General features: G+C 73.8%; 142 protein-coding genes (1 of these 142 running past the window's edge). 45 read left to right on the top strand and 97 right to left on the bottom strand.

The window, feature by feature from the left end; all coding sequences use genetic code 11:
- Window positions 1-142 precede the first annotated feature (142 nt).
- On the bottom strand, window positions 143-355 hold the full coding sequence (locus AC07A4_RS22020) for an MbtH family protein (RefSeq protein WP_478601236.1): 213 nt from the start codon (window positions 353-355) through the stop codon (window positions 143-145).
- A 136-nt stretch (window positions 356-491) separates the two neighbouring features.
- Here AC07A4_RS22020 and AC07A4_RS22025 point away from each other — a divergent pair, with 136 nt between their 5' ends.
- The gene (locus AC07A4_RS22025) at window positions 492-1,610 is read left to right on the top strand and encodes an alpha/beta hydrolase-fold protein (RefSeq protein WP_478601238.1); all 1,119 of its coding nucleotides are present in this window, start codon (window positions 492-494) and stop codon (window positions 1,608-1,610) included.
- Window positions 1,611-1,660: 50 nt separating this feature from the next.
- Here the strand turns inward: AC07A4_RS22025 and AC07A4_RS22030 are convergent, their stop codons facing one another.
- The 7 genes from AC07A4_RS22030 to AC07A4_RS22060 form a co-directional block, all read right to left on the bottom strand.
- Window positions 1,661-3,364, bottom strand: coding sequence for an ABC transporter ATP-binding protein (locus AC07A4_RS22030; RefSeq protein WP_478601240.1), 1,704 nt, complete (start codon window positions 3,362-3,364; stop codon window positions 1,661-1,663).
- On the bottom strand, window positions 3,351-14,348 hold the full coding sequence (locus AC07A4_RS22035) for a non-ribosomal peptide synthetase (protein ID WP_478601242.1): 10,998 nt from the start codon (window positions 14,346-14,348) through the stop codon (window positions 3,351-3,353). Before AC07A4_RS22035 ends, AC07A4_RS22030 begins: the two co-directional genes overlap by 14 nt.
- A 115-nt stretch (window positions 14,349-14,463) precedes the next feature.
- Window positions 14,464-16,254, bottom strand: coding sequence for an ABC transporter ATP-binding protein (locus AC07A4_RS22040; RefSeq protein ID WP_478601244.1), 1,791 nt, complete (start codon window positions 16,252-16,254; stop codon window positions 14,464-14,466).
- A gap of 2 nt (window positions 16,255-16,256) precedes the next feature.
- Entirely contained in the window at window positions 16,257-17,318 is a 1,062-nt protein-coding gene (locus AC07A4_RS22045) for an iron-siderophore ABC transporter substrate-binding protein (protein ID WP_478601246.1), read from the bottom strand.
- 114 nt (window positions 17,319-17,432) lie between these two features.
- The gene (locus AC07A4_RS22050; RefSeq protein ID WP_478601248.1) at window positions 17,433-18,272 is read right to left on the bottom strand and encodes an ABC transporter ATP-binding protein; all 840 of its coding nucleotides are present in this window, start codon (window positions 18,270-18,272) and stop codon (window positions 17,433-17,435) included.
- Window positions 18,273-18,345: 73 nt separating this feature from the next.
- Window positions 18,346-19,407, bottom strand: coding sequence for a FecCD family ABC transporter permease (locus tag AC07A4_RS22055; RefSeq protein ID WP_478601251.1), 1,062 nt, complete (start codon window positions 19,405-19,407; stop codon window positions 18,346-18,348).
- Window positions 19,408-19,423: 16 nt separating this feature from the next.
- Entirely contained in the window at window positions 19,424-20,479 is a 1,056-nt protein-coding gene (locus AC07A4_RS22060; RefSeq protein WP_478601253.1) for a FecCD family ABC transporter permease, read from the bottom strand.
- 268 nt (window positions 20,480-20,747) lie between these two features.
- On the opposite strand from AC07A4_RS22060, the gene AC07A4_RS22065 reads away from it, so the two are divergent.
- Window positions 20,748-21,695 carry a methionyl-tRNA formyltransferase gene (locus AC07A4_RS22065; protein ID WP_478601255.1) on the top strand — a complete coding sequence of 316 codons (948 nt, stop codon included), beginning with the start codon at window positions 20,748-20,750 and terminating at the stop codon, window positions 21,693-21,695.
- A gap of 151 nt (window positions 21,696-21,846) precedes the next feature.
- Here AC07A4_RS22065 and AC07A4_RS22070 read toward each other — a convergent pair whose 3' ends face one another.
- The 5 genes from AC07A4_RS22070 to AC07A4_RS22090 all read right to left on the bottom strand — a co-directional run bounded on the left by AC07A4_RS22070 (window position 21,847) and on the right by AC07A4_RS22090 (window position 26,681).
- The gene (locus AC07A4_RS22070; protein ID WP_478601257.1) at window positions 21,847-23,568 is read right to left on the bottom strand and encodes an acyl-CoA dehydrogenase family protein; all 1,722 of its coding nucleotides are present in this window, start codon (window positions 23,566-23,568) and stop codon (window positions 21,847-21,849) included.
- 79 nt (window positions 23,569-23,647) lie between these two features.
- On the bottom strand, window positions 23,648-24,205 hold the full coding sequence (locus AC07A4_RS22075; protein WP_478601259.1) for a PadR family transcriptional regulator: 558 nt from the start codon (window positions 24,203-24,205) through the stop codon (window positions 23,648-23,650).
- A gap of 88 nt (window positions 24,206-24,293) precedes the next feature.
- Window positions 24,294-25,262, bottom strand: coding sequence for an SMP-30/gluconolactonase/LRE family protein (locus AC07A4_RS22080; RefSeq protein ID WP_478601261.1), 969 nt, complete (start codon window positions 25,260-25,262; stop codon window positions 24,294-24,296).
- An 89-nt stretch (window positions 25,263-25,351) separates the two neighbouring features.
- Window positions 25,352-25,867, bottom strand: coding sequence for a hypothetical protein (locus AC07A4_RS22085; RefSeq protein WP_478601263.1), 516 nt, complete (start codon window positions 25,865-25,867; stop codon window positions 25,352-25,354).
- 52 nt (window positions 25,868-25,919) lie between these two features.
- A complete protein-coding gene (locus AC07A4_RS22090; RefSeq protein ID WP_478601265.1) occupies window positions 25,920-26,681 on the bottom strand; it encodes a sulfite exporter TauE/SafE family protein in 762 nt (253 codons plus the stop codon).
- 84 nt (window positions 26,682-26,765) lie between these two features.
- Between AC07A4_RS22090 and AC07A4_RS22095 the strand changes: the two genes are divergently transcribed.
- A complete protein-coding gene (locus tag AC07A4_RS22095) occupies window positions 26,766-27,665 on the top strand; it encodes a LysR family transcriptional regulator (RefSeq protein WP_478601267.1) in 900 nt (299 codons plus the stop codon).
- A 40-nt stretch (window positions 27,666-27,705) separates the two neighbouring features.
- On the opposite strand, the gene AC07A4_RS22100 is transcribed toward AC07A4_RS22095, so the two are convergent.
- From AC07A4_RS22100 to AC07A4_RS22130, 7 genes are all read right to left on the bottom strand, one after another.
- The gene (locus AC07A4_RS22100; RefSeq protein ID WP_478601269.1) at window positions 27,706-28,716 is read right to left on the bottom strand and encodes a phosphotransferase; all 1,011 of its coding nucleotides are present in this window, start codon (window positions 28,714-28,716) and stop codon (window positions 27,706-27,708) included.
- 117 nt (window positions 28,717-28,833) lie between these two features.
- The gene (locus tag AC07A4_RS22105) at window positions 28,834-29,346 is read right to left on the bottom strand and encodes a DUF4430 domain-containing protein (protein WP_478601271.1); all 513 of its coding nucleotides are present in this window, start codon (window positions 29,344-29,346) and stop codon (window positions 28,834-28,836) included.
- Window positions 29,347-29,492: 146 nt separating this feature from the next.
- Entirely contained in the window at window positions 29,493-30,995 is a 1,503-nt protein-coding gene (locus tag AC07A4_RS22110; protein ID WP_478601273.1) for a prenyltransferase/squalene oxidase repeat-containing protein, read from the bottom strand.
- A complete protein-coding gene (locus tag AC07A4_RS22115; RefSeq protein WP_478601275.1) occupies window positions 30,904-31,917 on the bottom strand; it encodes an ECF transporter S component in 1,014 nt (337 codons plus the stop codon). Before AC07A4_RS22115 ends, AC07A4_RS22110 begins: the two co-directional genes overlap by 92 nt.
- Complete coding sequence (locus AC07A4_RS22120) at window positions 31,914-33,518, bottom strand: ABC transporter ATP-binding protein (RefSeq protein ID WP_478601277.1); 1,605 nt, start codon at window positions 33,516-33,518, stop codon at window positions 31,914-31,916. The genes AC07A4_RS22115 and AC07A4_RS22120 overlap by 4 nt, the downstream gene beginning before the upstream one ends.
- Complete coding sequence (locus tag AC07A4_RS22125; RefSeq protein ID WP_478601279.1) at window positions 33,515-34,627, bottom strand: CbiQ family ECF transporter T component; 1,113 nt, start codon at window positions 34,625-34,627, stop codon at window positions 33,515-33,517. The genes AC07A4_RS22120 and AC07A4_RS22125 overlap by 4 nt, the downstream gene beginning before the upstream one ends.
- The gene (locus AC07A4_RS22130) at window positions 34,624-35,685 is read right to left on the bottom strand and encodes a hypothetical protein (RefSeq protein WP_478601281.1); all 1,062 of its coding nucleotides are present in this window, start codon (window positions 35,683-35,685) and stop codon (window positions 34,624-34,626) included. Before AC07A4_RS22130 ends, AC07A4_RS22125 begins: the two co-directional genes overlap by 4 nt.
- Window positions 35,686-36,217: 532 nt before the next feature.
- Here AC07A4_RS22130 and AC07A4_RS22135 point away from each other — a divergent pair.
- Window positions 36,218-36,574 (top strand): DUF779 domain-containing protein, encoded by a 357-nt coding sequence (locus AC07A4_RS22135; RefSeq protein WP_478601283.1) that lies wholly within the window; start codon window positions 36,218-36,220, stop codon window positions 36,572-36,574.
- Window positions 36,575-36,659: 85 nt separating this feature from the next.
- Window positions 36,660-37,919: a phosphodiester glycosidase family protein gene (locus AC07A4_RS22140; protein ID WP_478601285.1), complete on the top strand. Its 1,260-nt coding sequence runs from the start codon at window positions 36,660-36,662 to the stop codon at window positions 37,917-37,919.
- Window positions 37,920-37,929: 10 nt separating this feature from the next.
- Here AC07A4_RS22140 and AC07A4_RS22145 read toward each other — a convergent pair whose 3' ends face one another.
- From AC07A4_RS22145 to AC07A4_RS22210, 14 genes are all read right to left on the bottom strand, one after another.
- A complete protein-coding gene (locus AC07A4_RS22145; protein WP_478601287.1) occupies window positions 37,930-39,510 on the bottom strand; it encodes a hypothetical protein in 1,581 nt (526 codons plus the stop codon).
- Between the two features lie 113 nt (window positions 39,511-39,623).
- Window positions 39,624-39,818: a hypothetical protein gene (locus AC07A4_RS22150; RefSeq protein WP_478601289.1), complete on the bottom strand. Its 195-nt coding sequence runs from the start codon at window positions 39,816-39,818 to the stop codon at window positions 39,624-39,626.
- Between the two features lie 128 nt (window positions 39,819-39,946).
- Window positions 39,947-40,834, bottom strand: a complete 888-nt coding sequence (locus AC07A4_RS22155) for a phosphatidylinositol-specific phospholipase C/glycerophosphodiester phosphodiesterase family protein (RefSeq protein ID WP_478601291.1) — start codon at window positions 40,832-40,834, stop codon at window positions 39,947-39,949.
- Window positions 40,835-41,498: 664 nt separating this feature from the next.
- A complete protein-coding gene (locus AC07A4_RS22160) occupies window positions 41,499-42,161 on the bottom strand; it encodes an ABC transporter ATP-binding protein (protein WP_478601293.1) in 663 nt (220 codons plus the stop codon).
- Complete coding sequence (locus AC07A4_RS22165) at window positions 42,154-43,080, bottom strand: ABC transporter ATP-binding protein (protein WP_478601685.1); 927 nt, start codon at window positions 43,078-43,080, stop codon at window positions 42,154-42,156. Before AC07A4_RS22165 ends, AC07A4_RS22160 begins: the two co-directional genes overlap by 8 nt.
- A gap of 110 nt (window positions 43,081-43,190) precedes the next feature.
- Window positions 43,191-44,108, bottom strand: a complete 918-nt coding sequence (locus AC07A4_RS22170) for an ABC transporter permease (RefSeq protein ID WP_478601687.1) — start codon at window positions 44,106-44,108, stop codon at window positions 43,191-43,193.
- A gap of 19 nt (window positions 44,109-44,127) precedes the next feature.
- Window positions 44,128-45,093, bottom strand: a complete 966-nt coding sequence (locus AC07A4_RS22175; RefSeq protein WP_478601295.1) for an ABC transporter permease — start codon at window positions 45,091-45,093, stop codon at window positions 44,128-44,130.
- A gap of 65 nt (window positions 45,094-45,158) precedes the next feature.
- Window positions 45,159-46,754 (bottom strand): ABC transporter substrate-binding protein, encoded by a 1,596-nt coding sequence (locus AC07A4_RS22180; RefSeq protein ID WP_478601297.1) that lies wholly within the window; start codon window positions 46,752-46,754, stop codon window positions 45,159-45,161.
- A 111-nt stretch (window positions 46,755-46,865) separates the two neighbouring features.
- Window positions 46,866-47,972, bottom strand: a complete 1,107-nt coding sequence (locus AC07A4_RS22185; RefSeq protein ID WP_478601299.1) for an acyl-CoA dehydrogenase family protein — start codon at window positions 47,970-47,972, stop codon at window positions 46,866-46,868.
- Entirely contained in the window at window positions 47,969-49,150 is a 1,182-nt protein-coding gene (locus AC07A4_RS22190) for an acyl-CoA dehydrogenase family protein (RefSeq protein ID WP_478601301.1), read from the bottom strand. Before AC07A4_RS22190 ends, AC07A4_RS22185 begins: the two co-directional genes overlap by 4 nt.
- The gene (locus tag AC07A4_RS22195) at window positions 49,147-50,139 is read right to left on the bottom strand and encodes an NADPH:quinone oxidoreductase family protein (protein ID WP_478601303.1); all 993 of its coding nucleotides are present in this window, start codon (window positions 50,137-50,139) and stop codon (window positions 49,147-49,149) included. The genes AC07A4_RS22190 and AC07A4_RS22195 overlap by 4 nt, the downstream gene beginning before the upstream one ends.
- Window positions 50,140-50,214: 75 nt before the next feature.
- Window positions 50,215-50,889 carry a helix-turn-helix domain-containing protein gene (locus AC07A4_RS22200; RefSeq protein WP_478601305.1) on the bottom strand — a complete coding sequence of 225 codons (675 nt, stop codon included), beginning with the start codon at window positions 50,887-50,889 and terminating at the stop codon, window positions 50,215-50,217.
- A 66-nt stretch (window positions 50,890-50,955) separates the two neighbouring features.
- Window positions 50,956-51,714: a PIG-L deacetylase family protein gene (locus AC07A4_RS22205; protein ID WP_478601307.1), complete on the bottom strand. Its 759-nt coding sequence runs from the start codon at window positions 51,712-51,714 to the stop codon at window positions 50,956-50,958.
- A 42-nt stretch (window positions 51,715-51,756) separates the two neighbouring features.
- A complete protein-coding gene (locus AC07A4_RS22210) occupies window positions 51,757-53,058 on the bottom strand; it encodes an alpha/beta fold hydrolase (protein ID WP_478601309.1) in 1,302 nt (433 codons plus the stop codon).
- Window positions 53,059-53,235: 177 nt separating this feature from the next.
- Here AC07A4_RS22210 and AC07A4_RS22215 point away from each other — a divergent pair, with 177 nt between their 5' ends.
- From AC07A4_RS22215 to AC07A4_RS22230, 4 genes are read left to right on the top strand one after another with little or no spacing between them, the layout of a single operon-like run.
- Window positions 53,236-53,991, top strand: a complete 756-nt coding sequence (locus AC07A4_RS22215) for a (Fe-S)-binding protein (RefSeq protein ID WP_478601689.1) — start codon at window positions 53,236-53,238, stop codon at window positions 53,989-53,991.
- Window positions 53,988-55,469 (top strand): lactate utilization protein B, encoded by a 1,482-nt coding sequence (locus tag AC07A4_RS22220; protein WP_478601311.1) that lies wholly within the window; start codon window positions 53,988-53,990, stop codon window positions 55,467-55,469. Before AC07A4_RS22215 ends, AC07A4_RS22220 begins: the two co-directional genes overlap by 4 nt.
- Window positions 55,466-56,107 (top strand): LutC/YkgG family protein, encoded by a 642-nt coding sequence (locus AC07A4_RS22225; RefSeq protein WP_478601313.1) that lies wholly within the window; start codon window positions 55,466-55,468, stop codon window positions 56,105-56,107. Before AC07A4_RS22220 ends, AC07A4_RS22225 begins: the two co-directional genes overlap by 4 nt.
- 22 nt (window positions 56,108-56,129) lie before the next feature.
- Complete coding sequence (locus AC07A4_RS22230) at window positions 56,130-57,293, top strand: ABC transporter ATP-binding protein (RefSeq protein WP_478601315.1); 1,164 nt, start codon at window positions 56,130-56,132, stop codon at window positions 57,291-57,293.
- A gap of 57 nt (window positions 57,294-57,350) precedes the next feature.
- Here the strand turns inward: AC07A4_RS22230 and AC07A4_RS22235 are convergent, their stop codons facing one another.
- From AC07A4_RS22235 to AC07A4_RS22245, 3 genes are read right to left on the bottom strand one after another with little or no spacing between them, the layout of a single operon-like run.
- Window positions 57,351-58,304, bottom strand: coding sequence for an ABC transporter substrate-binding protein (locus tag AC07A4_RS22235; RefSeq protein WP_478601317.1), 954 nt, complete (start codon window positions 58,302-58,304; stop codon window positions 57,351-57,353).
- Complete coding sequence (locus tag AC07A4_RS22240) at window positions 58,301-58,987, bottom strand: ABC transporter permease (protein WP_478601691.1); 687 nt, start codon at window positions 58,985-58,987, stop codon at window positions 58,301-58,303. Before AC07A4_RS22240 ends, AC07A4_RS22235 begins: the two co-directional genes overlap by 4 nt.
- Window positions 58,984-59,664 carry an ABC transporter permease gene (locus AC07A4_RS22245; protein WP_478601319.1) on the bottom strand — a complete coding sequence of 227 codons (681 nt, stop codon included), beginning with the start codon at window positions 59,662-59,664 and terminating at the stop codon, window positions 58,984-58,986. Before AC07A4_RS22245 ends, AC07A4_RS22240 begins: the two co-directional genes overlap by 4 nt.
- 145 nt (window positions 59,665-59,809) lie before the next feature.
- Between AC07A4_RS22245 and AC07A4_RS22250 the strand changes: the two genes are divergently transcribed.
- The 8 genes from AC07A4_RS22250 to AC07A4_RS22285 all read left to right on the top strand — a co-directional run bounded on the left by AC07A4_RS22250 (window position 59,810) and on the right by AC07A4_RS22285 (window position 71,415).
- A complete protein-coding gene (locus AC07A4_RS22250) occupies window positions 59,810-60,826 on the top strand; it encodes a peptidyl-alpha-hydroxyglycine alpha-amidating lyase family protein (RefSeq protein WP_478601320.1) in 1,017 nt (338 codons plus the stop codon).
- A 258-nt stretch (window positions 60,827-61,084) separates the two neighbouring features.
- On the top strand, window positions 61,085-62,593 hold the full coding sequence (locus tag AC07A4_RS22255; protein ID WP_478601322.1) for a glycoside hydrolase family 3 protein: 1,509 nt from the start codon (window positions 61,085-61,087) through the stop codon (window positions 62,591-62,593).
- A gap of 415 nt (window positions 62,594-63,008) precedes the next feature.
- Entirely contained in the window at window positions 63,009-64,076 is a 1,068-nt protein-coding gene (locus tag AC07A4_RS22260) for a phytanoyl-CoA dioxygenase family protein (protein ID WP_478601324.1), read from the top strand.
- Window positions 64,077-64,090: 14 nt separating this feature from the next.
- Window positions 64,091-65,422 (top strand): DUF6271 family protein, encoded by a 1,332-nt coding sequence (locus tag AC07A4_RS22265; protein WP_478601326.1) that lies wholly within the window; start codon window positions 64,091-64,093, stop codon window positions 65,420-65,422.
- A 32-nt stretch (window positions 65,423-65,454) separates the two neighbouring features.
- Window positions 65,455-66,669, top strand: coding sequence for a type III PLP-dependent enzyme (locus AC07A4_RS22270; protein WP_478601693.1), 1,215 nt, complete (start codon window positions 65,455-65,457; stop codon window positions 66,667-66,669).
- Window positions 66,670-67,248 carry a GNAT family N-acetyltransferase gene (locus AC07A4_RS22275; RefSeq protein ID WP_478601328.1) on the top strand — a complete coding sequence of 193 codons (579 nt, stop codon included), beginning with the start codon at window positions 66,670-66,672 and terminating at the stop codon, window positions 67,246-67,248.
- A gap of 10 nt (window positions 67,249-67,258) precedes the next feature.
- On the top strand, window positions 67,259-68,434 hold the full coding sequence (locus tag AC07A4_RS22280) for an MFS transporter (RefSeq protein ID WP_478601695.1): 1,176 nt from the start codon (window positions 67,259-67,261) through the stop codon (window positions 68,432-68,434).
- 173 nt (window positions 68,435-68,607) lie between these two features.
- Window positions 68,608-71,415, top strand: a complete 2,808-nt coding sequence (locus AC07A4_RS22285; RefSeq protein ID WP_478601330.1) for an alpha/beta hydrolase — start codon at window positions 68,608-68,610, stop codon at window positions 71,413-71,415.
- Between the two features lie 78 nt (window positions 71,416-71,493).
- Here the strand turns inward: AC07A4_RS22285 and AC07A4_RS22290 are convergent, their stop codons facing one another.
- From AC07A4_RS22290 to AC07A4_RS22300, 3 genes are all read right to left on the bottom strand, one after another.
- A complete protein-coding gene (locus AC07A4_RS22290; protein WP_478601332.1) occupies window positions 71,494-72,036 on the bottom strand; it encodes a hypothetical protein in 543 nt (180 codons plus the stop codon).
- Between the two features lie 276 nt (window positions 72,037-72,312).
- Entirely contained in the window at window positions 72,313-73,767 is a 1,455-nt protein-coding gene (locus AC07A4_RS22295) for a glyceraldehyde-3-phosphate dehydrogenase (protein ID WP_478601334.1), read from the bottom strand.
- A 152-nt stretch (window positions 73,768-73,919) separates the two neighbouring features.
- Window positions 73,920-74,981 (bottom strand): glycoside hydrolase family 5 protein, encoded by a 1,062-nt coding sequence (locus AC07A4_RS22300; protein WP_478601336.1) that lies wholly within the window; start codon window positions 74,979-74,981, stop codon window positions 73,920-73,922.
- A gap of 176 nt (window positions 74,982-75,157) precedes the next feature.
- Between AC07A4_RS22300 and AC07A4_RS22305 the strand changes: the two genes are divergently transcribed.
- Window positions 75,158-76,123, top strand: a complete 966-nt coding sequence (locus tag AC07A4_RS22305; protein WP_478601338.1) for a pirin family protein — start codon at window positions 75,158-75,160, stop codon at window positions 76,121-76,123.
- 73 nt (window positions 76,124-76,196) lie between these two features.
- Here AC07A4_RS22305 and AC07A4_RS22310 read toward each other — a convergent pair whose 3' ends face one another.
- The 3 genes from AC07A4_RS22310 to AC07A4_RS22320 all read right to left on the bottom strand — a co-directional run bounded on the left by AC07A4_RS22310 (window position 76,197) and on the right by AC07A4_RS22320 (window position 80,323).
- Window positions 76,197-77,261, bottom strand: a complete 1,065-nt coding sequence (locus AC07A4_RS22310; RefSeq protein WP_478601697.1) for a hypothetical protein — start codon at window positions 77,259-77,261, stop codon at window positions 76,197-76,199.
- Window positions 77,262-77,362: 101 nt separating this feature from the next.
- Window positions 77,363-78,691, bottom strand: a complete 1,329-nt coding sequence (locus AC07A4_RS22315; RefSeq protein WP_478601340.1) for a cation:proton antiporter — start codon at window positions 78,689-78,691, stop codon at window positions 77,363-77,365.
- A gap of 36 nt (window positions 78,692-78,727) precedes the next feature.
- On the bottom strand, window positions 78,728-80,323 hold the full coding sequence (locus AC07A4_RS22320) for a tryptophan halogenase family protein (protein ID WP_478601342.1): 1,596 nt from the start codon (window positions 80,321-80,323) through the stop codon (window positions 78,728-78,730).
- A 258-nt stretch (window positions 80,324-80,581) separates the two neighbouring features.
- Between AC07A4_RS22320 and AC07A4_RS22325 the strand changes: the two genes are divergently transcribed.
- A complete protein-coding gene (locus tag AC07A4_RS22325; protein WP_478601344.1) occupies window positions 80,582-81,100 on the top strand; it encodes a flavin reductase family protein in 519 nt (172 codons plus the stop codon).
- Window positions 81,101-81,123: 23 nt separating this feature from the next.
- Here AC07A4_RS22325 and AC07A4_RS22330 read toward each other — a convergent pair whose 3' ends face one another.
- From AC07A4_RS22330 to AC07A4_RS22375, 10 genes are all read right to left on the bottom strand, one after another.
- Window positions 81,124-82,179, bottom strand: a complete 1,056-nt coding sequence (locus AC07A4_RS22330) for a methyltransferase (protein WP_478601346.1) — start codon at window positions 82,177-82,179, stop codon at window positions 81,124-81,126.
- 16 nt (window positions 82,180-82,195) lie between these two features.
- Complete coding sequence (locus AC07A4_RS22335; RefSeq protein ID WP_478601348.1) at window positions 82,196-83,386, bottom strand: cytochrome P450; 1,191 nt, start codon at window positions 83,384-83,386, stop codon at window positions 82,196-82,198.
- A 26-nt stretch (window positions 83,387-83,412) separates the two neighbouring features.
- Window positions 83,413-84,600 (bottom strand): cytochrome P450, encoded by a 1,188-nt coding sequence (locus tag AC07A4_RS22340; RefSeq protein ID WP_478601350.1) that lies wholly within the window; start codon window positions 84,598-84,600, stop codon window positions 83,413-83,415.
- Between the two features lie 266 nt (window positions 84,601-84,866).
- A complete protein-coding gene (locus AC07A4_RS22345) occupies window positions 84,867-85,565 on the bottom strand; it encodes a thioesterase II family protein (RefSeq protein ID WP_478601352.1) in 699 nt (232 codons plus the stop codon).
- A 9-nt stretch (window positions 85,566-85,574) separates the two neighbouring features.
- The gene (locus AC07A4_RS22350; RefSeq protein WP_478601354.1) at window positions 85,575-86,282 is read right to left on the bottom strand and encodes an FMN-binding negative transcriptional regulator; all 708 of its coding nucleotides are present in this window, start codon (window positions 86,280-86,282) and stop codon (window positions 85,575-85,577) included.
- Between the two features lie 275 nt (window positions 86,283-86,557).
- Complete coding sequence (locus tag AC07A4_RS22355) at window positions 86,558-87,172, bottom strand: response regulator transcription factor (RefSeq protein ID WP_478601356.1); 615 nt, start codon at window positions 87,170-87,172, stop codon at window positions 86,558-86,560.
- A gap of 988 nt (window positions 87,173-88,160) precedes the next feature.
- Window positions 88,161-89,006, bottom strand: coding sequence for an ABC transporter permease (locus AC07A4_RS22360; protein WP_478601358.1), 846 nt, complete (start codon window positions 89,004-89,006; stop codon window positions 88,161-88,163).
- A complete protein-coding gene (locus AC07A4_RS22365; RefSeq protein ID WP_478601360.1) occupies window positions 89,003-89,968 on the bottom strand; it encodes an ABC transporter ATP-binding protein in 966 nt (321 codons plus the stop codon). Before AC07A4_RS22365 ends, AC07A4_RS22360 begins: the two co-directional genes overlap by 4 nt.
- Before the next feature lie 392 nt (window positions 89,969-90,360).
- Window positions 90,361-90,849 carry a Clp protease N-terminal domain-containing protein gene (locus tag AC07A4_RS22370; RefSeq protein WP_478601362.1) on the bottom strand — a complete coding sequence of 163 codons (489 nt, stop codon included), beginning with the start codon at window positions 90,847-90,849 and terminating at the stop codon, window positions 90,361-90,363.
- Window positions 90,846-91,085, bottom strand: coding sequence for a hypothetical protein (locus AC07A4_RS22375; RefSeq protein WP_478601364.1), 240 nt, complete (start codon window positions 91,083-91,085; stop codon window positions 90,846-90,848). The genes AC07A4_RS22370 and AC07A4_RS22375 overlap by 4 nt, the downstream gene beginning before the upstream one ends.
- 348 nt (window positions 91,086-91,433) lie before the next feature.
- Between AC07A4_RS22375 and AC07A4_RS22380 the strand changes: the two genes are divergently transcribed.
- A complete protein-coding gene (locus tag AC07A4_RS22380) occupies window positions 91,434-92,108 on the top strand; it encodes an LmbU family transcriptional regulator (RefSeq protein ID WP_478601366.1) in 675 nt (224 codons plus the stop codon).
- A 141-nt stretch (window positions 92,109-92,249) separates the two neighbouring features.
- Here the strand turns inward: AC07A4_RS22380 and AC07A4_RS22385 are convergent, their stop codons facing one another.
- The 6 genes from AC07A4_RS22385 to AC07A4_RS22410 form a co-directional block, all read right to left on the bottom strand.
- Window positions 92,250-93,455, bottom strand: a complete 1,206-nt coding sequence (locus AC07A4_RS22385; RefSeq protein WP_478601368.1) for a cytochrome P450 — start codon at window positions 93,453-93,455, stop codon at window positions 92,250-92,252.
- Entirely contained in the window at window positions 93,445-94,758 is a 1,314-nt protein-coding gene (locus AC07A4_RS22390; RefSeq protein WP_478601369.1) for a lysine N(6)-hydroxylase/L-ornithine N(5)-oxygenase family protein, read from the bottom strand. Before AC07A4_RS22390 ends, AC07A4_RS22385 begins: the two co-directional genes overlap by 11 nt.
- A 73-nt stretch (window positions 94,759-94,831) precedes the next feature.
- Entirely contained in the window at window positions 94,832-110,377 is a 15,546-nt protein-coding gene (locus tag AC07A4_RS22395; RefSeq protein WP_478601371.1) for an amino acid adenylation domain-containing protein, read from the bottom strand.
- A gap of 90 nt (window positions 110,378-110,467) precedes the next feature.
- Complete coding sequence (locus AC07A4_RS22400; RefSeq protein WP_478601372.1) at window positions 110,468-114,403, bottom strand: SDR family NAD(P)-dependent oxidoreductase; 3,936 nt, start codon at window positions 114,401-114,403, stop codon at window positions 110,468-110,470.
- Window positions 114,400-115,182: a thioesterase II family protein gene (locus AC07A4_RS22405; RefSeq protein ID WP_478601374.1), complete on the bottom strand. Its 783-nt coding sequence runs from the start codon at window positions 115,180-115,182 to the stop codon at window positions 114,400-114,402. Before AC07A4_RS22405 ends, AC07A4_RS22400 begins: the two co-directional genes overlap by 4 nt.
- A gap of 6 nt (window positions 115,183-115,188) precedes the next feature.
- Entirely contained in the window at window positions 115,189-121,569 is a 6,381-nt protein-coding gene (locus AC07A4_RS22410; protein WP_478601376.1) for an amino acid adenylation domain-containing protein, read from the bottom strand.
- A gap of 440 nt (window positions 121,570-122,009) precedes the next feature.
- On the opposite strand from AC07A4_RS22410, the gene AC07A4_RS22415 reads away from it, so the two are divergent.
- The 3 genes from AC07A4_RS22415 (at window position 122,010) to AC07A4_RS22425 (ending at window position 124,954) form a co-directional block, all read left to right on the top strand.
- Window positions 122,010-122,252: a ferredoxin gene (locus tag AC07A4_RS22415; protein ID WP_478601378.1), complete on the top strand. Its 243-nt coding sequence runs from the start codon at window positions 122,010-122,012 to the stop codon at window positions 122,250-122,252.
- Between the two features lie 322 nt (window positions 122,253-122,574).
- Window positions 122,575-124,512 carry a RiPP maturation radical SAM C-methyltransferase gene (locus tag AC07A4_RS22420; protein WP_478601380.1) on the top strand — a complete coding sequence of 646 codons (1,938 nt, stop codon included), beginning with the start codon at window positions 122,575-122,577 and terminating at the stop codon, window positions 124,510-124,512.
- Between the two features lie 97 nt (window positions 124,513-124,609).
- Window positions 124,610-124,954: a tetratricopeptide repeat protein gene (locus AC07A4_RS22425; RefSeq protein WP_478601382.1), complete on the top strand. Its 345-nt coding sequence runs from the start codon at window positions 124,610-124,612 to the stop codon at window positions 124,952-124,954.
- Window positions 124,955-125,000: 46 nt separating this feature from the next.
- Here AC07A4_RS22425 and AC07A4_RS22430 read toward each other — a convergent pair whose 3' ends face one another.
- Both AC07A4_RS22430 and AC07A4_RS22435 read right to left on the bottom strand, forming a co-directional pair.
- A complete protein-coding gene (locus AC07A4_RS22430) occupies window positions 125,001-126,410 on the bottom strand; it encodes a sensor histidine kinase (protein ID WP_478601384.1) in 1,410 nt (469 codons plus the stop codon).
- Window positions 126,407-127,153 carry a response regulator transcription factor gene (locus tag AC07A4_RS22435; protein WP_478601386.1) on the bottom strand — a complete coding sequence of 249 codons (747 nt, stop codon included), beginning with the start codon at window positions 127,151-127,153 and terminating at the stop codon, window positions 126,407-126,409. The genes AC07A4_RS22430 and AC07A4_RS22435 overlap by 4 nt, the downstream gene beginning before the upstream one ends.
- Before the next feature lie 196 nt (window positions 127,154-127,349).
- Between AC07A4_RS22435 and AC07A4_RS22440 the strand changes: the two genes are divergently transcribed.
- Entirely contained in the window at window positions 127,350-128,687 is a 1,338-nt protein-coding gene (locus AC07A4_RS22440; protein WP_478601699.1) for a glycosyltransferase family 4 protein, read from the top strand.
- Between the two features lie 190 nt (window positions 128,688-128,877).
- A complete protein-coding gene (locus AC07A4_RS22445; protein ID WP_478601388.1) occupies window positions 128,878-129,150 on the top strand; it encodes a WhiB family transcriptional regulator in 273 nt (90 codons plus the stop codon).
- 184 nt (window positions 129,151-129,334) lie between these two features.
- Here the strand turns inward: AC07A4_RS22445 and AC07A4_RS22450 are convergent, their stop codons facing one another.
- Together AC07A4_RS22450 and AC07A4_RS22455 are read right to left on the bottom strand one after the other, a co-directional pair.
- Entirely contained in the window at window positions 129,335-130,201 is an 867-nt protein-coding gene (locus AC07A4_RS22450) for an alpha/beta fold hydrolase (protein WP_478601390.1), read from the bottom strand.
- A gap of 59 nt (window positions 130,202-130,260) precedes the next feature.
- The gene (locus AC07A4_RS22455) at window positions 130,261-131,712 is read right to left on the bottom strand and encodes a dihydrolipoyl dehydrogenase family protein (protein ID WP_478601392.1); all 1,452 of its coding nucleotides are present in this window, start codon (window positions 131,710-131,712) and stop codon (window positions 130,261-130,263) included.
- Between the two features lie 117 nt (window positions 131,713-131,829).
- On the opposite strand from AC07A4_RS22455, the gene trxA reads away from it, so the two are divergent.
- Window positions 131,830-132,210 (top strand): thioredoxin, encoded by a 381-nt coding sequence (gene trxA, locus AC07A4_RS22460; protein ID WP_478601394.1) that lies wholly within the window; start codon window positions 131,830-131,832, stop codon window positions 132,208-132,210.
- Between the two features lie 61 nt (window positions 132,211-132,271).
- Here the strand turns inward: trxA and AC07A4_RS22465 are convergent, their stop codons facing one another.
- The gene (locus AC07A4_RS22465; protein ID WP_478601396.1) at window positions 132,272-133,369 is read right to left on the bottom strand and encodes a LacI family DNA-binding transcriptional regulator; all 1,098 of its coding nucleotides are present in this window, start codon (window positions 133,367-133,369) and stop codon (window positions 132,272-132,274) included.
- A gap of 397 nt (window positions 133,370-133,766) precedes the next feature.
- On the opposite strand from AC07A4_RS22465, the gene AC07A4_RS22470 reads away from it, so the two are divergent.
- From AC07A4_RS22470 to egtD, 6 genes are all read left to right on the top strand, one after another.
- Entirely contained in the window at window positions 133,767-135,188 is a 1,422-nt protein-coding gene (locus tag AC07A4_RS22470; RefSeq protein WP_478601398.1) for an amidase, read from the top strand.
- Between the two features lie 94 nt (window positions 135,189-135,282).
- Window positions 135,283-135,603, top strand: coding sequence for a hypothetical protein (locus tag AC07A4_RS22475; RefSeq protein ID WP_478601400.1), 321 nt, complete (start codon window positions 135,283-135,285; stop codon window positions 135,601-135,603).
- A gap of 270 nt (window positions 135,604-135,873) precedes the next feature.
- A complete protein-coding gene (egtA, locus tag AC07A4_RS22480; RefSeq protein WP_478601402.1) occupies window positions 135,874-137,211 on the top strand; it encodes an ergothioneine biosynthesis glutamate--cysteine ligase EgtA in 1,338 nt (445 codons plus the stop codon).
- Window positions 137,208-138,650 carry an ergothioneine biosynthesis protein EgtB gene (gene egtB / locus AC07A4_RS22485; protein ID WP_478601404.1) on the top strand — a complete coding sequence of 481 codons (1,443 nt, stop codon included), beginning with the start codon at window positions 137,208-137,210 and terminating at the stop codon, window positions 138,648-138,650. The genes egtA and egtB overlap by 4 nt, the downstream gene beginning before the upstream one ends.
- Window positions 138,650-139,405, top strand: coding sequence for an ergothioneine biosynthesis protein EgtC (gene egtC / locus AC07A4_RS22490; RefSeq protein WP_478601406.1), 756 nt, complete (start codon window positions 138,650-138,652; stop codon window positions 139,403-139,405). The genes egtB and egtC overlap by 1 nt, the downstream gene beginning before the upstream one ends.
- Window positions 139,402-140,364, top strand: coding sequence for an L-histidine N(alpha)-methyltransferase (gene egtD, locus AC07A4_RS22495; RefSeq protein WP_478601408.1), 963 nt, complete (start codon window positions 139,402-139,404; stop codon window positions 140,362-140,364). Before egtC ends, egtD begins: the two co-directional genes overlap by 4 nt.
- Window positions 140,365-140,436: 72 nt before the next feature.
- On the opposite strand, the gene AC07A4_RS22500 is transcribed toward egtD, so the two are convergent.
- Complete coding sequence (locus AC07A4_RS22500; RefSeq protein ID WP_478601410.1) at window positions 140,437-141,714, bottom strand: extracellular solute-binding protein; 1,278 nt, start codon at window positions 141,712-141,714, stop codon at window positions 140,437-140,439.
- 195 nt (window positions 141,715-141,909) lie between these two features.
- Between AC07A4_RS22500 and AC07A4_RS22505 the strand changes: the two genes are divergently transcribed.
- Window positions 141,910-142,125, top strand: coding sequence for a dodecin (locus AC07A4_RS22505; protein WP_478601412.1), 216 nt, complete (start codon window positions 141,910-141,912; stop codon window positions 142,123-142,125).
- Between the two features lie 25 nt (window positions 142,126-142,150).
- Here the strand turns inward: AC07A4_RS22505 and AC07A4_RS22510 are convergent, their stop codons facing one another.
- The 18 genes from AC07A4_RS22510 to AC07A4_RS22595 form a co-directional block, all read right to left on the bottom strand.
- Entirely contained in the window at window positions 142,151-142,639 is a 489-nt protein-coding gene (locus AC07A4_RS22510; protein ID WP_478601414.1) for a phosphatase domain-containing protein, read from the bottom strand.
- 64 nt (window positions 142,640-142,703) lie between these two features.
- Complete coding sequence (locus AC07A4_RS22515) at window positions 142,704-143,969, bottom strand: hypothetical protein (RefSeq protein WP_478601416.1); 1,266 nt, start codon at window positions 143,967-143,969, stop codon at window positions 142,704-142,706.
- On the bottom strand, window positions 143,962-145,341 hold the full coding sequence (locus tag AC07A4_RS22520; RefSeq protein ID WP_478601418.1) for an MFS transporter: 1,380 nt from the start codon (window positions 145,339-145,341) through the stop codon (window positions 143,962-143,964). Before AC07A4_RS22520 ends, AC07A4_RS22515 begins: the two co-directional genes overlap by 8 nt.
- Window positions 145,342-145,519: 178 nt before the next feature.
- Complete coding sequence (locus AC07A4_RS22525; protein ID WP_478601420.1) at window positions 145,520-146,305, bottom strand: thioesterase II family protein; 786 nt, start codon at window positions 146,303-146,305, stop codon at window positions 145,520-145,522.
- The gene (locus AC07A4_RS22530; protein WP_478601422.1) at window positions 146,302-147,375 is read right to left on the bottom strand and encodes an HAD-IIIC family phosphatase; all 1,074 of its coding nucleotides are present in this window, start codon (window positions 147,373-147,375) and stop codon (window positions 146,302-146,304) included. Before AC07A4_RS22530 ends, AC07A4_RS22525 begins: the two co-directional genes overlap by 4 nt.
- Window positions 147,372-148,520: an acyl-CoA dehydrogenase family protein gene (locus AC07A4_RS22535; RefSeq protein ID WP_478601424.1), complete on the bottom strand. Its 1,149-nt coding sequence runs from the start codon at window positions 148,518-148,520 to the stop codon at window positions 147,372-147,374. The genes AC07A4_RS22530 and AC07A4_RS22535 overlap by 4 nt, the downstream gene beginning before the upstream one ends.
- A 13-nt stretch (window positions 148,521-148,533) precedes the next feature.
- Window positions 148,534-148,794: an acyl carrier protein gene (locus tag AC07A4_RS22540; protein WP_478601426.1), complete on the bottom strand. Its 261-nt coding sequence runs from the start codon at window positions 148,792-148,794 to the stop codon at window positions 148,534-148,536.
- Window positions 148,795-148,865: 71 nt separating this feature from the next.
- The gene (locus AC07A4_RS22545) at window positions 148,866-149,786 is read right to left on the bottom strand and encodes a 3-hydroxyacyl-CoA dehydrogenase family protein (protein WP_478601428.1); all 921 of its coding nucleotides are present in this window, start codon (window positions 149,784-149,786) and stop codon (window positions 148,866-148,868) included.
- A 104-nt stretch (window positions 149,787-149,890) separates the two neighbouring features.
- Entirely contained in the window at window positions 149,891-153,589 is a 3,699-nt protein-coding gene (locus AC07A4_RS22550) for an SDR family NAD(P)-dependent oxidoreductase (protein WP_478601430.1), read from the bottom strand.
- A complete protein-coding gene (locus AC07A4_RS22555; protein WP_478601432.1) occupies window positions 153,586-163,071 on the bottom strand; it encodes a type I polyketide synthase in 9,486 nt (3,161 codons plus the stop codon). Before AC07A4_RS22555 ends, AC07A4_RS22550 begins: the two co-directional genes overlap by 4 nt.
- Window positions 163,068-173,990 (bottom strand): SDR family NAD(P)-dependent oxidoreductase, encoded by a 10,923-nt coding sequence (locus AC07A4_RS22560; protein ID WP_478601434.1) that lies wholly within the window; start codon window positions 173,988-173,990, stop codon window positions 163,068-163,070. The genes AC07A4_RS22555 and AC07A4_RS22560 overlap by 4 nt, the downstream gene beginning before the upstream one ends.
- Before the next feature lie 49 nt (window positions 173,991-174,039).
- A complete protein-coding gene (locus AC07A4_RS22565; protein WP_478601701.1) occupies window positions 174,040-179,619 on the bottom strand; it encodes a type I polyketide synthase in 5,580 nt (1,859 codons plus the stop codon).
- Between the two features lie 26 nt (window positions 179,620-179,645).
- The gene (locus tag AC07A4_RS22570; RefSeq protein ID WP_478601436.1) at window positions 179,646-189,428 is read right to left on the bottom strand and encodes a type I polyketide synthase; all 9,783 of its coding nucleotides are present in this window, start codon (window positions 189,426-189,428) and stop codon (window positions 179,646-179,648) included.
- Window positions 189,429-189,877: 449 nt separating this feature from the next.
- Window positions 189,878-190,600 carry a helix-turn-helix transcriptional regulator gene (locus tag AC07A4_RS22575; protein ID WP_478601438.1) on the bottom strand — a complete coding sequence of 241 codons (723 nt, stop codon included), beginning with the start codon at window positions 190,598-190,600 and terminating at the stop codon, window positions 189,878-189,880.
- Between the two features lie 358 nt (window positions 190,601-190,958).
- Window positions 190,959-191,834 (bottom strand): 3-hydroxybutyryl-CoA dehydrogenase, encoded by an 876-nt coding sequence (locus tag AC07A4_RS22580; protein WP_478601440.1) that lies wholly within the window; start codon window positions 191,832-191,834, stop codon window positions 190,959-190,961.
- Window positions 191,831-192,817: a 3-oxoacyl-ACP synthase III family protein gene (locus AC07A4_RS22585; RefSeq protein WP_478601442.1), complete on the bottom strand. Its 987-nt coding sequence runs from the start codon at window positions 192,815-192,817 to the stop codon at window positions 191,831-191,833. Before AC07A4_RS22585 ends, AC07A4_RS22580 begins: the two co-directional genes overlap by 4 nt.
- Before the next feature lie 4 nt (window positions 192,818-192,821).
- Window positions 192,822-194,174 (bottom strand): crotonyl-CoA carboxylase/reductase, encoded by a 1,353-nt coding sequence (gene ccrA / locus AC07A4_RS22590; protein ID WP_478601444.1) that lies wholly within the window; start codon window positions 194,172-194,174, stop codon window positions 192,822-192,824.
- A 245-nt stretch (window positions 194,175-194,419) separates the two neighbouring features.
- Window positions 194,420-197,308: an AAA family ATPase gene (locus AC07A4_RS22595; RefSeq protein ID WP_478601446.1), complete on the bottom strand. Its 2,889-nt coding sequence runs from the start codon at window positions 197,306-197,308 to the stop codon at window positions 194,420-194,422.
- 165 nt (window positions 197,309-197,473) lie between these two features.
- Between AC07A4_RS22595 and AC07A4_RS22600 the strand changes: the two genes are divergently transcribed.
- Window positions 197,474-200,404: a helix-turn-helix transcriptional regulator gene (locus AC07A4_RS22600; protein WP_478601448.1), complete on the top strand. Its 2,931-nt coding sequence runs from the start codon at window positions 197,474-197,476 to the stop codon at window positions 200,402-200,404.
- A gap of 28 nt (window positions 200,405-200,432) precedes the next feature.
- On the opposite strand, the gene AC07A4_RS22605 is transcribed toward AC07A4_RS22600, so the two are convergent.
- The 4 genes from AC07A4_RS22605 to AC07A4_RS22620 all read right to left on the bottom strand — a co-directional run bounded on the left by AC07A4_RS22605 (window position 200,433) and on the right by AC07A4_RS22620 (window position 205,471).
- Window positions 200,433-201,452, bottom strand: coding sequence for an SMP-30/gluconolactonase/LRE family protein (locus tag AC07A4_RS22605; protein ID WP_478601450.1), 1,020 nt, complete (start codon window positions 201,450-201,452; stop codon window positions 200,433-200,435).
- A gap of 182 nt (window positions 201,453-201,634) precedes the next feature.
- Window positions 201,635-203,839 (bottom strand): MMPL family transporter, encoded by a 2,205-nt coding sequence (locus tag AC07A4_RS22610; protein ID WP_478601452.1) that lies wholly within the window; start codon window positions 203,837-203,839, stop codon window positions 201,635-201,637.
- Entirely contained in the window at window positions 203,839-204,651 is an 813-nt protein-coding gene (locus AC07A4_RS22615) for a TetR/AcrR family transcriptional regulator (RefSeq protein ID WP_478601454.1), read from the bottom strand. Before AC07A4_RS22615 ends, AC07A4_RS22610 begins: the two co-directional genes overlap by 1 nt.
- A 76-nt stretch (window positions 204,652-204,727) precedes the next feature.
- A complete protein-coding gene (locus AC07A4_RS22620) occupies window positions 204,728-205,471 on the bottom strand; it encodes a DUF4097 family beta strand repeat-containing protein (RefSeq protein WP_478601456.1) in 744 nt (247 codons plus the stop codon).
- Window positions 205,472-205,813: 342 nt separating this feature from the next.
- Here AC07A4_RS22620 and AC07A4_RS22625 point away from each other — a divergent pair, with 342 nt between their 5' ends.
- Together AC07A4_RS22625 and AC07A4_RS22630 are read left to right on the top strand one after the other, a co-directional pair.
- Window positions 205,814-206,887: an MsnO8 family LLM class oxidoreductase gene (locus AC07A4_RS22625; protein ID WP_478601458.1), complete on the top strand. Its 1,074-nt coding sequence runs from the start codon at window positions 205,814-205,816 to the stop codon at window positions 206,885-206,887.
- Between the two features lie 74 nt (window positions 206,888-206,961).
- On the top strand, window positions 206,962-209,349 hold the full coding sequence (locus AC07A4_RS22630; protein ID WP_478601460.1) for an ATP-binding cassette domain-containing protein: 2,388 nt from the start codon (window positions 206,962-206,964) through the stop codon (window positions 209,347-209,349).
- 351 nt (window positions 209,350-209,700) lie between these two features.
- Here AC07A4_RS22630 and AC07A4_RS22635 read toward each other — a convergent pair whose 3' ends face one another.
- Window positions 209,701-210,663 (bottom strand): LysR family transcriptional regulator, encoded by a 963-nt coding sequence (locus tag AC07A4_RS22635; RefSeq protein ID WP_478601461.1) that lies wholly within the window; start codon window positions 210,661-210,663, stop codon window positions 209,701-209,703.
- Between the two features lie 35 nt (window positions 210,664-210,698).
- On the opposite strand from AC07A4_RS22635, the gene AC07A4_RS22640 reads away from it, so the two are divergent.
- Together AC07A4_RS22640 and AC07A4_RS22645 are read left to right on the top strand one after the other, a co-directional pair.
- Window positions 210,699-211,694, top strand: coding sequence for a serine hydrolase (locus AC07A4_RS22640; protein WP_478601463.1), 996 nt, complete (start codon window positions 210,699-210,701; stop codon window positions 211,692-211,694).
- Window positions 211,695-211,777: 83 nt separating this feature from the next.
- Window positions 211,778-212,776, top strand: a complete 999-nt coding sequence (locus AC07A4_RS22645; protein ID WP_478601464.1) for an MBL fold metallo-hydrolase — start codon at window positions 211,778-211,780, stop codon at window positions 212,774-212,776.
- A gap of 7 nt (window positions 212,777-212,783) precedes the next feature.
- On the opposite strand, the gene AC07A4_RS22650 is transcribed toward AC07A4_RS22645, so the two are convergent.
- From AC07A4_RS22650 to AC07A4_RS22660, 3 genes are read right to left on the bottom strand one after another with little or no spacing between them, the layout of a single operon-like run.
- Window positions 212,784-213,530, bottom strand: a complete 747-nt coding sequence (locus AC07A4_RS22650) for a succinate dehydrogenase/fumarate reductase iron-sulfur subunit (RefSeq protein WP_478601466.1) — start codon at window positions 213,528-213,530, stop codon at window positions 212,784-212,786.
- On the bottom strand, window positions 213,527-215,476 hold the full coding sequence (locus AC07A4_RS22655) for a fumarate reductase/succinate dehydrogenase flavoprotein subunit (RefSeq protein WP_478601703.1): 1,950 nt from the start codon (window positions 215,474-215,476) through the stop codon (window positions 213,527-213,529). Before AC07A4_RS22655 ends, AC07A4_RS22650 begins: the two co-directional genes overlap by 4 nt.
- A gap of 4 nt (window positions 215,477-215,480) precedes the next feature.
- Window positions 215,481-216,188, bottom strand: a complete 708-nt coding sequence (locus AC07A4_RS22660) for a succinate dehydrogenase (RefSeq protein WP_478601468.1) — start codon at window positions 216,186-216,188, stop codon at window positions 215,481-215,483.
- 94 nt (window positions 216,189-216,282) lie between these two features.
- Here AC07A4_RS22660 and AC07A4_RS22665 point away from each other — a divergent pair, with 94 nt between their 5' ends.
- Together AC07A4_RS22665 and AC07A4_RS22670 are read left to right on the top strand one after the other, a co-directional pair.
- A complete protein-coding gene (locus AC07A4_RS22665) occupies window positions 216,283-217,158 on the top strand; it encodes a LysR family transcriptional regulator (protein WP_478601470.1) in 876 nt (291 codons plus the stop codon).
- Between the two features lie 255 nt (window positions 217,159-217,413).
- Entirely contained in the window at window positions 217,414-220,236 is a 2,823-nt protein-coding gene (locus tag AC07A4_RS22670) for a hypothetical protein (protein WP_478601472.1), read from the top strand.
- Between the two features lie 208 nt (window positions 220,237-220,444).
- Here AC07A4_RS22670 and AC07A4_RS22675 read toward each other — a convergent pair whose 3' ends face one another.
- From AC07A4_RS22675 to AC07A4_RS22690, 4 genes are all read right to left on the bottom strand, one after another.
- Window positions 220,445-222,580, bottom strand: coding sequence for a putative bifunctional diguanylate cyclase/phosphodiesterase (locus AC07A4_RS22675; RefSeq protein ID WP_478601474.1), 2,136 nt, complete (start codon window positions 222,578-222,580; stop codon window positions 220,445-220,447).
- On the bottom strand, window positions 222,577-223,389 hold the full coding sequence (locus tag AC07A4_RS22680; RefSeq protein ID WP_478601476.1) for an SAM-dependent methyltransferase: 813 nt from the start codon (window positions 223,387-223,389) through the stop codon (window positions 222,577-222,579). Before AC07A4_RS22680 ends, AC07A4_RS22675 begins: the two co-directional genes overlap by 4 nt.
- 240 nt (window positions 223,390-223,629) lie before the next feature.
- A complete protein-coding gene (locus AC07A4_RS22685; protein ID WP_478601478.1) occupies window positions 223,630-224,616 on the bottom strand; it encodes an SCO0930 family lipoprotein in 987 nt (328 codons plus the stop codon).
- Window positions 224,617-225,055: 439 nt separating this feature from the next.
- Window positions 225,056-225,235 carry a hypothetical protein gene (locus tag AC07A4_RS22690; protein ID WP_478601480.1) on the bottom strand — a complete coding sequence of 60 codons (180 nt, stop codon included), beginning with the start codon at window positions 225,233-225,235 and terminating at the stop codon, window positions 225,056-225,058.
- 211 nt (window positions 225,236-225,446) lie between these two features.
- Between AC07A4_RS22690 and AC07A4_RS22695 the strand changes: the two genes are divergently transcribed.
- The 3 genes from AC07A4_RS22695 (at window position 225,447) to AC07A4_RS22705 (ending at window position 227,102) form a co-directional block, all read left to right on the top strand.
- Entirely contained in the window at window positions 225,447-225,575 is a 129-nt protein-coding gene (locus AC07A4_RS22695; protein WP_478601482.1) for a hypothetical protein, read from the top strand.
- Window positions 225,576-225,590: 15 nt separating this feature from the next.
- The gene (locus AC07A4_RS22700) at window positions 225,591-226,355 is read left to right on the top strand and encodes a bestrophin-like domain (protein WP_478601484.1); all 765 of its coding nucleotides are present in this window, start codon (window positions 225,591-225,593) and stop codon (window positions 226,353-226,355) included.
- A 150-nt stretch (window positions 226,356-226,505) separates the two neighbouring features.
- The gene (locus AC07A4_RS22705; protein WP_478601486.1) at window positions 226,506-227,102 is read left to right on the top strand and encodes a TetR/AcrR family transcriptional regulator; all 597 of its coding nucleotides are present in this window, start codon (window positions 226,506-226,508) and stop codon (window positions 227,100-227,102) included.
- Here the strand turns inward: AC07A4_RS22705 and AC07A4_RS22710 are convergent.
- Complete coding sequence (locus AC07A4_RS22710; RefSeq protein ID WP_478601488.1) at window positions 227,099-227,944, bottom strand: SAM-dependent methyltransferase; 846 nt, start codon at window positions 227,942-227,944, stop codon at window positions 227,099-227,101. The two genes, AC07A4_RS22705 and AC07A4_RS22710, sit on opposite strands and share 4 nt — an antisense overlap.
- A gap of 509 nt (window positions 227,945-228,453) precedes the next feature.
- Between AC07A4_RS22710 and AC07A4_RS22715 the strand changes: the two genes are divergently transcribed.
- Together AC07A4_RS22715 and AC07A4_RS22720 are read left to right on the top strand one after the other, a co-directional pair.
- Window positions 228,454-229,788 (top strand): alpha/beta hydrolase, encoded by a 1,335-nt coding sequence (locus AC07A4_RS22715; protein WP_478601490.1) that lies wholly within the window; start codon window positions 228,454-228,456, stop codon window positions 229,786-229,788.
- A gap of 190 nt (window positions 229,789-229,978) precedes the next feature.
- Window positions 229,979-230,491: a hypothetical protein gene (locus AC07A4_RS22720; RefSeq protein ID WP_478601492.1), complete on the top strand. Its 513-nt coding sequence runs from the start codon at window positions 229,979-229,981 to the stop codon at window positions 230,489-230,491.
- An 86-nt stretch (window positions 230,492-230,577) separates the two neighbouring features.
- Here the strand turns inward: AC07A4_RS22720 and AC07A4_RS22725 are convergent, their stop codons facing one another.
- Window positions 230,578-230,686 carry the final stretch of a hypothetical protein gene (locus AC07A4_RS22725; RefSeq protein WP_478601494.1) on the bottom strand. Its footprint extends 377 nt past the window's final position, so 109 of the gene's 486 nt are visible here — the last part of the coding sequence; the start codon falls outside the window, past its right edge; it ends in the stop codon at window positions 230,578-230,580.

Here is a 230,686-nt window from a genome sequence, read left to right on the forward strand (position 1 = left end):
CCACAGGGGGGGGGGGGGGAGGGGAAAGAAGGGGGAGGGGAGGAGGGGGGAAGGGGGGGGGGGGGGGGTGAGGTTCCCCCCGCCCTTTTGGGTATGGCCCCGGGGCGACAGCGGCGCGCCTCAAGGGCGCGCCGCCGGACGGTCAGGCGTCCAGGGACGCCACGAGGGAGCGGGGACGCAGATCGGTCCAGTGGGTCTCGACGAACTCCAGGCACGCGTCGCGGGTGTTCTCCTCGAAGGCGACGGTCCAGCCGCCGGGCACCTCGGCGAAGGACGGCCAGAGCGAGTGCTGGCCCTCGTCGTTCACCAGGACCAGGAAGCGTCCTTCCGCGTCGTCGAAGGGGTTGGAGCTCATGATGGGGTCCTCCTGAGGGGCGCTGTCAGCCAGTGGATCAGGGATGGCAGGGAGCGCCTCGATGAGGTTAGGCTCACCTAATTAAGATGAGCTTAGCTTTCTCCCCTTCCCTCTCACAAGGAGACGTCAGCCGGTCATGACCGATCCCGCCCCCGGCCGCACGGCCGACGCCGACACGCAGCACGCCTTCGCCGAGTTCGGGCTGCCGGGAGTGCCCGGCACCGACGCGTTCTGGGCGGCGGCCGGAGCACCGGTGTCGGTCCCCGCCGACGGCGGCGGCTGGCAGACGCTGTTCCTGTGGCGCGGGTCCGAGGCGCGCCTCGGCTTCGAGAGCTGGTCCAAGCCCGTGCCGCTGCGGCGCTGGCGCGACTCCGACTGCTGGTACGCCACGGTGCGCACGCCCGCGCGGCTGCGCGTGACGTATCAGTTCCTCGCGGCCGACGGCGCGTACGCCGACCCGTTCAACCCCGCGGGCGCGGGCCCCGACCGGTCCATCGCCGCGACCCCGGACGCCCCGGCGCAGCCGTACTGGCCCGTGGTCGGCCCCGATGACGTGCTGCCCCTGCCGCGCACCCGCCTGCGCTGGGCCAGCGAACGGCTCGGCGGGCGGCGCACCGTGCGCGTCCACCCGGCGGGCGGCGGCGGCCCCGTGGTCCTGCTGCTCGACGGGGACGACTGGCTGCATCTGCACCCGGCGACGACGGCGTTCGACGCGGCCGTGGCCGACGGGGCGATGCCCCCGGTCACCCTCGTCTTCCTGCCCGCCAAGGACCGCGAGGCGGAGTTCGGCTGCCGGCCCGAGCTGTGGGAGGCGGTCAGGGACGAACTCCTGCCGCTGGTGGCCGAGTCCGGCACGCACGCCGACCTCGACCGGCTCGTGGTCGCCGGGCAGAGCCTCGGCGGTCTGAGCGCCGTGTACGCGGCCCTGGAGTTCCCCGGCCTGGTGTCCCGCGTCGCCGCGCAGTCGGCGTCGTTCTGGTGGACGCCCGAGGCCCTGGGCCAGGCGGACCCGCTGGGCGGCCCGGTCGGCGGCGCCATCGCCGCGCGCCTGCGCCAGGGCGCGGACCTGTCGGGGCTGCGGATCGCCTACGACGTGGGCGAGCACGAGACGCGCATGCTGCCCCACTGCGAACTCACCGAGGAACTGACCGAGCGGGCCGGAGCGACCGTGCGCGTCGCGCGCTCGGCGTCCGGCCACGACCGCGCGGGCTGGCGGCACGCGCTCATCAGGGACGTCGCCTGGGCCCTGGCCTGAGCCTCGCCCCGAACCCCCGCCCCGCCCCACGGCGGGGCAGGGCGGCGGCGTTACCGGGCCACGGCCCGGCAGTAGGCCTCGTCGGAGGCCAGCAGGTTGCGGTGCGTGTCCTCGGCGACGACGACGCCCTCATCAAGGACGAGGACCCGGTCGGCGGCGTCGAGCAGGGCCGGGCTGCTGGTGATCACGACGGTGGTGCGGCCCCGGCGCAGCTTCGCGACGTTGCGCGCGATGAGCTGTTCGGTGACCGCGTCGACGGCGGTCGTCGGGTCGTGCAGCACGAGGACCTCGGTGTCGGCGGCGAGCGCGCGGGCGAGGGACAGGCGCTGGCGCTGGCCGCCGGAGAGGTTCGCTCCCCGGTCGCGGACGCCGTAGTCGAGTCCCTCGCGGTGCAGGGCGACGACATCGGTCAGCAGGGACGCCTCGACGGCCTCGGGGACCGAGCCGCTGGTGCCCGAGGGGTCGATGTTGGAGCGCAGCGTGCCCGCGAAGATCTCCCCGTCGTAGGGGTTCACCAGCATGTGCTCGCGCACCGACTCCACGGAGAGCTCCGCGAGCTCCCGCCCGCTGACCCGCACCACGCCCTCGTACGCCTGCGGCGGGACGTTCACGGCGAGGAGCGAGGCGAGGTCGGCCGCCATGCGCGGCTGGTAGACGGCGATCGCCACGAACTCGCCCGCGCCGACGCGGAAGTTCAGCTTGTGCAGGCTGGCATGCCGGACGCCGTCGACCTCCAGGTCGCCGCCCGCCGCCGGGCGCTCGGGGCCCGGCGTCGTCACCGGCGGCGCCGAGAGCACCAGCGCCATCCGCTCGGCCGAGGCGCGCGCGACCATCACGTACTTGGGCATCTCCGAGAACAGCTTGAGCGGCTCCATGATGAACTGCGCGAGGCCCACGGCCATGACGAGCTCACCGATGTTGATCTGGCCGTCGAAGGCCAGCCAGCCCGCCGTCAGGCTCACCGCGGCGGCGAGGACCGCGTTGAGCGCGAGGGCCGTGCCCGCGTAGACGCCGTTCACCCTGGCGACGGTGATCGCCTGGTGCTTGGCCTCCGTGCTGACCTTGCGGTAGGACCCGAACGCGGCGTGGTTGCCGCCGAAGCCGTGCAGCGGGCGCAGGCCGGTGATCAGGTCGGCGACCTTCGCGCCCGCCCGCGCCACCCGGGCCTGCTGCTCACGGGTGCTGGAGCCGATCCGCCGTGACATCACGCTCAGGACCGACAGGATCGCGACGGTGCCCACCATCACGAGCAGGCCGAGCCGGAAGTCGGCGAGGCCGAGCGCGACCGCGGCGACGACCACCGCGACCAGCGAGCTGATGAGCATCGGCACGACCTCGACGATGTCGGCGGTCTGGTCGGCGTCCTCGGTGGCGATGGTCAGGACCTCGCCGGACTTGAGGTCGACGTCCCTGGCCACCGGCTGCAGCCCGCAGGCCGCGACCTTCACCCGCCAGTGGTGTGCCTCGGTCGTGTTGGCCTTCTGCAGGATGCGCATCCCGAACCGCCACGACAGGGACACCGTCGTGATGATCACGGCGAGCGCGCCGATCGACACGGCGAGCGAGCCGAGGCTGCGCTCGTCCCGCAGCGTGTGCTCGACGATCAGGCCGAGCGCGATGGGGAAGGCCGTCTCCCCCGCCTGGTACAGGCCCATGAGGAGGGTGCCCCAGGCCATCGCGCCGACGTTGCGCCGCAGTGCGGCCTTCAGGATGTCGGACCCCGGTCGGGGCCGCTGCGTGTCAGGAGTTGTCATCGAGGTGGCGGGCAATCGCTTCCGGGGTTCGCAGGGTGAACAGGTCACGGATGGTGACCACGGGGCCGTACTCGCGGCGGAGCAGGCCGATCAGGCGTACGGCCAGCATGGAGTGTCCTCCGAGGGACACGAAGTCACTCACGGCGCTCACCTCGTCGTCGTCCAGGTCCAGGGCCTCGGCGAAGTACTCGCACACCACGGTCTCGGTCTCGGTCTCGGGTCCCCGCTCCCCCGCCGTGGTCAGCGCGCCGAGCGGCTTGGCCTCCGGCAGCGCCTTCGTATCAGCCTTCCCGTTCACGGTGAGCGGGATGCTGTCGACCCGCGCGTAGTGCGTGGGGCGCAGGAAGTCCGGGAGCGCGGCGCCGACGTCGGCGGCGACGGCCGCGAGGTCCGCGCCGTCGGGGCCACCAGGGCCATCGAGGACCAGATAGGCGGCGAGCCGGTACGCCCCGTCGACCTGCGGGTCGGGCTGGGCGACCGCCGCGACGAAGCGCACCGCGGGGTGCGCCGCGAACGCGGCCTCGACCTCGCCGAGTTCGACCCGGTGGCCGCGGATCTTGACCTGTTGGTCGGTGCGGCCCAGGTACATCAGGTTGCCGTCGGGCCGCCGGACCACCAGGTCCCCGGTGCGGTACATGCGCTCGCCGCTCGCCGAGAACGGGCAGGCCACGAACCGGTGGGCGCTCTGCGCGGGCTGTCCGAGGTAGCCGCGGGCGATGCCGACGCCCGCCACGTACAGCTCGCCGGGCACGCCGTCGGGCAGCGGCCGCAGCCACGGGTCGAGGACGTACACGTCGGTGTTGTCGATCGCGACGCCCACCACCGGGTCCTGGCACTCGAAGGTGCCGACGCCGAGCGTGTTGATGGTGTACTCGGTGGGTCCGTACAGGTTGTAGCCGACCGTCCCCTCGGTCTCGGCGAGCCGCCGCCACAGCGTCGGCGTGACGGCCTCGCCGCCGAGCAGCACGAGCGCCGGGCGCCGTCCGGGGTGGTCGAGCAGGCCCTCGGCCGCGAGCTGCTGGGCGTAGGTCGGCGTGACGTTGATGACGTCGATGCCGTGCTCCAGGCAGTACGCGACCAGGCCGGGCGCGTCGCGGCGCAGCTCCTCGTCGCAGATGTGCACCTCGTGGCCGTCCGCGAGCCACAACAGCTCCTCCCACGACATGTCGAAGGCGAACGACACGGTGTGGGCGATGCGGAAGACCCGGTGGCCGTGGTCGGCGAGGACCGGCTCGAAGATCCGGCGCTGGTGGTTGACCAGCATGTTGGTGAGTCCGGCGTACTCGGTGACGACGCCCTTGGGCTTTCCGGTCGATCCGGAGGTGTAGATCGTGTACGCGGGGTGGCGCAGGCGGTCCGGGTCGTGCGGGTCGAACGTCACGTACGGCTCGGCGTCGGGCAGCGGCCGGTCGAGCTCGATGAGGTCGCCGGTCAGCCGGGACGCCACGGACCCCACGGTGAGGATCACCTCAGGGCGGGCGTCCGCGGCGATCGCCGCGATCCGCTCGTCGGGGTGGTCGAGCTCCAGCGGGACGTACGCGGCGCCGACGCGCAGCACCGCGAACAGCGCCACGATCGAGTCGAGGGACCGCGGGATCGCGAGGCCCACGGTCCGCTCGGGGCCGATGCCGCGCCCGGCGAGGACGCCCGCCACCGCGCGGCTGCGGTCCCTGAGTTCGGCGAACGTCATGGTCGCGCCGTGGGCGACGAGCGCCACCCGGTCGGGGTCGCGGTCCGCCGCCAGGTCGAACCGGTCGACGACGGTGTCCGTGCCGACGTCCGTGCGCGGGGCGGGGACGGGCCGCTGGCCAAGGCCCGGGAGCGCGCCGAGGGGCCCGGTCGAGGAGGCGACGTCCTCGAGGACGCGCACATAGTCGTCGAGGAGGCGCCGGGCGCCCTCGCTGTCGCCGTCGCGGTGCTCCAGCTTGACGGTGAGCCGCTCGCCGGGCGTGACGACCCAGGTGAACGGGTAGTGGGTGGAGTCGTCGGCGGTCACCGACGTGATGCCGTGCCGGGCGTTCATCTCGGCGAACGCGTCCATGTCCAGGAAGTTCTGGAGCACGAACAGGTTGTCGAACAGGGTGTCGTGGCCGCTGGCGCGCTGGATCTCGCCGAGCCCGAGGTGCTCGTGCTCCATCGCGTCGACCCTGGCCGTCTGCACAGCCTCCAGGTAGTCCCGCACGGTGTCGTCGGGGCGGGCCCGCGTCCACATCGGCACCGTGTTGAGCAGCACGCCGACGACGTCGGACAGGCCCTCGCCGTCGCGGCCGGAGACGGTCACACCGAACACGGCGTCGCCGCGGCCCGTGCGGGCGCCGAGCAGCAGGCCGAACGCGCCGGTGAGGAGGGAGTTCAGAGTGACGCCGTGGGCCTTGGCCGCGTCCCGCAGCAGGTCCGACTGCGCGGCGGTCAGGGTGTGCACGAGGGCGCGCGGCAGGTCGTCCGTGAGGGTCGGCGCGGATCCCGCGAGGAGCGTGGGGCCCGGCAGGCCCGCCAGGTGCTCCGCCCAGAAGCGCTCGGAGACGGCGGGGTCCTTGGCGTCGAGCGCCCTGGCGTAGTCCTCGAAGCTCGGCAGGGCGGGGGCCGGGTCGAGGGACTCGCCCGCGCGGAGGGCCGCGTAGGCGTCGAACAGGTCCCGCAGCACGATCTCGCGGGACCAGCCGTCCCACAGGAGCAGGTGGTAGCTCAGGAGCAGTCCGTCGCCGCCGTCGGGCCTTCGCACCACCGTCAGGCGGATCAGCGGCGCCGCGGCCGGGTCGAAGCCCGTGTCGCGGTCCCGGGCGCGCAGGTCCTCGACCTCCGCGTCCGTCGCCAGGTCGACCGTGTGGACGTCGACGCGGCGGCTGGCCGCCTTGAGGACCTGGACGGGGTTGCCGTCGTCGTCGGTGGCGAAGCCCGCGCCGACGACCGGGTGCCGCCACATCACATAGGACATCGCCCCGGCGAGCGCGTCGGTGTCCAGGCGCCGGTCGAAGGTGAAGTAGCTCTGCGCGACGTAGTGCCCGGCCGTGCCCGCGAGCTGGGCCTGGAAGTACAGGCCGCGCTGGAGCGGGGTGACCGGCGCCGTGCGCTCGGCGCTCGCGGAGGCGTCGGCGAGCTGCCGCAGCGCGTCGAGCCAGTGCCCGGTGAGCGCGTCGGGGACGCCGTCGGCGAGGGTGAAGGCGGTGTGCAGGCTGCCGGTGGCCGCGTCGATCCAGGCGTTGGCCTCGACGGCGTAGGGGCTGCCCTGGTCGCCGCCGGTGAGGTGCACGGCCTGGGACTCGCTGCCCCGGCCCAGGTAGTTGAACAGGACCTGGGGGCGCGCGGTGAGCAGCGGGGCCGTCTGCGGGTTGAGGTACCGGAGCTGGCCGTAGCCGACGTGGGCGCGCTCGTCGGGCTGGCGGGCGGCGACCTCGCGCGCCGCCGCGACAGGGTCGGTGTGCGCGGTCAGGCGCACGGGGGCGATCGCGGTGAACCAGCCGACCGTACGGGTGTAGTCGTGGTGGTCGCGTGCGGGGACGCGGCCGTGCCGCTCGAGGTCGACCGCGAGGTCGCTGGGCGCGTCCTGGATCCGGGTGAGGGCGGCGCGCAGCGCGCCGCACAGCAGCTCCGTGAGTCCCACGCCGAGCGCGGCGGGGGCGGTGCGCGTCACGCGGTCGCTCACGTCGGGCGGCAGCACGACGGTCCTCTCGCGCAGCGCGGCGGCGGCGGGCAGCAGCGCGGGCGCCTGGAGCGTGTCGACCCAGGTCCCGAGGTCGTCGATCGCCTCGGCGGACCGCAGCGTCAGCGCCTCGGCGTACTCCGCGTAGGAGGTGGTCGGCGGCGCGAGGGGCTGCCCGCGCAGGGCGGCGGCCAGGTCGTCGAGCAGGATCAGCCAGGACACGGCGTCGACGGCGAGGTGGTGCACGGTGACGACGAGGGTCCGGCTCGCCTCCAGCCAGGAGAACGCGATGACGTCCCCCGCCTCGGGGTCGAGCCGTCCCGCCGCCTCGTTGGCCGCCGCCGTCGCGTCGGCGGTGTCCGCCTTGACGACGGTGACCTCGCGGTCGGGTTCGGTGCGCGGCGCCCAGGCGCCGTGCTCGACGCGCAGCCGCAGGCGCAGGGCCGGGTGCGCGGCCACGACGGCACGCGCGGCGCGCTCGGCGTCGGCGAAGCCGGTGCCCTCGGGTGCCACCAGGGTGCGCGCCTGGGCGAACCGGTCGAGGGAGCCGCCGAGTTGACGCTGGCGCAGCATGATCGGCGTCGGCGGCAGCGGGCCGTCCTCGCGGTCGGCGGGCCCGGCGGGCACCGGCGTCGGGGTCTGCTCGCCGAGGTGTGCGGCGAGCGCGCGCGGCGTCCGGTGCAGGAACACGTCGCGGGGTGCGATCCGCAGGCCGAGCGCCCTGGCCCGGTTGATGAGGGTGATGGCGACGATGCTGTCGCCCCCGGCCCGGAAGAAGTCGGTGTCGCCGTCGACGTCGGTGTCCGGCAGGGTGTCGGCGAACACCCCCACGAGGGCGGCGAGGGCGGCGGGGGCGGGCGCGTCCCCGGCGGCCGCCGGGGAGTCGTCGCGCGCGGCCCGTGCCGTCAGCGCGGCGCGGTCCAGCTTCCCGTTGACCGTCAGCGGCAGGGCGTCGACGGGCAGCACCCGGCCGGGCACCATGTGCACCGGCAGCTTCGCGGCGAGCTGGGCGGCGAGGTCGCCGGGGGCCCGGCCCACGACGTGCGCGACGAGGTGGTCGCCGCTGTCGGCGACGGTGACGGCCGCGTCGACGACGCCGTCGAGGGCCCTGACGGCCGACTCCACTTCGCCGAGTTCGATGCGGAAGCCCTTGAGCTGCACCTGGTCGTCGGCGCGGCCCGCGAACTCCAGCTCCCCGTCGAGGGTGCGCCGGGCGAGGTCGCCCGTGTGGTACATGCGGGAGCCGTCGCCCTTGAAGGGGTCCGCCACGAACCGGCCCGCCGTGAGGCCCGGCCGCCCGAGGTAGCCGAGCGACACCTGGTCTCCGGCGACGTAGATGGCGCCGACGCGGCCCGGCGGCACCGGCCGCAGCCGGTCGTCGAGCACATGGGTCACGAGGCCGGGGATGGGGCCGCCGATCGGGCTGACGTCGTCGCCGGGGCCGAAGTCGTCGTCGGTGAGCACCCGGTGGGTGACGTGGACGGTCGTCTCGGTGATGCCGTACATGTTGACCAGCTCGGGCGCGGTGGTGCCGTGCCGCTCGACCCAGCCGCGCAGCCGCCCGAGGTCGAGCGCCTCGCCGCCGAAGATGATCCGGCGCAGGGCCGTGGCGGGCCGCTCGGCGTGCCGGTCGGCGTGCCGGTCGGCCTCGATGAACTGGTAGAACGCCGACGGCGTCTGGTTGAGGACGGTCACCCCGCGCTCGCGCACCAGACGGTGGAAGTCGACCGGGGACCGGGTGAGCGCGTAGTCCGGAAGGAGCAGCTCGGCGCCGTGCGCCAGGGCGCCCCACAGCTCCCAGACCGCGAAGTCGAAGGAGTACGAGTGGAACTGCACCCACACGTCGTCGGGCCCGAAGCCCATGTCGGCCTTGGTGTTGGCCAGCAGCGTCACCACGCTGGAGTGCGGGACGACGACGCCCTTGGGGCGGCCGGTGGAGCCGGAGGTGTAGATCACGTACGCGGGGTCGTGCCAACCGGCCCGCGGCGCGGCCGCGTCGTCCCGCGCCGCCAGCACATCGGCGTCCTCGGGGGTCTGCTCGCCCCGCACCAGCACGCGGGCCGAGACGCCCGCCCGCTCCAGGATGCGGGTGAAGCGATCGCGCTGCTCGGGGTCCACGAGCACGACCTGGGGGGCGGCGTCGGCGAGGACGTACTCCAGGCGCTCGTCCGGGTAGGCGAGGTCGAGCGGTACGTAGGCGCCGCCCGCGGTGACGACGGCGACCAGGGCGACGACCTGTTCGGCGGAGCGCGGCACGGCGACGGCGACGCGCCCGCCCGGGCCGACACCGGCGGCGCGCAGCGCGCGGGCCAGCGCGTCCTTGGCCGTGGCGAGTTCGCCGTACGTCAGCGACCTGGTGGCGCCGTCGAGGCCGCACTGGGTGACGGCGGTGGCGGCCGGGTCGCGGTCGGCGGCGGCGTCGAACAGCGCGGCCAGGGTGGTGGGCGCGAGCGGCTCGGGGCGGCGGGAGTCCGCGGGGGCGAGGTCGGCGACGGGGGCGTCCGGGCGGGTCAGCAGGCCGGTGAGGACGCCGGTGAACGTGCGCAGGATGGCCTCGGCGCCGGACTCGCGCAGGAGCGCGCCGTCGTAGATCAGGTTGAAGCGGGGGCGGCCGTCGAGGGCGCGCTCCACGACCAGGGTCAGGGGGTAGTGCGGGGCGCCCTCGTTGACGATGTCGGCGATGACGAGGGAGTCGTCGGTCCTGCGCAGCGCGGCCACGTCGGTGGCGACGTCGAAGACGACGAGGGTGTCGAAGAGGGAGCCGGAGCCCGCCTGGCGGCCGATGCGCGCCAGCGAGACGTGCTGGTGCGGAAGGACCGCGCTCTGGTGCTCGCGCACCGAGGCGAGCAGCTCGCGGGAGGTGGTGGCGCCGGTCCAGCGGGCCCGTACGGGAATGGTGTTGATGAACAGGCCCACCATGTCGCCGATGCCGGGCACGTCCGCGTCGCGGCCGGACACGGTGGAGCCGAACACCACGTCCTCGCCGCGCAGGACGCCGCCAAGGGTGAGCGCCCAGGCGCTGTGCACGGCGACGCTCAGGGGCACACCGGCGGCGCGGACGGCCGCGTCGAGGTCGACGCCCTCCGCGCCGTCCGCGCCGTCCTCACAGAGGGTGAGGGCGACGTCGGCGAACTGGTCGGACGGGGTGTGCCCCTCGGCGACCAGTGAGGGGCCCGGCAGCGCGGCGAGTTCCTCGCCCCACACGCGGTCGCTCTCGTCGTCGTCCTGTCCGGCGAGCCAGCGCACGTAGTCGGGGAAGCCGCCGAGCGGGTACACCGTGCCCGGCGCGTGGTACTCGGCGAGCAGCGCGCGCAGCATCGGCGGCACCGACCAGCCGTCGGCGATGATGTGGTGCACGGTCTGCACGAGAACGGCGCGACCGGCGCCCGTGCGGATCAGCGTGTACCGCATCAGCGGTCCGGTGGCCAGGTCGAATCCGGCGCGGCGGTCCCGCTCGGCGAGGTCGCGGAGCTCCTCGTCGGTGATGCCGGGCCGCTCCAGGGTGGTGAAGGGCGCCTGGGCGCCGCTCTCCAGGACGGAGACGACGCGGCCGTCGGCGAGGGCCACGAACCGCGCGGCCAGGTTCGGGTACAGCGCGAGCAGCCGGGTGGCCGCCGCCGCGAGCCGGCCGGCGTCGACCTCGCCGTCTGTCGTCTCCAGGGTGAGGAGCTGCTGCTCGACGTAGGCGCCCGCCGAGTCGTCGTCGAAGACCGAGTGGAAGTACAGGCCCTCTTGGAGCGGGGTGAGCGGCAGGACGTCGCGCAGCTCAGGACCGTCGAGCGCGTCGACGTCGGCCTGGGTGAGCACCGCCAGCGGGAAGTCGCTGGGGGTGTGCCCGCCCTCGTCGAGCGCGGCGAGCCCGGCGAGGGCGGCCTGGAAGTAGCCGCCGAGGGTGGTGATGTCCTCGTCGGTGAACATCCCCTCGGGCCAGGAGACGGTGGTGACCAGTTCGTACGCGCCGCTCGCCGCGGGTTCGGCGATCGCGTTGAACTCCAGGGCGCGGGGCAGGACCATGGCGGGGTCGCGCTTCTCGCCCAGCTGGCCGGTGGCACCGGCCAGCTGCCAGTCACCGGAGGCGCCCGCGTCGAAGCGGCCCAGGTAGTTGAAGAGCACCTGCGGGGCGGGCGCGTCGAAGTCGGCGTCAGCGAGGTAGCGCAGGGCGCCGTAGGAGACGCCGTTGCTCGGGACCCGGGCCAGGTCCTCCTTGACGGCCTTGAGCGCGGCGGCGAGGTAGGCGGGGGCGGTGAGGTCGGCCGCGCCGCCGGGGTCGACGGTCACCGGGAACAGGGTGGTGAACCAGCCGACGGTCCGCGACAGGTCCGGCTCGAATCCGGCGGCGCCCGCCACGAACTGGCCCTCGCGGCCGTGTCCTTCGAGTTCGACGTGCGCGAACGTCTGGTCCTGGCCGAGGTCGCGGCGCCACCGGGCGAGGGCGACGGAAAGGGCGGTGAGCAGGACGTCGTTGACGCCCGCGTGGAACTTCGCGGGCACGTCGCCGAGCAGGGCGGCCGTGACCTCGGGGCCGACGCTGACGGTGCGCGTGCGCTCCCGGGCGACGGTGTCGGTGGCGGCGAGGGCGCGCCTGCCCACCAACTGGTCCGGGCCCGGCAGGGGCCGCTCGTAGTGGGCGCGGTCGGCGTCGAAGTCGGCCCGCTCCAGGAGCTGCGTCCAGCGCCGGAACGAGGTGCCCGCGGGGGGCGGCTCGACCGGCTCGCCCGCGGTGAACTGCCGCCAGGCCGTGGCCAGGTCCTCCATCAGGACCCGCCAGGAGACGCCGTCGATCACCACGTGGTGGACGACCACGACGAGCTGGCGCGCGGCGCGCCGCCACACGGCACGGAGCATCGCGCCGCCCGCCGGGTCAAGGGCCCCGGTGGCGAGCGCGACGCACTCCTCCAGCGGCCCCGCGCTCTCCTGCCAGAGCCCGGCGGTCTCCCCGGCCTCCGGGATGTCGAAGCTCCAGCGGTCGCCGCGCACCAGGCGTGCGCGCAGCATCGCGTGCCGTTCGACCACGGCGGCCAGGACCTCGTCGAGGGCGTCGGGGGTCAGGTCCGCCGGGGTGTTGAGGACGACCGACTGCACGAAGCCGTCGATCGCGTCGGTGGTCTCGCCGAGCCAGCGCACGATGGGCGAGCCCGCGACGGGACCGGTCGCGGTGTCGGCGTGGTCGACGGCGGCGACGTCCTCGCGGCTCGCGACCGCCGCGAGCGCCCCGAGGACGCTGTGGGTGAAGATCTGCCGGGCCGTCACATAGAGGCCCGCGTCGCGCAGCGCGCTCAGCAGGGAGATGGCGAGGATGCTGTCGCCGCCGAGCTGGAAGAAGTCCTGGTCGACGCCGACCTCGTCCAGCTGGAGGAGGGTCGCGACGGCCGCGCACACCGCGCGCTCGTTCTCGGTGGCGGGCGGGGCGGAGGAGCCCGTCGCGACCACGGGCTCCGGCAGCGCGGCGCGGTCGAGCTTGCCGTTCGCGGTGAGCGGGAACTCCGCGAGGACGACGACGTGGGCGGGCACCATGTACTCGACCATGTGCTCCGTCGCCCACGCCCTGACGTCGTCGGCCTCCAGGTCCTCGCTTCCGGCGGCCGGGATCACATAGCCGACGAGGTAGGTGCCGCCCGCGGCGTTCTTCTTGGCGACGACACAGGTGTGCCGCACGCGCGGGTGCTCCGCGAGGGAGGCCTCGACGTCCTCGATCTCCAGGCGCATGCCGCGGATCTTGATCTGGTTGTCGGCGCGGCCGAGGAAGTCAAGGGATCCGTCAGGGGCGAAGCGCGCGAGGTCGCCGGTGCGGTAGAGCCGGGAGCCGTCGGCGGCGAAAGGATTCGCCACGAAGCGCGACGCGGTCAGGCCCGGGGCGCCCACATAGCCGCGCCCGAGGAGGAACCCGCCGACGTACAGCTCGCCGCCGACGCCGACCGGCACCGGGCGCAGCTCGTCGTCGAGGACGTACAGCTGCGTGTTGGGGTTGGCCTTGCCGATCGACGTCGACAGGCGTTCGGCCTCCCCGCGGTAGATGACGTGCGAGACGCCGATGGTCGTCTCGGCGGGGCCGTAGCCGTGGTACATGGGGATGTCGAGCCGGGTGCGGAACCGTTCGTACAGCTCGGGTGTGAGCACCTCGCCGCCGCACCACACGTGCCGCAGGCTGTCCAGGCGTCCGGAGTCGCCCGCGATCTCCAGGAGCACGTCCAGCATGGACGACACCAGATAGGTGAAGGTGACGCGCTGCTCGGCGATCACGCTGAGCAGGTGGTGCGGGTCGCGTTCGCCGCCGGGCCGAAGGACCACGAGCCTGCCGCCGCTCACCAGCGGCAGGAAGATCTCGTTGATGGAGATGTCGAAGGACAGCGGCGCCTTGAACAGGGAGGCGTCGTCGTGGCCGAAGCCCAGGATCTCGCCCACCTGCCACAGCAGGCGCTCGCTGATCGCCTCGTGCCGGATCATGGCGCCCTTGGGCCGCCCGGTCGAGCCGGATGTGAAGATCACGTACGCCAGGGCGGTGCCGGGCGTGGTGAGGTCGGGTCCTTCGACGGGGTGGTCGCCGTAAGCCCAGTCGTCCAGGTCGACGGCGACGGCCTCCGGTTCGCCCGTGGCGTGCTCGCCGGAGTCGTTGAGCTGCGCCACGACGTGGGCGTCGGCGATGACGACGGCCCTGCGCGCGGCGGGCCACCGCGGGTCGAGCGGCACGAAGGCGCCGCCCGCCCGCAACACGCCGAGCAGGCCGATGACCATCTCCGCGGAGCGGCCGAGCGAGACGCCGACGACCTGCTCGGGGGCGAGGCCACCCGCGCTGAGGTGGTGGGCCAGCTGGCCGGAGAGCTCGGCTGCCTGACGGTACGTCAGCGAGCGGCGCTCGTCGACGATGGCGATGGCGTCGGGCCTGCTGCGGGCCTGCTCCAGGAACATCTCGACCAGGGTCGGGCGGACCCGGTCGGCGTCCGTGTCGTTCCACTCGGCCAGGGTCGCGAGCCGGTCGGCCACGCCGGCGGGGCCGATGGTGCCGAGCGGGCGGTCGGGGAAGTCGGCCAGGTCGTCGAGGGCGGTCCTGGCGTCGTCGAGCGGGACGCCGTCGGGCACCGCGATGCTCCGCCCGTCGGCGCCGACCTCCCAGCCTGCGGGCCCGGCGCCACCGCTGTCCACCCAGCCGAGGACGTCGGCGAACAGGGTGGCGGGGGTCAGGTCGATGCCCTCGGGGCCCTGGCCATCGGCCCAGAACGACAGGCCGATGGCGCACGCTTCGGTGAGGGTCCTGTCGGAGTACTCACCCGCGCGCCGCCGCACCTCGGCCAGGCGAGCGGGAGAGAGCTGGACGAGACGAGCGCCCGGCTCCCGCGCCGAAGCCATCGAATCCTTCGGATCCTTCGAAGACACGGCAGACATCCCAGATATCCCAGACATCGCAGACTCAGCGTTTCCTTCCACAGGGCTGAGAGCCAGCCCCGACCTGACTTAGCTTTACCTAACTGCCTTCACGCCACGCCCGCCACAGCCGCGCGTACCGGCCGCCAAGGGCCACAAGTTCGTCGTGGGTGCCCTGCTCCACGACGCGCCCCGCGTCCAGGACGGCGATGCGGTCCGCCGCCATCGCCTGGGTGAGGCGGTGCGCCACGAACAGCGTCGTGCGGCCCGCGCAGGCGGCGAGCACGGCCCGCTCCAGCTCCGCGGCGCCCTCGCTGCCCGCCTCGGCGGTGGACTCGTCGAGCACCACCACGGGCGCCCGGCGCAGGACCAGGCGGGCCAGGGCGACATGGGCGACCTTGGTGACGTCCAGGCGTTCGCCGCCCTCGCCGACCAGGGTGTCCAGGCCCTCGGGCAGCGCCTCGACCCAGCGGTCGGCGCCGACCGTGCGCAGCGCGGCCATCAGCTCGGCGTCGCTCGCGTCAGGGGCGGCCAGGCGCAGGTCGTCGGCGAGCGAGCCGGAGAACACATGGCTCTCCTGCGTCAGGATGCTCACCAGGGCCCGGGCCCCGGCCTCGTCGAGACCGGCGAGGTCGGTCGGGCCGACGCGGACCGATCCGGACTGCGGGGTCCCGATGCCCGCGATCAGCGCGGCCAGGGTGGTCTTGCCCGCGCCCGTCGCCCCGACCAGGGCGAGCGAACCGCCCGCCGGGATCGTCAGGTCGACGTCCCTGAGGACCGGCTCGTCGGTGTCGGGGTAACGGAAGGTCAGGCCCTCCACCGTCACCGGGTACGGCACCACCTCGGGCGGTGCGACGGCACCGTCGCCGACCAGGCGCTCCTCGGCGGGCTCGCTGATGACCCCGACCAGGCGGGTCAGGCTCGCGCCGGACTTCTGCGCCTCGTCGAAGGTGAACATGATGGCGCCGAGCGGCGTGAACAGGCGGTGGAACATCAGCGGGGCCGCCGACACCTGGCCGAGCGTCGCGGCGTCGGCCTCCAGGAGGGCGTACCCCACCACGATGATCAGGACGAGCCCGATGAACTCGGCGCGGTTCTCCCTGCCGACGAACCGGCCGAAGAAGCGGAACACCTCGATGCCGTAGGTGCGTACGCGCCACGACTCCTCGGTGACCCGCTCGCGGACGGAGTCCTCCAGGCGGTACGCCCGGACGGTGTCGATGCCGTTGAGGCCGCTGATCAGCGCCTGCGCGCGGTCGGCCTGGGCCATCCGCTGCTTGCGGTAGAGCGGCGCGGAGCGGGGCAGGTACCAGCGCAGGGCGAGCGCGTACGCGGGCAGGGCGCCCGCGCCCGCGAGGCCGAGCCGCCAGTCGAGGCCGAACATGCCCGCGGTGGCGATGAAGACCAGGACGCCCGCGGAGAACACCGTGGGGATGGCCATGCGGATGCCCTTGGACAGGACGGCCACATCGTCGCCGACGCGGGAGAGCACGTCCCCGCGGCCGACCTCCTCGACCCGGGCGCTCGGCATCCCGAGGACCGCCCGGACGGCGCTCTCGCGCAGCCTGGCCAGCAGGTCCGCGCCGAGGCGTCCGATGAGATAGGTCGAGACCGCGGTGGCCACCGCGCCGAGCAGCGCGGCACTCACCATCAGGACGCCGACCTTGAGGAGCATCGAGCGCGGTTCGCCCTCGACCACGCCGTCGACGACGCGGCCGAGCAGCAGGACGGGCAGCACCTGGAGCGCCGCCCCCGCCACCGTGCTGAGCACGGTGGCGACCGTCAGCCAGGGCACCTCACGACAGTGGGCCGTGACCCATCGGGTGGCCTCGCGTCCGGTCGCCGTGCGCAGGGTCGCCGCCTGGGCGACCCGGGTTTCGGTCGTGCTCACACCTAGTCGACCGACTTGACGAGCTCGTCGATGGCGTACGGCAGGGAGAGCAGGGTGCCCTGGGAGATGGCCGCGCCGACCGCCGGGCCCTCACTGTCGAGCAGGTAGGAGACCTTGTTCTTCTTCACCGCGTCCAGGTTGCTGAACAGCTTGGACTTCTTCAGCGCCTTGGTGTCCGCCGCGTCGTTGATGACGAAGATGCGGTCGGTGTTGACCAGGTCGATGCGCTCGGGCGAGAGCACGGTGAAGAACTTGCCGTCGGCGACCTTGTCGACCTTGGTCGTGTACTGGAAGCCCATGCCCGAAAGCAGGCGTCCGCGCACATCGGTGGAGGTGAACGGCGCGACGGAGTTCTTGTACCAGGACAGTGCGACGGCGCTGTCCTTGCCGAACTCGGGGTGGTCCTTCTTGGCCGCGTCCAGCTTGGTCTGGATGCCCTTGACCAGCTCCTCGCCCTTCTTGGCCTGGCCGAGCGCCTTGGCGATGTGGAGCGCGTTGTCCTGCCAGGGAGCGCTGAAGAGCTCCTTCTCGCCCTTGGTGCGGCCCACCGTCGGGGCGATCTTGGAGAGCTTGTCGTACCCGGCCTTGTCGATCTCGGAGTACACCGCGATGATCAGATCAGGCCGCAGGGCGGCGATCTTCTCGTAGTTGGGGCCGGAGTCACCGTTCTTCATGATGACCTCGGGCTTGGCGTCGCCCCACCTGTCCTTCACCCACGGCCACTGCGTGTTGATGTCGGGGCTCTTGCCGGACGGGTTCGGGTACTGGTCGGTCATGCCGACCGGCTTGGTGCCGAAGGCGAGGACGGCCTGGTCGTCGGTGTAGCCCACGGTGACGACCCGCTTGGGGGCCTTGGTTATCTTCGTGGATCCGAACGCGTGCTCCACGGTGACCGGGAAGGTTCCGGCGGCGGCCGCGGGCGCGTTGTCGTCGCTCGCCTTGTCCGACTCGTCCTTGTCCGAGCCGCAGGCCGCGAGGAGGCCGACGCCGAGTGCCGCGGCGGAGATCGTGGCCGCGAGGCGCCGCCAGGGCCGCCGGTGGAGCGTCGTTCGATGGAGGTGCATCCCGAGATCCCTTGCTTTCACGCCGTCCGGTGCGCCCCGGTCTTAGGGCAGCCAAACCTTATCCTGCGAGTTGAGGTAAGCCTAGCCTTACCCCTAACTTGTGTCTGTGACGAATCAGTCCAGGTGGACATGTGTGCGACCGATCGGCACGATCAGCGGCCGGTCGCCCACCGGGTCGTCAACCACCATGGCGCGCAGGCCGAACGCCTCGTGCAGCAGCTCGGCGGTGATGACGTCGCGCGGATGCCCCTGCGCGAGGATCGACCCGTCCTTCATCACGATGAGGTTGTCGCTGTAGCGCGTGGCCAGGTTGAGGTCGTGCAGCACCATGACCACGGCGCAGCCCGACTCGTGCAGGTCGTCCACCAGGTCGAGCACGTCGATCGCGTGCGCCAGGTCCAGGTACGTGGTGGGCTCGTCCAGGAGCAGCAGGTCGGTGCCCTGGGCCAGGGTCATCGAGATCCACACGCGCTGGCGCTGCCCGCCGGAGAGCGCGTCCACGGGCCGGTCGGCCAGGTCGGCGACGCCGGTCATGGCGAGCGCGCGCCGCACGACGTCGGCGTCGTCGGAGGACCACTGGCGCAGCCAGCTCTGGTGCGGATGGCGGCCCCTGGCGACCAGGTCGGCCACGGTGAGCCCCTCCGGCGCGACGGGCGCCTGCGGCAGCAGGCCGAGCTTCTTGGCCACGTCCCTGGTCTTGAGCCGGGCGATGTCGTCGCCGTCCAGGACCACCGATCCCTTGGTGGGCTTAAGCAGCCGGGAGAGGGTCCGCAGCAGGGTCGACTTTCCGCAGCCGTTGGGGCCGATGATGGTGGTGATCACCCCGGGCGGTATCGCCACGTCGAGATCGTCGATGACGGTCCGGGCGCCGTACCCGACGGTGACGCCCTTGGCCGTCAGGCGCGAGGTGTCATCGGCCCCGGATGCGATCTCGGTGATGTACTGCGCGACCACAAGCCCCCCTCATGCAGTTAGGTGTGCCGTATTTAGGTTTGCCTCAGCTTCGTTCCCGCTCTTTTTGTACCAGCTATCTGAGGTTCGCCCGCACCAGCAGGTACACGAGGAAGGGGCCGCCGATCGCGGCGGTGACCACGCCGACGGGCAGCGTGATCGGCAGCGCGGTCCGCGCCACCAGGTCCGACCCGATGAGCAGCAGCGCGCCCGTGAGGCCCGAGGCCACCAGGGGCGGGGTGGGGCAGCGCGCCAGGCGCATCGCCACCTGCGGGGCCACCAGGGCCACGAAGGGCACCGGGCCCGCCGCACTGACCGCGACGGCGGCAAGCAGGACCGCGCACAGCAGCAGGACCGCGCGCACCAGGCCGTGGCGGACGCCGAGCCCGGCCGCGACCTCGTCGCCGAAGTGCAGGGGCTTGAACTGGAAGGCGGCGCACCACACGACGGCCAGGAGCGCGAGCGAGCACCACAGCGCCACCCACACCTCGTCCCAGGTGCGGTTCTCCAGCGAGCCGACCAGCCAGGCCTGGGCCCGGGCCACGTCCCTGATGTCGGCGGTGACGAGCAGCCAGGAGGTGATCGCCTCCATCACGGCGCTGACCGAGATGCCGATGAGGATGAGCCGGAAGCCGTCGACGCCGCGCCGCCAGGCCAGGAAGTACACGAGCAGTCCGGTGGCGAGGCCGCCCGCGAGGGCCGCCGCGGACAGGCCCACGGAGCTGACGACGGCCGCGGTGGCCCCGCCGGACACGGTCACCAGGGTCACCGCGACGACGCTGGCGCCTCCGGTGATCCCGAGGATGTCCGGGCTGGCCAGCGGGTTGCGGGCGAGGGACTGGGTGAGCGCGCCCGACACCCCGAGGGCGACGCCCACGATGAGCCCGGCGAGGGCCCGGGGCAGGCGCAGGTCCATGATGATGAACTCGTCGACCGCCTCGCCGTGGCCGAAGAGGGTGGCGACCACCTGGGGCAGGCCGATGGGGAAGTCGCCGACGCTGATGGTCAGGCAGAACACCAGGAAGGTGGCCGCCGCGAGGACCAGCGTGACGAACGCGACCCAGGGCCGCCACACGAACGACATCCCGCCGAGCCGTACGCCCGGCGCCACCGCTGCCTTCACTTCGGTCCCGCTCATGTCGCTTCCGCCCCGTTCATGCGTTCTTGAACTTTCCGCGCCACACCAGGACCGCGAAGAACGGGGCGCCGAGGAGTGCGACGACGACGCCCGCGTCCAGCTCGCCGGGCCGCACCACGAGCCGGCCCACGATGTCGCAGACCAGCAGGACGACGGCGCCGAGCAGGCCCGCGTACGGCACCAGCCAGCGGTAGTCGGGGCCGGTCAGATAGCGGGCCACGTGCGCGACCATGAGTCCGAGGAAGGCGATGGGGCCGCAGGCCGCCGTGGCCGCGCCCGCGAGCAGGGTGATGGCGGTGATGCCGAGGGTGCGGCTCAGGGCGATGTTCACGCCGAGCCCGCGGGCCACGTCGTCGCCCAGGTTGAGCAGGTTCAGGGCGGGCAGCGTGATCAGGGCGAGCAGCAGGCCGACCGCCACGAACGCGGTGACCGGCCAGATGACCTCGAAGTCGACGCTGGCGACCGAGCCCGCGTTCCAGAACCGCTGCGCGTTCAGCGACTGCTGGTCGGAGAGCGCGACCGCCGTGGTCATCGCGGCGAGGAACACCGTGATGCCCTGTCCGGCGAGGACGAGCGTGAGCGGGTTGCCCGCCCCGCGGCCAAGGCTCGCGAGCCCGAACACGACGACGCCGGCGAGGGCCGCCCCCGCGAAGGCGAACCACACGTACTGGAAGGGGTTGGAGAGTCCGAACACGGCGATCACCGAGACCACCGCGAACGACGCGCCCGCGTTCACGCCCAGCAGGCCGGTGTCGGCGATGGGGTTGCGGGTGTAGCCCTGGATGAGGGCGCCGCCGACACCGAGGGCGATGCCCGCCACGACCGCGAGCACCGTCCGGGGCACCCGCACCGTCTGCACGATGAGTCTGATCTCGTTGAGCCGCTGGTCGGAGTCCGCGCCCGCGAAAAGGCCGTGCCACACCTCGGCAGGCGTCAGGGACCGCGCCCCGACCGCGAGCGACACCGTCGCCGTGATCACGAGGAGCGCCGCGAGCGCCACCAGACCCACGAGCCGCCGCTGACGGACGGTCACCACCCCGGGCGCGGGGCGCTCCACTGCAGTCGTGCTCATGTCGAAGTACGTTATCCCTTGATCCACAGGGGTGATCCACAGGGCACTCACGGGGCCCGCGGGCACACCCGCGCGAGCACGCCCGCGGACAGGGCACGCCATGGAGTTTAGGTGAGCCTAAGCTAAACCTGCTGGGGTGTCGACAGGACAAAACGGATTACTTTCCGCCGACCGCCCATCAAGTACGGCATCCCACCCCACACATTGAAAACTAAGGTAAGCCTTGCTTTACTGGCGCCGGACAATCCCTGCCCTGAGGAGGAACCCCATGCGGGTCGTCATGTTCGGCTATCAGACCTGGGGGCATCGCACCCTTCAGGCCCTTCTGGATTCCGAGCACGACGTGGTCCTCGTCGTGACACACCCCAAGAGCGAGCACGCCTACGAAAAGATCTGGAGCGATTCGGTCGCCGATCTCGCCGAGGCGCACGGCATCCCCGTACTCCTGCGCAACCGCCCGGACGACGAGGAGCTGTTCGAGCGCCTGAAGGAAGCCGACCCGGACATCATCGTCGCCAACAACTGGCGGACCTGGATCCCGCCGCGCCTGTTCGGCCTGCCCCGCCACGGCACGCTGAACATCCACGACTCGCTGCTGCCCAAGTACGCCGGCTTCTCGCCGATCATCTGGGCGCTCATCAACGGCGAGTCCGAAGTGGGCGTCACCGCGCACATGATGAACGACGAGCTGGACGCGGGCGACATCGTCGGGCAGGAGGCGGTGTCGATCGGTCCGAAGGACACCGCGACCGACCTCTTCCACAAGACCGTCGACCTCATCGCCCCGGTCACCGTCGCCGCCCTCGGCCGCATCGCGGCCGGGGAGACGGAGTTCACACCGCAGGACCGGACGCAGGCGAGCTTCTTCCACAAGCGGTCCGACGTCGACACCCGCATCGACTGGGGCTGGCCCGCGGAGGACCTGGAGCGCCTGGTCCGCGCCCAGTCCGAGCCGTACCCGAGCGCCTACACCTTCCACAAGGGCAAGCGCCTCGAAGTCCTCGCGGCCGTCGTGTCCGAGGCCCGCTACGGCGGCACGCCCGGCCGGATCTTCTACCGCGAGGGCGAGGGCGTGGTGATCGTCGCCGGCGCGGACGCCCGCACCGGCCGCAACCACGGCCTGGCCATCACGCGCGTGCGCACCGAGGACGGCCGCGAGATGGCTGCCGCCGAGTACTTCACGTCCATGGGCGGCTACCTCACCAACCGCCCCTGACGGTGGTCGCGCCCCGTAGGGGCGCGGGGAACTGCGCGCTCAGCCACGGGCGAAGCCGCAGACGCGTCTGCGTGGTCACGCGGCAGACGCGGCTGCGGCTGTTCTCAGGCTGGTCGCGCAGTTCCCCGCGCCCCTACGGGGCGCAGGTGTCTTACGGCGCCATCTCGTACGCCCCAGCCAGCGCGGCGACCCGGTCCCACACCCGGGCCGAGCGGGCCTCGTCCACGACCGGGCGCCGGACGGCGCCGAGCGCCCAGCTCTGCTGGGCCTCGGTGGCGGAGTCCTTGCCGTGCAGTTCCACGGCGTACGCGGAGAAGTCCCGTACGAGCACGGCGAAGAGCTCGTCCAGCACGTCCTCGTCCAGGCCGGTCAGACGGGCCTGCTCCAGGATCAGCTGGCCGTGCACCACGAGCGCGAACAGCTGGCCGATCGCGAGCAGCAGATCGAGGTCGCGGCTCTGCGCCTCGTCCGGGGCGGCCGTCGTGACGAACTCGCACAGGGCGTCGGCCTGTTCGCGCAGGCGGGCGACGTTCCCCACGGAGGCGTACGCGTCGTAGGCGGTGCGCCAGTCGTGGAAGCGGATGGCGCCGAGGCCCCGCGCCGGTCCCTGGCGGAAGAGGAAGTCGTCGTCGGTCGCGTCCAGGCGGGTCGGCACGGGCGCGTACTCCACCGGGTTCAGCAGGTGGTTGCCCATGAACTTCAGGATCAGGGCCAGGTTGACGTGGACCGTGCCCTCCAGCTTCGGCAGGCCCCGGATCTCGGTGGCGGCCTGGGCGAAGTAGGTGTCCTTCTCGAAGCCCTTGGCCGCGATGACGTCCCACATCAGGTCGATGACCTTCTCGCCCTCCGTGGTCACCTTCATCTTCGTCATGGGGTTGAAGAGGAGGTAGCGGCGGTCGTCGGGCCCCGCGGAGCGGAAGTAGTCCACGGCCCGGTCGCTGAACAGCTTCATCCCGACGAGCCGGACGTATGCGTCGGTCAGCTCCCGGCGCACGTGCGGGAAGGCGGTGACGGGGCGGCCGTAGAGGATCCGGTTGTGGGCGTGCGTGACGGCCTCGTACATCGCGTGCTCGCAGATGCCGATCGCGCCGGTGCACAGGTTGAACTTGCCGACGTTGACGGTGTTCAGGGCGGCGTCGAAGGCGGCGCGCCCGGTGTGCAGGACGTCGGCGGCGGTGACCGGGTAGCTCTCCAGGCGGAACTCGCTGACGTACTTCGAGGAGTCGACGACGTTCTTGACCAGGTGGTACGCCTCGTGGCGGCTGTCGGCGGCGAAGAAGACATAGCCGTCGGGGCCCTCGACGTCGGTACGGCGGCCGAAGACGGAGACCAGTCCGGCGGCGTTGCCGTTGCCGATGTAGTACTTGGAGCCGGTGGCCCGGAAGCCGCCCTCGCCGTCGGGCTCGAGCAGCATGTCGGTGGAGTAGATGTCGGCGCCGTGCGCCTTCTCGGAGAGGCCGAAGGCGAACACCTCGCCCTGGGAGAGGAGTTCGGCGGCGCGGGCGCGGGCGGCGGCGTTGTCGCTCTGCCAGACCGGGCCGAGGCCGAGGATGGTGACCTGCCACGCGTACCAGTAGTCGAGCCCGTAGAAGCCGAAGATCTCGTTGAGGGCGGCGATGCGGGCGGTGTCCCAGCGCTTGTCCGACTGCCCGTCAGAGTCGGCGGCCGGGGTGAGGAAGGTCGCGAAGAGGCCTTCCTTGGCGGAGAACTCGAGGAAGTCGGCGAGCCAGGCGCGGGAGCGGTAGTCCTCGATCAGCCTGCGCTTGCCGCGCTCCTCGAACCAGGCGACGGTCGCGCGCAGCAGCCTGCGCGTCTCGGGGTCGAAGTGCGTGGGGTCGTAGGTGGTCGGGTGGAACAGCAGCGGGTCGGCCATGGCTCTTCGCCTTTCCGGCTCGGGAGAGATCGGGAGAGATCGGGAGAGAGGGTGTGGATGGTGGGTGCTCGGCGGCGGCTCAGCGCTCGGGGGCGAGGCCGCGCAGGGTGGCGATCACGTCGTCCAGCCAGGCGAGCGTCATGCGTTCGTACGCGATGCCGCCGCGCAGCACGACGTGCTGGAGCTCCTGCCCGGCGTCGAGCGGCGCGGGGGCCTCGGGCCCGGTGAAGTCGCGCCGCTCCCCCGCGAGATAGCGCGCGAGCCGGTCGGCGTGCGCCATGCGGTGCCGGTCGACCTCGTGGATCAGCGCGGCCGGGTCGTCGAAGGCCGCGCCGCGGATCTTCACGGCGAGCTCGTGCCGGACGCTCTCGGGCTCGATCGGCTCGTGCAGCCACGCGGAGAGCGCGGTGCGCCCCGCCGGGGCCACGGAGTACTCCTTCTTGTCCGGCCGGTCCCGCTGCGCCACCTCGCGGACGTCGATCCAGGCGTCGCTCTCCATGCGCTTGAGGACGCGGTAGATCTGCTGGTGCGTGGCGGCCCAGAAGTAGCCGATGGACCGGTCGAAGCGCCGGGCCAGCTCATAGCCGGAGCCCGGCTGCTCCAGGAGGGAGACGAGAATCGCGTGCTCGAGCGCCATGCCCGAAGTTTTCTATGCAACTCGTTGCATAGACAAGCGGCACCGGCCAGGTGAGACGCGGCTCACCCGGGCGCGGTCCCGGCGGCCGTCAGCGCCGTGCCGCCGGGCCGGCCCCGGCGGGGACCTCCAGGATCCGGCCGTCGACACCGGCCCGGTAGAGCTTGCCCGCCGAGAAGCCGGCCTCGCCGCGCCCGTGGACGACCTGGGTCGACAGGCGAAGGCCCGAGGCGACGGCGCAGAAGGCGTCCCCCTCGGCCCGCCAGAGCTGGCCCGACGCGTGCGTGGTGACCAGCGGCCGCCCCGCGCCGTCGAGGGTGAGCCCGTCGGGCAGGGCGAGGACGTCGGAGGGGGCGGCGGAGATCCAGCGGCGGGGGTGCGCGGGGTCGTCGACAGCGATCCGGTACAGGCCCGGGGCGACGGTGGTCTGGACGACGTACACCTGGCGTCCGTCCGGGGAGACGGCGATGCCGTTGGGCTGGGGCACCCGGGCCCAGGCGGGGTCGACCCGCCCGTCGGGCGTGACGCGGCCGATGCTCCGGCCGCCCAGGGTCGTGGTGTACACGGTGCCGTCGGGGGCGAGGGCGACGCCGTCGATGCCGCCGAGCCCCGAGGCGTACGTGCTGACCTCGCCGGACTCCGGGTCCACGAGCAGGAGTTTCGACACCGGGAGGAAGTCGCCGGTGAGGGAGTGCACGAGGTCGTTGCCGGTGCCGACCAGGAGCCGTCCGTCGCCGCGCACCACGATCCCGCCGTTGGCGCCGACGTTCCCGGTGAGGGCCACGGGGGTGCGCCCCGGCGCGTCAATGCGGTAGACGCGGCCGGAGAAGTACGCGGTGGCGAACATCCGGCCCTTGTCGTCGACGGCGATCGACTCGACCCAGTCGGGTACGCGGGCCACCTGCACCGGTGCCCCCGATCCCGTGCTCGCGCAGGCCGGTGCCGCGTGCGCGGGTCCTGGCGCGAGCACGCCCGCGGCCACGGTCAGCGCGACCACGGCCAGGGCGCGGCCCGGGCCGCGCACCACCGCGCGGAGCCCTCGGTTCGCCTTCGCCTTCATGGGGTCCTCTCCGTCGCCGGGCGGGTTACCGGCGAGTATCGGGGCGGTGGTGCGGCGGCACCAGCCCCGCCCCGGCTATTGACCGGAAATCAGGGCCCGGGCAGGGCTCCGGACACCGGCGCCGCGCCGGGGTCGTCTTCGCCGTCCGCGTGCCGCAGGACCCAGTCGTCGAGGTCGAGCGCGGCTTCCCGGGGGTGGTCCAGGGCGAGCGGCCGCCACCAGCTCGCGTCGTCGCGCGCCTGGCCGGGGTCGCTCAACTCCGCTCGTACGCGGGCCTCGGCCCGCCCGTAGCGCTCGCTCGCCGTGCGCGGGGGTACGTCCAGGACGTCGCCGATGAGCTGCCAGTCGGCGCCGCCAAGGCGCTCGTACGCGACGGCGGCGCGCAGCAGCCGCGCGGCGGCCGCGCACACCTGGGCGGCCTCGGCAAGGGCGGCGCCCGGGTGGCGCGGGCTCCCGTCGGGGCGCAGCGCGTGGGCGTCCACCGGGACGGCGGCGCGGGCGAACTCGCTGAACGCGTACGCCTCGTAGGCCACCAGGAGCCTGGCCCGCCGCGCGTCCGGACGGCGGGCGGCGCCTTCGCCGCCCGGGGTCTCGCCTTCGGTCATGTCGGTGGGCTCCGGCTTCGGTTCGTGCCGCGGGGTCCGGCCGCGCGCGGCGTCAGGCGCGCACGAAGTACAGGACGGTCATGGTCACGGCCGTGGTCAGGATGACGCCCCGCAGCAGCCGTGCGGGCAGACGGCGGCCGAGGTGGGCTCCGGCGTAGCCGCCCGTGACGGCGCCGGTCAGCATGGCGGACAGGAGCCACGGGGTGCGCAGGGCGTCCGAGGCCACGAGGAACAGCGCGGTCGCGGTGAGGTAGACGGCCGCGAGCTGCACGGTGCGCATCGGGTTGCTGACCGCGGTGTCGAGGCCGAGGCCGATGCTCCACAGCGCCATCATCATGATGCCTACGGCGCCGCCGAAGTATCCGCCGTACAGGGCGAGGAGGAACTGCCCGGCGAGCACGGACCGGGGTCCGAGAGCGAACGGGCGGCCCGTCGAGGCGCTCAGGAGCCCGGAGAGGCGGCGCCCGCACGCGAGGACCGCCGTGGCGAAGGCGAGCAGCCAGGGCACGGCCGCGTCGAAGGAGGCCGCGGGGAGCACCAGGAGCGCGGCGGCTCCGATCCCGCCGCCGATCGCGCTGACCGTCGTGAGGGCCTTCGTGGACACCGTCCCGACCGGCGCCAGGTCGCGTCGGTACACCCACGCGCTGGCCAGCGTCCCGGGGACGAGGGCGACGGTGGCGGAGGCGTTGGCCGTCACCGGGGGCACGCCGACGGCCACCAGGGCGGGCAGCGCCACGAACGTGCCACCGCCGCCGAGGGCGTTCAGCGTCCCGGCGGCCGTACCGGCCAGGAGGACCCACAGCAACTCGGTCACCCACCGAGCATCGCCCCGTGACCACCCGCCCCACAATGCGCGATCGGCGCACCCAGCCTAAGGCTGTGCCATAGGCTCGGGCGGGTGCGCTACGACCTGGACGACCTCCGGCTCTTCCTCGGCATCGTGGCCGAGGGGTCGATCACGGCGGGCGCGCGCCGACTGCACCTGAGCCTGCCGTCGGCCAGCGCCCGGGTCCGCGCCCTCGAACGGCACGCCGGTGTGGACCTGTTGGTCCGCGGCCGCCGGGGCGTGCGGCCCACGCCCGCGGGCACGGCCCTGGCCCGCCACGCCCGCGACGTGCTCACGCACACGGCCCGCCTGGAGAGTGCCGTCGCCAGCTACGCCCGCTCCCCAGCGGCTCCGCTGACCCTGCTGAGCGGTGGTTCCGCGATGCACCGCCTGGTGCCGCGGGCGCTGGTGTCGTTCCTGCGGGAGCATCCCGACGCCGACGTCGCGGTGTCGGAGAGCCGTACGCCCCACACCGTGCGGACGCTCGCGGACGGCGAGGCGGACCTGGGGGTGGTCGTCGACGACGAGGCCCGCGACTGCGGTCTCGCCCTGGAGCCCCTCGGCGACGACTCCCTGGTGGTGATCGGCCAGGCGGGCGGGGTCCTCGCCGGGCGCACCGCCCTGACGTACAGCGAGGTCGCCGAGCATCCGCTGGTGGGCCTCGACGCGCAGTCGTCGCTGCGCCGCTGGATCGAGAGCCACTTGGGGCCGCACGCCCCGGCGGCACGCCACCGCACCAGTGTCGCCAGCCTCAGCACGCTGGTCGCGCTTGTGGTCGCCGGGGTGGGGCTCGCCGTCGTGCCGCGCCGGGCGCTCGACCCGCACCAGGCGCTCGACGTGTGCGCGTTGCGGGAGCCCTGGGCCCGTCGGCGGCTGCTGCTGGCCTGGGGCGTCACGGAGGGTGCCCCGGCGGCAGCCGCCGAGGCGCTCGCCGAGCATCTGCGGCGGGCGGCACGGGCGGAGCCGTCCTAACCGCCCGGGCCGCTCAGGCCTTTGGGGCCGGTCCCTCCGCTCAGTGCCGCTCCGCCGCCGCCAGTTCATCGAGGGTCGCGGTGAAGCCCTTCCAGGCGGACTCGGTGTCTTCGGTGTGCTGGTGCTCGGCGCGGAACCACGCCGCGAACTCCGCCACGTCCAGCAGGCTCCACCGCAGCCGGTACAGCGCGAGCGCGTCCGCGTCCGGGGTCCGGCCGGTCAGTTCGGTGTAGCGGCCGAACGCGGGCGGGACGGCCGGGTCGGCGGGGTCGGTCATGAGCAGGGAGAGGTCGCGCTCGGGGAGCGCGAGTCCCACCGTGTCCCAGTCGACCAGCAGGAAGCCGTCAGCGCCGAGGATCAGGTTGCCCGGGTGCGGTTCGCCGTGCGTGACGACCAGCGGCGCCCCGCGCCGCCGCACCCGCGCGGCCAGGTCCGCGAATCGCGCGAGGCGGGCGCGGAGCGACTCCTGGTGCTCTACGAGGAGGGCGCGGGCGGGCTCGGCGCGGGGGCCGCCCGTCCAGGGCTCGTCCAACTCGGTCAGTGCCGTACGGAGGCCGGACAGGCCAGCGGGCTCCACGCGGGTCGGCGGGGTCGTCTCCGGCGGCGTGGCGCCGTGCAGCGCGGCGAGCAGGGCGAGCACCTGGTCCCGCTCAGCGGGGGCGAGGCGCTGCCCGAACTCGCCCGTGCGGCCAGGGACATGGGGGAACACCGTCACGGCGTACCGCGCGTCCAGGGCGACGACCGAGGAGCCGTCGGCGGCGGTCAGCGGCGCCACGGCGAAGCGCAGCCCGGCGCGCTCCCGCAGGGCCAGCGCGGCGTCCATGGCCTGCCGCAGCCCGTCGAGCGCCGCCGCGGGACCCAGCCCGCAGTGCTCCTTGTGCTCCAGGTCGGACACGGTCACGAACCAGCGGCGGCCGTCGGCACCGATGACCTGCCAGTGGTAGTCCCCGAACCCCACCGGCGCGTAGGTCACCGTCGACGGGGACACGCCGAACTCGCTCAGGGCTTGCCGGAGGCGTTCTTCACTGAAGTCTTCAGGGCGATCCCGCATCGGTCCACGCTATCAACTCGCGTGGCTGGCAGGATGGTTGAGGCTGTGCGATACGTGTGTGCCGGGGGCGGCCCGGCGGTGGGATTCCGCCGGGCCGCCGGTGGTGTCGCGACGGGGTCAGCCGGTCGGGTTGATCTTGGTCCAGGTGAAGGCGACCTTGTCGCCCGCCTTGATGTGCAGCTGGCAGCCGCCGACCTGCGTGGCCACGCCGTTGACGGCGATGTTCCAGTAGTACGCGTTGCCGCCGTTGTGGCCGCCGATGGTGGTGACGAAGTAGTCGTCGAACGACGGGTACCAGGTGCCGTCCCAGGTGAAGCCCTGCTTCTTGGCGGCGTCGTCGAGGGCGGCCGTCGGGGTGGGTCCGGCCGTGGCGTTGGCCTCGTTGTTGGTGCCGTCGCACTTGTGGGTGCCGCCGGACGCGGTGGTGACGGAGTGGCCCTTGGTGGTGACGCTGCCGTTGAAGAGGTTGCCGCTCGGGCCCTTCACCGTGACGGTCACCTTGACCGCCGTGTTGGCGGCGGCCTTCGCGGGGGCCGCGTCGGCGACCGGGGTGACGGCGAGGGCCAGGCCGAGGGCACTGGCGACGAGAGCGGCTCTTCGGGTGAGCGACAGGGCCGAGGTCTTCTTCATGGGGGTTCTCCTTGCGTGAACACTGAGATGAGATGCGGTGAGGTGATCCGGCGTCAGCGCTGAGGCCGGATCGGAGAGAAGTCGGATATCGGGAGAGAAGCCGGATGGGGAGCGGCCGGACGGGAACGGCCGGACCGGGGCGGAGGTCAGGAGGCGCGGCGGCGGCGCGTCACGAGGACCGCCGTCGTGCCGACGGCGAGCAGCGCGCCCGCCCCTGCCGCCAAGGGGAGGGAGGACGTGCCGGTGGAGGCGAGGCTGCCGTCGGGGTTTCCGACGGGCTGCACGTCGAAGCCGCCCCCGCCGCCGGTCGTGGCGGCGGAGTCACCGCCACCGGTCTGCGGGGCGGGTGTGTTGTCCGCGCCGCCCGCGCTGTCGTCGCCGCCGCCGTCGTCGCCCGTGCCGCCGGACGCGTCGTCGTCCCCGCCGCCGGAGGTGCCGCCGTCGGAGCCGGAGCCGCCGTTGTCGCCGCCGCCGTCCCCGCCGGAGGTGCCGCCGTCGACGCCATCGCCGCCGGACGTGCCGCCGTCGGAACCGCCGCCGTCCGTACCCCCGTTGCCGGTGCCGCCGTTGTCACCGCCCCCAGGCGTGCCGCCGCCGTCGACGCAGACGATGTCCTCCAGGTCCGCGGCGGAGTCGGCCGCGTCGACCTGGGCGAGGGACTTGCCCGCGAGGGCGGGCACGACCTGGGCGGTGGCGCGCAGGGCCATGCCGTCGGCCTTGGGCTCCGTGTAGCCGACGGCGCCCCAGTCCTTGCGCGGGGCGGAGCAGTTGACCTGGCGGGACCTCAGCCAGGCCACGCCCTTGGCGGCGGCTTCCGTGCGGCCGCCCACCGCGAGCGCCTGGACGGCCAGGGCGGTGCTGTTGGAGTTGCCCTTCGCGCCGCTGCCCAGGAAGCTGTCGGGGAAGCCGCCGTCCGGCAGCTGCTTCTTCTCCAGCCAGTTCAGGGCGGGCTTGGCGGCGGCGGTGCGGCCCGACCCGAGCAGCGCCTGCACGGCGAGTCCCGTGCTGTCGATGTGGGAGGAGCATTTCTCCGGGGCGGCGCCGAAGTACAGCGGGTAGCCGCCGTTCGGGCACTGGGACCCGGCGAGGAAGTCCACGGCCTTCGGAGCCACGCCGCCGGTGCGCTGGAGCGCCATCACCGCGAGGGACTGGGTGAACTGCTGGGAGCCGTCGCCTGAGGGGTGCTTGTCGGTGAAGCGGCCGTCCGCCCCCATGCGCTCGGTGAGCGTCTTCACCAGGTCCTGGCCGCCGAAGTCCTTGGGATCGCGGCGCTCGATGGCGGCGACCAGGACGAGCTTGGCGACGCCGCCCGCGAAGACGGTGCCCGGCCCCTTGCTCTCGATGTAGGCCTTGGCGTTGGCGGCGAGCCAGTCCGTGGCCTTCTTCTGGACGTCCCCACCGGTGTCGGTCGAGGCGAGGCCCATGACGACGTCGGCGGTCAGGCCCTGGTCGCCCTTGGCGTTCGTGCCGTCGGTCAGCTTCGACGCCATCCAGGTGGCGGCGGCGTTCGCCGGGCTCTTGGGGACCAGGGGCGCGTTCGCCGCCGGGGCGGCGGGCTCAGCGTGGGCGGCGGCCGGCGGCAGCAGCACCGTGGCCAGCGCGGCCGCGGGGATGCCCACCGCCGTTCTCAGCCGGAGGGACAGACGCATGGTGACGCTCCTTGGACGTGTGGGAGGAGGGTGCAAAGGCGGAGTGCGGGGACGGCGCGGCGGCGGCGGCCGAGAGCGTGACCGGCGCCCCGAAGGCGGCGCGCCGTGCGGCCCTGCGCAGGACGGCGAGGACGGCGGGGCCGAGCGTGACGATGGCGATCAGATTGGTGAGCGCGCGGCCGGTGTCCCAGCCGAACGTCGAGGTGATGAGCGTGAAGGCGGCGAAGCGGCGCAGGTTCTCGACCACAGGCGCGCCCGGCACGAACGAAAGATCGGTGTCGGGGCCCAGCGTGAACGGCCAGAACCACATGTTCATCAGGAAGCCGAAGGCGTACGCGACGACGACCCCGTACGCCGCGAGCATCGCGATCTCCGCGCGCCCCCTGACGCGCCTGGGCAGCAGCCCCGCGCCGAGGCCGATCCACCCGGAGGCGATCATCTGGAACGGCAGCCAGGGCCCGACGCCCGCGGTCAGGAGCGCGGAGGCGAACAGCGAGGTGCAGCCGAGCACGAAGCCGAAGCCGGGCCCGAACACGCGGCCCGCGAGGACCAGCAGGAAGAAGACGGTCTCGATGCCCGCGGTGCCCGCGCCGAGCGGCCGCAGCCCGGCGTTGACCGCCGAAAGCACCCCGAGCAGCGCCAGGGCCTTGGTGTCGATGCCGCCCGCGGACATCTCGGCGAGGACGACGGCGAGCAGCACCGGCAGCGTCAGGATGAAGATCAGCGGCGCGTCGGCGGTGTGCGCGGTCGCCTCGGGCCGGGGCGCGGCGAACAGCGGCCAGAAGAACATGGCGAGCCCCGCGACGCTCGCGAGGGTGAGCACGGCCGCGGGGCGCGCGCCGATCGGCAGCGCGGGCACCCGGACGCGGCGGCCGCTCCCCCGGACACCGTGGCCGCTCCCCCCGGCGCCGCGGCCGTTCACACGGTCTCCAGGGCGGTGCGCACCTGCTCGACGGTGAGCCACTCCTGAGGGCTCATCACCTTGGCGACCTGCGGCGCGAAGGCGGGTGACGAGACGACCACGTCGGCCGTCGGACCGTCGGCGACGATCTCGCCCTCGGCGAGGACGACGACGCGGTCGGCGGCCCGCGCGGTGAACTCCACGTCGTGCGTCGCGACGACCACCGCGCGCCCTTCGGCGGCCAGGCGCCGGATCACGCCGGTGAAGGCCTCCTTGGCGTGGTAGTCGAGGCCGCGCGTGGGTTCGTCGAGGAGGACGACGCCGGGTGCGGCGGTGAGCTGGACGGCGAGCACGAGGGCGAGCTGCTGGCCCTCGGAGAGGTCGCGGGGGTGCCGGGCGCCGGGGATGCCGGGCGCGAGCGCGTCGAGCAGCGCCCTACAGGTCCCCTCGGCGGCGTCCGACTCGCCGTCGGCCTGCGCGCACTCGGCGTCCACGGTGTGCAGGTACAGCAGGTCGCTCGCGGTCTGCGGCACGAGCCCCACGAGCGCGCGGGCCTTGCGGGCGGCGACCTTCCCCGGGTCCGTGCCGCCCACGTCGACGCGGCCGGAAGCGCGCGGCCCCGAGCCCTGCAGCGCCCACAGCAGCGAGGACTTGCCGGAGCCGTTGCGGCCCATCAGGGCGGTGACCTCGCCGCCCGCGAGGTCGAGGTCCAGGGCGCGCACGGCGACCGTGTCGGCGTACGCGACGGTGACGCCCCGTGCGGACAGCGCGGGCGCGCCCCGGCCGCCGGGCGCGGCGGCCGGGGTCCGTCCGGTGAGCCGGGCGCGCAGCTCGGTGGCCTGGCGCCGGGCGTCGCGCACGGACAGCGGCAGCGGCTCCCACCCGGCGAGCCGCCCCAGGTGCACGACGGGCGGGGCGACGTCGCTGTCGCGCATCAGGTCGGCGGGCGCGCCCTCGCGGACGCGGCCTTCGCCAGTGAGGTGCACGAGCCGGTCGGCGTACTGCAGGACGCGCTCCATGCGGTGCTCGGCGACCAGGACCGTCGTACCGAGGTCGTGGACGAGGCGGGTGATGGCGGCGAGCACGTCCTCGGCGGCGGTCGGGTCGAGCGCGGACGTGGGCTCGTCCAGGACGAGGACCTTGGGGTGCGCGGTGAGGACGGAGCCGATGGCGACGCGCTGCTGCTGGCCGCCGGAGAGGGTGCGCAGCGCCCGGTGGCGCAGTTCGGCGATGCCGAGCAGGTCCAGGGTCTCCTCGACGCGCTTGCGCATCACGGCCGGGTCGATGGCCAGCTGCTCCATGCCGTAGGCGAGTTCCTCCTCGACGGTGTCCGTCACGAAGGAGGCCAGCGGGTCCTGTCCGACGACGCCGACGACGTCGGCGAACTCCTGCGGCGGCGCGTCGGCGGTGCTGAGGCCGCCGACGCGGACGCGGCCCTGGAGGTGGCCGCCGGTGAAGTGCGGCACGAGCCCGTTGACGGCGCCGAGCAGCGTGGACTTGCCGACGCCGGTGCGCCCCGTGACCAGGCACAGCTCGCCCTCGCCGACGGTCAGGTCGACGTCGCGCAGCGCGGGTTCGGGGGCGTCGGCGTAGGTGAAGGTGACGTGTTCGAAGCGGATCACGCGGTTGCCTCCCGGGGCCGGGGCGCGGCCCGGGGCGGCGCGGGGGCGAGCCACGCGGGCAGGGCTCCGGCGAGGGCGGCGAGGGCGGGAAGGACGGTCACCTCGGGCCAGGCGAGCGGGGACAGGGAGGGGTAGAGCGAGGCGGCGTCGGTGCGGGAGACGGCGTACATCAGCGCGCCCGCGGCGATGCCGGACGCGGCGACGGCCCACTCGGCGCCGCGCCACGGGTCGGGCCGGTACGTGCTGCGCCTGACGCGCCGCCCGCCGAGCACGAACCCGCAGCCCGCCAGGGCGACTCCGGCCAGCAGCAGCGGCGTGCCGAGGTAGGGCGGGGTGCTCGCGCCCATGGCGCCGTACAGGCCGCCGCACACGCCGAGCAGCCCGGCGATGACCAGGGTGCCGGTGAGCAGCCGGGTGCGCGGGGCCTGGCGGCCGGTGCGGCCGTAGCCGTGCGATGCCATCGCGGCGGCGAGGGCCAGCGAGCGGTTCATGGCGTCCTCGAGGACCGGGATGACGACGCCGCGCAGCGCGCCGATGCCGCGGTAGCCCTTCTTGAGGGTGCCGCCCCGCAGGCGCCGGGCCCGGCGCACCCGCTGGACGCTCTCCACGAGCTGCGGCGCGACGGTGAGCGTGACGACGACGGACGTGCCGATCTCGTAGAGCGCGCCCGGCAGGGCCTTGAGCATCCGCTTGGGGTTGGCGAGCGCGTTGGCCGCGCCGACGCACACGACCATGGTGGCGAGCCGCAGCCCGTCGTAGAGGCCGCCGAGGAGCTGCTCCACGGCCACGGGGCCGAACAGCCTGATCCCGGCGGCCCACTCGGGCAGCGGGATCTGCGGCAGCGTGAACAGCACGGTGTCGCCCTGGCCGCCGCCGAAGACGATCCGGAAGACGACGCGCATCACGACGATGAACGCGCCGAGGGTCAGGTACATCCGGAAGGCGAGCGCCCAGGGGGCGTCGTCGCGGCGCTGGGCGACGACGAAGCCCACGGCGGCCAGGATCAGGACGAGGAGTACGGGGTTGGCGGTGCGGCTCGCGGCCGCGGCCATGCCGAGCGCCCACAGCCACCACGCGCCCGGGTGCACGGAACGGGCCAGTCGGGTCATGGGGTTCCGCCTGGTGCGCCGCCCTTGCGGCGGCGCCAGGCCGTCACGCCCGCGGCGACCGCGAGGCCCGCCGCGGCCATCGCGCCGATGACCGTGCCCGTGGGCACGCCGTCGTCCTTGGCGGCCTGGACGGTGCGCTGGTCCTCGCCGCCGGTCCAGTCGGCGGCCTCGCTCGGCGCGGGCGCGGGGCCGGAGGCGGCGCCGCGCGGGGTGGGACGCCCGCGCTCGTCCTTGCCGCCGGACTTCCCGCCCTTCCCGGGCTTGTCCGAACCCCCCTTGCCCTCCTTGCCCCTCTCGCCCTTCTCACCCTTGCCGCCCTTGTGCCCGGGCGGCAGCTCCAGGCCGCCGCCGTCGGCCTGCGGGCGCCTGCCGTTGGTGGAGCCGGGGTTGCCGGGGTTGCCGGGCCCGGGCGGTGCCGCGTTCCCCGGGCCTTCGGGGGTGGTGCCGTGGCCGGAGCCGCCGCCACCGCCGGGGCGGTCGGCGCCCGAGCCACCGCCGGAGCCGCCACCGTGGCCGCCCCCGGAGCCGCCGCTTCCGGGGGCCGAGGGCCGCCGGGGCGCCACGCGCGGCGCGGGGGCCTCGCCCTGGCCCCGGTCGAGGGAGAACGACCAGCCTTCGAAGCTGCCCTTCGGGGGCGTGCGGTAGGTCGCGCCGTACTGGCTGTACGTCCAGCGGCCGCCGTTGGACGCGTGCCAGTACGACCAGTAGGCCTTGGCGGGCGGGGTGTCGACGCAGGGCTCGCGGTCGGCGCCCGGCTTCCCTTCGAGGCGGCAGATGAAGGACTCGCCCCAGCGGTTGGTGCCGGTGATCCGGAAGCCCGCGTCCTTCAGGGCCGCGAGGCCGGTCTCCTGGGAGCCGACGGCGCAGCGTACGAGGGTGGTGCCGCCGAGTTCCCGGAAGTCGATGACGACGGTGACGCCGTTGCCGTCGGGGCAGAAGCCCGCGCGGCCCCGCCCTGTGTCCACCGCGGCGGCGGGCGCGGCCGGGCTGACGCCGAGGGCGGCCGACGCGAGCAGCAGCCCGAGCGCGCCGGCGAACGCGCGTATCGCACCGGCCATTTCGAGGTGCCCTTCGGTTCGGGGCCCACGCCGGGGCCCCGCGCACCGCTGTCACCGTGCCGCATAGACGAACCCCTGGCGCGCGTTCCGAAAGGAAGCGGCAGGGGCCTAGAGAACCGGTGAGGGGCTCAGGGCTCCACGCTGCAGACCATGACAGTGAGAAGCTGTGCACGTAGCGCGCCAGGAGCTCCGACTCGCGGTCACGCCGGGGCGTGCCGCACACGGTTGCAGGTCAGCGCCGGATTCCCACCGGCTTTCCCCAGTCGCGTACGCATGAACTTGTGTGCCCCCGCACGCACTACCTTCACACGGGGAGCACGCGCATCGTAGGCGTGCTGCGCGCGGCCGCGCCAGGGCTTTTGACCTGTGACGCTGGCCACCGCGAGCCCGTGCGCGACCCCAACCCGCGTACGGGGCCGGGCCCGACGGGCCGCGCGGGCGTGCAACCTGCTCGCAACGTGGCGGGGTGTGCACTGGCCCCGCCGTGCCACCGCGGCCCGGCGAGACGCGACCCGGAGGAGGGCGACCGGCCATGGCCGACACCCCGCGCGTGGAACTGACGCCCGCCGCCGCCGACCTGGTGCGGCGGCTGCGAGGGACCCACGGCCCCCTGATGTTCCATCAGTCCGGCGGCTGCTGCGACGGCAGCGCGCCCATGTGCTACCCGGACGGCGAGTTCCGCACGGGTGACTCCGACGTGCTGCTCGCGTCGCTCGCCGTGGACGGCGTGGCGGAGCCGGTACGGTTCTGGATGTCCAAGAGCCAGTACGAGGTGTGGAGTCACACCCGTCTCATCGTCGATGTCGTCGAGGGGCGCGGCAGCGGCTTCTCGCTGGAGGCCCCCGAGGGCGTCCGCTTCCTCATCCGGTCGCGGCTCATGGGGACGTGACGGCGCCTTGGGCGTCCTCGCCGTCTGGTGAACTCCCCGCACCACTGGGACAGTTGGACGGCCCAGGCGACCCGAGGGGGAGACCGTGACACGACGCGGCCAAGGCGGCGGACGGTTCAGAACGGTGCGCGGCGCGCTCGCCGCGCTGACGGCTCTCGGCACCCTGGCCGGTGCCGCCCTGCTCGGGGCGGCACCGGCCAGCGGCGTTCCCGGGGCCGCGCGGACGGCCACCGAGATCGCCCCCGGCGTGGAGTACCGGGACTACGACATCCCCACCCCGCGCGGCACCGCGCACGCGCACGTCCTCGACGTCGACCTGAGCGACCCCCGGGTCCGCGTCGGCCTGCTGTACCCGGGCGCGGTCGGCGCCCGCCAGGCCGTGTCCGCGATGGCGGACGGGGCGGGCGCGGTCGCCGGGGTCAACGGCGACTTCTTCAACATCTCGGAGACCCAGCACCCCGGCGTGGAGGCCACCGGCGCGCCCGTCGGGCCCGCGATCGCGGACCGGCACACCCTGAAGGGCGCCGTCCCGAACGGCCAGCGCTTCGGCCCCGCGCTGCCGCCCGGCACCACCACCGAGGACGTCATCGGCGTGGGCGTGGACCGCAGGGCCCGCCTGGACCGCCTGGCCCTCGACGGCGGCGTCCGCGCGGGGCGGACGCGGCTGCCGCTGGGCGGGCTCAACCAGTACGCGCTGCCGGTCGGCTCGGTGGGCGCGTTCACCAGCGACTGGGGCGTCACCTCGCGGGTGCGCTCCACCTGCGGCACCGACACCGACCGGGGCGCGCCGTGCAGCACCGACACCCATGAGGTGACGGTGCGCGACGGGCGGGTCGTGGCGCGGGCCGACACGCCGGGGCGGGGCGCCATCGACGCGGACACCACGGTGCTCGTGGGCCGGGAGGCGGGGGCGCAGCAGCTGCGCAAGCTGTCGCTCGGCGACGCGGTGCGCGTCCACCACCGCCTCGTGCCGTCCGCGACCCGCGTCCCGTACCGCTTCGTCGTCGGCGGCTATCCCCTGCTGCGCGACGGCGTGCCGCTGCCGGGGCTGGACGACCGGACCTCGGCGGTGCGCACCGCCGCCGGGATCGACGACGGCGGCAGGCGCCTCGTCCTGCTCGCGCTCGACGGCGCCCCCGAGTTCCGGGGCGGCCTGACCATCGCCGAGGTGGCGGCGGCGCTGCGCGCCCTGGGCGCCAGGGACGGCTTCAGCCTGGACGGCGGGGGCTCCAGCACGCTGGCCGCCCGGGACCCTGGCGCGCCCGCCGTCTCGGTGCGCAACCACCCGAGCGGCGGCGCGGAGCGCCCGGTTCCGAACGGGATCGGGGTCTTCTCGCGCGGGTGAGGGGCTTGCGTCACTCCCCCGCGTCGCGCACGGCCACCAGGCCGTTGAAGACGCCCACGTACGCGGTGCCGTCGGGCCCGAGCGTCACGGGTGCCCAGCTGTTGTCGTACGCGAGACCGGTCCCGGCGAGCCGCTTCCAGCGGGTCTGGCCGGTGTGGAAGTCGACGGCGGTCAGGTACCAGGCGTCGATGCCCAGGTGGTGGGGTTCCTTCGTGTACAGGTACACGAGCCCGTTCGCGGTGGACAGCTTCGGGACGGTGGACGGGGAGCGCTCCTGGCTCTGCCACACGGTGTCGCAGCCGCTGCCGTCGGCGCGTACGTCGACGCGGGTGACGCCGCCGACGACGCTCCGGCCGAAGGTCAGGGAGGTGACGTTCTCGTAGCCGTAGTTGTTCTCGACGACGAGGCTGTCGCCGTAGCTGATCATCGAGTTGTCGGTGGTGGACGCGCCGGAGCCGAAGACGGGCACCTTGCACACCAGGCGGCGCCCTGCGGGGACGCCGGACTCGCGCCGGTAGACGAGGACGTTCATGCGGTCATCGGCGTTGTCGGTGATGGCGACGTACTTCTCGCGCGTGCCGAACAGATCGGGGGTGGTGCCCGAGCCCTGGTTGACCGAGCCGGGCTTCGTCCCCGTGCCGCGGTCATAGGTCTGGCGCCAGGTGACCTTCGGGGTGCCGTCGGCGGCGGCCTCGAAGCCGTACAGGGCGTGGTCGGAGACGATCGAGACGCCGTCGTCGGCGACGGAGAACGAGTTCTGGATCTCCTCGCCGCGCAGCCTGATGGAGCGTATGGTTCCGGTCTTCGGGTCGACGGTGCCGACGCGGCCCTGCCGGGTCACCCACCACAGGCGCCCTTCCCAGTCGGGCAGCACGGAGGTGACGGGGTCGCACTCCCCGGTCGGGTAGAGGTTCGTCCAGCTCACGCAGTCGTGCGGGACGTGCGCGGTCAGGTCCCAGTCCTTCTCGACGACGAAGCGCCAGGTGCCGTCGGCGGTCCGCTCGTGGGCGAGCCGCACGAGGTGCTGGCGCGAGTCGGCGAGCACGAGCCGGTCCTGGTCGTCGAGGTAGGAGTAGGCGCCGCCGGACGTGTCCTTGAAGATCTTGGAGAAGTCGAGGCGGGTGATCGCCTCGACGGTGGAGGGGCGCTGGGGCAGTTTGTACTCGGCGAGGGTGCGCAGCGTCCTCGGGTCGAGCAGCTTGACCATAAACCCGGAGAAGGCGCCGCACACCGTGACGATACGGCCCTCGCGGTCGAAGGTGACGGTGGCGCACTCGCCGCCGAGGGCGGCCATCTTCTCGCTGGTCACTCGGGGTTCACGGCCGAGCGGGCCGGTCCAGGGGTAGGTGCCGCTGCCCGCCGCGTCGGCGTGCATGCCGCTGCGGCCGTTCGGCGCGAGGTACGGGTGCTGCGGCGGCGGGTCGCCGGGGACGGGGCGCGCGGTGGCGGGCGCCCCGGTGTAGGGGGCGACGAGCCGGTGTCCTGGCGCGTTCGGGATCTCGTCGGCACGCGCGGCGGGCAGGGTGAGCGCGGTCGCCGTCAGAGCCAGGGCGAGCGCGCGGCTCAGGAGCGTACGGGTCGGACGAGGCATGCGCCGAAGCTAGGACCGCACCCTTGAAGTGTCCATGCACGTACGGAAGTTGTTCACAGGCCCGGAACGCCCCCCCCGGAGCCCCGGGGTCCGGGCCAGGGCCAAGGCCAAGGTCAGGGCCGGATGCCGCTGACCAGGTCCGCCGTCGCCGTCATCCCGTCGCGGATGCCCGGAGCGACACTGCTGCCCGCCAGGTAGAAGCCGAGCAGCGCGCACACCACGGCGTGCGAGACCTTCATGCCTCCGCTGCGCAACAGGACCACCACCACGATCACCAGCAGCAGTCCCACGGAAATCGACATGACCATCACGGGCCTCCTCCGCCACGCCCACACCGCGGCTTTCGGCGGCAAGTGTGGCGTAGCGGAGGGTTTGCCCGAGTGAGGTGCGTGTCGGCCGGACGAGTGGTTGTGGCGGCGGCCCCGCGAACGCGCCGTTACCTGCCGCGGGCGTCGAGGAACTCCTGGAGCCCCGCGAGGTCGTCGGTGTTCAGGTGGTCGACGCCCGCGTCGAGCAGTTCGTGCCACAGCGCGTCGCGGTCCGGGCCCGGCAGGTCGGGCGTGGCCCAGAAGCGGACCCGCTGGCCGCGCCGGTGGGCCGTGGACACGATGGTGCGCAGCTTGTCGCGCTCGGCGGGCGGGATCGGGCCAACGCCCCGCCAGGTGAAGTTCTGCGACCAGTTGTCGCTGATCAGCGGGGCGAAGGAGGCGCGCGCCGGGCCTTGGAGGTCGGCGAGGCGGCCGTCGTAGAAGGAGCGCCGCACGCGCTGCGCCTCCATGACGGGGCGGGCCGCGCGGTCCCCGGAGATCACGGCCGTGACGGCGGAGCGGAAGACCTTGCCGTACGCGTACGTGGTGAACAGGTGCCGGTAGGGCCGCAGTCGGCGGTCCAGCTCGCGGTAGGTCGACGCGCCTTCCGTCTTGAGGTCGATCAGGAGCTGGAACTGGCCGTGCCAGCGCCGGTACACCGAGCCGCGGTGCGCGCGGACGCGGGCCGCGAGCGGGTCGAGGTAGAGCGACTCCAGGGTGCGGGTGGGGTCGAGGTCCTCCGGGTCGTGGGCGACGAGGAGTTGGCCGCCGACGAGGAAGACATCGGCCTCGACGCTGGTGAAGCGGTGGTCGAGCGCGTCGAACAGGGGACGGGCATGCTCGTAGTCGTTGTGGGCGTGGGCCTGGGCGAGGGGACGCGGGCGCGGGTGGCGGGCGGCCGCGAGCCGCTCCCCGGGCGCCGGGTCGGCGGCGTGGGCGAGGCCGGGCGCGGCGACGGCCGTCGCGACGGCCGCGCCGAGGGTGGTCAGGGCTCTGCGACGGGTGACGAGGGCCATGGGGGTACCTCCCGGGAGGTGCGGTGGGGACAGGGCGTGGGGGACGGGGTCTGAGACTTCAGTGAGTATGAGGCCCGCGACCGCCCTGGAAACCCCCATGGCCGGGGAGTTGGCGCTATCGACGTCCCTCGTTCACCGCCGGGTTCGCGAGGTGCGCGAAGGGCTCGCCACGCAGGTGGCGGCCCACTTCGGCGGCGACGACGCGGGCCGCCTTGCGGGCCACCTCCTGGCTGCCGCCCGCGATGTGGGGGGCATGACGACGCCGGGGGTGCGCGGCAGCCGTGAGCCGGCGGGGACGGGTGGGGGCCGGAGGAGGTGCGGGCGATGCGCGCGGGAGGCTCGGAGGTCCTTGTCGTGGAGCGCGGCTGACCGCGCCCCGGCGTGACGCGAGCCGCCCGCCCGAAATCCCCCGTGGGCGGACGGCTCGCCGTCAGGTGTCCAGAGATCAGAGCCGGTGCAGGCGACAAGGTGCTCTACCGCTGAGCTACGCCGACCCGAAGTCGACGACGGGATTCGAACCCGCGACCGCCCGTTCCCAAAACGAAGTAGCCCGCTCCTTCGCACCTGGACGTCTCCACCGTAACGAGCGCGGCCCGCCGGGGCACGTGGTTTTCCGGCGGCCGTCCCGGGGCTCGGCGCACCCGGCCGCGCCCACGCCGCGCCGTCAGTGGTCCCCGGTCAACTCCCGCCAGTGCACGGTCCGGTCGCACCACCGCTCCAGGAGCGTCTTGTCGTGGCCCACCGCGAGCAGCCCCGCGCCGCTGTCGGCGCGGTAGGCCTCGACAGCCGCCACCAGGGCCGCCGTCGTGGACGCGTCGAGCATCGCCGTCATCTCGTCGCAGATCAGCCAGCGCGGGCGCAGGACCAGGGCGCGGGCCAGGCAGGCGCGCTGGAGCTGGCCGTCGCTGACCTCGTGGGGGCGGCGGCGAAGGAGGTCCGCGCCCAGGCCGACGGTGTGGGCCAGGTCCGCCACGCGGCCCGGGACTTCGGCGGCGCGGCCGGTGGCCCGCAGGGGTTCGGCGATCAGCTGGGTGAGGGTGAGGCGCGGGTCGGCGGAGAGGCGGGGCTGCTGGAAGACCACGCCGATCGCGGTGCGCTGGGCGCGCGGGGCCCGGTGCCGCCAGCCGCGGGCCGGCTCGCCGTCGATGACGACCTGGCCCGCGTCCGGCTTGTGCAGCAGCGCCGCGACGCGCGCGAGGGTCGACTTGCCGCAGCCGCTGGGGCCGAGCAGGCCGACGGACTCACCCGGCGCGACGGTGAGGTCCACGCCGCGCACGACGGGGGCGCGGCGGTCGTATCCGGCGGTCAGGGAGCGCAGTTCAAGCACGAGGCGCCGCCAGTGTCGAGGTGTGCGGGTGGTGGCAGGCGGCGCCGCCCGCCGCGCCGAGCGCGAGCGCGGGCACGGTCGCGCACGCCTCGTCGGCGCGGTCGCAGCGGGCCGCGAAGGCGCAGCCCGGGGGCAGCGCGGACAGTTCGGGCGGCATGCCGGGGATGGGGGTGAACTCCCGGTCGGGCAGGGCGTTCAGGAGCCCGCGCGCGTACGGGTGGCGCGGTCCCGGCTCGTCGCCGAAGAACGCGTCCGCGGCGGCGATCTCGACGACGCGGCTCGCGTACATCACGGCGACGCGGTCGGCGACGCGCCGGGCGGCGGCCAGGTCGTGGGTGATCAGGAGCAGCGCCCGGTCCGCGCCGACGTGGCGGCGCAGTTCGTCGACGGTGCGGTCGACGAGCTCGCGGTCCAGGCCCGTGGTGGGCTCGTCGGCCAGGAGCAGCGGCGCGTCGCCGATGAGGGCGAGGGCGGTGGCGGCGCGCTGGGCGAGGCCGCCGGACAGTTCGTGCGGGTAGCGGTCGAGGTGCCCGAGGGGGAAGGCGGCCCGCTCGGCGGCGGCCTCGGCGGCGGCGCGCAGGGCGGGGCGGCGGGCGCCCGTCAGCTCGCGCAGGGTCTCCTCCAGCTGCGAGCGCACGGTCCGTACGGGGGTCAGGTGCGCGGCGGGGCTCTGTGGGACGAGGCCGACGCGCCGCCCGCGCACGGTGCGGGCGAGGGTGCGCTCGTCGGCGGTGAGCAGGTCGATGTCGCCGAGGAGCGCGGACCCGGCGGTCTCCGCGTTCTGCGGCAGCAGGCCGAGCAGCGCGGAGGCGAGCACGGACTTGCCGCAGCCGCTCTCGCCGACGAGGGCGAGGCACTCCCCCGCCGCGAGGTCGAAGCGGGCGTCGGTGACGGCGGCCACATGGGCGCCGCCGCGCATGCGGAAGCGCACGGACAGGCCGCGTACCGACAGGACGGGCGGCCGGGGCACGGGGGCGGGGGCAGAGGCGGAGGCAGAGGCAGAGGCGGGGGCAGAGGCGGAGGCGGAGGTCACAGCATCAGCTCCGATCGGCGGCGCGGGTTGATCCGCTCGCGCCAGGCGCCCGCGAGGCCCGCGATCGCCAGGGTGGGCACGATGATGAACAGGCCGGGGAAGAGGGTGGGCCACCAGTCGCCCGCCAGCAGCGAGCCGCGCGCGCCCTGCACGAGCGTGCCGAGGCTCGCCTGGTGCGAGGGCAGGCCGAGGCCGAGGAAGGACAGCGCGGACTCGTGCCAGATGGCGTGCGGCACCATGAGGACGGCGGCGAGGCCGGCCTGCGGCAGGACGCCGGGCAGCAGGTGGCGCACGGTCACGCGCCAGCGCGACGCGCCGCCGGAGATCGCCGCGTCGACGTACGGCCGCGACCGCAGCGACAGGACCTCCGCGCGCACGATGCGGGCCGTGGACAGCCAGTGCGTGAGCCCCACGGAGATCACCACGGGCCAGACGCCGGGCCGGAACATGGCCACGATGAAGATGCCGAGCAGCAGGTGCGGCACGGACGCGAAGACGTCCACGAGCCGCATCACGATCCGGTCGACCCAGCCGCCGCAGGCCCCGGCGAGCGCGCCCACGGCGGTGCCGACGACGGTGGCCACGACGGCGGCGACGACGCCGACGAGCAGCGAGACCCGCAGTCCGTAGACGCACCGCACGAGCAGGTCGCGGCCGACGTCGTCGGTGCCGAAGGGGTGGTCGAGGGACGGCGCCAGGAGCTTGTCGGCGAGGTGCACGGCCTGTTCGTCGAGGTCGACGAGCGGCGGCACGACCAGGACGGCGAGCACGACGGCCGCGACGATCGCGGCGGAGCCCCACACCCGCCACGCGCGCGTGGCCGCCGCCGAGGCGCGCGTGGCGCGCGCGGTGGCGGGGCGCCAGCTGGCCTCGGCCGGGGAGCCCGTGCCAGCCCTCTCGGCCGTCTCAGCCATCTCGGCCGTCTCAGCCGTCTCAGCCATCGAATCCCACCCTCGGGTCGGCCAGTCCGTACAGGAGGTCCGCGAGCAGGTTCCCGAGCAGCACGGCGGCCGTCGCGAGCGCGGTGAGCGCGGCGAGCAGCGGGAAGTCCACGGAGGTGGCGGCGCCCACGGTGGCCGCGGCGATGCCGGGCCAGCTGAAGACGGTCTCCACGAGCAGCGCCCCGGTGATCAGTTCGGGCACGCGGGAGCCGATGAGCGTGAGCACCGGCAGCATGCCGGAGCGGAAGGCGTGCTTCAGGAGCACGGTGCGTTCGGCGAGGCCGCGGGCGCGGGCGCCGCGCACCGGGTCGTCGCCGAGCGCGTCCCCGACGCCCTGGCGCACGTACAGCACGAACCACGGCAGCTGGGAGATCGCGAGGACGGCGGCGGGCAGGATCAGATGGCTCATGACCTGGTCGAACGTCACAGTCGTGCGCGCGGTGTCGGTGAGGCCGCCCGCCGGGAGCACATCGAGCTTGAGCGCGAACAGCCACATCACGAGCAGGCCGAGCCAGAACGGCGGGGCGGCTTCCAGGGTGTAGGCGAGGGAGGTGATCGCGCGGTCGAGCCAGCCGCCGGGGCGGCGCGCGGCGAGCACGCCGAGGGCCGAGCCGAGCAGGATCGCGAGGACGAAGGCGGTGGCGGCGAGGAGCACCGACCAGCCGATGCGCTCGCCGATGGCGTCGGCGACGGGCTGGCGCAGGGTGCTTGAGTCGCCGAGGTCGCCGGTGAGGGCCGAGGTGAGCCAGTCCCACCAGCGGCCGACGAGCGGCTCGTCGACGCCGAGGTTGGCGCGCAGCTGGTCGAGGTTCTCCTGGGACGCGGTGAGCCCGGCCGTGCCCGCGTACGCCTTGACCGGGTCGAAGGGCGAGGCCTCGGCGACGGCGAAGACGCCGAAGGTCACCACGAGCAGCACGGGGACGGCGAACACGGCCCGCCGGGCGACGAGCCGTGCCATGGGCCCCCAGGGGACCGGCCGGGTCGACCGGGTCCCCTGGGCGCGCCGCTTGTCCGGCGCGGAGGTCACTTCTTGGGCGCCCAGTCCTCGACGTTCCACCAGGGCCCTGAGGCGAGGCCGTGGTCGTGCGGCTCGACCTGCGTGGACAGGTCGCCGAAGGACTTGTTCACGACGTACAGGTGGTCGATGTGCGTGAGGAAGGTGTAGCCGGGGTTCTTCACCAGCTCGCGCTGGATGGTGTCGTACGCGGCCGCGCGCTTGCTCCGGTCGCCGCTCTCGCGGGCGGCCTCCAGGGCCTTGTCGACCGTGGGGTTGTCGTAGTGCGCCATGTTGTTGAAGCCGTCACCGGCGAGGGAGGACTTCAGGAGCGTGTACTGGTCGAAGTCGGGGTCGGCCGGGGAGCCGCCGCCCGCGAGGACGGCGTCCTTGGCCATGCGCGGCTCGATGACCTCCCAGGTGCCGGACTGCACCTCGACCTTGATGCCGAGCTTCTTGGCGTCGGAGGCGTAGGCGAGGGCGTGGTCCTGGCGGAGCTTGTCACCGGCGAGGTACCAGAGCGGGAACGTCGCCTGGACGCCGTCCTTCTCCCGGATGCCGCCCTTGCCGGGCTTCCAGCCCGCGTCGTCGAGGATCTTCTTGGCCTTGGCGGCGTCGAACTTCCGCTCGGTGCCCTTGGTGAACCAGGGGCTGTCCGTCGGGACGGGGCCGTAGGCCTCCTTGCCCGCGCCCTCCAGGATCTGGTCGACCATCGTCCCGCGGTCGACGCCGATGTCCAGGGCGCGGCGCACGTCGGTGTCGCCCGCGACCTTGTTGCCGGTGGGCAGGGTCACCACGCGGTAGTCGAAGGTCTTGGCGGCGTACGTCGTCTTCTGCCCGTCGGAGGCGAAGGTGTTGGCGAGGTTCGGCGGCAGGATGGCGCCGTCGAGGTCGCCGGCGCGCAGCCGGGTGGCGCGCACGTCGTCGTCCTTGATGATCGCCATCGTGAAGTTCTTGATCTTCGGCGCGCCGCCCCAGTAGCCGGGGTTGGCCTTGAAGACGATCTTCTCGCCCTTGGACCACTTCACCAGCTCGTACGGTCCGGTGCCGATGGGCTTGGTGGCGAAGTCGCCCTTGTTGACGTCCTGCTTGCCCGCGACGTGCTCGGGCGCGATGGGCAGGACGGTGCGCTCGGCGAACGGCGCGTAGGGGTACTTGAGGTGGAAGACGACGCTGTCGCTCCCCTTGGCCTCGACGCTCTTGACGGCGTCGAGCTCGGTCTTGGAGGCGTTGTTCGTCTTCTTGTCGAGGATCGTCTCGTACGTGAAGACGACGTCCTTGGCCGTGAAGGGCTTGCCGTCGCTGAACTTGACGCCCTTGCGCAGCTCATAGGTGTACGTCTTGCCGTCGCCGCTGACCTTGGGAAGCTTGGCCGCGAGCGCGGGCCTCAGCTTCATGTCGGCGTCGTGCGTGAGCAGCCCGTCGAAGATCTTGGAGTTGCCGTCCTTGCCGTAGCCGAGGAGCGGGCTGAGGGTCTCGGGCTCGTACGCGATGCCGACGACCGCGGAGTCCTTGGCGCCGTCCGCGCCCTTGCCGTCGTCCGGCGACGAACAGGCCGAGGCGGCGACCGCCAGTGCGGCGGTCGCCGCGACCGCGCCCGTGGTCCGTATGGATCGGGCCCTCATGCTCCACACCCCTACTGAAGATCAGTCCTTCTTGCGAACAGCTCGCAATTATGCCTCAAGTAATGGGTGTGTAAGGCAGGGGTCCCCTACGGATTTCGGACTCGCCCCAGGTCAGGGGCCAACCGGAGCTGGCAGGTCCACAAGGGCGGCCAGGGTCTCGCGATGGCGGCCCGCCGTGCCGAAAGCGATCGAGTCGGCCTTGGCGCGCTTCAGGTACAGATGGACGGGGTGCTCCCAGGTCATGCCGATGCCGCCGTGGAGTTGCAGCGCCTCCTCGGCGGCGCGCACGGCGACGGGACCGGCGTAGGCCTGGGCGAGGGCGACCGCGAGGTCCTGTTCGCCGCCGGTGGCGAGCGCTCCGGCGGCGTTGCGGGCGGCGGCGCGGGCGCCCGCCACGTCCAGCCAGAGCCGGGCGAGGCGGTGCTTGAGCGCCTGGAAGGACCCGACGGGACGGTTGAACTGGTGGCGCTCCTTGGCGTAGCGGACGGTCTCGGTCAGGCACCAGTCGGCGAGCCCCAGCTGTTCGGCGGCGAGCAGCCCGGCCCCGGCGCGCAGGCCCCGGCCCACGGCCGCCCCGGCGTCCTCGGTGAGCGGGCGCGCGGCCGCCCCGTCGAAGGTGACCCGGGCGAGCGGGCGGGTGAGGTCGAGGGAGGTCCTCGCGGTGACGGTGACGCCGTCCTGGGCGGTGTCCACGGCGTACAGGCCGCCGTCGGCGGGGACCAGCAGGACGTCGGCGGCGGTGGCGTCCGCGACGCCGGTCACCTCGCCGCGCACCGCGCCGCCCGCGTGCCGCACGGTGGTGAAGGCGCCGCCGGGCGCCGTGGCCAGGCCCACCGCGAGCGCCCCGACGGTGCGGCCCGAGGCCAGCGCGGCCAGGAGTTCCGCGGCCGTCTCGCCCGGGCAGGCAAGCAGCGCCTCGGTGGCCACGACCGCGCTCGTCAGAAACGGCACGGGCGCGACGGCGCGGCCCAGCTCCTCCAGGACGACGGCGGCCTCGCGGTGCGTGGCGCCCTGGCCGCCGCGCTCCTCGGGGACGAGCAGGCCCGCGAGGCCCATGCCCTCGGCGAGGGCCTTCCACAGCTCCCGGTCGTGCGGCTGGCCGGACTCGGCGCGGGCGAGGACCGCGGCGGCGTCGCAGCGGTCGGTGAGCAGGTCGCGCACGGCGGAGCGCAGCGCTTCCTCCTCCTCGGTGTACAGCAGATCGCTCGGCGAGGTCATCGGGTCAGGTCCTTCCAGGCGACGTCCTTGTCGGTGCGGGGCTCCGGCGGCAGGCCGAGGACGCGCTCGGCGACGATGTTCAGGAGCACCTCGCTCGTCCCGCCCTCGATGCTGTTGCCCTTGGCGCGCAGATAGCGGTAGCCCGCGTCGCGCCCGAGGAAGTCGACGAGGTCGGGCCGCCGCATCGTCCAGTCGTCGTACTCAAGGCCTTCCTCGCCGAGGAGTTCCACCTCCAGGCCGCTGATCTCCTGGTGCAGGCGGGCGAAGCCGAGCTTGGCGGCGGAGCCCTCGGGGCCGGGGCGGCCCGCGGCGAGCTGCTGGCGCAGCCGCTCGCCGGCGAGGCGGGCGACCTCGGCCTCCACCCAGAGCGCCAGGAGGCGCTGGTGCAGGTCGTGGGTGCGCAGTTCGGGGCGCTCGCGCCAGGTCCTGGCGACGGGGCCGATCATGCCGCCCTCGCGCGGAAGGCGCATGCCGCCGATGGAGACCCGCTCGTTCATGAGGGTGGTCTGGGCGACGCGCCAGCCGTCGCCGACCTCGCCGAGCCGGTGCGCGTCGGGGACGCGCACGTCGGTGAGGAAGACCTCGTTGAACTCGGCCTCGCCGGTGATCTGCCGCAGCGGCCGCACCTCGACGCCCGGGGCGGTCATGTCGCAGACGAAGTAGGTGATGCCGCGGTGCTTGGGGAGGCCGGGGTCGGTGCGGGCGATGAGGATGGCCCAGCGGGCGACGTGCGCGCTGGACGTCCACACCTTCTGCCCGTTGACCACCCAGGCGTCGCCGTCGCGGACGGCGCGGGTGCCGAGCGCGGCGAGGTCGGAGCCCGCCCCCGGCTCGCTGAACAGCTGGCACCAGACCTCCTCGCCGACCCACAGGGGCCGCAGGAAGCGCCGCTTCTGCTCCTCGGTGCCGAAGGCGAGGAGAGTCGGGGCGGCCATGCCGAGTCCGATGCCGATGCGGCGCGGGTCGTTGTCGGGGGCGCCCGCGGCCTGGAGTTCGGCGTCCACGACGGCCTGGAGGGCGCGGGGCGCGCCGAGGCCGCCGAGGCCCTCGGGATAGTGCACCCAGGCGAGCCCGGCGTCGAAGCGGGCCCGCAGGAAGTCGGCGCGGGAGGTCTCGGCGGGCGGGTGCGCGGCGAGGAACTCCTGGGCGCGGATGACCAGTTCGGTGGCGTCCCTCACGCGGCACCGCCCGCGCCGGAGGCCTCGCCCGCGAGCCCGGGCACGACGACGACGCGGCCCGTGGTGACGCCGTCGGCCACGCGCTGGACGGCGGCGGCCGCCCCGCTCAGCGGCACGCGCTCGCTGACCAGCGGCTTGACGGCGCCCTTGGCGGCGAGTTCGGTCAGCCGCTCGTGGCACTCCAGGATCGCGCCCGGGTCCTTGGTGGCGTACAGGCCCCAGTGCAGGCCGAGGATCGAGTAGTTCTTGATCAGGGCGTGGTTGAGGGCGGGCGTCGGGATCGTGCCGCTCGCGAAGCCGATGACCAGGACGCGGCCCTCGAAGGCCACGCACCGGGCGGACTGGGCGTACGCCTCGCCGCCCACGGAGTCGTAGACCACGTCGGCGCCGCGGCCGCCGGTGGCCTCCTTCACGGCCGCGACGACGTTCTCCGTACGCCGGTCCACCACCACGTCGCAGCCGAGTTCGCGGGCGACCGCGGCCTTCTCCGCGCCGCCGACGACGCCGATGACGCGGGCGCCCGCCGCCTTGCCGAGCTGCACGGCGGCGCTGCCGACGCCGCCCGCGGCCGCGTGCACCAGGAGGGTCTCGCCCGCCTGGAGCCGGGCGCGCCGGTGCAGGCCGAACCAGCCGGTCTGGTAGCCGACGTGCAGCGCGGCGGCCTGGGCGTCGTCGAGGGCGTCGGGCGCGGGAAGCAGGGCGGCGGCGTCGGCGAGCGCGTACTCGGCGAAACCCCCGTGCGGCAGGGCCGGGTTGGCGATGACGCGCCGCCCGTCCGGGGTCTCGCCGCAGAGCTCCAGGCCGGGTGTGAACGGCAGCGGCGGGGTGACCTGGTACTGGCCCCGGCACAGCAGCGCGTCGGGGAAGTTGACGCACGCGGCCCGGACCTTGAGGAGCACCTGGCCGTCGCCGGGCACCGGCGTCGGCGCCTCTTCGAGCCGCATCACCTCGCCCGGCTCGCCGTTGCGGTGTACGTGCCATGCGTGCATGCGGCGCCTCCACGGGCGGGTAGCGGACCTGGCTCCTGGGCATACTAAGCGGTCGCTTGCCCTAGGGGAACAGGGTCAGCCGCCCCCGGCGGAGCGCCGCTTGGGCTTGGCCCGCACGTGCATGCGCTCCCCCTGCGGCCCGAACAGGCTCAGGAACTCGGCGGGGCCCTCGCCGGTGGAGCCGAACCAGTGCGGCACGCGCGTGTCGAACTCGGCGGCCTCCCCCGCCGTCAGGACCACGTCGTGCTCGCCGAGCACCAGGCGCAGCCGCCCGGACAGGACGTACAGCCACTCGTACCCCTCGTGCGTGCGCGGGTCGGGCTCGGCGGCGCGCTGGGGCTCGATGACCTTGTACGCCTGGAGGCCGCCGGGCTGACGGGTCAGGGGCACCATCGTGCGGCCGTGCCGCACGATGGGCTTGGCCCGCACGCGCGGATCGCCGACGGGCGGGGCGCCGACGAGCTCGTCGAGCGGGACCTGGTGGGCGCGGGCGATGGGCAGGAGCAGTTCGAGGCTCGGCTTGCGCCCGCCCGACTCCAGGCGCGACAGGGTGCTGACGGAGATGCCGGTGGCCGCGGAGAGCTCGGCGAGCGTCGCGCCGCGCTCCTTGCGGATCGCGCGGAGGCGGGGGCCGACGGCGGTCAGGACCTTGTCGGTCGCGCCGCCGTCGACTCCCTCGCCGCCACCGTCCCCGCCGACCGCGCCGCCGTCCCCCTCATGCCCATGCGTGTGACTCTCTTCGCGTCCCATGCGCCCATTGCAGAATCGGCAACGCGCGATGTCAAACCCGCATCACCGGCCCCACGGGCCGGGGCGTCACCGGGCGAAGACCTGGAACGCCACCGCGGGCGTCCCGCCGAAGCGGGGCGCGAGCCGCTCGGCGATGTCCCCGAGGAACGAGCGGCAGTATTTCTCCGGGTCCTCTTCGGTGAGGGCCTCCAGGTAGGCGCGGTGCTCCAACAGGGACTGGATGGAGCGTTCGAGGCCCGGCCGCGCGTCCACCGCGTGCGTCGGCCGGTCGGTGCCCGCCACGGCGACCCAGCGCACCCCGTTCCACGGCTCCAGGCCCTGCTCGGTCAGCTCCGGGAAGATCCAGCGGTTGCCCGCGTCGGCGACCGCGTCCAGGGTGGCGCGGCCGACGGCGACGTGGTCGGGGGTGTTCCAGGCGACACCGCCCCACGTGTCCTGGTAGTTGAGCGTGATCACCAGCTCGGGCCGGTGCCTGCGGACCGCGGCGGCGATGTCGCGGCGCAGCGCCGTGCCGTACTCGATCACGCCGTCGGCGTGGTCGAGGAACTCGACGGTGTCCACGCCGACGACGGCGGCACTGGCGCGCTGCTCCCGCTCGCGCACGGGTCCCGCCTCGGCGGGCGCCAGGGTGTCGATCCCGGCCTCGCCGCGGGTGGCGAGCAGGTACGTCACCTCGCGTCCTGCGTCCGTCCACGCGGCGATGGCGCCCGCGCAGCCGTACTCCAGATCGTCCGGGTGGGCGACCACGGCGAGGGCCCGCTGCCAGTCCTCAGGCATGGGCGTGAGCTGGTCAGGGGCGGCGGCGCTGTGCTGGGGCTCGGTCATGCCCGCAGCCTATACAGCGCCGCCGTCCGCCCCGATACGGCGTCAGATGTCGCCCCGCGCCAGGCCGATGAGCCGGTCGAGCACCCGCGGCCCGCTCGCGCGCACCCCGTCGTGCTCGTACTCGTCGGTGACCCAGGTGCGCAGGCCACGGATCGCGCGGGCGGTGCGCAGCGAGTCCTCGGTGTCGACGTACAGGTCGTCGTGGTAGACGGCCGCCGCGACGGGCACCTCGTTGGCGGCGAGGCGCTCGGCGTCGTACAGCGGGGCCCAGTCGACCCGTTCGGCGAGCAGGTCAGCGGTCTCGCGCAGCGGCCGCAGGGCCGGGTCGGAGTCGAACATCCAGCGCTGGATGGCCTCCCCGGTGAAGAGCACAGGATCGCCGCCCGCGAGGGCCTTGCCCGCGTCGAAGGCCGGGAACGCGCCGCGCACCCGCTCGGCGGACCAGGCGGTGGGCCGCCCTCCCTGGGCGTAGCAGGCCTCTTGCAGGAGCGCGTACAGCGGGTGTCCCGCGTAGGACAGGAGGGCCTGGGTCTGCTCCTGGAAGGCGTCCGAGAGGGCGTGGCCCGCGGGCGTGCGCACGAAGGCGTCCTCCAGGAGGTAGTGCAGCCGGTGGCTGCCGTCGCCGGTGCCCAGGAGGATGCCGAGGGACTGGAAGGCCTCGGCGGTGAGGCGGTAGCCGCCGTTCAGGACGGGCTCGTGCTCCGCGACGTACTCGGCGACGCGCCGGGCCCGTTCGACGTCCTGCGGGTAACGCGCGTAGTGGGCGAGGGACTTGCGCTCCATGCGCGGGTAGGCGGCGCGGTACACGTCGTCCGCGTGCCCGTCCAGGGTCGGCAGGCCGCCGGTGATGAGCACGGTGGCCAGGCCTTCCGGCGCCGCCGACAGGTAGTGCGTGGCGCAGAAGCCGCCGAAGCTCTGGCCGAGGACGGTCCAGGGCGCGCCGCCGGTCACCTCGTGGCGGATGGCCTCGCAGTCGCGCACGATGGCGTCGGCGCGGAAGTGCCCCAGGTACGCGGCCTGTTCGCGGGGGCCGCCGCGCAGGGGCAGCGTCTGGCGGTTGGCGGGCGTGGAGGCGCCGGTGCCGCGCTGGTCGAGCAGCAGCACGCGGTGGTCGCGCAGGGCGCGGCCGAGCCAGGCCTGCGTTCCGGAGAACCGATTCGCCCCGAAGCCGGGACCGCCCTGGAGGTACAGCAGCCACGGCAGGTCTTCGCCCGCGCGGGACGCCGCCACGCACTCCCGGGCGAAGAGTTCGAGCCGCTCCCCCGACGGCTCGTCGTGATCGAGCGGCACGCTGAACCGGCGGTCGGTGAGGACGACTCCGGGCTGGCGGTAGGTGACGGTCACGACGGCTCCTGAGCGGGTACGGGGCGTTTTCGGGGCAACGTATCGCACGCCCCGGACGCGCGCGTACCCTGCACCCATCCGATGACCGAGGAGAAGCACGGCGAATCAGGGCGAACCGAGGACCGCCCGAGGACAGCCTGAGGAGTCCTAAGGAGACCTGAGGAGATGGGGACGGCGATGCGGGTCGCGCTCTTCGTGACGTGTGTCAATGACACGCTCTATCCGGACACGGGCCGCGCCGTGCTGAAACTCCTGACCAGGCTGGGAGTCGAGGTCGACTTCCCGCAGGCGCAGACCTGCTGCGGACAGGCGCACTACAACACCGGCTACCGCCACCAGGCGGAGCCGCTCGCCGCGCACTACTCCGATGTCTTCGGCGGGTACGAGGCGGTCGTGACGCCCTCGGGGTCCTGCGCGGCGATGGTGCGGGAGCTGTATCCGCGCCTGGGCGAACGGGCGCGGGCCGAGGGCCGGGGCGCGGAGCTCGCGGCGGCGCTCGCGCCGGTGGTGCCCAAGACGTACGAGCTCACCGAGTTCCTGGTCGACGTCCTCGGCGTGACGGACGTCGGCGCGTACTACCCGCACACGGTGACCTACCACCCGACGTGCCACGGGCTGCGCGCGCTCCGGCTCGGCGACCGTCCGACGCGGCTGCTGCGCGCGGTCAAGGGCCTTGACCTGGTGGAGCTGCCGGGCGCCGAGGAGTGCTGCGGCTTCGGCGGCACGTTCGCCGTGAAGAACCCCGACGTGTCGGCGGCGATGGGCGTGGACAAGGTGCGCGGCGCGGAGTCGACGGGCGCCGAGGTGCTGTGCGCCGCCGACAACTCCTGTCTGACGCACATCGGCGGCACCATGGCGCGGCTGCGCACCCCGCTGCGTCCGGTGCACCTCGCGGAGATCCTGGCGAGCACGGAAGCGGAGCCCCTGTCATGAGCGGCACCTTCGTCGGCATGCCCGCCTTTCCGCGCGCGGCGCGCGCGGCCGTGCGCGATGACACGCTGCGGGCCAACCTGCGCCACGCGACCCGCACCATCCGCGACAAGCGCGCCCGCGCCGTCGCCGAACTGGACGACTGGGAGCGCCTGCGCGAGGCGGGCAAGCGCGTCAAGGACCACACCCTGCGCCATCTCGACCGGCATCTGCTGCGCCTGGAGGAGGCGGTGACGGCGGCGGGCGGCACGGTGCACTGGGCCGCCGACGCGGACGAGGCCAACCGGATCGTGACGCGGCTCGTCCAGGAGACCGGCGAGTCGGAGGTCGTCAAGGTCAAGTCGATGGCCACGCAGGAGATCGGCCTCAACGAGGCCCTGGAGGCGGCGGGCATCCGCGCCTACGAGACCGATCTCGCCGAGCTCATCGTCCAGCTGGGCCGGGACCGCTCCTCGCACATCCTGGTGCCCGCCATCCACCGCAACCGGGGCGAGATCCGCGACATCTTCCGCGCGGAGATGGCGCGTTGGGGCCGCCCGGCCCCCGACGGGCTCACCGACGCGCCCGCCGAACTCGCCGAGGCCGCGCGGCTGCACCTGCGGGAGAAGTTCCTGCGCGCGAGGGTCGGCGTCAGCGGCGCGAACTTCATGGTCGCCGAGACCGGCACGATGGTCGTCGTGGAGTCCGAGGGCAACGGCCGCATGTGCCTGACGCTGCCCGAGACGCTGATCTCGGTCGTCGGCATCGAGAAGGTCGTGCCGACGTGGCGGGACCTGGAGGTGTTCCTGCAGACGCTGCCGCGCTCCTCGACGGCGGAGCGGATGAACCCGTACACGTCGATGTGGACCGGCACCACCGAGGCGGACGGGCCGCGCTTCTTCCATCTGGTGCTGCTCGACAACGGGCGCACCGACACCCTCGCCGACGAGGTCGGCAGGCAGGCCCTTCGCTGCATCCGCTGCTCGGCGTGCCTCAATGTGTGCCCGGTGTACGAGCGGGCGGGCGGGCACGCGTACGGCTCGGTGTACCCGGGGCCGATCGGCGCGATCCTCAGCCCCCAGCTGCGCGGCACCCTCAGTGAGATCGACGCCTCGCTGCCGTACGCGTCGTCGCTGTGCGGCGCCTGCTACGACGTGTGCCCCGTCGCCATCGACATCCCCGAGGTCCTGGTGCACCTGCGCGAGCGCGTCGTGGAGGGCGGCGAGGTGACCCGGCACGGCGTCAGGGTGCGCCTGCGGCCCGCCAAGGGGCACGCGGCGGAGCGGGCGGCGATGCGGGCCGCGGCGTTCGCCTTCCGGCGCCCGCGGGTGCTGCGGGCGGGCCAGCGCCTGGCGTCCGCGACGCGCGCCGTCCACCCGCGCGCGCTGCCGGGACCCGGCCGGGCGTGGAGCGCCTTCCGGGAGCTGCCCGAGGTCCCCGCGGAGTCGTTCGGGCAGTGGTGGCGCCGCACGCGCGGCGACGGCGACGGAGGCGGGGCATGAGCGGCAGGGACGTGGTCCTGGGACGGATCGGCCGGGCGCTCGGGCCGCGGCCCGAGGAGCCGTACGCGGACGCGGTGCCCCGCGACTACCTGCGCGCGCACGGCACCCGCACCGAGGAGCAGACCGTGGACCTGCTCGCGGAGAACCTCGCGGACTACCGGGCCCTCGTGCACCGCACGGACGCGGACGGCCTCGCGGAGCTGCTGACGCGGCTGCTCGCCCGGCGCGGCGCGGCGACGGTGCTCGTGCCGCCCGGCCTGCCGCCGGAGTGGCTGGAGGCCGCCGCCGCGGTCCGCGTCCACGACCGGGCGGCGCAGACGCCGCAAGAGCTCGACCGGATCGACAGCGTCGTCACGGGCTGCGCGGTCGCGATCGCCGAGACGGGCACGCTCGTCCTGGACGGCTCGCCCGACCAGGGCCGCCGCCGGATCACCCTGGTCCCCGATCACCATGTGTGCGTCGTACGGGTCCCGGACCAGGTCGTCGCCTCCGTGCCGCTGGCGCTCGAACGGCTCGATCCCGTGCGCCCCCTCACCTGGATCTCGGGTCCTTCGGCGACCAGCGACATCGAGCTGGACCGGGTCGAGGGCGTGCACGGGCCGCGCACCCTGGAAGTGGTGCTGGTGAGCGGGGTGTGACGGGCGCGGTTACGTTAAGGGAATGATCCGGTTCGAGCAGGTGACCAAGCGCTATCCGGACGGTACGACGGCCGTGGACGACCTCTCGTTCGAGGTCGCCGAGGGCGAGCTGGTCACGCTCGTCGGCCCGTCCGGCTGCGGCAAGACGACCACGATGATGATGGTCAACCGGCTCATCGAGCCCACGTCGGGCCGCGTCCTCGTGGACGGCGAGGACATCGCGGGCCTCGACCCGGTGCGCCTGCGCCGCCGCATCGGCTACGTCATCCAGCAGGTCGGCCTCTTCCCGCACCGCACCGTCCTGGACAACACGGCGACGGTGCCCGCGCTGATCGGCTGGAAGCGCGCCAGGGCGCGGGCCCGCGCCGCCGAGCTGCTCGACCTGGTGGGCCTCGACCCCGCGACGTACGGCCCCCGCTACCCCGAACAGCTCTCCGGCGGCCAGCGCCAGCGCGTCGGCGTGGCCCGCGCGCTCGCCGCCGACCCGCCGGTGCTCCTGATGGACGAGCCGTTCGGCGCCGTCGACCCGGTGGTGCGCGAGCGGCTGCAGAACGAGTTCCTGAACCTCCAGCGGACCGTGCGCAAGACCGTCCTCATGGTCACCCACGACATCGAGGAGGCGGTGCGGCTCGGGGACCGCGTCGCCGTGTACGGGCAGGGCCGCATCGAGCAGTTCGACACGCCGGGCGCGGTGCTCGGCACGCCCGCCACGCCGTACGTCGCGGAGTTCGTGGGCGCCGACCGGGGCCTGAAGCGGCTCTCGGTGACCGTCATCGAGGCCGACGACCTGGAGCAGCCGCCCCTCGCCCGCCTGGAGGAGCCCGCCGCGGTCGCCGCGGCCCGGCTGCGGGCCGACGGGGCGCGCTGGGCGATGGTCCTGAACTCCGGGGGCGATCTGCACGGCTGGGTCGGCGTCGACGAGGTCGCCCTCGCCGGGGACGGCGCCACGGTCGGCGACCTGGCGCACCGCATGAACGCCTGGCTGCCCGTGGGCGCCTCCCTGAAGCAGGCCTTCGGCGTGATGCTCCAGCACGACGCCGGGTGGGTCGCGGTGGTGGACGGGGCGCGCTTCGTGGGCGTCCTCACCCCGGCGAAGCTGCACGAGGCGCTGCGGCGCTCGGTGGACGCGGATGCCCAAGGGGTGGGCAGGGACGAGGTGGAGTTCGACTCGGTCGCTGACGCGTGAGCGCCCCGTAGGGGCGCGGGGAACTGCGCGACCAGCCACGACGGAGCGGCGGACACCTCACCGCAGCAGGCCCTTGTCCTTGAGGTACTTCCTCGCCACGTCCTCGGGGAGGCGGCGCCAGCTGTCGACCTGGCGGTTCATGTCCGCGAGGTCCTTCGTCGTCAGGACGGTGTTGAGGCGGCCCAGCGCGCGGGCCACGCGGGCGCTGCCCGCGCGGGAGCGGTTGACGACGGGGACCACGTAGTCGGCGTTCTGGAGGTGCTTGTCGTCGGCGAGCAGGACCAGGCCGAACTCGTCGAGGGTCGCGTCCGTGGACGTGGTGAGCACCATCTGGTCCCGGCCGCTCTGCACCGCCTTCTTGGCCTGGGTGGTGCCGACGCCCTTGGGGTCCACGCCGGTGATGTCGATGCCGTACACCGCCTTCAGGCCGGGCTCGCAGTAGGGGCGCTGGACGCATTCGTCGCCCGCGGCGAGGCGCACCTTCAGGCCCGACGCGCCCAGGTCGGTGAGGGTCTTGAGGCGGTGCTCGCGGGCGTAGGAGGCGGCGACCGCGAAGGCGTTCTGGTCGACGGCGCGGCCGGGGTCGAGGACGGTCAGGCCGCGCGGGGCGGCGAGGGAGCGCAGGGCCTTCATGGTGGTGTCGAGGTCGGGCGAGCCGACGGGCTTGGCGTCGGCGCCGTTGACCTTGGCGTTCAGCCAGTCCGCGAAGGTCGCCGCGTACTCGGGCACGACGTCGATCTGCCCGGACTCCAGGGCCGGTTCGTACAGTTCGCGGTTGGCGACGGACAGGAACTCCGTGTCGTATCCGGCCTTGTCGAGGAGCAGCGCGTACATGTGCGCGAGCAGGTCGCTCTCGGTGAAGCCCGCCGAGCCGACGACGAGGTCCTCGCTGTCGCCGGGCGGCGCGGTGACCTCGCCGCGGTTCTCCAGGGCGGGGCCGGAGTCGCAGCCGGAGGCGAGCACGGCGCACGCCAGGAGCGCGCATCCCGCGAGACGGGTCCGCCACGTCATTCGGCTCTCCTCTTGCGCGTCGTTCTGGCCCCGCCGGGCGCGAGCCGTTCGGCGGCCTCGAAGACGCCCTCCACGGCCAGGGCGAAGGCGGCGACGAGCACCGCGCCCGCCACCACCTGCGGGGTGCTGGCCAGGTTGAACCCGGCGGTGATGATCCGGCCGAGGCCGCCGCCGCCCGCGAGGGCCGCGATGGTGGCGGTGGCGACGAGCTGCACGGCGGCGATGCGCACCCCGCTCATGATCAGCGGCAGCGCGAGCGGCGCCTCGACCCGCCACAGCAGCTGCCACCCGGTCATGCCCATGCCCCGGGCGGCCTGGACGACGCCGCGGTCGACCTCGCGCATCCCGACGTAGGCGTTGGTCAGCAGCGGCGGCACCGCGAACAGGACCAGGGCGACGACGGTCGGCCCCTCGCCCCAGTCGCCGATCGGGGTGAGCAGGAGCAGGACGAGGACCGCGAAGGTCGGCACCGCGCGGCCGGCGTTGGAGAGGTTCACGGCGAGCGCCCCGCCCCTGCCGAGGTGGCCGAGGACGAGGGCGACGGGCAGCGCGACGAGGCAGCTGATCAGCAGGCACACCACGGTCAGGACGAGGTGCTGGGCGAGCCGGTGCCCGATGCCGTCGTCGCCCGCCCAGTGCGCGGACGTGCTCAGCCAGTCCCAGGCGTCGGCGAGGGTCTTCACGCGCGCCCCGCCCTCGTCCACGGCGTGAGCAGGCGCTGGACGCCGAGCAGGGCCACGTCGGCGGCGACGGCGATCACCACGCACAGCACGGACGCCGTGAGGACCTGGGCCTTGAAGTAGGTGTTCATGCCCGCGTAGATCAGGTTGCCGAGGCCGCCGAAGCCGACGATCGCGCCGACGGTGACCAGCGAGACGGCGGAGACGGTGGCGATGCGCAGGCCCGCCATGGCGGCGGGCAGCGCGAGCGGCAGCTCCACGGTCAACAGCAGCCGGATCGGCCCGTAGCCCATGCCGCGGGCGGCCTGCCGGGTCTCCTCGGGCACGCCGCGCAGACCGGCGAGGATGTTCCGTACGAGCAGCGTCAGGGAGTACAGGACGAGCCCGGCGACGACGAGCGCCGAGGACAGGCCGTAGACGGGGAGCAGCAGCGAGAACATCGCGAGCGACGGGATCGTGTACAGGACGGTGGTGACGGCGAGGACGGGCCCGGCCGCGAGGCCCCAGCGGCGGGCGACGACCGCGAGCGGCAGCGCGATGGCGAGCCCGATGAGGACGGAGACCGCCGTCAGCTCCAGGTGCTGGAGCACGGCGTCGAGCAGGATGTGGCGGCGGGTGCGCAGATACTCGCCGCAGATCCACTCGTTGCGCGCGAGGCAGTCGTCCGGGGGCGCGGTCACCCGTCCATTCCACCGGGGCGGGCGCGCGACGGCGCGTCTTGCTGGACCGTACGGGGGCCGGGGCGGGCCCTTGGAACCCCCGGCCCCCTGTCCGTTCCGCGCGCCCGGCCCTATGCTTCCGGTCCGGTGCGTCCCGGGAGGACCCATGGCCGTCGGACCCGCGACCAGCGAGACCGTCTACGAACCGGTGCCCTTCTGGGCGCGGATCCCGCACGGGATCTGGCTGCACGAGGCCACGTCCGTGGCGGTCGACTCCGCGGACCGCGTCTATGTCTTCAACCGCGGCAACATGCCGGTCCTGGTCTTCGACCGGGACGGACACATCGTCGACATGTGGGGCAACGACACGCCGTTCGCGGGAACGGAGCTGATCGAGAACCCGTACGGCACGCTGACGCCGCGCTGGAAGGGCTGCCGCTTCGTCCATCCGCACGCCGTCACCATCGACCACGAGGACCACCTCTGGCTCGTCGACGACATCGGCAACACGATCACCAAGACGGACCGCAAGGGCAACACCCTGCTCGTGCTCGGCACCGGCCGCCCCACCGGCTTCCAGAGCGGGGAGCCCTTCAACCGCCCCACCGACGTGGCGGTGTCGCCGCTGACGGGCGACGTCTTCGTGTCGGACGGCTACGGCAACTCCCGGGTGCACCGCTACGACGCGCGGGGGCGCCATCTGCTGTCCTGGGGCGCGCCGGGCAGCGACGAGGGCCGGTTCAGCCTGCCCCACAACCTGGCGCTGTTCGGCGATGACGCGGTGATCGTGTGCGACCGCGAGAACCACCGCGTCCAGGTCTTCTCGCTTGACGGCGAGTTCCACACCTCCTGGCACGTCCACAAGGCCGTCGCCGTCTGCGCGGGCAAAGGCGCGGACACGGGGGTGTACGTCGCCGAGCAGGGGCCGCCGCCGGTGCAGCACGGCGTGCCGGGCCTCGGGCACCGGGTCCAGGTCTACGACCGCGCGGGCCGGAGCGTGGCCCGGTTCGGCGCCGAGCTGCCCGGTGAGGCGCCGGACCAGTTCAACTGGCCGCACGGCGTCGCCGTGGACTCCGAGGGCAGCGTGTACGCGGCGGAGGTCTCGTACGTGGAGGCGGGGAGCAAGCTGACCCCGCCCCGGGAACTGGTGAGCCTGCGCAAGTGGCGCCGCGTGCGGGGCTGAGCGGGCCGCCGGCGGGCGCGGCGGGGCGTCGCCACGGAGCCGCGCGTACGCCTTCGCGAATTCCCGGGGGCGGTGCCCGACCCCGGCGCGGGGCGCGAACTGGCCGCCTCCGCAGCGCATTTACGGCCATACCGCCGCACTCGGGCTTCTTGACACCCCGGATTGGTATAGGCCAACATCCGCCTCGTTCGCACCCGTTCCGCCGTGGCGAGCCGAACCGAGCACACGGCCCGCCCCGCGCCCCTTCGGAGGTTCCCCATGGCAAGCACCAGCCACCCGCACCTCACCCGCCTTGCCAACGCCGTCCTCCAGCCGGGGTTCGTGGGCACCACCGCGCCCGACTGGGTGCGCCGCAGGATCGCCGAAGGGCTGACCTCCGTGGTCCTGTTCGGCCGCAACATCGAGAGCCCCGAGCAGGTCGCCGCGCTCACCGCGGCGCTGCGCGCCGAGAACCCGGACCTGATCGTCGCCATCGACGAGGAGGCGGGCGACGTGACGCGCATCGACGCGCGCACCGGCGCGTCCTGGCCGGGCAACCTCGCCCTCGGCGCCATCGACGACCCCGAGCTCACCGAGAGCGTCGCCCGCGACATCGGCCGCCAGCTGCGCGCGATCGGCGTGTCCCTGGACTACGCGCCGAGCGCGGACGTGAACTCCAACCCGATGAACCCCGTGATCGGGGTGCGCTCCTTCGGCGCCCGCACCGACGTCGTCTCGCGGCACACCGCCGCCTGGATCCGCGGCCTGCAGTCCGCCGGGGTCGCCGCCTGCGCCAAGCACTTCCCCGGGCACGGCGACACCAACGTCGACTCCCACCACGGCCTGCCGCGGTTCGCCGCCGACGCCGAGGAGATCACCCGGACCGCCCTGCCGCCGTTCGCCACCGCGATGGAGTCGGGCGTACGGGCGATCATGACCGCGCACATGCTCGTGCCCGCGTACGACAGCGAGCTGCCCGCGACGCTCAGCCCCCGCGTCCTCGGCGACGTGCTGCGCGGCGAGCTCGGCTTCCAGGGGATGGTGGTCACCGACGGCATCGAGATGAGCGCCGTCTCCGGGCCCTACGGCATCGCGGGCGCCACCGTCCGCGCGGTCACCGCGGGCGTGGACGCGGTGTGCGTGGGCGGCGAGAGCGCCGAGCAGTCGACGGCGGACGACCTGCGCGACGCCCTCGTGCGGGCGGTGCTCGACGGGACGCTGCCCGAGGCGCGCCTCACCGAAGCCGCCGCCCGCGTGCGGGAGTTCGCCGCCTGGTCGGCGGGGCTCGGCCAGCGGACGGCCCCGGCCGCGGACACCTCCGGCATCGGCCTGGTCGCCGCGCGGCGCGCGGTGCGCGTGCACAGCGCGGCGGGCGCGGGGCTTCCGCTCACCGCCGATCCGCACGTCGTCGAGCTGTCCCCGGCGATGAGCCTCGCCGTCGACGGGGCCACCCCCTGGGGCGTCGCCGAACCGCTGCGGGCGCTGCGGCCCGGCACCACCTCCGTGCGTGTCGGCGAGGCCGAACTCACCGGCGACGCCGCGCTCCTGGACCGCGTAGCGCTCGCCCCCGCGACCGGCAGGGAGCTGGTGGTCGTCGTCCGCGACGCGGCCCGCCACCCCTGGATGGCCAAGGCCCTCGCGGACCTGGTGGGCCACCGCCCCGACGCCCTGGTCGTGGAGATGGGCGTGCCCGCGGGCGACCGCGTCGGCGCCGTCCACGTGACCACGTACGGCGCCACGCGCGTGTCCGGGATCGCGGTGGCGGAGGTCCTGGCCGGGGCCGCCTGAGCGCTTCGCTGGCCGCGCACCACGCGCCCGCGCGTCCCGCGCGGGCGCCCCGGCACGCCTCAACGCGGCGCGCCCGGAGGGGACTTGACACTCGCGTTTGGCCTAGTCCATCTTGGTGGCAACCGGGGCTGGTCTAGTCCTTTAACGGCCACTCGTCATCCTTCTCGGCCCTTCCCTGCTCTCTTCGGCCACCCGTGAGGGGCGCCGCCCCTCCCCGCCACCGCCGGGGCCCGAACCAGTCAGCGGTGCGCTTCCCGGTCCGGCGAACGCCGCTGTTCCCGGCCCGCGTCGGCGGCCGTGCTCCCGCCGTTCCCGACGCGCCTTCGCCCTCAAGGCTCCCCCCACGCTCGGAAACCGCGCGGCAGCCGTCGCTCCTGCCCACCTCAGCCACACACCCACGCCCAGGAGTACGCGCATGCCCGCATCCGACGCCCCGCTCCACCGAGCCGCATCGCCGAGCCCGTACTTCAGCGCGGACGGCGAGACCTACCTGACGCCCACCCCCCTGAAGGACATCCGCAAGTCCCGCCCGCTGCGCGTCCTCTCCGAGGAGCAGTACGCGTCCTGGCAGACGTACGGCTACGTGGTGGTGCGGGAGGCGATACCCGCCGCGGCGGCCCGGCGCCTGCTCGACTTCGCCTGGGAGTTCCAGGGCCTCGACCCGGACCGGCCCGACACCTGGTACGAGGAGCGGGAGTTCCGTACCGACCTGGAGCGGGATCTGTACGTCTACGGCTTCGTCGAGGCGTACCACCACCAGCTGATCTGGGACAGCCGCCAGACCCGGCGCGTCTACGACGCCTTCGTCGACGTCTGGGACTGCGAGGAGCTGTGGGTCACCCTCGACCGCCTGAACCTCAACCCCCCGAACGTCAAGAACCGCTCCCGCTCGCTGATCGCCTCCACGAACGAGGGCTTCGACATCGAGCTCCACTGGGACGTGGACTCCACGCTCAGCGTGCTCCCGCAACGCGTACAGGGCATCATCGCGCTCCACGACACCCGGCCCGAACTCGGCGGCTTCCAGTGCTCGCCGGAGCTGTTCCGGCACTTCGACCGCTGGCGGCTCGACCAGCCCGCCGACCGCGACCCCGTCCGGCCGAACACCGACCGCGCCGAGTTCCCCGTCATCCGCCCCGAACTCGGCGCGGGCGACCTGCTGATCTGGAACGGCATGCTCGCCCACGGCGTCGCGCCCAACACCTCCGCCGACGGCGTCCGCGCCGTGCAGTACCTGTCGATGATGCCCGCCCTGGAGGAGCACCAGGCGCTCCGGAACTCCCGCGTCGCGTCCTGGCGCCAGCTGAGCACCCCCGACTGGAACGCCACGCTGCTCGGCGACGCGCACCGCCATGAGTCCGAGCGCTACGCCGCCGCCGCGCTCACCCCGCTCGGCGAGCGGCTGCTCGGGCTCGCCTCCTGGTCCGAAGAGTCCACCGAGTTCGCCGGGGCCGCCGGGCCCGCGGCCGCCGCCCACCGGTGAACGGGAGAGCCACCATGCGCAAGATCTGCCTCGCCTTGCCCACCGACCGGGCCTGCGCCCCGATGGTCACCGCCCTCGGCCAGGAAGCCGCCCACGCGGCCGCGCACTTCGACGTCGAGGTGCACCTGCTGATCCTCGACTCCTCCGCACCACAGGACTTCGCCGAGCACGCCCGCGCCGCCCGCGCCGCCGTCGGTGTCCCGCACGTCGTCGTCCACCACCTCGACGAGGACGCGCAGCGCGCCTTCCTGCGCCAGGTCATCCAGCGCTCCGGCGCCCCGAAGCCCGAGCTGCTGCTCGACCTGATGCTGCCCGCGGCCCTGTCCTACGGCGCCTGCACCAACCGCGCCTTCCTCGTCGCCAGCGCCCTCGGCTGCGCGTCCGTCCACCGCAGGGACTCCGACAGCCGCTACCAGGTCCAGGGCGGCGAGCCCCGCTACCCCGTCCACCACGAGCTGGCCTCCCTCGGCAAGGCCGCGGCCGACGCCGCCCCCAGCGTCCACGAGAGCGCCCTGGACCCCGTGCACGACGACAAGCCGGTGGCCCTGGTGGGCGCCTCCTTCATCGGCGAACCCTCCGTCGACATCGACGAGATGCGCGCCCTGGACCCCGAGGTGTACTACGACGTCGTCAGCCTCTGGGCCGCCGCCGACGCACCCGAGGCCGACAAGCGCGCGCTCGTCGAGGAGTCCTTCCGGGGCGCGGGCACCGAGCCGTTCACCAAGGACCACGCCGTCCTGACCCACGTCGACCCCCTGCGCGTCGACATGTGCAACATCAGCTTCCACCAGGTCCACGAGCGGGTGCCGCTGCCCCCGGCCACCGACACCATCGGCAGCGACTACGTCCTGATGCACGTGGTGCGCCACGCCACGCTCCCCGGCGTCCTGCACAACCGCCACATCGTGAACTTCCACACCGCCGAACGCCGCACCGACCCCGGCTTCGCCGCCTACCACCTGCGGTTCACCAAGTTCTTCCTGTCGATGCTGTACCTCAACGACCTGTACGCGGCGCTCGCGCGGGCCGGTTCCTCGCTCCTCGACGACGCCCACGGCGTACGGGCCGCGCGCGTCGCCGAACTCGTCCGCGACAGCACCCGTCTGGACACGGCCGAGAACGAGCACCGCCTGGACGTGCTTGAGCGCTCCTACCGCCGACTCGGCGGCCGGTACGCCGAGTTCGCCGCGACCCTGCCCGCGCGCCGGGCCCGCCTGATCGACGAGGCACGCCAGGACATGGACGACTTCGCCCTGCTCATCGAGGCCTGGGCGGCCCTGACCCGGGCCAGCGCGGCCACGCACGTCCCCCGGCTCGGCCGGGAGCGGAACGAGCCATCGACATGACTGACACAGCTGACCTGACGGGCCTGGCCGATATGGCCGACACCCATGTCCCCGCACCGCTCCGCGCGGCCCTGGCCGCCGCCACCGAGGACCAGATCGTCTACGACCTGCCGGGCATCGAGCGGCGGTACGACGCGCTGCGGCGCGAACTGCCCGGCGTCGCCGTGCGGTTCGCGATGAAGGCCTGCCCGCTGGACGAGGTCCTCGCCCGCCTCGCCCGGCGCGGCGCCGGCTTCGACGCGGCGAGCCCGCACGAGATCACCCAGGCCCTCGCGACCGGCGTGCCCGCCGACCGGGTCCACTACGGCAACACCATCAAGTCCGACCGGAACATCGCCGCCGCGCACCGCCTCGGCATCAGGGACTTCGCGACCGACAGCGTCGAGGACGTCCTCGCGATCGCCGCCCTCGCCCCCGGGGCCCGGGTGTTCTGCCGCCTCGCCACCGACGGGCACGGCGCGCTGTGGGGCCTCAGCCACAAGTTCGGCTGCTCCCCCGCCGACGCCCTGCGGGTCATGGAGACGGCACGGGACACGGGCCTGACCCCGGCGGGCCTGTCCGTGCACGTCGGCTCGCAGCAGATGACGGCCGAGGCCTGGCGCTCGGCCCTTGAGCGCATGGCCGACGTCGTCGCGGCCCTCGACCGGCGCGGCCTGCACCTCGACCACGTCAACCTCGGCGGCGGCCTGCCCGCCCTCGGCTACCGCGACCGCCACGGCCGCCCCCTCCAGCCGCCCCTGGACAAGATCTTCGCCGTCATCCGCGAGGGCATCCGGCGACTGCGGGCCCTCTCCCAAACGCCCCTGGACTTCGTGATCGAGCCGGGCCGCCATCTCGTCGCCGACCACGGCGCGGTCCGCGCCCATGTGTCGAGGCTCTCCGCCCGGCGGCACGACACGGGCGCACCGCGGCACTGGCTGTACCTCAGCTGCGGCAAGTTCAACGGCCTGTACGAGATGGACGCGCTGCAGTACGCGCTGGTGTTCCCCACCCACCGCGGCGCCGACCGGGTCCCGGCCGTCATCGCGGGCCCCACCTGCGACAGCGACGACGCCTACAGCCACGAGCGGCTCGTCCGGGTGCCGCGCGCCGCCGCGTCCGGGGACCCGGTGTGGGTGCTTTCCAGCGGCGCGTACGCGACGAGTTACACGACCTTGGGGTTCAACGGCTTCGGCCCGCTGCCCCACACCTGGATACGCGGCGAACGCGACGCCCTGACGGGGGCGGCGCCGGGAGGACGACGGTAGATGCGCACCACCCCCCTGTCCCACACGACCGGCCCCGCCACCCTGTCCGGCCCCCGCATCCGGCCCATCGCCGAGGGCGACTGGGACGGCATCGCGGCCCTGGAGGCCGAGGCGTACACCCCCCTCGGCCTCTGCGAGGGCCAGGACGCGCTGCGGTCGCGCGCCCGCCCCTCGCCCGGCACCTGCTCCGTACTGACCAGCGAGGAGGGCACGGTGGGCTACGTCCTCGCGCTGCCCTACCCGCTGTTCCAGTGCCCCGACCTCACTCAGGAGGAGAGCGCCCCCTTCTCCTCCCGCAACCTGCACCTGCACGACCTCGTCATCGCCCGGCCCTGCCGCGGCCGGGGCCTCGCCCGGCGGCTGCTGCGCCATCTGTCGGCGGTGGCGCGGTCGCAGGGCTACGAACGGATCTCGCTGGTCGCCGTCGGCGGCAGCGACACCTACTGGTCGGCGCGCGGCTTCGAGCCGCATCCACAGGTCCCGCTCCCCGACGGCTACGGCACGGACGCGCTCTACATGTCGACGGCCCTGTCCGCCGCGCCCCCGGCCACCGCACTCCCCGAACGACGAAGAGGCTGATGTGACGCACATGTCGCGCGGGCGCGACGAGTTCCGCCGGACCCAGCTGGCCATCGCGGCGCTGTTCTGCGCCCTCGGCTTCCAGTACGCCACGTGGGCGGCGCGGCTGCCCGCGCTCAAGTCCCGCCTCGGCGCGAGCGAGGCCGAACTCGGGCTGCTCCTGATGGCCTGCGGGGTCGGGGCCGCGCTGTCCTTCCCGCTGGTCGCCGCCCTGACCCGGCGGTGGGGCTCGCGGCGCCTGGCGTTCGTCTCCGCCCTCTTCCTCGGCCTGCTGCTGCTCGCCCTCGCCGCCGCGCCGAACTATCCGGTCGCGCTGCTCGTGATGGTCGCCGACGGCGTGGGCGTCGGCTGTCTGAACGTCGCCATGAACGCGCAAGGGGCCGCCCTCGAAGCCCGCTACGGCCGCACGTCCATGGCCAAGCTGCACGCCACGTTCAGCGGCGGCTCGCTCGGCGCCGCCCTGCTCGCCTCCGGCGTCAGCGCGCTGACGCCGTCCGTGGCCCTGCACTTCGGCATCGCGGCCCTGCTGGTCCTGCTGCTCGCGATGTACGCCGAGCCGGGGCTCCTGACGGAGGAGCAGCCCGCCGACGAGCCCCGCGAGAAGACCCGCCGCGGCTGGGTCCCGCCCTCCGCCGTCACCCTGTGGATGGGGTGCGCCATGGTGTTCGGCACGGTGACGGAGGGCGCGATGAACGACTGGTCGGCGCTGTACCTGAAGGACGTCGCGCACGCGTCGGCGCGCGTCGCCCCGCTCGGCATCGCCGTCGTCTCCGTGATGATGGTGCTCGCGCGCCTGTTCGCCGACGGCTGGCGCACCCGCTGGGGCGACGCCCGCGTGGTCCGCGCGGGCAGCGTCCTGGCCGCCGCGGGCCTGGCCTCAGCGCTCCTGGCGGGCGGCGTCGTACCGGCCCTGCTCGGCTTCGCCTGCATGGGCCTCGGCATCGCCGCCGTCACGCCGTGCGTGTACGTGGCCGCCGCCCGGCAGGGCCCGCGGGCCCTCGCCCTGGTCGCCGCCATGGGCACGACCGGACTCCTGGCCGGGCCCCCGGTCATCGGCTTCATCGCGAGCGGCAGCAGCCTGGTCTGGGGCATGGCCACCGTCGCCCTCTCCGCCCTGCTCGTCTCCGTGTGCGCCCTGCGGATCCGCTGGACGCCCGTGGAGCGGACGGCCGGGGAACCCGTCTGAGCGGGCGGCTAAATCCGCCCTGTTGACCCTTTTCACCCGTTGCGTTCCGAGGCGTGTGCGACAGAGGGCGGCCACCAGGCAACCCCACGGCGCCCGTTGCCCTCCTTCAGCACTAGAGCCCCCGCGACGTCACGGGGGTCTCGGGGGATCCGACCGTTAGTAGGAGGACTGTCTTGAACCGTGTCCCGCGCTTGGCGACTGCCGCTGTCACGGCACTCGCGCTTGCGGTGGGCCTGCCGGAGCTCGCGTTCGCGTCGCCGGACCAGCCGCGCGCGCCACGCTCCGCGGACCGAATAGCACCCGGTCAGCCGACCGGATTCGGGGACCGGCTGCCGCCGGGCTGGGAGCTCACCGGTGACGGCGCCGACCGGCACCTGGTGTGGCGCGCGCCCGAGCGGGTGCCCATGGGCGACGCCCGCGTGGAGTTCTACGCCGGTGACCGCCTGCTCGGCCGCCCCTCGGCCGCCGACGACCAGCGCACGTTCCGGCTGAAGCTCGACGAGAGCGACGTCGGCGCGCAGGACGAGCTGACGGACCTCCAGGCGCACGCGGGCGGCCGCCGTCTCGACAAGCCGGAGGCCGCGGCGCCGCCCCAGGACGTGGCGCCCGCGCCCGACCGGCTGCCCGCCGCCGACGCCGACCCCGGCAAGCCCGGCCAGTACCGCACCGTCAAGGGCGAGTACGACCTGGACCCGGTGAAGCTGCCCGGCTTCCCCAAGAAGGTGGAGGTGCGGGCCACCGTCGTCGGCCCCAAGGGCGCCCCGGGCAAGCGCCCGCTGGCCCTCTTCCTGCACGGCCGCCACGCCACCTGCTACAGCGGCTCCGCCAGCTCCGGCAAGGTGACCGGCGACTGGCCCTGCAAGGCGGGCACCAAGCCGATCCCGAGCTACCGGGGCTATCTGCACGACCAGAAGCTCCTGGCGTCGCAGGGCTATGTGACGGTGTCGATCTCCGCCAACGGCATCAACGGCCAGGACGACGTGGCCATCGACGGCGGCGCGCAGGCCCGCTCGTCCCTGGTGCGCCAGCACCTCGGCCGCTTCGCCGACTGGTCGGCCGACCCGTCGAAGGCGCCCAAGGCCGTCCGCGAGACCGCTCCGGCCGACCTCTCGAAGGTCCTCCTCGTGGGCCACTCCCGCGGCGGCGAGGGCGTCAACCGCGCCGCCCTCGACTCCCGTTACCAGCCGCCCGCGGACCAGGACGGCGCCCCCGGCAAGGCCCGCTGGCAGGTCCGCGGCACCGTGCTGATCGGCCCCACGATCTTCGGGCACAACCCCGACCCCGACGTGCCGTCCATGACGATCCTGCCGGGCTGCGACGGTGACGTGTCCGACCTCCAGGGTCAGATCTACTCCGACGGCACCCGCGGCGTCAGCGGCGGCACCGCCCTGCACAGCTCGGTCTACGTGGTCGGCGCCAACCACAACTTCTTCAACACCGAGTGGACGCCCGGCCAGGCCGCGGCCCCGGCCGACGACGACTTCTACGGCGGCGACCGGCCCGACCCGGTGTGCTCGCCAGGACACGGCCCCCGGCTGAAGGCCAAGGCGCAGCAGCGGGCGGGCTCCACGTACATCGCGGCCGCCGCCCGCCTGTTCGTCGCGGGCGACGACAAGGCGCGCCCGCTGCTCGACGGCTCCGGCAAGAGCGCGCCCTCGGCGGGTGCCGCGCGCGTGCTCAGCCACGCCGTCGGCGGCAACCGCACGCCGCTCATCGTGCCGGACACCTCGGCGGCCGTCTCCGGCGGCCGTCTGTGCAAGCAGGTCGACGGCTCCGCCGACACCTCCTGCCTGCCGCGCCGGGCGAAGGGCAGGTCGCCGCACTTCGCCTCCTTCGACGTCTCCCCGGAGCCGGGCCGGTACGCGTACGCGATGCGCTGGTCGCGGGCGGGCGCCACGATGGCGATGACGCCCAAGGCCCCGGTGTCCGTGGCGGACGCCAAGTCGCTCGCGCTGCGCCTGTTCGTGCCGCCGAACAGCACCGGCACCAAGCTGGACGTGAGCGTCGTCGACGCCTCCGGCAAGCGGGCGAAGCTCGGCCAGGTCCGCCCGAAGGGGCTGCCCGGCACCGCGAACACGGCCTCCTACTGGGCGCGCGAGCTGCGCGTGCCGCTGACGGGCGCCGCCGACGCGGGCCTCGACCTGAAGCAGCTGAAGAGCCTGGAGCTGACCTCCGTCAGCGGTTCCGGTCAGGCGTGGCTGATGGACGCCTGGGGCTGGCGCCCCGGCACGCCGGAGGTCGGCACGTCCCCGCTGGCCCGCGTCGACGTGGGCCAGCTGACGGTCGACGAGGGCGACTCCGGGGTGCGCACCTACCGCGCCCCGGTGCGGGTGACCGGTGAGGGCGCGGGCAAGGTGCGCCTGTTCGTGCCGAAGCCCGGCTCGGACCGGTTCACGTCCAAGGTGGTGACGGTGCGTCCGGGCGACACGTCCCTGGAGGTGCCGTTCGAGGTCAAGGGCAATAAGCGCTACGGCGATCCGGTCAGCCACTCGGTGCTCGCCAAGGCCGTGCGCGGCGCGGTGGTCGGCGCGTACCACGGCGGCGTGACCGTCCGCGAGGACGACCCGATGCCGAAGGTGACCGTGAAGGCGATCGCCGACAAGGTCACCGAGGGCAAGACCCTGAAGTGGCGCGTTTCGCTGTCGGAGGTCGCGGACACGGACATCTGGTCCGGATTCCGCTTCGAGCGGGTCACCGGCGGCAAGGAGCTGTCCACGAAGGACGTGCCGCGGCGCTGGCTGAAGGAGCTCATCGGCCAGGTGCCGAGCAGCGCGAAGCCGCTGTCCAAGATGGCGGAGGACCCGTATCTGTCGGCCGGCGTCCCCGCGGGCAAGAAGAGCGTCGTGGTGAGCGTGCCCACCGTCAAGGACCGGGCGCGTGAGGGCCGCGAGTCGGTGCGGCTTCGGCTGTACACGTACGGCCCCGACTGGCAGGAGCACCGGGGTCCGGTGGTCACCGGACGGGTGAGCGACGCGTCGTAGTCACGGCGTACGCGTCAAACGAAGGGCGGGCGGCTCCGTGAGGGGCCGCCCGCTCTCGCGTTTCCGGGTCCGGTGGCTCTAGTTCCAGGGGTTGGCGGGCTGGTCGTTGATGGCCGTCCAGAAGCGGGTGCCCACCGGCACGTCGCCGTACGCCCAGAAGCTCCAGCCGCCCGAACTGCCGAGGTCGGGGCCGTACTTGCCGTCGTGGAACTCGGCCATGCGCCAGCCCTTGCCGAAGGTGTTGGCGCAGACGCCGTCGGCGACGGCGCGGCTGGTGAGACGGGTGCCGCGGACCGGGTTGCTGGCCGCGACGGTGCCCTGGGACCAGCCCGCGTAGAAGTCCGGGGTGATGCCCGCGGGCACGGGGCTGCCGTCGACCTTCAGGCACAGGACGGGCAGCGCGGTGGTCGTCGCCGTGTCGCCCTGGTACGGATCACTCAGCGGGCCGCCGCCCACACGGACGGTGCCGTTCGGCCCGTCCGCGAAGAACGTCCACGTCAAGGCCTTGGTGTTCTGGGCGCCGGACGGTTCGGCGACGGCCGGGGCCGCGGTGCCCGCGGTGATCGCGAGGACGGCGGCGCCCAGGGACGCGGCGAGCGCGGACAGCTTGATCGAGCGCAAGGCTCCTCCTCATAGCTGGTGCGGAATCGCTGGTGCGGGATGAGGACCTCAGGTGCCGGTCGTTCGAGGATTCTTCACTTTCTTCACACCGGCTCCAAGAGGCATAACCGGACATCCATGGCACCGGCCACCCCGCGCCCCACCGCCATCGCATCCCTCCAGCCGGGGGCCAAGTGGGCACAACCCGCCCGCATGGCCTCCCGGCGAGCGGGTACCAGACACGTGGGCCCCGCCGCGCTCCCCCGTCGCGGCGGGGCCTCTCGCTGCCCCGCGGGATCAGACCGCCGGGGCCGGGTAGGTCGGGTACTCCACCCCGGAGACGTGCTGGACGACGCGGATGACCTGGCAGGAGTAGCCGAACTCGTTGTCGTACCAGAGGTAGAGGATCGCGTTGTCGCCGTCGACCTTGGTGGCGCCCGCGTCCACGATCGAGGCGTGGCGCGAGCCGATGAAGTCGTTGGAGACGGCGTCGGGGGCGCTGGTGAAGTCGATCTGGCGGCGCAGCGGGGAGGTCAGCGAGACGTCGCGGAGGTAGTCGAGGACCTCGTCGCGGCTGGTCTCGCGCCCGAGCCGCAGGCTGAGGATCGCTATCGACACGTCCGGCACCGGGACCCGGATCGAGCTGCCCGTGATCGGCGCCTTGAGGTCCGGAAGGGCCTTGGCGACGGCGGAGGCGGCACCGGTCTCGGTGATCACCATGTTGAGCGGCGCCGAGCGGCCGCGGCGGTCCGACTTGTGGTAGTTGTCCAGCAGGTTCTGGTCGTTGGTGAACGAGTGGACGGTCTCCACGTGGCCGCGGAGGACGCCGAACTCGTCCGCCATCGCCTTCAGCGGCGGGACGATCGCGTTGGTGGTGCAGGACGCGCAGGACAGGACCCGCTCGTCCGGCTTGATCATGTCGTGGTTGACGCCGTGCACGATGTTGGGGACGTCGCCCTTGCCGGGGGCGGTCAGGACCACCTTGTCGATGCCGGGGCGCAGGTGCTGGGAGAGCCCCTCGCGGTCGCGCCACTTGCCGGTGTTGTCGACGAGGATGGCGTCCTTGATGCCGTACTCGGTGTAGTCGATCTCGCTCGGGTCGTTCGCGTAGATCACCTTGATGGTGTTGCCGTTGGCGACGATCGCGCTGTTCGCCTCGTCGACGGTGATCGTGCCCTGGAACTGGCCGTGGATGGAGTCGCGGCGCAGCAGCGAGGCCCGCTTGACCATGTCCTCGGCGGCCCGCTCGCCGCCGCCGCGCACGACGATGGCGCGCAGCCGCAGGCCGTTGCCGGAGCCCGCCTTCTCGATGAGCAGCCGGGCGACGAGGCGCCCGATGCGGCCGAAGCCGTACAGGACGACGTCGCGCGGCTCACGGCATTCGATCTTGTTGGCGCCGGTGGCGCCCGCGACGGCCTCGGCGGTGAAGGCCTCCACGGTGAGACCCCGGTCGTCGGCCTTGTACGTCGCGGCGAGCATGCCGAGGTCGATCTGGGAGGGGCCGAGGTCGAGCGCGGTCAGCGCCCGCAGGAACGGCATCGTCTCGGTGACCGAGAGCTCCTCGCCGGCTATCTGCCGGGCGAATCGGTGGGTCTTGAGGATGCTGACCACCGACTTGTTCACCAGGGAGCGGCTGTGGAGGAGGACGGTGACGTCCCGCTCCCGGTGCAGCTTCCCGATGATCGGGATCATCGACTCCGCGATCTCCTCGCGGCGCTTCCAGTCAGTGAACGAGTCTTCGTTGACAGTCACAGGCTTATCTCTCGATCGAGCTAGGCGGCGCTCATATGCTAACCCGACACTCGACCGCCCCCTCAGCGCCCCCTACGCGCCCCCTCCTCCCGCTAGGGCCCACCGGTATTGCACTTAGTTCAAGTTGATCAGGAGGAGAGGGCGGCGCCGGGTCAGAAGTCGTCGGCGCTGCGCACGCGCTCCCGGATCCAGACACCGGCGGGCTTGAGCTTGCCGGTGCCGGTCCAGGGGCCGTTCGCGCCGCACGTGCCGGTCTTGTAGACGGCGCCGGTGCGATGGTCGTCGGAGAAGTTCCAGTTCACCCAGCTGATCTTCTTCGAGGCCATCAGGTCCAGGTACTTCTGCGACATGGCGAAGTCGTTCGAGCCCTCGCCCGCGTAGTTCTGGGTGCCGAACTCCGTGACGAACACGGGGAGTCTGGCGGCCGCGCGGGCGAGCGTGTTCAGATACTCCTCGCGGTGCGAGTCCGCGTAGAAGTGGAACGTGTACATGATGTTGGCGGCCTTCACCGGGTTGTTCACCACCTCGGTCTCGTCGGCGCCCTCCGAGACGCCGAACGAGGACCAGGCCCGGGTGCCGACCAGGACGGGCGCGTCGCCGTCGATGCCCCTGATGACCGGGATGATCTGCTCGGCGTAGGACTTGATCCGGCTCCAGCTCACCCCGCTCGGCTCGTTGGCGATCTCGTACAGGACGTTGTTCTTGCCCTGGTGGCGCTGGGCGATCTCGGTGAAGAACGTCTTGGCGCGGGCGAGGTTGGCGTGCGGGTCGCCGGGGTCGAGCATGTGCCAGTCGACGATCACGTACATGCCGCGCGCGGTGGCCTGCTCGATCAGGGAGTGGGCGAGGTCGGTGAACTTGCGCGGATCGGAGGCGTAGCCGCCTTCTTGGACGTACGTCGAGACGCGCAGCACATCGGCGTTCCAGTCGCCCGCGAGGGCGTCGAGGGAGCCGCTGGTCAGACAGTTCGCGTACCACTGGGTGCCGTGGCTGCTCATGCCGCGCAACTGGATGGCCTTGCCGTTCTTGTTGCACAACCGGGTGCCGCAGACGGTGAGTTGACCGTTGGCGGCGACCGGGGTCGCGGCCGCAGCGCGCGGGGCGGCGCGATCGCCGGTGGGACCCGGGGCGCTGGCGGCGACGGACGAGGCGGCACCGAGGACGCCTGCGACGAGGGCGGCGGCGAGGGCGGCCGCCGGGCGGACTGGTCTCATGGGGGGACTCCAGACCGTTGAAGGATAGGAACCTTTCCTAACTGTTGGATACCAGCGACGGGAGCGACTCACAAGGTCCATGACAAAAGTGGGGCGGGGGGTGCGCGTTCCCGCAGCCGGGTGGGGCCGGGGCGTTGCCCTGTCCGGCTCCCTTACGTGGGGCTAAGTTGTGCGGTATGAGCAACCTTGATCGGCAGGCGACCCCGTCCCTGTGCGGCGGGCGCGGGTTCGTCGTCGCGGAACCCGTGCGCGAGCTGCTGAGCCCCCGCAACGTCAAGCTCGGCGAGTCCAGCGAGGTGCGCAGGCTCCTGCCCAACCTCGGCCGCCGCATGATCGGCGCCTGGGCGTTCGTTGACCACTACGGGCCCGACGACATCGCCGACGAGCCCGGCATGCAGGTGCCGCCGCACCCGCACATGGGCCTGCAGACCGTCAGTTGGCTGCACGAGGGCGAGGTCCTGCACCGGGACAGCACCGGCAGTCTGCGCACGATCCGCCCCCGCGAGCTCGGCCTGATGACGTCCGGGCGGGCCATCAGCCACTCGGAGGAGAGCCCGAAGTCCCACGCCAGGTTCCTGCACGGCGCGCAGCTCTGGGTCGCCCTGCCCGACGCCCACCGCCACACCGACCCGCGGTTCGAGCACTACGCCGAGCTGCCGGTCGTCACCTCCCCCGGGCTCACCGCCACGGTGCTCCTCGGGGACCTCGACGGCGCCGTGTCCCCGGGCACGACGTACTCGCCCCTCGTCGGCGCCGACCTCGCCCTCACCGCGGGCGCCGACGTCCGGCTCCCGCTGGTGCCTGACTTCGAGTACGGCGTCCTGGCCATGTCCGGGGAGGTCCGCGTCGACGGCGTGCCCGTCCTGCCGGGCTCGATGCTGTACCTGGGCTGCGGCCGCACCGAGCTGCCGCTGCGGGCCGAGTCCGACGCCGGGATCATGCTGCTCGGCGGGGAGCCGTTCGACGAGGAACTGATCATGTGGTGGAACTTCGTCGCCCGCACCCAGCGCGAGATCGAACAGGCCCGCGAGGACTGGATGACGGGCTCCCGCTTCGGCGAGGTGAAGGGCTACGACGGCGGCCCGCTGGCGGCCCCGGAACTCCCGTCGGTGCCGCTGAAGCCCCGGGGGCGGGTGCGCTGAGCGGGGACCCCTTCCCCGCCGACGCGTGCGTAAGCCTCCGGTCAGCCCAGCCAGGGCCAGCTCCGTAGGTGACTCAGGACCGGGTGGCCGTCCCGCACGCCCCTTGGCTGTCCTCATGCGTGCCCGTGTCCAGCGGCTTGCTCCGGTCGTACGGGTCGACCTTGCGGCCGTCTCCCCGCCCCGCGGCGTGCTCGGACCCGAAGGCGGGGACGAAGTAGCCGGTGGTGTTGTCGCAGCCGCCGTTGGTCGTGTCCGACTTGTAGGAGACGAGGGAGAACGTTCCCGGCTTGGTGACCACCTTGGCCGGGTCGTCCCAGCTCAGCACGAGCTCGCGGCGCACGATGGTCCGCGCGACGTCGTCGCCGCCCGCCGTGGCGCGTACGACCGGATACACATAGGTGACATCGGCCGTCACCTCGAGCGCACCGCGCTCGCCCTCCCGGTAGGTGACCCGGCCCCGGGTCTTGACGACCTTCCCGACCAGCCGCGCCTTGGCCGGGGCGAAGCGGCTGAACAGCAGCAGCGGGTCATCGTCCCGGACGGGCGCGCGGAACGCGGTCGCCAGGTAGTCCTGGACATCGCGCTGGTGCGGATTGATCAACGCGATCGCCTTCCTGGGCCGCTCCCCGCGCAGCACCCCGGAATCCAGGTTGGCCGCGGTGAGGAAGTCCTGCGTCCGGGCGAGCGCTCGCGCGACCTGCTCCCGGCCCATCCAGCCGGTCGCCCGCGCCGCTGGCACGTCCACCCCCTCCGCCCCGTTGGCCCACCGCGCCGCGGGGGAACCCTTGAACGGGGCGTCCAGGGTGGGCGATTGGCCCGCCCCTCGCGCAGACGGCCCAGACTCACTGTCACCGCCTCCGCCACCGAACCACCCCGCCACCCGATCCGGAGCCACCGCCACGACCAGCAGTCCTAGCGCGACCAGCAGTCCGACCACGTACCAGAGTATGCGCCGGGGCCGCCGGGCCGGCTGGTGCGTCCGCCAGCCCTCCGGCCGCCCGCCCTCCCCGCGCAGTCGCTCCGTCACCATCCGAGCCCGCGCCGAATGCTCCTTCGGCGCCCCGGGAGTCCCCGCCTCCGCATCCCGCAGGAAGCGCTCCCACTCCTCGTCCGGTATGGACGGTCCGCCGTTGCCCACGATCTCTTCCCCCACTTCCCTCCCCGCCCCCTCCTCAGGGACGGTCACCACGCGCCCACATGAGCGGCACCACATCATCACTCTGTGACCGTGGCGGCGGATCAGCGGGGCTCGTCCGGTGACGTGGCCGGGAGGCGCAGGGGGTCCCGGGGCTCGGGCGTGGGGCGGGGGCTGGACTCGGGGTGGTGGAAGTGGTCGAGCAGCGGGCCGGTGATGACGGTGGTGACGACGGCCATCATGACCATCGCGGTGAACATCTGGCCGTCGAGGGCTCCGATGCCGAGGCCCACGTTGAGGATGACGAGTTCCGTCAGGCCGCGCGCGTTCATGAGCGTGCCAAGGACGGCCGCCTCCCGCCCGGTCGCCCCCGTGAGCCGGGCCGCGCCCGCGGCGCCGAGGAACTTCCCGCTGCACGCCACCACGAGCACGGCCAGCAGGATCACCACGCCCTTGCCGCCGAGTCCGCCGAGGTCCACGGCGAGGCCCGTGACGACGAAGAAGACCGGCAGCAGGAGCAGACTGGTCTGCTCGATGCGCTCGGGGATCTCGGGGGCGCTCGCGTCGACCTCGGCCCGGGGCACGACGGCGCCGAAGGCGAAGGCGCCGAACACCGCGTGCAGCCCGATGACCTCCGTCGCCCAGGCGCTCAGGAGCAGCCCCACGACGAGCACGGCGTGGGTGACCAGGGCCCCTGACCACGGCCGTGCCGGGGCCAGCGCCCAGGCGAGGGCGGGCCGGACAAGCCAGACCAGGCCGACGAGCAGCGCGGCCGACGTGAGCGCCATCCGGGCGAGCGGCCAGGGGCCGGAGTCGTCCGCGAGCGCGACGACCAGCGCGAGGATGATCCAGGCGAGGACGTCCTGGATGGCCGCGCAGGCGACGGCGATGGCCCCCACGGGGTCCTTCTGGAGGCCGCGTTCGCTGAGGATGCGGGCGAGTACGGGGAAGGCGGTGATGGACATCGCGGCCCCGAGGAACAGCGACGGCACCAGCAGGCCTTCCGTCTTCATCTCCGACCGCACGAACCAGGGGGACAGGGCCACGGCGAGCGCGACGCCCAGGGCGAACGGCAGGGCCACGGAGCTCAGCGACACGGCCGTGATCCGGCGGCCGTGGTGGCGCAGGTGGGAGGTGTGGAACTGGTAGCCGACGCCGAACATGAAGAGCACCAGGCCGAGTTGGGACAGGGCCTGGAGGAGGGGCCTGATGTCGGCGGGGAAGAGCGTGTCGACGAGGTCGCCCGGCAGCAGGCCCAGCACGCTGGGCCCCAGCGTGATGCCGGCGATGATCTCACCGACGACCGCTGGCTGCCGGGCGCGCTGGGCGAGCGTGGCGAAGACGAAGGCGGCGGCGAGCACGAGGGCCAGCGCGCTCAGCAGGCTCGCCGTGGTGGCGGATGAGGACCCCGCCGCGGCGATGTGTGCACTCACTGTCCGGCTCTCCGTTCGCGGTCCGGCGGGTCGCTGCTATCCGTGGTGCAGCCTGCGCAGGTACTCATGGGTCGACGGCAGCGTCTCGACGAGTTCGGCCTGTCGGCGTTTGATGTCGGCGAAGACGGCCTCCGACGCCTCGACGGACTCCGGCCGCAGGGACAGCGACGGCAGCGGATGGTCAGGGAGCAGACCGAGCCCCGTGAAGATGCAGTAGTAGCTGGAGTTGTTCCAGAAGTTCCGGAACTCCGCCTCGAAGTTCCCGTAGTAGTTCGTCTCGTCGACGATCGGCGTCTCCACGGAGAGGCCCGCCTTGTATATGTTCACCTTCTCGGTGAAATCGTCGGAGAACTTCAGTTCCTTGCAGGCGCGCCAGAACGGCGTGTCATCGCGGGGCGAGAAGCCGAAGTGGCCCTGGATGAAGTCCCGGGTGTCGTCGAACATCTTCTCCACTTCGATGTTGAACCGGTCCGTGAGGATCGGCTCGAAGCGTTTGTCGGGGAAGTGTTTCACCAACTGGTAGAGGCTGGCGTAGATGAAGTAGATGCCGGTGGACTCCAGGGGCTCGACGAAGCAGGAGGAGAGGCCGATGCCGACGCAGTTGCGCACCCAGGCCCGCCGGTTGCGGCCTACCCGGAATTTTATCTGGTTGAGCGGCTGCGTCTCCGGGTCGAGGTTCCACATCCGGCAGAATTCCTCCGTCGCGGAATCCTGCGACTGGAATCGGCTGGAGTAGACGTAGCCGGTGCCGAACCTGCCGAGCATGGGAATCTTCCAGGTCCATCCCGAGGACATCGCGATGGCGGAGGTGTACGGTTCGATGCCGTCCTTGTCGTCGTCGTTGGGGACCGCGGTGGCGACCGCGCTGTCGTTGAGCAGATAGTCGCTCATGTCCAGGAACGGCTCGCGCATCAGCTGGTTCATCAGCAGGCTGCGGAAGCCGGAGCAGTCCACGAACAGGTCGGCGGCGAGGCGGGTGCCGGTCTCGGTGTTGATGGCCGTGACGAATCCGCGGTGGTCGATCTCGGCGTGGGTGTAGCGGTCCTTGACGTGGGTCACGCCCAGCTTCCCGGTGGCGAAGCGGCGCAGGTAGTCGGCGACCAGGTTGGCGTCGAAGTGCCAGGCGTAGGTCGTCCACCTGGTGCCGTCGAGGTGGCAGGGCGCGAGGTTGTGGTCGAAGACCGCGGGCTGTACGTAGCAGGAGCGGTCGAAGGGCTCGGCGCTCGCGCCGGCTGCCTTGCGGTACGTCCAGTAGTGCGACAGCGGCAGGTTCTCGTGGTCGGGCAGCAGCCCGAAGAGGTGGTCGAAGGAGTCGGCGGGTCCTTCAGCCGGGCGCCGCGCCGAGCGCTCTCCGGCGCCGGGAGTGCGCCAGTTGATGAACCTGATGCCCATCTTGAAGCTGGCATTGCACTCGCGCATCCATTCCTCTTCGGCGAGGCCGAGGAAGTCGAAGAAGACTTTGTGCAGGTTCGGGATGGTCGCCTCGCCCACGCCGATTTTCGGGATCGCGGGCGCTTCCAGGAGCGTGATGTTCACCTGGGGGCCGAGCGCCTTGCCGAGATAGCACGCCGACATCCAGCCCGCGGTACCACCGCCCAGAATTACGATGTCCCGTATCCGGTTGTCGTCCATGGGGCACTCCTTGTCTTGGTCGCGGTACGAGAGGGCTCTGTGGAATCCGAAGGTTTCGGAGCCGGGCGGCCAGTGCTACGTTTTCTGTGCTTCGGCGCCTGAGGCATTGCGCCGCGGTGGTCCTCCGGGTCACCGCTTGGCCGTTTGGCGATGCTCCGTTCCCGTCAGTCGAGATCCTCCCGCGTCACGTCCGTGGATGATTCCTTCATGGGTGTGGCATGCGACCGTTGGCTCGATGCCAGCAGAAAGAGGGCAGGAATGACAGAGTCGATCGAACACAGGGTCAAAGCGGCAACGAGGGGCGAGGGATTCCGCGCGATGATGCGTGGTTTTCCGACGGGAGTGGCCGTGGTCACCGCGCTCGATCTCGAAGGTCACCCTTGGGGCATGACCTGCTCGTCGTTATGCAGTGTCACGCTCGAACCGCCGACCCTGCTGGTGTGCCTGCGCGGGAAGAGCCCGACGCTTGCGGCCATTTTGGACCGGGGGGAATTCGCGGTGAACCTGCTGCACGCCGACGCGCAGACGACGGCCGAGCTGTTCGCGTCGGGCGCCCAGGACCGCTTCGACCGCGTGCCCTGGCATCTCGACGGCGACTGCGCGGGTCCGCATCTGCGCGAGGACGCGCACGCGGTCGCCGACTGCTGGACGCGTACGCCCCAGCCCGTCGGCGATCACGTCATCGTGTTCGGTGAGGTGTACGGGGTCACCAACGGCTCGCGCTGTCGGCCGCTGCTGTACGGGCTGCGCCGCTACAGCGTCTGGCCGCATTCCTGAGAGCACCGCGGCGGGCCCGCGCGTCACCTCTCCCCCGTCCCGGGCGTGGCGCGGTGACCGCTCGCGGGCCTGGCTTCGATGACGTGGTAGTCGGGCAGCCCTTCGGCGGCCGGTACGGCGGTGGCCGCGACGAAGGTGAACCCGGCTGCTTCCAGGAGCGCTTGGTACTCCCGCGCCGTGCGTTCGCGGCCGCCGGTGTAGACGAGGTTGTTCAGGTCGGTCAGACCGAAGCTGGCGGAGTCGGCGGGGGTGAGCAGCGGCGGCATCACGGTCTCGAACAGGAGCAGCCGGGCGGTGGGGGGCATGGCGTCCCGGCACCGGGTGAGCAGGGTGACCGCCGTGTCGTCGCCGACGTCCCGGATCAGGTGGTTGAGCAGATAGGCGTGGGCGTCCGTGCGGACCGGGCCCGTAAGGTCGCCCTCGACGACCTCGCAGCGCTTGCCGACCCCGGCCGCGTCGAGCGTGGCCCTGACGCCGTCGACCGCGGTCGGCAGGTCGTACAGCACGCCGTGCAGTTCGGGGGCGGTCGACAGGAGGGCGGCCATGAGGGCGCCGTCGTCGCCGCCGAAGTCGACGACCGTGCCGAAGCGGGTGAAGTCGTACACCTCGGTGAGGCCGACGGTGAACTCCTGGGTGGCGCGCGCCTTGGCCTCGCGGTACAGCGCCGACATCCGCGGGTCCCGCAGCGCCGTCTCGTGGGCCGTGAGCCGGGTGCCGGGGTGCCGCCAGGGCTCGCCGGTGCGGACGACGTGGGTGAGCGCGCCCCAGGCCTGCCACAGCTCGGGGGTGAGGGACAGCAGGACGTCGTCGTGGAGCGAGTCGGGGGTCCCGGTGCGCAGCTGGCCGCCGAGTTCGGTGAGGGCGAACCGGTCGGCGTCGAGCTGTTCGACGAGGCCGATGCCGACCAGGGCGCGCAGCAGGCGGCGCAGCGCGGCCGGGTCGGTGCCGGTGCGTTCGGCGAGTTCGGTGTATCCGTGCGGGGTGTCCGCGAGTGCGTCGGCGAGGCCCAGTTCCGCGGTCGCGTGCAGGAGCTGCGCGGTCACGTAGCCGGACACCATGGCGGGAAGGGGGGACTGCATCGTGGTGTCTCCCTCGTCAGGTGGTGTGGAGGGGGAGCTTGTTGACTCCGATCATGTCGGGGGTGTTGAAGAAGCTGGGCGGGTTGTCCGGGTCGGTGCGCAGCGCGGGGAAGCGGTCGAGGAGCGCGTTCAGCGCGATGCGCCCTTCGAGGCGGGCGAGGCCCGCGCCGATGCAGAAGTGGATGCCTCCGCCGAAGCCGAAGTGCGGGTTGGGGTCCCGGGTGGGGTCGAAGCGGTCGGGGTCCGGGAACTGCAGGGGGTCGCGGTTGCCCGCGCCCAGCCACAGGAACATCAGCTGGTCCTTCGGGATGTGCTGGCCGCCGACTTCGACGTCGGTCTCGGTGGCGCGGGTGAGCACCGTGGCGGGCGGCAGGAGGCGCAGCGCCTCTTCGATGGCGCCGGGGATCATGGACCGCTCGGCGCGTACGCGCTCCCGGTGCTCGGGGTTCGCGTCGAGGCACAGCATGGTGTTGCCGAGCACCATCGAGGTGGTGATGTGCCCGGTGATCAGCATGATGTTGGCGATGTTGATCGCTTCGTTGTCGGTGAGGCGCTCGCCGTCGATCTCGGCGGTGGCGAGGATGCTCATCAGGTCCTCGCGGGGGCGGCGGCGGCGCTCGGCGATGTGTCCGGCCAGGTACTCCAGGAGCGGTTGCAGCCGCTCGGTGCCCTCGCGGATGGCCTCGGGGCCTTCTTCGGTGTCCAGCGATGTGAAGCCGCTGAAGCTCTCGATGACGTTGTCCGCCCAGCCCTTGAACTGGTCGCGGTCGCTCGCGGGGACCCCGAGGAGTTCGGCGACGACGATGACCGGCAGCGGGTACGCCAGGTCGGCGACGAGCTCGATGTCGGGCTTGCCCGTGACCGCGTCGAGCAGTTCGTCGGTGATGGCGGCGATCCGCGGCCGCATCGCGGCGATCCGGGCGGGTGCGAAGGCGGGGGTGAGCAGCTTGCGGTACTTGCGGTGGGCCGGGGGGTCCATCTGGGAGAGGTCGCCCTCCATGAGGGAGGCGTCCACGCTGACGGGCAGCAGGCGTGCCGTACCGGAGGAGAAGGTCCGGTAGTCGTTCAGCATCTCGCGGCACTCGGCGTATCCGTAGACGTTCCACAGGTTCTGCGTCTCGTCGAACTCGATGGCCGCGTCGGCGCGTTCGCCGCGCAGCCAGCGGTGCTCGGGATGGATGTGCCACCGGTCGACGACCGAGGTCATGGCGGGCTCTCCCTTCGCTGGGCGGGTCAGTTGACCAGGACGGGCAGGCTGTCCATGCCGCCGGCGTCGGCGATCTGGATGAACGAGGGGGGACGGTCCGGGTCGGTGCGCAGCGTCGGGCAGCGGTCGAAGAGCACGTTCACCGCGGTCTTGGCGACCATGCGGCCCAGTCGTCTGCCGACGCAGAAGTGGACGCCGCGGCCGAAGCCCAGGTGCGGGTTGGGGGTGCGCGCCGGGTCGAAGCCGTGCGGGTCGGTGAAGACGCGCTCGTCGCGGTTGGCGGCGCCCGTCCACACCATGACGATCTGGTCCTTGGGGATGCGCGTTTCGGCCACGACGACGTCGGTGTTGGTGGCCTTGCCGACGCCGGAGATGGGCGAGACGTACCGCAGCGACTCCTCGATCATGGAGGGCACCAGTGAGCGGTCCGCGCGGACCCGTGCCGCCTGGTCGGGGAAGGCGTCCAGGATCAGCATGGTGTTGCTGAGGAGCATGGACGTGCTGTGGTGGCCGTTGATCACCAGGCGGTTGGCGATGTTGAACACTTCGATCTCGCTCAGCTTCTCGCCCTCGACCTCCGCGTGCACGAGGTGGCTGAGGAGGTCGTCGCCGGGCTCGTGCCGCCGTATGTCGGCGAGGCCGGTCCAGTACGTGCGCATGTCGCGGAGCAGGTCGAAGGCGCGCTGGAGTTCGTGCGGCTTCTCCTGGACGGCCTCGGGCGGCTCGAAGTCCCCGGAGTCGTCGACCATCTGCTGGGACCAGTGGTGGATGCGGGCGCGGTCCTCGCGCGGCACCCCGAGGAGTTCGCAGATCACGGTCAGCGGGAGCGGCGTCGCCAGGTCGGCGACCAGGTCGAAGCCGTCCTTGCCCGCCAGGCCGTCAAGGGTCTCGTGGACGAGGGCCTCGACGCGGGCCTCCAGGTCGGCCACGAGCTTCGGCGTGAAGGCGAACTCGACCAGGCCGCGCACCGTGCGGTGCTCGGGCGGGTCCATCTGGGAGAAGTCGCCCGCGCAGATGTCCGCGGGCAGTTCCTCCACGTCGAGGCGCCCGCAGTTGTTCGAGAACACCGAGGGCTGGGTGAGGATTTCGACGGCCTCCGGATAGCCGTAGACGTTCCACATTTTCAGGTTCTCGTCGTAGTCGACGATCTTATCCGGACGTTGGCCCCGCAGCCATAAGTGTTTCGGGTGGACGCCCCATTCGTCAACGTGCATTTTCGAACACGTCCTTCCGGGGAGTTTCTGAAAATGCAGGCGAGACCATCGTTCAAGAGGCGCTTCTCAGTGTCAAGGAATCGCTTCGACTCTCGCTGTGGCAGCGCTCTTCCAGAAGTCGCGGGTGCGGCGACCTGAGGACGTCCCTTTTCCCGCAGGGCCGAACGTGAATTCCTGGCCCGCCGGGGGCGGACCGAAGGTGTGCGGGCCCGCGGTGACGTCGTCGGCGCGCTCGTCGGGCCGCCCGCCCACGACCGCGCCCCGCCTCAGCCCCGGCCGAGGGCGCGCAGTACCGCGTCGGGCTCGTCCGTCAAGTACATGTGCCCGCCGGGCATTTCGCGATAGCGGAAAACGCCCCTGGTGACCTCGCGCCACTGCCGCGCGTGCTCCCTGGTGACCAGGGTGTCGTGCGCGCCGCGCAGCGAGGTCACCGGCACGTCGAGCGGTTCCCTCGAGGTGGGCTTGTAGTTCTCGTGCATGGCCACGTCGGCGCGGAGCGAGGGCAGCAGCAGGTCCCGCAGGTCGGGGTCGTCGAACGCCGCGTGCCGGTACCCGGCGAAGTCCTGGACGCGGGCGAGGAACTGCTCGTCGTCCAGGCCCGTAGCCCGGTCGTCACGCCCGGCCCACGGCCCGGGCGAGCCGCTGACGCAGAGGTGCGCGAGGCCGGTCTGGCCGAGCCGGACGAGTTCGCGGGCGATCTCGTACGAGAGTACGGCGCCGAGGCTGTGTCCGAAGAGGCCGAACCGCGGGACGTCCGCGACGAGTTCGGCGACCTGGAGGGCGAGCTGGGCGGCCGCCTCGACGACGTCGGTGAACGGCTCCTCGCAGAACAGCTCCTCGCGGCCCGGCAGTTGCACGGGCAGCACCGTGACGCCCTGGTCCTGCCTCTTGCCCCAGGCGCGGTAGAAGCCCGCGCCGCTTCCGGCGAAGGGCAGGCAGACCAGCGGGAAGGACACTGCAGACATGATTCCTCGCTAAGGCGTTCCCGTGGACGGTGGTGGCGCCGCGGCCGGACGTGCCGCGACGGTTTCGCGGTCCCGCGTGCCGAGCCGGCCCATCAGCGCCGCCACCTCCCGATGGGCGGTGGACCCTTCGCACGCGAACGAGGCCCGGACGCGCTCCCGAATGTGCGGGGGTTGCTCCTGGCTGAGCTTGAACATGCCGTCCGCGAGGGAGATGGCGATCCGGAAGGCGCCGACGCCGGGCAGAATCCGGCGGAAGTACGCGAGGGATTCCGTCATGGACCAGTCGGCCCCGAATTCCCGCTCGTAGGCCCGAACGGTCTCCTGGACCGTCGCCAGCGTCTCGTCGGCGCAATCGACTTTACGCAGCACTCCCGTGATATGGACAGCGGTGAAGTTCCAGGTGGGCGCCGCCGGCCGGGTCTCGTACACCGTGGGCGAGACATAGGCGTGCGGTCCGCTGAACGTCACGGCCACGGGAGTAACGGGGCCAAGGGCACGCCAATGGGGGTTCTTCCTGTTCATGTGCCCCCACAGCGTGACGCCGGACAGTGTCGTCAGGGGCTCCCCCGCGTACGGGTCGATGATGATCGGCACATGGGTCACCCAAGGGGTGCCTCCTGCCGCTCCATTGCTCACCAATTGGGCCAGTGGGTTCCCGCGTACAAGATCCACGTTCCAGGACTCTTCGGGTTCGCGGTAGACGCGGGGAACGAACATGTGGCGCTCCTTCCGCTCTCACTGCCGAGGCGGTCTCCCGCCGCCGGGCCGTTCGGGCTTTAGGTGAGGTGGGGCCGGGTGATGTCCTGCTGCCGGGACATCGCGGGCCGCTCCGTCGAATGGCCCCGGATTCGGAGGCGGAGACCTCGGTCATTGCCTGCCGGTATCCCGGGGGCACCTGGCGTCGTTCGCCGGGGCATGAGCGTGGATACCGTACAGACGAATGCCCGCCATTGCCAGGATCATTTCGTGGACGGGTGCGGTGGGCGCGGCGATCAGGGTAACCAGCCGGTCTCGGTGGCGATGCGGACGGCGTCGACCCTGTTGCGCGCATTCAGTTTCGCCACCACCGCCGTCAGGTAATTGCGAATCGTACCGACCGACAGTTGTAGGGCGGTGGCGATCTCTATGGGTTCGGCCCCCTGCGCGACGTGCCGCAGAACCTCGGCCTCCCGCTCCGACAACGGATTCTCACCGGCGTCCCAGACGAGCGTGGCCAGTTGGGGATCGACGAGGCGGTGGCCGTTGGCCACCTCGCGCACGGCCTCCGCGAGCCGTTCGGAGGGGGCCGTCTTGAGCAGCAGACCAGCCACGTGTGCCGTGCGCGCCCGCAGCAGCACGCCCGGTCGCACCAGGCCGGAGAGGATCACCGTCCGGCAGGTCGGCAGGGCCTCGTACATCGTCTCCGCCAGGGTGAGGCCTTCGACCCGGGCGATGTCGAGGTCGATGATCGCCACATCGGGCTTGCATTCCAGGGCGGCCGGAATGACGAGTTCGACGCGACCGATGCTGGCCACCACTTGAAGGTCACGTTCCGTCTCCAGTAAATTCACCAGTGCCCCACGGACCATGTGTTGCTCATCGGCGACAAGTACTCTCAGCACCTGCATGGTTCACCTCTTGCCTCATCAGGACATACCGGGAACGGCCACCCCGTTCGGGAGACCCCGTCGAAGCGGGGCGGGCCGTGGGTGTCTGGTGGACCTTCGAAGGCTCGCTGTGGAACGCTCCGCCGCTTTCCGGCGCGTCCATCAACCGGACCACGCTGGTCGGCGTGGTCGGCGGGACGCGGTGCGACGAGAGGAAGAGGCGCGGCCTCGAAGAAAGGCGTGGGCGGACCTTTCGACCGAGAGGATCACGACTCGACTCGGTGTCGTCATCAGATTTTCCCCGTATGATCGGAACGGCGCCTCAAAGCCGTGGAACTCAGACCGGCCGAACTCGGACCGGCCGAACTCAGACCGGTCGAACCCAGACCGGCCGCGAGACGAAACGATCGCTGTGGAGCGGAAATCCGAGTCCTTGGCGTGCACCGGATCCTTGCGGCGGTTCCACCGCGGCTGATGCCAGTTCGAACGGCAGGCAGGCTGATCACTATGTGTGCAACTCCCCTCTTCTCAGAATCTCCGCGCCGGGCGTTATCAGCGAAAGTGATCCGAACGAGCAGGACTTCATCCCCGGAGTGAGCAGTGGGCGCCGTGCACGCGAGCGCGGCACCGGACCGGGAACGAGCATGGAGCCCCTCGGTAGTCGAGGTCTCACCACCCGTACCTCGATGTACCGTGAAAGGGCTCCAGGTGACTGTCCATCATGCCACGCCCGATGTCTTCGGGGAAGCGCGGTGCCCCCCGGGGAATCTGGTGCGGCACGTGGCTCATTGCTGCCCGGTAACGCCGTATCAGCGACCACGGCATTTCGTTCACGACTCACCTTTCCCCGGCCGCACGCCACGATCTCCCGGCCGGCCGCACCCCACGAATGCCGGACGCACGACGGCTGTACGCACGACGGGGCATACGACGGTCGTACGCACGGCGGTCGGGGCGGCCGGTGTTCCGGCCGCCCCGACCGTGCTCGCTCTCGCCTGCCCGCCCGGTCCTATCCGGTGCGCTGCAGGGCCTTCTCGCGGTACTCCGCGACGCGGGCGCCCGACTGGCGTCGCGCCATCTGGCGCAGGACGAGCGGAGCGAGGATCAGCCCCAGGGCCGCCCACGCGCTGAGGACGCCGAGGGTCTCCCAGTGCCGCCAGGAGTCGCCGATCTCGACCACGACCATGTCGTCGGGCAGCAGCGCGGACCGCATGCCAAGGCCCAGCCAGTACACCGGGAAGACCTGGGCGATCCACTGGAGCCAGTCCGGCAGCGAGGTGATGGGATAGAAGATCCCGGAGATGCCGATCAGGCCCATGACGGGGACCGACATGGCGCCCGCCGCCCGTGGATTGGACACCAGGGCTCCGAGGACGGCCCCGATGGACTGGGTGGCCACGAGCCCCAGGGCGAGGACCCAGGCCAGCATGAGCCAGGACGTCACCGCGTCGAGCCGCAGCCCGTCGACGATGAACGCCCCGGGGATCAGCAGGATCGCGAGGTACACCACGATCGACCCGGACGTGGTCACGAGCTTGCCCAGGAAGTAGGCGCGGATGCCGTGCGGCAGCGCCTTGGCGCGCAGCAGCGTGCCGTCCTCGCGCTCCACGGTGAGGTACTGGATCATGAGGAGCATCCCCAGCGCGATGAACATGCCCAGGACCCCGGGCATCACGAGGGTGCCCAGCTCGAATCCGGAGTCCTGGAACTCCCTGTCGCGCAGGAAGAAGACGGCCGTGAGGGTCGCCACGGGCCACAGCAACTGGTTGATCAGCTCGGCGGGCTCGAACGCCTGGCGCAGCTCGACGAGGCCGCGGGAGAGGCCGGAGCGCATGGGTGTCATGGCGGGATTCATGGAGTCGGCACCTTCACCTCGTCGGCGCGGGTCTCGGATCGGCCGGACTCGGCCTCGCGCACCAGGAACAGATAGGTGTCCTCGAGCGAGGACCGGTGGACTTCGAGGTCGGCGACGGCCTCGCCGTGCCGCTCGAACAACTCGCGGACGAACCGCGTGGAGTCGCTCACCGAGCGCACGTACTGCTGGCCCTCGACGGACCAGCGCACCTCGTCCTCGCCGACGAACTTCTGGGCGAGCTGGCCGGCGGTGCCGTCGGCGACGATCCGGCCCCCGTTGAGGATGATGATGCGGTCGGCGAGCTTCTCCGCCTCGGCCAGATCGTGCGTGGTCAGCATGATCGTGGTCTCCTGCGTCGCGACGACCCCCAGGATGAGGTCGTGGAACGCGCGCCGCGCCTCCGGGTCGAAGCCCGCGGTGGGCTCGTCCAGGAAGAGGACCTCGGGGCGGCCGACCAGGCCGATCGCCACGTCCAGGCGTCGGCGCTGCCCGCCGGACAGCATCCTGACCTGTTTGTCGGCGTGTTCGGCCAGGCCGACGTGGTCGATCAGCTCCGCGACGTCCCAGGGGCGCGGGTTGTCCGGGGTGGAGTATCCGGCGTAGTAGGTGCCCATGTGGGCGAGCAGTTCGCGCACCCGCCACTTCGCGTGGTCCCGCCAGGACTGCAGGACGATGCCGACGCGGGCCCACCAGGCCTCGCCGCCGTGCTCCGGGTCGACCCCGAGGACGTCGACGTGCCCGGCCGAACGCCTCCGGAAGCCTTCCAGGATCTCGATCGTGGTGGTCTTACCGGCCCCGTTGGGGCCCAGCATGACGAGGACCTCGCCCTTGCGCGCCTGGAAGTTCACGTCTTTGAGGACGTCGTTGGTGCCGTAGCGCATGCGCAGCCCGTCCACCTTCAGGACGACTTCGTCGCTCGGTTTCATCGGCTTGCCTCTCGTGTCGTGGTGTAACTCGTTCATCGGGGCCGTCCCTTGAGGAAGGTGGTCGAGGGCCGAGGCCTCGGCCGCGCGTGAGCCGCTGGGCGGGGGCTGGCGCGGCGAGGGGGCGAGGCGAGAGGGCGCGGGGCGTCCGCGAGCAGCGCGAACCGCCGGTCGGCCGGGGTGGGGCCCGGCGCTCCACGGCACCGGTCGCGGTGAGCGGTGAGCGTGGAGCGCCGGGCGGCGGGGCAGGTCGCCGCGGGCACGGTCGCGCCGTCCGGCACGGGGGTCCGGCACGGGGGTCCCGCACGGGGGTCCGGCAGCTGACCTGACACATGGTCAATTGAAGTGGTGGGTCCAGATGCTGGGGAAACAACGCCCGGCCTCGGCGGGGCTTCCCGCTGGCCGGGCGGGCACGTCTCGGCGCGCTACGCCTAGATCTGGTCCTCGCGCAGGGACTGCTCCAGGCGGTCCCGCAGGGCGCCACGGTCGACCCCGGCGACGTCCAAGGCGCGGGGAACCGTGCCGAACTCCAGGCGCAGGAGGCCGAGCAGCAGGTGCCCCGGCTGGAGGTCCTTCTTGCTCTGGGCGGCCACCATGCCGCGCTCCAGGGCCAGCTTGGCGGACTGGCCCATCTTCGAGGGGGGCGTGGCGGACACGTGCGGCGCGGGCAGGTCGCCCTCGGCGATCGACACGCCCGCCACCTTCAGGCTCTCCCGGAACTCCCGCCGCAGCGCCTCGCGGATCGTCCGCTCGTCGAGCCCGACCGAGTCAAGCATCCGCCCCGCCGGGCTGTCGCGCTCAGCGGCGATCGACAGGAGCAGGTGCTCCGCTTCGATGGTCGCCGAGCCCGCCTCCTGGGCTTCGCGCGCACCGGCTTCCATGATGGCTCCGGCGTAGTCGCCGAAGGGCTGCCGCTTCACTTCATCCTCCTCTTCAACGCGACGCCGACGTCGATCAGGCGCCGGGCGTGCTTCTTGTGGACCGCTTGTCGTGTCACGCCGAGTGCCTCGGCGACTTCCAGCCAGCTCCAGCCGGACCGCATGGCCTTCTCCACCGCGGAGTCCTCCATCTGATCGGCCAGTCGCCGTAGCGCCACCACCGCCGCCAGCTGCTCGGCGGGGTCCTGTGACACGGCTCTCTCACTCACGCTCGCCATGTAAGCAACTTAGGTTGACTGCTGGGGCTTGTCAAGTCAGGTTGCTTAGCGCTCGCCGCCCGGGACCGGATGATCACCGTCCGCACAGCGGGAGGAATTCACGCCTTTCCCATGAGAATTTCACGACCAAGGCATGAAGTTTGCAATGGCGCATATGCGTTTCTCTCGTGCATACTGTACCCGGCTACAATTCGGCCGCACGTATTCCTGTGCACACACCGCATATCGGAGGGAACATTTCCCATTCAACCCGGGTTCCGCTTTCAGTCGAGGCCTTCCCCTCGATGCTCCCGTAACCATTCGGAGCGGCGGCCTGGAACTCTCATCACCTGCACAGCGGAGAGGAACATGGACCTGGCACTGACCGACCCAAGGGCCAAGAACCGGCCCGGCGGCACGCACGGCGCGCGCACGATGCGGGCCGCGACGGCGGGGAACAGGGACAGAATGTTCGTCACGGCCGGCCTCGGAGCCGACGTCGGCATCCAGACGCGCCGGGCCGAACTGCGCATCCCCGCGGGCCTCACCTTCGAGTCCTGGCGGCACATCGGATGCAATCTGACCATGATCGCCAACTCTTCCGGTTGGTGGCTCGGTGACTGGCTGGTGTACGGGGAGAACAGGTTCCCCGAGCGATACCGCGTCGTTCTCGACGAAACCACGCTCGACTACAAAACCCTGCGGAATTACGCCTGGGTGGCCCGCAGATTCCCGCCGTCCCGAAGGCGCGACGCCCTCAGCCTCCAGCACCACGCCGAAGTGGCCGCCCTTTCGAAAGCGGACCAGGACCGGTGGCTTCGGCAGGCGGAGAAGGAGAAATGGTCGACCCGGCGGCTGCGTAAGGAACTGCGCCAGACCCAGGAATCCGCGGACGGCACTCCAAAAGACACATCAATAAAGTTCGTCATGAGCCTGGACGCCAGCCGCAAGGACCTGTGGGCGCATGCTGCGGACAGCGTCGGCATGCCGCTCCAGGAGTGGATCGCCAAAGTGCTCGACGAAGCGGCGGTCGCCGTGGAATGACGGCGCCCGCCCCGCGGCCCGGTGCCATCCCCCCAACCATCCGGTTCGCGGGATGACGCCGGGCCCTTCCACGTGCCGCGCGCACGGTTCACTCGTACCGCACCCGTACCGCACCCGTGGCTCACTCGTGCCGCACGACGCTCAGCTCGCGCGGACCCGGACCGGCAGCGACGAGACCCCCGTGCTGTCGGGCGCCCGCATGAAGGTGGGGGGCTTGTCCGGATCCGTACGCAGCTCCCGGTAGCGGTCGAGGAGCATGTTCAGCACGACCCGGCCCTCCATCCGCGCCAGCGAGGCACCCAGGCAGAAGTGGATGCCCCGGCCGAAGCCGAGCTGCGGGTTGGGCGTGCGGCCCGGGTCGAACGCCATCGGGTCGGCGAAGACCCGCTCGTCGCGGTTGGCCGCGCCGAACCACAGCAGCACCATCTTCCCCGCGGGCAGGCGCTGCCCGGCGAGCTCCACGTCGACGGCGGTGGCCCGGTAGGTCGCCGCGACGGGACTCAAGTAGCGCAGGGACTCCTCGACCAGGCCCGGCACGAGCGCCCGGTCCGCCCGGACGCGCGCCAGCTGGTCGGGGAAGTGGTCCAGGCAGAGCACCGTGTTGCCGATCAGCATCGTGGTCGACAGATACCCGGCGATGAGCAGCATCTTGGCGAAGCCGACGATGTGCTCGTCGCTGAGCCGCTGCCCGTTCAGCTCGGCCGCGAGCAGCCCGCCCACGAGGTCGTCCCGGGGGGCGCGGCGGCAGCGCGCGACGTGCTCCCGCAGATAGCCGAGCATCGCGCGCAGGTGCTCCATCGCGGCCCCGAAGGCACGCTCCTGCTCCTCGGCGCTGTCGGCGAGCGACGTGCCGCCCATCTCGCCGACCACCCCGATCATCCAGGCCTCGAACAGATGGCGGTCCGCGGCCGGGATACCGAGGAGTTCGGTCACCACGGTCACCGGCAGGGGGTAGGCGAGCGACGTCATCAGGTCGAACTCGTCCTCGTCCCGGACGGCGTCGAGCAGTTCCTCGGCGAGCCGGGTGATCTGGGGTTCCAGATCGGCCACGACCTTCGGTGTGAAGGCGTGCCGCACCACGTCGCGCAGCCAGCGGTGGTCGGGCGGGTCCATCTGGAGCAGATCGCCCTCGGTGTAGGAGTCACCGGCGTTGTCGGGCATGAGCCGTGCCGTCTCCGCCGACGAGAAGGCCTCGGGAATGCCGAGGGCGTCGAGCACCTCGGCGTGGCCGTAGACGTTCCAGGCGTCCATGGCCTCGTCGTACCGCACCGGCTGTTCCAGGGGGCGGCCGTACAACCAGAACTGGCCGGGGTGGATGCCCCACCGTTCGGCGAGGTTAGCGCTCATGGGCGAACTCCCCTTCTCCGCTGGCGCCGGCCAGCCTGGTCGCGATCGACGAAGTGATCTCGGCGCTGCGCGTGGCCAGGTTCGACAGCAGCGACGAGGAAAGGCCGTGGGTGTGCTCGGTGCCGCCCTGCAGATAGACGCCGCAGTGCAGGCCGGGCGCGGTGAGGAGCCGGAAGTCCCGGTCGACCTGGAGCCGTCCCTCGGTGTCGCGCAGGCACCAGGGGGCGAGGTCGCCCAGGATCGCCCCGGGGTCCATGGGCTCGTAGCCGGTGGCGCAGACAAGGACGTCGAGGTCCATGTCGTACGACTCCTCGCGGGCCGTCGAGTGCAGGGTGACCCGGACGTCGTTCTGGACGGACTTCACGCCCGCCACGCGCGTCAGGTTGAGGAAGCGCAGCCGCTCGGTGCCCGCGAGTTCGTCGTCGTAGGCGCGCCGGTAGAGGTCCTTGATGACCTCGCCGTCGACCACCGAGTAGTTGGTGTTCTTGTGGTACTGCCAGAAGGCGTCCCGGGCGCGCCGGGTCCCGTGGAAGTAGTCGTCGATCGCGTCCGGGTCGAAGACCTGGTTGGCGAAGGGCGTGTTGTCCGCGATCGAGTAGCCGTAGGCCGGGACGACCGCGTAGATCTCCGCGTCCGGCAGGGTGTCGTGGAGGAAGCCGACGATCTCGGCGGCGCTCTGCCCCGCCCCGGCGACGGCCACGCGCCGCAGCGGACGGCGGTGTCCCCGCAGCCGGTCGAGGAACTCCGAGCTGTGCCACACCGACACGTCGGCCTCCACCCCGGCCGGCATGCGCGGTACGAGCCCGGTGGCGATGACGACGTTGCGCGCCTTCACCCGGTGGGTGGCGCCGCCGGGGCCGGTGTCGCACGCCGTGAGCAGGACGTGGTCCATTGGCGCGCGGGCACCGGCCGGGGCGTGCAGGGCGGTGACCCGTGAGCCGTAGCGGACGCGCGGGCGGAGCCTTGCCTCCGCCCACTCCAGGTAGTCGTGGAACTCCCTGCGGGTCGGGAAGAAGTCCTGGTTGTTGACGAACCGCGCGAGCCGTCCCGACGCGTGCAGATAGGCGACGAAGCTGTACGGAGAGGTGGGGTTGCGGAAGGTGGCCAGGTCCTTGAGGAACGAGACCTGCATCTTCGCCGACGGAAGCAGCATGCCGCGGTGCCAGCTCAGCGAGGCCCGCTGTTCGAAGAACACGGACGACACCGGGTCCGGGTGCTCCTCGAGCGCGATGGCGAGCGAGAGGTTGGCGGGCCCGAAGCCGACACCCACGACGTCGTAGGTGTCCGGTCCTTTCGTGTCCACGGGGGACTCCCTTCGTCTTCGTCCACCGGCACGCGCCCTCATCTCACCGGCGCTCACTGGTGCTCACCGGTCCTCACCGGTGCTCTCCGGCGAGATGACGGCTGATGACCTGGCAGATCTCGGTGGCGGGGCCGGGCAGATACAGGTCCTCGTGTGCGCTGGGGATGTCGTACTGGTGCAGGGTGCCGTGGACGTACGGGCGCCATTGCGCGGCGAAGCCGCCCTGGGACCCCGGCACGGCGTTGAAGAGCACGGCGTCGCCCCGGTAGGCGGGCGGGGCGAAGTCCCCCATCAGACCGGTGTAGTTGACGATGGCGGCGACCGCGGTGTCCACGGCCGACGCGTCGGCCACGCCGGTGAGGTGCGCGGCGAAGTAGTCCCGCACGGCGGCCTCGGTGGGCGGTGCCTGCGCGGCCAGGTACGCGCCGGGCGCGCTGTCCAGGAGGGCGAGCAGCCCCACCTCGTGGCCGCGGCGCTGCAGTTCCGCGGCCACCGCGTGGGCGAGCGTCCCGCCGACCGAGTGGCCCATCACGTGGAAGGGACCGTGCGCCTGTACGGCCAGGATCTCGTCGGCGTAGTCCGCCACCATCTCCTCGATGGACCGCGGCAGCGGCGCCGACCCGTCGAGTCCCTTGGCCTGGATCCCGTACGCGGGCCGGTCCTCCGGCAGCAGCGCGGCGAGGCCCAGATAGGGCCAGCAGATCCCGCCGCCGGGGTGGATCCACCACAGGGGTTCGCGGTCCCCCTGGGTCCTGATGGGCAGGACGGGGGCCAGCGGGTCCGTGGGTTCGGCCGTGGTGTCGTCCGTCGCCAGCGTCCCGGCGAGGGCGGCGGCGGTCGGGTGCTGGAACACGGCGGCGAGCGGGACGTCGGCGCCGGTCACGACGCGGATCCTGTTGACCAGGCGCGCCGCCGACAGGGAGTGCCCGCCCAGGGCGAAGAAGCCGTCGTCGACGCCGACCCTCTCCAGGCCGAGGGTCTCGGCGAACAGGTCGCACAGCAGGCGCTCCCGGAGCGTGCGCGGGGGCAGGCCGGTCGAGGACTCCGCGTAGTCCGGGGCCGGGAGCGCGCTCTTGTCCGGCTTCGCGCTCGCGTTCACCGGGATCTCGTCGACGATCATGACGACGGCCGGTACGGCGTGCTCCGGCAGCCGCTCCCTCAGATGGGCCCGCAGCTGGGCGCGCAGCTCGGGCTCCGCCGCCCTGCCGGTGGGCCCGGTGAGCGTGACGTATCCGGCCAGGCGCGCGTCGCCGTCGCGCTCGTCGACGACGACCACAGCCCGGTCCACCGCCGGATGTTCGAGAAGGACCGCCTCGACCTCGCCGAGTTCGATGCGCAGGCCGCGCAGCTTGATCTGGTCGTCCTCGCGGCCGCGGTAGGCCAGTTCGCCTTCGGCGGTCCACGCGACGACGTCGCCGGTGCGGTACATCCGTGTCCCCGCGGGCCCGAACGGGCAGGCCACGAAGCGCTGTGCGGTGAGCGCCCGGCGGCCGAGGTATCCGCGCGCCACTCCGGCCCCCGCGATGTACAGCTCCCCCGGGACGCCCGCGGGCAGCGGCCGCAGCGCGGCGTCGAGGACGTACACCTGGGTGCCGGGGATGGGGCGGCCGATGGGCGGGATGCCCTCGTCCCCGGTGAGCGGGGCGGACATGACGGTGGCCGCGGTGGTCTCCGTGAGGCCGTAGATGTTGACCATGCGCCGTCCCGGTGCCCACCTGCTCACCAGGTCGGGCGCGATCAGCTCGCCGCCGGTCGCCAGCGAGGTGACCGTGGGCAGGGCCTGTGGCGACAGCTGGGCGAGCGTCCCGATCGGGCACATCAGGTGCGTCACGCCGTTCTTGGCGAGGGTGGCGGCGAGGACCGGTCCCGCGGTCAGCTCGGCCTCGTCGGCAAGGACCAGCGTCGCCCCTGACAGGAGCGTCGTGTAGATCTCGCACAGCGAGACGTCGAAGCTCGGCGACAGCAGCTGGAGCATGCGGCTGCCGGACGTCACCGCGAGGCGTTCGGCGTGCGCCTCGACCAGGGCGGCGATGCCCCGGTGCGCGACCGCGACGCTCTTGGGCCGCCCCGTGGACCCCGAGGTGTACAGGACGTACGCGAGGCCGTCGGGTTCTGTGGTGCCGGTGACGGTCACCGGCTCGCCCTCGGGCAGCGGGTCGTCCAGGCGCAGCACCGGTACGGGCATCCGCGAAAGGGCCTCGGCGGTGGTGGCGTCCGCGAGGGTCAGGCACGCCCCGGAGTCGGCCAGCATGTAGGCGATGCGCTGGTCCGGGTAGGCGGCGTCGACGGGCAGATACGCGCCGCCCGCCTTGGCCACGGCCAGCAGCGCCACGATCAGTTCGGGTGAGCGCCGCGCGGAGACCGCCACCACCGACTCCGGGCCCACGCCGTGCCGCAGCAGGGCCCCGGCGAGCCGGTCGGAGCGGGCGTCGAGGTCCTTGTAGGTCAGCGCGTGCGGTCCGTGGGCCAGGGCCGTCGCGTCGGGGCTCGCGGTGACCTGGGCGGCGAAGAGCTCCGTGAGGGTGCTGGGGGCCGGCTCGGGCGTCCGGTGGCGCGCGGGCGCGTCCTCGGTGCCGATGGCCCCGATCGGGGTGTCCGGGGCCTTGGCGAGGGTGCGCAGGACCGAGGCGAGCCGGTTGACGATCTTCTCGGCGGTGTCGGGGGCGAACACGGCCCGGTGGTACTCGACGGCGACCCGCAGTCCGGGCTCGGCCGTGGCCGCCACGCCGAGGGGGTAGTGGGTGCCGTTGGGTGAGGTGACTCCGGTCAGGGTGAGCCCGCCGGTGGCCCCCTCGCCCGGCGCGGGGGCGGCGGGGAAGGCCTCGAAGACGGCGACGGTGTCGAAGAGTTCGGGCAGTCCCGTCCTCCGCCGGATGTCGGTCAGCGCGTGGTGATGGTGGTCGAGCAGGGCGGCCTGCCGCCGCTGGAGGCCGGTGAGGACGTCCTGGAGGGTGGTCCAGGGCGTGCAGGTGAGCCGGACGGGGACGGTGTTGATGAACATCCCGACCATCGACTCCACGTCCGCCACGGCCGGGGGACGCCCCGAGACCGTGGTGCCGAACAGCACGTCCTGCCGTCCGGTCAGGCCCGCGAGGACGATCCCCCACGCGCCGTGCACCAGGGTGCTGAGGGTGACGCCCATCTCGGCGGCCCTGCGCGGCAGTTCACCGGCGACGTCCTTGGGCAGCGGGACCTCCAGGCGCCGGGCGGTGTGCTCCGCGACCGTCGGCCGGGGCTGCCGGGAGGGGGCGAGCAGGGTGGGTTCCGCCACGCCGTCGAGCTCCTTCGCCCAGGCGCGGGCGGAGGCGTCCCGGTCCTGTCCGTGCAGCCAGGTGAGGAAGTCCCGGTAGGCGGCGGGCGGCGGCAGCGCCGGGGCGGCGCCGTCGGCCGCGTACCACCGCAGCAGGTCCCGCATGAGCAGCGGCACCGACCACCCGTCGAGCAGGACGTGGTGGGCGGTGAGCACCAGGACGGCCGACTCGGCGCCCGTCAGGGCCAGGGTGAGCCGGATCAGCGGCGGCGCCGCCGGGTCGAAGTGGTCGGCCGCGTCGTCGGCCAGGAGGTCCCGCAGCGCCTGGTCCCGCTCCGGCGCGGCGAGGTCGCGCAGGTCCACCTCGCGCCAGGGCAGCGTGACGTCGTCCAGGACGAGTTGGACCCACTCGCCCGCGGTGTCGCCGACGAAGGCGACGCGCAGGTTGGGGTGCCGGTTGAGCATGGCCTGCCCCGCCCGGCGCAGCCGGACGGGGTCCACCGCTCCGGCGAGTTCGTGCACCAGTTGCACGTGGTACGGGTCGTAGCCGGTGCCGGAGAGCAGGGACTGGACGAGCAGGCCGGACTGCAGGGCCGTGAGCGGCCAGATGTCGCCGAGCGTCGGGTAGCGCCGCCGCCAGGTGTCGATCTGCGCCTGCCGCACCGTGACCAGGGGCACGTCGGCCGGGACAAGTCCGCCCGCGTCGGGCCGCAGGGCGTGGCGCGCCAGTTGGGCGAGGGCGGTGCGCCACAGCTCGGCGAGCTCGCCCACCTCCTCCTTGCTCAGGACCTGCCCGGCGAAGCCGAACCGGGCGGTGAGGCGGGGTCCGGCCGCGGTCTCGGTGACGAACGCGTTCACGTCCACCGTGGACATCAGGGCCATGTCCGGGTCGCACCGCACGGTCAGGTCGGCGGCGCACGAGGCTTCGGTCCAGCCGAGCGAGCGCAGGTGCGCGGGCATGTCCGTGGCCGTGAACCGGCCGAGGTAGTTGAAGGTCACCTGGCCGGAGGGGTAGCGCGCGAGTTCGGCGGCGGTCTCCTCGTTCAGGTGGCGCAGCAGCCCGTATCCCAGGCCCTTGTGGGGCATCCGGAGCAGCTGGGTGCGGACAGCCTTGAGCACGTCTCCCACCGCCTCGTCCGCCAGGGCCTGCTCGGCGCCGTCGGCGGCCGGGCGCAGCGCCGGTGCGGGCAGGTCGACGCGGAGCGGGAAGAGGCTGGTGAACCAGCCCACGGTGCGGGACAGATCGGCGCCCGGGGCGAGCGTCTCCTCCCGGCCGTGGCCTTCCACGCGCAGCAGCGTCGAGGGCGCGCTCACGCCGCGCGCCCGCCGCCACCGGCCGACGGCGAGGGCGAGCGCGGCGATGAGCCCCTCGCCCACCCCGCAGCGGAAGGCGGCGGGCACCGTCGTCAGGAGCGCCGTCGTCTGCTCGGGCGGCAGCTGTACGTCCAGGCTGTCCGCCGTGGCCTGGACGTCGAGGGACGGGTCGAGGGCCCGGGCGCCGAGCAGCGGGTCGGGGCCGTCGAGGACGGACCGCCACAGCGGCAGCTCCGCCGTCCGCTCCGCGGTCGCCGCCTGGTGGACGAGGGTGCGCGTCCAGTGCCGGAACGAGGTGCCGACCGCCGCGAGCCGCGGCGTGCCGCCGACCCGGACGCGGTCCCAGGCGGCGGCGAGGTCGGGCAGCAGGACGCGCCAGGACACCGCGTCCACGACCAGGTGGTGCAGGGCGACGACGAGCAGCCCCGGGTCGGCCCAGACGAAGCGCGCCATCACCCCGCCCGCCGGGTCGAGCAGGCCGACGGCGGTGTCGAGATCGCGTTGCAGTGCGGCCGTGCCGTCGCCGTCCCGGCGCTCGACGCGGGTGATGAGGGTGGCGACGTCCACCGTGCCCGGCGGCTCGACGCGCAGGGCGCCGTCCACGAGGCGGCAGCGCAGCATGTCGTGGTGGTCGAAGAGCGCGGTCAGCGTGGCGGTGAGCCCGGCCGCGTCGATGTCCGCGGGCAGGTCGAGCACGGTGGCCATGGCGAAGCGGTCGATCGTCCCGTGCTCAAGGAGGTACGCCGCGACGGGGGGCAGCGGCAGCGTGCCGATGCCGGTGTCGCCGGGCTCGCCCGGGGCGTGCGCGAGAGTGGCCCGTTCGTCGGCCCGCGCCGCCAGTTTGGCCACCGTCCGCAGTTCGAACATCTCCCGCGGGGTGATCTCCACGTCCCGGGCCTTGGCCCGCGAGACCACCTGGATGGACCGGATGCTGTCGCCCCCGGCCAGGAAGTAGTCGTCGTGGACGCCGATCCGCTCGACGCCGAGGATGTCGGCGACGACGGCGGCGAGGGCCGCTTCCCTCGCCGTGCGCGGCGCCTGGTAGGCGACGGTGGGCGTGGCGCGCTTCGCGGCCACGGGGGCGGGGGCCGCGACCGCGCCGAGCGGGGCGTGGGGGTCGGCGGCGGCGCCGCGCAGCGTCGTGACGAACCGGTGGGCCAGGTCCTCGACGGTGGCGCGGTCGAACAGGTCGGTCGCGTACTCGACGTAGCCCGTCACGCCGCGTCCGGGGACGTCGACCATGATGAAGGACAGTTCGAGCTTGGCCGTGGCGGTGTCGACGGTGTCGATGGCCGTGCGCAGGCCGCTGAGCTCGAAGTCGCCGTCGGTGACGTGCTGCCAGGAGAACATGACCTGGAACAGCGGGTGGTAGGCGGTGGACCGCTCGGGGTTGAGGAGCTCCACCAGCCTCTCGAAGGGGACGTCCTGGTGGTCGTAGGCGGCCAGGGCGCGGTGCCGCACCTCGTCGAGGACCTCGGCGAACGTGGGGTTGCCGGGGGTTCGCACGCGCAGCACCCAGGTGTTGACGAAGAATCCGACCAGGCCGGTGAGCGCCTCCTCGGTGCGACCGGCGATCGGGGACCCGATGGTGAGGTCGTCGCCGCACCCCAGGTCGCGCAGCAGCGCCGCGAGGGCCGCCTGCAGGACCATGGACGTCGTCGCGCCGTGGGCGGCGGCCAGTTCCTCGGCGGCGGCCATCAGGCCGGGCTCCAGCGGGAAGGCCACGACGTCGCCGCGGTGGCTCATGACGGCGGGCCGGGGGCGGTCGGTCGGCAGGCGCAGCGGCTGGGGGACGCCGTCGAGCGCGGCCCGCCAGTAGTCGGCCTGGGCGGCGAGGACGCTCGCGGGGTCCTCCTCGTCGCCCAGCAACTCCCGCTGCCACAGCGTGTAGTCGACGTAACTCACGGGGAGTTCCCGCCACTCCGGTGCCGCGCCGCGCAGCCGGGCGGCGTAGGCCGTGCTCAGGTCGCGCAGCAGCGGGGCGATCGACTCGCCGTCGCCCGCGATGTGGTGGATCAGGAGCAGCAGCGTGTGCTCCTCGGGGCCGCACCGGAAGAGGCGGCCCCACACGGGGGGTTCGGCCGTCAGGTCGAAGAGGTGGACGGCGGCCTCGGTGACGGCGTCGTCGAGGGCGGCGGGTGCGACCTCGACGACGGGGACGTCCAGGCGCACCCGGTCGACGGGCACGATCCGCTGGTAGGGCACGGCGCCCTCGTCCTGCGCGACCAGCGTGCGCAGGCTCTCGTGCCGCGCCACCACGTCCCGCAGCGCCAGCCGCAGGGCCGGGGCGTTCAGGGCGCCGTCCAGGCGCAGCACGATCGGCACGTTGTACGTCGCCGACGCCCCGTCGAAGCGGTGGGCGAACCAGACCCGGTGCTGTGCCGGGGAGAGCGGCACGCGCTCGGGCCGCGGCTCGGCGCGGCGCAGGACGGGGCGTTCCGAGGGCCCGGTGGGCAGGTGCTCGACGAGCTGGGCGACGGTCGGCGCGTCGAAGACGACGCGGATGGGGACGTCCACACCCAGGGCAACGCGGATCCGGCTGACGAGGCGGGTGGCGAGCAGCGAGTGGCCGCCGAGCGCGGCGAAGTCGTCGTCGACGCTGACCTTCTCCAGGCCGAGGACCTCGGCGAAGAGCAGGCACAGGAGTTCCTCGCGGCGGGTGCGCGGGGCGCGGCCGCGGCCCGCGCCCGCGCCGATGTCGGGGGCGGGCAGCGCGGCCCGGTCCAGCTTTCCGCTGGTGGTCAGCGGCCAGGCGTCGAGCGCCACGACGGCCGTGGGCACCAGGTGGGCGGGCAGATGGGCCGCCGCGTGGGCGCGCAGGTCGTCGCCGAGCCGCCGGGGGCTGAACCAGCGCTGGGGCGCCGCGGGGGCGGACGGCGGGGGTGCGGCGTCGGGGCGGACGGCGAAGACGGAGTACATCCCCGTGCCCGCGAGCTCGTCCTCCTCCCGCACGGTGACGTCGAAGCCGTGCCCGCGCAGCAGGCCGAAGACGTGGGCGAGGCGTCCGTCGATGTCGTGGACCTCGGCGGCCAGCTGGCGGATGAGCGGCCAGTGCTCGGGCTCGATGCCGCGCAGGACGTCCAGTTCGCTCTTCTCGGCGTCGATCTTCAGCAGGTCGATCACCGGCAGGTCATGCTCCCGGATCACCTGGGAGAGCGTGCGCATCTCGATGTCGAGCCGCTCGCTGCGCAGCCGCTCCGTGAGCAGTTCGGCGAGCTCCGCCTCGTCGAGACCGGCCCGCTCGCCGTCGTCGCCGACGACCAGCTCCAGCATGCGGCGTTCCTCGCCCTCGTCGGCGAAGCGCCCGGAGAGCAGGGAAAGGTCCGGGTAGTAGGTGAACTCGGCGGTGCTGGGCGCGCTGCCGATGCCGCAGTTGGTCACCACGGCGTCCATGTCGTGCAGTTCGGCGTTGATCTCGAACATCCGGGCGAGCTCGGGAATGGGTTCGAACGCGTGGATGCGGGTGCCGGGCCAGCGCTGGCTGACGAACAGGGAGAACAGGCCGACGTGGCCGCCGACGTCGACCACGCGGGCGCCGGGGGGCAGGGTCATCCCGTCCTGGAGGTAGGCCTGGCGCGTGAAGATCTCGTCGTACAGGAACGCGGTGCTCGACCGGTTGCGGGCGCGCACGGTCATGCCGTTGGGCAGTTCGTGGAGCTCCTGCCCGTCGAGCCGTCCCTCGCGGCGCAGGCGGCACAGGTTGGCCACGGCCGACGCCGTGCTCCGGTCCGGCACGACGTACGCCACGAGCAGGGGCCCGTCGCCGCCTTCGCGGGCGAGTACGGTGGCGCGCTCGACGCCGGGGTGGTCGCTCAGCACGCCCTCGATCTCCCCTGGTTCGACGCGCCAGCCGCGGATCTTGATCTGGTGGTCGGTCCTGCCGAGGTACTCGACCTGTCCTTGGCCGTCCCACCGGACCAGGTCCCCGGTGCGGTACATGCGCGCGCCCGGCGCGCCGAAGGGGTCGGCGACGAACCGGTCGGCCGTCGTTCCCGGGCGGTGGACGTAGCCGCGGGCGAGCTGGTCGCCCGCGAGGTAGAGCTCTCCCGCCATGCCGGGGGGAACGGGGGAAAGGCGCTCGTCCAGGACGTAGAGCCGGGTGTTCCACACGGGCCGGCCCAGGGTGACGGGGCCGGGCCCTGGCGGGCAGGGCGCGGCGGTGACGTCGACGGCGGCCTCGGTGGGGCCGTAGAGGTTGTGCAGCCGGGCGCCGAGGACCGTGTGGTACTGGTCGCGCAGGGCGGGCGGCAGTGCCTCGCCGCTGCAGATGACCTCACGCAGGCTGGTGCACCCGGCCGCCCCGGGGTGCCGGAGGAAGTCCTGGAGCATCGACGGCACGAAGTGGGTGAGCGTGACCTCGGCCCGCTGGATGAGCGCGGCCAGGTACGCCGCGTCCCGGTGCCCGTCCGGCCTGGCCACCACCAGGGTGGCGCCCGAGATCAGGGGCAGGAACAGCTCCCAGACGGAGACGTCGAACGTCAGCGGCGTCTTGTGCAGGACGACGTCGCGCGAGGTCACCGCGTAGTGGTCCCGCATCCACAGCAGCCGGTTGACGATGGCGGCGTGTGCGACCGCCACGCCCTTGGGCCTGCCGGTCGAACCCGAGGTGTGCAGGACGTACGCCAGGTTCGCGGGGGCCGGGCGCGGGGCGCGTCCGGTGTCCGTGGGTGCGGCGTCCTTGTCCGGCTCGTCGACGGTGACGCGGGTGGCGCCCGGGGGCAGCGGCGCGTCCGGCGTGGTGAGGGTGAGGAGCGGGCGGGCGTCCTCGTGGACGTGGGCGACGCGGTCGGCGGGGTGGTCCGGGTCGACCGGCAGATAGGCGGCGCCGGTCTTCAGGGCCGCCACGAGGGCGACGACCATCTCCACCGAGCGCGGCAGCATGACGGCCACCACGGTCTCCGGGCCCGCGCCGCGGGCCGCGAGGCGGCGGGCGAGCCGGTCGGCGCGTGCGGCGAGTTCGGCGTAGGTGAGGGCCTCGTCCTCGTACCGCACCGCGATCGCCGCCGGTGACCGGGAGCACTGCTCCTCGACCAGGTCGGTGAGGGTGGTGGCGGGCACCGGGCGCGCCGTGTCGTTCCACCGGGTGAGCACGCGCTCGCGCTCGGCGGGGTCGAGGAGGGTGACGCGGTGGACCGGCGCCTGCGGGTCGGCGGCGAACTGCCGCAGGATGCGGTGGAAGCGGTCGGCGATGCCGGTGACCACCTCGTGGTCGAAGACGTGCTGCTGGTACTGGAGCACGAGCCGCAGTTGCGGGTCGGCGTCCGCCACGACCGCGAGCGGGTAGTGGGAACCGCCGTAGGGCGTCAGGCCCGTGACGGTCACTCCGGTGCCGGCGTAGGCCTCGCTGAGGCCGACGTGGTCGATGGGGTAGGACTCGAAGACCACGAAGGTGTCGAACAGCGGGTTTTGGCCCGCGGCCCGCTGGATGTCGGCCAGGCCGCGGTGGTGGTGGTCGAGGAGCGCCGCCTGGCGGTCCTGCTGACGGATCATCAGCTCGGCGAGCGTGTCGGTGGCCGAGCAGCGCACCCGTACGGGCAGCGTGTTGATGAACACGCCCACCATGGAGTCCACGTCGGGGATGGCGGGCGGGCGGCCCGAGACGGTGGCGCCGAAGACCACGTCCGAGCGGCCGGTCAGACGGCCGAGGAGGATCGCCCAGGTGCCCTGGACCAGCGTGTTGAGGGTGATGCCGAGCTCGGCCGCGCGCCGTGACAGGGCGCGGGCCAGGTCGGCGGGCAGCGGGACGGCGACCTGGCCGACGTCGGCGGCGCCGACCGCGGAGGCGCCCGGGGCCAGCAGCGTGGGACCGCCCACCTCGTCGAGCTCCGCCGCCCAGGCGCGCGCCGCCGCCTCGTGGTCCTGCCGCGCGCGCCACTCCAGGAACGTCCGGTAGCCGTGCGCGCGGGGCGGCGCCGCGGCGGCGCCGCCCGTGCCGTACAGCTTCAGCAGGTCCCGCAGCAGCAGCGGCACCGACCAGCCGTCGAACAGGACGTGGTGGGCGGTGAAGACCAGCTCGGCGGTGTCCGCGCCCGTGGTCACCAGGGAAAGGCGGAGCAGCGGCGGCGAGGCCAGGTTGAAGTGGGCGCCGCGGTCCTCCTCCAGGAACCGCTCGAGCTCCGCGTCCTGGTCGGCGCCGTCTTCCGGGCCGCTGAGGTCGAGGTGCCGCCAGGGCAGTTCGATCCGCTCCGAGATGACCTGGACGTGATCGCCGTCGCCGTTCGGCACGAAGGCGGCGCGCAGGTTCGCGCAGCGGTCGAGCAGGCTCTGTCCCGCCGCCCGCATCCGGTCGGGGTCGACCCGGCCCGACAGGTGCAGGACGAGCTGGACGTGGTAGGGGTCGAAGCCCGATCCCGCCAGCATCGCGTGGAACAGGAGCCCGGACTGCAACGGCGTCAGCGGCCAGATGTCGGCGACCGCCGGGTAGCGGCGCTCCCACTCCTCGATCTGGGCCTGGCGCACCGACACCAGCGGCACGTCCGAGGGGGTCAGGCCCCCGGCGCCCGGCTCGGCGGCGTGCCGCGCGAGGGCCGCGAGCGCGGCGCACCACAGGTCGGCGAGCTCGCGCACCTCCGCCGCGGTGAGGACCCCGCGCGGGAAGCTGAACCTGGCCGCGAGCCGCGGCCCCTCCTCGGTGTCGGTGACCATCGCGTTGACGTCGAGCGCGGACAGGGCGGGCATGTCGGGGTCGAGGTCGGCGAGGAGTTCGGCGGTGCCCAGGGTCCGGTTCCAGCCGAGGCCGCGCAGGTTCTCCGGCATGTCCGCGTCGGAGTAGCGGCCGATGTAGTTGAACGCGATCTGGCCGAAGGGAAGCCGGGTGAGCTCGGCCGCGGTGTCCTCGTTCAGATGGCGCAGGAGCCCGTAGCCGATTCCCTTGTCCGGGATGCGCAGCAGCTGCTCCTTGACCGCCTTGACGGCGCGGCCCATCGCGGGACCTGAGGCGAAGGCGTCGTCCGCCGCGACGCCGTCGTCACCGGCTGCCGCGCCGACGTCCAGGCGTACGGGGAACATGCTGGTGAACCAGCCCACGGTGCGCGACAGGTCCGCGCCCGGCACCACGTCCTCCTCGCGGCCGTGGCCCTCCAGGCGCACCAGCAGCGAACTCGTCTCCACGCCGCGCGCCCGGCGCCACCGCTGGACCGCGAGCGCCAGGGCGGCGAGCAGGCCGTCGTTGACGCCGCCGTGGAAGGCCCCGGGCACATCGGTGAGGACCGCCTCGGTGACGGCGGCGGGCACCCGCGCCCACAGGTGCTCGACGGTGGACATGACGTCCACGGCCGGGTCCGGGCGGCGGCGTCCGAGCACCGGGTCCGGGCCCTCCACCACGGAGCGCCACAGGGGCATCTCGGTGATCCGCCGGGGCGCCTCCTCCACCAGCGCGTGCGTCCACCGGCGCAGCGAGGTCCCCACCTCCGGCAGCTTCGGCGTCCGGCCCTCGCGGACCTGCTCCCACGCCGCCGCGAGGTCCGGGAGCAGGATCCGCCAGGAGACGCCGTCCACCACGAGGTGGTGCAGGACCACCAGGAGGCGGCCCGGGTCGCACCACACGCACTGCGCCATGACTCCGGCGGCGGGGTCAAGGCGGCCGGTGGCCGCGTCGAGTTCGGCGCGGGCCAGCTCCTCCCACGGCCCGTCCCACGCCACGCGGCGCAGCAGCGCGCGGGCGTCGACCGAGCCGGGCGGGCCGATCCGCAGCCCTTCGGCGTCGAGGCGGGAGCGGAGCACGTCGTGCCGGTCGAGCACGGCGGCCAGGGTCGCCGCGAGCCCGGCCTCGTCGATGCCCTCGGGCAGGTCGAGCACCATCGACATGGAGAAGCGGTCGTATCCGCCGCCGAGCTCCCGCAGGAACCGGGCCACGGGCGGCAGCGGCAGGAAGCCCACGCCGCCGCCGTCCAGCTCCGCCAGGTGGTCCTCGGTGCCCGAGCGGGAGCCCGCGAGCTCCGCGAGGCGCGCCGCCGTGCGGCACTGGAAGATCTCCCGGGAGGTCAGCTCGATGCCGTGCGCCCGCGCGCGGGCGACGACCTGGAGCGAGCGGATGCTGTCCCCGCCCCGGGTGAAGAAGTCGTCGTCGACGCCGACCCGGTCCACGCCGAGGACCCCGGCGTACACCGCGACGAGGATCTCCTCGGCGGGGGTGCGCGGGGCGCGGTACGCGCCGCCGGTGAACTCGGGGGCGGGCAGCGCCGCGCGGTCCAGTTTGCCGGTCGGGGTGAGCGGGATCGCGTCGAGGACCGTGAAGGCGGCGGGCACCATGAACTCCGGCAGGCGCTTCGCGACGAAGGCGCGCAGCTCGGCGATCGAGAGTCCGGCGGACAGGTCGACGTTCAGGTGGCGGCCGCCCGCGCCGGTGTCGCGCGCGGTGCGTCCGGTCGGGACCACGTAGCCCACCAGGTGGCGCCCTGTGGGCAGGTCGTGCGTGGTCACCACCGCGTGGGTCACGCCGGGGTGGGCGGCCAGGGCCGCCTCGACCTCGGCGGGTTCGATGCGGAAGCCGCGTACCTTCATCTGGCTGTCGTCGCGTCCGACGAACTCAAGGCGGCCATCGGCGTCCTGGCGGGCGAGGTCGCCGGTGCGGTACATGCGCTGCCCGGGGGGTCCGAAGGGGTCGGCCACGAAGCGTTCGGCGGTCAGCGCGGCCCGGCCGTGGTAGCCGCGGCCCACCTCGCCCGCGACGTACAGCTCCCCGACGACTCCCGGAGCCACGGGCGTGAGTCCCGGGCCGAGGACGTAGGCGCGCATGTTGCCCAGCGGGGTGCCGATGGGCGCGCTGCCCGACGCGTCCGCCGGCGGCGGGTCCTGGATGACGTGCGTGGTCGCGTAGAAGCTCTCGCTCTGGCCGTACGCGTTGACCACGCGGACCCCGGGGAACGCCTGCCGCACCTGGCGCACCAGGGACGTGGGCAGCGCCTCCCCGGCGAAGACCACGCTGTCGACCTGGGTGTGCGGGGCGATCTGGTCGACGAGTTCGGCGAAGACCGAGGGCACGGTGCTGATCACGCCGCCGGACCACCCGCCCCGCTCCCCCAGTTCGAGGACGTCCCGCACGACCTCGACGGTGCCGCCGGTGACCAGCGTGGTGACGGTCTCGAAGACGGACACGTCGAACCCGATGGAGGTGCCGGCGACAACGCGCGTGCCCGGCCGCAGTCCGAGCGTGGCCGCGAGGCCGGTCACGCCGTTGACCACGCCGCGGTGGGTGATCGCGGCGCCCTTGGGCGTGCCGGTGGAGCCGGAGGTGTACAGGACGTAGGCCAGGCCGTCCGGGTGCGGCGGCGCGACCGTGGCGTCCGGGTCCGCGTCCCGCGCGGCCAGTGCTTCCAGGTGCGCCACGGGCAGGTCGCCCGTCGGCAGCGCGTCGGCCGTGGCCGTGTCGGTGAGCACGAACACCGGGCGGGCCTCGGACAGCACGTGCTCCAGGCGGGTGCTCGGATAGCGGGGGTCGACGGGCAGATAGGCGGCCCCCGACTTCAGGATCGCGAGCAGCGCGACCACCAGGTCCGCCGACCGCGGCAGCGCGAGCGCGACCAGCCTCTCCGGGGCCGCGCCCTCGCGGACCAGGGCGCGGGCGAGCCGGGTCGCCCGCTCGTCCAGGTCCCGGTAGGTCAGCTCGCGCCCGTCGTGGACGACCGCCACCGCGTCGGGCGTCGCCTCGGCCTGGCGCTCGAACAGCTCGGGGACGGTCGATGGCGGGGTCGGGGCCGCGGTGTCGTTCCACCGCGTCAGGAGCTCGCGCTCGGCCGGGGCGAGCACGTCCACCGCGCTGATCGGGGCGTCGGTGTCCGCGGTGAGGTGGCGCAGCACGCGCACCAGGCGTTCCCCGACGCGCACGACGGTGTCCCGCTCGAACAGGTCGGTGGCGTACTCCAGGTTGCACACCAGGCCCGGCCCGTCCTCGGCGAAGTTGAACTCCAGGTCGAACTTCGCGGTCGGCGTCGCCACGGTCCGCATCGACGCCCGCAGGCCTGGCAGGTCCAGGTCCACCCGGGGCGTGTCCTGCCAGCTGAACATCACCTGGAACAGCGGGTGGTGGGCGGTGGAGCGCTCGGGGTTGAGCGCCTCCACGAGCCGTTCGAAGGGGGCGTCCTGGTGGTCGTAGGCGCTCAGCGCCTTGTCCCGTACGCGGTCGAGGACCGTCCCGAGCGAGGGGTTGCCGCCGAGGTCGACGCGCAGCACCCAGCTGTTGACGAAGAACCCGACCAGGTCGGCCATGGCCTCGTCGGTGCGGCCCGCGACCGTGGCGCCGATGGTCACGTCCTCGCCCGCGCCCAGGTGGTGCAGCAGGACCGCGAGGGCCGTCTGCGTCACCATGGCCGTGGTCACGCCCCTGGCCGCCGCCAGGTCGTCGACGGCGGCCACCAGGCCGGGGTCGATCGCGACGGTCACGAGGTCACCGCGGCGGCTCGGGCTCGGCGGCCGCGGCCGGTCGGTGGGCAGCCGCAGCTGCTCCGGGGCGCCGGACAGTTCGTCCTTCCAGTACCGGAGCTGGGTGGCGAGCACGCTGTCCGGGTCGTGCTCGTCGCCCAGGACCTCCCGCTGCCACACGGTGTAGTCGCGGTACCGCACCGGCAGGTCCGGCCACGTGGGCTCCCGCCCGGTGACGCGGGCCCGGTAGGCGGCGGACAGGTCGCGGGCCAGCGGCGCCGTCGACTCCCCGTCGACGGCGACGTGGTGGATCACCAGGACCAGCGTGTGCCGGTCCGCTCCCGAGCGCAGCAGCGACGCGCGCAGGGGGATGTCGGTGGACAGGTCGAACCGGTGGGCCGCCTCCTCGGCCACCGCCTCGTCCAGGTCCTCGGGCGAGACCACCGTCACCGGCACGGGCAGCACAAGGCGGTCCACCGGCACGATCTTCTGCGTGGGCACGCCGTCCTCGTCCTCGACGAACACGGTGCGCAGGGACTCGTGGCGGACGACGACGTCCCGCAGGGCGGAGCGCAGCGCGGCGGCGTCGAGATCGCCGTGGAGGCCCACCACGAAGGGCACGTTGTAGACCGCGGAGGGCCCTTCGAGCCGGTCGATGAACCACAGCCGCCGTTGTGCGAAGGAGATAGGGATCACTACGTCCGCTCCTCGGTCATTCATGCCACGCGAGCCAGAGCCGATGGACAGCGCGTGCGGTACGGGAAGGGGCACTTCCGCCGCACACCGTCACCGGGGTGTGCGGCGTCGTTCGATGGCCGCGGCCATGCCCGCGACCGTCGGGGCCTCGTAGAACTCCTGGGTGGTCATGCGGACCGCGATCCGGTCGTCGACGAGGCCGAGCAGCCGGGTGACGCGCAGGGAGTCGCCGCCGAGTTCGAAGAACGAGTCGTCCCGGCCCACCCGCGGCCGGTCGAGGGCGTCGGACCAGACGCGCGCCAGGCTCCGTTCGAGCGCGGTGACGGGCGGTGTGAAGGCGCGGGCGGCCCGGCGCGGGGCGGCGTCCAGCAGCAGCCGGGGCACGTCGACGCCGCCGTCGGCGTGCCGGGGCAGGTGCGGCAGCTCCACGAGGCGCACCGGTACGGGGCAGGCGCGGGCGTGGGGCTCCACGGCGGCGCGCACGGCGTCGGCGTGGGCTGCCGCCGCCGGGGAGCGCGTGGTGTAGGCGACCACGAGTTCGCTGACGCGCAGCTCCTGCGGGGCCAGTTCCTCGACGATCTGGGGATGGGCGAGGTCGAGGCCGAGGAGCAGATAGGGGTGGGGTGAGGTCAGGGCGTCCAGGAGCAGCCTCAGCCCGTCGTCGGGTGCGACGGCCAGGAATCCGCGGCGTCGCGCGGGCTCGCTCGGCCGGTCCTTGTTCATGCCGACGCCGCTCCACATGCTCCAGGCCAGGCACCGTACGGAGCGATGGCGTTCGTGGCGCCAGTGGTCGGCGAACCCGACGAGGAAGGCGTTGGCCGCGGCGTAGGCGCCGAAGGAGTGCCCGCCGAACTCGCCGTTGACGGAGCCGAAGAGGACGAGCGTGGCGTCAGGGCGGCCCTTGAGCACCCGCGCCACGGCGAGCGTCCCCGCCACCTTGGCGTGGTACTGCTCGGCGAAGGTCGCCGCGGACTCCCGGGCGAGGGTGTGCCGTTCGAGGTCCTCCCACTGCCCGGTCGGGTCGGCGGCGGCCAGGTGCAGCACGCCGTCCACGGGGCCGCCCCAGGCGTCCTCGGCCGCGGCGAGCGCGCGCTCCAGGGCGAAGGCGTCGGCGACGTCGGCCTGGTGGTGGCGGACGTCGCCGAGCCCGGCCAGTTCGGCGAGGCGGGCGGCCCGCTCCCCCGCCACGGGTGAGCGCCCCACGAGCAGCAGCTTGACGCCGTAGGCGGCCAGCAGGTGGCCCGCGATGTCCAGGGCGATCCCGCCGAGGCCACCGGTGATCAGATACCGGCCGCCCGTGATCACCGGCGGCGCGGCGCTGTCCGCGCCGCCGTCCTCGGGGACGGGCACCAGGACCGGCCGCCAGCGGTGCGCCTCCCGTGCGGCGACGACGCCGGTGCGGTCGCGGTCGGTCAGTTCCGTGCGCAGCGCCTGCTCCCACCGCCGGTGGTCGGCGGGCAGGTCGAGCTGGCGGATCCGCAGCCCTGGGTGCTCGGCGACCGCGGTCCTGACCAGGCCGGGCACCGCGCACGTGCCGAGGTCGACGCGGTCGCCGTCCTGGACGCGCACCGCTCCCGCGGTGAGGACGAGGACGAGCGGGCTGCCGCACTCCCCCTCGGCGGACTCCCCCTCGGCGGACTCCTCCTCGGCGAGCGCGCCGAGCAGCGCGGTCAGTTCGGCCGTCGTCGCGGTCAGCTTCGTCAGGGGATCGCCGTCGCACGACAGCGGAAGGGCGAACACGATAGTCGAGACGGCGCCGTGCCGTGCCGTGACGGCCCGCAGCAGCTCCCGTACCCGCGCCCGGTCGTCCGGCCGCACGCGGTACCGGTCCGGCGCCTCCTCGACGAGCCCCTCGCCCCGGGCGGCGACGACCAGCGGGCCCTGCGGGCGCAGCCGCCTGAGCACCTCCTTGTCGGCGAGCAGCAGCCGCACACCGCCGCCGTCGCCCTGGGGGGCGGTCCGGGGCAGGCGCGTCCACTGGCGCCGGGCGACGCCGAGCCGCTCCGGCTCCGCGGCGGTGGTGAGGAGACGGTCGTCGAAGGCTCCGGCGCGCAGCCGCTCGGCCAGCGGGGACCGCTGGATCTTTCCGCTGCTGGTCTTGGGGAACTCGGCCTCCGTCAGGGGCACGAGGAGATCGGGGGCGAGCCCGGCCTCGCGTCCCAGGGCGACGCGGATGTCCTCGGCGATCCGGGTGAGCGCCTTGTCCTCCTGGTACGCGGGCACGTCCTCGGGCACGAAGAAGACGGCGAGGCGGTCGGACGTGGCGGTGGGTTCGCGCACCCCCGCGGCGGCCACGAAGGTGGGCCGGACGCCGTCGACCCCCTCGACGACGTTCTCCAGTTCGTGCGCCAGGTAGTTGATGCCGCGCACGATGATCTGGTCCTTGGCGCGCCCGGCGATGACGACCTCGCCGTCGCTGACGAAGGCGAGGTCGCCGGTGCGGAACCAGCCGTGTGCGTCGTACGCGGCGCGGTTGGCCTCGTCGTTGCGGAAGTAGCCACGCATCATCGTGACGCCCTGGATGCGCAGTTCGCCGACCTGGTCCTCGGGCAGGACGGCCCCGTCCTCGCCCACGACGCGCAGCCGGACTCCGGGGACGGGCCGTCCCACGGTGGAGAGCACGGCCGCGCGCTCGTCGTCGGGCGGCAGTCGGCGGACGGCGCCGCCGAGCGACGTGGGGTCCACGGCGACGGTGCCCGCCGTGGGCTCGGTGCGGCTCTGCCGGGTGTAGGTGACCCCCGCGCACGTCTCCGACATGCCCCAGGCCGGCACCATCGCGTCGGCGCGCAGCCCGTGCGGCGCCAGCAGGTCGAGGAACCGGTGGCTGGTGGCGGCGACGACGGGCTCGCCCCCGTTGACCAGCTCCCGCACGCTGGAGAGGTCCCAGGACCGGCGGCCGATCTCCGCGCCCCGCTCGTTGACCATGGAGAAGGCGAAGTTGGGCGCCCAGGTGTTGGTGACCCGGTAGCGGTCCATCCAGTCGAGCCAGAGCAGGGGGTCGACGAGGAAGTGGTCGGTCCTGGCGTTGACGTGCCAGCACCTGACGAAAACGTCGCGCACGTTGTAGAACGCGACCGTCACATGGTCCAGCGGCATCCAGATGAGGCTGACGTCGTGCTCGGTCAGTCCGCAGTGCGCGGCGACCGCGTACGTACGGGCCGCCACTCCCGCGTGCGTGTGCCGTACGCACTTGGGCACGCCGGTGCTGCCGGAGGTGAGCAGGTCGAGGACGGGGTCGCCGGGCGTCGCGGGGAACCAGTCGTGGTCCGGCGGCGCCTGGACGAGGTCCTGGGTGGTGAGGACGCGGACGTCGGGCTCGCCCCACAGCGCGCGCACCCCGGCCAGGGCGCCGACGGTGGCCGTGTCGGTGATGAGCACCGGCCGCCCGAGGAGTTCCCAGGCGTTGCGCAGCTTGCGGTTGGGTTCGTTGGGGGTCTGGTACGTCGGGGCGACGGCGACGGGGGCAGGGACGAACCCGCCGAGCACACACGCCCAGAAGGCCGTGAGGTAGGCGCGGTTGTCGGCGAACACGAACAGGGCGGAGTCGCCGGGGCGCAGTCCCGCCGCGCGCAGCCCGGCGAGCGCCCGCTCGGCCTCGGCGAGCAGCTCCGGATACGTCTGCACGTCGTCGTCGTGGTCGCGCCTGAGGTAGACCGTGCCGCGGTCGGGGGCGGCCGCTGCCGCCGCCCGCAGGGCTTCTTGCAGCGTGGCGGGCGCGCCGTCGGGCACGGTCAGGGGGCCGCCGTCGAGGTCGGCGAGCGGGCGGTCCGCGGCGCCCGTGGGCGGCGGCGGGCCGGGAGCCGCGGTCTCGGGGCGCCCGGCGGGGCCGAGGGTCCTGCGGACGACCGCGGCCGCGTCGGCGACGCCGGGCACCCGCAGGGCCGCGGCGGCGACGCGGTCGAGGGTCTCCCCGTCGAACCGCCCGAACTGGCCAGGTTGGTCGAGCTGGCCGGGCTGGCCGGGCTGATGGGGCCGGTCGGGCTGGTCGGGCTGGTCGGGCTGGTCGGGCACGTCGACGTGTGTCATCTCGTTTCCCCTTCCGTCGCCGGGGTCGGTGTCCGCTCGTCGATGAACGCGACGACGTCGGCGAGCTCCTCCAGGAAGTAGAAGTGGCCGCCCTCGTACAGCCGGGTGGTGAGGTCCTTGGTGGTGCACGCCGACCACGCGCTCAGGGACTCCACCGGAGACCTGGGGTCGGCCGTGCCCGAGAGCACCGTGAGGGGGCACTCCAGCGGCGGCCCCACGGTCAGGCGGTGCCGCTCCCACAGCGCGAAGTCCGCCCGCAGGACGGCCAGGAGGGAGCCCATCACGTCCTCGTCGGCGAGGATCTCGGCCTCGACTCCGCCGAGCCGGATGATCTCGGCGCGGAACTCGTCGTCCGGCAGCGCGTGGAGGTGCCGGGCGCCCGGCTGCCCCGGGGCCGGTTGCGCGGAGAGGAAGAGCCGTTCGGGGCCCCGGTGGCCCCGCGAGCGCAGCGCCTGGGCGAGTTCGTAGGCCAGCGCGGCCCCGCAGGAGTGGCCGAAGAAAGAGACAGGGCCGTCCAGGACGGGGCGCAAGGCGTGCACCAGGACCCTGACCAGGGGGCCGACCTCGGTGAAGGGCTCCTCGGCGATCCGGTTCTGACGGCCGGGCAGCTGCACCGCGACCAGTTCGGTGTCGGCGGGCAGGTGCTCGACCCAGTCCGTGTAGGCGGCGGCGCCCGCGCCCGCGTGCGGGAAGCAGATCAGCCGCCGCCGGTGCCCGGGGCGGCGCGCCCGCCAGACGTAGGGGCTCTCCGGGACCAGTTCCTCGATGTCGACGCTCATGCGCGGCTACTCCTCGGGGATCTCGGTGACCCGGCGCAGCCCGGGGCGGCGGGCCGTGGCGACGGTCGGCCACCGTTCGGCCAGCTCGGCGACGGTCGGGTACGCGAAGACGGTGCGGATCGACACCTGTGCCCCCAGTTCGGTGCGCATGCGGTTGATCAGCCGGGTCGCCCGCAGGGAGTTGCCGCCGCTGGCGAAGAAGTCGTCGTCGATGCCGAGCCCGTCGCGCCCGAGCGTCTCGTTGAACAGCCTGACCAGCGTGGTCTCCCGCTCGTCGCGTGGCCCGCGGCGGCCCAGGGCGGCGGCCCGCCGCGGGCGGCGGACGGCACCGGCCGCGCCGGACGGCAGCCGGTCGACCCGGGTCACGGCGGTGGGCACCACCCGGGCGGGCAGCCGCTGGATGACGAGGTCCAGGAGCTCGTGCGAGGACACCGGGGGGCCTTCGGCCGTGACGACGTAGCCGATGTATCCGGTGGATTCGGTAAACCCGGTAAACCCGGTGAACCCGGCGGTCCCGGCGATCCCGGCGGTCCTGGTGGTCCCGGTGGTCACGCCCGCGTCGGTGACGACGAGCGCCTCGGCCACCTGGGGGTGGGAAAGGAGCACGGTCTCCACCGCCGTGGCCTCGGTCCGCGGACGGTGGTCGCCGAGGGGTTCCACGCGGTGGTCGGCGCCGTGCCGGGCGCGGACTCCGGTGCGGACCATGCGGGCGCCGGGCGGGCCGTAGGGGTCGGCGACGAAGCGCTCGGCGGTGGGCCCGGGGCGCCGGTGCAGCCCGCGGGCGAACTCCCCGGCGAGGTACAGCTCCCCCACGGCGCCAGGACCGGCCGGGGCGAGCGTGGGACCGAGCAGGCGGACCCGCACGTGCGCCGCGGGCGGCGGTTCCGGCGGCGCGTCGTGCCGCACGTCGACGCTGCGGCCGGCGCACAGGCCGAGCAGCGGTTCCCAGGCACCGGCCCCGGGTCCGGCCGCGGGCGCGCCGTCGGCCAGGGCGGCGCGGGTGAGGGCCACGGCGTACGGCTGCGCCGCCGCGTCCGGACCGTAGCGGAGGTAGGCGAGGTGCTCCGGCCGGACCGGGCCGGACGGGGCCTCGTCGGGCGGCGAAGGGGCGGCGTCCGCGTCTGAATTCACCAGTGCCCCGTCGTCGTCGGGGGCGTCGAGCGGGATCGGCGTCAGGCCGGGCCAGCTCAGGGCGGCGGCCGCCGGGTCCGCGACGAGCGCGCGCGGGCGGGCGTCGGCGATGACGGCGGCGGTCCACGCCTGTGGGTCGCCGGGGTCGACCGGCAGCAGGCACGCGCCGGTCTTCACCACGGCGAGCAGGGCCACGGCCCGGTCGGCCGCGCCGGAGCAGCAGGCGGCCACCACGGCTTCGGGGCCCAGGCCGTGGCGGCGCAGCCGCCGCGCGAGACGGTCCGCCCTGTCGTTCAGTTCGCGCCAGGTCGGCGCGGCCCCGTCGGCGGCCAAGGCCACCGCGTCGGGGGTCAGGGACGCGCGCCGTGCGCAGCGGTCCGCCGCCGGGGCCGGGTGCGGGCGGGCGGCCCGCCGCGCCGGGTCCGCCGCGTCCTCCGGGCCTGCGGTGCCCGGGTCCGCCGCGTCCGGGCCCGTGGTGCCCGGGCCCGCCACGTCCAGATGTGCCGTGCCGAGCTCCGTCACGGCCACGGCGGCGACCCGGCCGCTGGGGTCGTCGGCGAACGCGCGCAGCACGCGCCCGAATCCGTCCGCGACGCGCGTGGCCGCGGCCCAGTCGAAGGCGCCGCGCCGGTACTGGAGACGTAGCCGCAGCCGGTCGTCCTGGTCGGCGTACACGACCAGCGGGTAGTGCGACGCGCCGAAGGACCGGCACGCCGTGACGTCGAGGCCCGCCGCCGCGCCCGCGGCGGTGATCTCCGCGTGCCGGGACGGGTGGGACTGGAAGGCGACCAGGGTGTCGAAGAGGACGTCGAAGCCCATCGCCTCGTGGATGTCGAGGAGGGCGCAGTGGTGGTGGTCGATGAGGCGTTCCTGGGCGGCGCGCACCCCCTGCGCGACCTCGGCGAGCGTCCGCCACGGGCCGCACCCCACCCGTACCGGAACGGTGTTGAGGAACGAGCCCACCAGCGACTCGACGCCGTCCACCGCCGGTGGCCGCGCGGCGACCGCGCCGCCGAAGACCACGTCGGTGCTACCGGTGAGCCGGCCGAGCAGGATGCCCCACGCCGCCTGCACCACGTGGTTGAGGGTGCAGCCGAGTGCGGCGGCGCGACGGGTGAGCGCGTCCGCGTCGCGGTCGCCCAGGGGGACGGCGAGTTCGCCCAGGCCGACCGGGTCGGTGGGCCCGGAAGGGGCGCCCACCAGCGTGGGTGCGCCGAGCCCGGCGAGCGCCTCCGCGTGCGCCCGCGTCGACCGCTCCTGGTCCCGCCCCGCGAGCCAGGCCAGGAAGTCCTTGAAGGAGCGGTGGTCCGCGGCGGCGCCGTCCCCGCCGTACAGCTGGAGGAGGTCCCGCGCCAGGACCGGTTCCGACCAGCCGTCGAACAGGGCGTGGTGGGCGGTGAGGGCCAGCGCGGTACGGCCGCGGCCGACGCGGGCGAGGGTCCAGCGCAGCAGCGGGGGCCTCGCCACGTCGAAGGGTTCGCCGCGCTCTGCGGCCAGGAAGGCCTCGAAGGCGTCGTCGTCGGGCAGCGTGACCTCGCGCCACGGCGCCGTGGCGTGCGCGACGACCAGCTGGACCCAGTGGCCCGCGTCCGTGGTCACGAACGCCGTCCGCAGGGCCGCGTGCCGGTCGACCAGGGCGCTGGCCGCCGCGCGCAGCCGCGGGGCGTCGACCGCGCCGCGCACCTCGAGCACGAGCTGTACGTGGTAGGTCTCGGGGTCCGCGTCCGCGAGCGTCGTGTGGTGCACCATCCCGGCCTGCAGGGAGGTCAGCGGCCACACGTCCACGAGCCCCGGGTGCTCCTTGCGCCACGCGTCGAGTTCGCCCTGCGCCACGGTGACCAGCGGCACGTCCGAGGGGGTAAGGCCCCCGGCGCCCGGGGTGCGCGCGTGCCGGGCCAGGCCCTCCAGGGCGGCGCACCACAGGTCGGCGAGCTCGCGCACCTCGGCGCGGGAGAGCACGCCCTCGGGCGCGGCGAACACGGCCGTCAGGCGCGGCCCTTCGGCGCCGTCGGTCACGGTGGCGTTGACGGCGAGCTCGCAGGGGGCGGGCAGCCGGGGGTCGCGACCGGCGTCGAGGGCCGCGAGGGCCTCCAGCTCGGCGCGGTCACCGGTGCGCGTCCAGCCGAGGCCGCGCAGCTCCTCGGGCATGTCGGCGGCGGAGAAGCGGCCCAGGTAGTTGAACCCGACCTGGCCGAGCGGGTACGGCGCGAGCGCCGGGGCGGTCCGGGTGTTGAGATACCGCAGCAGCCCGTAGCCGAGGCCCTTGCCGGGGACGGCCCGTGTCCGCTCCTTGACCAGCTTCAGGGCCGCTCCGGCGGCCGGTCCCCCGGCGAAGGCCTCCGCCAGGTCGACCCCGGCCAGGTCGAGGCGGACGGGGAAGACGCTGGAGAGCCAGCCCGCGGTGCGGGACAGGTCCGCGCCCGGCGCGGCCTCCTCCTCCCGTCCGTGGCCTTCGAGGCGGAGCAGCAGGGACCGCTCGTCCGTGCCGCGTCCCTGGCGCCAGCGCGCGACGGCCAGGGCGAGCCCGGTGAGCAGGCCGTCGTGGACGCCGCCGTGGAACGCCGAGGGGACCGCGGTCAGCAGGGTCCGCGTGACGAGGGGCGGCAGCGAGACCCGCGCCTGCCGCACGGTGGCCATGATGTCGACGGCCAGATCGAGGCGCCGCGCCCCGAGCTCCGGGTCAGGACCGTCCAGGACGGAGCGCCAGTAGGGCAGTTCGGCGACGCGCTCCTCGGCGTACGCGGCGGCCGCCATCGCGTGCGCCCAGCGTCGCGCGGAGGTGGCCACCGGCGGCAGGGCGGGCCGCTCCCCCGCCCGTATCCGCCGCCAGGCCGCGGCGAGGTCCGGCATCAGGATCCGCCAGGTCACCCCGTCGGCGGCCAGGTGGTGCACGACCATGAGGAACCGGCCGGGCCCTGACGGGGGGTCGAACCACACGCACGCGCCGATCAGGCCCCGCGCGGGGTCCGTGGGGTCAAGGCCGCGCGCGGCGGCCTCGATCTCGGCCGTGAGCAGCGGGTGCCATGCCTCCTCGTCCCACCGCCCGTCGCAGGCGACCCGCCGGACCAGGGGGCCGACGTCGACCCGCCCCGGCGGCTCGACGACCACTCCGTCACCTACGAGGCGGGCGCGCAGCATGTCGTGCCGGTCGACGACGGCGGAGACCGTCGCCACCAGGCCGTCCCGGTCGATGCCCGGGGGCAGTTCCAGGACGACGGCCTGCGCGAGGCGCTCGAAACCGGCTCCCCTGTCCTTGATCCACCGTGCCGCGGGCAGGAGCGGCAGCCATCCCGCTCCGCCGCCTTCGAGCTCCTCAAGGCGCTCGGCGCCGCCCGGCCCGTCGGGGGACGCCGCCGCGGCCAGGGTGGTGATCGTCCGGCGCCGGAGGATCTCCCGTACGTCGAGGGTGAGGCCCCGGGCGCGGGCCCGGGCCGCGACCTGGATCGACTGGATGCTGTCGCCGCCCAGGGTGACGAAGTCGTCGTCGGCCCCCACCTGGTCGAGGCCGAGCACCTCCGCGAACACCTCCGCGAGGACCTGTTCGCGCGCGGTGCCGGGAGCGCGGCTGGAGCCCGTGTCGAACGCAGGCGGCGGCAGGGCGGCCCGGTCCAGCTTTCCGTTCGGGGTGAGGGGCAGCCGGTCCAGGGTCACGAACACCGAGGGCAGCATGTATCCCGGCAGCCGCCGGGCGAGGAACTCCCTGAGGCGATCCGGCTCGACGCCGCCCGCCACGGGCGGGTTGTCGGCGGGTGGGTCGTCGGCAGGCGGGGTGGCGGCGGGCACCACATAGCCCACCAGGTGCTTGCCCAGGCCGGTGTCGGCGTGGACGGCCGCCGCCGCGTGCGCCACCGCCGGATGGGCGAGGAGGGCCGTCTCGATCTCGCCGAGCTCGATGCGGAATCCCCGTACCTTCACCTGGTCGTCGGCCCGCCCCTGGCAGACAAGGGTTCCGTCCGGCGTGCTGAGGCCCACGTCGCCCGTGCGGTACATCCGTGCCCCGGCGGGCCCGAGCGGACAGGCGACGAACCGCTCGGCGGTGAGCCCGGTCCTGTTCAGGTAGCCGCGCGCCAGTTGGGGGCCCGCCAGATAGATCTCGCCCGGCGTCCCGGGCGGCGCCGGACGCAGCCGCTCGTCGAGCACGAGGGCGCGCATGCCGTCGAAGGGGCGCCCGACCGGGACCTCTCCGGCGATCTCTACGTCGGCCTCGGCCTCGGGTTCCAGGACGTGGGCGGTGGCGAACACCGTCGTCTCGGTCGGCCCGTACATGTTCGTGAAGACCGTGCCGGGGCAGGCGGCCCGGGCGCGCCGGACGAACGGCGGCGAGACGCGTTCCCCGCCGATGACCACCTCACGGAGGTCCGCGAGGCAGCGCGCGTCCTCCTCGACCAGCAGGTTGAACACCGAGCTGATGACCATGACCGCCGTGACCCCGTGGTCGGCCACCAGCGCCGCCAGCGTGGCGGGCGTCAGCTCCGGTGCGGTGCTCACGACGAGTCGGCCACCGTTGATCAGCGGCACCCACAGGGGATACACCGATGCGTCAAATGCCAGGGGCAAGTGCAGGAGGACGCGTTCTTGGGTGCCGGTGTGCCAGAGCCGGTCGGTCGCGAAGGCCACCAGGGCCCGGTGGCTGACGGCGACTCCCTTGGGCACGCCGCTCGATCCGGACGTGTAGATGACGTACACGAGGTGATCGGGACGGGGCGCCACCGCCTCGTACGACGCTTCCTCGGACGCGTCCGCCGGGTCAGGACCGGCCGCCGGGTCAGGACCGGACTCCAGGCCCGGCCCGGACTCCAGGCCCGGCCCGGACTCCAGGTCGTCCGGCGTCACATGGGGGCAGGTACGCGGCAGGTGGGCCGAGGTCCGCTCCGTGGTCAGCACCAGGACCGGCCGCGCGTCGCCGAGCATGAACGCGATCCGTTCGGCGGGGTAGTCCGGATCGATCGGCAGATACGCGGCACCGGCCCTCAGCACGCCCAGGAGGACCACCATCAGGTCGGCCGACGCGGGCAGCACCACGGCGACGACCGACTCCGGTCCCACGCCGCGCCCCGCCAGGGCCCGCGCGAGCCGGGCCGACCGGTCGACGAGGTCCCGGTAGGTCAGGTGAACGTCGCCGCAGGCCACAGCCACGGCGTCGGGGGTCTCCACGGCCCAGCGGTCGACGAGTTCCACAGCCGTCGCGTCCAGGGCGGGTGCGGTCGACTCGACGGCCCTGCTCGGCGGCCGGTCCGGGTCCACCGGTTCTCGCACGTCAATCACCCCACCACAGGAAATGCGCCAGAGAACGAGTCATATCGAGGCACGGCCGCCCGCGGTCTCATCGAACCAGCGGTCTCACCGAACCAAAACCGAACCAAAGGGGCTCCCCTGTCCGGGGTCATCCGCAAAGAAAATCTCCGGCAGCCGAAGCCTTCCGGAGTCGATAGGGGCGAGCGCCGTTCATCCGGCCGCCCGGCCCTCAGGCATCCCCACTGTCCAGCCTCCGCACTATGAGGTCAAGCGCCGCACCAGGCCCGAACTCCCCACCACGTTCCGATGAATGTCCTGGCACCAGGACATCTCTATGCTTGATGGCCCGTCATGCTGGCATTCACGCAATGCGGCCGATGTTCGGCTAAGGCCGCCGTGCCGGTGAGACAGCTCCCACGGCACCTTCGGCACCAGGTGTCACGAACCGGAGGAGGGCACCCATGGAAGCGGCGAGCAAGGAACCGTGGCGCGTGAAAGTCGACGCGTCCCTGTGCATGGGATCCGGCATGTGCGAGGGCATCGCTCCCGCCTATTTCCAGCTGGTCGACAACCGCTCGCGGCCGACCCGCCCCCGTGTCGAAGAGAACGATCTCGTGCTCGAAGCGAGCGAGAGCTGCCCGGTGGAGGCGATCCTCGTCCGGGACGAGCGGACGGGTACCGTGATCGCACCCCGCGAACACTGACCCGCGCCCCGAGCGGCGGCCGCGCCCTTTCCTCCGCGCCAAAAGACCGGACGACCCCGCACCGCCGGGCGCGGCCCTCCCGCGAGAACGCGTCGGCCAGGCATTCCCCGCACATCCCAGGCCCACTCCTTGCACCCGGGTAGGGCATCTGCAAGCCTCAGGAAGCCAACTGCTGTCCCCTGATCCGGCCGTGTCACTTCACCTTTCCTTGGAAGTCCCTGTCGCCCTTCGCTGTCCTTGGCCGGTCCGCCGCGCCTTCGTCCCGATCAAGCGGTCACGCGATCACAGGACGCTCCGACCCAGCACGGAGAAGGAGAGCACTATGCGGATCGCCCTGGTCAACATGCCCTTCGCCGACTGGTACCGCCCGTCGGTGGCCTTGAGTCAGCTCGCCGCGCACACCAGGCGCGAGTTCGGCGACGCGGTGCGGGTCGACATCTGCTACGTCAACCTCGACTTCGCGCTCGCGTTCGGGGCCGGTGAATACAACCGGCTCGCCAACGAATACGGGAACCTGACCACTGGAATCGGCGAGTGGCTCTTCCGCAACCTGGCCTTCCCGAGCTCCTCAGACAACACCTCCGACTACTTCCAACGCTACTTCGCCGACGAACGATCGGGCGAATTCCGGTCCCATCTCCTCCAGATACGCGACCGCCTCCGTGACTTCTGCGAAGGCGTCATCGACGACTACGAACTCGCGACGGCCGATGTCGTCGGATTCACCTCCATGTTCTCCCAGAGCATCCCCAGCATCGCCCTGGCACAACTGATCAAGCAGCGGAATTCCAAGGTCATCACCATCATGGGCGGAGCCAACTGCGAAGCCCCCATGGGTGCGGTACTCGCCGAGCGGATTCCCGCCCTTGACTTCATTTTCTCCGGACCCGCCCTGCACACGTTTCCCGAGTTCGTCCAGCGCCTGCTCGACAACGAGCCCGAACGCGCCGATTCCATACCGGGAGTCATGACCAGGCACAACGTGAGCGTGGACCGATTCCGCCGCGCCATCGGCCGGGACCGCGACATCGACGACTACGTCCAGCCCGAGTACCAGAGCTTCATCGACAAGTTCAAGGATTCACAGGACGCCTTGCGCGCCAGCGGCGGCACGGACGAACCCACCCTCTACTTCGAGACATCACGCGGCTGCTGGTGGGGGGAGCGCTCACACTGCACGTTCTGCGGCCTCAACGGCCTGGGCATGGGATATCGCGCCATGGCGCCCGAAAAGGCGCTTGAGCAGCTGCACTGGCTCTTCGAGCACCATCCCTGGTGCACCGCGTTCCACGGCACCGACAACATCATGCCGCGCAACTATCTGCGCGATGTCTTCCCGCACCTCAAGACGCCGCCCGGCGCGCGGCTCTTCTACGAGGTCAAGGTGCCGATCTCGGACCGCGACTTCCGCACGATGGCGCGGGCCGGGGTGCGTGAGGTGCAGCCCGGCATCGAGGCCCTCGCGACCTCGACCCTCAAACTCATGGCCAAGGGCACCACGTCGTTCCTCAACCTCCAGTTCCTCCAGAAGTGCCTGCGGTACGACATCGCCCCGGTGTGGAACCTGCTCATCGGCTTCCCCGGCGAAGAGGAGGACGTCTACCGCAAGTACACGAAGGACCTGCCGAACCTGGTGCATCTGCCGCCGCCCGACGGGACGTTCCTGGTCCGCTTCGACCGCTACAGCCCGTACTTCACCAAGCGCGACGCGTACGAACTCGACCTGCGGCCGCTGGAGTTCTACCGCCTCGCCTACCCCGTGGTGCCGGACGAGCAGCTGCACGACCTCGCCTACTTCTTCGTCGACGAGAACCTGGCGCCGTACCAGCTGCATTCCATCGAGTGGATCTCGCGGCTGAGTGAGCTCACCGACGCCTGGCACGCCGCGTGGCAGAAGGACACCCCGCCCCGCCTGGTGCTCACGGTCGACGGCGCCGGGGACCCCGCCGTGCTCGACACGAGGTTCGGCACGCGCCGGTGGATTCCGGTCGATCCCGAGACCGAAGTGCTCCTGCGCCGCCTCACGTCCCCCGCCCGCCCCACCAAGCTCGCCTCCGACCTGGAGCTCCCGATCGAGCAGGTACGGGCGAAGCTGGCCGAGCTGAGCGACCGGAAGATCCTCTTCGAGGAGAACGGCGTCGTCATCAGCCTGGTCACGCTGGAGAGCGCCGACACGGACGCGGACACCAGCACCGCGGAGGCGCGGGCCGACGACGGCACCGGCCGCGAGACCGAGACGCTCAGCATCCTCGGCCTGTAGCCGCCGCCCGGCCCGGCGGCGGGGACGCCCGGCACCCCCCAGAGATGGTGGAATATTCAATCACCTAGTGGCGTTGTGCGGGTCGAAGGAGGCAGCAGTGAAGATCACCTACTACGACCACGGAACCGCCGCCGAGCGCTGGGAGCGGGCGGGACAGTTCTTCGACGCCAAGGAGTACACGACGGCGGCGCGCATCCTCGCCCCGCTGGCCGACGAGGTGCCCGAGCAGGTCGCCCCGCGACTGCTGCTCGCGCGCGCCTACTACCACTCGGCCCAGCTGCGCCGCGCCGAGGACGAGCTCCGCGCGGTCCTTGAGCTCGACCCGGTGGAGGAGTACGCCCGGCTGATGCTCGGCCGCACCCTGGAGCGCCAGGGCCGCGACGCGGAGGCGGCCCCGCACCTGCGGCTCGCGGCGGCGCTCGGCGGCGAGGTCACGGCCTGACGACGCCCTGGCGGCCCGCGGCTCACGCCCGGGCCGCCCGCGGCCGTCACGGCCGCGGGTGCCCGCCGAGGGTGAAGCCCACCACCGCCCCGCCCCCGGGCCGCGGCGCGGCGAAGACCGTACCCCCGTGCGCGGCCGCCACCTCGCGGACGATGGCGAGGCCGAGGCCCGAGCCGGGCAGGCTGCGGGCGTCCGGCGCGCGGTAGAAGCGGTCGAAGACGCGGTCCAGGTCGCCGGGCGCGATGCCGGGGCCCCGGTCGCGGACCTCGACGCGGGCGGCGCCCACGGCGAGCTCGATGGGCGCGGAGCCGTCGCGGTCGAACTTGGCCGCGTTCTCCAGGAGGTTGGTGATGGCCCGCTGCACGGCGGCGGCCCTGACCCGGACCTCCCCCGTGCCACTCGCGCTGACCGTGACCGCCCGCCCTGTGCGGCGCCGCGCGAGGGCCGCGGCCTCCTCCGCGACCTCCGCGAGGACGACGTCGGCCAGGGGCGCGTCGTCGTGCTGTCCGGCCGCGAGGGCGACCAGTTCGTTGACGAGGTCGGTCAGTTCACGGGACTCGTCGGCCAGGTCCGCCACCAGTTCGCCGCGCACGGCCGGGGGCAGTTCGTCGATGCGGCGCAGCAGCGCGATGTTCGTCCGCAAGGACGTGAGCGGCGTGCGCAGCTCGTGCCCCGCGTCCTGGACGAGCCGTCGCTGGTCGTCCTCCGCCCGCGCGAGCCGCCCCAGCATGCGGTCGAAGGAGCGGCCGAGCCGCCCCACTTCGTCCCGCCCGGCCACCGGCACCTTCCGGTCGAGGCGGCCGGTCTCGGCGACGTCCTCCGCGGCCCAGGCGAGCCGCACCAGGCGCCGGGTGATGCGGCGGGCCAGCCACCAGCCGGACAGCGCGGCCGCGAGGACCACGAGCGTGGCGAGCAGCAGCGTGCGGCGCTGGAGGGAGTGCAGCAGGTCCTCGGTGTCGCTGACCTGCCGGGCCACCTGCACGGCGCCCTGGCCGTCGCCGAGCGAGACCGTGACCAGCCAGTAGTCGCCGCGGGCGAGGTCGACGTCACGGCGTACGACCACACCGTCCCGCTGCTGGGCGGCGACCGCGCGCTCGCGCGCGCCGACGGGCAGCGGGCGCCGGGCGCGCTCGGTGACCTTGCCGCCGCGGCCGAGGACCTGGACGTCGGAGCGGGTGAACCGCACGTCGACGGAGAGGGAGGACCCCAGGTCGACGCGGTGTCTGCGCACCTGGTCGCGCAGGTCCGTCACCATCTCCTCGAAGGCCGCCCGCTGGTCGTGGCGGATGAGGCGGGCCGCCGCGTCGTAGCTGAGGAAGCCGACGAGCAGCGTCACCGCGACCGCCACCGCCGCGAACGAGGCCGCGAAGGTGGTGCCGAGGCTGCCGCCAGGACCGGTCCGGCGCCGGGGCGCCTCGGGGGCGGCGGCGCCCCGCGCCCGCCACACCGCCCTCATGACGGCCTGAGGACGTATCCGACGCCCCGCACCGTGTGGATCGGCGCGGGCCTGCCGGGCGCTTCGATCTTGCGGCGCAAGTAGCCGACGTAAACGGCGAGGTTCTTCGAGCTCGGCCCGAAGTCGTAGCCCCAGATGCGGTCGTAGATCGTCGCGTGGTCCAGGACGATGCCCGCGTTGCGCGCGAGGAGGAGCAGCAGGTCGAACTCGGTGCGGGTGAGCTCGACTTCGCGCGGGCCCCGCCACACCCGCCGCGCCCTGGGGTCGATGCGCAGGTCGCCCGCCGCGACCGGGACCTCCCGCGCGTCGCCGCCCGGCGTCTGGGCGCCGCCGTCCACGCGACGCAGCAGCGCCCGCAGCCGGGCGAAGACCTCCTCGATCTCGAACGGCTTGGCCACGTAGTCATCGGCGCCCGCGTCGAGGCCCGCGACGCGGTCGGCGGTCTCCACCCGCGCGGTCAGCATCAGGACAGGAGTCCTGCTGCCCTCGGCGCGCAGCACCCGGCACACCTGGAGGCCGTCGATGCCGGGCATCATCACGTCCAGGACGAGCAGGTCCGGTGGATCGCGGTGCGCGGACGCCAGCGCCCCCACCCCGTCGGCGACGGCCGTGACGCGGTATCCCTCCAGCGTCAGGGCGCGCTCCAGGGCGTTGCGGATGGCGCGGTCGTCCTCGGCGAGCAGGACCGAGTGCGGAAGGCCGCCGGGAGTCGGCGTGTTGCTGGACGGCTCGGTATGAGGCATCCGGTTAGTCTGCCAACCGCCCCATTTCCGCCGACGCCGGCCCGCGTTCTTACCGTCCTCTCACCGTGGCCGGAATCCCGGCTTACCCGGGCGCGGGAAGGTGGCTTTCGATTCAGTCGCTGTCTTTTCGCCGCGCGCCCCGACCCGCGCGCGGATCTGTCGAGCACCGCCGAGGGGAAAGCTCCGCATGAAGGCTCTGAAGGTCGTGTTCCTGCTGCACAACGTGTACGGCGTGGGGGGCACCATCCGCACCACCCTCAACCTCGCGTCCGCGTTGTCCGAGCGCCATGACGTCACGATCGTCTCGCTGATGCGCCACCGCGAGTGGCCGCGCTTCGAGGTCGACCCGCGCGTCGCGCTCGTGCCGCTGGTGGACCTGCGGGCCGGGAACCCGGACACCGCGGACCCGCTGTTCGAGCAGCCCGCCGTGGCGTTCCCCTCGGCGGAGCGGCGCCACCACCAGTACTCGCGGCTGCACGACGTGCGCGTGGCGGCGTATCTGCGCGACTGCGACGCGGATGTGATCATCGGGACGCGGCCCGGGATCAACGTCTACCTCGCCCGGTTCGGCCCGCGCCGGGCGCTCAGGATCGGCCAGGAGCACCTGCGCCACGACGCGCACAGCAAGCGCCTGCGCGCCCAACTGGCCCGCCACTACCGCTCCCTGGACGCGCTGGTGACGACGACCGAGGCCGACGCGGCGGTCTACCGCGCGCGGATGCCGCTGCCGGGCGTGCGCGTCCTGAGCGTGCCGAACATGGTGCCCCCGCCGCCGGTCCTGCCCGCCGACGGCACCGCGAAGGTGATCGCCGCGGCCGGACGGCTCGTGCCGGGCAAGCGGTTCGACCTCCTGGTGGCGGCGTTCGCGACGGTCGCCGAGCGGCATCCCGACTGGCGTCTTCGGATCTACGGGGGCGGCGGCCAGAAGGAGGAGCTCGAACGGGTCATCGAGGGCCTGGGGCTGACCGGGCGGGCGGAGTTGATGGGGGTGCGGTCCCCGATCGAGCCGGAGTTCGCCGAGGCGTCCATCGTCGCGTCGGCGTCCGACGCCGAGTCGTTCGGCATGACGCTGGTGGAGGCCATGCGCTGCGGGGTTCCGGTGGTGAGCACCGACTGCCCGCTCGGCCCTGCGGAGATCATCCGCGACGGCCACGACGGCAGACTGGTGCCGCCGGGCGACGAGGCCGCGCTCGCCAAGGCCCTGCTCGAACTGATCGAGGACGCGCCGCTGCGCCGGGCGATGGGCGCCGCCGCCCTGGAGAGCGCCCGCCGCTACGACCCCGAGCCGATCGCCGCCCGGCACGAGCGCCTCTTCGCCGAGCTGCGCTCGGGGCGCCGCCGGGGGGCCTTGCGGCGGCTGCCAGGGCGGGCGCGCGGCTGGCTGCGGCGGGCGGTGCGGCGCTCGCGTTCCGGCGGCGGCGCGGGCGGCGGGGCCACCGTCGCGGCGTCGGTTCCAGGACCGGCGCGGGGCGGGGCCGCGACGGCGGAGCGAGCCGCGCGAAGCGCCGAGACGTCCGCCGCGGCGAGCCGATAGCCCTCTTCCCTCCCGTATGGACGAATTCTCGCCACCGCTAACTAAAGCGGATTAGTTCCCGTTGGGCCCGAGCCGCTTCTCTCCTTCGTCGTCGGAATCGCGGCGGCCTTTATCGGCAGTGCCCGGGTATCCGCCAGACATCTCCGGGCGACACCGTTTGGCGCCCGGGTCCCCGGGAACCCGGGGCCGCATGGAGTCGGTACCCCTGCGACAGGACTGGATCCAGCGGGCCGCGTGTGTGCGTGAGGATCCTGAGCTCTTCTTCCCCGTGGGCACCACGGGTCCGGCCGAACGGGACCAGGAGGAGGCCAAACGGGTCTGCCGCCGCTGCCCGGTGGCGCGTCAGTGCCTCGCGTACGCGCTCTGCTCCGGGCAGACGTCCGGCGTGTGGGGCGCCATGGACGAACACGAACGGGCGGAGCTGCGGGCGGGGCGCCCGCGCCGGAGCGGGCGGCCCGCCTAGGGTCCTTCTGGTGGATCTCCGTGGGTGAAGGAGCGGCGTTCGGTGCGTGCTCTCGGCGTGCCGGGCGGAAGTCCTCGTAGCGGAGCTACTTGGGCTTTCGTCCGGTGCGGCGAGAGTGCGTGCCGGGCGACGCGACGCCACGGAGATCCATCAGAAGGACCCTAGGGCCCGTGCGGCGGGGTGCTCACGCGTCGTCGAGGACCGTGCGCAGCGTGCGGGCGAACGCCTCGGGCTGGCCGGGGTAGCCGAACTCGCCGTCGAGGAAGCCGCCGTGGTGGCTGGGGAACACCGTGGCGGACTGGCCGAGCAGAGCGGCGAGGGCGTCGGCGGTCCGTCCGGTGACCGTGCCCCGGGACTCCTCGCCCACCGCGACCACGATCCGCGTCGGCGCCGCGGTGAGCGCGGCGGTGTCGGGGCGGTAGCCGCTGACCGCCCAGGACAGGTCGGAGAGCAGCGGGTCCGCGCGGGAGCCGTCGTCCTCGGTGGGCAGCCCCATGGCGGCGGGGTCGGCCGGGGGCGCGGCGAAGTAGGCGTCGGTGAACTCGCCCTGCCACGCGGTCAGCGCGAGGAAGGCGGCCATGCCCGCGCCCCAGCCCTTCGCCTCGTAGGCGTCGCGGATGGCGGCGCGGGCGCGCAGGGCGGCGTCGGCGTCGGGGAGCACCGCGAACAGCGGCGGCTCGTGCGCCACCAGGGTGGTCACGTCCTCGGGGTACGCCGTGACCAGGGCCAGCGCCGTCACCGCGCCGCCGCTGCTCGCGAACAGCTCGACCGGGCCCGCGCCGAGCGCCTCGATCAGGGCGTGCACGTCGTCGGCCTGGAGGGCGGGGTCGTGGTCGGTGCGGCCGTCGTCACGGGTGCTGCGGCCGAGGCCGCGCGGGTCGTACGTGACCACGGTGCGGTCGGTGAAGTGCGCGGCCAGGGCGCGGAAGCCGCTGGCGTCCATGGGCTGGCCGATCATCAAAAGCGGCGGCCGCCCGTCGGCGGTCGGCAGCGGGCCGATGACGTCGTAGGTGAGGGCGGCGCCGGGAATCGCGAGAATCTGTGTGTTCATGCCGGGGTAGACCCCCGCCGCGCCCGGAACTCATCGGTGGCGCGGCGGGAATCTCCTCCTCAGCCGCGGTAGGTCTCCAGGAGCCGCAGCCACACCTCGCTGATCGTCGGGTAGGCCGGGACCGCGTGCCACAGCCGGTCGACCGGGACCTCGCCCGCGATGGCGACCGTGGCCGAGTGGATGAGCTCGCCCACGCCGGGGCCGACGAAGGTGACGCCGAGGACGATCTCGCGGTCGAGGTCGACGACCATGCGGGCGCGGCCGCGGTAGCCGTCGGCGTACAGGCCCGCCCCGGCCACGGACGCGAGGTCGTAGTCGACGGCGCGGACGCGGTGGCCCGCCTCCTCGGCGGCGGCGAGGGTCAGGCCCGCCGACGCCGCCTCGGGGTCGGTGAAGACGACCTGCGGGACCGCGTCGTGGTCGGCGGTGGCGCTGTGGGCGCCCCAGCGGTCGGTCTCCAGGAGCGGGACGCCCTGCGCGCGGGCGGCGATCGCGGCGCCCGCGACCCGGGCCTGGTACTTGCCCTGGTGGGTCAACAGCGCCCGGTGGTTCACGTCGCCCACCGCGTACAGCCAGTCGCTTCCGGTCACCCGGCAGCTGTCGTCGACGGGCAGCCAGGCGCCCGCCTCCAGGCCGACCGTGTCCAGGCCGAGGTCGTCGGTGCGCGGGGCGCGGCCGGTGGCGAAGAGCACCTCGTCGGCCTCGACGAGGCCGCCGTCACCGAGTTCGACGGTGACCGTGGCCCCGGTGCGGCGCACCGCCGTCACCGAGGCGCCGACGCGCACGTCCGCGCCCGCCTCGCGCAGCGCGTCGGCGACGAGTTCCCCGGCGAACGGCTCCATCTTGGGCAGCAGCCCTTCGCCGCGCACGAGCAGCGTCACCTGGGAGCCGAGGGCCTGCCAGACGGTGGCCATCTCCACGCCGACCACGCCGCCGCCGACCACGACGAGCCGCCCGGGCACGTGGTCGGCGCTGGTCGCCTCGCGGCTGGTCCACGGCCGCGCGTCGGCGACGCCGGGCAGGTCGGGGACGACGGCGCGGCTGCCGGTGCAGACGGCGACGGCGTGCCGGGCCCGCAGCCGGGTGACGGAGCCGTCGGCGGCGGTGACGGTCACCTCGCGGGTGCCCGCGATGCGGCCGTGGCCGCGGTACAGGTCCACGCCGATCGAGTCCAGCCACCCGACCTGGCCGTCGTCCTTCCAGTGCGAGGCGTAGGCGTCGCGGTGGGCGAGGACCGCGGGGGCGTCGAGGGGTCCTTCGGCCAGCTGGCGCAGGCCGGGCACGCGGCGGGCGTCGGCGCGGGCCACCACGGGGCGCAGCAGGGCCTTGCTCGGCATGCAGGCCCAGTACGAGCACTCGCCGCCGACGAGCTCGCTCTCCACGACCGCCGCGCTCAGCCCCGCCGCGCGCGCCCGGTCGGCGACGTTCTCCCCCACTGGTCCGGCCCCGAGGACCACGACGTCGTATGTGCTGGTGTCCGCTGCGCCGGTGGCGTCCGTGGATTGCGTCATGGGCCCAGTCTGGTACCAGGTGTGCGGCGTGGCCACACGGGTACGCGCGCGGAATACGGCCGTCGCCGCGGCCGTTGTGCACGACGGCTTCGCCCCCATCAGGAAGAGAGACGCATCATGAGCACGACCGTGGAGCTCACGAAGGAAAACTTCGACCAGACGATGACGGAGCACGACTTCGTCCTGATCGACTTCTGGGCGTCCTGGTGCGGTCCGTGCCGCCAGTTCGCGCCGGTCTACGAGAAGGCCGCCGAGGCCAATCCGGACCTGGTCTTCGGCAAGGTCGACACCGAGGCGCAGCCGGAGCTCGCGGCCGCGTTCGGCATCCAGTCGATCCCGACCCTGATGATCGTCCGGGACCGGGTCGCGGTGTTCGCGCAGCCCGGCGCGCTGCCGGAGGCCGCCCTCGAGGACGTCATCGGGCAGGCCCGCAAGCTGGACATGGACGAGGTCCGCAAGTCGGTCGCGGAGCAGCAGAAGAACGAACAGGGGCAGTAGGGCGAAGACCGCGGTCCGCCGGGTCCGCCTGGATCTGGGGTGAGGGCTGGGCCCGGGGCGCTCAGCTGGACTCGCGGTGCACGACGCTCGCGCCGAGCACGTCGTGGACCTCCGGCCGCGCCCCGGGCTCGCGCACCACGCGGTCGACGAGCTCGGCGAGGCCGCGGCCCGAGAGAAGTTCGATGCTGACGCTGCTCAGGCGCGGGCGGAGCAGCCGGGCGAGCATGAGGTCGTCGGCGCCGACGACGGCGGTGTCGTCGGGGACGCGTATGCCCTCGTCCTGGAGGGCGCGCATGAGGAGCATCGCGTACTCGTCGTTGTACGCGAAGACGGCGTCGAGGCCGAGGCCGCGCCAGCGGCCCGCGAGCCGGGCGGCGGACTCCTCCCCGTAGCCGAGGGGCAGCTCGGTGACGCGGCCCTCGGGGGCGCCGCGCACGGTGGTGCGGACCCCGTCGAGGCGCGGCCGTGAGAAGGGTTCGAGGCCGGGTTCCTCGGGGACGACGACGCCGATGCGGCGACGGCCGCGGGTCAGCAGGTGCTCGGCGGCGCTGCGCCCGACCAGGCGCTGGTCCATCAGGAGCGCGTGCGCGCCCTCGGCGCGCTGCGGGCCGAGCGTGAACACGGCCTTGGCGCCGGAGCGCTTGAGGACGGCCACGCCGCGGGCGCCGAGCGCCGTCGCGTCCGGCGCGAGGACGGCGACCGGGCGCAGCTCGGCCCAGGCACGGGCGGCCTCCTCGCCGGTCAGGCCGAGGCTGCCGTACTGCACGACGGTGTAGTCGAACCGGCTGAGCGCCCACTGCAGTTCGCTGAAGAACCGGCTGAAGAGGGGGCCCACGGGAATCTGGGGCGTGGGCATCAGGACCATGCGGGTGTGGCCCGCGCGCAGGCTGCGGGCGGCGGCGTGCGGAACGTACCCGAGCTCCTTGGCGGCTTCGAGGACGCGGCGGCGCGTGGGCTCGCTGATGCGCACGGCGCTGGTGTTGTTCAGGACGTAGCTGACGGTCGCGCGGGAGACGCCCGCGAGGCGTGCGACGTCCGCGCTGGTCGGAACGGAGTGCGGCACGGGGTGCGCGGCGCCCCGCGTGAGGGGATCGGTCGACGGGTCCGGCGGTCCTGACGCCGCGCCCGACGCGGGCTGCTGCTGCGGTATCTGCACCATGACAGGGCAATCCTTCCAGACGGTCCCGGGGCGCACCCAGGCGGGCGCGGGGGCGCTGCCGGGCAGGCGACGGGGCACGGCCGCGCACGCCGCCGGGGCCGGTAGCGCGGCGGCTCACACGCGCCGCCTTACGCGCACACGCGTCCCGGCCGAGGGGGCACACGCCGCGCGCGTGGGCCCCCGCCGCGGCACGCCGCGCACGCGGCTGAGGGGGTCAACTGGGCCGCTGCGATTCCGCGTTGGCCCGTCGGAAGCTACCGTGCGGTAAGGCGCAGCGCCGAACGGCAGCGGCCCCCGCCTGCCCCGCCCTCACCCGCACCACCGCCACCGCCACCGCCACCGCCACCGCCACCGCCACCGCCACCGCCACCGCCACCCGAACGAAGGTGCCCCCCACATGACCGCTGAACGTTCCGCGGGCCTCGCGGAGACCGCGCGTGCCCTCGCCGCGGGCGAGGTGTCCGCGCGGGAGCTGACCGAGCGCGCGCTCGCCCGGATCTCGGCCACGCAGCCCGTGCTCAACGCGTTCCGCGTGGTGCGCGCCGAGGCCGCGCTCGCCGAGGCGGACGCCGCCGACGCGCGCCTGGCGGCGGGGGCGCGCGCCCCGCTGCTCGGGGTGCCGATCGCGGTGAAGGACGACACGGACGTGGCGGGCGAGCCGACGGCGTTCGGCTGCCCCGGCGCCTTCCCGCCCAAGGCCGCGGACGCGGAGGCGGTGCGCAGGCTGCGCGCGGCCGGTGCCGTGATCGTCGGCAAGACCAACACGTGCGAGCTCGGGCAGTGGCCGTTCACGGAGGGGCCCGCGTTCGGCGACACCCGCAACCCGTGGAACACCGGCCGCACACCGGGCGGTTCGTCGGGCGGCTCTGCCGCCGCGGTGGCCGCCGGGCTCGTGCCCGCGGCGCTCGGCTCGGACGGCGCGGGCTCGGTGCGCATCCCGGCGGCGTGGACGCATCTGGTCGGGATCAAGCCGCAGCGCGGGCGCATCTCGACCTGGCCGTGGCCGGAGGCGTTCAACGGCATCACCGTCAACGGCCCGCTCGCCCGCACGGTGGCCGACGCGGCGCTGCTCCTGGACGCGGCGAGCGGCAACCACGCCGACGACCCGCACCGTCCTTCGCCGGTGCGCGCCGCGCAGGCCGCGACGCGCGCCCCGGGACGGCTGCGCGTGGCCCTCTCGCTGCGGATGCCGTTCACGGCCACGCCCAAGCGGCTGCACCCGCTGGTGCGCGGGGCGGTGGTGGGCCTCGCCGAGCGGCTGGCCGCGCTCGGGCACGAGGTGGCGGAGGCCGACCCGCGCTACGGCCAGATCGGGCTCGCCTTCGTGCCCCGGGCGACGGCGGGGGTCGCCGACTGGGTGCGGCAGGTGCCCGACCCCTCGCTGCTCGACCCGCGCACGAGGGACGCCGCGCGCCTCGGGCGGCTCCTGAGCGGCGCGCCGCTCAGGCTCTCACGCCGGGCCGAGGCGACCCTGCACCGCCGCGTCGGCGCCGTCTTCGACACCTACGACGTGGTCCTCGCGCCCACCACGGCGACGCCGCCGCCGCGCGTGGGCACGCTCGCGCGGCTCAGCGGGTGGCGCACCGACCAGGCGATGATCGCGGCGTGCCCGTACGCGTGGCCGTGGAACGTGCTCGGCTGGCCGGGGGTGAACGTGCCCGCGGGCCGGGTCGCGGGCGGGCTCCCCGTCGGGGCGCAGCTGCTCGGCCCCGCGGGCAGCGAGCCGCTGCTGCTCTCGCTCGCGGCGCAGCTGGAGGACGACCTGCGCTGGCACGAGCAGTGGCCCGAGCCACTGCCGGAGGCGCGCGCGACGCCGTGAGCGCGGGGCCCGCGACACCGCGAGCGCGGGCGCCGGGCCCGGGGCGGGGGAAATTGCGGTGCGGGCCGCCGTGGGGCCGTCTACGGTCGGGCGGGTGCAGCTCTACGAGATCCACATTCACGGGTTCGCCGACACCCAGGCGGCGCTCGCGCTCCAGGAGCCCCTGGCCCGGCTGCTGTGTCCGGTCGAGGACCACACGGGCCCCTGTGAGGTGCCCTGGGGCTTCACGCTGGGCGAGAACGGCTCGCTGGTGCTCGGGATCTTCGCGACGGAGACGAAGGCCGCGGAGGTGCGCGACCGCGTCCGGGCCCGGGTGGGCGCCGCGCACCCGACGGTCCTGGGCGCGGCCCGCGGCCACGACTTCGACGACCTGGCGGAGCAGTACCAGTACGAGAACCCCGGCACGGACGGCTGACCGCGCGCCCCAGAGCGCCCGGTCACCGCGGGCGGGTGGGTCAGGCGGGCCGAATCAGCCATCCCGTGCGTGCAGCGCACGCGCGTGGTGTATTGGAAGGAATCCCCCGTGCGGTGCGGGGATCGACGGCGGGACGCGGCCGTCGTTCACCGCGACGGCATTTCCCGGCCACCCGGGGCCGTCTTGTGCGAAATAGCTTCAAGGTCTTGGGTGTTACGAGCGCTGTCCGGGTACGCCACCCGGACCGCCCGGGACAGGAGGACCCCCGACATGCCAGAAGGAGACTGTACGCGCCGTCGCGCGCGCGGTGGCGATGCCGTCACCGAGGCCGAGGTCGAGGCCCTGGTGCGCGGCATCTGCTTCAAGAACGGGCCGCCCACGGCCCTCGGCGTCGAGTTGGAATGGCTCGTCCACGACCGGCGCTCCGAGCGCCTTCCCCTCACGTCCGCCCGCGTCGACGCCGCCCGCGCGGCGCTGCGGACCCGGCCCCTCACCTCGGCGGTCACCGTCGAACCCGGCGGTCAGCTGGAGCTCAGCTCGCTGCCCGCCGCCTCGCTCATGGAGTGCGTGTCCGCCGTATCGGCCGATCTGGCCGTCGTCCGCGAGGCGCTCCGCCCCCTGGATCTGACCCTCACCGGCCTGGGCGCCGACCCGTGGCGCGCCCCGACGCGGGTGCTGCGCGAGCCGCGCTACGTGGCGATGGAGTCCTGGTTCGACCGGGGCGGCGGCGCGGGCCGCCGCATGATGTGCTCCACGGCGTCGGTGCAGATCTGTGTGGACGCCGGGTACGAGGAGCCGGGGCCGCTGGGCTTCGCGCGGCGCTGGCGGCTCGCGCATCTGCTCGGGCCCGTGCTGGTCGCCGCGTTCGCCAACTCGCCCGTCCAGGACGGCCGTTCCACCGGCTGGCGCTCGACCCGGCAGGCCGTGTGGGCGGGCATCGACCCCGGCAGGTCGGGCGCTCCCGCGCTCGACGAGGAGCCGCGGGCGGCCTGGGCGCGGCACGCCCTGGACGCGCCGGTGATGTGTGTGCGTACGCCCGAGAACAACGGAACCGCCGGGGCCGCGGACGGCGTGCCGTGGCTGGTGCCCCAGGGCCTGACGTTCCGGTCCTGGGTGCGCTCCGGCCTGCCACGGCCGCCCACCCGCGGTGACCTCGACTACCACCTCACCACGCTGTTCCCGCCGGTCAGACCGCGCGGGCACCTGGAGCTGCGCATGGTCGACGCGCAGCCCGGCGACGACGGCTGGGTGGTGCCGCTCGCGGTGACCAGCGCGCTGTTCGACGACGCGCAGGCCGCCGAGACGGCCTATCGCGCCGTGAAGCCGCTGGCCGAGCGGGCGGGGGCGACACCGGCGCCGCACAGTCCGCTGTGGCTGGACGCGGCCCGCCAAGGGCTCGCCGACCCCGAGCTGCGGGACGCGGCGGCCGCCTGCTTCGCCGCGGCCCTGGAGGCGCTGCCGAGGGTGGGCGCCGCGCCCGCTGTGGTGTCGGCGGTCGCCGCGCACGCCGACCGGTACGTGGCCCGGGGCCGCTGCCCCGCCGACGACCTGCTCGACGAACTGACCGCACACGGGGCGCTCTCCCCGGGGAAGGACGTACACCCATGACCGGTTCCCCGCACGGGGCCGCGCACCGCTCCCCCGCCGGCCCCGCCGCCGCCCCCGACCTCGCGGACCCGGACGTCCTGCGGGCGCGGGCGCTGGCCGCGCTCGGCGCGGCGCGCGAGCGGACGGGGCTGCTCACCGGGTGCGTCGAGGACGGCGAACTGACCGCGCAGCACTCGCCGCTGATGTCTCCGCTGGTGTGGGACCTCGCCCACATCGGCAACCAGGAGGAGCAGTGGCTGCTGCGGGTGGTCGGCGGCCGCGAGGCGCTTCGGCCCGAGATCGACTCGCTGTACGACGCGTTCGAGCACCCGCGCGCCGCCCGCCCCTCGCTGCCGCTGCTCGCGCCGGACGAGGCCCGCCGGTACGCCGCCGAGGTGCGGGGGCGGGCGCTCGAGGTCCTGCACAGCGCGCCGTTCACCGAGGGCGGCCCGTTCGCGGGCGGCCCCGACGGCACCGAAGGCGCCGTAGACGCGGGGCGGCTCACCGACGCGGGCTTCGCCTTCGGGATGATCGCCCAGCACGAACAGCAGCACGACGAAACCATGCTGATCACCCATCAGCTACGGGCGGGCGCCCCGGCGCTCACCGCGCCCGACCCGGAGCCCGTCGCCCCCTTCGAAGGACCGGCCGAAGTCCTCGTACCCGGCGGCACGTTCACCATGGGCACCTCCACCGAGCCGTGGGCGCTCGACAACGAGCGCCCCGCGCACCGGCGCCTGGTCGCACCGTTCTTCCTCGACACCACGCCGGTGACGAACGCCGCCTACCAGCGCTTCATCGACGGCGGCGGCTATGACGAGCCGCGCTGGTGGCACGAGCGGGGCTGGCGGATGGTCCGCGAGCACGAGCTGAGCGCGCCGCTGTTCTGGCGGCGCGAGGGCGGCGAGTGGCTCCGGCGGCGCTTCGGCCGGATCGAGCCGGTGCCCGCCGACGAGCCGGTGCTGCACGTCAGCTGGTACGAGGCGGACGCGTACGCGCGCTGGGCCGGACGGCGGCTGCCCACGGAGGCGGAGTGGGAGAAGGCCGCGCGCCACCACCCCGGCGAGGACCGCTCGACGCGCTACCCGTGGGGGGACGAGGACCCCGCGCCCGGGCACGCGAACCTGGGGCAGCGCCATCTGCGCCCGGCGCCCGCGGGCAGCTATCCGCGGGGCGCGTCGCCGCTCGGGGTGCGCCAGCTGATCGGCGACGTGTGGGAGTGGACGGCGAGCGACTTCCTGCCGTACCCGGGCTTCGTCGCCTTCCCCTACCGCGAGTACTCGGAGGTGTTCTTCGGCGGCGACTACAAGGTCCTGCGCGGCGGCGCGTTCTCCGTGGACGCCGTCGCGTGCCGGGGCACGTTCCGCAACTGGGACCACCCGGTGCGGCGGCAGATCTTCTCCGGCTTCCGCACGGCCCGCGACGCCACGGCCGCCGAGCTCGCCGCGGAGCTCGTCTGATGTGCCGTCATCTCGCCTATACGGGCGACCCCGAGTCCCTGGGCGCGCTCCTGGTGGCGCCCGCGCACGGCCTGTTCCGGCAGTCGTGGGCGCCGCGGCACCAGCGGCACGGCACGGTCAACGCCGACGGCTTCGGCGTGGGCTGGTACGCGCAAGGGGACCCGGTGCCCGCGCGCTACCGCCGCTCCGGGCCGATCTGGGGCGACCAGTCGTTCGCGGACCTCGCCCGCGTGGTGCGTTCGCACGCGGTGCTCGCCGCGGTGCGCGACGCGACCGTGGCGAGCGCGGACGGCGAGGCCGCGGCCGCGCCGTTCGCCGAGGACCGCTGGCTGTTCAGCCACAACGGCGCCGTGACCGGCTGGCCCGACGCCCTTGTGCCGATCGCCGCGGACCTGCCGCCCGCCGATCTGCTCGCCCTTGAGGCGCGCTGCGACTCCGCCCTCGTGTGGCGGCTCGTGCTGAACCGGCTGCGGAGCGGGGCGCCCACGCCGCGGGCGCTCGCGGACACCGTCGGCGCGGTCGCGGCCGCGGCGCCGGGCTCGCGCCTCAACCTGCTGCTCACGGACGGCGACACGATCGCCGCGACCGCCTGGGGCGACAGCCTCTGGTACCTCAACGACCCCGGCCGCCACACCGTCGTGGCCTCGGAGCCGTACGACGACGACCCGCGCTGGCACGAGGTCCCCGACCGCACGCTGGTGTCCGCGTCGCCCAAGGAAGTCCTTCTCACCCCGCTCAAGGAGCCACCCGCGTGAGCCCGTTCCTGCTGACCCGCACCCTGCCCGAGGACGCCACCGGCGCCGCGCTGCGCGCCGACGTCCTGCACGGCCTCACCCAGTCGCCCAAGACGCTCCCGCCCAAGTGGTTCTACGACGCCCGCGGCAGCGTCCTGTTCGACGAGATCACCACGCTGCCCGAGTACTACCCGACGCGCGCCGAGCGCGAGATCCTTCTCGCCCGGTCGGCGTCGATCGCCGCGGCCACCGGCGCGCGCACCCTCGTGGAGCTCGGCTCCGGCTCCTCGGAGAAGACCCGGCACCTCATCGACGCGCTGGCCCACCTGGACACGTACGTGCCCGTCGACGTCAGCGAGTCGGCGCTCACCGGAGCCGCGAACACGCTGCTCGCCGAGCGGCCCGGCCTGCGGGTGCACGCGCTGATCGCCGACTTCACCCGGAGCCTGGCGCTGCCGGACGCGCCGGGGCCGCGCCTGGTGGCGTTCCTCGGCGGCACGATCGGCAACCTGCTGCCCGCCGAACGCGCCGCGTTCCTCGCCTCGGTACGGGGTCTGCTCTCGCCCGGTGACGCGCTGCTGCTCGGCACGGACCTGGTCAAGGACGAGTCGGTGCTCGTATCGGCGTACGACGACGGGGCGGGTGTGACCGCAGCGTTCAACAAGAACGTCCTGCACGTCGTCAACCGCGAGCTCGGCGCGGACTTCGACCCCGAGGCGTTCAGCCACGTCGCGGTCTGGGACCGCGAGCGGGAGTGGATCGAGATGCGGCTGCGGTCCCGGCTCTCGCAGACGGTGAAGATCCCCGCCCTTGACCTCGCGGTCGACTTCGAGCGGGGCGAGGACCTGCGCACGGAGGTCTCCGCGAAGTTCCGCGAGGCGGGCGTGCGGTCCGAACTGGCCGCCGCGGGCCTGGAGCTGACCCACTGGTGGACGGACGAGCGCGGCCGGTTCGCGCTGTCCCTGAGCACGGCCGCCTGAGCACGACCTGAGGACGGGTCCCGGCGGACGACTCCTTCACGGGGGGCGTCCGCCGGGGCCCGGTGACCGCGCTCAGCGGCCGCCGTCGTCCAGCGTCTTCGTGATCCGGTCCGAGGCCTTCTTGGCCTCGGCCGCCGCGTCGCCCCCGGCGAGGACCTTCGACATGTACGTCTTGACCGGGTTGTCGGCCTCCACAAGCGCCCAGCGCGGCGAGGCGGGCGTCGCCCGGCCCCGCGCGGCCCCGGCCGCCATCGCGGCGACGCCCTCCTTGCCGGAGACGACGGAGGCGAGGGTGGTCTTGTTGGGCACGTAGTCCATCGTGCGGGCCAGGTCCTTCTGCCACTTCTCGCCCGCGAGGGCCTTGACGACCTCGACGGCCGCCTTGCGCTCGTCGGTGCCCTCCCGCACCACCAGGTCGGAGCCGCCGGTGAAGACCGCGCCCGGCTTGGCGGCGCTCTTGCCGGGGATCGGGAAGTAGCCGAGTTTCCCCTTGAGTTCGGGGTTGGCCGCCTCGATGGTGCGGACCGTGCCGGGCACCGCGATGAGCTGTGCGATGCCGCCCTTGGCGAACACCCCGGCCTGCGGCGGGTGTTCCTCGTCGGCGTCCTTGGGCCCCTCGCCGAGCGCCTGGAGCTGGCGGTAGAAGTCCATGCCGCGCAGCGCGGCCGGGGAGTGCAGGCCGCCGCGCCAGAGGCCGCCCTTCTCCTTGGCGAGGTCGCCGCCCTCGTCCCAGATGAACCCGGCGAGCGTGTACCAGTCCTGTCCGGCGAGGTAGATGCCCTGGTTGCCGCCGGAGTTGAGGCGCGCGGTGGCGGTGAGCCACTGCTGCCGGGTCTTCGGCGGCTTGACGCCGGCCTGGGCGAAGAGGTCCTTGTTGTAGATGACGACGCGGTTGGCCGCGTACCAGGGCACGCCGTACTGGGCGCCCCGGTAGCGCCCGGGCTCCGCGAGGCCGGGCAGCCAGTCCTCCATGCCGAGGTCGCGCGCCGCCTCCAGGGTGAGGTCCTCCAGGCCCCCGTGGTCGACGTACTGGGCGACCTGGGTGTTGCCGACCTCGATGACGTCGGGCCCGTCCTCGTTCTTCAGGGCCTTCTGCACCTTGGGGCCGATGCCGGTCCATTCGTGGACGCGGATGTCCAGGTCGATGTCGCCGTGCTGCTTCTCGAAGTCCTCGGTGAACCGCTTCAGGAAGCCCTCGGAGGCGCTGCCCTTCATCAGCCAGACGGTGACGGTGCTCTTGTCGTCCCCGCCACCGGGCAGCACACCGCAGCCGGGCAGCAGGGCGGTGGCGGCGAAGGTCAGAGAGAGGGCGAGGGAAGTACGTCTGAGGCGCGCGTTCACGTCGGTCACTTTCTGGCTGCGGACAGCATGGAGGAAGGGTGCCCGACGTGGGGAAGAGCTGCGCTCGAACGGGTGTGTGGGATTTTGGTACGGACCAGGACATTGGTCAAGACCCTTGCGGAACTTCCGTCAGGAGGCCCCCGGAGCGCCACGGCACTACCGTGGGGGACAGCCCGCACCGCCGCGGAGAAGGGATGCCCCCTCATGTCCGAGCACACCTACCGGGTCACCGAGATCGTCGGCACCTCGCACGAAGGCGTCGACCAGGCCATCCGCAACGGCGTCACCCGCGCCGCGCAGACGCTGCGCGGCCTGGACTGGTTCGAGGTCACGCAGGTGCGCGGCCACATCGAGAACGGCGAGATCAAGCACTACCAGGTGGGCCTGAAGGTCGGCTTCCGCCTGGAGGACGCGGGCTGACCCCGTCACCCGTACGCCCACCCGCTCAGGTGCGCCCCTCGCGCTCCTGGGCGTCCTTCAGCGCCGCCGACGATCGCGCCCACCGCGCCCGCACCACGGTGAACCCGGCCCGCTCGGCGTCGTCGCACACCAGCTCGTCGTCGTCCACGAGGACGCGTACGTCGCGGGTGCGTGCGAGGCGCCGCAGGATCTCCAGCTTGGTGCGGCGCGCGGGCCGCCGGTCGTTATCGCGGCGCATCCAGATCCGGCCCGCGGGCAGCCCCTGGGCGGCCAGCCACGCCTCGGTGTCGGCCCGGCACCGCTCCGGCCGCCCCGTCAGATACACCACCTCGCACTCCTCTGCGCTCTCCCGCGCGAGGTCCACGCCGCGCGCCAGCGGCGGGTCGTGCGGCGCGGCCGCGAAGAACGCGTCCCAGTCGCGCGGCGCGCGCTCCAAGAAGCGCTGGCGGTGCGCGGTGTCGGCGAGGGTGCCGTCGAGGTCGAACACGGCGAGTGGTCTGCGGTCGTCCGTCACGTCGTCAGCGTAGGCAACGGCGTGGCGCCCCGGCGAACCGGACCCGACCGGGGCCGCTGCCGCGTCAGCGCGCCTCGGCCTCCAGGAGCTGTCTCCAGCCCGCCGCGGACAGGGCGTGGGCGGGCGCGCCGATGCCCGCGAGACGCTGCCACACCCGGGGCGAGACGAGCAGGCACGCGCTGACGGCGCCAAGGAGCAGCGCGCCGCCCGGATCGGAGCGCAGCGGCAGGAGTTCCTCCTGGCTGTGCGCGTACCAGCCGCGCCGGGCCGCGGCCTGGGCCAGCTCCCGCAGCACCGCGCGCCGTCCCCGGCCCGCCTCCGCGTGCCGTACGACCGCCATGAGCAGCATGTGGGTGCGGACGCCGGGGCGGGCCACCGGCGGCGGCCCGGCCGGTTCGCCGCACGCGAGGGCGAGCCAGCGCCGCACCAGGTCGACACCGGCGAGTTCGGCGTTGACCGGCTCCACCAGGCGGGGGTTGACGTCGATGTAGCGCACCCGGCCCGCCTCCGGGTCGAGGACCGCGTCCAGGGACAGGGGGCCGTGCCAGTCGAGGGCGGCGCCCAGCGCGGCGAGGTGCCCGGCGACCTCGGGCAGGGCCACCGACTCCTTGGCGGCGGCGCTGCCCTGCACGCCTTCGCGTCTGCGCAGCGCCGTGTGGGCGCCGACGAGCGCGCCCTGGTCGAACAGCGCCTGGACCATGACGACGGGCCCCGGCACGGCCAGTTGCGCGAGCACTTCGCCGCCGTGGGCGAAGACGTCCCGCACCACGGGCAGCGCGGCGATCCGGGAGAGGTCCTCGGGCTCGTCGGCCCGCCACACGCCCCGGCTTGACGTCGCCACCGACAGCTTGACGTAGAGGGGCAACCGCTCTTTCTGGGCGAGGAGTTCACCCTCGTCCCGCACCAGCGCGGTGTCGGGCTGGGGCAGTTCGAGCGCGTCGAGGACCCGGACGGCCTCGGCCTTGTCCTGCGCCCTGCGCACCGCGTCGAAGCCGGGCACCGCGAGGCCGACGCCGAGGGCGCGGAACTCCTCGCGGTGCCGGGACAGCGCCACCAGCTGCTCGTGGGTGGGCAGCAGGACGTCGTAGGGGTGGCGCGCCAGGGTCCGGCGCAGCGCGTCGAGGTAGCGGGCCGGGTCGGCGGAGAACCGGGGGCTCTTGTGGCGGTGCTTCACCCAGCGGGACAGCGCGGTGAAGGCGAGGCCCCCGCTGTCCATCACGCCCACCTCGTGCCCGTGGCGTCCGAGCACGGTCAGGATCTCCCTGGCCGAGGCGCTGGAGGCCTCGGTGAGCAGGACGCGGCGGCGAGGTGCGGGTGCGCTGTCACCCATGGGTCGAGTCCTTTCGGTGGGGTCCGCCCCCGCCGCCGGACCTGGCCCCGAGGACCAGGACCACGGCCCCGGACACGAAGAACACCAGGAGGGACAGCCAGGCGACGCGGTAGCTTCCCGTCCACTGCAGGGCGAAACCGAACCCGGCCGTGCCGAGGAAGGCGAGGCAGCGGTTGACCGTCTCGAAGACGCCGAAGTATTCCGCCGCACGGTCCTGGGGCACCAGCTTGATGAAGACCGAGCGGGACAGCGCGTAGGTGCCGCCGACCACGAAGCCCGCCCCGACGCACAGGCCGAGGAAGGCGCCGAAGGACCCGTCGGGGATGAGCGCGCCCGCGATCACCGTGAGGATCCAGACGAGGACGAAGCCGAGCAGCACCGCGCGGCCGCTGTGCCGCTCGGCGAGGCGCCCCGCCACCAGGGCGCCCGCGAACGCGACGAACTGGACCGCGAGGACGGCGACGACGAGGTCGCCCTGGGTGATGCCGATCTCCTGCACCGCGAACGTCCCCACCAGGGCGGTCACGGCCTGCATGCCGTTGTTGTAGAGCAGGAACGCGATGAGGAACCACCCGGCGCCCGGCAGGGTCCACAGGTGGCGCACCGTGGTGAGCGCCGCCCGGTAGACGCCCCCGCGCGGCGGGCCCGGGGCGCCGGTGGGCACCGCCGGTGGGCTGCCGTAGCCGCGCAGGAGCCACACCGACACCATGCCGAACAGCAGCCACCACAGGCCGGTGACGAGCAGGATCAGCCGGATGGCATGGCTCTCCGCGAGGCCGAGCGCCTCGTGGTTGGCGTACAGCACGAGGGCGATGAGGAGCAGCAGGCCGCTGCTGAGGAAGCCGGCCGCCGAGCCCTCGGTGGACATGCGGTCCTGGCGCTCGGGCGAGGCGAGGACGGGCAGATAGGTGTTGGCGACCATGACCGAGGCGCCGAGCGACATGTTCGCCGCCACGTACAGCAGGCCGCCAAGGGCGTAGTCCGCGTTCCCGATCGCGTACATCCCGGATGCCGCACAGGCGCCGACGACGGCGAACACCGCGAGCAGGCGGCCCTTGTCGTGGCGTTCGGTGAGGGCCGCGGCCAGCGGCAGGACGAAGACCTGGAGCAGGACGGAAAGGGCCGAGACGTACGGGTAGAAGGACCCGGCGAGCACGGGTATCCCCAAGGGGTGGAGATAGCCGTCGGCGTCGGCGGCGTTCTCGCTGACGTCGGTGATGTACGGGCCGAAGAAGATCGAGGTGACGGACGTGGTGAAGACCGAGTTGGCCCAGTCGTAGCCGTACCAGCCGAGACGGCCGCGGCGCGTGGCGCGCCAGCGGGCCTCGGTCTCGTCGGGGAGCACGGCCACGGCTCTGGTCTGCTGCGGCATGTACGGGCACCTCTCCCCGTCGTCCATGTCAACTCCGCGTGCCGGTGGATGTGTGGGAGTCATGTGTCGCCTCCGGGAGTGGGGGGACCGCACCGCTGCGCGGCCGTGGACGGGGGGAGTCGTCCCTCGATGCGGCCCACCCGGACCGGGCCGTGGACTTTCCCTCGCGCGGAGGCGTTCACGTGCGCAAAGCTCGCGTCATCACCTCCATCATTTCCTCGGCGCGCTCGTTGATGAAGAAGTGCCCTCCGGGGAACATCCGGGCCTGGAAGGCCCCGGTCGTCAGGCTCTCCCAGGCCAGGATCTCGGCCTCGTCCGCGCGCGGGTCCCGCCGCCCGCCGAAGACGGTCAGCGGGCTGCTCAGCGGCGGTTCGTCCTGGTAGGCGTACGTCTCGTTGACCGTCAGGTCCGCGCGGAGCAGCGGCAGGAGCAGGTCCATGACGTCGCTGGCGCGCAGCACCTCCTCGGGGGTGCCGCCCATGCCCGCGACCGCGCGGATGAGTTCGTCGGCGGGCAGGTCGCGCAGGGGGCGGCGCACGTCGGGCAGGTGCGGCGCCGCCCGGCCCGAGGCGAACACATGGACGGGGGGCGGGGCGCCCGCGCGCCGCAGGCGCCGGGCCAGTTCGAAGGCGACCAGGGCGCCGAGGCTGTGGCCGTAGAGCGCGTACACGCCCGTGAACTGGTCCTTCAGGGCGTGTGCCAGGTCGTCGACGAGCGCGTCGGAGCGGTCGTAGGGCGGCTCCCTGAAGCGCTCCGCGCGGCCCGGCGGCTGCACGGGGCAGACCGTGACGCCGCCGGGCGCGAACCGGCGCCAGGGCGCGAAGCTCGCCGCGCTGGCACCGGCGCTGGGAAAGCAGTACAGCCGGGGGCGCGAAAGGGAGGGTTCGCCGAAGGGCAGCCACGCCCCCGCCGGACACGCGGCGGACCGCATGTCCAGCGGGGCGTCCTCCACGTGGTCGCTCATCGCACCACCTCGACCGTCAGATAGTCCGGCGGGGGCTGGATCTGCCGCAGGTCGGACTCCAGGACGAGGCGGTTGCCGTCGCGTTCGGCCTCGCGGAAGCCGCCGAAGGCGTAGGTGACGTACATGACCCGGTTGCGGCCCGTCTCCACGAAGTCCGCCCGCAGGACGGCGCCGTCCTCACGGGCGAGGCGCATGATGTGGTTGAGCAGCACGGTGCCCACGCCGCGGGCCATCACCCGGCAGGACATCAGGAGCATCCGCAGGTGCCAGGCGGGCTTGCCCCGCTCGATCAGGGCCAGGCCGATCTTGCCGTAGGTGCCGTAGCGGTCGGTGAGCCCGGCCACCAGGAGCAGATGGTCCGGGGACTGGCGCAGCGCGTCGAGTTCCTCGTACGAGTAGGTGCGGCCCGTGGAGTTGAGCTGGTTGGTGCGTACGGTCAGTTCCTCGGCGCGCTGGAGGTCCTCGCGCTGGGCCTCGGCGATGGTGAAGCGCATGTCGAGGGTGGCGAGGAACTCCTCGTTCGTTCCGGTGTAGTCCTCCTCTATCTGCTCGCGCAGGGCGGCGCTGCGGTACATCTCGCGGCGTATGCGCGACTCGTCGGTGACGAACTTGGGGCGGAACTCCGGCGCGTGGAGGGCTTCGGGGAGATCGGCGACGTCCACGGTGAGGACGGCCGGCAGGGCGTGCTCCACCTCGGCCCGCTCGAAGGGCTGGTCGTCGACGAACGCGAGGGCGTCCAGGCCGATGTTGAGCGAGGTGGCGATCTGCTCCACGGAGCTCGACTTGGGGTTCCAGTTGATCTGCGGATAGAGGAAGTAGTCCGCGAGCCCGTGGTCCTTGAGGCACTCCATGGCGGCGCCGTGGTCGTTGCGGCTCGCGATGGAGTGCAGGACGCCGAGTTCGTCGAGCCGCTGGATCTCGGCGACGACCTCGGGGCGCACGGACACCCGGCCCTCCTCCAGGAGCACCCCGTCCCACAGGGTGTTGTCCAGGTCCCACACGACGCACTTGATCCGCCCCTGCCGGGGCTTGGCGTCGGTCCTGCTGCGCACGCTCTGGCCGGCGTTCACCGTGCCACCTCCCGGTAGGCCTCTGTCGCGATGGTGAGCTGCTGGAGCTCGGTGCTGCCCTCGATGACCTCCGCGACCTTGGCGTCGCGGTACAGGCGCGCGGCCGGGTGCTCGGAGCTGAAGCCGTTGGCGCCGTGGATCTGCACGGCGTCGCTGGCGGCGGCGGTCGCCGCGAGCGACGCCTGGTACTTGGCCACCCAGGTCGCCATGATCGTCGCCGGGTCGTCGGCGTCCTTCAGGCGCCCGGCCTCCGCGCACAGCAGCCGCGATGAGCGGCTGCTGACGACCATGTCGGTGATCTTCCGCCGGATGAGCTGGAGTTCGCTGAGCAGGCCCTCGCGGACCCGGCGCCGTGAGGTGTAGTCGACGCAGGCGTCCAGGCAGGCCTGGACGACGCCCACGCAGCCGCAGGCGACGCTGTACCGGCCGAGGTCGAGCGCTCCGGTCATCACCGTGCCCGCCGCCCAGCCGGGCGGGCCGATCAGGGCGTCCGGGCCCACCCGTACGTCGCGCAGCCTGATCCCGGCGAGCATGCTCGCCCGGGTGCCCATGACGCCGGTGAGGGGGGTGATCTCCACTCCGGGGTTGTCGGCGGGCACCAGGAAGGCGCTCATGCCGTCGCCGGTGCGGCAGAACACCAGGAGCAGCCCGGCGACCTGGCCCGCGGTCATCCACTTCTTCTCGCCCGAGATGACCCAGCCGGACCCGGTCTTCTCGGCCACCGTGCCGGAGGCGGAGGCGTCGCTGCCGCTGTCCGGTTCGGTCAGGCAGAAGGCGCCGAGCACCTCGCCCGTCGCGAGCCGCGGCAGCCACCGCTCGCGCTGCCCTTCGGTGCCCCAGCGCTGGACGGTCCAGGTCACCATCGTGTGCACGGTCAGGAAGCTGCGCACGGACGAGCAGCCGCGGCCGACCTCCTCGTGGACGCGGCCGAGCGTCGACCAGTCCATCGCGACGCCACCGGCCTCGGGCGGCAGGAACGGGGCCCACAGGCCGAGTTCGCCGATCCGGTGCAGGATCTTCTCGGGCAGACGCTCGTCCTGGTCCCACTCGTCCGCGTACGGCACGATCTCGGCGTCGACGAACGCGCGGACGTCGTCCGGGGCGGTCGCGGTGGTGTCGTGCGGTTCCGTCAGGGAGACGGTCATGGTGTCCTCCTGGTCACTTGGCCGAGAGGCGCGCGCCCTCGGTGATGCCGCGCACCAGGGCCGCCATCGCGTCGAGGGTGCGGAAGTTGTCGAGGTTCAGCTCCTCGTTGGGCACCCGGACGCCGAACGTCTTCTCCACGAACATGACCAGCTCCATGGCGAAGAGCGAGTTGACGAAGCCCAGGGCGAAGATGTCCTCGTCGTCGGCGAGGGTGATCTGCGGGAACTTGGCGGAGATGAACTCGCGGACGGGTGTGCGCAGGTCGTCGGACATGATGGGGTGACTCCTCGGTTGAGTACGGCGACTAGAACGGTTGTTACGGTCGAAAGAGCTGGTGTGGCCGGTCAGGTGGCGGGGACCGGGCGGTCCGCCCGGTGGCCGTTGGCGGCGGGGCTCGCGGTGGGGCTCGCGGCGGCGGCCGAAGGGCCGTAGGAGTAGAAGCCCTCGCCCGACTTGCGGCCGTGAAGGCCGGCGTCGGTCATGTGCTTCAGGAGCGGGCAGGGCCGGTACTTGCTGTCGGCGAAGTGCTCGTGCAGCACCTCGATGCTGTAGAGGATCGTGTCGACGCCGATGAGGTCCGCGGTCTCCAGCGGGCCCATCGGGTGGCCGAAGCAGCTGCGGAAGACCTCGTCCACGGTCTCGGCGGTGGCCACGTTCTCGTACACGAGGTAGGCGGCCTCGTTGACGGTGAGCATGAGCACCCGGTTGGAGACGAAGCCGCAGGCGTCGTTGACGTCGATGGCCTTCTTGCCCATGGAGGTCAGCAGGTCGCGCACGCGCTCCAGGGCCGCCGGGGAGGTGTGGTGGCCGGGAATCAGCTCCACGGCGGGCTTCATCGGCACCGGGTTCATGAAGTGGACGCCCACGAACTGCCGGGGCCGCTCGGTCAGGGACGCCAGCCGGGTGATGGGGATGGCGGAGGTGTTGGCGACGAAGACCGCGTCGGCCCGCACCACGGGGTCCATCCGGCGGTACAGGTCGCGCTTCAGCTCCCAGTTCTCGGTGATGTTCTCGATCACGACCTCCGCCTCGGCGAGCAGCGCGAGGTCGGTGCCGCCCTCGATCCGGGCGAGGACCTCGCCCGCGTCGAGGGCGGGGCCGCCGAGGAGGCGGCTCATCCGGCAGTTGGTCTCGATGGAGGTCAGGGCCTGCTCGATCGCGCGCGGGTCGTTGTCCACCAGCGCGACCGAGTGGCCGGACTGGGCCAGGTTCTGTGCCACACCGGCGCCCATGACTCCGGCGCCTACGACTCCCACGTGGGCCATCGCTGTTCTCCTTGTTCGCTTTGTTCGCTCTGCGGATGAATGGGGGTGTGCGGTGTGCGTAGAGATGTGTCGAGGTGTGTAGCGGCGTGTAGCGGTGGGTGCGGTCAGTTCCGTGCGGTGAGGGCCTTGCTGAAGCTGCGCACCGTCGGGTTCTCGATGAGCACCTGTGCGGGGAAGCCGCCGAACCGAGTGCGGATGCGCGTCATCATCCGGACGGCGGCCAGCGAATGGCCTCCCAGCTGGAAGAAGTCGTCGTTGACGCCGATGCCGTCGACGCCGAGGATGTCGCTCCAGATCTCGGCGATGGCCTCCTCGTCCGCCGAGCCCGGCGACTCGAACGGCACCGGGAGCTCCGGCCTCGGGTAGCGGGTGCGGGGCGGCTCCGCGTCCGTCTCGCCGCGCCGCGTCCACTGGTCGAAGCGGTGCTCCAAGGGGCCGGTGGAGATGGTCAGTTGGGGGCACCTGCGGGCGACGGACAGACAGCGCTCCAGGACCTCGCAGCCCTCGGCGGCGTCGTAGAAGTAGTCCTTCATCGTGACGCCCAGGTCGCCGTGCGGGTCCTCGCCCAGGTTCCAGGTGTCCCAGTTGACCGCGAGCCACCGTCCGCGCGCGTCGCCGAGCACGCGCGCGTAGGCGTCCATGGCCGCGTTGGCTGCGGCGTACGGGCCGTAGGCCACGCCGCCGAGGACCGCCGCGAGCGAGGACATCGTCACGCGGACCGGCGCCTCGCCGTCGCGCAGCAGTTCGTCGAGCACCCGCAGGCCCGTGACCTTGGCGCGGAAGTGCGTGTCGCACACCTCTCGGCTCAGGCTGGGCGCGAAGCCGAAGAACTCCCGGCCCTGGGCGCCCGCCGCGTGGACGACGACGTCGACAGAGCCGAAGCGGTCCCGCGCGGCGGTGAGGGCCGCGCCCATGTCCTGGCGGCTCGCCGCGTCGGCGGCGGCCACGAGGACGTCCGCGCCGCGCTCGCGCAGGTCCAGGACCGTGCGGATGCGCGTGGCGGTCGGGTCGGTGGCACCGTCTTCGGGGTGGCGGTCCAGCCACTCCTGCCACTCGCTCTCCGGCGGCAGCGGCGTCCTCGTGGTCAGGACGAGGCCGCAGGACCGGGTGGTCGCGAAGTGCTCCGCGAGCGCCGATCCGACCGTGCCGAGACCGCCGGTGATCAGGACCGTGGCGCCGCGCGGAACCGTCCGCGTGACGTCCTCGACGGGCTCGACGCGCACCGGGGCGAAGGTCCGCACCCAGCGCACGGCGCCGCGCAGCGCCACCGGGTCGGTCGGTCCTTCCGCGCCGGTCTCGGCGAGGAGTTCATCAGCGAGGAGTACGTCGGCGAGGGCGGCCGGGCCGTCGTCGGTGCCGTGGTCGGTGCCGTCGTCTGTGCCGTGGTGAGCGCCGTCGCCCGCGTCGGTGCCGATGTCCAGCAGGCGGCAGGTGATGTCACCGAACTCCTGGTTGATGACCGGGTGCAGACCGGCGAGCGTCGCCTGCTCGGGGTGGCGCAGGTCGCCCCCGGTCACCTCGGCGGCGCCCCTGGTGCACAGCAGCAGGTCGACGGGTCCTGGCTCGGCGTCCTCCCCCAGGGCGCCGACGAGGGCGACCACCGAGTGGAAGCCGCGCCGCTGGGCCTGTGCGAACCGGTCCTCGGGGGCGTCGTCGGGGCCGTCGTCGGGGGCGGCCTCCAGGCTGAGGGCGTGCAGCACGCTGCGGGGCCGCCCCAGGCCGGCGATCGCGCGCACGAAGTCCGGCCGCGCGTCGGCGGTGATCTCACGCACCCGGACCCCCGGCACATCGGCCCCCGGCGAGCCGCCTTCGGCCGGGCGCAGCAGCGTCACGTCGGCGCCGAGCGCGGCGAGCCGCCGGGCGGCCGCGAGCCCGGGCCCCGCCGAGGCCACCACCCACCACGGGCCCCGCTCCCGCACGCGCGCCGCTTCCGGGCCGCGCGCGAGCGGCTCGGAGCGCCACGAGGGGCAGTTGAACCAGTCGGCCAGGTCGGGGATGCGGCCGCCCGCCGGGGCGGCGGCCGCGGCGGCGCCCGGCAGGAGCGCGGCCCCTTCGGCCCCGCCCGCCCCGCCTGCCCCTTCGACGGGCGGCAGGAAGTAGCGGGCGCGCTCGAAGGGGTAGGTCGGCAGCGGGACGCGCCGCCGGGGCCCGTCGTGCAGCGCCTGCCAGTCGACGTCCGCGCCCGCCAGCCAGCGCTCCGCGGCGAGCCGCGGCTCCGTGCCGTCGTACCGGGCTCCCGAGGGGTTCACCGGTCCGGCGGTGAGCCTGCGGCCGGGGTCGGCGAAGGCCTCCAGGGCGTCCGGCACGTCGGCGCAGACCACGGCCGTGCGGTACGGGAAGCCGGTGCGGCTCTTCTGGAGGGTGTACGCCACGTCGGCGAGCCGCACCTCGTCCGGCGTCAGGTCCCGCAGGCGGTCGGTCAGCCGCCGCACGGCCGCGTCCAGGGCGGGCCGGGTGCGCGCGGAGAGCACCAGGAGGTGCGGTCCGGGGACGGGCTCCGCCGCGGGCCGCGGCGGGGCCTCCTCCAGGACCAGGTGGACGTTCGTGCCGCCCGCGCCGAAGGAGTTGACCCCGGCCCGGCGCGGGTGCGCCGGGGCGGGCCAGGGCCGGTCCTCGCTCAGCACGGTGAACCGGTCCCCGGCGAGCGCCGCGTTGGGCGTCCGGAAGGCTCTGGTGCCGGGCAGGACCTTGTGGTGCAGCGCGAGGGCCGCCTTGATGAGCCCGGCGGCGCCGGAGGCCCGGTCCAGGTGCCCGATGTCCGGCTTGAGGGAGGAGAGCACCCGGGGCGTCGCGGGCACCTCCGGATAGGCCCGGTCGATGGCGGCGAGCTCGATGGAGTCGCCGAGCCGGGTGCCCGTGGCGTGGCACTCCACGTAGTCGACGGTGCTCGGTGCGACCTCGGAGACCGCGAGCGCGTAGCTGATCACGGCGCTCTGGCCGTCCACGCCCGGGGCGGAGAAGCCCGCGCGCGCGGCGCCGTCGTTGTTCAGGGCGCTGCCGAGGACGACGGCCCAGATGTGGTCGCCCGCCCGCTTCGCGTCGGCGAGCCGCTTCAGGGCGACCACCGCGACGCCGTTGCCCATCACGGTGCCGTCGGCGTCGGCGTCGAAGCTGCGGACCACGCCGTCGGGCGAGGTGATGGAGCCCTCTTCGAAGCGGTAGCCCGTGGGCAGCGGGTCGAAGATCGCCGCGCCGCCCGCGAGGGCGACGTCGCAGTCGTACGTCAGCAGGCTCTGCGCCGCCAGGTGCACGGCGACCAGCGAGGTGGAGCAGTTGGTCTGCACGCCCACCACGGGACCGGTCAGGCCGAGCTTGTAGGCGACCAGCGTGCACAGCGAGTCGGAGGTCGTGCCCATGCCGTACTGCTCCAGGGTGATGGTGGACATCACCTCCGGGCGGGCCAGGACGTGCCGCATGCCGTAGTGGCTCGGGGCCACTCCCCCGAAGACGCCGACCTTGCCGGGCGTCGCGTTCGGGCGGTATCCGGCGCCCTCCAGCGTCTCCCAGCAGCACTCGAGGAACATCCGGTGCTGGGGGTCGGCGACCTCGGCCTCGCGCGGGCTGTAGCCGAAGAACGCGGCGTCGAACAGGTCCGTGTCCGCGAGCGGCGCGCCCTTGCGCACGTAGCGCGGGTCGGCCTGGAGGGCCGGTGACACGCGGGCGGCGGCCAGCTCCTCCTGGGTGATGTCGCGGATGCCGCCCACGCCGCGGGTCAGATTCGCCCACAGCGCGTCGGTGCCGCCCGCGCCGGGGAAGCGGCCCGCCATGCCGACGATGGCCAGGCGGTTCTCGTCGTCGCTCACGATCCCTCCGTCTCCTGGGTCCTGGCCCGCCGCAGACCGCGCCTGCGGCCCTCGCTGCGGGCACGGTCGTCGGCCGCGCCGTCCGCGTCGGCCGTGCTGTCGCCGCCGCGGGGCCCCGAGGCGGCGGCCTCCTCCTCGGGGGCGAGGAGCCGGGCGAGCCGCGCCACGGTGGGCGCTTCGTAGAGCAGGTGCGGGGCCAGTTCGTCGATCGACAGGCGCCTTCGGATGCGCGCCATCACCTCCATGCCGATCAGCGAACTGCCGCCGAGGTCGAAGAAGTTGTCGTCGACGCCGAGCTCGCGCAGGCCGAGCAGGTCGGCCCAGACCTCGGCGATCACCTGCTGCGCCGGTCCCGACGGCGGTACGAACGCGGTCACCAGGTCGGGCCGGGGATGGCGGACGGCGGCGTCCGCCGCCGGGCCGCGCCCGCCGACCAGGTCCACCGTGAAGTGCCTGCTGAGCCGCTCCATCTCGGCGAAGTCCTGCGTGTTGGCCACCACGTACGGCTGGTCCTGGGCGAGGGCCCGCAGCAAAACGCGCCACCCGGCGTCGAAGCCGATGCCGAACTGCTTCCGGTTGGTGCGGAAGAACTCCTGTACCTCCGCGTCGTACCCGGAGAGCCCGGCCTCCCAGGCGTTCCACTCCCACTCGCCCCAGCCGATGGTCACGACCCGGCGCGGTCCGCCGAGGGCCGTGACGGCCTCGGCGTAGGAGTCGAGGAAGGCGTTGGCGGCGCTGTAGTCGACCTGCCCCGGGCCGCCGCCGGTGGCCGAGGTGATGGAGGAGAACAGTGCCAGGAAGTCCAGCGGCACGCCGTCGAGCGCCTCCGCGAGGGCGAGCGTGCCGCCGATCTTGGGGGCCATGACCTTGCGCATCTCCGCGGTGGTCTTGAACTGCATCAGGCCGATGCCGGGCAGGCCCGCCGCGTGCAGGACGCCGTGCAGGGCGCCGAAGCGGTCCAGGGCCGTGCGCACGGCGCGCGCCGCGTCCTCGGGGACGCTCACGTCGCCGGTGACGATCGCCACCTCGGCGCCGAGCTCCTCCAGGCGCAGCACGCCGCTCAGGCGGCGGCGCACCTCCGCACCGGCCGCGGGGTCGGCGAGCGCGGCCTCCCAGGTGTCGCGGGGCGGCAGTCCCGTCCGCCCGAACAGCACGATCCTGGCGGCGCCGCAGTCGCGGGCCAGGCGCTCGGCCAGGCCGAGGCCGATGCCGCCGAGGCCGCCGGTGATCAGGTAGACGCCGTCGTCGCGCAGGCCCCGCGCGCCGCCGTCGCCCGCCGCGGCCCCGCTGTCGGGCAGGGTCTCGTAGTCCGGCAGCCAGCGCCTGCCGTTGCGGAGGACGACCACGGGCTCCCGGGCGCCGTCGCCGAGTTCGGCGGCGATGCGCCCGGCCAGGGCGTCGGCGTTCCCCGCAGGGGCCGGTTCGACGTCGATGAGGCGGCAGGAGACCTCCGGGTACTCCAGCGGGATGCCGCGCACGGGGCCGCTGACGGTGCTCAGTTCGGGGCGCGGGCGCTCGCTGCCGGTCACCTGCCGGGTGCCGTGGACGACGACGTCGAGGGACCACTTCTCGGCGCCGACGTCGGCGGCGGCCGTGGCCACGGCGACGAGCGTGTCGGGGCCGTGCACCAGCGCGGTCTCCACCTCCTTGGGGCCGGGCAGGGGCTCTTCGCCCGCCGGGAGTCCGAGCGTCCACAGGTGCACGACGCGCTCGGGCAGGCCGCCCTCGTCCCGCAGGCCGCGCATCAGCTCGCGGAACTGCGGCCCGTCGCCGGGGCGGACGTGAAACTCGCCGTCGCCGCCCCGCAGTTCGGTGGCGTCCGCGTCGGGCCGGACCAGGACGACGCTGCCGCCCGCGGCGGTGAGCCTGCGCACCAGGGGCGCGCACACCTCGTCGGCGGCCCCGGCGTCGGTGAGCACCAGCCACCGGCTGGCGGGCAGGGCGCCGGGGCGCGGCGCGGTCTGCCGCCACACGAGCGTGTGCAGCCACTTGTCCTCGGGCAGCAGCGGCAGGGGTGCCCGCTTCACGTCGTCGAGGCGCACCTGCCCGGGCACGACGGTCTCGCTCGCCGGTGCGGGCGCGGCGCGGGCCGGTGCCGGGTCCAGCCAGTACTCCTCCCGCTGGAAGGCGTACGTGGGCAGGGGCGTCCGGCGCGGCGCGCGGCCGCGTTGGTAGGCGTCCCAGTCCAGGTCGACGCCCGCGAGCCACAGCCGCGCCACGGTCTCGGCGGCGACCTCGTCGTCCGGCCGGGACTCCGCGGCCGACGGGAGCGTCGGCACCACCAGCGGCCAGCGCTCGCGCGAGCAGTCGGGGTGGACCCGGGCCATGGCGCCGAGCGACTGGCCGGGGCCCACTTCGAGCAGCACCGGGTCGGGGTCGGCGAGGAGGTGGGCGAGGCCGTCGGCGAAGCGGACGGTGCCGCACATGTGCCGCGCCCAGTAGGCCGGGTCGGCCACCAGGTCGTGGGTGACGAGGGCGCCGGTGAGGTTGGAGACGTAGGGGCGCTGGGGCGCCCGGGGCCGCAGGTGCGCGGCGGCCCAGGCGGTGAGCTCGTCGCTGACGGGCTTGAGCATCCGGGTGTGGAAGGCGTGGGTGGTCGCCAGCTTCCGGCCCGGCACTCCGGCCCGCTCCAGGCGCGTCGCGAAGTCCTCGACGGCGTCGAGGGGGCCGCCGACCACGGTCTGCTCGGGGCCGTTGACGACCGCGACGTCGAGCCCGAGGCCGTCCAGTGCCCCGAAGCGCGCGGCGAGCTGTTCCGGCGACAGCGGCACGGCGAGCATCGCGCCGGCGGGCAGGTCCGCGATGAGGCGGGCGCGGAAGGCGACGAGCCGCAGGGCGTCGGGCAGGTCGAGCACTCCGGCGAGGCAGGCGGCGACGTACTCCCCGACGCTGTACCCGAGCATCGTCGCGGGCCGCACGCCCCAGCTCATCAGGAGCCGGGCCAGGGCGTAGTCGGTGACGAAGGCGGCGGGCTGGGCGAGTTCGGTGCGGGCAAGGTCGGCGGCGGCGTCGCCGTCAGGCGCGTCGGCCGTCGTACGGCCGAGCAGGGCGGCGAGGCCCGCGCCGTCGCCGGGGCGGTCGCGGGGCGCGGTGAGCAGCCGGACGAGGTCGGCGCCGAGCGGGTCGCCGAGGTGGGCGGCGCACTCGTCCACGGCGGCCCGGAACTCCGGTTCGCGCCGGTACAGTTCGCCGATCATGCCCGGGTACTGCTCGCCCACGCCCGCGAACAGGAAGTCGACCGGCCGGCCGGACACGGCGTCGGTGCGCCGCATCAGGCCCTCGACCTCCTGCTCCGCCGGGGCGCTCAGGCGGTCGAGCGTGCCGGTGACGAGCACCCGGCGGTGCTCGAACCGCTCGCGCCCCGCCTGCAGGGTGTAGGCCACGTCCAGCGCGCACGGCGGGCTCTGCGCGTCCCGCAGATGCGCGCGCAGCCGGGTGACGGCCTCGTCGGCGGCCGTCTCGGAGCGCGCGGACAGCGGCAGGATCTCGTACCGGCGGCCGGTGGTGTCCGGCTCGCGCGGGGCGGGCTCGGGCGGCTCCTCCACGACGACGTGGACGTTGGTGCCGCCCATGCCGAGGGAGTTGACGCCCGCGACGCGCTTGCGGCCCTCGGCGACCTGCCACGGGGTCGGTGCCGTGTTGACGTAGAAGGGGCTGCCCTCGAAGTCGATCTCGGGGTTGGGCGCGGTGAAGTTCAGGCTCGGCGGGATGGTCCTGTTCTTCAGACTGAGCACGGTCTTGATCAGGCCGCTGGCCCCGGCCGCCGCGCCCAGGTGGCCGATGTTGGTCTTGACCGAGCCGACCGGGCAGTACTGCCGTCGCTCGGTCGCGCCGAACGCCCGGGTGAGCGCGGCGATCTCGATGGGGTCGCCGAGCGGGGTGCCGGTGCCGTGGGCCTCGATGTAGCCGACGTCGTCGGCGCTGACCCCGGCGCGGGCCATGGCGTCGGCGATGACGGCGGCCTGCCCGACGACGCTGGGCGCGGTGTAGCCGACCTTCAGCGAGCCGTCGTTGTTGACCGCCGAGCCGCGGATGACCGCGTGCACGGTGTCGCCGTCGGCGAGGGCGCGGTCGAGCCGCTTGAGCAGGACGACGCCGACGCCGTCGCCGAAGAGCGTGCCCGCGGCGTCCGCGTCGAAGGCGTGGACGCGCCCGTCGGGCGACTCCATGCCCCCGGGCAGGTACTGGTGTCCGACGCGGTCGGGCACGTGGATGCCCGCGCCTCCGGCCAGGGCCATCTCGCACTCGTCGGCGCGCAGGCTCTGGCAGGCCAGGTGCAGGGCGACCAGGGACGTGGAGCAGAAGGTCTGCACGGCCATGCTGGGTCCCGTCAGGCCCAGGCGGTAGGACACGTCGGTGGCCAGGGAGTCCTTGTCGTTGCCGATGATGGCGCCGTAGACGTCCGCCTCGCCCGCCTCGGCGAGGCGGCCCGCCTGGAGCATCAGGTACGTGCTGAAGTTGGCGCCCGCGAACACGCCGACCCGGCCCCGGCCGGTGCGGGCGCCGTAGCCGCCGTGCTCCAGGACCTCCCAGGCGCACTCCAGGAACAGCCGGTGCTGGGGGTCGGTGTGGGCCGCGTCCCGGGGGCTGTAGCCGAAGAAGCCCGCGTCGAACGAGCGGATGTCGGCGAGCACCGGGCGCGCGGGCACGTAGGCGGGGTCGCTGACCAGCTCCGGCGGGACGCCCGCGGCCAGCAGGTCCTCCTCGTCGAACCAGCTGACGGACTCCACCCCGGTGCTGAGGTTGCGCCAGAAGGCGTCGACGTCGGCCGCCCCGGGGAACCGGCCGGTCAGGCCGATGACCGCGATGGGGGCGACGCCGCCCGCCGCGGAGGCCGGTGCCGTGGCGGGTTCCGGGCGCCGGGCGGGCGCGGCGGCCGCGACGGCGTCCGGGGCGGGCTCGTTCGCGCCGTCGAGCACCCGGGCGAGGGCGTGCACGGTGGGCGCCTCGAACAGGGTCACCGGGGACACCGTGGCGCCGAACTCCTCCCGTACGCGCTTGACCAGTTGGAGCACCATCAGCGAGGTGCCGCCGAGCTCGGCGAAGTTGTCGCGGGCGCCGACCCCGTCGACACCGAGCAGCTCCCCCCACAGCTCGGCGAGCCTGCGCTGGGTGTCGCCGGACGGGGGCACGTACTGCTGTGACAGGTCCGGGCGCGGGAAGCGCTCGTCCGCCGGGCGGGCCGGGGCGGCGGCCGGTGCGGTGTGCCGCTCGACCCACTCCTCGACGCGGGCGGGCAGGTCTCCCGCGGACACCACGGTCCGCGGCAGCGGCCGGGTCAGGACGGCGTCGAGCGCGGCGAGCGCCGTGGCCTTGGTCAGGGAGTAGCGCGCGAGCGAACCGCCGTACGGGGCCGCCTCGGTGAGTCCGGCGGCGGTGGAGGGCCAGGTGTCCCAGTTGACGGCCAGCCAGCGGGTGGTGTCGCCGCGGTGGCGGTGGGCGAGGGCGTCGAGGAAGGAGTTGGCGGCGGCGTAGCTGCCGAAGCCGATGCCGCCGAGCACGGCGGACATCGAGGAGAACAGCAGGCAGAAGCCGACGGGGACGTCCGCGAGCACGCGCTCGATGGTGAGCGCGCCGTCGGTCTTGGCGTGGAAGTGCGCGTCGCGTTCCCGCGCCCCGAGCCCGGACAGCGGGCTGAGCGTCGTCGGGTCGGTGACGGCGGCGAGGTGCAGCACCCCGTCCAGGCGGCCGTGGCGTTCCACGATGCCGGTGACGACGGCGCGCAGCTGCTCCTCGTCGGTGACGTCGGCGGTGACGGCCTCCACGGCCACGCCGAGGTCGGCGAGCCTGCGCAGGCCCTCGACACGGGCCCGCGTCGCGGGTTCCTCGACGCGCTCCCACTCTTCGCGGGGCGGCAGGGCGCCGCGGCCGGTGAGGACGAGGCGCACGCCGTGGGTCCGCCCGAGGTGTTCGGCGATGAGCAGGCCGACCGGGCCGAGTCCGCCGGTGATCAGGCAGACGCCGCCGCGGCGCGGCAGGACCGCCTCCGGCGCGTCCTGCTCCGCGGCGGGGGCGTGGCCGAGGGCCAGGCGGGTGCCCGCGCGCAGGGCGATGGTGCGGTCGTCCGCGCCGAGTTCGGCGTGCAGGGCGGCGGCGAGGTCCTCCGGTGTGCTCCGGGTGCGCAGCACGTCCACGGTGCGGACCTGGAGCGCGGGGTACTCCTGCGGCGCGACCAGGCAGGGGCCGAGGACGGTGGCGCGTTCGGGGACCGGCCGGTCGTCGTCGCCGACGGCCCGTACGGAGTCGGTCACCACCAGCAGGGACGCGGCGAGTCCCGCGTCGCCGAGGGCGGCGGTCAGCGCCCGCAGGGCGTCGAAGCCGGTCTCGCGGGTGTGCGCGGGATCGGCGAGTTCGCTGTCGAGGCCCCACAGGTGGACGACCGTGGCGGGTGCGGGCGCGGTGCCGAGGAGCCGCTCGTAGGCGTCCTGGTCCCCGGTGGCGACCTGGTGGCCGGTGCCGGTGCGGCCCGACGGCCGGACGAGGACGGGTGCGTGTCCGTCGGCGGTGAGGCGCGCGGCGAGCGCGTCGCCGACGCCGCGGTCGTCGGCGAGGATCCAGACGGGGCCGGTGAGGGCGGCCGGGCCTGCCGGGCCGCCGGTCAGGGGCCGGGGCGTCCACTGGGGTACGAACAGGCCGTCGCCGGACCGCTCGTCCTGGTCCGGCCGCGCGGCGGGCGGTGGCGTCGTGACGGCGCTGGTGGCGTGGGCGGCCGCGTCGGCGTGGACGGTGGGCGCCGGGTCGATCCAGTACCGCTCGCGCTGGAAGGGGTACTGCGGCACGGGCGTCTTCCGGGGGGTGCGCCCCTCGTGGTAGGCCTCCCAGTCGACGTCGACGCCCGCGAGCCACATCCGGCCCAGGGCGTCGGTGAGGACCGCCTGGTCGGTGGCCGGTTCGGCCTGCGCGGGCAGGGTCGGAAGGAGCAGCGGCCAGCGGTCGCGGGCGCACCCGGGGTGGTTGCGGGCCATGGCGCCGAGCGACTGGCCGGGGCCGAGCTCCACGAGCACGTCGTCGCCGTCGGCGAGCAGACGCGTGAGCATGTCGGAGAAGCGGACGGTGCGGCACATGTGCTCGGCCCAGTAGCCGGGGTCGCGCAGCTGGCCCTCGGTGATGGGCGCGCCGGTCACGTTGGACAGATAGGGGATCGCGGGCGCCTTGGGAGCGAGCTCGGAGCGGGCCCAGGCGGTGAGTTCGGCCGCCACCGGGCGCAGGGTCGCGGAGTGGAAGCCGTGGGTGGCGCGCAGGGCGCGGGCGGGCACGCCGTCGTCGGCCAGGCGCGCGGAGAACGCGCCGACGGCGTCGGCGCTCCCGGACAGCACGGTGAAGCCGGGGCCGTTGACGGCGGCGACGTCCACGCCGCTCGCCTCAAGGGGACCGAACCTCTCGCCGAGTTCGGCGACCGACAGCGGGACCGCGGTCATCGCCCCGGCGGGCAGCCCGGAGATGAGCTGGGCGCGGACCGCCGTCAGGGACGCGGCCTCCGGCAGGGTCAGGCTGCCCGCCAGACAGGCGGCCGCGAACTCGCCGATGCTGTAGCCGAGGAGCATCCGGGGGCTGACGCCCCAGGACATCAGGAGCCGTCCGAGGGCGTAGTCGGCGGCGAACATCGCGGGCTGGACGACCTCGGTGGCGTCGCTCGCGGCCGCCGCGGACGCCTCGTCGGTGCGGCCGAGGAGACCGGCGAGGCCGGGTGCGCCCCGCTCGCGTTCACCGAGGAATATCTGGACCGGGTCGGTGCCGAGCCGGTCGCGGAAGACCTCGGCGCAGGCGTCGACGGCCTCGCGGAAGACGCTCTCGGCGCGGTAGAGGCCGCCGATCAGGCCCTGGTAGTGCTCGCCGACCCCGGCGAGGAGGAAGCTGGCCCGCCGCCGGGCGGCGTCCTTGCGGGTGAGGACCCGGTGCGCGGCGTCCTCGCCGAGGGCGCGCGCGGCGTCCTCGGCGGAGGTGACGACGGCGGCGCGGCGGTGCTCGAACACGGCGCGGCCGGTCTGGAGCGAGTACGCGACGTCGTCGAGCCCGGCCGCGGCCGGCGCGGGGTTCCCTACCAGGTCCCGGAGCTCGCGCGTCACCTGGTCCGCCGCGTCCGCCGTGCGCGCCGACCAGACGAGGAGCCGGTGCTCGCGCGGGGCGGCCAAGGCGCCGGGGGCGGCGGGCAGGGGTGCCTCCTCCACCACGACGTGCGCGTTGGTGCCGCCCATGCCGAAGGCGCTGACCCCGGCCCGGCGCGGCCGCTCGCTCCGGGGCCAGGGGCGCAGGTCCGTGACCACTTCGAGCCGGTCGGCGGAGCGCGCCAACTGGGGGTTGGGGCGCTCGAAGTTGAGGGTCGCCGGGATCTCCCCGTGGTGCAGGGCGAGGGCGGTCTTGATCAGGCCGGTCACTCCGGCGGCCCGGTCGAGGTGGCCGACGTTGGACTTCACCGAGCCGATGGCGCAGCGGGTGACGCCGTCGACGTCGAAGACGCGCTGCAGGGCGGCGATCTCGATGGCGTCACCGAGGTTCGTGGCGGTGCCGTGCGCCTCCACGTAGTCGATGTCGGCCGGGGCGAGGCCCGCGCTGGCCAGGGCCTCGGCCATCACGGCCGCCTGGCCGCGCACTCCGGGCGCGGTGAAGCCGACCTTGTCGGCGCCGTCGTTGGTGACGGCCCAGCCCCGGATGACGCCGTAGATCCGGTCGCCGTCGGCGACGGCGTCCTCCAGCCTGCGCAGCGCGACGACGCCGACGCCGCTGCCCACCGGCGTGCCTTGGGCGGAGGCGTCGAAGGTCCGGCAGCGGCCGTCCGGCGACGACATGCCCGCTTCCTGGTAGAGGTAGCCGACGCGGTGGGGCAGGAACACCGAGGAGCCGCCGGCCAGCATCAGGTCCGCCTCGCCGCTGACCAGCGCGGTGCAGGCGAGGGACACGGCGACCAGGGACGTGGAGCAGTAGCTCTGGACGGTGTAGCAGGGCCCGGTGAGGTCCAGGGCGTAGGCGGCCCTGGTGGCGAGGGAGTCCTTGTCGTTGGCGAGGCCGACCTGGGTCGCGCCGACGCTCTCGGCGATGTCGGGCCGCGAGTTCAGGTTGTTCAGGAGGTACCAGCTGATGCCGGTGCCCGCGACCACGCCGATCGTGCCGTCGAAGCGCGCGGGGTCGGCTCCCGCGTCCTCCAGGGCGTGCCAGGAGCTTTCGAGGAACAGCCGGTGCTGCGGGTCGAGGAGCTGCGCCTCCTTGGGGGTGTAGCCGAAGAACCCCGCGTCGAAGAGATCGACGCCTTCGAGCACCGATCCGGCCCGTACATACGCCGGGTCGCGCAGCAGCGCCTCGGGGACGCCCTCGGCGCGCAGTTCCTCCTCGGTGAAGTGCGTGATGGTGTCCTTGCCCGCCCGGATGTTGTGCCACAGGGCCCCGACCCCGTCGGCGCCGGGGAACCTGCCCGCCATGCCGACGAGCGCGATGTCGGTCCCGGGCTCGCCGTCGCGCGGCTCGTCCTCGTTCGTCTGCCAGCTCACTTGCCCGTCCTCCTGCGCTTGATGGCCGAAGCGGCGGCCTGGGACCGGCGTCGCCGCCCGCGTGCCGCGCCCTGTTGCTCGGTGTCCTGCTGCCGGGGTGTGGGGTCGGCGGCGTCCGCGCCGCCGTCGGGGTCGCTCTCGTCGAGGAGCACGGCGAGCCGCGCCACGGTCGGGTGCTCGAACAGGGTCGCCGCCGCGAGGTCGACGCCGAACTCGGCGCCGAGGCGGTTCACGACGGCGAGGCCGACCAGGGACGTGCCGCCGAGCTCGAAGAACGGGTCGTGCACGCCGACCTCCTCCATGCCGAGGTGGTGCTGCCACACGAGCGCGATCCGGCGTTCGGTCTCGCCGCGCGGGGCGGTGTAGGGGACCCTCAGCTCGGGCCTGGGGAAGCGCTGTTCGCCGGGTCCGGCCGCCGCGTGCGGCGGCGCGTCGGGGGCCGCCAGGGACCGCATGCTCGCGACGAGCGCGTCCAGCGGCTGGTTGAGCGCGTAGACGTGGGCGGGTCCGGCCGCGATGGCCCGGCCGAGCGCGGCGGTGCCCTCCTCGTCGGTGAAGCCGAACTCCTCCCGCAGGCGCCGGGCCCGTTCGCGCAAGCCGGGCGCGTCGGCGTACGCCTCGCTCTGCCACCGGTCGTGCTGCCAGGCGCCCCAGCCCACGGACACGACGCGGTGCGCCACCCGGCCCGCGCCGTCCTCGGCGGCCGCGAAGGCGTCGAGGAAGGCGTTCGCCGCCCCGTAGTCGCCCTCGCCGTGCCCGCCGACGGCGGTGACGGTGGACGAGTACAGGACGAGGAGTTCGGGCGGGTCGGCCCGGAGCGCGTCGGCGACGGCGAGGGTGCCCGCGACCTTGGGGGCGAGGACCTTGGCGGCCTCGTCCCTGGTCTTGGTCTGCAGCAGTCCCGTGCCGGGCACGCCCGCGGTGTGCACGACGCCGTACAGGTCCCCGAAGTGCTCGCGCACCGTGCGGAACGCGGCGGCGGCCTGGGCCGGGTCGCTCACGTCCGCGGTCACCGGGAGCACCTCGGCGCCCGCCGCCCGCAGCTGCCTGATGGCGAGCAGGACGCCGCTGATCCGGTCGTCGGGGCGGTGCGCCTGGAGCCACCAGTCCCACAGCTCGGGTTCGGGCAGCTCGGTCCTGCCGATCAGGGCGAGCTTCGCGCCCGTCGGGGCGAGGGTGCGGGCCAGGGCCAGGCCGAGCCCGCCGGTGCCGCCGGTCAGGGCGTAGACGCCGCCGGGCCGCCACACCTGGTCGGCGCTGACCTCGGGCAGCCGCACCGGTTCGAGGCCCGGCAGCCAGCGCCGCCCGCGCCGCCAGGCGCTCAGGACGGTGTCGTCGCCGCCGTCGGCCGCCAGCGCGAACTCGCGCAGGAGCTGTCCCGCGGCGCTCTCGTGCGCCTCGGCCGGATCCAGGTCGACGCAGCGGCCGTGGACGCGCGGGTACTCCACGACGAGGGAGCGGGCCAGGCCGACCGCCGGGGCGGACAGCGGGTCGACGTCCTCGCCGCCGAGCACGTCGAAGGCGCTGGCGAGGCCGACGACGAGTTCCACGTCACGGCCCGGAAGGACCCGTCCGGCGGCCTGGGCCAGCCACAGCAGGCTGTAGAAGCCGCTGTCGAGGGCGGCATCGGGGTCCCGGTCGCGGCCGCCCGCGCGGGCGTGGTCGTGGGCCAGGGCGTGCACCACCCGCAGCGGAAGGACCGCCGCGGCCCGGGGGCCGTGTTCCCCAGGTTCCCCAGGTTCCCCGGATTCCCCTGCGATCGCGCCCAGTTCGCTCAGGAGCCGCTCGTAGTGCTCGGCCCGGGCGGGGTCGATCGTCACGGTGCCTTCCCCCACCGCGTACTCCTGTCCGGGCTCGACCAGGACGGCCCGGTGCCCGGCGGCCTCGGCCTGGTCGACCAGCGCCGCGCCGAGGCCGGTCCGCCCGGCGAGGACGAGCACGGTCGTGGGCTCCGCGGGCGCGGCCGGGGGCAGGGCGGAGTGGCGGCGCCAGCTGGGGGCGAGGAAGCGGGTGCCGCGCTCTCCGGCCTTGCGAGCCCCAGCCCCAGGCCCGGACCCGGTTCCGGTCCCAGTTCCGGTCCCGGTTCCGGTCCCGGTGCTTTCGGCCGGTGCCGCGGGCGCGGGCCAGTAGCGGGCGCGCTGGAAGCGGTAGGACGGCAGCCGCAGCAGTCGGCGCCGCTCAGTGCTCCCAGCGCTCTCGGCGGTCCCGGCGGTCCCGGTGGTCTCGGTGGTCTCGGCGCTCCAGTCCACGGTCAGGCCCAGCTCCCACAGGCGGCTGACGGCCGCGAGCCAGGCGCCGCGCCCGGAGCCCCCACCCGGCGGCGGCAGCAGCGGCACGGTCGCCTCGGCGTGGCCGCCGTCGTCCTCGGGGCGGTCCGCACCGGCGTACGTGCCGCGGGCACCGGCCTCGACGAGGACGCTCGCGTACCGGCCGAGGTCGGCGGCGGCTTCGGCGCCGTCACGGACCGCCGCCTTCGCCCAGTACTGGGGGTCGACGGCCTCGTCGGGCGTGAGGAGTTCACCGGTCACCGCCGAGACCACGTTGACGCGCGGCTCCCGGAAGGCGACCTGGGCGGCGTGGCCGGTGTCCGCGGCCAGGGACAGCGCGTCCGCGAGGTCGCACACACCCGCCAGGCAGGCCGCCACGTAGTGTCCGGTCCCCTGCCCGATGAGCACGGACGGGCTGAGTCCGTACGCCTCCAGGAGCCGGGCCAGGGCGTAGGCGACGGTGAAGCCGGTGAGCGCGTCGGCGGCGGCCTCGGGGGCGGCTTCAGTGGCGGCTTCGGCGGCGGTGGCTCCCGTCAGGCCGAGCGCGGTGCGCGGGTCGGTGCCGCAGCGGGCGGCGGCCAGGTCCGCGCACGCGTCGACGGCCGCCCTGAAGGCCGGTTCGGTGGCGTAGAGCTCGCCGACGCCCTCCGGACGGGCCGGGCTGCCGGGCAGCAGGAGGCCGACGCGGTGCCTGCGTTCGGGGGCGGTGTGCCCGTCGGCGTGCTCGTCGGCCCGCAGCCGGGCGACGGCGTCGTTGAGGTCGCGGCAGACCAGGGCCCTGCGGACGGGGAAGGCCGTGCGGCCGGTCCGGGTCGTGAACGCCACGTCGGCGAGGGCAAGTTCGGGGTGCTCCTCCAGGTGCCCGGCGAGGGCGGCCGCCGCCTCGCGCAGGCTCGCGCTGTTCGTCGCCGACAGGGTCAAGAGCTCTTCGGCGCGCTCGTCGGCGGGCTCCTCTGCCTGCTCTTCGGCGACCGCCGGGGCCTGTTCGAGCACCAGGTGGATGTTGGTGCCGGACCAGCCGAAGGAGCTGACGCCCGCGCGGCGCGGCGCGGCGTCGGCGGCGTCGGCGTCGGCGGCCAGCGGGAACGGCTGCCGCGAGCGGGCCGGGCGCACCGGACCGTCCAGCGTCACCTCCGGGTTGGGGTGCTCCAGGTGGAGGTTGGCCGGCACCTCGCCCGCCCGCACCGCCATGACGGACTTGATGAGGCCCGCCATCCCGGCCGAGGTGAGCAGGTGCCCGACGTGCGTCTTGACCGCTCCGACGAGCAGGGGGCGCGCCCCTGGCCGGTCGCCGAAGACGTCGCGCAGGGCGCTGAACTCGATGGCGTCACCGAGGCTCGTGCCCGAGCCGTGCGCCTCGACGAAGCCGATGTCGCCGGGCGCCAGGCCCGCGTCGGCGAGGGCGGCGCGCACCACGGCGACCTGCGCCGAACGGCTGGGCGCCGTCAGGCCGTTGCTCTGGCCGTCCTGGCTCATCGCGGAGCCGCGGATCACCGCGTGGCCCGCCCGGCGCTCCCGTTCGCTGTCGCCCGCGCGCTGCAGCACGATGGCTCCGGCGCCCTCGCCCGCGACGAACCCGTCCGCGGTGACGTCCCACGTCTTGCAGCGCCCGTCGGCGGACAACATGCTCATCTTGCAGGCCTGGACGATCGCCTGGGGGTCGATGATCGCCGAGGCGCAGGCCACGACGGCCAGGTCGCACTCCCCCCGGCGCAGGCTCTGGACGGCCATGTGGGTCGCCGTCAGGGCGGAGGAGCAGGCCGTGTCCACGGTCACGCACGGGCCGCGCAGGTCCAGGTGGTAGGCGACGCGGCCGGCGGCGGCGCTCGCGGACAGGCCGAGGAAGAAGCTGGGGTCGTCGTAGCAGGCCTCGCCCTCCGCCTCCAACTGCCGCCGCTGGTACTGGCTGGAGTCGCTGAGGCCGACGAACACGCCCGTCCTGCTGCCGCGCAGCCGCTCGGCGGGCAGGCCCGCGTCCTCCAGGGCCAGCCACGCCGTCTCCATCAGGAGCCGGTGCTGGGGGTCGAGGCGCAGGGCCTCCTGCGGGGTGCAGCCGAAGAACTCGGCGTCCCACTCGGCGAGGTCGGGCACGAAGGAGGCCTTGCGCGTGTACGCCTTGCCGGGCACCCCCTTGCGCGGGTGGTAGTAGGCGTCCATGTCCCACCGGTCCGGCGGCACCTCCGAGGCGGTGTCGACGCCCTCGACCAGGTTGCGCCAGAACCGCTCCGGGCTGTCGGCGCCGCCGGGGAAGCGGCAGCTCATGCCGACGACGGCGACGGGCTCGTCGGACGCGGCGGCGGTGAGGGGCACCGGGACGGCGGCGGCTGCCGCGTCGGGCCCGTCCGTGAGCTGCTGGTGCAGATGGCGGGTGAGGGCCAGCGGGGTGGGGTGGTCGAAGGTGAGGGTCGCGGGCATCCGCAGGCCCGTGGCCTGGGAGAGGCGGTTGCGCAGCTCCACCGCCGTCAGGGAGTCGAAGCCCATCTCGGTGAAGGGCCGCGCCGCCTCCACGGCGGTGTCCTGCGCGTGGCCGAGGACGGTGGTGACCTGACGTGACACCAGGTCGGTCAGGAACCGCTCCTGTTCGGGGGCGGTCAGGGAGGCCAGGCGGCGCCGCAGTTCCTGGGCGCCGCTGGACTCGCCGCCGCTGTCGGCGACGCGGCGTCCGGCCGCGGTGGGCCGGGCCAGGGACGTGAGCAGGTGCGGCACCGCGCCGGTCCGGGCCAGGCCCGCCAGGTTCAGCTTCGCCGGGACCATGACCGGCAGCTGGTGGGCGAGCGCCGCGTCGAAGAGGCCGAGCCCTTCGGCCGGACTCATGGCGAGGACGCCCGCGCGGGCGAAGCGCTCGCGGTCGGCCGCGCTGAGCGCGCCGGTCAGGCCGCTGCCCTGGCCCCACCAGCCCCAGGCCAGGGACACACCGGGCAGCCCTTCGGCCCGGCGGGCCTGGACCAGGGCGTCCAGGACGGAGTTCGCCGCCGCGTAGTTGCCCTGGCCCGGGCCGCCCAGGACTCCGGCGGCCGACGAGAACACCACGAACAGCGCCAGGTCGAGGCCGCGGCTCAGCTCGTGCAGGTGGTACGCGGCGTCCGCCTTGGGCGCGAACACGCGCTCCACGCGCTGGTCGTCCAGGGCTTCGATGACGCCGTCGTCGAGCGCGGCCGCGCAGTGTACGACGCCGGTGAGCGGGTGCTCGGCCGGGATCGCCGCCAGGGCGGCGGCCACGGCGTCGCGGTCGCTGACGTCGCAGGCGACGAGCTCCGCCGCGGCCCCGGCCGCTTCGAGCTCCGCGCGCAGCTCCGGGGCGCCGGGCGCGCCGGGGCCGCGACGGCTCACCAGCGCCAGGCGCCGCACTCCGTAGTGGGCCACCAGGTGCCGTGCCACCTGGGCGCCCAAGTCGCCGGTGCCGCCCGTGACGAGCACGGTGCCCTGGGGGTCAAGGGCCCGGTCCAGGGTGAGGACGATCTTTCCGGTGTGCCGGGCCTGGGCCATGAACCGGAAGGCCTCGGGCGCCTGGCGCACGTCGAAGGGCGTCGTCGGCAGGGGCGCGATGGCGCCCCGCTCGAACAGCTCCATCAGCTCGGCGAGGATGGCGGCGACCCGGTCCATCCCGGCGTCGAGCGCGTCGTACGCCCAGTAGCCGACGCCAGTGCGCACGGCGGCCACCTGCCGCTCGTCGCGGATGTCGGTCTTGCCCATCTCCAGGAACCGGCCGCCGTCGGCGAGCAGCCGCAGCGAGGCGTCCACGTGGTCGGCCGTCAGGGAGTTGAGGACGACGTCGACGCCGCGGCCGCCGGTGGCGGAGCGGAAGCGCTCCTCGTACTCCAGCGCCCGGGAGGAGGCGACGCGTGCGGCGGGGATGCCGAGGCCCTCGAGCACGGGCCACTTCGGCGGGCTCGCGGTGGCGTAGACCTCCGCGCCGAGGTGGCGGGCGAGCTGGAGGGCGGCCATGCCCACGCCGCCGGTCGCCGCGTGGACGAGGAGCGACTCGCCGCGCTTGAGGTCCGCGAGGTCGCGCAGTCCGTAGTACGCGGTCAGGAACACCACGGGGACGGTCGCCGCCTGGGCGTAGGTCCAGGTGTCGGGCATGCGGACCCAGCCGCGCCGGTCGCTGGCCACCGTGGTGCCGAAGGAGCCGAGGCCGATGCCGCAGACGCGGTCGCCGGGCGCGAGGTCGCTCACGCCGTCGCCCACGTCGAGGACGACCCCGGCCGCTTCGGTGCCGAGCAGTCCGACGTCGCCGCCGACCATGCCCAGACCGGCCACCACGTCGCGGAAGTTGAGGCCGGCGGCCCGTACGGCCACCCGGATGTGGCCCGAGGGCAGCTCGTCGCGGGCGTCGTCGGCGGGCAGCCACTGGAGGTTCTCCGCGGAGCCCGCGGTCCGCATGCCGATCCGGACCGCGGACCCGGGGTCGTGCTCCGTGCCCGGGGCGCGCGGCGCGAGCGGCAGGACGTGCGCGGCGGCGGTCCGCAGCAGCCGGGGCGCGTGCGCGCCGTCGCCGCGCAGGGCGAGCTGTGGTTCGCCGGTGGCGAGGAGCGCGGCGAGCAGCGGGGCCGTCAGCGGTGTGCCGTCGGCCACGTCGAGCAGGGTGACGCGGCCGGGGTTCTCCGACTGCGCGGAGCGCACCAGGCCCCACACGGCGGCCGCGCCCGCGTCGACGTCCTCGCCGGGGGCCACGCGTACGCCCGCCGTGGTCGTCACGACGAGCCGCCCCTCGGCGTCCGACGCCTCGGTGAGCCAGCGCTTGACGGTGGTCAGGGCCGCGCACGCCGCCGCCCGCGCGCCCTCGGCTCCGGTGCCGCCGGGGGCCTGCCAGATGACGACGGCGGGGGCGGTGCCGGAGGCGGAGGCACCGGCGTCGAGACCGTGCAGGTTCTCGCCCCACACCGCCCAGCCGGCCCCGGCCGCCTCGGCGTTGGCCTCGGCGGTGACGTGCTGGGGCACCCACGCCTGGTGGTAGAGGTGGTCGGCGTGGGCGGCCGGGCGGACGAGGCCGCCCTCGGGCAGGGGCCGCAGCGTCAGGGCGTCCACCGTCAGGACGGCGTGGCCCGCGGAGTCGGCGATGTCCACGCGTACGGTGCCCTCGGTGGCGGCGGCGGTGATGCGGACCCGCACCCGCAGCGCGCCGGTGGCGTGCAGGCGCACGCCCGACCAGGCGAACGGCATCCAGGGCGTACCGGCCCGCGCCGCGGGCAGCGCCCCGCCGAGCACCAAGGCGTGCAGCGCCGCGTCCAGGAGCGCCGGGTGCACGCCGAAGGCGTCGGCGTCCGCCCGGCCGCCCTCGGGCAGGGCGACGTCGGCGAAGGTCTCGCCGTCGCGGTGCCAGGCGGCTTCGAGGCCGCGGAAGACGGGGCCGTAGTGCAGCCCCCGGGCCGTCAGGTCGTCGTACACCCCGCTCACCGGTATGGGCTCCGCGCCCTGCGGCGGCCACGCCGTGGCCCAGGGCGCCGCCGGGTCCGGGGTCGCGGCGGGCGGGGCGAGGGTGCCGGTGGCGTGGCACGTCCAGGGTCCTTCGTCGTGCTGGGGGCGCGCGTGGACGGTCACCGTCCGGGTGCCGTCCCCGGCGCTCTCCCCAACGCCGACGCGCAGCTGCGCGGTGGTGGACTCCGCCACCACCAGGGGGATGTGGATGGCCAGTTCCTCCAGGACGGGGCAGCCCGCCTCGTCGCCCGCGCGGACGGCGAGCTCCGCGAGGCAGGCGCCCGGGACGACCACCTCGCCGCGCACCTGGTGGTCCAGGAGCCACGGCTGGTCGCTCGGCGCGAGGCGGCCGCTGAGGACGAGCCCGCCGGTCTCCGGCACCTCCACGGCCGCGCCGAGCAGCGGATGCCCGACCCCGGACAGGCCGTACGCCTGTGCGTCGCCCGCCTTGGCTCCGGTGTCGAGCCAGTACCGCTCCCGCTGGAAGGCGTACGTGGGCAGGGCGGGCCGCTCGCCGTCTTGGTCCGCGCACAGCGTCGGCCAGTCGACGTCCACGCCCCGGGCGAACAGCGCCCCCGCGGACCGCAGGAACCTCTCCCAGCCGCCTTCGTCGCGCCGCAGCGTGCCGCCCGCGGCGACCGGCCCCGCGGCGACGGCGGCCGCGGTGTCCTCGATGCTGGCGGTGATCACGGGGTGCGGGCTGACCTCGACGAAGGCGTCGAAGCCCCGCTCCATCAGGAGCCGCGTGACGGGTTCGAACCGCACCGGCTGGCGCAGGTTCTGGTACCAGTACGCGGCGTCCAGGTCCGCGCCGTCCACGATGTCGCCGGTGACCGTGGAGTAGAAGGGCACCTCGCCCCGGCGGGGCGCGATCGAGGAGAACACGTCGAGGAGTTCGTCCCTGAGCGGCTCCACGCGCGCGGAGTGCGTGGGGATGGACGCGGGGACGTAGCGGGCCCGTACGGACTCCTGTTCGCAGTGCGCGAGCAGTTCCCGCAGCGCCTCCTCGTCGCCCACGACCACGACGGCCGAGGGGCCGTTGAGAGCCGCGACGCTCAGGCGGTCGCCCCACGGCGCGATGCGCCGCTCCACGTCCGCCACGGGCAGCGCGACCGATACGAGCCCGCCCTGGTCCCGCAGCCGCGAGGCCATGCGGCTGCGCAGCGCGATCAGGGCCGCCGCGTCCTGAAGGGACAGCGCCCCCGCCACGCACGCGGCGGCGATCTCGCCCTGGGAGTGCCCCACCACCGCGTCGGGCTCGACGCCCGCCGAACGCCACAGCGCGGCGAGGGACACCAGGACGGAGAACAGCGCGGGCTGGACGACGTCGACGCGGTCGAGCCGCGGCGCGCCGGGAGCGTCGCGCAGCACGTCCATCAGGGACCAGTCGGTGTGCGGGGCCAGGGCGGCCGCGCACTCTTCGAGGCGGGCGCGGAACACCGGTGAGGCGTCGGCGAGTTCGGCTCCCATGCCCGCCCACTGGGAGCCCTGGCCGGGGAAGACGAACACCACGCGGCCGCGTTCCACCACGGGCTCGCCCTCGGCCGTGACCACGCCGGGAGCGGGCTCCGCGCGCCGTACCGCTTCGAGGCCCGCCAGGAGCGCGGTCCTGTCGGCGCCGGTGAGGACGGCCCGGTGGGCCAGGCGGGCCCGTCCGGTGGCCAGCGCGTGCCCGATCGCGTCGGCGCCGAGTTCGGTCCTTGCGCCGGCGAAGGCCGCGAGGCGCTCGGCCTGGGCCCGCAGCGCGGCGGGGGACGCGGCGGAGAGGACCCAGGGGACCACCCCGGCCTGTGCTGTCGTCGTCGGCCGCTCCGGTGCGTCGGGGGCCTGTGTGTCGGGGGCCTGTGTGTCGGGGGCCTGTTCGAGGACCAGGTGGGCGTTGGTGCCGCCGACGCCGAAGGAGGAGACGGCGGCGCGGCGGGGCCGGTCCACGGCGGGCCACTCCCGCTCCTCAACCGCCAGCGCCACCCCACCCGCCGACCAGTCCACATGCCCCGACGGCGCGTCCACATGCAACGTCCGCGGCACCCGCCCGTGACGCATCGCCATGACCATCTTGATCACACCAGCGACACCGGCGGCGGCCTGCGTATGACCGATGTTCGACTTCACCGACCCCAGCCACAACGGCCGCTCCACCGAACGGTCCTGCCCGTACGTGGCAAGGAGGGCCTGCGCCTCGATCGGATCCCCCAACGTCGTGCCCGTACCGTGCGCCTCCACCACATCCACATCCGCGCCACGCAACCCCGCACCCGCCCACGCCTGCCGGATCACCCGCTGCTGCGACGGACCATTCGGCGCCGTCAGCCCATTCGACGCACCGTCCTGATTCACCGCACTCCCGCGCACCACCGCCAGCACCCGATGCCCGTTGCGCCGCGCGTCCGACAACCGTTCAAGGAGGACGAGTCCGACGCCCTCGGCGAAGCCCGTGCCGTCGGCGGCGTCGGCGAAGGCCTTGCAGCGGCCGTCGGGCGCGAGGCCGCGCTGGCGGCTGAAGTCGACGAAGAGTCCGGGGGTCGCCATGACGGTGGCGCCGCCCGCCAGAGCCATCGAGCACTCCCCCGCCCGCAGCGACTGGCACGCCAGGTGCATCGCCACCAGCGACGACGAACACGCCGTGTCCACCGTCACCGCGGGCCCCTCAAGGCCGAAGGTGTAGGCGACGCGGCCGGAGGCCACGCCTCCGGCGCTGCCGGTGCCCTGATAGCCGTTGATGGACTCCAGCGCCGAGGCCGCCCAGGAGATGTAGTCGTGCTGGATGACGCCCGCGAACACGCCCGTGCGGCTGCCCTTCAGGGCGTCAGGGGCGATGCCCGCCTGCTCGAACGTCTCCCAGGCCGATTCCAGGAGCAGCCGCTGCTGCGGGTCCATCGACTCGGCCTCGCGCGGGGAGATGCCGAAGAGCCCGGCGTCGAACTCGTCGGCGTCGTAGAGGAATCCGCCGGTGCGGGCGGACGACTTGCCGGGCGCGTCCGGGTCCGGGTCGTAGAGCCCGGCCACGTCCCAGCCGCGGTTCTCGGGAAAACCGGCGATGGCGTCGCGGCCCTCGGCGACCAGGGTCCACAGGTCGTCCGGGGAGTCGACGCCGCCGGGGAAACGGCAAGCCATGCCGACGATCGCGATGGGTTCCGCGTTCTTCGTCTCCAGGTCCCGCAGGTGGAGCCGGGTTTCGTGGAGCTCCCCGCTGACGCGCGCCAGGTACGCGCGCAGCTTGCCGTTCTCGTCCATGGGGTCGCCTTTCAGCGCGATGAGGAAAGAGGAGTGCGATGGCCGCTGGTCACGCGCCCAGCTGCCGGTCGACGAAGTGCAGGAGTTCCTCGGTGGACGAGGACTGGAGGTGTTCGGTGAGCGTCGTCCCCGACCCGCCCGCGAAGGCGGTGTCCGGCGGCGCGAGCAGGGACTTGAGCCGGTCGGTGACCCGGGTCCTCGCGGGGTCCTCGGGCGCGAGGCGCGCCAGGGCGTCCTCGATCCTGTCGAGCTCGCCCAGGGCCCACTCGACGCCGTCCGGGGTGGTGTCGGTGAGCTCGCCGTGCAGGTGGCGGGCGAGGGCGAGCGGGGTGGGGTGGTCGAAGGTGAGGGTGGCGGGCAGCCGCAGGCCGACGGCCTGGGCCAGGCGGTTGCGGAGTTCGACGGCGGTCAGGGAGTCGAAGCCGAGGGTGGTGAAGGGCTCGTTCAGGTTCACGGCGGCGGCCCGCGCGTGCCCGAGGACCGTGGCCACCTGACCGGTCACCAGGTCCTGGAGGTGCCGCTCCTGTTCGGCGGGCGGCAGCGCGGACAGGTGCCTGCGCAGGTCCTCGTCGCTGGCGCGGTCGCCGCCGCCCGCGACCCTGCGGACGGTGGTGCCCTTCGCCGCGAGGGCGGTGAGCAGCGGCGGCACCGAGCCCGCGCGGGCCGCTCCGGCGAGGTCCAGCTTCACGGGCACCACGACCGGCAGGTCCTGGGCCAGGGCCGCGTCGAAGGAGGCGAGGCCTTCGGCCGGGGTGAGCGGCGCGATGCCCCTGCGGGCCAGGCGCTGCCGGTCGGCCGTGGACAGGCCGCTGGTCAGGCCGTCGCCCTCGCGGACCTTCTCCCACCAGCCCCAGGCGAGCGAGACACCGGGGAACCCGGCCGCCCGCCGCCGCCTGACCAGGGCGTCCGCCGTCATGTTGGCGGCGGCGTAGTTGCCCTGGCCGGGGCTGCCGAGGACCCCGGACGCGGAGGAGAACACGGCGAACAGCGCGACGCCCGGGGTCCGGGTCAGCTCGTCGAGGTGGCGGGTGGCGTCGGCCTTCGGGCGGAAGACCCGCTCCATCCGCCGCCGGTCGAGGGCGGCGATCACCCCGTCGTCCAGTGCCGCCGCGGTGTGCACCACGCCGGTCAGGGGGTGTGCGGCGGGCAGCGCGGCGAGGAGCTGGGCCACCGCGGCCCGGTCTGCGACGTCGCAGGCCACGACGTCGGCCTGGGCACCGGCGGCCGTCAGCTCCGCCTTCAGCTCCCGCGCGCCGGGAGCCGACGCGCCGCTGCGGCTCGCGAGCACCAGGTGTCGTACGCCGTGGCATGCGACCAGGTGCCGGGCCACGAGGCCGCCCAGGTCGCCGGTGCCGCCGGTGACGAGCACGGTCCCCTCGGGGTCCAGGCCCGCGGCGTCCGCGCCGTCGCCGCCGTCGAGCCGGGCGAGGCGCGGCGCGTACGCCTGCCCCTGGCGCAGGGCGAGTTGCGGTTCGTCCGTGGCCAGCAAGGCGGGCCAGGGCACGGCGGTCAGCGGTGTGTCCGGGGTGAGGTCGAGCAGCGTGATCCGGCCGGGGTTCTCCGACTGCGCCGTGCGCGCCAGACCCCAGACGGCCGCGCCCGCGAGGTCCACCGGCTCGTCCGGCGCGGCGGCGGCACCGCCGTGGGTGACCACGACGAGCCGCGCGTGCGCGCACCGCTCGTCCGCGAGGTAGCGCTGCACCGCCTCCAGCGCGTCCGCCGCCGCCAGCCGCGCACGGCCGGTGTCGCCGCCCCCACTGGCGTCCGCGCCGCCCTCCGCGTCCGCGCCGCCACCGGCCGCCCACACCAGGACCGGCGGGGCCTCGTCCGCAGGGTCGGTCGGGGTCTCGGCCATAGCGAGCCACCGCGTCCAGAGGGTGGCCTCAGTGTCCGAGGCGTCCGAGGCGTCCGAGGCGTCCGTGTGGGGTGCCAGGGGCACCGGTATCCACTCCTCGTGGAGGAGTTGATGCGTGCGGCCTCCCGGGGCGGCCAGCTGTCCGGCGGGCAGGGGGCGCAGGGTCAGTCCGTCGACGGACAGGACGCGGTCTCCGGCGCCGTCGGCGACGTGGACCCGCACGGCGCCGTCCGCGGCGGCGTCGAGGCGGACGCGCACCCGGGTCGCGCCCACCGCGTGCAGCCGTACCCCCGACCACACGAACGGCAGCCAGGGCCCGCCGCTCTCCATGTCCGGGGCCGTGTCGCCGAGCACCAGCGCGTGCAGCACCGCGTCGAGCAGCGCCGGATGCGCGCCGAAGCCGGTCGCGTCCGGTTCCCCGGTGTCCGGGAGCGCCACCTCGGCGAAGGTCTCCGCGCCCCGGCGCCACACCGCTTCCAGGCCCCGGAACAGCGGCCCGTAGTCCAGGCCCCGCTCGGCGAGGCCGTCGTACACCCCGGCCACCGGTACGGGTTCGGCCCCGGGCGGCGGCCACTGGGCGAGGTCCGCCGCGGGCGCGGGGGCCGTGTCCGTGGCGCGCTCCGCGCGGACGGCGCCGGTGGCGTGGCACACCCACGCGCCGTCGTCCGCCTCGGGGCGCGAGTGGACCGACACCGGGCGCCGCCCGTCGGCGCCCTCCTCGTCGAGGACGATCCGGAGCACCGTGGCGCCCGTCTCGTCGAGCACGAGCGGCGTCTGGATGACGAGTTCGTCGAGGACGGGGCAGGCGAGCGTGTCACCGGCGCGGATCGTCATCTCCACGAGCGCGGCCCCGGGCACCACCACGCGGCCGAGGACCCGGTGGTCGGCGAGCCACGGCTGGTCCCGCACCGACAGGCGCCCGCCGACGGCGAGGCCCCCCGACGCGGGCAGCTCCACGGCAGCGCCGAGCAGCGGATGCCCGAGCCCGGTCAGGCCGTGCGCGCCCGCGTCGGCCGTGACGGCGCCGCTCAGCCAGTAGCGCTCCCGCTGGAAGGCGTACGTCGGCAGCTCGACCCGCCGCGCGCCCGACCCGGCGAACAGCTCGGCCCAGGCCACCTCGACGCCGCGGACGTACAGCTCACCGGCCGACAGCAGGAACCGGTCGAGGCCGCCCTCGTCGCGCCGCAGCGAACCGCTCGCGCACACCGGGCGGCCCGCGCCGGTGTCCTCGACGCTCGCGGTGAGGACCGGGTGCGGGCTCACCTCGACGAAGGTGTCGAAGCCCCGCTCCATCAACGCGTCCACGACGGGCGCGAACCGCACCGGCTGCCGCAGGTTGCGGTACCAGTACGCCGCGTCGAGAGCGGTGCCGTCCACCACTTCCCCGGTGACGGTGGAGTGCAGCGGCACCTCGCCGCGGCGCGGCCGGATCGAGGCGAGGACGTCCAGGAGGTCGGCTTCGACGTCCTCGACGTGGCGGGAGTGCGACGCGTAGTCGACGGGGATGACACGGGCCCGTACGGAGTCCCGCTCGCAGGCGGCGAGCAGCTCCTCCAGGGCGTCGGCGTCGCCCGAGACGACCACGGACTGGGGGCCGTTGACCGCCGCCACGCCGAGCCGTCCGCTCCAGGGCGCCAGGCGCTCATCGACGGCGGTCTGGGACAGCGCGAGGGACACCATGCCGCCCTTGCCCGAGAGGCGTTCCAGGAGTCGGCTGCGCAGCGCGACGACGGTCGCGGCGTCTTCCAGGGACAGCATCCCGGCCACGCACGCGGCGGCGATCTCGCCCTGCGAGTGCCCCACCACCACGTCCGGTTCCACGCCCGCCGAGCGCCACAGCGCCGCCAGCGACACCATCACCGAGAACAGGACGGGCTGGACGACGTCGACGCGGTCGAGGCCGGGGGCGCCGGGCGCGCCGCGCAGCACGTCCATGAGGGACCAGTCGACGAGCGGCCCAAGGGCCCGCTCGCAGTCGAGGAGCCGGTCGGCGAACACCGGTGCCGACTCGGCGAGCCGCAGCGCCATGCCCTCCCACTGGGCGCCCTGGCCGGGGAAGACGAAGGCGGTCCTGCGGCTCTCGGAGGCGGGCCGCTCGTCGCCGGTCACCGCGCCCGGCGCCGGCTCGCCGCGCCCCACCGCGTCCAGGGCGTCCAGGAGTCCGTCCCGGTCCGCGCCCACCACCACGGCCCGGTGGGCGAGGTGGGCCCGGCTCACCGCCAGGGAGAGGCCGATGTCGGGGGCCGTGTGCTCGGGCCGCGCGCGGGTGGCGGCGGCGAGGCGCTCCGCCTGCGCCCGCAGGCCCTCGGGGGTCCCGCCGGACACCACCCAGGCCAGCGCGGGCGGTTGCGCGGCGGGCTCGGGCGCGGCGGGCTCCGGCTCGGTGTCCGGTGCCTGTTCGAGGACCACGTGCGCGTTGGTGCCGCTGATGCCGAACGAGGACACCGCCGCGCGCCGGGGGCGTCCCGTCGCGGGCCAGGGCGTCGTCTCGGTCAGGAGCGACACCGCGCCCGCCGACCAGTCGACGTGCGGGGTGGGGGCGTCGACGTGCAGCGTCCTCGGCAGCAGGCCGTGCCGCATCGCGAGGACCGACTTGATGACGCCGCCGACGCCCGCGGCCGCCTGGGTGTGGCCGAGGTTCGACTTCAGCGAGCCGAGCAGCAGCGGCCGGTCATCGGGGCGGCCCTGGCCGTAGACGGCGAGCAGGGCCTGGGCCTCGATGGGGTCGCCGAGGGTGGTGCCGGTGCCGTGGGCCTCGACGGCGTCGACCTCGTCCGGGGCGAGCCTGGCGTGGGCGAGGGCCTGCTTGATCACCCGCTGCTGCGCGGGTCCGTTGGGTGCCGCGAGGCCGTTGGAGGCGCCGTCCTGGTTGACGGCGCTGCCCCGGATCACGGCGAGCACCGGGTGCCCGTTGCGCCGGGCGTCACAGAGGCGTTCGAGGAGGACGAGGCCCACGCCCTCGGAGAAGTTGGTGCCGTCGGCGGCCGCGGCGAACGCCTTGCACCTGCCGTCGGGGGCCAGGCCGCGCTGCCTGCTGAAGGCCACGAAGGCGGTGGGCGTCGCCATGATGGACACGCCGCCCGCCAGGGCCAGGGTGCTGTCGCCGCAGCGCAGCGACTGGCAGGCCAGGTGCAGGGCCGTGAGCGACGAGGAGCACGCGGTGTCGACCGTCACGGCGGGCCCCTGAAGGCCCAGGGTGTACGCCACCCGGCCCGAGATCACCGAGGAGAAGATCCCGGTGGGGATGTAGCCCTCGGTGTCGCCGGAGGCCCGGGTGAGCAGGGTGCCGTAGTCGTGGTCGTAGGAGCCGGTGAAGACGCCCGTGGGGGTGCCGTGCAGCGAGGTGGGGTCGATGCCCGCGCGCTCCAGGGTCTCCCACGCGGTCTCCAGGACGAGCCGCTGCTGCGGGTCGGTGGCGAGGGCCTCGCGGGGGCTCATGTTGAACAGGGCGGCGTCGAATTCGCCCGCGTCGTAGAGGAATCCGCCCTCGCGGCCGTAGCTCTTGCCGGGGACGTCGGGGTCGGGGTCGTACAGGTTCTCCAGGTCCCAGCCGCGGTCGGCCGGATAGCCCGCGATCGCGTCCTCGCCGTCGACGACGAGCCGCCACAGGTCCTCGGGCGAGGTGGCACCGCCGGGGTAGCGGCAGCCCATGCTCACGATGGCGATCGGCTCGTACCGGTCGGACTCGACCTCGTTGAGCCGCTGGCGGGTCCGGCGCAGGTCGGCCGTCACGCGCCGCAGGTAGTCGCGGAGCTTCTGTTCGTCCGGCATCAGGTCAACCATCCTCAGCTTGGGGCCGGTCAGGAGAGTCCGAGTTCTTCTTCGATGACCGCGAAGACCTCGTCGTCCGTCGCGGATCCGAGGTCGTCGTCCAGGGCGTCCACCGCGCCCGCGGTCCCCGTCCACGCCCACAGGAGGGCTTCGAGGCGGGTCTTGACGGCGGTGGTGAGCGCCGCGTCGGCCGCGCCGTCGGGGCTCGCGGACCGCCCGGACAGCTGGGCCAGCTCGGACAGCGCGGCCTCCAGCCGATCCACCTCCCGCAGCGCCCGGCGCGTGGCGTCCTCGCCCTCGGTCTCGCGCGGGGCGAGCTGGCCGAGCAGCTGGGTGGCGAGGGCCAGCGGCGTCGGGTGGTCGAAGACCGCGGTGGGCGAGAGGCGCAGGCGGGTCGCGGTGGTCAGGCGGTTGCGCAGTTCGACGGCCGTGAGGGAGTCGAACCCGATCTCCTTGAACGGGCGTCCCGCGGCGACGGAGTCCGCGTCGGCCTTTCCGAGGACGGCGGCGGCGTGGCCGCGGACGAGGGTGAGCAGGTGGTGGCGCTGTTCGTCGGGGTCGAGGAGGGCGAGTTCCGCGGCGAGGCCGCTCGCGGTGCTGCCCTTGGCGGCCGTCCGGCGGGCGGGCGTGGGGGTGAGGCCGCGCAGGATCGCGGGCGCGGCGTCCGCGCCCGCGGGCGGCGCGAGGGGCGCGGAGAACAGGAAGGGCTGGTCGAGGCGGAGCGCGGCGTCCAGCAGGGCCAGGCCGTGCCCGGTGCTGAGCGGGGTGAGGCCCGCGTGGCCGCTGACGCGGCCGCGCTGGGCGGCGTCGAGGTGGCCGGTCATGCCGCTGGCCTCGTCCCACAGGCCCCAGGCGATCGAGGTGGCGGGCAGCCCTCGGGCGCGCCGGTGCTGGCTGAAGGCATCGAGGAAGAGGTTGGCGGCGGCGTAGTTGGCCTGGCCCGCGTTGCCGAGGGTGCCGGCCACCGAGGAGAACAGGACGAAGGCGGCCAGGTCGAGGTGTTCGGTGGCCCGGTGGAGGTGCCACGCGGCCGTGGCCTTCGGCCGGAAGACGCTGTCGACGTGGCGGGGCGTGAGGTTGGCGAGGACGCCGTCGTCCAGGACGCCCGCCGCGTGGATGACGGCGGTGAGCGGGTGGGCGGCGGGCACGCCGTCGAGGAGCCCGGCCAGGGCGTCCGGGTCGGCGGCGTCGCAGGCGGCCACGGTGACGTGGGCGCCGAGTCCGGTGAGCGCGGCCTGGAGTTCGGCCGCGCCGGTGGCGTCGGGGCCCCGGCGTCCGGCGAGCAGCAGCCTGCGCACGCCGTGGCGGACGACCAGGTGGCGGGCGACGATGCCGCCGAGCGTTCCGGTGCCGCCGGTGATCAGGACGGTGCCGTCCGGGTCGAGCGCCGGGGGCAGGGCCAGGGTGACCTTGCCGGTGTGGCGGGCCTGGCTGAGGTGGCGCAGGGCCTCGCGCGCCCGGGACAGCGGCCAGGAGGTGAGGGGCAGGGGCCTGAGGGCGCCCTTGTCGAAGAGGGCGCCGAGGTCGGCGAGCGTGTCCCGGACGCGGTCGGGGTCGGCGACGAGGAGGTCGAAGACCGTGTACGTGACGCCGGGGTGGGCGGCGGTGACGTCCGCGTCGGCGCGGATGTCGGTCTTGCCCATCTCGACGAAGCGGCCGCCGGGGCCGAGCAGGCGCAGGGACGCGTCGACGAATTCGTGGGCGAGGGAGTTGAGGACGACGTCGAGGCCGCCGGGCGCGCCGGCGCGGAAGTGGTCCTCGAAGTCCAGCGTGCGCGAGGAGGCGATGTGGTCGTCGTCCAGGCCGAGGGCGCGCAGCGTGTCCCACTTCGGGGGGCTGGCGGTGGCGAAGATCTCGGCGCCCAGGTGGCGGGCGATCTGCACGGCCGCCATGCCCACGCCGCCGGTGGCGGCGTGGATCAGCACCTTGTCGCCGCGCCCCAGGCCCGCGTCGTGCACGAGGCAGTGGTACGCGGTCAGGAAGGCCGCGGGCACGGTCGCCGCTTCGGCGAGGGACCAGTGCCCGGGGACGCGGGCCACCAGGCGCCGGTCGGCGACCCGGACCGGGCCGATGCCGCCCGCGGGGAACATGCCCATCACGCGGTCGCCCGGCGCCAGGTCGGTGACGTCGGCGCCGACGGCGGTGACGACTCCGGCGTCCTCGCCGCCGATGGGGGCCTTCACGGGCACCAGGCCGAGGGAGACCATCACGTCGCGGAAGTTGAGCCCGGCGGCGCGCACCGCGATGCGGACCTCGCGCGGCCCGAGCGGGGCGGCGCCGGTGTCGGCGGCGGCGAGCTCCACCTGGTCCAGGCTGCCGCCGTGGCCGGACACCGCGAGCGTCCAGCTCTGGGCGTCGGCGGGCGGCAGGAGGGTGCCGTCACCGAGGGCGGAGGCGAGCCGCGGGGCGGTGATCTGCCCGTTCCTGAGGGCGAGTTGGGTCTCGTCGTGCGTGACGGCGGCGGCCAGGGCGGTGCGCAGGAGCCCGGTGGAGGCGTCGAGGTGGTCGGTGTCCAGGAGGAGGAACCGGTCGGGGTGCTCGGTCTGGGCGCTCCGCACCAGGCCCCAGACGGCGGCGTGGGCGGGGTCGGCGGCTTCGGACGGGCCGACGGCGGCGCCGTGCGCGGTGGTGAGGACCAGGCGGGCGGTGGCGTAGCGGGGTTCCGCCAGCCAGTCCTGGAGCAGCCGCAGGACGCTGGCGGTGAGCGCGGCGGCCCGTTCGGGGCAGCCGTCGCCGGGCGCGTTGCCGGGCGCGTTGCCGGACGCGTCGCCGGTGGCGGCCCGCGCGTCGGCGTCGGCGTCGATGTCGATGTCGGTGTGCTCCGCCCCGGCGGAGCAGGCGGACACGACGGCGACGACCGTGTCGGGCACGGGCTCCCCCGGCGCGTCCGCGAGGGCCGCGGTCAGGCCGGACAGGGTGTCGTACCGGGGTACGCCGGTGCCGAGCGCGGTGCCGAGCGCGGCGGGCAGGGCGGAGGCGGGCGCGTCGAGGACGGCGATCCGCCCGGGCGCGTCGTCCGCCGGGCCGGGCTCTGCGGCCACGGGCCGCCAGTCGAGGCGGAAGAGCGAGCTCCGCAGCTCGTCGTGTCCGCCGTCGCCGCCGGTACGGGCCAGCGGGCCCGTCAGCGGCCTCAGGGACAGGGCGTCGACGGTGAGGACGGGCTGTCCGGCCGGGTCGGTGGCGGTCAGGCGCACGGTGCCGGGGCCGGGGCCGGTGGGAGCGAGGCGGACGCGCAGGGTGTCGGCGTCGGTGGCGTGCAGGCTCACGCCGCTCCAGGAGAAGGGCAGCAGCGTGGCGTTCGCGTCGGACCCGGTGTCGGCGGGGGCGAGGACGAGGGCGTGCAGGGCGGCGTCGAGGAGGGCCGGGTGCACGCCGTGGCCGGTGGTGGCGGTGTCGGGGCCGAGCCGGACCTCGGCGTAGAGGGCCTCGCCGTCGCGCCAGGCGGCGCGCAGGTTCCGGAAGGCGGGGCCGTAGTCGTAGCCGCGCGCGGCCAGGCGGTCGTAGGCGTCGTCCAGTGCGATCCGCGCGCCGTCGCGGGGCGGCCAGGGCCGGTTCTCCCGGGCGGCCGCGGCCGTGGTGGCGGCGGGGTCGAGGAGACCGGTGGCGTGGTGGGTCCAGGCCTGGTCGGGCGCGGCGCCCTGCGGGCGGGAGTGGATGTCGAAGCGCCGGGCCCCGCCGCCCTCGGCGTCCTCGGCGCCCTCGGTGGGCCCCGTCACGGTGAGGTGCAGATGGGTGGGCCAGTCGGCGGCGAGCAGCAGGGGTGCGGAGAGGGTGAGTTCCCGCACCACCGGGTGGCCGGTGGCGTGGCCCGCGGTGAGGGCCAGGTCGAGGCAGGCGGTCGCGGGCAGCAGCGCGGTGCCGGTGACGGCGTGGTCGGCCAGCCAGGGGTGGCCGTTCGGCGTGAGCGTGCCGGTGGCGTGCCAGGCCCCGTCGGGCAGCAGGGTCGCGCTGGCGAGCAGCGGGTGGTCGCTGGCGTGCAGGCCGATGCCGCCCGCGTCGGCGGCGGACCGGGGCGGGTTGAGCCAGTACCGCTCGCGCTGGAAGGCGTAGGTGGGCAGGTCGTCGGCGAGGGCGCCGTCGCCGGGTCCGGCGAGGGCGCGCGGCCAGTCGGCGGCGGCGCCCCGCACGTGCGCGGACGCAAGCGCCGTCAGGAACTGGGCCCAGCCGCCCTGGTCGCGGCGCAGGGTCGCCACCGCCGCCGCGGCACTCCGCTGGTCGGGCTCCGTGGCGGTGGCGCCGTCGGTGTCCTTCGCTTCGATGGCGTGCTGGATGCTGGGGACCAAGACCGGGTGCGGGCTGACCTCGACGTACAAGTCGTGTCCGTCGTCGACGAGTTGGTCGAGGGTGGGGTGGAAGAGGACCGTCCGGGTGAGGTTCTGGTACCAGTACTCGGCGCTGAGGGTGGTCGTGTCGAGCGGGGCGCCGGTGACGGTGGAGTAGAAGGGGATGTCCGCGGTGACCGGGGCGAGGCCGTCGAGGACGGTGAGGAGCTCGTCCCGCAGGACCTTCATGTGCGGGGTGTGGGAGGCGTAGTCGACGGGGATCTCCCTGGCTTCGACGCCGTCGGCGCGGCAGTCGGCGACGAGCTGTTCCAGGGGCGCGGTGTCACCGGCGACGACCGTAGTGGCCGGGCCGTTGACGGCGGCGATGTGCACGCCGGGGCGGTCGGCGACGAGGGCGCGGGCCCGGTCGGCGGGGACGGGCAGGGAGGCCATCTTGCCGGTGCCCGCGACCCGGGCGAGGGCCTGGGAGCGCAGCGCCACGACCCGGGCGGCGTCGGCGAGGCTGAGGGCTCCGGCGACGTGGGCGGCGGCGATCTCGCCCTGGGAGTGGCCGATCACGGCGTCGGGGTGGACGCCGTGCGCGCGCCACAGGGCGGCCAGGGACACCATGACCGCGAACAGGACCGGCTGGACGACGTCGACGCGGTCGAGGCCGGGCGCGCCGGGCACCTCGCGCAGCACGTCGAGCAGCGGCCAGCCGGTGTGGGGTTCCAGGGCCTTGGCGCACGCGTCGATCTCCGTGGCGAACACCGGGGACTCGCGCAGCAGGGCCTCGGCCATGCCCGCCCACTGGGCGCCCTGGCCGGGGAAGACGAACACCGTCCGGGGCGTGCCCGCGGCGGTTCCGGTGAGGGCGCCGGGGGCTTCGCGCCCCTCGGCCAGGGCGTCGAGGGCGGCGGTCAGGGCGGGCACGTCCGCGCCGACGAGCACCGCCCGGTGCTCGAACCGGGTGCGGGTGGCGGCCAGTTCGCGGGCGACGTCCGCCGGGTTCGCTCCGGCGTTGCGCCGGGCGAAGTCGGCGAGGCGGCCCGCCTGGGCGGCGAGGGCCGCCGGGGTGCGCCCGGAGAACGTCCAGGCCGTGGCCGGGGCGGGCGCGCCGCGCTCAGGGGCGGTGGCCTCTTCCGCCGCGTCGGCGGCGGGGTCTTCGTCCCGTACGGCGGCGCCTTCCCGTACGTCAGTGGCCGGGCCCTCCTCCAGTACGAGATGGGCGTTGGTGCCGCTGATCCCGAAGGAGGAGACGGCGGCGCGGCGGGGCCGGTCCACGGCGGGCCACTCCCGCTCCTCGACCGCCAGCGCCACCCCACCCGCTGACCAGTCCACATGCCCCGACGGCGCGTCCACATGCAACGTCCGCGGCACCCGCCCGTGACGCATCGCCATGACCATCTTGATCACACCAGCGACACCCGCGGCCGCCTGCGTATGACCGATGTTCGACTTCACCGACCCCAGCCACAACGGCCGCTCCACCGGCCTGTCCTGCCCGTACGTGGCAAGCAGCGCCTGCGCCTCGATCGGATCCCCCAACGTCGTCCCCGTACCGTGCGCCTCCACCACATCCACATCAGCCCCACGCAACCCCGCACCCGCCAACGCCTGCCGGATCACCCGCTGCTGCGACGGACCATTCGGCGCCGTCAGCCCATTCGACGCACCGTCCTGATTCACCGCACTGCCCCGCACCACGGCCAGCACCCGATGCCCGTTGCGCCGCGCGTCCGACAACCGCTCAAGCAGGACGAGACCCACGCCTTCGCCCCACCCGGTGCCGTCGGCGGCGTCCGCGAAGGCCTTGCAGCGGCCGTCCGGAGCGAGCCCGCGCTGGCGGCTGAACTCGATGAAGATCCCCGGGCTCGCCATGACGGTGGCGCCGCCCGCCAGGGCCATCGAGCACTCCCCCGCCCGCAGCGACTGGCACGCCAGATGCATCGCCACCAGCGACGACGAACACGCCGTGTCCACCGTCACCGCGGGCCCCTCCAGGCCCAGGAGATAGGCGATCCGGCCGGAGGCCACGCTGGATGTCGTGCCGGTCAGGGTGAAGCCGCCGTCCGTGTCCTCGGGCACCTCGTGCATCCGCGGCCCGTAGTCCTGCGCCATGGTGCCGACGAACACCCCGACGTCGCCGCGGCGCAGCGAACGGGGGTCCATGCGGCCGCGCTCGATCGCCTCCCAGGCGGTTTCGAGGAGGAGCCGCTGCTGCGGGTCCATCGCCTCGGCCTCGCGCGGGGAGATGCCGAAGAAGTCGGCGTCGAAGCCCGCGACGTCGTCGAGGAAGCCGCCCCTGCGCGTGTACGAGGTACCGGCGCGGCCCTGGTCCGGGTCGTGGATGCGGTCCCGCTCCCAGCCGCGGTCCTCGGGAAAGTCCGAGAGCCCCTCGGCGCCCGATGCGACCAGCTGCCAGAGGTCCTCGGGAGTGGCGACACCGCCGGGGTACCGGCAGGCCATGGACACGATGGCGATGGGCTCGGCCGCGTCCGCCGCCGTACCGCCGTCCGCCGTCGCCGTGTCGGCACCGGCCGGTGCCGTCGCGCCGAGTTCGGCGCGCAGGCGGGCGACGACGTCGTCCGGTGTGGGGCAGTCGAAGGTCAGGCTGGTGGGAAGGCGCAGCCCGGTCGCGGCGGCGAGGCGGCGGCCGAGCTCGGCGCCGGTGATGGAGTCGAAGCCCAAGTCCTTGAAGGTGCGGTCGAGGTCGATGGCGTCGGGCCGCGCGTGCCCGAGCACGGCGGCGGCCGTGGCGCGGACGAGCCCCGGCAGGGACGCGATGCCCGGCGCCGCCGTCGTCTCGTCCTCGGGCGGCGCGGCGGCCGCGCCCGCGGTGGCGGTGTCGTGGGCCGCGACCCGGCTGGTGTCGAGCCAGTGGCGCTCGCGCTGGAAGGCGTACGTCGGCAGGTCGACGCGGCGCCCGCCGCGCTCGGCGCAGTGGGCGGCCCAGTCGACGGGCGTGCCGTGCGTGTACGCCTGGGCCGCGGCCGACAGCATGCGGTCCCAGCCGCCCTGGTCGCGCTGGAGGGACCCGCTCGCGGCGCCCGCGCCGTCCAGGGTCTCCTCGATGTTGAGGACGAGGACCGGGTGGGCGCTGTTCTCGATGAACCGGGTGTATCCGGCCTCCGACAGCGCGCGCGTGGTCTGCGTGAACCGGACGGGGCTCGCGAGGTTGCGGTACCAGTAGGCGGCGTCGAGGCCCTCGGTGGCGAACAGCTCGCCCGTGACCGTCGAGTAGAAGGGCACCTCGGACGCGCGCGGGGTGACGTCGGCAAGCAGGGCCAGGAGCTCCTCGCGCACCGGCTCGACCCGGGAGGTGTGCGAGGCGTAGTCGGCCCCGGGGACGACGCGGGCCCGCACGTCCCTGCCCTGGTAGGCGGCGACCAGGTCGTCCACCGCCGCCGGGGTGCCCGCCACGACGGTCCTCGTCGGGCTGTTGTACCCGGCGACGTCGAGGTCTCCCCCGTACCCGGCCAGGTCCGCGCGCACGGCGTCCGCGGGCAGCGGCACCGACGCGATCTTGCCAGTCCCAGAGAGGGCGCGCAGCAGCCTGGCGCGCTGCGCCGAGATCCGCGCCGCGTCGTCCAGGGACAGCGCCCCGCACACATAGGCCGCGGCGATCTCGCCCTGCGAGTGGCCGACCACCGCTTCGGGCACCACGCCGAGGGAGCGCCACACGGCGGCCAGGGACACCATCACGGCGAAGAGCGCGGGCTGGATGACATCGCTGCCGTCGAGGCCCGGCGCGCCGGGCGCGCCGCACACCACGTCGACCAACGGCCAGTCCGTGTACGGCGCGAGGGCGTCCGCGCACCGCCCGAGCTCGGCGCGGAACGCCGGTGACGACTCCCACAGGCCGCGCGCCATGCCCGCCCACTGGCCGCCCTGGCCGGGGAAGACGAACGCCGTGGCGCCCTCGCGCGTCCGTCCGGTCACCGTGCGGGCGCCGATGCCGCCCCCGGCGAGGGCGCTCAGCTCGGCGGCGAGTTGGTCGCGGGTCTCGCCGAGCAGCACCGCGCGGTGGGCGAACCGCGTCCTGGTCGCGGCGAGGGACCAGCCGACGTCCGCGGGCTCCAGGGTGTCCCGGTCCGCCAGGTGCCGCGCGAGCCGGTCGGCCTGGGCCCTCACGCCCGCCGCGGTCCGCGCGGACACCACCCAGGGGATGGGGGCGGGCACGCCGTCGTCCGGCACGGGCCGGGCCTGCGGCTCGGGCGCGGGCTGGGGCGGCGGCGTCGAGGCGAGCACCAGATGGCAGTTGGTGCCGCCGACGCCGAAGGACGACACGCCCGCACGGCGCTCCGCCCCGCCCTTCGGCCAGGGGGTGAGGGTGCGCGCCACCTCCAGGCGCCCGTCCGCGAAGGGGATCTTCGGGTTCGGTTCGGTGAAGTTCAGGCTCGGCGGTATCTCCGCCTCGCTGAGGGCGAGGACGGTCTTGACCAGGCCGACGACGCCCGCGGCCCCCTCCAGGTGCCCGACGTTGGTCTTGGCGGAGCCGAGCAGGAGCGGCGGGTCCGCGTCCGTGCGGGCCGCTCCGTGCACGGCGGCGAGCGCGGCCGCCTCGACGGGGTCGCCCACCTTGGTGCCGGTGCCGTGCAGTTCGACGTAACCCACCGTGCGCGGGTCGACTCCGGCGTGCTGGTAGGCGGCGGTGAGCACGGCCCGCTGGGCGTCCGCGTCGGGCGTGGTGAGGGTGGTGCTCGCGCCGTCGTTGTTCACGGCGCCGCCGCGGATCACGCAGTAGACGCGGTCGCCGTCCGCGACCGCCAGGGACAGCGGCTTCAGTACGACCAGGGCGCCGCCCTCGCCGCGTACGAAACCGTTGGCGGCGGCGTCGAAGGTGCGGCAGCGGCCGTCGGGGGACAGCGCCCCGAGCCCCGCCATGGCGTACGCGCTCTCGGCGACGAGGTTGAGGTTCACGCCGCCCGCCAGGGCGAGCGTGGCCTCGCCGGAGCGGAGGCTGGCGCACGCCAGGTGCACCGCCACGAGCGACGAGGACTGCCCCGAGTCGACGGTGAGACTCGGGCCGCGGGCGCCGAGCACGTAGGAGAGGCGGTTGGCGATGATGCCGCGGTGCACGCCGAGGACGCCGTGGTGGGCGCCACGCCCGCGGGCGTGGCGGTCGCGCAGGAGCGCGTAGTCGTCCCAGATGGCGCCGACGAACACCGCGGTCCGCGTACCGCGCAGCGTCGCGGGCACCCACCCGGCGTCTTCCAGCGCCTCCCAGCCGAGTTCGAGGGCCAGCCGCTGCTGGGGGTCCATCGCGGCCGCCTCGCGGGGCGCGAGGGAGAAGAACCCCGCGTCGAAGCCGTCGACCTCGTCGAGGAACGCGCCCCAGCGGGCGTGCTCGGCGCCCCGGGGCGCCGCCGCCGTGTCCCCGGGGGCGAAGGGCCCCGCGCTCCAGCGCCCGGCCGGTACCTCGGTGACGGCGCTGCGCCCCTCGCGCAGCAGCGACCAGAACTCCCGGGGACTGCCCGCCTGGGGCAACCGGCAGGACAGTCCGACGACGGCGATCGGCTCGTTCTTCGGCTCGTGGGTGTCGGGCATCGTCACTCCAGTCGGCAGACTGCGGCTGCTCTTTCCTGGCAAGGTCGTTGGCGTGCGGCGCGGCCCGGGAGGGCCGGCTCGGAGCGTGGGGGAGCATCGTGAAATCGCCGAGATCACGAAGAAGGAGGGCCGGCACGGGCCGAAGGCCGCCGCCCCCGTCGGGCGGTCTCCGGTCACCGTGTCCGCGGCGCCAGGGCCGCCGGCCGGCCGCTCGGGCCGACGCTCCGTTCACGGAACTCGCGGCCCGGACGGGCCGGGCAGCCCATCGGTGCTTCGCGATTCCCCTCAGCGAACCACCGCAGGACACGGCCGGACAAGCGCGGCGGCCGGTCCCTGCCTGTTCGTCCCCCGGCCCTTGCCCAAGTGGCCCACCGCGGGTGCGACCGGGCCGGGGCGACGAACGGAATTCCTCAGTCCGAATTCGGCCCGTGCGGGCCCCGGGCGCGGTCTCAGATCACGCCGGAGCGGATTGCGTACGAGACCAAGTGCGCCCGGTTGCGCAGGTTGAACTGTTTCATCAAGCCATAGAAGATGTTTTTGATCGTCCGCTCGGAGTACGACAACTCCTGGGATATCTCGGTGATGCCGTAGCCATCCGCGGCAAGCCGAAGGACATCGATTTCTCGGACGGAAAGCCCGGACGAGGTGAGCCCCCTGGGGGCGAGAATCTCTTGCTGGACCCGGTAGACGTGGTCAAGCAGCCCCCCTTGCAGTGAGGAGGGCAGCTGCGCCCCGCCGTCGCTCACCAGGCGTATGGCCTGGACCAGCTTCGCGCGGGAGAAGTCGGAGCGCCAGAGCACGGCACGTATGCGGAGGTCAGCGGCCTCTGAGTAGTCCGCGTACCATTTCCCCCCAACGACCAGGATGAAGCCGCTCGTTGGTCTTTCCAGCTTCCTCAGCGCATCCATCGTCGCGGCGTTGACGGTCTCCGCGAATGCCACGACAACATCGGCACGAACGCCAGGTTCCCCCCTGATCAGCGCTAACTGCGCTGTTTTCTCTATCGAACTCACGAGCCCTAAGGCGGTTATGGGATCGTCCGCATGAACCGCGACCCGGATAACGCTCACAGTGCTCTCCCACTGGTCGAATGACTCCCCGTGGCGCAGTGTGTGAGATGCCCTGCCGGGCGCCCATCCACCGGCACATTCAACAGCTAGGATCTGCTCCACGCGTTGTCGATAATCTCACGCGCGCCGCAGCGACCACGCTCCCCACCGCTTGGAGCGGCTACTTATAGGGAAAAGTCACACGTTCCACGAGCGGTCCCGGGCGCCCCGCGCGTGAGTCCATGCCTGAGGCAATTACTCTCCCGTGGTGTTTTCCCGCGGGGCACCCTGAATTGGGATTCACCTCGACGGCACGACGCACCGGACACGGCACGAGGGCCCGGACACGACGGACGGGCGGCGCCGGTCACGGCGCCGCCCGTTACCCGAGGACGGGGTGGATCGCGAAGGACGGACAGGGGTGCGGAGCGTCAGAGAGGCGCACCAGGGCTTTCGGGAGACGCGGCACCGGCAGGGCCGCTCAGGACGCGGAGTCCTCGGCATAGGAGTGGAAACCCCGGCCGGTCTTCCGGCCGAGCAGCCCGGCCTCGACCATGCGAAGGAGCAGGCTCGGCGGAGCGTGCAGCGGTTCCTTCGACTCCTCGAAGAGCTGCTCGCTGATCGCCACGACGACATCGAGGCCGATGAGGTCGGCGAGTTCGAGCGGGCCCATGGGGTGGGCACAGCCGAGCCGCATGCACCGGTCGATCTCCGTCGCCGAGGACGTGACGGACTCCAGCATCCTCACGGCGGCCAGCAGATAGGGCACGAGCAGCGCGTTCACCACGAAGCCCGGCCGGTCCTGAGCGGCGATCACCTCTTTGCCCAGCGTGTCCGCGAGGAACACGCGCGCCCGCGCGAGCGTCTGAGCCCTGGTGCGCAGGGAGCCGACCAGCTCCACGAGTCTCATCACCGGTACGGGGTTGAACAGATGGGCCCCGAGCACGCGCCCGGCGTCGCCCGTCACCTGCGCGAGTTTCATGATCGGGATCGAGGAGGTGGTGGAGGCGAGCACCGCGTCGGGGTCCGTCACGACCTCGTCGAGCGCCCGGAAGATCTCCTGTTTGACATCGAGCCGCTCCACCGCCGCCTCGAGCACGAAGTCCCGGTCCCCGAGGAACTTGAGGTCGGTGCGGAACTCCACCCGCGAGGTCACCGCGTCCCGGGCGTCCTCGGTCAGCTTCCCCTTGGCCACCAGGCGGTCGAGGGACCGCCGGACGCGTCGCAGCCCCCGGTCGGCCGACTCCGGGCCCGGCACCACGACGAGCACGTCGAGCTCCGCCCGCGCGCACACCTCGGCGAAGCCCGCCCCCACCAGACCGCAGCCCACCACGCCGACCCGCTCGACAGGCCTCATGCCGACCACCTCATCAGACAGTTCCCGATGGACATGCCGCCGCCGAACCCGGCGAGCAGCACTATGTCTCCCCTGGTGACGGCGCCGGAGCGGACCGCGTCGTCGAGTGCGACGGGCACCGAGGCGCTCCCCAGGTTGCCGAGCCGGTCGGCGACGAGCGCGGTGCGGGCGCCCGGGAACGCGCACCGTCGCGCGAGCTCGCCGATGAGCACGGGGTTGGCCTGGTGCGGGACGAAGCAGTTCACGTCCGCGAAGGTGTGGCCGACGCGGGTGACCAGCTTCTCCAGGAGCGCGGGCAGGTTGTCCATGACGAAGTCCTTGACCTCCCTGCCCCGCATCGTGAAGTAGTGCCCGCCGTCGGCCACGGTCCGTGCCGTCGTGGGCGTCCGGCTGCCGCCGGCCGCCACTTTGATCAGCTCCGCGGCCTGGCCGTAGCTGTGCAGGTCGACGGCGAGGACGCCCTCCTCGCCGGGCACCTCGCCGACCACCACCGCTCCGGCGCCGTCGCCCATGAGCACGGCGGTCCGCCGGTCGGTGAGGTCCAGGATGCGCGAGTAGACGTCCGCGCCGATGACCAGCGCGTGGGTGCCGGGGTTGGCGGCCACGAGCGAGCGCGCCAGTTCCACGCCGTACACGAACCCGGCGCACACGACGTTGAGGTCGAGGCAGGCGGCGCTGTACGCGGCGATCCGGTTCTGCACCAGGCAGGCCGTCGGCGGCTGTGGCGAGTCCCCCGTGGAGGTGCACACGATGAGGTAGCCGACGCGGTCGACGCCGAGGTCCGCCGCTTGCAGGGCGCGGGTCGCCGCGAGGGCGGCCAGGTCGGACGTGGCCTGGTCAGGGGCGGCCCAGCGCCGGGTGACGACGCCGGTCCTGCGCAGGATCCACTCCGGTGGCGCGTCGGGGACCAGCGCGGTGATGTCGTCGTTGGTGACGACGCGTTCGGGTACGTACGCTCCGGTGCCCAGGATGCCGATGCCCACGCCGCTACTCCTCGCCCGTGCCCGGGTGGAAGTCCCGCAGCGGGTTGAGGCGGTCCTCGCCGATCCTGGCCCGCGTCTCGGGGTCGGTGACGCCAAGGCCCCGCTCGGGCGCCATGCACAGCACCGCCACCTTGCCGATGTGCCGGTTGGTCTGGACGACGCGGGCCGCCTCGGCGACCTCCGCCAGCGGGTACGCGGCCGACATCGTCGGGACGACGTCGCCCCGCTCGATGAGCCGGTTGGCCTCCCACTGCTCCTGGAGGTTGGCGACGTGGCTGCCGATGACGCGCTTCAGCCGCATCCACAGGTAGCGGTTGTCGAAGGTGTGCTGGTATCCGGTGCTCGATCCGCAGGTCACGACGGTGCCGCCGCGCCGCACCACGAACACGGACAGGCCGAACGTGGCGCGGCCGACGTGCTCGAAGACGATGTCGGGGTCGGCGCCGACGCGGTCGCGGATGATGCGGCCCAGACGCCGCCCGCGCTCGATCGTCTGCCTCGGTCCGGTGTCCGCGTCGTCCGTGAGGCCGAACTCCGTCCGGTCGATCACCACGTCACAGCCGAGGGCCCGCAGCGCGGCGGCCTTGCGCGCCGAGCCGACGACCCCCACCGGGATGCCGCCGCCGTTGCGCACGAACTGCACCGCGTAGCCGCCGAGTCCCCCCGCCGCGCCCCAGACGAGGACGACGTCGCCCTGTTTCATGCGGGCGCCCCGCTCACCGACGAGCATGCGGTACGCGGTGCCCGCGCACAGCGGGTTGCAGGCCGCCTCCTCCCAGGTGAGGTGCCGGGGCTTGGGGATGAGCTGCGTGGCCCGTGCCACCGCGTACTCGCCGAGCCCGCCGAAGTTGGTCTCGAACCCCCAGGCGCGCTGCTCCGCGCCCATCATGCCGTCGGCGTGCGTCGCGGCCTCCTGCTCGTCCACGTAGGCCGGGCTCACCACCACGTGGTCGCCCACCCGCCAGCGGCGCACGCCGGATCCGGTGCGCACGACGACCCCCGCGGCGTCGGAGCCCACGACGTGCACGGGGCGGTCGTGGCGGGACGTCCAGCCGCCGTGTCCCGCGAACTGCCGCAGGAACGTGAAGGTCGACATGGGCTCGAACATGGCCGACCAGACCGTGTTGTAGTTGATCGAGCTGGCCATGACGGCCACCACGACCTCGTCCGGGGCCAGTTCGGGCAGGCCGACGGGGCCGACGTGCAACGCCTTGCGGACGTCCTTGTCGGTGACGCCGGTGAAGATGTCCTCGTCTTCCTTTCTTATGTAGGCGGCCGTGTACTCCTCCGGCAGAGGAATACGCTCGATCTCCTCAGGTGCTGCCCCCTGCGACAGGGCCTCGGTCAGAGCGCTCACAGCCACCCCTCATCCATGCGTGGTCGCTCGGGATTCCGACTCCTCCGGACGGCTCTCGGGCCCGCAGAGGACATCCGGTCGCGGACGCGGAAGCGCGCTGCCGGACCGGGGCTGTCAGCGAAACACCGAGGCGGACGGCGGGGCAACGCGGTCCGCGCACGGCTGCCTGTTCGTACACCCAGGCATGCCCGGATGACATCCGTTGTCGCCTGCGGCGAGCCGGCCCGGCGCCCGCCGCCCTGGGGTCAGGCCGGTACGGACTGGGCGAGGCCGCCGTCCAGCCAGGCCTTGGCCAGCTCCACCCGGGTGCGGCAGCCCGTGCTCTCGAAGATCTTGGCGAGGTAGGCCTCGACGCTCTTCTCGCTGCGGGCCAGGGCCACGGAGATCTGCCGGTTGGTCCACCCCTCGACGACCATCTTGATGACGTTCAGGTCCATGCGGCTGAAGGCGGGCCGCTCCCCGCGGCGGCGCGGCAGCGGCAGGCGCAGCTCCTGCGCGAGGTCCACGAGCTGTTTGCGGGCGCGCCGCGACACCATGGCCTCGCTCCACTTCCACGCCTCGAGGAGCCACTCCTCGCCGCCGGTCGTGCGCAGCAGCCACAGGCTGGCGGCGAAGGCCTGCTCCCGGCCGCCGTAGCGCACCAGCGGGCCGTACGACTCCAGCGCGCTCGGCACATGGCCCCGCGCGTAGGCGCGCCCGAGCAGCGTCGTGGCGTGGACCAGGCGCGAGCCGACGGTCGCGTCGAGCTCCTCCAGGGCGTCGAGCGCGTCGAGCGCGGCCCGGTCGTCGCGGGCCTCCACCGCGCACATCAGCACCCGCGAAAGGAGCCGCTCCAAGCCGATGACCTGCCCCTTCGCCCACAGATCGCGAGAGTCCCGCCACCCCTGCCGGTACGCGCCCTCGAGGTCGCCGCGGCCGTGCCGAAGGCCGAGGAAGGCCCAGCACGGCAGCGCCCCGTTGTCGGCGCCGTCGGTGACGCTGGCGAGCCAGGCGGCGGCCCGCTCCGTGTCCCCCTGCCAGCAGCAGATGTCCGAGGCGATGCTGCGGCTGTACACGTACATCGGCCCGTGGTGGGTCGCGTCGGGGCCCGACACCAGGGAGCGGGCGAGCCGAAGCGCGACGTCCCAGGAGCCGGTCACATACTCGCGGATCATGGCCTGGTACGTGTGCAGCGGGCTGTCCAGGAAGCGGACGCCGCTGTCGCCGAGGACCATCTCCCACGACGTCGCCCAGTCCCCGAGGGCCAGTGCCGCCCGCAGCCCGTCGGGGTCGGCGGGGTCGGCCGGGGACCAGCCCTTGGGGGTGCGAAGGCGTGGCCCGGCGTCGGCGGCGGCGTCGAACTCGCCGCGGGTGCCGAGCGCGCCGATGAGCAGCCGCGTCTCCCGCTCGCAGGGGACGCGTCCGGTGGACAGGTAGGCGATCGGTCCGCTCTGCGCGGGGCGGTCGGGACCGGTGGGCGCGGGCGCCGCGCGGGGCGGGGACGGCGCGAGGGAGCAGTCCCCGCGCAGGCGCCAGGCCAGGGTGAGGAGCGCCGCGGCCGACGGCACCCGCAGCGCCGCGAGGACGGGCGGCGTGTCGTCGTCGACGACGCAGATCCCGAGCCACTGGTTGTGCAGCGCGGCCAGCGCCCAGGCGGAGGCGAGGTCGGCGATGACCTCCGGGGCGCCGGGGGCGCGTTCGTCCAGGCACGGCAGGAGGTGGTCGCCGAGTTCGAGGAGGCCGTCGGCGTCGCCGTGGTGGAGCATGAGGGAGATCGCGGTGCGCAGGATCGCGGGGAGCCGCTCGTCGTCCAGCGGCAGTCGGCGCAGCAGCGCGAGGCCCGCCCGCTTGGTCCTGACCGTGTCGTCCGGGCCGCCGCAGCGCGCCGCCGTGAGCAGGACCTCCTTCGACACGTCCGCGGCGAGGGCGGGCCCGGCGGCGAGCACGTGGTCGGCCAGTCTGGGGGCGAGCCCCTTCGCGTCCCCTCCGGCACGCCGCCGCGCGTTGAGCACCACGCGGGCGTGCAGCCGGGCGTTCTCCCGCTCCGTGCGGAACGTCAGGAGTTCGGCGCCCACGGCGGGCACCGCGCACTGCAGGCGCTGCCGTTCGTCGACGGCGACCAGGCGCAGCGCGACCAGGTCGTCCAGGACGCGCCCGACGTGCTCGGGCGCGCTGCCCAACTCCTCGGCGAGGTCCAGGAAGTCGTCAAGGGTCGTCTCCGCCACCCGGGTCATGCGGGTGAGCAGCGCGAGCACTTCGCCGGGGAAGGTGTCGTCGGCGCCGTCGGGCACGTGCTCGCCGACCGGCTGCCAGACCCGGCGCAGTTCGGTGTGGAATCCGGGGAGCGGCACCACCGCGTCCGGGTCGACCAGACAGGCGCGCCCGTCGACCACGGCCAGCCTGCGCTGTTCGCGCAGCGCGTCCAGGGCCAGCAGCACGGCGCGCGGGTTGCCGACGAGGCGGCCCAGGTCGCGCTGGAGCGCGGCCATCAGTTCCGGGGCGCCCGGCAGTCCGAGCCGCTGTCCGGCCAGTTCGGCGGTCTGCGCCGGGGTGAGCGGCCGCAGCACGAGGACCCGGTCGGCGGCCGCGGCGAGCGCTCCGACGGCACCGGGCCGTCCCATCGGCATCCACCCCGAGACGATGACGCAGGCACCGTCGGACCGCAGTCCGTAGAGCAGCGCCCCCAGCGCCCCGAGGTCGCGGTCCGCGACGAGGTGGGCGTTGTCGAAGACGACGACCACCGGCCGCGGCGCCGCCGCCTCCCGGACGGCGCGCTGTGTCTCCAGCATCAGGGGGAGGTAGTGCTGGCGGTCCCGCGCGGTCTGCGCCTGCTTCCGCCGGACCGCGGTGACCAGGGACAGCGTGCCGTTGTCGGTCTCCTCCACCAGGGTGTCGCACACCTGGTCCACGAGGGCGTCCAGGCCGAGGGCGCCGTAGGCCGCGGGGCGAAGGCGGATCACCAGGGCCTCGAGTCCGGCGCGGGTCGCCGACCGCAGCGCCTCCTTCACCAGGGTGGTCTTGCCCGCCCCGGGGTCGCCGTGGACGACCAGGAGCTCGCCGCCGGATCCGGCCCGGCCGAGCGCGACCTCGATCTCACGGAGCTCGTCCCGCCGCCCGAGGAGGGGGGTGCTCCGCTGCTGGGGCAGCGTCGGCAACGCTTCCCACCTCCCCCGTCTTCCCCCATTACGGATCGCAAACTCCGACACCCGTCCCCGCCCAAGTTCGTCAAACCGTTCGTGCCGTGTCAAGGCGGCTGTCTAGAATTCGTCTCGCGATCCTTCCTCCCGAAAGATTCATCCGCGGTAACCCGAAGAGGGCCTGTGACCAGGAATTTTTCAGCAGAGTCGGATTCCCGCGAGGGCAATTCCCCCAGGTCTTCCACCCCGGGAAGCATTGACCGGAAGGACACCGTCGAGCAGTTGTGGACCGCCCTCTCCACCGCCACCGACGCCACCGTCCACCTGGTGCGCGGGGAGATCGGATCGGGGCGCACCACGGTCCTCAACTCCCTGCGGGAGCGGCTCAGTTCGGCGGGCACTCCGCCGCACCACATCACGTGTCTGCCCGGCGACCATCTGACGCCCAGTCTGCTCGCGCACCGGCTCGTGCTCGCGCTGTCCCGGCCCGTGCCCGTCGGCTGCCCCGACCCTGAGGCCCGCCCGTCACCGGAGGCGCCGCCTCCGCACGCCGATCCGCACGCGTCGTCGTCGGAAGGCGCGCTCGGTCTGCTCGACAAGACCCTGCGCACCCTGGGGCCCGCCGTCGTGCTCATCGACGACGCCCAGCACGCCGACCCCGAGACGGTGTCCCTGCTGCGCTCCCTGCTGCCCAGGCTCCCCTCGCTGCGCCTCGTCCTCGGCGTCGCTCCGGTCAGGAGCGGCTGGCCCGCCGAGCAGCAGCACGAGCGGGCGGGCCTGGCGCCGCTGTCCGACTGCGCGACCCGCGTCGTCGATCTGCCGCCGCTCTCCAGGGACGACATCGCCCGGATGCTCACGGCCCGGCTGCGCGTCGTGCCGGACGAGAGCCTGGTGACCGAGCTGCACCGGGTGAGCGGCGGCAATCCCGCGGCGGCCGAGGCGGCGATGGGCCCGGACGAGTCCCGCGTCCGCGTCCTGATCGGCCACGCCCATCTGGTGGAGGGCGCGCCGCAGCCGGTGCTCCCCGAAGACGACCGGTTCCTGCGGACGCTGCGCGGCCTGGGGGCGGTCGTCTGGCGGGTGGCCAAGGCCCTGAGCCTGCTCGAGCCGATGGGCCCGGCGGCCACGCGCCTCGCCGAGACCGCCACCGAGCTGCCCGGCAGCGCCGTGAAGGAGGCTCTGGACCAGCTGGTGCAGCACGGCTTCGTGACCGGAGCCGACGGCGGGGCCCCGGACCGACCCTCGTCCTTGAGGTTCCGCATCCCGCTGGTCGGCGTCGCGGTGCGGGCCCGCCTCGGCCCGTACGAGCGCCGGGTCGCCTCGGCGGCCGCGGTGCACGCCCTGTGGGCCGCGGAGGCCGACGGGCCCGCGGACGCGGCGGACACGGTGGGTGGGGGCTGGCGCGGCGAGACCGCCCCGGACCTCGCCTATCTGGCGGACCGCATCGTCGACGCCGGATCGCTGGTGGACCGGGAGCGGGCCGCGCGGGACCTGTTCCGCGTCGCCGAGCGGCTGCGCACCACCCACCGCCACCGGGCGGCGGGCTGGCTGCGGGCCGCCGTCGAACTGGCCGACGCACCGGCGCTGTACGCCTCGACGGTGCTCGGGTTCGTGACGGAGGCGCTGGGTGTGGGCGACCACCGGGCGGCCGCGGAGAGCACCGGGGCGCTGGCCCGCGTCCAGGTGCGGGAGCTGGGCGCGCTCACCCGGTACACGCTCCTCGCCGTGGAGCTGACCAGGCTGGCCGCCGCGGGGGACATCGACGCGCTGCGCACGCGCTACCAGGTCCTCGCCGCCGAGGCCGTGCGCGGCTCCGCCGTCCCCGCCGTCATGGCCGCGTGCCTCCTGGGCCGCTGGTCCGACGTACGGGACCTGATGGCGCGGACGGAGGCGGACACGCACACGAACGCGCTCGCGCGCTCCTTCGGCAGGCTCCTGACGACGAAGGCGCTCCTGATGGGCGGCGACTCGGCACCCCTGTACCGCGAGCTCCAGGAGCCGGACATCGGGTTCCCGCCGTTCCTGGACACGTACGGGGTCACGGTCCACCAGTGCGAGTCCCTGCTGACGATCGGTGACCTGAAGGGAGCCGAATCGCTTCTGCACCAGCGCGGCATGGCCTCGGCGGAGCTGCCGCGGCAGGCGGGGTTCCTGCTCCAGTTCCTGCGCGGCGCCTGGCCCGACGCGCTGTCCACGGCGCGCTGGCTGATGGCCAACGACCTGCCGACGAGCCGCATCCCGCTGGGCGTCCTCGTGCACGCCAAGGCCTCCGCGATCCTGCTCGCCCAGGGCTGGCCGGCCCGCGCCAGGACCGTGCTCGACATGGCGCGCGCCCTGCCCGCGCCCATGGCCTACCTGATGGACGCGGAAGAGGCCGCGATCCACCGGTTCTGCGGCCGGGCGGAGGCCGAGCGGGAGACGTTGCGCCGCGGGCTCGCCGAGGCCGCGGCGCACGGCTGCGCGGTGGGCACGGGGCCGCTCTGGTCGGCCATGGCGATCCTGGAGGCCGCGCGGGGGCGCCCCGACGCCGCCCTTTCGTGTCTGCGCGAGCTGCGCCGGGCCGCCGCCGCGGGCGACGACCGTGCCTGCCTGCTGTATCTGCGGTCCCGGGTGGAGGCCGTACGGCTGTGCCCCGAGCTGCGCGACCGGCTCGTGGACAGCGCCTCGGACCCGGCGGGCGCGGTGGAGCTCGCGCGGTCGCTGGGGCAGCCCTACGAAACGGCCCGTACGCTGCTCGCGGTCGCCATGGCGGAGCCGCGCGTGCCGTCGTCCGCCGAGATGCTGCTGCGCGAGGCCTACGCGCTGTTCGGCGAGGTCGACGCGCAGCTGTGGCGGCACTGGACGCGGATCGCCCTGCGCAGCGCGGGACTGCGCGTGCCGTCACCGCGCGGCTCCGCCCGCGAGATGGACCTCCTCATGGCGCGGCTTGTCGCCGAGGGCCTGTCGAACCGTCAGCTCGCGGCGACCCTCTCGTTGAGCGAGACCGGCGTGTCCAGTCGGCTCAACCGGCTGTTCCGCCGCACCGGTGTGCGGTCCCGGGTGGAGCTGGCCACGGCCGTCGCGACCGGGGACCCGCTCTTCCCGCTCCACGAGGACGACGGACCGCGGCGCTGAGCGCTGAGCGCTCAGCGCCCCCGGGCGGTCACTGACGGGCTTCGGCCGCCTCCGCGTGCATCTGCCAGCGGATCTTGGCGACCGCCGTCGCGTTGTCCGCCGCCCCCGCGGCCCCCGCCGCCCGGAAGCCGGGCCCGCCGAAGCGGGGCGCTCCGGTGACCGCCACGATCAGCGAGTACAGGCTGGAGGCCGAGGACACGAAGAGCCGGTTGTTGCGCGGGCCGCCGAAGGAGAAGTTGGAGACCGGGGTGGGGAAGAGGATGCGGCCGATCAGTGTGCTGTCGGGGTCGTAGCAGCGCAGCCCGTCGCGGCCCGCGGCCACCCACAGGCGCCCCTCGTCGTCGAACTTGAGGCCGTCGAACTGGGCCTCGGACAGCGGCTCTTCGGTGAAGACCTTGCCGTCGGAGAGCCGTCCGTCGTCGCACACGTCGAAGGCGCGGATCTGGCCGAGCAGGGTGTCGGAGACGAAGAGCCGCTCCTCGTCCGGCGAGAAGGCGAGGCCGTTGGGGGTGCCGAAGCCCTCGGCCACGACCCGGACGTCACCGGTGTCGGGGTCGACCCGGTAGACGTTGCTCGCGCCGATCTCGCTCGGGCCGCGCTCGCCCTCGTAGTCACTGATGAGACCGAAGATCGGGTCCGTGAACCAGAGCGTTCCGTCGGACTTGGCGACGAGGTCGTTCGGCCCGTTGAAGCGGTCGCCCTCGAAGCGGTCGGCGATGACGGTGATCGAACCGTCGTGCTCCGTACGGGTGATGCGGCGCCTGCCCTGCTCGCAGGTGATCAACCGGCCCTCGCGGTCGAGGGTGTTGCCGTTGCCGTACCCGGCGGAGGCGCGGAAGACGCCGACGGCGCCGGTGGCCTCGTCCCAGCGCATCAGGCGGTCGTTCGGGATGTCACTGAAGATGACCTGCCGCCAGGCGGGCAGATAGATCGGCCCCTCGGTCCAGCGGGAGCCGTCGAAGAGCAGCTCCAGCCTCTTGTCCCCGTTCGCCGGGATAAGGAACCGGTCGTCGAGGACTTCGTAAATGGAACGCGCGGTGGTGGACACACTCTTCCCCGTTCATGGGTCGCGCCTGTGGAATTCACACGTGAGGAATTCCTACCGGCACCACATCATGCTCACAAGAGACCCTGGGAAACCTACACAACCGAAATCGAAGGCCGCATTTTGCGATCGGGGTCCACCATTCCCTTCAGGACGGGGAATGGTGGACCCTGGTGCCGCCGTGTTCAGCGTACCGATTCCACGAGTTCGCGTTCGTCGTGCCGCTGCGGCGGGTCCAGTTTGGCGCCCTCGACGTCGAGGTCGGGGAGCAGCCGGTCGAGCCACCTCGGCAGCCACCAGGCCCGCGCCCCCACCAGTGCGAGCAGCGCCGGGACCAGCGTCATCCTGGTCAGGAAGGCGTCGACGACGATGCCCACGGCGAGGCCGAGCGCGATCGGCTTCAGGGTGAGGTCCTCGGCGGTCACGAAGCTGGCGAACACCGAGAACATGATCAGCGCGGCGGCGGTGACGACCCGGGACGCGTACCGCGAACCGGCGATCACCGATTCCTGGTGTTTGCCGGTGTGCACGAATTCCTCGCGCATGCGCGACACCAGGAAGACCTCGTAGTCCATGGCGAGGCCGAACAGGACCGCGATCAGGACGATCGGCATGAAGCTGAATACGGGACCGGTGGTCGGAACTCCGAACTGGTCGGCGAGCCAGCCCCATTGGAAAACGGCGACGATCGCGCCGAATGCCGCTCCGACGGAGAGCAGGAACCCGAAGGCGGCCTTGAGCGGAACGATGAGGGAGCGGAAGACGAGGAGCAGCAGGAGCAGGGCGAGGCCGACCACGGTCGCCACGAACGGCAGGAGCGAGTCGCGGAGCCGGTCGGAGACGTCGATCGCCGCCGCCGTCGAGCCGGTGACGAACACGTCCGCGTCCGCCTTGGCGGCGAGACCGGGGGTGACGGCGCGGATGTCGCGGACGAGGCCGACCGTCGCCTCGTCGCGGGGTCCTGCCTTGGGGACGACGGTCACGATGGCGGCTCGGCCGTCCGTGCCGACCTGCGGGGGGCTGATGGACACGACGTCGGGCAGGCGCAGCCGTTCGATCCCGGCGGCGACCTCGGTGGCGGCGGTCTTCGGGTCGGTGTCGTCCGTGCGGACGAGGACGAGCAGCCGTCCGTTGCGGCCGGGGCCGAAGGCGTCCGAGATCAGGTCGTAGGCCTTGCGCTGCGTCGTCTCCGGCGCCGCGGTGCCGTTGTCGGGCATGGCCAGGGACAGCTGGGCGGCCGGGACCGCCATCACGCCGAGGCCGATGACGACCGCGATCACGGTGAGGAGGGGGCGCCGGGTGACCCAGCGGGCCCAGCGCTCGCCGCCGTACCCGCGGCCGGTGCCGGCCATGCCGCGCTCGCGCCGCTCGGCGCGGGAGCCCGGCTTGGGCCGCAGCCTGGCTCCGGCGAGGCCGAGCAGCGCGGGCAGCAGGGTGATGGCGACGAGCACCGCGAGCAGGACGGTGCCCGCTGCGGCCAGGCCCATGACGCTCAGGAACGGGATGCCGACGACGGTCAGACCGCAGAGCGCGATGATCACGGTCAGGCCCGCGAAGACGACGGCGCTGCCCGCCGTGGCGGTGGCCCGGGCCGCGGACTCCTCGGGGTCCATCCCCGAGGCCAGTTGGGTGCGGTGCCGGGACAGGATGAGCAGGGCGTAGTCGATGCCCACGGCGAGGCCGACCATCAGGGCGAGGCTCGGCGCGGTGGACGACACCGTGGCGATGTTGGACACCAGGAAAAGACCGAGCAGCCCGACGACGAGGCCGATCAGCGCGGTCAGCAGGGTGAGTCCGGCCGCGAGCAGCGAGCCGAAGGTGACGACGAGCACGACGACGGCGACCGCGAGGCCGATCACCTCGCCGATGCCGACCTCCAGGCCCGCCGAGCTGTAGATCGTGCCGCCGACCTCGACCTCCAGGCCGCTCTCGCGCGCCTCGAAGGCGATGTCCTCAAGCGCCGTGACGCTGGAGTCGTTCAGCGCGTCGCGTTTGATCGGATAGAGGACCTGGGCGAGGGCGGTCCGCTTGTCGGCGGAGACATTGCTCGCGACGAAGGGGTCGACCGCCTTCTCGACCTGCGGGGCCTTCCCCGCGGCCGCGACGGTCTTCTTGATGACGGCGCGGTAGGCGGGGTCGTCGACCTTCTTGCCCTCGGGTGCGGCGAAGACGAGTTGCGCCGTGACGCCGGTGGACGACGGCAGCGACTTCTCCAGGACGTCGATGCCCTGCTGGGACTGGGAGCCGGGAATCGTCGCCTCGCTGTCGAGGTGCGAGCCGTACGTCGCCATGCCGCCGCCGACGAGGGCGATCAGGAGCAGCCAGCCGAGGAGGAAGCGGCCGCGGTGGCGGAAGGCCGCACGGCCGAGGGAGTGCAGCAAGGTGGCCATCACTGGGTCCTTAAGTCATCGGTGGCGCGGGGGCCGAGCAGCAGGGTGAGGGCGGCGGACAGGGCTTGCTCCACAGTCTCGGCGTCGATCGCCTCGGGGTCGGCGATGCGCTCGTTGGACAGGCCGTTGCACAGGCAGTGCAGGATCAGCGCGGCCAGGTCGGGGCTGACCGCGGGGGCGGTCCCGGTGCGTGCGGCCACGTCGGCGATGGACCGGCTGGCCGCCGCGCGCTGGGCGCGGCGCAGCGGGGTGAGGATCTCGCGCGTCCGCTCGTCGCGGGCGGCGCGGGCGGCGAACTCCAGGCCGAGCTGGCCGCGTTCCGCGTCGTTGACGATCCGCCAGGCGACCGTGCGGGCGGCGGCGCCGACGGCGTCCTTGGGGTCGTCGGCGTCGCCGATCTCCGCCATCAGGAGGTTGAACTCGGTGTCGGCGCCCGCGCCGAGGATCGCGCCGAACAGCTCGGCCTTGCCCGCGAAGTTGGAGTAGACGGCGCCCTTGGTGAAACCGGCGGCGTTGGCGATGTCCTCCAGCCTGCTGTCGTCGTAGCCGCGTTCGGCGAACGACTTCGCGGCGGCGGCCAGGACCCGGCGCCGCACCTCGTCGCGCGGCACCCGCGGGATCGGCCCCTCGGAGCGCTCGGGGCGCTCGGAGGCGTCGCTGGAGAAGTCGGCGGTGGCGTCGGCGGAAGCGTCGGCGCGGGCGTCGGAGGGGGCGTCGGAGGGGGCGTCGGCGTCCGGTGGTGAGTACTTCGAGTATTCGATACCCGAAGTACCGTGATTCGGCGCCGGGTCACGCTGGGACGGAGAGTGCATCGTCGGTTCCTTGGTTGGTCGTTCCTCGGCTTGCCGTGAGGACAGGTCGCGTTGTCGTGAGGACAGGTCGCGCGGCCTAGTGCGCGGTGCGCAACGTGATCGAGCCGTTGTCGGTACGGGCCGAGATGGCGCGGCCGCTGTTCGCGTCCGTGGGCACATCGGTCTTCACGTCCCCGTTGTCCGTCTTGGTCGTGACCTTGTACCTGCCGTCGGGCACCTCGACCGTCACGCCGCCGTTCTCCGTCGTCACGCCGACCTCGTCGGGGGCGGAGGCGAAGGAGAGGTGCACCGTGCCGTTGTCGGAGTCGGCGTCGACCTGGTGCGAGGTGATGCCGGTGGCCCGCAGCTCCCCGCTGTCGCTGCTCAGGGTGAGGCCGCCGGAGGAGTCGGAGACGTCGACCGCGCCGTTGTCCGAGCTGATCCGCAGGGGCTTGTCGAACCCGGCGGCGGTGGTCTTGCCGTTGTCGCCCTCGACGGTCAGGCGCACGTTCTTCGGCACCCGCACCTCGTACCGCACGGAGCAGTTGCCGATGGCGAATCCGCACTCCGTGTGCAGGCTGAGCTTGTCCCCGCTGAGCTTCCACGAGGCCTTGGGCTCGTCTCCGAGGGCGGACCAGCCGGAGAACCAGCGCTTCACCTCCACCTCGTCGACGTCGGCGGGGCGGACGTCGAGGTCGCCTTCGCCCCGGGAGATGGTGAGCCGTTCGCCGTCCAAGGGGAACGCGCGCTTCTGTGGTCCGTCCTCGTCGACCGAGCCTCCGCACCCGGCGACGACGGTGGTGGACAGCAGGGCGAGACCGCCGCTGGCTAAGACGAGCATCCGAATCCTGTGCCTGGATCGTGCCACGAGCTGCCTCCGCGTCTGGGATGTGTGGTCCGTCAGGACTTACGACACTAGAAGGCGCCCGCTCCGGCAGCGACCGGGTCCACCCCCTGAATGATGGGGGGTTATCCCTACCCCCGCCTCGTTTCCCCGGCTCCCAGGGGCCTTTCGGGCACGAAGTGGGGGAAGAACGTGCAGCCCCTCTCCGGGCCCGCCCCCACCGGGCGGAGAGCGGAATCACTTTGCCTGCCCCGCGGACCTGGCGGATCATGGAAATCGTCCAGGAGACCAGCCTGGAACCGGCCGCGCGTTGGCCGTTTCCCCCCGTCAGGAGCGGCCGTGCGGGACGAACAGGAACATGACGCCCGATGGACACCGGGCCCGCGGGTGCGCGCGGCGCGGTTCTCCGTCCTCGACCGCTCGCGCGTCCGCGAGGGACACGAGGGCCCCGAGGCGCTGCGCGACACCGTCGCCTTCGCCCAGGACCTGGAGGCACTCGGCTACCACCGCCTGTGGGTGTCCGAGCACCACGGCGTGCCCGGAGTCGCCGGTTCCGCGCCGACGGTGCTCGCGGCGGCCGTCGCCGCGGCCACCTCCACGATCCGCGTCGGCACCGGCGGCGTGATGCTGCCGAACCATCAGCCGCTGGTGGTCGCCGAGCAGTTCGGGGTCCTTGAGGCGCTGTTCCCCGGCCGGATCGACATGGGGCTCGGCCGCTCGGTCGGGTTCACCGACGGCGTCCGCAAGGCGCTCGGCCGCGACAAGCACGCCGCCGAGGACTTCGCGGCCCAGCTCACCGAGTTGCTCGACTGGTTCCGCGGGGCGTCGGACACCGGCGTGCGCGCCTACCCCGCCGACGGCACACGGGTCCCGGCGTATGTCCTGGCCACCGGCGAGGGCGCCGCCATCGCCGCGGCCGCGGGCCTGCCGCTGGTCATCGGCGATCTGCGGGGCCGCGACAAGATGCTCCGCGCGATCGACGGCTACCGCGCGGCCTTCACGCCCTCACCGTGGGCGCCGGAGCCCTATGTGATCGTCTCGGGCTCGGTCGCCGTCGCCGACACCGAGGCGGCCGCCCGCCGTCTGCTCGTACCGGAGGCCTGGTCGCTCGCGTACTCCCGCACGCACGGCACGTTCCCCCCGCTGCCGCCCGCCGAGCGCGTCGAGGCGCTCGCGGCGGCGGGCGGCATGACCGCCAAGGAGCGCGAGCTGTACGAGTCCGGGCTGCGGGGCCATGTCCACGGCACCGAGGAGCAGGTCGCCGACGCCTTGGAGGCGCTGCTCAAGGACAGCGAGGCCCAGGAGGTCCTGGTGACCACGAGCACCTACGACCGCACCGGCCTGCTCGACTCCTACCGGCGCCTGGCGCGCGTGGCGGGCCTCGCCGGGGCCCCGGGAGCCGCCCGCGCGTGACCGCCCGAGGTGCGGGCGGGGCTCCGGCCTAGAATCGTGGGGTTTGCCCCATCGCCGCGTTCGGAGCCCGCCCCATGCCAAGCCCCCGCGCCCACGACCCCGCGCAGGACCGCGCCGACGGCCACGCCCACGATCCGTTCGTCCGCGTCCGGGGCGCCCGCGAGCACAATCTGCGCGGGGTCGACGTGGACGTCCCGCGCGACGTGCTCGCCGTGTTCACGGGCGTCTCCGGGTCGGGGAAGTCCTCGCTGGCGTTCGGGACGATCTACGCGGAGGCCCAGCGGCGCTACTTCGAGTCGGTCGCGCCGTACGCGCGCCGTCTCATCCACCAGGTCGGGGCGCCCCAGGTCGGCGAGATCACGGGCCTGCCGCCCGCCGTCTCGCTCCAGCAGCGCAGGGCCGCGCCCACCTCCCGCTCCTCGGTGGGCACCGTCACCACGCTGTCCAACTCACTGCGGATGCTGTTCTCGCGCGCCGGTGCTTACCCGGCGGGCGCCGAGCGCCTCGATTCCGACGCGTTCTCGCCGAACACGGCCGCCGGGGCGTGCCCCGCGTGCCACGGCCTCGGCCGGGTGCACCGCACCACGGAGGAGCTCCTGGTCCCCGACCCGTCCCTGTCGATCCGCGAGGGCGCCATCGCGGCCTGGCCCGGCGCCTGGCAGGGCAAGAACCTCCGCGACGTCCTCGACACCCTCGGCCACGACGTGGACCGCCCCTGGCGGGAGCTGCCGCAAGGCGAGCGCGACTGGATCCTGTTCACCGACGAGCAGCCGGTGGTGACGGTCCACCCCGTGCGCGAGGCGGGCCGCATCCAACGCCCCTACCAGGGCACGTACATGAGCGCCCGGCGCTACGTCATGAAGACGTTCTCCGACTCCAAGAGCCCCACCCTGCGCGCCAAGGCCGAGCGCTTCCTGGCGAGCGAGCCGTGCCCGGCGTGCGGCGGCAGCAGGCTGCGCCCCGAGGCGCTCGCGGTGACGTTCGCGGGCCGCACGATCGCGGAGCTCTCCGCGCTGCCGCTGAGCGGCCTCGCCGCGTGCCTGCGGGAGACGGGTGGCTCGGAGACGGCCCGCGTCCTCACCGCCGACCTCCTGTCCCGCATCGACACCATCACCGAGCTGGGCCTCGGCTACCTCTCCCCCGACCGCGCGACGCCGACGCTGTCCCCCGGCGAACTCCAGCGCCTCCGCCTCGCCACGCAGCTGCGCTCGGGGCTCTTCGGCGTCGTGTACGTCCTCGACGAGCCGTCGGCCGGGCTGCACCCGGCGGACACCGAGTCCCTCCTCGCGGTCCTGGACCGGCTCAAGGCGGCGGGCAACTCGGTGTTCGTCGTGGAGCACCACCTGGACGTGATGCGGCACGCGGACTGGCTGGTGGACGTGGGCCCGCGCGCGGGCGAGCACGGCGGCGAGATCCTGCACAGCGGGCCCGTCGCGGACCTGGCGCACGTCGCCGAGTCCGCGACCGCCCGCTATCTCTTCGGCCGCGCCCCGGCGCCGGTACGGGAGGTCCGTGCGCCGCGCGGCTGGCTGAAGGTGGGCCCGGTGACCCGGCACAACCTGCGGGACGTGACGGTGGAGTTCCCCCTCGGCGCGTTCACGGCGGTGACCGGCGTCTCCGGGTCCGGCAAGTCCACGCTGCTCGGCGAGCTCACCGAGGACGTCGAGGGCGTCGGCCGCCTGGTCCGCGTCGACCAGAAGCCCATCGGCCGCACCCCGCGCTCCAACCTGGCCACCTACACCGGCCTCTTCGACGTCGTGCGCAAGGTCTTCGCGGCCACCGACGAGGCGCGCGAGCGCGGGTACGGCGTCGGGCGGTTCTCCTTCAACGTGGCGGGCGGCCGGTGCGAGACCTGCCAGGGCGAGGGCTTCGTGAGCGTGGAGCTGCTGTTCCTGCCCAGTACGTACGCCCCCTGCCCCGACTGCGGGGGCGCCCGCTACAACCCGGAGACCCTCCAGGTCACCCATCACGGCCGCAGCATCGCCGAGGTCCTCGACCTCACCGTCGAGGCCGCCGCCGCCTTCTTCGCCGACGTTCCCGCCGTCCAGCGCAGCCTGGGCACCCTCATCGACGTCGGCCTCGGCTATCTGCGCCTCGGCCAGCCCGCCACGGAGCTCTCCGGCGGCGAGGCGCAGCGCATCAAGCTCGCCGGTGAGCTGCAGCGGGTGCGGCGCGGGCACACCCTCTACCTCCTGGACGAGCCCACGACCGGCCTTCACCCCGCCGACGTGGAGCTCCTCGTGGGGCGGCTGCACGAGCTCGTCGACGCGGGGCACTCCGTGGTGGTGGCCGAGCACGACATGGCCGTGGTGGCCGGGGCGGACTGGGTGGTGGACCTGGGGCCCGGGGGCGGCGTCGGCGGCGGCCGCGTGGTGGCCGCGGGCCCCGTGGCGGACGTGGCCCGCGCCCCCGGCAGCCGCACGGCCCCCTACCTGGCGGCGGCCCTGCCTCCCTCCGTGTAGCGGCTGCCCGCCGTCGTCCGCCCGCCCCCGCCGCTATCGCGGCGGGATCTCCTCCCACCCACCCACCCGTGCCTGCCCAGCGACACGGGCGTCCCCCGACCTAGCGGCTCGCGGGTGGTCTTCTGTCTGCGGGTGGGGAGTTGGGGAGTATTGAGCCCGTCCGGCGATTGAGGACAAGCGCGAAGCGCGAAGACGGGCAAGCGGACGGGGAGCGAGAAAGCGACACAGGCATCCCCCGACCCAACGGCCCGCAGGCGGCCTCCCGCCCGCACGTGAGGAACATTGAGCCCGTCCGGCGATTGAGGACGAGCGCGAAGCGCGATGAGGGGCGGGCGGGCGGGGGGAGAGAACTCACGACGGGTCGTAGACCACCGTCCAGGGGCGCGGGGCCGGGCCCGGGGCGGACGGGGGGCGCGAAGCCGCCGTGCCGTCGCTGGACAGCACCCGCGCCGCGAGCCCCGCGAAGCGCCCCGCCCCGGCGTGAGCCCCCTGCACAGGCCACGCCCCGGCGATCCGCTGCGCCAGGGGCCGCCCGGCGAGCGGTCGCCAGACGACCCGGGGCTCCTTGCGCGCGGCGGTGCCCCGTTCGAAGGCCACTCCCTGACCGGCCGCCACGAAGCCGAGCAGGAACTCGGGGTTCCGGGCGTGCCGGACGCGGCCGGGCACGAAGCCGCCCCCGCGGCAGACGTCGAGCGTGGTGTCGTACCAGCCCGGTGCGGCGTCCCGCGGGCACAGCACCAGGTCGTGCCCGGACAGGTCCGCGAGGGCGACCTCCGGCAGCCGGGCCAGCGGGGACGTGCGGGGCAGCACCACGCCCAGGTCGACGGCGACTTCGGGGCCGAGGACAAGGCCAGTGGCGTCGACCGGCAGATGGAGCAGGCCGACGTCGAGGCCGCCGGAGGCCAGGAGCCGGAGCTGTTCCTGCGTGGACACCTCCTGGAGGTCGACGCGCAGCCCGGGCGCCTCCTCGGCGCAGGCGGCGAGCAGCGCGTGCAGGACGGGCGCGGCGGTGTCCTCGGGCACACCGGCGCGCAGGGTGCCGACGTCGCCGTCGACGGCCCTGCGCACCAGGGACCTGAGCCGCTCCTCGCGGACGAGGAGTTCCCGGGCCTCGTCGTACAGGACCGCTCCCGCCGAGGTGAGCCGGACCTGCCGTGCCCCGCGGTCGAAGAGTTCGGCGCCGAGCTCCTTCTCCAGGCGCCGCACCGCCTGGCTGAGCGGCGGCTGGGCCATGCCGAGCAGTTCGGCGGCGCGGCTGAAGTGCAGTTCCTCCGCGGTGACGACGAAGATACGCAGGTGCCGCAAGAGATCCACGTGACGAGCGTAGGCGAGAGGAAGTGAGGGGCGGGATGCGGGTCGAGGAACGGGACGCCGGAGAACGGGACGCCGGAGAACGAACCGGCGAGGAACAGAGCGTCGAGGAGCGCATACGGGAGGTCTTCGCCCGGGCGGGCGCGGAGGGCGCGCTGCACGCGCTGCGCGTCGGCACACCTGGAGGAGCCGCCCCGGCGGCCGACTCCCCCGAGGTCTGTGTCGCCGCCGACGCGCCCGTCGCCATCTCCTCCGTCTTCAAGGTGCTCCTCGTCCTGGAGTTCGCCCGCCAGGCCGCCGCGGGGCAGCTCGATCCGCGCGAGCGGGTCCTGGTGACGGACGCGCACCGGCTCGGTGGCTGGGGCACCGCCGGGTGCCTGGACGACGTGGAGATCTCGCTGCGCGACCTCGCGTACTTCGCGCTGACGGTGAGCGACAACTCCGCCGCCGACGTGCTGCTTTCCCGGGTGGGGCTCGACACGGTGGGGCTGCTCGCCCGCGAGCTCGGCCTGGCGCGGACCCGGATCGTGGGCGGGCCGCGGGAGGCGCTCGCCTCGATGCTCACCGACGTCGGGGCCCGCACCGAGGCCGAGTTCGCGGCGCTCTACCGCGCGCTGCCCGACGACCGGAAGCGGCGCCTCGGCGTCCTGGACCCGCGGCGCGCGAACGCCAGCACGCCGCGCGAGGTCACCCGCCTGCTCGACCTGATCTGGCGGGACGCGGCGGGGCCGCCCGAGGCCTGCGCGTGGGTACGGGAGCTGATGGGGCGCCAGGTGTTCCGGCACCGGCTCACTTCCGGGTTCCCCGACGGCGTACGGATCGCGGCGAAGACCGGGACGCTGCCGGGGCTGCACATCGAGGCGGGTGTGGTGCGCTGGCCGGAGGGCGACGCGTACGCGGTGGCGGTGTTCGCGCGGAGCCGCGCGATGGTCGCCGACCTCACCCGGGTGGACGCCGCGATCGGCACCGCCGCCAGGATCGCCGTCGACAGCCTGCGTTCCGGGGCCGCTGGCGCTCCGGAGAACCCGTCCTGACCTGGGGTTATAGCCGATCGCATATGGCTCGCGCCGACGTTTGATCTTGGACGTCGGACCGGGGCGCCTGATCTGCTGCCGCCATGAACTCCGACGTACGCCATCAAAGCCCCGCCCGCCGCACCGTGCTGCGCGGTGCCGCCGTCGGCGCGGCCGTCCCCCTGCTCCCGGCCGCCGCGGCGGCGGACGAGCCCGGACCGGCGGCACCCGCGCGCCGCCGGTCCTCCGACTCCGTCTCGTACCGCTGGCTCGGCACCGCGGGCTGGCGGATCGACCTGCGGCGGGAGCCGAAACCGGCGACCGTGCTCGTCGACCCGTATCTGACCCGCTTCGACACCGGCCTGTTCTCCGGCGCCTTCGACCCCGGCACCCGGCTGCGGACCGACAAGGCGCTTGTGCGGCGGCACGCGGGCACGCCCGAGGTCATCTGCGTCACGCACACGCACTGGGACCACCTGAGCGACGTGCCCTACCTGGCCCGTTCGACGGGAGCCCGGGTCATCGGCACCGAGTCGACGTACCACGTGCTGCGCTCCTTCGGCGTGGACGCGGGGCAGCTCTCGGTGGTGAAGGGCGGCGAGGTGCTCGACTTCGACGGGTACGTCATCGAGGTGGCGAGCTCCCGGCACAGCCGGGGCGGCTCGTACTCCTACTTCGCGCCGGGCACGCTCAACGCCCCGCCCGCGTCCGCACCCCGCACGATCTCCGACCTGCCCGAGGGCGACACGCTGGCCTTCAAGGTGACGCCGGACGGCGCGCCGTCGGCGCTCTTCATGGGGGCGAGCGACTTCGACGAGCGCTCCTTCGCCGGGCTGCGGCCTGACATCGCGATGGTCGCGGTGGCGTCGAGCAAGTCGACGTACCGCTACGTGCCGCGCCTGCTCGAGACCCTCGGTCACCCCGGGGTGCTCGTGCCGGTGCACTGGGACGACTTCGAGCGGCCGCTGAGCCAGCCGCCCCGCAAGGACGGCGCGGGCCTGGACGACTTCCTCGCCCAGGCCCGCGCGGTCAGCCCCGGCTCCCGGATCGTGGTGCCGGACTACGAGACGGTGTACGGGGCGGATCTGCGGCCCCGGCGCTAGCGCCCGCTCAGCGCCGCGCCTTGCGCGTGGCGCGCAGCCACTCCTTGTTCATCGCCGCGATCGACGGCAGCGGGATGCCCTTGGGGCAGGCGGTGGCGCACTCGCCGGTGAGGGTGCAGCCGCCGAAGCCCTCCGCGTCCATCTGCGCGACCATGTCCAGGACCCGGGTCTCGCGCTCGGGCGCGCCCTGCGGAAGGACGTTCAGATGGTTGACCTTGGCCGAGGTGAACAGCATCGCCGAGCCGTTGGGGCAGGCCGCGACGCAGGCGCCGCAGCCGATGCACTCGGCGTGCTCGAAGGCGGAGTCCGCGTCCGGCTTCGGCACGGGTGTCGCGTGGGCCTCGGGGGCGGACCCGGTGGGGGCGCTGATGTAGCCGCCCGCCTGGATGACGCGGTCGAAGGCGGAGCGGTCGACGACCAGGTCCTTGATGACCGGGAAGGCGGCCGCCCGCCACGGCTCGACGTCGATGGTGTCGCCGTCCGCGAAGGACCGCATGTGCAGCTGGCAGGTGGTGGTGCGCTCGGGGCCGTGCGCGTCGCCGTTGATGACGAGCGAGCAGGCGCCGCAGATGCCCTCGCGGCAGTCGTGGTCGAAGGCGACGGGCTCCTCGCCCTTGACGATGAGCTCCTCGTTGAGGGTGTCCAGCATCTCCAGGAAGGACATGTCGGGCGAGATGGAGTCGACCTCGTAGGTGGACATGGCGCCTTGGGCGTCGCCGCTCTTCTGGCGCCAGACGCGCAGGGTGAGCTTCATGCGTAGCTCCGCTGAGTGGGGTGGACGTACTCGAAGACGAGGTCTTCCTTGTGCAGGACGGGGGCGGTGCCGGTGCCGGTGAACTCCCAGGCGGCCGCGTAGGCGAACTCCTCGTCGTGGCGTGCGGCCTCCCCGTCGGGGGTCTGGGACTCCTCGCGGAAGTGGCCGCCGCAGGACTCGGCGCGGTGCAGGGCGTCGAGGCACATCAGCTCGGCGAGCTCCAGGTAGTCGACGATGCGGTTGGCCTTCTCCAGGGACTGGTTGAACTCCTCGCCGGTGCCGGGCACCGTGATGCGCCGCCAGAACTCCTCACGGATTTGCGGGATGCGCTCCAGGGCCTTGCGGAGCCCCGCGTCCGTGCGGGCCATGCCGCAGAACTCCCACATCAGCTCGCCGAGTTCGCGGTGGAAGGAGTCGGGGGTGCGGTCGCCCCGGACGGCGAGCAGCCGCGCGAGCCGCTCCTCGGTCTCGGTGACCACCTCGCGCACCGCGGGGTGCTGGTCGGTGACCTCACCCTGGCGCGGGTTGCGCGCGAGGTAGTCGTTGATGGTGGACGGCAGGACGAAGTAGCCGTCGGCGAGGCCCTGCATCAGGGCGGAGGCGCCGAGCCGGTTCGCGCCGTGGTCGGAGAAGTTGGCCTCGCCGATGGCGAACAGGCCTGGCACGGTGGTCTGGAGGTCGTAGTCGACCCACAGGCCGCCCATCGTGTAGTGCACGGCGGGGTAGATCCGCATCGGCACCTCGTAGGGGTTCTCCGCGGTGATCCGCTCGTACATGTCGAAGAGGTTGCCGTACTTCTCCTCGACCTTGGCCCGGCCCATGCGCCGGATGGCGTCGGCGAAGTCCAGGTAGACGCCCTGGCCGCCGGGGCCGACGCCGCGGCCCTCGTCGCAGACGTTCTTGGCGGCGCGCGAGGCGATGTCGCGCGGGACGAGGTTGCCGAAGGAGGGGTAGATCCGCTCCAGGTAGTAGTCGCGCTCGTCCTCGGGGATCTCGTTCGCCGGGCGCGTGTCGCCGTGCGCCTTCGGCACCCAGATGCGGCCGTCGTTGCGCAGCGACTCGCTCATCAGCGTCAGCTTCGACTGGTGGTCGCCGGTGCGCGGGATGCACGTGGGATGGATCTGGGTGAAGCACGGGTTGGCGAAGTGGGCGCCGCGCCGGTGGGCCCGCCACACGGCGGTGGCGTTGGAGTTCATGGCGTTGGTCGACAGGTAGAAGACGTTGCCGTAGCCGCCGGAGGCGAGGACGACGGCGTCCGCGAAGTAGGTGTCGATCTTGCCGGTGACCAGGTCGCGGGCGACGATGCCGCGGGCGCGGCCGTCGACGACGATCAGGTCGAGCATCTCGGTGCGGGCGTGCATCTCCACGTTCCCGGCCGCGATCTGGCGGCTGAGCGCCTGGTACGCGCCGAGCAGCAGCTGCTGGCCCGTCTGGCCGCGGGCGTAGAAGGTGCGCGACACCTGCACGCCGCCGAAGGAGCGGGTGTCGAGCAGACCGCCGTACTCGCGGGCGAAGGGCACGCCCTGGGCGACGCACTGGTCGATGATCTCCACGGAGATCTGCGCGAGCCGGTGCACATTGGACTCACGGGCCCGGAAGTCGCCGCCCTTGACGGTGTCGTAGAACAGGCGGTGCACGGAGTCGCCGTCGTTGCGGTAGTTCTTGGCGGCGTTGATGCCGCCCTGGGCGGCGATCGAGTGGGCGCGGCGCGGCGAGTCCGAGAAGCAGAACTGCACGACGTGGTAGCCCTGCTCGGCGAGCGTGGCGCCCGCCGAGCCGCCCGCGAGTCCGGTGCCCACCACGATCACGGTGTGCTTGCGGCGGTTGGCGGGGTTGACCAGCTTGGCCTCGAAGCGGCGGGTGTCCCAGCGCTCGTTGATCGGGCCAGCGGGCGCCGTGGTGTCGGCGAGGGGCGCCCCGGTGACGTAGTCGGCGTAGGAATTCAACATGTCAGCTCACCACTCCGGTCATGACGCCGACGGGTACGGAGACGAAGCCCACCGTCAGCAGCAGCGCGAGGCCGTTCGCGAGGGTCTTCAGGACGCGGTCGCGCCGCGCGCTGCCCACGCCGAGGGTCTGGGCGGCGCTCCAGAACCCGTGCCGCACATGCAGGCCGACGGCGACCACGGCGACGATGTAGATGACGTTGCCGTACCAGGTGGAGAAGGTGTCGATGACGTTCTGGTACGGGTGCAGGTGCTCGTACTCGCCCGGGTGCACGGTGCCCGTCGTCAGGTCGAGGATGTGCCAGACGATGAACAGGGCGAGGATGACGCCGCCCCAGCGCATGGTGCGGGTGGCGTAGCTGGCACGCGGCTTCTTGTGCACGTACGCGGTGGGGCGCGCCTTGATGTCGCGCTTGCTCAGCTGGTACGCGGAGACGGCGTGCGCGACGACCGCGGCGACGAGCCCCACGCGGACGACCCACAGGGTCCACTCCCAGCGCATCACGGGCTCGCCGAGGGTGCGCAGCCAGTGCGCGTAGTGGTTGAAGTCGCCGGGGCCGAAGAAGATCTTGAGGTTTCCGACCATGTGGGCGACCAGGTAGAGCAGCATGATCAGGCCGCTCACCGCCATCACGGTCTTCTTGCCGACGGTGGAGTCCCACACCGTGCGGGGAAGTGACGGCCGTTTGTCCGTCCGCGTTGCCAGAGCCATGCCCCGCACGCTACGGCCGAAGGTCCCGATCAGTCCAAGAGATGGATTTGCTGATGTCCATAGGCCCTGGCTATCGATGGTCTATCGTGCGGGTATGCAGTTCCAGCAGTTGCTCTACTTCGTCGCCGTCGCCGAGACCCGCCACTTCACCCGGGCCGCCGAGCGGGTGCACGTCTCGCAGCCGTCCCTGTCGCAGCAGGTGCGCGCCCTGGAGAAGGAGCTGGGCGCCGAGCTGTTCAGCCGGGCCCGCGGCAACATCGCGCTCACCGACGCGGGCGAGGCGCTGCTTCCGCTGGCCCGCCGCATCCTCGCCGACGCCGACACCGCCCGCATCGAGGTGCAGGAGCTGGCGCAGCTGCGCCGGGGCCGGGTGCGGCTCGGCGCGACCCCGAGCGTCTGCACCGGACTGCTTCCGCAGGTCCTGCGGGACTTCCACGACCGGCACCCCGGCATCCAGCTCCTGATCGAGGAGGGCGGCAGCCACGACCTCGTCCGCCACCTCGCGCGCGGCGCCCTTGACCTGGCGCTCGTGGTGCTTCCGCTGCCGAGTCCTTCGCCCGCCCTGACCACGGTGGAGCTGCTCACCGAGGACCTGGTCGTGGTCTCGTCGCCCCACGCGCCCCGCCTGGGGGCGACGGCCCGCGTGGCCGACCTCCAGGGCGAGCGGCTCGTGATGTTCCGGCACGGCTACGACCTGCGGGAGCTCACGGTCGCGGCCTGCCGCGCCGAGGGCTTCGAGCCCGAGTTCGCCGTCGAGGGCGGCGAGATGGACGCGGTGCTCGGCTTCGTGCGCGCGGGCCTCGGCGTCGCCGTCGTCCCCCGCATGATCGCCGAACGCGCGGGCATCGGCCTGCGGATGACGCCACTGGCCCGGCCCCGGCTGCGCCGGACCATCGCGCTCGCGCACCGCAGCGACGTGGCGCCGCCGCGCGCGGCACGGGAGCTGCAGGGGATGCTGCTCGCGCGGTAGCCGACGGTCGGGCCGCGGCGCCGGGTGCGCGTGGTGCCGGTGCTCGTGGTGCCGGTGCTCGTGGTGGCGGATACGCCGGGCGCCGGAGGCGCGTGGTGCCCCCAAGGACGCGTGTGGCGCGGTGACGCGCGCCCCCGGCTCGCCTCCATGCGCCGGTGCGGCGGCGTCGGCGTAGCGGATTTCACGCCAGCCGAAGCCTCCCGTCAGCCGCGTGCCCGGCTCTACCCTGGCTCTCCGGTCGGGGAGGGGGCGCGGATGGGGGCTGCGCGGGGCGTGCGGCGCAGAGCCGTGGCGGCGGGCCGCGCGGCCGCCGTCGTGGTGCTGTGCACGCTGGCCGTGGGGTGCGCGGTGTGGGCGTCGGACGGGTGGGGGGACACCGCGCGCGGCATCATCGAGGAGCGCAAGGCCGAGGTGGACCGGGCGGCGGGCCAGCAGGTGTGGTGGAGCGACCCGAAGAAGGCGCAGTCCGGCCGGATCCCGGTGGGCTCCCTGGCACAGCGCCCCGGCCGGGGCAGCCGCGGCGAGATCGCGGTCCACCTGGAGCGCGCCGCCGCGCGCGACTGGCGGGCCGTGGCCCGCTACCGGCTGCGGCTGCGCGCGGACGACCCCCTCGTGACGTCCCTCAGGGCCAGCCCCGACCAGTTCGCCGAGGTCTCCAGCCAGCTGCCGGGCGGCTACGCCACCTCCGTCGCGGTGCACCGCGGCAAGGAGCGCCCCGGCTACCCCGACTGGTGCACGGTCAGCCAGCCCTCCGCGTCCGGCCAGGTGACGGTCACCGCCGAGCACCGCGTGACGGTGCGGGACCTGACGGCCGGCACTCCCCTCACGTACTCCATCGGCTCCTCCTTCACCGACGAGGTGAAGCGGCCGGTCCCCCGTCCGCTGCTGCCCGGCCGCTGGACGTGGAGCATGGAGGTGCCGCGCGGCTGGGGCCTGCTGGTCACCGGCAAACCGGCCCGGCAGACGGCCCGTACGGTCCGGTTCGCCCTCACCGACAAGGGCGAGGCCGCCGTGGTCACCGCCCGCCTGCTCACCTCCCGGCAGACGGACCGGCCCGCCACGGCCGCTCCCGCCGCCAAGGACCCGCCGGGCAGCAGCCCCGAGGCCCTCCTCTCGCTCGCCGCCCTGGCCGTCGTCGCCTGCGGCACCCTGGCGGGCTTCCGCACCGCGCCCACATCGCCCGCCACCACCCGGGCGGGGCCCTTCGTGCCGCTCGCCGCCGTGGGCCTCGCGGCCGCCGTGGCCGCCCTGCTGCTCGACTCGTACACGAAGAACTGGAAGGTGCTCTCCTGGCTGTGGGGCTCCCTCGCCTACGCCCTGGACGGCCTGGACACCGAGCCGCTGCCCATGGAGTCCCGCACCCAAGGGGCGCTGCTCGCCACCGTCCTGTTCGTGCTTCCGGTGCTCGCCGTGGTCGTCGTGCGCCGCCGCGCCGGGCGCCGCGCGTCGCCCGCCGAACTCGGCCTGCTCGCCTGGCCCGTCGTCGCCCTCGTGCTGCTCGCCTGGCTCACGGGCGGCTCCGCGTGGAACCGGGCCGTGCTCACCCTGCTCGCCGCCGCCACGCTCGCGGCCTGCGCCGGGTACGCCGCGCTGTGGCTCGCCCCGGCCGCCGCCAGGACCTGGCGGTGGCCGCTCACGCTGCTCGTCTGGACCGCCGTGGCGGCCGGCGTGGTGCTGCAAGTGCTGCCCTGGGAGCAGGAGTTCGACACGCCGTTCACCGGCCGGCGGCTGGTCACGGGGCAGAGCCTGGGCGCCTCGTGGCCGCTGCTCTTCGTCCTGCTCGTGCCCTGGGTCACCGCGCTGCTGCTCGTCGTGGTCCCGCTCCTGCCGCCCGCGGCCCGGCCCGGCGCCAAGGGGAGCGTCGCCCTCGCGGCCCTGCTCCTGCCCGTCCTGATCCCCTGGTGGACGATCCTCACCTCCACCGACCGCGCCCCGGTGAGCGATCTGCTCGCGCAACTCGCGGGCCAGTGGCCGGGCGACACCCTCATCTACGGCGTCCGCACCCTCGCCTCCGCGGTACAGGTGATGTGGTGCGCGGCCGTCGTCATGCTCCTCGCCCATCTGTACGACACCGGCCGGGAGCGGGGCCGCTGGGCACCGGGGGCCCGCCGCGACTGCCTCACGCTGCTCGTGCTCGCCGCGGCGTCGACCGTCATCGGCGCCCCGCACAGCTGGCTGCCGTACTGGACCACCGCCGCCGCGCTGCTCACCGCCTGGGCGGGGGCCCAGCTGCTGCTGCCCGCCACGCGCGCGGACCGCGCCGAGCGGCTGCACGCGCTGTCCGGGGCCGCCCACGCCCGGCTGCTCAACTCCCTGGCGCGGGCCCTGCTGTTCGCCGAGGGCCGCCACCGCTTCCTGACGTCGTCCCGGGGCACCCTCGCCGACACCTCGCTGCCCGCCAACAGCTGGGAGGAGAAGTGGCACAGCCTGCGCCAGCCGACCGCGGCGGACGCCGCCCACGAGACGGCCCGGCTCAAGGGCGTCGCCCTCGGCGGCTCCGCGGGCCGCACCGCCTGGGCGAACGGCGTCGCCGCGGCCGCGGCCACCGCGCTCCTGACGCTGCCGTGGACGGTGTGGACCGCGTGGCAGGCTGAGGGCTACAGCGGGGTGCCGGACGCGGTGACCGTCGCGGGCGCGCCGACCTGCGTCTGGCTCGCGCACGGTTTCACGTACGGCTATCTGTATCCCTGGCTGCGCGGCAACACGCCGGTGGCGAAGGCGGGTTGGCTGTGGGCGGTGATGTCGGCGGTGCAGCTGCTGCTCCTGGTGCCCCGGCTGCGCGTGCCGCAGGGCCCCACCGCCCTGTCGCTGTTCCTGCTCCTGGCCCAGAGCACGGTCCTGGCCCTCGGCCTCGCCCTGTACTGGGAGATGCGCCTGGTCCGCAGGGCCGACCTCCTGTGGGGCCACATCCGCAACTTCCGCCGCCTGTCCTCCCTGGCGACACCCCTGAGCGCGGTCCTGGTGGCAGCGGTAGCCGCGATCGCCACGGTCCTGGCCACCACCTGGGCCAACAACGTAACGGCCCCCGTGGAAACCCCCAGCCCCTCCCCCTCAGCGACATCAGCCCCAGCCCGATAGCCCACAAGCCCCTTCAAGCCCGTCCGGCGCTTGAGGACAAGCGCGCAGCGCGACAATCAAGCCCGTCCGGCGCCTGAGGACGAGCGCGCAGCGCGAAGATCAAGCCCGTCCGGCGTTTGAGGACGAGCCGCGAAGCGGCAACAATCCAAGCCGGTCCGGCGCCTGAGGACGAGGCCGCAAGGCCGAAGACACCGCAAAGGGCCAGCCCCTAGCGACGCGCGTCGGCGAGCGCCAGCTCATGCAACCGATCCGGCGGCCCAGGCCGCGCGTAATACCACCCCTGAGCCGTATCGCACCCGAGCTCCCGCAGCTGGTCGGCCTGCGCCCCGGTCTCCACGCCCTCCACGGTGACCGCCAGGTCCAGGCTGTGCGCGAGCGCCACGATGCCTTCGACGATCTTCAGGTCGACCGGGTCGACGGGGTAGTCCTGCATGCCCTGGGTGAAGGCGCGGTCCAGCTTCAGGACGCTGACCGGCAGCCGCCGCAGGTTCGCCAGGTTCGAGTACCCCGTGCCGAAGTCGTCGAGCGCGATGTCCACGCCCATCTCGGCGAGGTGCCGCAGCGGCTTGAGCAGGTCGTCGTCGGCGCCGATCAGCGCGGACTCGGTGACCTCCAGGCACAGCGCGCCGGGCGCGAGCCCCGCGTTCTCCAGGATCTCCACCGTGTCGGCGACCAGGCCGGGGTGGGTGAGCTGGCACGGCGAGAGGTTCACGTTCACCCGCAGCGGCCCGGCGTTCTCGTGCCGGGCCTCCCAGGTGCGGGCCTGGCGGACCGACTCCTCAAGGACCCAGCGGCCGAGCGGCACGATCAGACCGGTGTGCTCGGCGAGCGGAATGAAGCGGTCCGGACCGATCACGCCGTGCTGCGGGTGCAGCCACCGCACCAGCGCCTCCGCGCCGCGCACGCTGCCGTCACCGAGGTGCACGAGCGGCTGGTACTCGATGAAGAACTCACCGCGCTCCAGGGCCACGGGCAGCGCCGTGGTCAGGCCGTGCCGGGTGATCGCGCGGGCGTCGGCCTCGGGGTCGGCCAGCTCGTAGCGGTTGCCGCCCGCGTGCTTGGCGCGGTACATCGTGATGTCGGCGCTGCGCAGCACCTCGGCGGGGCCGCGCTCGGCGGCCGGGCCCTCGACGATGCCGATGGAGCCGCGCACGGTCAGCTCGCGGCCGTCGACGCCGATGGGGGTGGCGAGCGCGTTCATGATGCGCCCGGCCAGCTCGTCGACCTCCCGGGCGGTGTCGGGCCCGGTGGTCAGGGCCACGAACTCGTCCCCGCCGAGGCGCGCGACCATCTCGCCGGGCGCGGTCGCGCACGCCTGGAGGCGGTCGGCGACCTCGACGAGGAGCCGGTCGCCCGCCGCGTGCCCGAGGCTGTCGTTGATGGCCTTGAAGCCGTCCAGGTCCAGGTAGCACAGACCGAACCGGGCGCCCTCGCCCGCCGAGAGCGCCTTCTCCAGGCGTTCGAAGAACAGCGTCCGGTTGGGCAGTCCGGTGAGCGCGTCGTGGGTCGCCTCGTAGCGCAGGCGCAGGTTGAGCAGGCGGCGCTCGGTGGTGTCCTCGACGAGGGCCAGCTGGTACTGGGGCACGCCGTCGGCGTCCCGCAGCAGGGACACCGTCAGATTGGTCCACAGGACCGTGCCGTCGGGGCGGTAGAAGGCCTTCTCCACGCGGTAGTGCTCGCGGTCGCCGCGCACCAGCTCCTCGTAGAGCTTCCACACGTGCGGGGAGTCGTCGGGGTGGGTCCACTGGCCCACGTTGCGGCCGCGCAGCTGGTGCTCCAGGCCGCCGAACATGCGCACGAGGGCGTCGTTGACCTCCAGGACGGTGCCCTTCAGGTCGGCGATCCCGATGCCGACCGCGGCGCCGTGGAACACCGCGCGGAAGCGGGCCTCGCTCGCGTGCAGGGCCTCGGCGACGGTGCCGCGCGCCTCCAGGGCGGCCCGGGATATGGCCTCCTGCTCGGCCAGCGTCCGCTCCCGCAGGGCCCGCGCGAAGCCCGCGGCGACGGCGTGCTGGAGGCGGGCGCAGCGGGCCCGCGGCTCCTCGGGCTCCCCGGGCGTGCCGCAGTACAGGACGAGGTAGGCGTCGACGACGTCGAGGGTGCGGCTGAGCGCCTCGGGTTCGGTGCAGTGCGCGGCGACGAGGGCCGCTCCCACCGCCTCGCCGTCGGCGGCGCGGAAGGGGCGCTCCTGGAGCGCGTCGCGCAACCGCCGCGCGAGGGGCTGGAGTTCGGCCTCGAACTCGGGGCGGGTCAGCGAGGTCGCGGTCACCGGGAAGAGCGCGCGGCTCCAAATGGTGGCGAACCTGCGCAATCTGTCCTCCGGCCCGTCCGGCTCCGCGCTCAACGCTTGCGTCCCACGCCGGCGAAACCGGAGAAGGACCAGGGGTCCTCGTCCGCGAGCTCCGTGTCGGCCCGCCAGTGCGGCATCGGCACGAGGCCGGGTTCCACCATGTCGTATCCCTCGAAGAACCGCGCGATCTCAGCACGCGATCGCATGATCAATGGATTGCGGATGTCCTTGTACACGCCGACACCGCTGTCGGCCTGCTCCTGCGGAACCGGTGTCCCTTCGTACGAGGCGTGGGTCACGGCGAGCAGGCTGCCGGACGCCGTCGCGTCCCGCAGCTCGGAGACCACCGCGTAGGGATCGTACGCGTCCTCGACGAAGTGGAGTATGGCCACCAGCAAAAGGGCCACGGGCCTTTCGATGTCCAGCAGGCCCCTGACCTCGGAACTGCCCAGAATGTCGCGGGGTTTGCGAATGTCGGCGAAGACGGCGTCGGCCCGCGCGCAGTGGGCGACGGCCGCCCGGGCGTGCGCGACGGCGACCGGGTCGTGATCGGCGTACACGACGCGCGCCGTCGGGTCCGCGGCCAGGGCCACCTCGTGCGTCGCGCCGAAGGAGGGGATGCCGCAGCCGATGTCGAGGAACTGCGTGACGCCCTCGCCGACGGCGAAACGCACAGCTCGGCGCATGAAGGCACGATTCGCCTGCGCGATCTTCGGCAGCCCCGGCAGGAACTCCATGGCCCGGCGGGCCGCTTCCCGGTCCGCCTCGAAGTTGTGCGAGCCCCCCAGGTAGCGGTCGTTGATCCGGGCCACGCTCGGCATCGCGATGTCGATGCCGGGCGTGGCCCAGGCGGAACGCTCCATCAACACTCCAAGGCTTAGGCGTCGGGCTGCGGCGGGCCGGTGTTCGAGGGTGAGGCTACTGATCGTCAGCCAAGGGAGCGAGTAAACCGGAAATTGGCCGTCCGTTCTCGGTCACTGCCTCGGAGGCTGCCGTTGGCACATGCCGTACGCACCCGGAAAAACACCGAAGAACCGGCCCGATCCCTCCGTTTGGTAACGGAAGGACCGGGCCGGTTCGGCCGCGCCGCCGGGGCCTTGCCCCTACTGGGTGGCGCCCACCGCCTTGCCGCTCGGGGCGGCGGCGAACCACGTGCCGCCCACGCCCTGGCCGTTGGTGTCGCCGGGCTTCCTGTCCCCGGCGAAGGTGTACAGCGGCCAGCAGTCGATCGTCTGCTGCTTGCGCCCGTCGGGCCGGTCGAAGACGACGAACCCCTTCTTCAGGATGCCCTTGGTGTCGTTCTTGGCGACGGGCTCGACGACCGGCCACTTCTTCAGGCAGGCGCCGGTGCAGGCGGACTTCATGGGCCAGGCGGAGTCCTTGGTGAAGCGGTAGACGGTCATGCCGTTCCTGTCGACGACGATCTCGCCGAGCTTGGGGTCGTTGCGGGTGGAGAGACCGGCGAGGTCCGCGGGGCGCGCGGCGCCGTCGCCGGTGTCCGCGCCCGCGCCGCCGGGCTTGGCCTTCTTGCCGTCGGGCGCCGCGGCGAACCAGGTGCCGCCCACGCCCTGGCCCTTCGCGTCACCGGGCCTGGCGTCCTTGGCGTACCGGTACACCGGCCAGCCGTCGACGGTCAGCTGCTTGGTGCCGTCGGTCCTGGTGACCTCGCCGAGCAGGGACTTGTCGACGCCGGGGGCCGCGACCGCGCCCTTGGCGGCCACCACCGGCCAGGCCTGCTCACAGGCCCCGTCGCAGTTCGACTTCGGCGGCTGCGCGGTGTCCTTGTCGAAGCGGTACAGGGTGAAGCCCGCACTGTCGGTGAGGACCTTGCCGAGCTTCTTGCTGTCCCAGACCGCCAGCTGCCCGGCGGACTTCGCCTGCCCCGCGCCGCCCGCCTCACCGCCCTCGCCGGAGCCGTAGCCGTCGTCCGAGCCGTAGCCGTCGCCCGCGCCGTCCTTCTTGGCGGGGGCCTCGTTGCCCACGTTCTGGCCCTTGGGGGACTGCTCGCCCTTGTCCTGACCGCACGCCGTCGTCAGCGCAAGGAAGGCCGCAGCTGTCGCTACGAGCGAGGCGCTCCGCCAGGTCTTCATCTTTAACTCCCGCTGTCGCTTGGCTGGGGTGACGGCCACTCGCGTCACACATGGCCCTAGGTACGCGCGGGACGTGCCGCCGTGTTCAACCCGGCCTCAAGATTCTTTGCGCGCCCCGCGCGCCCCACTTCTTCGGCGGGCGCGCGGTTGACGGCGTGTGCGACCCGCGAGGGGGCGGTCGTTCGCACAGGGGGCGCGAACCCGCGTGCGGTTGATCCCACCTTCGATCTATTACGCGCCGGTACTGCCCGCGCGCGAGGGACATGTGCCTCATCATCTGCGTCGTGCCCGGATGCCCTAGGGGTGTACTCACGCCCGTCACACGCCTGTTCGCGCTGCTCACGCTGGCCCTGCTGGTGGCCGCCCCCGCGGGCTCGGCCGCCGTGCCCGCGGACGCCTGCGCGTTCGCGTCGACCGGCCCGGGCGGGACGGCGACGGCTCACGCGGGCGGCGGCGGATGCAAGCCACCGCCACCCACGAAGCCGCCGAAGCCCACGCCCACACCGCCCAAGCCGACGCCCTCACCGCCCAAGCCGACCCCCACACCGCCGAAGCCGACACCGCCGAAGCCGACACCACCGAAACCCACGCCACCCAAGCCGACGCCGCCGAAGCCCACGCCCACACCGCCCCGGCCCACGGCGACCAAGCCCACCCCACCGCCGAAGCCAGTCCCGCCCGCACCCCCGCCGCCCGCGCCCGCGCCACCGCCGTCGCGGGCCGCCCCCGCCCCGCCTCCCCCACCGCCCCCGCCGCCTCCGCCCGCGCCGAGGCCCGCACCGCCCAAGCCCAAGCCCTCGCCCCGGGAAGCGAAGCCCGCGCCCAAACCCGTGCACTACCCCGCGTACCGCGTCCCGACGCGCCGGCAGCAGCCGCGCGGCGGTCCTTCCCTCGTCTCCCTGACCCTGCTCATCACCGCGCCCGCGGTATTCGCCGTCGCCGCGCTGCGGCCGCGCTGACCGCCGGAGGAACCCTTGACGGAATGGCTTGTTCTCGCCCTCGCGATGGCCGCCGCGTGCGGCGTCGTCCTGCTCGTCGTCGTCCTGTGGCACTGGCGAACCCCTGCGGACTATGACGTTTCGGAAACACCGGACGTCATGGAGTACATGACGATGATGATCGGCGTGGTCTACGCGATCGTCCTCGGACTCGCCATCGCCGGCGTCTGGGAGGCCCGCAGCGCCGCCCAGGACCACGTCCGCGCCGAGGCACAGGCCCTGCACGAGGTCCATGAGCGGGTGCGCGTCTACCCCTCGGAGGTCCGCGACCGCATCCGCAGCGACGTAAGGGCGTATGTCGGCCATGTCGTGACCACCGAGTGGGACGAGATGTCCAAGAGCGGTGAACTCACCGACCGCGGCGCCGCGCTGCTCACGAAGGTCCGGCACGACGTCACCGACTACGAGCCCAAGTCCGACTTCGAGGCCCAGGCCTATCAGCCCCTCATCGACCAGGTCGCTATCGCCGCCGACGCCCGCGGGGCCCGCGGCGACAGCGCCGAGGCCACCATGCCGGGCGTCGTCTGGTTCGGCCTGATCACCGGCGGCCTGGTCACGGTCGGCCTGATCTTCGCCCTCCAGATCCGCCGCACCGCCCGCGAACTCGTCCTCGCGGGCCTGTTCTCCGCGCTGATCGCGTTCCTGCTGTTCCTCATCTGGGACTTCGACGCCCCCTACAGCCGGGGCATCGCCGCCACCTCGGAACCCTTCGAGCTGCTGTTCCCCGGCATCGGCGGCTGACGCCCCCGACTCGCGCGCGGGGCCCGCTCCCCACCGGGGCGGGCCCCGCACGCGTCACGCCGGAAGCCCCCGCGCCCCTGCCCCAAGTACAGTACGGATGTACCGTAAGAATCCCAGCCCTTGCCGCCGACCCCGCACGGAGCCCGCCCCATGCCCACTCCCCCGTCAGCCACGCGCCGCCGCCGGGACCCCGCACGCCGTATCGCGGAGATCGCCGAGGCGACCGAGCGGGTCATCGCCGCGCGGGGCCTCGAAGGGCTGACGCACCGGGCCGTCGCCGAGGAGGCGGGCGTGCCGCTGGGCGCGACGACGTACCACTTCGCCACCAAGGACGACCTGATCGAGGCCGCGCTGCGGCGGGCGTACGAGCGCTATGCCGCGATGCTGCGCGACTGGGTCGCCCAGCGGCCCGAACTCACCACCAACCAGCTCGTGGTGCTGCTCACCGACGCCCTCATGGGCTGCTTCGGCCCCAACCGCGACTACGAGGTCGTCGAGCTCGAGCTCTATCTGGCGGCCCTGCGGCGCCCCGCCCTGCGCGCCCTCGCCGACCTGTACCACGAGGCCTCCGTGGGCGCTCTGCTCCCCTATGTCGACGCGGGCGCGGCCCGCGCGGCCGTCGCGGCGATGAACGGGCTCACCCTGCGTGGCCTGGCCACCTCGCAGCCGCCGGGCCGCACCGAGGTCGAGGACATCCTCACGCGCGTTCTGACCCCCCGTCCGGCGCTGCCGGACCGCGCCTCCTAGGGGCGGCGTCCGCTGAAGACGCCCCAGCGCAGATAGCGGCCGCGGGCGGCGTCCGCCCACAGGGGCAGGTTGTCGAGCAGGTGGTCCAGGTAGGCGGAGCTGATGACGCCCCGCAGTTCGGCCTCGCGGGCGCGGGTCTCCTCGGTCAGCCGGACGTAGTGCGGCACCAGCTGGTCGCTGTGGTCGGCGAACTCCACCTCGGTCAGGCCGAGGTCCGTGAGGGAGCGCCGGTAGAAGCCGGGGGTCGCCAGGGCCTCGACGCCGAGCCGGGACACGGCCGGGCGCAGCGCGTCGGCGGGCGCCTTCTCGTCGGCCATGATGTCGGTGAAGGCCAGCGCCCCGCCGGGCTTGAGGACGCGGGCGGCCTCGCTGAGGACCCGGGTCCTGTCGCCGCTGTGGCAGAAGGCCTCCAGTGAGCACACGGCGTCGAAGTGGCCCTCGGCGTAGGGCACGTCGTGGAAGGAGCCGGTGACGACCTCGATGAGGGAGTCGAGGCCGCGCCGGACGTTGGCCGCGCGGTGGCGTTCGTTCTGGGCCGCGCTGAGGTTCAGGGCGACGACCTGGCAGCCGAAGCTCTCCGCCAGGTGACGGGCGGTCCCGCCGTAGCCGGAGCCGAGGTCGAGGACCCTGCGCCCGGGGCCGAGGCCGCCGAGCCGGTCCGCCACGCGCTCCACGGTGCGCCGCGACGCGCGGGCGATGGGCTCGCCCTCGCGGGTGTAGATGCCGGTGTGGATGTCCTCGCCGCCCCATACGGCGTCGTAGAAGGCGTCGACGTCCTTGGAGTCGTAATAACGACGCGTCGCGTCCTCGACCTTGCCCGTGTCGGTCACGTCCTCGCTCACAGCCGCTCCCTCGCGCCTCGTGGACGAACGGCCCCGACGGCCGCCCGGCGCCAGGATCGACGGCGCGGGGGGCGGTGATCAAGAGCGCCCCTTCGGCCAGTCACGCGCGGTGGCCGACCCGTGGCGGCGGGGGTCGCCGGGCCGGACCGTCCAGCTGGGAGGCATGGACTCCGGTCCCGCCCGGCCGTGCGCCGGGCCACCGGCGCAGGGGAAGGTCCGGTGGCCCCCGCCGCACGGATGCCCCCGCCGTCCCCCGTCGTGCGCCATCCGTGCGGCATATGCGTCATGAAACCCGTCCCGGTGGCGTTCGGGGAGTGTGTGCGGCGGGCCAGTGCGTGCGCGGCGATCACACGCCGTGTGACCCGGATGGCCGCACGCCCCCCTCCCCGGCCTGCCCCGGCCCGCGCCCGCGCTGCGGCGCGGCCGCGACCAGCGCACTCTGGTCGGGACGGCGGACCGGGGCCGGTCTTGGCGCCCGGCCCCGCGACAGCGGCGGGAGGAGGGTGCGCGTGGAGCGGGCGGTGGTACGGGCGGTGGTACTGGGGGCGGGGCCGCTGGACTGGTCGCTGGTGGACGGCGCGGTTCCGGTGACGCTGCGGGTCCTTGGCGCCCTCGGGCTCACCGTGCTGCTGTGCTCGCGGCGGCGCCGCTGGTGGACACGGCTGCTGCCCGCCGCGCTCGCCGTGGCCGCGCTCCTCGCGTTCCTGGTGCCGGTGGTCGTGGACGACTGGTGGCAGCCGTTCCCCGACGCGCTGCCGACCGATGTCGTCGTGTGGATCGGCGTGGCGCTCCTCGGGGTGTGCCTGGCCCTGTTCCGGCTGCCGGCGGCGCGCTGGCGCGGCCGGGCCTGCGCGCTGGTCGCGGGCGCGCTCGTGCTGGTCCTCGGCCTGAACGAGGTCAACATCCACTACGACAGCTATCCGACCGCGCGGACCCTCCTTGGCCCGCAGGACACCGTCAGCCTCAAGGAGGCCGCCGGGGCGAAGGAGCCGATGCTCCAGGTGGAGCGGGGCAAGGCCCTTTCGGAGGTCTGGCGCCCGCCGCCGGACCTGCCGGCCAAGGGCACCGTGTCGAAGACGCCCATCCCGGGCACCAGGTCGCACTTCGACGCGCGCGAGGCGTACGTCTATCTGCCGCCCGCCTACCGGGCGTCACCGCGGCCGCCGCTGCCCGTGCTGGTGCTGATGGCGGGCCAGCCAGGATCCCCGGCGGACTGGATCACCTCCGGCCAGCTGCCGCGGATGATGGACGACTTCGCCGCCGCGCACGCCGGGCTCGCGCCGGTCGTCCTCGTGGTCGATCCGCTCGGCGGCTCCTTCGACAACCCGCTGTGCCTGAACTCGCGCCTCGGCGACGTGCAGACCTATCTCTCCGAGGACGTGCCGCGCTGGGCGGAGGCCCGTCTCCAGGTCGCGTCGGGGCGGGAGCACTGGGCGATCTCCGGCCTGTCCAACGGCGGCACCTGCTCGCTGCAGATGGCCGTGAACGCGCCCGGGCGGTTCGGCTCCTTCCTCGACATCTCCGGGCAGGACGAGCCGACGCTCGGCAGCAGGAAGAAGACCGTCGACGCGGCCTTCGGCGGCGACGAGGCCGCGTTCGGGAAGGTCAACCCGCTGGACGTGCTGGCCCGCGAGACGTTCCCCGACACCGCGGCCGTGTTCGTCGCGGGGCGCGACGACACGACGTACCGGCCGCAGGCGCTCAAGGTCTACGCCGCCGCGAAGAAGGCGCGGATGAGGGCCGAGCTGAGCGAGCTGCCCGGCGGCCACAGCTGGCGGGTGTGGCGCCCCGGACTCCAGCGGCACCTTTCGTGGCTGGCCGCCCGCACCGGCCTGACGCCCTGACACATCCACGGCCCCCGACGGCCGCGCCGCGCCGTCGCGTTCCCCTGTCCGGCCCACACGCGTGCCCCGTTCGCACGACAGCGATCGCGGGAGGAGTGGGGCATATCTAGCGTTCACGGCATCGAGGTGCACATCAGGCGTCTGCGGAAGAAGGTCCGCGGCTGCTCCTCGGGGACCCGGAGGATTCATCATGCGCGCGATACGCGTCGCCTCTGCCGCGGTGCTCACCGCCGCCGCCCTGACCCTCACCGCGCCGACGGCGACCGCGGGCGACGAGAACATCACGTCGTTCGGCTTCCGCGTCACGCCGTCCACGATCGCCGCGGGCGGCCAGGTCACGCTGAGCGTCGACGGCTGCGACAACACCACCAAGGTGACCTCCGGGGTGTTCGACGACGTCACCATCCCCAAGGGCCAGTCGTCGGCCACCGCGCACGTCTTCTGGGACGCCAAGCCGGGCGCCATGTACGAGGTGACGTTCACCTGCGGCCAAGAGTCGGGCACCACCGACCTCACCATCGCCACCGGCGGCGGCCACTCCCCGTCGGGCACCCACCACACCAGGGGCGTCCACGCGGGCGTCGGCGGCAGCGCCGGCGGGTTCGACGGGCACCAGATCGCGGTGGGCGGCGCGCTCATCGCGGGCGTCCTCGGCACGGCGTACTACTGGACGCGCCGCCGCCCCGACGCCGGTCACGACTGACGGAGCGGGCACGGCACACACGGCCGACCGGCCGGGCGCGGAAGGGGACGCGCCCGGCCGGTCGGCCGTGTGTGCCTGCCGTGCGGTCAGGCCCTGTTCTCCGCCCTGCGGCGCATCCAGAACACACCGCCGCCGACCAGCGCGGCCGCCACGAGCCCGCCGCCGATCGCGATGTCGGTGCTCGTCGCCCCGGAG

This window comes from Streptomyces sp. NPDC043996 (assembly GCF_056435225.1).

What these genes read in the sequence shown, in the direction of transcription:
- AC07A4_RS22035 (WP_478601242.1), bottom strand. Translation starts at nt 14,348, where the DNA reads ATGGCTTCGGCGCGGGAGCCGGGCGCTCGTCTCGTCCAGCTCTCTCCC.
- AC07A4_RS22060 (WP_478601253.1), bottom strand. Translation starts at nt 20,479, where the DNA reads ATGAGCACGACTGCAGTGGAGCGCCCCGCGCCCGGGGTGGTGACCGTC.
- AC07A4_RS22150 (WP_478601289.1), bottom strand. Translation starts at nt 39,818, where the DNA reads ATGGTCATGTCGATTTCCGTGGGACTGCTGCTGGTGATCGTGGTGGTG.
- AC07A4_RS22400 (WP_478601372.1), bottom strand. Translation starts at nt 114,403, where the DNA reads ATGACACACGTCGACGTGCCCGACCAGCCCGACCAGCCCGACCAGCCC.
- AC07A4_RS22280 (WP_478601695.1), top strand. Translation starts at nt 67,259, where the DNA reads ATGTCGCGCGGGCGCGACGAGTTCCGCCGGACCCAGCTGGCCATCGCG.
- egtB (WP_478601404.1), top strand. Translation starts at nt 137,208, where the DNA reads ATGACCGGTTCCCCGCACGGGGCCGCGCACCGCTCCCCCGCCGGCCCC.
- AC07A4_RS22535 (WP_478601424.1), bottom strand. Translation starts at nt 148,520, where the DNA reads ATGACCGTCTCCCTGACGGAACCGCACGACACCACCGCGACCGCCCCG.
- AC07A4_RS22180 (WP_478601297.1), bottom strand. Translation starts at nt 46,754, where the DNA reads ATGAGGGCCCGATCCATACGGACCACGGGCGCGGTCGCGGCGACCGCC.
- AC07A4_RS22365 (WP_478601360.1), bottom strand. Translation starts at nt 89,968, where the DNA reads ATGAACGAGTTACACCACGACACGAGAGGCAAGCCGATGAAACCGAGC.
- AC07A4_RS22620 (WP_478601456.1), bottom strand. Translation starts at nt 205,471, where the DNA reads ATGCTCGTCTTAGCCAGCGGCGGTCTCGCCCTGCTGTCCACCACCGTC.
- AC07A4_RS22660 (WP_478601468.1), bottom strand. Translation starts at nt 216,188, where the DNA reads ATGGCTCTGGCAACGCGGACGGACAAACGGCCGTCACTTCCCCGCACG.
- AC07A4_RS22260 (WP_478601324.1), top strand. Translation starts at nt 63,009, where the DNA reads ATGCCCGCATCCGACGCCCCGCTCCACCGAGCCGCATCGCCGAGCCCG.
- AC07A4_RS22025 (WP_478601238.1), top strand. Translation starts at nt 492, where the DNA reads ATGACCGATCCCGCCCCCGGCCGCACGGCCGACGCCGACACGCAGCAC.
- AC07A4_RS22045 (WP_478601246.1), bottom strand. Translation starts at nt 17,318, where the DNA reads ATGCACCTCCATCGAACGACGCTCCACCGGCGGCCCTGGCGGCGCCTC.
- AC07A4_RS22110 (WP_478601273.1), bottom strand. Translation starts at nt 30,995, where the DNA reads ATGCGTCTGTCCCTCCGGCTGAGAACGGCGGTGGGCATCCCCGCGGCC.
- AC07A4_RS22545 (WP_478601428.1), bottom strand. Translation starts at nt 149,786, where the DNA reads ATGGCCCACGTGGGAGTCGTAGGCGCCGGAGTCATGGGCGCCGGTGTG.
- AC07A4_RS22610 (WP_478601452.1), bottom strand. Translation starts at nt 203,839, where the DNA reads ATGGCCACCTTGCTGCACTCCCTCGGCCGTGCGGCCTTCCGCCACCGC.
- AC07A4_RS22215 (WP_478601689.1), top strand. Translation starts at nt 53,236, where the DNA reads ATGCGGGTCGCGCTCTTCGTGACGTGTGTCAATGACACGCTCTATCCG.
- AC07A4_RS22615 (WP_478601454.1), bottom strand. Translation starts at nt 204,651, where the DNA reads ATGCACTCTCCGTCCCAGCGTGACCCGGCGCCGAATCACGGTACTTCG.
- AC07A4_RS22505 (WP_478601412.1), top strand. Translation starts at nt 141,910, where the DNA reads ATGTCCGAGCACACCTACCGGGTCACCGAGATCGTCGGCACCTCGCAC.
- AC07A4_RS22670 (WP_478601472.1), top strand. Translation starts at nt 217,414, where the DNA reads ATGGGGGCTGCGCGGGGCGTGCGGCGCAGAGCCGTGGCGGCGGGCCGC.
- AC07A4_RS22665 (WP_478601470.1), top strand. Translation starts at nt 216,283, where the DNA reads ATGCAGTTCCAGCAGTTGCTCTACTTCGTCGCCGTCGCCGAGACCCGC.
- AC07A4_RS22020 (WP_478601236.1), bottom strand. Translation starts at nt 355, where the DNA reads ATGAGCTCCAACCCCTTCGACGACGCGGAAGGACGCTTCCTGGTCCTG.
- AC07A4_RS22175 (WP_478601295.1), bottom strand. Translation starts at nt 45,093, where the DNA reads ATGGCACGGCTCGTCGCCCGGCGGGCCGTGTTCGCCGTCCCCGTGCTG.
- AC07A4_RS22340 (WP_478601350.1), bottom strand. Translation starts at nt 84,600, where the DNA reads ATGCACGTTGACGAATGGGGCGTCCACCCGAAACACTTATGGCTGCGG.
- AC07A4_RS22705 (WP_478601486.1), top strand. Translation starts at nt 226,506, where the DNA reads ATGCCCACTCCCCCGTCAGCCACGCGCCGCCGCCGGGACCCCGCACGC.
- AC07A4_RS22230 (WP_478601315.1), top strand. Translation starts at nt 56,130, where the DNA reads ATGATCCGGTTCGAGCAGGTGACCAAGCGCTATCCGGACGGTACGACG.
- AC07A4_RS22380 (WP_478601366.1), top strand. Translation starts at nt 91,434, where the DNA reads ATGGACCTGGCACTGACCGACCCAAGGGCCAAGAACCGGCCCGGCGGC.
- AC07A4_RS22085 (WP_478601263.1), bottom strand. Translation starts at nt 25,867, where the DNA reads ATGACCGAAGGCGAGACCCCGGGCGGCGAAGGCGCCGCCCGCCGTCCG.
- AC07A4_RS22070 (WP_478601257.1), bottom strand. Translation starts at nt 23,568, where the DNA reads ATGGCCGACCCGCTGCTGTTCCACCCGACCACCTACGACCCCACGCAC.
- AC07A4_RS22465 (WP_478601396.1), bottom strand. Translation starts at nt 133,369, where the DNA reads ATGGTGCAGATACCGCAGCAGCAGCCCGCGTCGGGCGCGGCGTCAGGA.
- AC07A4_RS22720 (WP_478601492.1), top strand. Translation starts at nt 229,979, where the DNA reads ATGCGCGCGATACGCGTCGCCTCTGCCGCGGTGCTCACCGCCGCCGCC.
- AC07A4_RS22350 (WP_478601354.1), bottom strand. Translation starts at nt 86,282, where the DNA reads ATGTTCGTTCCCCGCGTCTACCGCGAACCCGAAGAGTCCTGGAACGTG.
- AC07A4_RS22645 (WP_478601464.1), top strand. Translation starts at nt 211,778, where the DNA reads ATGAACTCCGACGTACGCCATCAAAGCCCCGCCCGCCGCACCGTGCTG.
- AC07A4_RS22250 (WP_478601320.1), top strand. Translation starts at nt 59,810, where the DNA reads ATGGCCGTCGGACCCGCGACCAGCGAGACCGTCTACGAACCGGTGCCC.
- AC07A4_RS22455 (WP_478601392.1), bottom strand. Translation starts at nt 131,712, where the DNA reads ATGACGCAATCCACGGACGCCACCGGCGCAGCGGACACCAGCACATAC.
- AC07A4_RS22580 (WP_478601440.1), bottom strand. Translation starts at nt 191,834, where the DNA reads ATGAGGCCTGTCGAGCGGGTCGGCGTGGTGGGCTGCGGTCTGGTGGGG.
- AC07A4_RS22170 (WP_478601687.1), bottom strand. Translation starts at nt 44,108, where the DNA reads ATGGCTGAGACGGCCGAGAGGGCTGGCACGGGCTCCCCGGCCGAGGCC.
- AC07A4_RS22640 (WP_478601463.1), top strand. Translation starts at nt 210,699, where the DNA reads ATGCGGGTCGAGGAACGGGACGCCGGAGAACGGGACGCCGGAGAACGA.
- AC07A4_RS22055 (WP_478601251.1), bottom strand. Translation starts at nt 19,407, where the DNA reads ATGAGCGGGACCGAAGTGAAGGCAGCGGTGGCGCCGGGCGTACGGCTC.
- AC07A4_RS22130 (WP_478601281.1), bottom strand. Translation starts at nt 35,685, where the DNA reads ATGGCCGGTGCGATACGCGCGTTCGCCGGCGCGCTCGGGCTGCTGCTC.
- AC07A4_RS22195 (WP_478601303.1), bottom strand. Translation starts at nt 50,139, where the DNA reads ATGCACGCATGGCACGTACACCGCAACGGCGAGCCGGGCGAGGTGATG.
- AC07A4_RS22405 (WP_478601374.1), bottom strand. Translation starts at nt 115,182, where the DNA reads ATGAGCGTCGACATCGAGGAACTGGTCCCGGAGAGCCCCTACGTCTGG.
- AC07A4_RS22200 (WP_478601305.1), bottom strand. Translation starts at nt 50,889, where the DNA reads ATGGGACGCGAAGAGAGTCACACGCATGGGCATGAGGGGGACGGCGGC.
- AC07A4_RS22220 (WP_478601311.1), top strand. Translation starts at nt 53,988, where the DNA reads ATGAGCGGCACCTTCGTCGGCATGCCCGCCTTTCCGCGCGCGGCGCGC.
- AC07A4_RS22450 (WP_478601390.1), bottom strand. Translation starts at nt 130,201, where the DNA reads ATGAACACACAGATTCTCGCGATTCCCGGCGCCGCCCTCACCTACGAC.
- AC07A4_RS22355 (WP_478601356.1), bottom strand. Translation starts at nt 87,172, where the DNA reads ATGCAGGTGCTGAGAGTACTTGTCGCCGATGAGCAACACATGGTCCGT.
- AC07A4_RS22415 (WP_478601378.1), top strand. Translation starts at nt 122,010, where the DNA reads ATGGAAGCGGCGAGCAAGGAACCGTGGCGCGTGAAAGTCGACGCGTCC.
- AC07A4_RS22305 (WP_478601338.1), top strand. Translation starts at nt 75,158, where the DNA reads ATGAGCAACCTTGATCGGCAGGCGACCCCGTCCCTGTGCGGCGGGCGC.
- AC07A4_RS22235 (WP_478601317.1), bottom strand. Translation starts at nt 58,304, where the DNA reads ATGACGTGGCGGACCCGTCTCGCGGGATGCGCGCTCCTGGCGTGCGCC.
- AC07A4_RS22650 (WP_478601466.1), bottom strand. Translation starts at nt 213,530, where the DNA reads ATGAAGCTCACCCTGCGCGTCTGGCGCCAGAAGAGCGGCGACGCCCAA.
- AC07A4_RS22325 (WP_478601344.1), top strand. Translation starts at nt 80,582, where the DNA reads ATGACAGAGTCGATCGAACACAGGGTCAAAGCGGCAACGAGGGGCGAG.
- AC07A4_RS22125 (WP_478601279.1), bottom strand. Translation starts at nt 34,627, where the DNA reads ATGACCCGACTGGCCCGTTCCGTGCACCCGGGCGCGTGGTGGCTGTGG.
- AC07A4_RS22275 (WP_478601328.1), top strand. Translation starts at nt 66,670, where the DNA reads ATGCGCACCACCCCCCTGTCCCACACGACCGGCCCCGCCACCCTGTCC.
- AC07A4_RS22525 (WP_478601420.1), bottom strand. Translation starts at nt 146,305, where the DNA reads ATGAGCGACCACGTGGAGGACGCCCCGCTGGACATGCGGTCCGCCGCG.
- AC07A4_RS22065 (WP_478601255.1), top strand. Translation starts at nt 20,748, where the DNA reads ATGCGGGTCGTCATGTTCGGCTATCAGACCTGGGGGCATCGCACCCTT.
- AC07A4_RS22375 (WP_478601364.1), bottom strand. Translation starts at nt 91,085, where the DNA reads ATGGCGAGCGTGAGTGAGAGAGCCGTGTCACAGGACCCCGCCGAGCAG.
- AC07A4_RS22100 (WP_478601269.1), bottom strand. Translation starts at nt 28,716, where the DNA reads ATGCGGGATCGCCCTGAAGACTTCAGTGAAGAACGCCTCCGGCAAGCC.
- AC07A4_RS22520 (WP_478601418.1), bottom strand. Translation starts at nt 145,341, where the DNA reads ATGCCGCAGCAGACCAGAGCCGTGGCCGTGCTCCCCGACGAGACCGAG.
- AC07A4_RS22360 (WP_478601358.1), bottom strand. Translation starts at nt 89,006, where the DNA reads ATGAATCCCGCCATGACACCCATGCGCTCCGGCCTCTCCCGCGGCCTC.
- AC07A4_RS22265 (WP_478601326.1), top strand. Translation starts at nt 64,091, where the DNA reads ATGCGCAAGATCTGCCTCGCCTTGCCCACCGACCGGGCCTGCGCCCCG.
- AC07A4_RS22345 (WP_478601352.1), bottom strand. Translation starts at nt 85,565, where the DNA reads ATGTCTGCAGTGTCCTTCCCGCTGGTCTGCCTGCCCTTCGCCGGAAGC.
- AC07A4_RS22165 (WP_478601685.1), bottom strand. Translation starts at nt 43,080, where the DNA reads ATGCGCGGCGGCGCCCATGTGGCCGCCGTCACCGACGCCCGCTTCGAC.
- AC07A4_RS22225 (WP_478601313.1), top strand. Translation starts at nt 55,466, where the DNA reads ATGAGCGGCAGGGACGTGGTCCTGGGACGGATCGGCCGGGCGCTCGGG.
- AC07A4_RS22385 (WP_478601368.1), bottom strand. Translation starts at nt 93,455, where the DNA reads ATGAGCGCTAACCTCGCCGAACGGTGGGGCATCCACCCCGGCCAGTTC.
- AC07A4_RS22330 (WP_478601346.1), bottom strand. Translation starts at nt 82,179, where the DNA reads ATGCAGTCCCCCCTTCCCGCCATGGTGTCCGGCTACGTGACCGCGCAG.
- AC07A4_RS22145 (WP_478601287.1), bottom strand. Translation starts at nt 39,510, where the DNA reads ATGCCTCGTCCGACCCGTACGCTCCTGAGCCGCGCGCTCGCCCTGGCT.
- AC07A4_RS22155 (WP_478601291.1), bottom strand. Translation starts at nt 40,834, where the DNA reads ATGGCCCTCGTCACCCGTCGCAGAGCCCTGACCACCCTCGGCGCGGCC.
- AC07A4_RS22105 (WP_478601271.1), bottom strand. Translation starts at nt 29,346, where the DNA reads ATGAAGAAGACCTCGGCCCTGTCGCTCACCCGAAGAGCCGCTCTCGTC.
- AC07A4_RS22205 (WP_478601307.1), bottom strand. Translation starts at nt 51,714, where the DNA reads ATGACCGAGCCCCAGCACAGCGCCGCCGCCCCTGACCAGCTCACGCCC.
- AC07A4_RS22430 (WP_478601384.1), bottom strand. Translation starts at nt 126,410, where the DNA reads ATGAGGGCGGTGTGGCGGGCGCGGGGCGCCGCCGCCCCCGAGGCGCCC.
- AC07A4_RS22630 (WP_478601460.1), top strand. Translation starts at nt 206,962, where the DNA reads ATGCCAAGCCCCCGCGCCCACGACCCCGCGCAGGACCGCGCCGACGGC.
- AC07A4_RS22435 (WP_478601386.1), bottom strand. Translation starts at nt 127,153, where the DNA reads ATGCCTCATACCGAGCCGTCCAGCAACACGCCGACTCCCGGCGGCCTT.
- AC07A4_RS22680 (WP_478601476.1), bottom strand. Translation starts at nt 223,389, where the DNA reads ATGGAGCGTTCCGCCTGGGCCACGCCCGGCATCGACATCGCGATGCCG.
- AC07A4_RS22185 (WP_478601299.1), bottom strand. Translation starts at nt 47,972, where the DNA reads ATGACCTCGCCGAGCGATCTGCTGTACACCGAGGAGGAGGAAGCGCTG.
- AC07A4_RS22445 (WP_478601388.1), top strand. Translation starts at nt 128,878, where the DNA reads ATGGAGTCGGTACCCCTGCGACAGGACTGGATCCAGCGGGCCGCGTGT.
- AC07A4_RS22540 (WP_478601426.1), bottom strand. Translation starts at nt 148,794, where the DNA reads ATGTCCGACGACCTGCGCACACCCGTCCGCGAGTTCATCTCCGCCAAG.
- AC07A4_RS22320 (WP_478601342.1), bottom strand. Translation starts at nt 80,323, where the DNA reads ATGGACGACAACCGGATACGGGACATCGTAATTCTGGGCGGTGGTACC.
- egtC (WP_478601406.1), top strand. Translation starts at nt 138,650, where the DNA reads ATGTGCCGTCATCTCGCCTATACGGGCGACCCCGAGTCCCTGGGCGCG.
- AC07A4_RS22420 (WP_478601380.1), top strand. Translation starts at nt 122,575, where the DNA reads ATGCGGATCGCCCTGGTCAACATGCCCTTCGCCGACTGGTACCGCCCG.
- egtA (WP_478601402.1), top strand. Translation starts at nt 135,874, where the DNA reads ATGCCAGAAGGAGACTGTACGCGCCGTCGCGCGCGCGGTGGCGATGCC.
- AC07A4_RS22255 (WP_478601322.1), top strand. Translation starts at nt 61,085, where the DNA reads ATGGCAAGCACCAGCCACCCGCACCTCACCCGCCTTGCCAACGCCGTC.
- AC07A4_RS22515 (WP_478601416.1), bottom strand. Translation starts at nt 143,969, where the DNA reads ATGGGTGACAGCGCACCCGCACCTCGCCGCCGCGTCCTGCTCACCGAG.
- AC07A4_RS22560 (WP_478601434.1), bottom strand. Translation starts at nt 173,990, where the DNA reads ATGGACGAGAACGGCAAGCTGCGCGCGTACCTGGCGCGCGTCAGCGGG.
- AC07A4_RS22030 (WP_478601240.1), bottom strand. Translation starts at nt 3,364, where the DNA reads ATGACAACTCCTGACACGCAGCGGCCCCGACCGGGGTCCGACATCCTG.
- AC07A4_RS22300 (WP_478601336.1), bottom strand. Translation starts at nt 74,981, where the DNA reads ATGAGACCAGTCCGCCCGGCGGCCGCCCTCGCCGCCGCCCTCGTCGCA.
- AC07A4_RS22570 (WP_478601436.1), bottom strand. Translation starts at nt 189,428, where the DNA reads ATGCCCGACACCCACGAGCCGAAGAACGAGCCGATCGCCGTCGTCGGA.
- AC07A4_RS22470 (WP_478601398.1), top strand. Translation starts at nt 133,767, where the DNA reads ATGACCGCTGAACGTTCCGCGGGCCTCGCGGAGACCGCGCGTGCCCTC.
- AC07A4_RS22075 (WP_478601259.1), bottom strand. Translation starts at nt 24,205, where the DNA reads ATGGCGCTCGAGCACGCGATTCTCGTCTCCCTCCTGGAGCAGCCGGGC.
- AC07A4_RS22135 (WP_478601283.1), top strand. Translation starts at nt 36,218, where the DNA reads ATGGCCGACACCCCGCGCGTGGAACTGACGCCCGCCGCCGCCGACCTG.
- AC07A4_RS22335 (WP_478601348.1), bottom strand. Translation starts at nt 83,386, where the DNA reads ATGACCTCGGTCGTCGACCGGTGGCACATCCATCCCGAGCACCGCTGG.
- trxA (WP_478601394.1), top strand. Translation starts at nt 131,830, where the DNA reads ATGAGCACGACCGTGGAGCTCACGAAGGAAAACTTCGACCAGACGATG.
- AC07A4_RS22270 (WP_478601693.1), top strand. Translation starts at nt 65,455, where the DNA reads ATGGCCGACACCCATGTCCCCGCACCGCTCCGCGCGGCCCTGGCCGCC.
- AC07A4_RS22080 (WP_478601261.1), bottom strand. Translation starts at nt 25,262, where the DNA reads ATGAAGGCGAAGGCGAACCGAGGGCTCCGCGCGGTGGTGCGCGGCCCG.
- AC07A4_RS22685 (WP_478601478.1), bottom strand. Translation starts at nt 224,616, where the DNA reads ATGAAGACCTGGCGGAGCGCCTCGCTCGTAGCGACAGCTGCGGCCTTC.